Annotated in this window: 203 protein-coding genes, 1 other RNA gene and 1 pseudogene (1 of these 205 running past the window's edge); 102 read left to right on the top strand and 103 right to left on the bottom strand. The window is 50.5% G+C overall.

The annotated features are described in order from the left end of the window. Positions 1-762: 762 nt before the first annotated feature. Together msrA and GY634_RS03180 are read right to left on the bottom strand one after the other, a co-directional pair. Complete coding sequence (gene msrA, locus GY634_RS03185) at positions 763-1320, bottom strand: peptide-methionine (S)-S-oxide reductase MsrA (RefSeq protein WP_166407104.1); 558 nt, start codon at positions 1318-1320, stop codon at positions 763-765. A gap of 282 nt (positions 1321-1602) precedes the next feature. Then, on the bottom strand, positions 1603-2421 hold the full coding sequence (locus tag GY634_RS03180) for an IclR family transcriptional regulator (RefSeq protein ID WP_166407103.1): 819 nt from the start codon (positions 2419-2421) through the stop codon (positions 1603-1605). A gap of 487 nt (positions 2422-2908) precedes the next feature. Between GY634_RS03180 and lgt the strand changes: the two genes are divergently transcribed. Beyond that, a complete protein-coding gene (gene lgt / locus GY634_RS03175) occupies positions 2909-3703 on the top strand; it encodes a prolipoprotein diacylglyceryl transferase (RefSeq protein WP_166407102.1) in 795 nt (264 codons plus the stop codon). Here the strand turns inward: lgt and GY634_RS03170 are convergent. The 4 genes from GY634_RS03170 to GY634_RS03155 form a co-directional block, all read right to left on the bottom strand. Continuing rightward, complete coding sequence (locus tag GY634_RS03170) at positions 3657-4415, bottom strand: SIMPL domain-containing protein (protein WP_242683586.1); 759 nt, start codon at positions 4413-4415, stop codon at positions 3657-3659. The genes lgt and GY634_RS03170 overlap by 47 nt on opposite strands. 51 nt (positions 4416-4466) lie before the next feature. Continuing rightward, a non-coding RNA gene (gene ssrS / locus GY634_RS03165) (6S RNA) lies at positions 4467-4653 on the bottom strand. A gap of 40 nt (positions 4654-4693) precedes the next feature. Continuing rightward, positions 4694-5005 (bottom strand): cell division protein ZapA, encoded by a 312-nt coding sequence (locus tag GY634_RS03160; protein ID WP_166407101.1) that lies wholly within the window; start codon positions 5003-5005, stop codon positions 4694-4696. A 2-nt stretch (positions 5006-5007) separates the two neighbouring features. Continuing rightward, complete coding sequence (locus GY634_RS03155; protein WP_166407100.1) at positions 5008-5328, bottom strand: hypothetical protein; 321 nt, start codon at positions 5326-5328, stop codon at positions 5008-5010. Positions 5329-5641: 313 nt separating this feature from the next. Between GY634_RS03155 and GY634_RS03150 the strand changes: the two genes are divergently transcribed. Continuing rightward, complete coding sequence (locus GY634_RS03150; RefSeq protein WP_166407099.1) at positions 5642-6565, top strand: NAD(P)-dependent oxidoreductase; 924 nt, start codon at positions 5642-5644, stop codon at positions 6563-6565. Between the two features lie 44 nt (positions 6566-6609). Here the strand turns inward: GY634_RS03150 and GY634_RS03145 are convergent, their stop codons facing one another. Further along, the gene (locus GY634_RS03145) at positions 6610-7173 is read right to left on the bottom strand and encodes an RNA pyrophosphohydrolase (RefSeq protein WP_166407098.1); all 564 of its coding nucleotides are present in this window, start codon (positions 7171-7173) and stop codon (positions 6610-6612) included. 65 nt (positions 7174-7238) lie between these two features. On the opposite strand from GY634_RS03145, the gene GY634_RS03140 reads away from it, so the two are divergent. The 9 genes from GY634_RS03140 to GY634_RS03100 all read left to right on the top strand — a co-directional run bounded on the left by GY634_RS03140 (position 7239) and on the right by GY634_RS03100 (position 15079). Then, the gene (locus GY634_RS03140) at positions 7239-8981 is read left to right on the top strand and encodes a proline--tRNA ligase (RefSeq protein WP_166407097.1); all 1743 of its coding nucleotides are present in this window, start codon (positions 7239-7241) and stop codon (positions 8979-8981) included. Then, positions 8978-9373, top strand: a complete 396-nt coding sequence (ybgC, locus tag GY634_RS03135; protein WP_166407096.1) for a tol-pal system-associated acyl-CoA thioesterase — start codon at positions 8978-8980, stop codon at positions 9371-9373. Before GY634_RS03140 ends, ybgC begins: the two co-directional genes overlap by 4 nt. Positions 9374-9375: 2 nt before the next feature. Continuing rightward, a complete protein-coding gene (tolQ, locus tag GY634_RS03130) occupies positions 9376-10050 on the top strand; it encodes a protein TolQ (RefSeq protein WP_166407095.1) in 675 nt (224 codons plus the stop codon). A 2-nt stretch (positions 10051-10052) separates the two neighbouring features. Then, entirely contained in the window at positions 10053-10481 is a 429-nt protein-coding gene (gene tolR, locus GY634_RS03125) for a protein TolR (protein WP_166407094.1), read from the top strand. Between the two features lie 2 nt (positions 10482-10483). Continuing rightward, complete coding sequence (gene tolA / locus GY634_RS03120; RefSeq protein WP_166407093.1) at positions 10484-11581, top strand: cell envelope integrity protein TolA; 1098 nt, start codon at positions 10484-10486, stop codon at positions 11579-11581. Positions 11582-11598: 17 nt separating this feature from the next. Next, the gene (gene tolB, locus GY634_RS03115) at positions 11599-12909 is read left to right on the top strand and encodes a Tol-Pal system beta propeller repeat protein TolB (RefSeq protein ID WP_166407092.1); all 1311 of its coding nucleotides are present in this window, start codon (positions 11599-11601) and stop codon (positions 12907-12909) included. Between the two features lie 37 nt (positions 12910-12946). Beyond that, positions 12947-13444 (top strand): peptidoglycan-associated lipoprotein Pal, encoded by a 498-nt coding sequence (gene pal, locus GY634_RS03110; RefSeq protein ID WP_166407091.1) that lies wholly within the window; start codon positions 12947-12949, stop codon positions 13442-13444. A gap of 80 nt (positions 13445-13524) precedes the next feature. Next, a complete protein-coding gene (ybgF, locus tag GY634_RS03105) occupies positions 13525-14193 on the top strand; it encodes a tol-pal system protein YbgF (RefSeq protein WP_166407090.1) in 669 nt (222 codons plus the stop codon). A 67-nt stretch (positions 14194-14260) separates the two neighbouring features. Then, the gene (locus GY634_RS03100; RefSeq protein WP_166407089.1) at positions 14261-15079 is read left to right on the top strand and encodes an alpha/beta fold hydrolase; all 819 of its coding nucleotides are present in this window, start codon (positions 14261-14263) and stop codon (positions 15077-15079) included. Between the two features lie 48 nt (positions 15080-15127). Here GY634_RS03100 and GY634_RS03095 read toward each other — a convergent pair whose 3' ends face one another. Together GY634_RS03095 and GY634_RS03090 are read right to left on the bottom strand one after the other, a co-directional pair. Next, positions 15128-15640 carry a copper chaperone PCu(A)C gene (locus tag GY634_RS03095; RefSeq protein ID WP_166407088.1) on the bottom strand — a complete coding sequence of 171 codons (513 nt, stop codon included), beginning with the start codon at positions 15638-15640 and terminating at the stop codon, positions 15128-15130. Between the two features lie 84 nt (positions 15641-15724). Further along, the gene (locus GY634_RS03090) at positions 15725-16132 is read right to left on the bottom strand and encodes a hypothetical protein (protein ID WP_166407087.1); all 408 of its coding nucleotides are present in this window, start codon (positions 16130-16132) and stop codon (positions 15725-15727) included. Positions 16133-16206: 74 nt separating this feature from the next. On the opposite strand from GY634_RS03090, the gene GY634_RS03085 reads away from it, so the two are divergent. Continuing rightward, positions 16207-17595 carry an MATE family efflux transporter gene (locus GY634_RS03085; protein WP_166407086.1) on the top strand — a complete coding sequence of 463 codons (1389 nt, stop codon included), beginning with the start codon at positions 16207-16209 and terminating at the stop codon, positions 17593-17595. Positions 17596-17678: 83 nt separating this feature from the next. On the opposite strand, the gene GY634_RS03080 is transcribed toward GY634_RS03085, so the two are convergent. The 3 genes from GY634_RS03080 to GY634_RS03070 all read right to left on the bottom strand — a co-directional run bounded on the left by GY634_RS03080 (position 17679) and on the right by GY634_RS03070 (position 20974). Next, positions 17679-18665: a diaminopimelate dehydrogenase gene (locus GY634_RS03080; protein ID WP_166407085.1), complete on the bottom strand. Its 987-nt coding sequence runs from the start codon at positions 18663-18665 to the stop codon at positions 17679-17681. Between the two features lie 25 nt (positions 18666-18690). Beyond that, entirely contained in the window at positions 18691-19338 is a 648-nt protein-coding gene (leuE, locus tag GY634_RS03075) for a leucine efflux protein LeuE (RefSeq protein WP_207625473.1), read from the bottom strand. A gap of 127 nt (positions 19339-19465) precedes the next feature. Continuing rightward, positions 19466-20974, bottom strand: a complete 1509-nt coding sequence (locus tag GY634_RS03070) for an acetyl-CoA hydrolase/transferase family protein (protein WP_166407084.1) — start codon at positions 20972-20974, stop codon at positions 19466-19468. 62 nt (positions 20975-21036) lie between these two features. Here GY634_RS03070 and GY634_RS03065 point away from each other — a divergent pair, with 62 nt between their 5' ends. Further along, a complete protein-coding gene (locus tag GY634_RS03065; RefSeq protein WP_242683585.1) occupies positions 21037-21984 on the top strand; it encodes a LysR family transcriptional regulator in 948 nt (315 codons plus the stop codon). A 58-nt stretch (positions 21985-22042) separates the two neighbouring features. On the opposite strand, the gene ahpF is transcribed toward GY634_RS03065, so the two are convergent. Further along, positions 22043-23596: an alkyl hydroperoxide reductase subunit F gene (gene ahpF, locus GY634_RS03060; RefSeq protein ID WP_166407083.1), complete on the bottom strand. Its 1554-nt coding sequence runs from the start codon at positions 23594-23596 to the stop codon at positions 22043-22045. A gap of 125 nt (positions 23597-23721) precedes the next feature. Continuing rightward, positions 23722-24285 (bottom strand): alkyl hydroperoxide reductase subunit C, encoded by a 564-nt coding sequence (gene ahpC / locus GY634_RS03055; RefSeq protein ID WP_166407082.1) that lies wholly within the window; start codon positions 24283-24285, stop codon positions 23722-23724. A 343-nt stretch (positions 24286-24628) separates the two neighbouring features. On the opposite strand from ahpC, the gene GY634_RS03050 reads away from it, so the two are divergent. Genes GY634_RS03050 through GY634_RS03040 form a run of 3 tightly spaced genes read left to right on the top strand, consistent with a single transcriptional unit; the run spans position 24629 to position 27575 of the window. Next, complete coding sequence (locus GY634_RS03050; protein WP_166407081.1) at positions 24629-25372, top strand: phosphoadenylyl-sulfate reductase; 744 nt, start codon at positions 24629-24631, stop codon at positions 25370-25372. Then, entirely contained in the window at positions 25369-26280 is a 912-nt protein-coding gene (gene cysD, locus GY634_RS03045) for a sulfate adenylyltransferase subunit CysD (protein WP_166407080.1), read from the top strand. The genes GY634_RS03050 and cysD overlap by 4 nt, the downstream gene beginning before the upstream one ends. After that, positions 26280-27575, top strand: a complete 1296-nt coding sequence (locus tag GY634_RS03040; RefSeq protein WP_166407079.1) for a sulfate adenylyltransferase subunit 1 — start codon at positions 26280-26282, stop codon at positions 27573-27575. Before cysD ends, GY634_RS03040 begins: the two co-directional genes overlap by 1 nt. Here GY634_RS03040 and GY634_RS03035 read toward each other — a convergent pair. Continuing rightward, the gene (locus tag GY634_RS03035) at positions 27572-28774 is read right to left on the bottom strand and encodes an acetate/propionate family kinase (RefSeq protein WP_166407078.1); all 1203 of its coding nucleotides are present in this window, start codon (positions 28772-28774) and stop codon (positions 27572-27574) included. The two genes, GY634_RS03040 and GY634_RS03035, sit on opposite strands and share 4 nt — an antisense overlap. A 1-nt stretch (position 28775) precedes the next feature. Beyond that, positions 28776-29732, bottom strand: a complete 957-nt coding sequence (locus GY634_RS03030) for a phosphate acetyltransferase (RefSeq protein ID WP_166407077.1) — start codon at positions 29730-29732, stop codon at positions 28776-28778. Positions 29733-30136: 404 nt separating this feature from the next. Between GY634_RS03030 and GY634_RS03025 the strand changes: the two genes are divergently transcribed. The 4 genes from GY634_RS03025 to map all read left to right on the top strand — a co-directional run bounded on the left by GY634_RS03025 (position 30137) and on the right by map (position 33239). Beyond that, positions 30137-30424, top strand: a complete 288-nt coding sequence (locus tag GY634_RS03025; RefSeq protein ID WP_166407076.1) for a co-chaperone GroES — start codon at positions 30137-30139, stop codon at positions 30422-30424. Between the two features lie 39 nt (positions 30425-30463). Further along, positions 30464-32119, top strand: a complete 1656-nt coding sequence (groL, locus tag GY634_RS03020; protein WP_166407075.1) for a chaperonin GroEL — start codon at positions 30464-30466, stop codon at positions 32117-32119. Positions 32120-32271: 152 nt separating this feature from the next. After that, positions 32272-32484, top strand: a complete 213-nt coding sequence (locus GY634_RS03015; RefSeq protein WP_166407074.1) for a ParD-like family protein — start codon at positions 32272-32274, stop codon at positions 32482-32484. Next, the gene (map, locus tag GY634_RS03010; RefSeq protein WP_166407073.1) at positions 32481-33239 is read left to right on the top strand and encodes a type I methionyl aminopeptidase; all 759 of its coding nucleotides are present in this window, start codon (positions 32481-32483) and stop codon (positions 33237-33239) included. The genes GY634_RS03015 and map overlap by 4 nt, the downstream gene beginning before the upstream one ends. Before the next feature lie 15 nt (positions 33240-33254). Here map and GY634_RS03005 read toward each other — a convergent pair whose 3' ends face one another. After that, positions 33255-34031, bottom strand: a complete 777-nt coding sequence (locus GY634_RS03005; protein ID WP_166407072.1) for an AraC family transcriptional regulator — start codon at positions 34029-34031, stop codon at positions 33255-33257. Positions 34032-34133: 102 nt separating this feature from the next. On the opposite strand from GY634_RS03005, the gene GY634_RS03000 reads away from it, so the two are divergent. Both GY634_RS03000 and pyrF read left to right on the top strand, forming a co-directional pair. Beyond that, complete coding sequence (locus GY634_RS03000; protein ID WP_166407071.1) at positions 34134-34943, top strand: sulfite exporter TauE/SafE family protein; 810 nt, start codon at positions 34134-34136, stop codon at positions 34941-34943. A 144-nt stretch (positions 34944-35087) separates the two neighbouring features. Beyond that, positions 35088-35912, top strand: a complete 825-nt coding sequence (pyrF, locus tag GY634_RS02995) for an orotidine-5'-phosphate decarboxylase (RefSeq protein WP_166407070.1) — start codon at positions 35088-35090, stop codon at positions 35910-35912. 3 nt (positions 35913-35915) lie between these two features. On the opposite strand, the gene GY634_RS02990 is transcribed toward pyrF, so the two are convergent. Genes GY634_RS02990 through ribBA form a run of 6 tightly spaced genes read right to left on the bottom strand, consistent with a single transcriptional unit; the run spans position 35916 to position 40094 of the window. Further along, positions 35916-36413 (bottom strand): CinA family protein, encoded by a 498-nt coding sequence (locus GY634_RS02990; RefSeq protein ID WP_166407069.1) that lies wholly within the window; start codon positions 36411-36413, stop codon positions 35916-35918. Next, positions 36414-36920: a phosphatidylglycerophosphatase A family protein gene (locus GY634_RS02985; RefSeq protein WP_242683584.1), complete on the bottom strand. Its 507-nt coding sequence runs from the start codon at positions 36918-36920 to the stop codon at positions 36414-36416. It abuts the gene before it with no gap. A gap of 26 nt (positions 36921-36946) precedes the next feature. After that, positions 36947-37906: a thiamine-phosphate kinase gene (thiL, locus tag GY634_RS02980; protein WP_166407067.1), complete on the bottom strand. Its 960-nt coding sequence runs from the start codon at positions 37904-37906 to the stop codon at positions 36947-36949. 1 nt (position 37907) lies between these two features. Continuing rightward, entirely contained in the window at positions 37908-38441 is a 534-nt protein-coding gene (gene nusB, locus GY634_RS02975) for a transcription antitermination factor NusB (protein ID WP_166407066.1), read from the bottom strand. Then, the gene (gene ribH, locus GY634_RS02970) at positions 38389-38907 is read right to left on the bottom strand and encodes a 6,7-dimethyl-8-ribityllumazine synthase (RefSeq protein WP_166407065.1); all 519 of its coding nucleotides are present in this window, start codon (positions 38905-38907) and stop codon (positions 38389-38391) included. Before ribH ends, nusB begins: the two co-directional genes overlap by 53 nt. A 14-nt stretch (positions 38908-38921) precedes the next feature. Further along, the gene (gene ribBA / locus GY634_RS02965; RefSeq protein ID WP_166407064.1) at positions 38922-40094 is read right to left on the bottom strand and encodes a bifunctional 3,4-dihydroxy-2-butanone-4-phosphate synthase/GTP cyclohydrolase II; all 1173 of its coding nucleotides are present in this window, start codon (positions 40092-40094) and stop codon (positions 38922-38924) included. Between the two features lie 67 nt (positions 40095-40161). On the opposite strand from ribBA, the gene GY634_RS02960 reads away from it, so the two are divergent. Next, positions 40162-41712 (top strand): CYTH and CHAD domain-containing protein, encoded by a 1551-nt coding sequence (locus tag GY634_RS02960; RefSeq protein ID WP_166407063.1) that lies wholly within the window; start codon positions 40162-40164, stop codon positions 41710-41712. A 50-nt stretch (positions 41713-41762) separates the two neighbouring features. Here the strand turns inward: GY634_RS02960 and ftsY are convergent, their stop codons facing one another. After that, on the bottom strand, positions 41763-43109 hold the full coding sequence (gene ftsY / locus GY634_RS02955; protein ID WP_166407062.1) for a signal recognition particle-docking protein FtsY: 1347 nt from the start codon (positions 43107-43109) through the stop codon (positions 41763-41765). 55 nt (positions 43110-43164) lie between these two features. Here ftsY and rsmD point away from each other — a divergent pair, with 55 nt between their 5' ends. The 3 genes from rsmD to GY634_RS02940 all read left to right on the top strand — a co-directional run bounded on the left by rsmD (position 43165) and on the right by GY634_RS02940 (position 44660). Further along, positions 43165-43743: a 16S rRNA (guanine(966)-N(2))-methyltransferase RsmD gene (gene rsmD / locus GY634_RS02950; RefSeq protein ID WP_166407061.1), complete on the top strand. Its 579-nt coding sequence runs from the start codon at positions 43165-43167 to the stop codon at positions 43741-43743. Between the two features lie 77 nt (positions 43744-43820). After that, positions 43821-44336, top strand: a complete 516-nt coding sequence (gene coaD / locus GY634_RS02945) for a pantetheine-phosphate adenylyltransferase (RefSeq protein ID WP_135861852.1) — start codon at positions 43821-43823, stop codon at positions 44334-44336. Between the two features lie 66 nt (positions 44337-44402). After that, entirely contained in the window at positions 44403-44660 is a 258-nt protein-coding gene (locus tag GY634_RS02940; RefSeq protein WP_166407060.1) for a YfhL family 4Fe-4S dicluster ferredoxin, read from the top strand. A 40-nt stretch (positions 44661-44700) separates the two neighbouring features. Here GY634_RS02940 and GY634_RS02935 read toward each other — a convergent pair whose 3' ends face one another. Next, positions 44701-47385, bottom strand: a complete 2685-nt coding sequence (locus GY634_RS02935) for an AsmA family protein (RefSeq protein ID WP_166407059.1) — start codon at positions 47383-47385, stop codon at positions 44701-44703. 266 nt (positions 47386-47651) lie between these two features. Here GY634_RS02935 and GY634_RS02930 point away from each other — a divergent pair, with 266 nt between their 5' ends. Then, positions 47652-48926: a bifunctional O-acetylhomoserine aminocarboxypropyltransferase/cysteine synthase gene (locus tag GY634_RS02930; RefSeq protein WP_166407058.1), complete on the top strand. Its 1275-nt coding sequence runs from the start codon at positions 47652-47654 to the stop codon at positions 48924-48926. 21 nt (positions 48927-48947) lie between these two features. Here GY634_RS02930 and yddG read toward each other — a convergent pair whose 3' ends face one another. The 4 genes from yddG to GY634_RS02910 are packed head-to-tail and all read right to left on the bottom strand — an operon-like array spanning position 48948 to position 51797. After that, entirely contained in the window at positions 48948-49832 is an 885-nt protein-coding gene (gene yddG, locus GY634_RS02925) for an aromatic amino acid DMT transporter YddG (RefSeq protein WP_166407057.1), read from the bottom strand. Positions 49833-49849: 17 nt separating this feature from the next. After that, entirely contained in the window at positions 49850-50692 is an 843-nt protein-coding gene (panC, locus tag GY634_RS02920) for a pantoate--beta-alanine ligase (RefSeq protein ID WP_166407056.1), read from the bottom strand. Positions 50693-50717: 25 nt separating this feature from the next. Next, a complete protein-coding gene (locus tag GY634_RS02915; protein WP_166407055.1) occupies positions 50718-51596 on the bottom strand; it encodes a segregation and condensation protein A in 879 nt (292 codons plus the stop codon). 9 nt (positions 51597-51605) lie between these two features. Further along, positions 51606-51797, bottom strand: a complete 192-nt coding sequence (locus GY634_RS02910; protein WP_166407151.1) for a DUF3460 family protein — start codon at positions 51795-51797, stop codon at positions 51606-51608. A gap of 210 nt (positions 51798-52007) precedes the next feature. Here GY634_RS02910 and GY634_RS02905 point away from each other — a divergent pair, with 210 nt between their 5' ends. Further along, complete coding sequence (locus GY634_RS02905) at positions 52008-52349, top strand: zinc ribbon domain-containing protein YjdM (RefSeq protein WP_166407054.1); 342 nt, start codon at positions 52008-52010, stop codon at positions 52347-52349. Here the strand turns inward: GY634_RS02905 and GY634_RS02900 are convergent, their stop codons facing one another. Next, positions 52350-53168 carry a helix-turn-helix transcriptional regulator gene (locus GY634_RS02900; RefSeq protein ID WP_166407053.1) on the bottom strand — a complete coding sequence of 273 codons (819 nt, stop codon included), beginning with the start codon at positions 53166-53168 and terminating at the stop codon, positions 52350-52352. A 5-nt stretch (positions 53169-53173) separates the two neighbouring features. Beyond that, the gene (gene metH / locus GY634_RS02895) at positions 53174-56950 is read right to left on the bottom strand and encodes a methionine synthase (protein WP_166407150.1); all 3777 of its coding nucleotides are present in this window, start codon (positions 56948-56950) and stop codon (positions 53174-53176) included. A 368-nt stretch (positions 56951-57318) separates the two neighbouring features. On the opposite strand from metH, the gene GY634_RS02890 reads away from it, so the two are divergent. From GY634_RS02890 to GY634_RS02860, 7 genes are all read left to right on the top strand, one after another. Further along, entirely contained in the window at positions 57319-59166 is a 1848-nt protein-coding gene (locus tag GY634_RS02890) for a TonB-dependent receptor domain-containing protein (protein WP_166407052.1), read from the top strand. Positions 59167-59222: 56 nt separating this feature from the next. Further along, positions 59223-60176: an ABC transporter substrate-binding protein gene (locus GY634_RS02885; RefSeq protein ID WP_166407051.1), complete on the top strand. Its 954-nt coding sequence runs from the start codon at positions 59223-59225 to the stop codon at positions 60174-60176. Positions 60177-60250: 74 nt separating this feature from the next. Then, complete coding sequence (locus GY634_RS02880; protein ID WP_166407050.1) at positions 60251-61060, top strand: thiazole synthase; 810 nt, start codon at positions 60251-60253, stop codon at positions 61058-61060. 5 nt (positions 61061-61065) lie between these two features. Continuing rightward, the gene (thiD, locus tag GY634_RS02875) at positions 61066-61890 is read left to right on the top strand and encodes a bifunctional hydroxymethylpyrimidine kinase/phosphomethylpyrimidine kinase (protein ID WP_166407049.1); all 825 of its coding nucleotides are present in this window, start codon (positions 61066-61068) and stop codon (positions 61888-61890) included. A gap of 26 nt (positions 61891-61916) precedes the next feature. Then, positions 61917-62618: a 5'-methylthioadenosine/adenosylhomocysteine nucleosidase gene (locus tag GY634_RS02870; RefSeq protein ID WP_166407048.1), complete on the top strand. Its 702-nt coding sequence runs from the start codon at positions 61917-61919 to the stop codon at positions 62616-62618. Positions 62619-62722: 104 nt separating this feature from the next. Continuing rightward, complete coding sequence (locus GY634_RS02865; protein ID WP_166407047.1) at positions 62723-63403, top strand: protein-L-isoaspartate O-methyltransferase family protein; 681 nt, start codon at positions 62723-62725, stop codon at positions 63401-63403. A 43-nt stretch (positions 63404-63446) separates the two neighbouring features. Next, a complete protein-coding gene (locus GY634_RS02860; protein WP_166407046.1) occupies positions 63447-64751 on the top strand; it encodes a TolC family outer membrane protein in 1305 nt (434 codons plus the stop codon). A gap of 183 nt (positions 64752-64934) precedes the next feature. Here GY634_RS02860 and GY634_RS02855 read toward each other — a convergent pair whose 3' ends face one another. The 6 genes from GY634_RS02855 to GY634_RS02830 form a co-directional block, all read right to left on the bottom strand. Continuing rightward, entirely contained in the window at positions 64935-65558 is a 624-nt protein-coding gene (locus tag GY634_RS02855; RefSeq protein WP_166407045.1) for a LysE/ArgO family amino acid transporter, read from the bottom strand. A 4-nt stretch (positions 65559-65562) separates the two neighbouring features. Then, entirely contained in the window at positions 65563-66045 is a 483-nt protein-coding gene (locus GY634_RS02850) for an adenylyltransferase/cytidyltransferase family protein (RefSeq protein ID WP_166407044.1), read from the bottom strand. A 5-nt stretch (positions 66046-66050) separates the two neighbouring features. Further along, positions 66051-66911, bottom strand: coding sequence for a ferritin family protein (locus GY634_RS02845; protein ID WP_166407043.1), 861 nt, complete (start codon positions 66909-66911; stop codon positions 66051-66053). Between the two features lie 88 nt (positions 66912-66999). Next, on the bottom strand, positions 67000-68559 hold the full coding sequence (gene ubiB, locus GY634_RS02840; protein ID WP_207625471.1) for a ubiquinone biosynthesis regulatory protein kinase UbiB: 1560 nt from the start codon (positions 68557-68559) through the stop codon (positions 67000-67002). Next, positions 68553-69179, bottom strand: coding sequence for a ubiquinone biosynthesis accessory factor UbiJ (locus GY634_RS02835; RefSeq protein WP_166407042.1), 627 nt, complete (start codon positions 69177-69179; stop codon positions 68553-68555). The genes ubiB and GY634_RS02835 overlap by 7 nt, the downstream gene beginning before the upstream one ends. A 156-nt stretch (positions 69180-69335) precedes the next feature. Further along, positions 69336-70313, bottom strand: a complete 978-nt coding sequence (locus GY634_RS02830; RefSeq protein ID WP_166407041.1) for a Tim44 domain-containing protein — start codon at positions 70311-70313, stop codon at positions 69336-69338. A gap of 370 nt (positions 70314-70683) precedes the next feature. Here GY634_RS02830 and GY634_RS02825 point away from each other — a divergent pair, with 370 nt between their 5' ends. The 6 genes from GY634_RS02825 to GY634_RS02800 all read left to right on the top strand — a co-directional run bounded on the left by GY634_RS02825 (position 70684) and on the right by GY634_RS02800 (position 78805). Further along, positions 70684-71337, top strand: coding sequence for a DUF4286 family protein (locus GY634_RS02825; RefSeq protein ID WP_166407040.1), 654 nt, complete (start codon positions 70684-70686; stop codon positions 71335-71337). A gap of 57 nt (positions 71338-71394) precedes the next feature. Beyond that, positions 71395-72363 carry a TRAP transporter substrate-binding protein gene (locus tag GY634_RS02820; RefSeq protein ID WP_166407039.1) on the top strand — a complete coding sequence of 323 codons (969 nt, stop codon included), beginning with the start codon at positions 71395-71397 and terminating at the stop codon, positions 72361-72363. A 15-nt stretch (positions 72364-72378) separates the two neighbouring features. Further along, positions 72379-72861 (top strand): TRAP transporter small permease, encoded by a 483-nt coding sequence (locus tag GY634_RS02815; RefSeq protein ID WP_166407038.1) that lies wholly within the window; start codon positions 72379-72381, stop codon positions 72859-72861. Positions 72862-72863: 2 nt separating this feature from the next. Further along, positions 72864-74159, top strand: coding sequence for a TRAP transporter large permease (locus GY634_RS02810; RefSeq protein ID WP_166407037.1), 1296 nt, complete (start codon positions 72864-72866; stop codon positions 74157-74159). A 130-nt stretch (positions 74160-74289) separates the two neighbouring features. Beyond that, a complete protein-coding gene (locus tag GY634_RS02805; protein ID WP_166407036.1) occupies positions 74290-77940 on the top strand; it encodes a hydantoinase B/oxoprolinase family protein in 3651 nt (1216 codons plus the stop codon). Between the two features lie 523 nt (positions 77941-78463). Beyond that, the gene (locus GY634_RS02800; protein WP_166407035.1) at positions 78464-78805 is read left to right on the top strand and encodes a DUF6616 family protein; all 342 of its coding nucleotides are present in this window, start codon (positions 78464-78466) and stop codon (positions 78803-78805) included. A 61-nt stretch (positions 78806-78866) separates the two neighbouring features. Here GY634_RS02800 and GY634_RS02795 read toward each other — a convergent pair whose 3' ends face one another. The 5 genes from GY634_RS02795 to GY634_RS02775 form a co-directional block, all read right to left on the bottom strand. Then, positions 78867-79526, bottom strand: a complete 660-nt coding sequence (locus GY634_RS02795) for a YiaD family glycine zipper/OmpA-like lipoprotein (protein WP_166407034.1) — start codon at positions 79524-79526, stop codon at positions 78867-78869. A 147-nt stretch (positions 79527-79673) separates the two neighbouring features. Continuing rightward, entirely contained in the window at positions 79674-80414 is a 741-nt protein-coding gene (locus tag GY634_RS02790; RefSeq protein WP_166407033.1) for an amino acid ABC transporter ATP-binding protein, read from the bottom strand. Between the two features lie 49 nt (positions 80415-80463). Further along, a complete protein-coding gene (locus GY634_RS02785; RefSeq protein WP_166407032.1) occupies positions 80464-81558 on the bottom strand; it encodes an amino acid ABC transporter permease in 1095 nt (364 codons plus the stop codon). A gap of 2 nt (positions 81559-81560) precedes the next feature. Next, complete coding sequence (locus tag GY634_RS02780) at positions 81561-82745, bottom strand: amino acid ABC transporter permease (RefSeq protein ID WP_166407031.1); 1185 nt, start codon at positions 82743-82745, stop codon at positions 81561-81563. An 87-nt stretch (positions 82746-82832) separates the two neighbouring features. Further along, complete coding sequence (locus tag GY634_RS02775) at positions 82833-83807, bottom strand: amino acid ABC transporter substrate-binding protein (protein WP_423227283.1); 975 nt, start codon at positions 83805-83807, stop codon at positions 82833-82835. Between the two features lie 233 nt (positions 83808-84040). On the opposite strand from GY634_RS02775, the gene GY634_RS02770 reads away from it, so the two are divergent. Genes GY634_RS02770 through mutY form a run of 3 tightly spaced genes read left to right on the top strand, consistent with a single transcriptional unit; the run spans position 84041 to position 86700 of the window. Further along, on the top strand, positions 84041-84712 hold the full coding sequence (locus tag GY634_RS02770; protein WP_166407029.1) for a cell division ATP-binding protein FtsE: 672 nt from the start codon (positions 84041-84043) through the stop codon (positions 84710-84712). After that, positions 84709-85617 carry a cell division protein FtsX gene (locus tag GY634_RS02765; protein ID WP_166407028.1) on the top strand — a complete coding sequence of 303 codons (909 nt, stop codon included), beginning with the start codon at positions 84709-84711 and terminating at the stop codon, positions 85615-85617. The genes GY634_RS02770 and GY634_RS02765 overlap by 4 nt, the downstream gene beginning before the upstream one ends. A gap of 3 nt (positions 85618-85620) precedes the next feature. Further along, entirely contained in the window at positions 85621-86700 is a 1080-nt protein-coding gene (gene mutY / locus GY634_RS02760) for an A/G-specific adenine glycosylase (protein ID WP_166407027.1), read from the top strand. A gap of 3 nt (positions 86701-86703) precedes the next feature. Here mutY and rodA read toward each other — a convergent pair whose 3' ends face one another. Genes rodA through GY634_RS02735 form a run of 5 tightly spaced genes read right to left on the bottom strand, consistent with a single transcriptional unit; the run spans position 86704 to position 92252 of the window. Continuing rightward, entirely contained in the window at positions 86704-87849 is a 1146-nt protein-coding gene (rodA, locus tag GY634_RS02755; protein WP_166407026.1) for a rod shape-determining protein RodA, read from the bottom strand. After that, a complete protein-coding gene (gene mrdA, locus GY634_RS02750; RefSeq protein WP_166407025.1) occupies positions 87846-89702 on the bottom strand; it encodes a penicillin-binding protein 2 in 1857 nt (618 codons plus the stop codon). Before mrdA ends, rodA begins: the two co-directional genes overlap by 4 nt. A gap of 14 nt (positions 89703-89716) precedes the next feature. Next, positions 89717-90286, bottom strand: a complete 570-nt coding sequence (gene mreD / locus GY634_RS02745) for a rod shape-determining protein MreD (protein ID WP_166407024.1) — start codon at positions 90284-90286, stop codon at positions 89717-89719. Beyond that, positions 90279-91154 carry a rod shape-determining protein MreC gene (gene mreC / locus GY634_RS02740; RefSeq protein ID WP_166407023.1) on the bottom strand — a complete coding sequence of 292 codons (876 nt, stop codon included), beginning with the start codon at positions 91152-91154 and terminating at the stop codon, positions 90279-90281. The genes mreD and mreC overlap by 8 nt, the downstream gene beginning before the upstream one ends. A 54-nt stretch (positions 91155-91208) precedes the next feature. Continuing rightward, on the bottom strand, positions 91209-92252 hold the full coding sequence (locus tag GY634_RS02735) for a rod shape-determining protein (RefSeq protein ID WP_135863817.1): 1044 nt from the start codon (positions 92250-92252) through the stop codon (positions 91209-91211). Between the two features lie 284 nt (positions 92253-92536). Between GY634_RS02735 and GY634_RS02730 the strand changes: the two genes are divergently transcribed. The 9 genes from GY634_RS02730 to gatB all read left to right on the top strand — a co-directional run bounded on the left by GY634_RS02730 (position 92537) and on the right by gatB (position 101269). Further along, positions 92537-93418 carry a MurR/RpiR family transcriptional regulator gene (locus GY634_RS02730; RefSeq protein WP_166407022.1) on the top strand — a complete coding sequence of 294 codons (882 nt, stop codon included), beginning with the start codon at positions 92537-92539 and terminating at the stop codon, positions 93416-93418. Between the two features lie 63 nt (positions 93419-93481). Then, positions 93482-94246, top strand: a complete 765-nt coding sequence (locus GY634_RS02725) for an ABC transporter substrate-binding protein (protein ID WP_166407021.1) — start codon at positions 93482-93484, stop codon at positions 94244-94246. An 18-nt stretch (positions 94247-94264) separates the two neighbouring features. Next, positions 94265-94984 (top strand): ABC transporter permease, encoded by a 720-nt coding sequence (locus GY634_RS02720; protein ID WP_166407020.1) that lies wholly within the window; start codon positions 94265-94267, stop codon positions 94982-94984. After that, positions 94981-95706: an ABC transporter permease gene (locus tag GY634_RS02715; protein ID WP_166407019.1), complete on the top strand. Its 726-nt coding sequence runs from the start codon at positions 94981-94983 to the stop codon at positions 95704-95706. Before GY634_RS02720 ends, GY634_RS02715 begins: the two co-directional genes overlap by 4 nt. Beyond that, positions 95703-96989: an FAD-dependent oxidoreductase gene (locus tag GY634_RS02710; RefSeq protein WP_166407018.1), complete on the top strand. Its 1287-nt coding sequence runs from the start codon at positions 95703-95705 to the stop codon at positions 96987-96989. The genes GY634_RS02715 and GY634_RS02710 overlap by 4 nt, the downstream gene beginning before the upstream one ends. Before the next feature lie 5 nt (positions 96990-96994). Then, the gene (locus GY634_RS02705) at positions 96995-97783 is read left to right on the top strand and encodes an amino acid ABC transporter ATP-binding protein (RefSeq protein WP_278249000.1); all 789 of its coding nucleotides are present in this window, start codon (positions 96995-96997) and stop codon (positions 97781-97783) included. A gap of 195 nt (positions 97784-97978) precedes the next feature. Continuing rightward, on the top strand, positions 97979-98287 hold the full coding sequence (gene gatC, locus GY634_RS02700; protein ID WP_166407017.1) for an Asp-tRNA(Asn)/Glu-tRNA(Gln) amidotransferase subunit GatC: 309 nt from the start codon (positions 97979-97981) through the stop codon (positions 98285-98287). A 7-nt stretch (positions 98288-98294) separates the two neighbouring features. Further along, positions 98295-99815, top strand: coding sequence for an Asp-tRNA(Asn)/Glu-tRNA(Gln) amidotransferase subunit GatA (gatA, locus tag GY634_RS02695; protein WP_166407016.1), 1521 nt, complete (start codon positions 98295-98297; stop codon positions 99813-99815). Further along, positions 99815-101269, top strand: coding sequence for an Asp-tRNA(Asn)/Glu-tRNA(Gln) amidotransferase subunit GatB (gatB, locus tag GY634_RS02690; RefSeq protein ID WP_166407015.1), 1455 nt, complete (start codon positions 99815-99817; stop codon positions 101267-101269). Before gatA ends, gatB begins: the two co-directional genes overlap by 1 nt. 717 nt (positions 101270-101986) lie before the next feature. Here the strand turns inward: gatB and pyrE are convergent. After that, the gene (gene pyrE / locus GY634_RS02685; protein WP_166407014.1) at positions 101987-102667 is read right to left on the bottom strand and encodes an orotate phosphoribosyltransferase; all 681 of its coding nucleotides are present in this window, start codon (positions 102665-102667) and stop codon (positions 101987-101989) included. Positions 102668-102790: 123 nt separating this feature from the next. Here pyrE and GY634_RS02680 point away from each other — a divergent pair, with 123 nt between their 5' ends. Then, positions 102791-103600, top strand: a complete 810-nt coding sequence (locus tag GY634_RS02680) for a DODA-type extradiol aromatic ring-opening family dioxygenase (RefSeq protein WP_166407013.1) — start codon at positions 102791-102793, stop codon at positions 103598-103600. Positions 103601-103696: 96 nt separating this feature from the next. Continuing rightward, positions 103697-104491, top strand: a complete 795-nt coding sequence (locus GY634_RS02675) for an exodeoxyribonuclease III (RefSeq protein ID WP_166407012.1) — start codon at positions 103697-103699, stop codon at positions 104489-104491. A gap of 373 nt (positions 104492-104864) precedes the next feature. On the opposite strand, the gene GY634_RS02670 is transcribed toward GY634_RS02675, so the two are convergent. The 4 genes from GY634_RS02670 to ispB form a co-directional block, all read right to left on the bottom strand. After that, positions 104865-105455 (bottom strand): DNA-3-methyladenine glycosylase I, encoded by a 591-nt coding sequence (locus GY634_RS02670; protein WP_166407011.1) that lies wholly within the window; start codon positions 105453-105455, stop codon positions 104865-104867. A 10-nt stretch (positions 105456-105465) separates the two neighbouring features. Further along, entirely contained in the window at positions 105466-106692 is a 1227-nt protein-coding gene (gltS, locus tag GY634_RS02665) for a sodium/glutamate symporter (protein WP_166407010.1), read from the bottom strand. A 71-nt stretch (positions 106693-106763) separates the two neighbouring features. Continuing rightward, positions 106764-107276 (bottom strand): molybdopterin-guanine dinucleotide biosynthesis protein B, encoded by a 513-nt coding sequence (gene mobB / locus GY634_RS02660; RefSeq protein WP_341352806.1) that lies wholly within the window; start codon positions 107274-107276, stop codon positions 106764-106766. Between the two features lie 3 nt (positions 107277-107279). Next, the gene (gene ispB, locus GY634_RS02655) at positions 107280-108245 is read right to left on the bottom strand and encodes an octaprenyl diphosphate synthase (protein ID WP_166407009.1); all 966 of its coding nucleotides are present in this window, start codon (positions 108243-108245) and stop codon (positions 107280-107282) included. 264 nt (positions 108246-108509) lie between these two features. On the opposite strand from ispB, the gene GY634_RS02650 reads away from it, so the two are divergent. Genes GY634_RS02650 through GY634_RS02640 form a run of 3 tightly spaced genes read left to right on the top strand, consistent with a single transcriptional unit; the run spans position 108510 to position 111122 of the window. Then, the gene (locus tag GY634_RS02650; protein WP_166407008.1) at positions 108510-109376 is read left to right on the top strand and encodes an ATP-binding protein; all 867 of its coding nucleotides are present in this window, start codon (positions 108510-108512) and stop codon (positions 109374-109376) included. Then, entirely contained in the window at positions 109369-110400 is a 1032-nt protein-coding gene (locus tag GY634_RS02645; RefSeq protein ID WP_166407007.1) for a Nudix family hydrolase, read from the top strand. The genes GY634_RS02650 and GY634_RS02645 overlap by 8 nt, the downstream gene beginning before the upstream one ends. Continuing rightward, a complete protein-coding gene (locus GY634_RS02640) occupies positions 110397-111122 on the top strand; it encodes a spermine/spermidine synthase domain-containing protein (protein WP_166407006.1) in 726 nt (241 codons plus the stop codon). The genes GY634_RS02645 and GY634_RS02640 overlap by 4 nt, the downstream gene beginning before the upstream one ends. On the opposite strand, the gene GY634_RS02635 is transcribed toward GY634_RS02640, so the two are convergent. From GY634_RS02635 to GY634_RS02605, 7 genes are all read right to left on the bottom strand, one after another. Then, entirely contained in the window at positions 111119-112585 is a 1467-nt protein-coding gene (locus GY634_RS02635; RefSeq protein WP_242683582.1) for an efflux transporter outer membrane subunit, read from the bottom strand. The genes GY634_RS02640 and GY634_RS02635 overlap by 4 nt on opposite strands. Positions 112586-112619: 34 nt before the next feature. After that, positions 112620-115721 carry an efflux RND transporter permease subunit gene (locus GY634_RS02630; RefSeq protein WP_166407005.1) on the bottom strand — a complete coding sequence of 1034 codons (3102 nt, stop codon included), beginning with the start codon at positions 115719-115721 and terminating at the stop codon, positions 112620-112622. Beyond that, positions 115718-118852: a multidrug efflux RND transporter permease subunit gene (locus GY634_RS02625; protein ID WP_166407004.1), complete on the bottom strand. Its 3135-nt coding sequence runs from the start codon at positions 118850-118852 to the stop codon at positions 115718-115720. Before GY634_RS02625 ends, GY634_RS02630 begins: the two co-directional genes overlap by 4 nt. Then, positions 118849-120042: an MdtA/MuxA family multidrug efflux RND transporter periplasmic adaptor subunit gene (locus tag GY634_RS02620; protein ID WP_166407003.1), complete on the bottom strand. Its 1194-nt coding sequence runs from the start codon at positions 120040-120042 to the stop codon at positions 118849-118851. The genes GY634_RS02625 and GY634_RS02620 overlap by 4 nt, the downstream gene beginning before the upstream one ends. A gap of 172 nt (positions 120043-120214) precedes the next feature. Continuing rightward, a complete protein-coding gene (gene zapD / locus GY634_RS02615) occupies positions 120215-120970 on the bottom strand; it encodes a cell division protein ZapD (protein ID WP_166407002.1) in 756 nt (251 codons plus the stop codon). Between the two features lie 44 nt (positions 120971-121014). Continuing rightward, positions 121015-121614 carry a dephospho-CoA kinase gene (gene coaE / locus GY634_RS02610; protein WP_166407001.1) on the bottom strand — a complete coding sequence of 200 codons (600 nt, stop codon included), beginning with the start codon at positions 121612-121614 and terminating at the stop codon, positions 121015-121017. Between the two features lie 13 nt (positions 121615-121627). Further along, the gene (locus tag GY634_RS02605) at positions 121628-122353 is read right to left on the bottom strand and encodes a prepilin peptidase (RefSeq protein WP_166407000.1); all 726 of its coding nucleotides are present in this window, start codon (positions 122351-122353) and stop codon (positions 121628-121630) included. Between the two features lie 70 nt (positions 122354-122423). Here GY634_RS02605 and GY634_RS02600 point away from each other — a divergent pair, with 70 nt between their 5' ends. Next, the gene (locus GY634_RS02600; RefSeq protein WP_166406999.1) at positions 122424-123116 is read left to right on the top strand and encodes a hypothetical protein; all 693 of its coding nucleotides are present in this window, start codon (positions 122424-122426) and stop codon (positions 123114-123116) included. Here the strand turns inward: GY634_RS02600 and GY634_RS02595 are convergent. The 3 genes from GY634_RS02595 to amaB all read right to left on the bottom strand — a co-directional run bounded on the left by GY634_RS02595 (position 123067) and on the right by amaB (position 125752). Then, a complete protein-coding gene (locus GY634_RS02595) occupies positions 123067-123414 on the bottom strand; it encodes a response regulator transcription factor (protein ID WP_166406998.1) in 348 nt (115 codons plus the stop codon). The two genes, GY634_RS02600 and GY634_RS02595, sit on opposite strands and share 50 nt — an antisense overlap. A 184-nt stretch (positions 123415-123598) precedes the next feature. After that, positions 123599-124012 carry a YidB family protein gene (locus GY634_RS02590; protein ID WP_166406997.1) on the bottom strand — a complete coding sequence of 138 codons (414 nt, stop codon included), beginning with the start codon at positions 124010-124012 and terminating at the stop codon, positions 123599-123601. Positions 124013-124252: 240 nt separating this feature from the next. Next, complete coding sequence (gene amaB, locus GY634_RS02585) at positions 124253-125752, bottom strand: L-piperidine-6-carboxylate dehydrogenase (RefSeq protein WP_166406996.1); 1500 nt, start codon at positions 125750-125752, stop codon at positions 124253-124255. Between the two features lie 196 nt (positions 125753-125948). Here amaB and GY634_RS02580 point away from each other — a divergent pair, with 196 nt between their 5' ends. The 10 genes and pseudogenes from GY634_RS02580 to GY634_RS02540 all read left to right on the top strand — a co-directional run bounded on the left by GY634_RS02580 (position 125949) and on the right by GY634_RS02540 (position 134759). Continuing rightward, entirely contained in the window at positions 125949-127130 is a 1182-nt protein-coding gene (locus GY634_RS02580) for an NAD(P)/FAD-dependent oxidoreductase (protein ID WP_166406995.1), read from the top strand. Positions 127131-127193: 63 nt separating this feature from the next. Beyond that, on the top strand, positions 127194-127613 hold the full coding sequence (locus GY634_RS17310; protein WP_207625469.1) for an ABC transporter substrate-binding protein: 420 nt from the start codon (positions 127194-127196) through the stop codon (positions 127611-127613). Continuing rightward, entirely contained in the window at positions 127559-128314 is a 756-nt protein-coding gene (locus GY634_RS02575) for a branched-chain amino acid ABC transporter substrate-binding protein (RefSeq protein ID WP_278249002.1), read from the top strand. The genes GY634_RS17310 and GY634_RS02575 overlap by 55 nt, the downstream gene beginning before the upstream one ends. 60 nt (positions 128315-128374) lie before the next feature. Continuing rightward, entirely contained in the window at positions 128375-129292 is a 918-nt protein-coding gene (locus GY634_RS02570) for an ABC transporter permease subunit (protein ID WP_166406994.1), read from the top strand. Between the two features lie 315 nt (positions 129293-129607). Further along, positions 129608-130788: pseudogene (gene livM / locus GY634_RS17135) on the top strand (high-affinity branched-chain amino acid ABC transporter permease LivM). Beyond that, positions 130781-131608: an ABC transporter ATP-binding protein gene (locus GY634_RS02560; protein ID WP_166406993.1), complete on the top strand. Its 828-nt coding sequence runs from the start codon at positions 130781-130783 to the stop codon at positions 131606-131608. Before livM ends, GY634_RS02560 begins: the two are co-directional and overlap by 8 nt. Beyond that, the gene (locus GY634_RS02555) at positions 131605-132330 is read left to right on the top strand and encodes an ABC transporter ATP-binding protein (protein WP_166406992.1); all 726 of its coding nucleotides are present in this window, start codon (positions 131605-131607) and stop codon (positions 132328-132330) included. Before GY634_RS02560 ends, GY634_RS02555 begins: the two co-directional genes overlap by 4 nt. A gap of 39 nt (positions 132331-132369) precedes the next feature. Next, on the top strand, positions 132370-132960 hold the full coding sequence (locus GY634_RS02550) for a helix-turn-helix domain-containing protein (RefSeq protein WP_242683581.1): 591 nt from the start codon (positions 132370-132372) through the stop codon (positions 132958-132960). A 41-nt stretch (positions 132961-133001) separates the two neighbouring features. Next, on the top strand, positions 133002-133910 hold the full coding sequence (locus GY634_RS02545) for a delta(1)-pyrroline-2-carboxylate reductase family protein (RefSeq protein ID WP_166406991.1): 909 nt from the start codon (positions 133002-133004) through the stop codon (positions 133908-133910). A gap of 111 nt (positions 133911-134021) precedes the next feature. Beyond that, the gene (locus GY634_RS02540; RefSeq protein WP_166406990.1) at positions 134022-134759 is read left to right on the top strand and encodes a flagellar brake protein; all 738 of its coding nucleotides are present in this window, start codon (positions 134022-134024) and stop codon (positions 134757-134759) included. On the opposite strand, the gene GY634_RS02535 is transcribed toward GY634_RS02540, so the two are convergent. From GY634_RS02535 to GY634_RS02520, 4 genes are all read right to left on the bottom strand, one after another. After that, complete coding sequence (locus tag GY634_RS02535; RefSeq protein WP_166406989.1) at positions 134731-135180, bottom strand: DUF1850 domain-containing protein; 450 nt, start codon at positions 135178-135180, stop codon at positions 134731-134733. The two genes, GY634_RS02540 and GY634_RS02535, sit on opposite strands and share 29 nt — an antisense overlap. Further along, complete coding sequence (locus tag GY634_RS02530) at positions 135180-137192, bottom strand: TRAP transporter permease (protein ID WP_242683580.1); 2013 nt, start codon at positions 137190-137192, stop codon at positions 135180-135182. The genes GY634_RS02535 and GY634_RS02530 overlap by 1 nt, the downstream gene beginning before the upstream one ends. 102 nt (positions 137193-137294) lie before the next feature. Continuing rightward, entirely contained in the window at positions 137295-138254 is a 960-nt protein-coding gene (locus GY634_RS02525; RefSeq protein WP_166406987.1) for a TAXI family TRAP transporter solute-binding subunit, read from the bottom strand. 209 nt (positions 138255-138463) lie between these two features. Then, positions 138464-138982 (bottom strand): hypothetical protein, encoded by a 519-nt coding sequence (locus tag GY634_RS02520; RefSeq protein ID WP_166406986.1) that lies wholly within the window; start codon positions 138980-138982, stop codon positions 138464-138466. A gap of 427 nt (positions 138983-139409) precedes the next feature. Between GY634_RS02520 and GY634_RS02515 the strand changes: the two genes are divergently transcribed. Continuing rightward, positions 139410-139856 (top strand): GNAT family N-acetyltransferase, encoded by a 447-nt coding sequence (locus tag GY634_RS02515; RefSeq protein ID WP_166406985.1) that lies wholly within the window; start codon positions 139410-139412, stop codon positions 139854-139856. A gap of 1 nt (position 139857) precedes the next feature. On the opposite strand, the gene GY634_RS02510 is transcribed toward GY634_RS02515, so the two are convergent. The 6 genes from GY634_RS02510 to GY634_RS02485 all read right to left on the bottom strand — a co-directional run bounded on the left by GY634_RS02510 (position 139858) and on the right by GY634_RS02485 (position 148262). Then, positions 139858-141981 (bottom strand): PAS domain-containing protein, encoded by a 2124-nt coding sequence (locus tag GY634_RS02510; protein ID WP_166406984.1) that lies wholly within the window; start codon positions 141979-141981, stop codon positions 139858-139860. A gap of 147 nt (positions 141982-142128) precedes the next feature. Then, on the bottom strand, positions 142129-142851 hold the full coding sequence (dnaQ, locus tag GY634_RS02505) for a DNA polymerase III subunit epsilon (protein ID WP_278249001.1): 723 nt from the start codon (positions 142849-142851) through the stop codon (positions 142129-142131). A gap of 40 nt (positions 142852-142891) precedes the next feature. Next, on the bottom strand, positions 142892-145927 hold the full coding sequence (locus tag GY634_RS02500; RefSeq protein WP_166406982.1) for an efflux RND transporter permease subunit: 3036 nt from the start codon (positions 145925-145927) through the stop codon (positions 142892-142894). Positions 145928-145953: 26 nt separating this feature from the next. Then, positions 145954-147045, bottom strand: a complete 1092-nt coding sequence (locus GY634_RS02495) for an efflux RND transporter periplasmic adaptor subunit (RefSeq protein WP_166406981.1) — start codon at positions 147043-147045, stop codon at positions 145954-145956. Then, positions 147046-147501, bottom strand: a complete 456-nt coding sequence (gene rnhA, locus GY634_RS02490) for a ribonuclease HI (RefSeq protein ID WP_166406980.1) — start codon at positions 147499-147501, stop codon at positions 147046-147048. 11 nt (positions 147502-147512) lie between these two features. Continuing rightward, the gene (locus GY634_RS02485) at positions 147513-148262 is read right to left on the bottom strand and encodes a class I SAM-dependent methyltransferase (RefSeq protein WP_166406979.1); all 750 of its coding nucleotides are present in this window, start codon (positions 148260-148262) and stop codon (positions 147513-147515) included. Between the two features lie 20 nt (positions 148263-148282). Between GY634_RS02485 and gloB the strand changes: the two genes are divergently transcribed. Genes gloB through fabI form a run of 3 tightly spaced genes read left to right on the top strand, consistent with a single transcriptional unit; the run spans position 148283 to position 151296 of the window. After that, positions 148283-149098 carry a hydroxyacylglutathione hydrolase gene (gene gloB, locus GY634_RS02480; RefSeq protein ID WP_166406978.1) on the top strand — a complete coding sequence of 272 codons (816 nt, stop codon included), beginning with the start codon at positions 148283-148285 and terminating at the stop codon, positions 149096-149098. A 7-nt stretch (positions 149099-149105) separates the two neighbouring features. Continuing rightward, positions 149106-150455, top strand: coding sequence for a transglycosylase SLT domain-containing protein (locus GY634_RS02475; protein ID WP_166406977.1), 1350 nt, complete (start codon positions 149106-149108; stop codon positions 150453-150455). Between the two features lie 55 nt (positions 150456-150510). Then, complete coding sequence (gene fabI / locus GY634_RS02470) at positions 150511-151296, top strand: enoyl-ACP reductase FabI (protein ID WP_166406976.1); 786 nt, start codon at positions 150511-150513, stop codon at positions 151294-151296. A 577-nt stretch (positions 151297-151873) separates the two neighbouring features. Here fabI and GY634_RS02465 read toward each other — a convergent pair. Next, positions 151874-152542: a glutathione S-transferase gene (locus tag GY634_RS02465; RefSeq protein WP_341352805.1), complete on the bottom strand. Its 669-nt coding sequence runs from the start codon at positions 152540-152542 to the stop codon at positions 151874-151876. A 162-nt stretch (positions 152543-152704) separates the two neighbouring features. Beyond that, positions 152705-153724, bottom strand: a complete 1020-nt coding sequence (gene trhO, locus GY634_RS02460; protein WP_166406974.1) for an oxygen-dependent tRNA uridine(34) hydroxylase TrhO — start codon at positions 153722-153724, stop codon at positions 152705-152707. Between the two features lie 156 nt (positions 153725-153880). On the opposite strand from trhO, the gene GY634_RS02455 reads away from it, so the two are divergent. Further along, positions 153881-154969 carry a metal-dependent hydrolase gene (locus tag GY634_RS02455; protein WP_166406973.1) on the top strand — a complete coding sequence of 363 codons (1089 nt, stop codon included), beginning with the start codon at positions 153881-153883 and terminating at the stop codon, positions 154967-154969. A gap of 83 nt (positions 154970-155052) precedes the next feature. Here the strand turns inward: GY634_RS02455 and GY634_RS02450 are convergent, their stop codons facing one another. After that, on the bottom strand, positions 155053-155889 hold the full coding sequence (locus GY634_RS02450) for a bifunctional allantoicase/(S)-ureidoglycine aminohydrolase (protein ID WP_166406972.1): 837 nt from the start codon (positions 155887-155889) through the stop codon (positions 155053-155055). Positions 155890-156243: 354 nt separating this feature from the next. Here GY634_RS02450 and GY634_RS02445 point away from each other — a divergent pair, with 354 nt between their 5' ends. After that, positions 156244-157182: a LysR family transcriptional regulator gene (locus GY634_RS02445; protein ID WP_166407144.1), complete on the top strand. Its 939-nt coding sequence runs from the start codon at positions 156244-156246 to the stop codon at positions 157180-157182. A gap of 95 nt (positions 157183-157277) precedes the next feature. Here GY634_RS02445 and GY634_RS02440 read toward each other — a convergent pair whose 3' ends face one another. From GY634_RS02440 to gltX, 3 genes are all read right to left on the bottom strand, one after another. Beyond that, positions 157278-159545: a FepA family TonB-dependent siderophore receptor gene (locus tag GY634_RS02440; protein WP_207625467.1), complete on the bottom strand. Its 2268-nt coding sequence runs from the start codon at positions 159543-159545 to the stop codon at positions 157278-157280. A gap of 134 nt (positions 159546-159679) precedes the next feature. Next, positions 159680-160894, bottom strand: coding sequence for a sodium/glutamate symporter (gltS, locus tag GY634_RS02435; RefSeq protein WP_166406971.1), 1215 nt, complete (start codon positions 160892-160894; stop codon positions 159680-159682). A 187-nt stretch (positions 160895-161081) separates the two neighbouring features. Continuing rightward, positions 161082-162485: a glutamate--tRNA ligase gene (gltX, locus tag GY634_RS02430; protein WP_166406970.1), complete on the bottom strand. Its 1404-nt coding sequence runs from the start codon at positions 162483-162485 to the stop codon at positions 161082-161084. 453 nt (positions 162486-162938) lie between these two features. Between gltX and GY634_RS02425 the strand changes: the two genes are divergently transcribed. From GY634_RS02425 to GY634_RS02400, 6 genes are read left to right on the top strand one after another with little or no spacing between them, the layout of a single operon-like run. After that, positions 162939-164753, top strand: coding sequence for an LTA synthase family protein (locus tag GY634_RS02425; RefSeq protein ID WP_341352804.1), 1815 nt, complete (start codon positions 162939-162941; stop codon positions 164751-164753). Continuing rightward, on the top strand, positions 164647-165099 hold the full coding sequence (locus GY634_RS17420) for a GtrA family protein (protein WP_423227281.1): 453 nt from the start codon (positions 164647-164649) through the stop codon (positions 165097-165099). The genes GY634_RS02425 and GY634_RS17420 overlap by 107 nt, the downstream gene beginning before the upstream one ends. Continuing rightward, positions 165083-166108 (top strand): glycosyltransferase family 2 protein, encoded by a 1026-nt coding sequence (locus GY634_RS02415; RefSeq protein WP_166406967.1) that lies wholly within the window; start codon positions 165083-165085, stop codon positions 166106-166108. Before GY634_RS17420 ends, GY634_RS02415 begins: the two co-directional genes overlap by 17 nt. Beyond that, a complete protein-coding gene (locus GY634_RS02410; protein ID WP_166406966.1) occupies positions 166092-167555 on the top strand; it encodes an ArnT family glycosyltransferase in 1464 nt (487 codons plus the stop codon). Before GY634_RS02415 ends, GY634_RS02410 begins: the two co-directional genes overlap by 17 nt. A 2-nt stretch (positions 167556-167557) precedes the next feature. Then, a complete protein-coding gene (locus GY634_RS02405; protein WP_166406965.1) occupies positions 167558-168256 on the top strand; it encodes a response regulator transcription factor in 699 nt (232 codons plus the stop codon). A 6-nt stretch (positions 168257-168262) separates the two neighbouring features. Further along, complete coding sequence (locus GY634_RS02400) at positions 168263-169528, top strand: HAMP domain-containing sensor histidine kinase (protein WP_166406964.1); 1266 nt, start codon at positions 168263-168265, stop codon at positions 169526-169528. A gap of 558 nt (positions 169529-170086) precedes the next feature. Here the strand turns inward: GY634_RS02400 and pntB are convergent. The 3 genes from pntB to GY634_RS02385 form a co-directional block, all read right to left on the bottom strand. Beyond that, positions 170087-171463, bottom strand: a complete 1377-nt coding sequence (gene pntB, locus GY634_RS02395; protein WP_166406963.1) for a Re/Si-specific NAD(P)(+) transhydrogenase subunit beta — start codon at positions 171461-171463, stop codon at positions 170087-170089. A gap of 14 nt (positions 171464-171477) precedes the next feature. Further along, positions 171478-173016 carry a Re/Si-specific NAD(P)(+) transhydrogenase subunit alpha gene (locus GY634_RS02390; RefSeq protein WP_166406962.1) on the bottom strand — a complete coding sequence of 513 codons (1539 nt, stop codon included), beginning with the start codon at positions 173014-173016 and terminating at the stop codon, positions 171478-171480. A gap of 212 nt (positions 173017-173228) precedes the next feature. Beyond that, a complete protein-coding gene (locus GY634_RS02385) occupies positions 173229-173732 on the bottom strand; it encodes a hypothetical protein (protein ID WP_166406961.1) in 504 nt (167 codons plus the stop codon). A 341-nt stretch (positions 173733-174073) separates the two neighbouring features. On the opposite strand from GY634_RS02385, the gene GY634_RS02380 reads away from it, so the two are divergent. Both GY634_RS02380 and GY634_RS02375 read left to right on the top strand, forming a co-directional pair. After that, entirely contained in the window at positions 174074-174223 is a 150-nt protein-coding gene (locus GY634_RS02380) for a hypothetical protein (protein WP_166406960.1), read from the top strand. A 5-nt stretch (positions 174224-174228) separates the two neighbouring features. Continuing rightward, a complete protein-coding gene (locus GY634_RS02375) occupies positions 174229-174804 on the top strand; it encodes a YggT family protein (RefSeq protein WP_166406959.1) in 576 nt (191 codons plus the stop codon). 57 nt (positions 174805-174861) lie between these two features. On the opposite strand, the gene GY634_RS02370 is transcribed toward GY634_RS02375, so the two are convergent. The 5 genes from GY634_RS02370 to GY634_RS02350 all read right to left on the bottom strand — a co-directional run bounded on the left by GY634_RS02370 (position 174862) and on the right by GY634_RS02350 (position 181149). After that, positions 174862-176400 carry an AMP-binding protein gene (locus GY634_RS02370; protein WP_166406958.1) on the bottom strand — a complete coding sequence of 513 codons (1539 nt, stop codon included), beginning with the start codon at positions 176398-176400 and terminating at the stop codon, positions 174862-174864. Further along, positions 176397-178166 carry an ABC transporter permease subunit gene (locus tag GY634_RS02365; RefSeq protein ID WP_166406957.1) on the bottom strand — a complete coding sequence of 590 codons (1770 nt, stop codon included), beginning with the start codon at positions 178164-178166 and terminating at the stop codon, positions 176397-176399. Before GY634_RS02365 ends, GY634_RS02370 begins: the two co-directional genes overlap by 4 nt. Positions 178167-178175: 9 nt before the next feature. Then, a complete protein-coding gene (locus tag GY634_RS02360; protein WP_166406956.1) occupies positions 178176-179234 on the bottom strand; it encodes an ABC transporter ATP-binding protein in 1059 nt (352 codons plus the stop codon). Positions 179235-179245: 11 nt separating this feature from the next. Then, positions 179246-180304, bottom strand: a complete 1059-nt coding sequence (locus GY634_RS02355) for an ABC transporter substrate-binding protein (protein ID WP_166406955.1) — start codon at positions 180302-180304, stop codon at positions 179246-179248. A 65-nt stretch (positions 180305-180369) separates the two neighbouring features. Then, on the bottom strand, positions 180370-181149 hold the full coding sequence (locus GY634_RS02350) for an enoyl-CoA hydratase/isomerase family protein (RefSeq protein ID WP_166406954.1): 780 nt from the start codon (positions 181147-181149) through the stop codon (positions 180370-180372). 249 nt (positions 181150-181398) lie between these two features. Between GY634_RS02350 and GY634_RS02345 the strand changes: the two genes are divergently transcribed. Beyond that, positions 181399-182226, top strand: coding sequence for an IclR family transcriptional regulator (locus GY634_RS02345; protein WP_166406953.1), 828 nt, complete (start codon positions 181399-181401; stop codon positions 182224-182226). A 48-nt stretch (positions 182227-182274) separates the two neighbouring features. On the opposite strand, the gene GY634_RS02340 is transcribed toward GY634_RS02345, so the two are convergent. The 8 genes from GY634_RS02340 to GY634_RS02305 all read right to left on the bottom strand — a co-directional run bounded on the left by GY634_RS02340 (position 182275) and on the right by GY634_RS02305 (position 188872). Next, on the bottom strand, positions 182275-182781 hold the full coding sequence (locus GY634_RS02340; RefSeq protein ID WP_166406952.1) for an outer membrane lipoprotein: 507 nt from the start codon (positions 182779-182781) through the stop codon (positions 182275-182277). A 47-nt stretch (positions 182782-182828) separates the two neighbouring features. After that, complete coding sequence (locus GY634_RS02335; protein ID WP_166406951.1) at positions 182829-183770, bottom strand: carbohydrate kinase family protein; 942 nt, start codon at positions 183768-183770, stop codon at positions 182829-182831. Positions 183771-183774: 4 nt separating this feature from the next. After that, entirely contained in the window at positions 183775-184947 is a 1173-nt protein-coding gene (locus GY634_RS02330) for a zinc-ribbon and DUF3426 domain-containing protein (RefSeq protein ID WP_166406950.1), read from the bottom strand. A 10-nt stretch (positions 184948-184957) separates the two neighbouring features. Then, entirely contained in the window at positions 184958-185878 is a 921-nt protein-coding gene (prmA, locus tag GY634_RS02325) for a 50S ribosomal protein L11 methyltransferase (RefSeq protein ID WP_166406949.1), read from the bottom strand. A 63-nt stretch (positions 185879-185941) separates the two neighbouring features. After that, on the bottom strand, positions 185942-187288 hold the full coding sequence (gene accC, locus GY634_RS02320) for an acetyl-CoA carboxylase biotin carboxylase subunit (RefSeq protein ID WP_166406948.1): 1347 nt from the start codon (positions 187286-187288) through the stop codon (positions 185942-185944). A 4-nt stretch (positions 187289-187292) separates the two neighbouring features. Beyond that, positions 187293-187757, bottom strand: a complete 465-nt coding sequence (gene accB, locus GY634_RS02315; protein WP_166406947.1) for an acetyl-CoA carboxylase biotin carboxyl carrier protein — start codon at positions 187755-187757, stop codon at positions 187293-187295. An 85-nt stretch (positions 187758-187842) separates the two neighbouring features. Further along, entirely contained in the window at positions 187843-188277 is a 435-nt protein-coding gene (gene aroQ / locus GY634_RS02310) for a type II 3-dehydroquinate dehydratase (RefSeq protein WP_166406946.1), read from the bottom strand. 94 nt (positions 188278-188371) lie between these two features. Further along, positions 188372-188872 carry a TlpA family protein disulfide reductase gene (locus GY634_RS02305; RefSeq protein WP_166406945.1) on the bottom strand — a complete coding sequence of 167 codons (501 nt, stop codon included), beginning with the start codon at positions 188870-188872 and terminating at the stop codon, positions 188372-188374. Between the two features lie 92 nt (positions 188873-188964). Here GY634_RS02305 and mpl point away from each other — a divergent pair, with 92 nt between their 5' ends. The 8 genes from mpl to GY634_RS02265 all read left to right on the top strand — a co-directional run bounded on the left by mpl (position 188965) and on the right by GY634_RS02265 (position 197412). Then, positions 188965-190329, top strand: a complete 1365-nt coding sequence (gene mpl / locus GY634_RS02300) for a UDP-N-acetylmuramate:L-alanyl-gamma-D-glutamyl-meso-diaminopimelate ligase (protein ID WP_166406944.1) — start codon at positions 188965-188967, stop codon at positions 190327-190329. Positions 190330-190339: 10 nt separating this feature from the next. Further along, a complete protein-coding gene (locus tag GY634_RS02295) occupies positions 190340-190942 on the top strand; it encodes a YqiA/YcfP family alpha/beta fold hydrolase (protein ID WP_166406943.1) in 603 nt (200 codons plus the stop codon). A 21-nt stretch (positions 190943-190963) separates the two neighbouring features. Further along, positions 190964-192862, top strand: a complete 1899-nt coding sequence (locus GY634_RS02290) for a ribonuclease catalytic domain-containing protein (protein WP_166406942.1) — start codon at positions 190964-190966, stop codon at positions 192860-192862. 5 nt (positions 192863-192867) lie between these two features. After that, entirely contained in the window at positions 192868-193743 is an 876-nt protein-coding gene (locus GY634_RS02285; RefSeq protein WP_166406941.1) for a TonB family protein, read from the top strand. Continuing rightward, positions 193740-194576 carry a shikimate dehydrogenase gene (gene aroE, locus GY634_RS02280; RefSeq protein WP_166406940.1) on the top strand — a complete coding sequence of 279 codons (837 nt, stop codon included), beginning with the start codon at positions 193740-193742 and terminating at the stop codon, positions 194574-194576. Before GY634_RS02285 ends, aroE begins: the two co-directional genes overlap by 4 nt. A gap of 13 nt (positions 194577-194589) precedes the next feature. Next, positions 194590-195333 (top strand): monofunctional biosynthetic peptidoglycan transglycosylase, encoded by a 744-nt coding sequence (gene mtgA / locus GY634_RS02275; protein ID WP_166406939.1) that lies wholly within the window; start codon positions 194590-194592, stop codon positions 195331-195333. 65 nt (positions 195334-195398) lie between these two features. Further along, positions 195399-196565 (top strand): LPS export ABC transporter permease LptG, encoded by a 1167-nt coding sequence (lptG, locus tag GY634_RS02270; RefSeq protein ID WP_166406938.1) that lies wholly within the window; start codon positions 195399-195401, stop codon positions 196563-196565. Position 196566: 1 nt separating this feature from the next. Beyond that, positions 196567-197412 carry a symmetrical bis(5'-nucleosyl)-tetraphosphatase gene (locus tag GY634_RS02265; RefSeq protein WP_166406937.1) on the top strand — a complete coding sequence of 282 codons (846 nt, stop codon included), beginning with the start codon at positions 196567-196569 and terminating at the stop codon, positions 197410-197412. A 1-nt stretch (position 197413) separates the two neighbouring features. Here the strand turns inward: GY634_RS02265 and GY634_RS02260 are convergent, their stop codons facing one another. The 4 genes from GY634_RS02260 to GY634_RS02245 are packed head-to-tail and all read right to left on the bottom strand — an operon-like array spanning position 197414 to position 199382. Beyond that, positions 197414-198160 carry a lysophospholipid acyltransferase family protein gene (locus tag GY634_RS02260; protein WP_242683579.1) on the bottom strand — a complete coding sequence of 249 codons (747 nt, stop codon included), beginning with the start codon at positions 198158-198160 and terminating at the stop codon, positions 197414-197416. After that, the gene (gene ruvX / locus GY634_RS02255; RefSeq protein ID WP_166406936.1) at positions 198157-198591 is read right to left on the bottom strand and encodes a Holliday junction resolvase RuvX; all 435 of its coding nucleotides are present in this window, start codon (positions 198589-198591) and stop codon (positions 198157-198159) included. Before ruvX ends, GY634_RS02260 begins: the two co-directional genes overlap by 4 nt. Then, positions 198584-199174 (bottom strand): YqgE/AlgH family protein, encoded by a 591-nt coding sequence (locus GY634_RS02250; protein WP_166406935.1) that lies wholly within the window; start codon positions 199172-199174, stop codon positions 198584-198586. The genes ruvX and GY634_RS02250 overlap by 8 nt, the downstream gene beginning before the upstream one ends. Positions 199175-199217: 43 nt before the next feature. Further along, positions 199218-199382 carry a rubredoxin gene (locus GY634_RS02245; protein WP_073102607.1) on the bottom strand — a complete coding sequence of 55 codons (165 nt, stop codon included), beginning with the start codon at positions 199380-199382 and terminating at the stop codon, positions 199218-199220. 128 nt (positions 199383-199510) lie between these two features. Here GY634_RS02245 and thiD (GY634_RS02240) point away from each other — a divergent pair, with 128 nt between their 5' ends. From thiD (GY634_RS02240) to proB, 9 genes are all read left to right on the top strand, one after another. Next, a complete protein-coding gene (gene thiD / locus GY634_RS02240) occupies positions 199511-200317 on the top strand; it encodes a bifunctional hydroxymethylpyrimidine kinase/phosphomethylpyrimidine kinase (protein WP_166406934.1) in 807 nt (268 codons plus the stop codon). Then, positions 200314-200976 carry a thiamine phosphate synthase gene (gene thiE, locus GY634_RS02235; protein WP_166406933.1) on the top strand — a complete coding sequence of 221 codons (663 nt, stop codon included), beginning with the start codon at positions 200314-200316 and terminating at the stop codon, positions 200974-200976. The genes thiD (GY634_RS02240) and thiE overlap by 4 nt, the downstream gene beginning before the upstream one ends. A 27-nt stretch (positions 200977-201003) precedes the next feature. Then, positions 201004-202281 carry a glutamate-1-semialdehyde 2,1-aminomutase gene (gene hemL, locus GY634_RS02230; protein ID WP_166406932.1) on the top strand — a complete coding sequence of 426 codons (1278 nt, stop codon included), beginning with the start codon at positions 201004-201006 and terminating at the stop codon, positions 202279-202281. Positions 202282-202489: 208 nt separating this feature from the next. Continuing rightward, complete coding sequence (locus GY634_RS02225) at positions 202490-203020, top strand: MarR family winged helix-turn-helix transcriptional regulator (RefSeq protein WP_166406931.1); 531 nt, start codon at positions 202490-202492, stop codon at positions 203018-203020. A gap of 126 nt (positions 203021-203146) precedes the next feature. Next, positions 203147-204373: a bifunctional glutamate N-acetyltransferase/amino-acid acetyltransferase ArgJ gene (gene argJ, locus GY634_RS02220; RefSeq protein WP_166406930.1), complete on the top strand. Its 1227-nt coding sequence runs from the start codon at positions 203147-203149 to the stop codon at positions 204371-204373. 151 nt (positions 204374-204524) lie between these two features. Further along, positions 204525-204836 carry a 50S ribosomal protein L21 gene (rplU, locus tag GY634_RS02215; RefSeq protein ID WP_166406929.1) on the top strand — a complete coding sequence of 104 codons (312 nt, stop codon included), beginning with the start codon at positions 204525-204527 and terminating at the stop codon, positions 204834-204836. A 45-nt stretch (positions 204837-204881) separates the two neighbouring features. Then, positions 204882-205142, top strand: coding sequence for a 50S ribosomal protein L27 (gene rpmA / locus GY634_RS02210; protein ID WP_135866024.1), 261 nt, complete (start codon positions 204882-204884; stop codon positions 205140-205142). A 106-nt stretch (positions 205143-205248) separates the two neighbouring features. Beyond that, positions 205249-206382 carry a GTPase ObgE gene (obgE, locus tag GY634_RS02205; RefSeq protein ID WP_166406928.1) on the top strand — a complete coding sequence of 378 codons (1134 nt, stop codon included), beginning with the start codon at positions 205249-205251 and terminating at the stop codon, positions 206380-206382. 105 nt (positions 206383-206487) lie between these two features. Then, positions 206488-207639: a glutamate 5-kinase gene (gene proB / locus GY634_RS02200; protein WP_166406927.1), complete on the top strand. Its 1152-nt coding sequence runs from the start codon at positions 206488-206490 to the stop codon at positions 207637-207639. Positions 207640-207665: 26 nt separating this feature from the next. Here proB and GY634_RS02195 read toward each other — a convergent pair whose 3' ends face one another. Beyond that, positions 207666-209312: an EAL domain-containing protein gene (locus GY634_RS02195; RefSeq protein WP_166406926.1), complete on the bottom strand. Its 1647-nt coding sequence runs from the start codon at positions 209310-209312 to the stop codon at positions 207666-207668. A gap of 254 nt (positions 209313-209566) precedes the next feature. On the opposite strand from GY634_RS02195, the gene GY634_RS02190 reads away from it, so the two are divergent. Further along, complete coding sequence (locus tag GY634_RS02190; RefSeq protein ID WP_166406925.1) at positions 209567-211183, top strand: Na/Pi cotransporter family protein; 1617 nt, start codon at positions 209567-209569, stop codon at positions 211181-211183. Positions 211184-211191: 8 nt separating this feature from the next. Here the strand turns inward: GY634_RS02190 and GY634_RS02185 are convergent, their stop codons facing one another. The 4 genes in view from GY634_RS02185 to GY634_RS02170 are tightly spaced (at most 53 nt apart) and all read right to left on the bottom strand, a layout consistent with a single transcriptional unit that may run on beyond the window. Next, a complete protein-coding gene (locus GY634_RS02185; RefSeq protein WP_166406924.1) occupies positions 211192-211647 on the bottom strand; it encodes an Lrp/AsnC family transcriptional regulator in 456 nt (151 codons plus the stop codon). Between the two features lie 53 nt (positions 211648-211700). After that, positions 211701-212456 (bottom strand): SDR family NAD(P)-dependent oxidoreductase, encoded by a 756-nt coding sequence (locus GY634_RS02180; protein WP_166406923.1) that lies wholly within the window; start codon positions 212454-212456, stop codon positions 211701-211703. An 18-nt stretch (positions 212457-212474) separates the two neighbouring features. Beyond that, entirely contained in the window at positions 212475-213494 is a 1020-nt protein-coding gene (locus tag GY634_RS02175; protein WP_166406922.1) for a zinc-binding dehydrogenase, read from the bottom strand. Between the two features lie 24 nt (positions 213495-213518). Next, positions 213519-213661 carry the end of a class I adenylate-forming enzyme family protein gene (locus tag GY634_RS02170; protein WP_166406921.1) on the bottom strand. 1372 nt of this gene lie beyond the right edge of the window, so only the last 143 of its 1515 coding nucleotides appear in the window; its start codon lies off the right edge, out of view; it ends in the stop codon at positions 213519-213521.

Raw genomic sequence — 213661 nt, 5'->3', positions numbered from 1 at the left:
CCTGTCAAACATTTGTTTTGCTTGGCTTTGCTGCTTCGTTTTGAGATCCCTTAGGGAAAACCCGTATGCGTTGCTGCAAAGAGAAAGAACTATAGCACCGTTAATGAACAACCCACAAGCTATTTATGACAAACAAATGAAGAATTTATGAAGATTTTTATAATACCCAATTAATTCAATTGGTTAGGATTTTGATGATTCTGACGGTACCCGCCTTTCAACGCCGCTAACGTAGCCAAGGAACACTCCGCACGCCTCAAAACACACCGAAAACCAGCTACGACCACATAAAACTCCTTATCTACGCCTCCCCTACTCTAGCGATACGCCTTGATATCGCACTGCCTAGGTAAAGCAGCTATCAAACACACCACCTCTAGTCATGGACCATCACTGCGCAAACAGTCTTCACTATATAGAGATGCTATATATATAGAGTACGGCACATAGGTCATGCCGAAGGGGAACGACGCTTCGACGAGTCGCCTGTCTATATAGTGAAACTAGAAAAGATAGGACTATCTTATATATATAGAGAGAGAGGCATCCAATCCAACCCACCTAGAACGCATACAAGCCAGAACCATTAGCTACTTATATGGAGCCCATCTCCAACCCGCCTCCGCTAGCCTTTTGCTTAGCCGGCAGCAACAAGGAACACCGCTCCCTCTACACCGCTTCTAAGCAAAAAAAGAGGCTCTATATATAGAGCCTCTTTATCTATCTAAGTCCATGTGCACCAAGCAGACTGACTACACGTACTTATGAACCCGCTTTTTTTAGCCGCCCACGGAATTGCTCTCTGAACTTACGTAACTTAGGCTCAATCACCACACGGCAATACCCTTGCTGCGGATTACGCTCGTAATACTCATGGTGCACCATCTCAGCCGGCCAAAATCGGCTTGCCGCTCGCAATTGGGTGACTACAGGCATCGCCACTAGCTGAGCCACCTTCTGAATCATAGCCTCTGCTTGTGTGCGTTGCTGTTGCGACTGGTAAAAGATAACCGACGCATACTGTGTTCCTACATCATTACCCTGCCTATCTAGTGTGGTGGGATCATGAATAGCAAAAAACACAGCCAGTAACTCTTCAAAATCTATACGCTGAGGGTCGAAACGAATTTGAACCACCTCGATGTGGCCGGTATGTCCAGCGCAAACCTCTTCGTAACTAGGACTCTCTAACTTTCCTCCAGCATAACCAGGCAAAACTTGCTCTACTCCATCTAGCTGGCTAAACGCTGGCTCCAAACACCAAAAACAGCCTCCACCTAAGAGGGCGATCTCTAGCTGTCTATCTTCATGCTTGTCCATAATTATTCTCCTGTACCAACCTTCTACTCTATACACGAACCAGCATAAGTCATAGAGTTTACTCACATGGATTAGTGGCCTCTTCTTATGATACCTAAACTGCAGATTCATTAAAGCTCACTTTTTGTACAGTACGTTGTGCTTTCATTCAGCCATGAAGACTCACCTGCCGTCGAGCGCTATGCACACGGTCTATTTTATTTCCTATAAAACCAAAAAAATAAATTAACAAACAACACTACTATCATAAATAAAGAAATTTTACTTCCATACTTATAAAAACTAATATCTATAGAATTTATTATATTTATTCACATAAAGCCCTTTTACTATATTTGTTATGCGCGGCCCTATATCATTATCAATTCTGTCTTTAGTTAAGATGAACTCCGTAGCGCTGCAATTGATAACCATATAGTTACCATCTACATCCGTAAACGGTACAGCAACACTGTTTACTCCCTTCCTCCACTCCCCCAGCGATACACAAAACCCTTGCAGCTTGTAATCATGCAATGCCTGCCTTACCCCTGCGTCAACGCCAGGCCAAGCGGGAACCTCTACCTGCAACTTTTCTATAAGCGCATTACGTTTAGCCTCTGTTAACCCAGACAAATACGCTCTACCCATCGCTGTTGCTGCCATAGGAAAACGCGCCCCTATCTCGTTGCGCATATCCGTTGCTAGATCTCCGCGCATGGTATCTATGCAGACCATACTCAATCTATCACCCATATTGATTGAGACCGTTGCCTGCGCATACTCAGCTAACCGCACCAATGACGGCCTTAACTTCTCTAGCACATGCAAACTAGATAAAAACACATGACTAAATGACATCACCCCCACACCTAAGGAGTACTTGGACAGCACAGGCGAAAAATCCAAATAGCCTAGTTTCACCAGCGTTCCTGCCAACCTCGCCACAGACGGTTTTGGAATACCCGAACGCCTAGACAGCTCCGCAACCCCCACAAAGCGCTCATCTGTGCCGAAACATCGCAAAAGCTCGAACCCTCTGCCCAGCGCATATACAAAACTTCGCTCTTTGGGAGTGTCAGTCAGCCCAATGAAATCATTTCTCTTATAACTTCTCTTCATATGGATGACCCCTTAATTATTATCAACTTATTCTTTCATCCAAATAAATTTGAGGTCAATTAAAATAGACTTTTGTTCCGCAGAACAAAACAATTTCCCATAAAGTTCTGTCAGGCGAAATCAATAGATAAATCACAGCAACAACCAATCAAATTCACAAACAGATTAATTCTTAGCAAACTGCTTTAAACATTGGCTAATAGTTCCGCCTAGCAAAACGATTCATAAAAAATGCAGATAGAACACACGACAAACACATCATTACCACCCGACATAGTGTCTCAGCTAAAGAGTCCTATTGCAGCGCAATGCATGCCTACGAACCATCGCCAAAATCACGTATAGCCTATTCATTCCCCACCCTGCTGCTCTTTTAGTCCCACACAGCGGGAACGAAGTACTACCAACATCTGTCATAATGGTTATTGCACTTTGAACTGCCATCGCATGCATGGCCCCTCCCGCCTACTCCACCTCTAGACTACCTATGCTTGTACATCCCCAGTTTGATCCCATTGCTCTACAACTAGGCCCTATCGCCATTCATTGGTATGGCTTGATGTACCTCACTGGCTTCGCACTAGTATGGTTGTTAGGCACAGCACGCATACGCAAGGGCCTCGCCCCCGTAAACCGCCAGGGCTTGGAAGACTTAATCTTTTATTGTGTAGCCGGCGTAATACTAGGCGGGCGCTTGGGTTATGTGCTGTTTTACAAGCCTGCGTATTACTTACAGCACCCCATAGAAATTTTTTATGTCTGGCAAGGCGGCATGGCCTTCCATGGAGGCTTGTTGGGGGTATTAGCAGCCATGGCGCTTTTTGCGTACAAACGCAAAATCGGCTTTTTCACACTGAGCGATTTTCTTGCCCCCTTGGTGCCACTAGGCTTAGCTGCAGGCCGATTAGGTAATTTCATTAACGGCGAGCTATGGGGTAGAGCCAGTTCTATGCCATGGGCAATGGTATTCCCTCAAGCACAAGATGGTATAGCCAGACACCCTTCACAGCTTTATCAAATGAGCTTAGAAGGCATTTTGCTGTTTATTATTCTTTGGCTATACAGCAGCAAACCTCGCGCCACCGGTAAAGTCAGCGGCTTATTTTTAATAGGCTACGGTTTTTTCCGCTTCATTGTGGAATTCACCCGCGAACCTGATAGTTTTTTAGGCTTGTTAACAGCTGGCCTATCCATGGGCCAGCTGTTGTCACTACCCATGATTCTCGTCGGGCTGTTTATTTTCCTCCGAGCAGGTAAACAGAACCATTCACCGACACACTAACTTGTTCTGTACCGCTTTCTAGCGGCATACTTTCTGTGCTCACTGCTTTAAATGAGCCTGCGTCTGCCGCCATTGCACGCATCACAGGTGGACGGTAATAACCACCCGAGCCACCTACATTCACTTCGTTCAAGCGGTAGTCTGCATAGCCCATTGTGGTTGCGATTTGCTTTGCACGGCTTTGAAAACGCTTGATCGCATCTTCAGTCAGAGTTTCTTCGTGCTTAGCACGCGCCTCTGGAGACACTGAGAAACTTAAGCCTGAAATAGGCATATCCTTGGACATCTTAGCGGCTAACTCACCTGCGGCTGCCACATTAGTGGACTCCAACTGCACTTCTGCCCTGCCACGCCAGCCCGTAATCGCACCTTTTCTATCGCTATTTGGGTAGATACGGTAATTGCCACTACTCACTTTCACCAGCTCTTGCTTGCGCCCTTCCGCCAACACAGCGTCTAAGGCTTCACGCAGTTTTTTATCTACGTTAGCTTGCTGAGCATCATCAAACTCAGCAGCAAGATAAATAGTCACTGTATCTTGCTCTACCTCAGCGTAAGCTTCTGACTGCAAACTGATGACTGGCGGGCGCTGTAAAGCCTTAGACGCATCATCCTCGTTAGCCATCGCGCTCAACGGCAATGCCAGCATTCCATACGCAGCCAAAACTGCTGCCACTGCTTTTTTGGAAGAAAAGGTTCGTTTAGTCCGCATAGAAGCTCCTTAACAAAAAAAGCCCGTTGCAAAATGCAACGAGCTTCAAAAAATTGCCCCACCTGTGCCGTCAAGGCTGGCATCCTGGGAACCGAGGGTCCAAAGATTGGCCGCCATCATATAAGTTTCGGGTTCGCTATCTTGTAGCGATCGCTCCTGCTTATAAATCCAGCGACCTGAATGCCATAAGCATTGGTTCAAGGAATATATAGCCACGTCACGAACACGGCAGGGACTTACTGGGTAATCCATCGCTTTTACAGCATGGATCAAAATTTTTAACGTGCAGCGGTTTCAGGACCAACAACTTGATCGATCAACTGGTGCATGTCCTCTATTCTACGCTGGAAATCGCCCAATGCAATATTACTTAGTGGACCATCCGGTGCGCGCAATGTCAGGAATTCTAAAGCCAACTGTATAGCGACCATAGAAGCGATGCGTTCGTTGCCCACGACCTTCCCGCTATCTTGCACACGCTTCATACGTTTTTCCACATGCGCAACCGCTGCCAACAAGTCGGCTTTTTCAGAAGGAGCACATGCCAAGGTGTACTCACGCCCTAACAAGGTAATATTAATACGTTCCATGTTTATTCCTGCGGGATATGGCCTGGCAAACGCTGCAACACAGCCGTGACTTGGTCACGCGCTTGTTCTGCAACCTGACGCAACTCTTCATTATGCCCCAGACTAAGCTCCAGTTGATCTCTGAGCTTTTGAGCTTCGTCTTGGTGCTGTACCAGCTCAACAAAAAGAGCTTCCTGCACTTGCTCTGCCTGTTTGCGAGCAGCATCCACATCGGCTTGATGTCGCACCGAAATTTCTGCCATCGAGGCATATTCGGTTTGCTGCTTATCGAGCTGGTCTCGTAATGACGCGCACTCTCCTTCTAAGGTTTTAATGCGTGACAAAAGAACAGCCCTTTCGGACTTGAGCTGATTAGCATACGCGGCCAACGCGCTAAGTCTGTCGGCTAGATGGTTAAGATCCTGGAGCATAGTTATGTAGTAGACGAGTAGTCAGAACCATTCAAAACATGTGCACATCATAACCCTGAACAGCGCTGCTCATGCTAAAAAAGTCTGCTCTTAGCAAAAATCGCCCTGATGCCACACTGGAATTTTAGTCTAAACTGGACAGGAATGCCCTCACACAGGCATGATCGTAACCCTTAACCTTTTCACTCGTAAATCCCTAGCACAGCGGCTTCACTAGGAGTACTCCATGCCCTCTATACAGAAAAAAATGTATGCCCCTTTGTCCTCAGCAAAAGTAGCCTTTATAGGTTTGGGGGTAATGGGCTTTCCAATGGCTGGTCACCTTGCTCAAGCTGGCCACCATGTCACCGTTTACAACCGCACGCACAGCAAAGCACTGGCTTGGCAGAAAGAGTTTGGTAACCACGTGTCGACCACACCAGCCGAAGCTGCTAAAGATGCCGATTTCGTGATGTTCTGTGTAGGCAATGACGATGACCTACGTGAAGTGATTCAAGGTGAAAATGGTGCCCTGCGCCATGCTAAAGCAGGCAGCCTATTTATTGATCACACCACCGCCTCGGCCAATGTCGCTCGTGAAATGGCTATTGTGTGCGGTGAAAAATCCGTAGGTTTCATGGATGCCCCCATTTCAGGTGGGCAAAGTGGTGCGGAAGCCGGAAAACTCAGCATTATGTGCGGCGGCTCTGACGAACACTTCAAGAAAGCACTGCCTTACTTGGAACACTACGGCACCATCATTGAACTCTTGGGCGACACAGGCTCTGGCCAACTGTGCAAAATGGTCAACCAGATTTGTGTGGTCAGCGTTATTCAAGGCTTGGCCGAAGCATTGGCCTTTGGTGAGAACGCAGGCTTAGACATGCAGCGCGTCGTTAAAGTGATTGGTGGTGGCGCAGCATCGAGCTGGCAAATGCATAATCGCAGCCAAACCATGCTGGATCGCGAGTTTGACTTTGGTTTCGCCGTTGACTGGGTACGCAAAGACTTAGGCTTGGTACTAAACGAAGCCCGCAACAATGGTGCTCGCTTGCCCATTACTGCATTGATTGATCAGTTATACGCACAAGTTCAAGAACAAGGCGGCGGCCGACTGGATAGCTCTAGCCTGATCACTCTGCTAGGTAAATCTCAAGCCCCACAATCATAAATAAAAAAAAGCGACACACCGTGCTGGTGTGTCGCCATGCTTTGTCATTCAGACGGTAAAATTAGACTTTTAGTTGCTGTCTTTACCTTACCGCCGGGATGTAAGCGTTGTCTCAGATATCGGGACTCTTGCCTGTGTTTGAACAATAAGCCTGATAGCTCATTCAGTGCCTGCAAATACACCTCGCGTTTGAAGTCGATGACGGCATCCATAGGAACCCAGTATTGGCTCCAACGCCATGCATCGAATTCAGGTGTAGAGGAGGTACGCAAGCTAACATCGCTGTCACGTCCCACCATACGCAGCAAAAACCAAATTTGTTTTTGCCCTTTATAGTGGCCTCGTGACTCACGACGTATATAGTGATTGGGAACGTTATACCGTAACCAATCGCGGGTCCGCCCCAAAATACGCACGTGTTCGGGAAGCAAACCAACTTCCTCGTAAAGCTCCCGGTACATAGCTTGCACCGGACTTTCACCGTAGTTGATGCCCCCTTGAGGAAACTGCCAGGCATGTTCCCGGATACGTTTCCCCCAGAACACTTCATTCTTGCGATTTGCCAGAATGATGCCAACATTGGGACGGTAGCCTTCACGGTCTAACATGGGCCACCTCTATGCAAAATTCAATACAATTACCTTAATTATACGTATCACTTGAGTTCACTACCATGCATGCAAGCCAGTATCACATTAATACCTTAAAAGAAGCCCCTACAGAAGCCGAAGTTACCAGCCATCAATTGATGACCCGAGCCGGTATGATTCGCCGCGCCGCCGGTGGTATCTACTCCTACATGCCCTTGGGTTTGAAAGTATTGCGCAAGATTGAAAACATTGTGCGCGAAGAGATGGACCGCGCTGGCGCACTGGAATTGTTGATGCCTGTAGTACAGCCTGCCGAACTATGGCAAGAGTCCGGTCGTTGGGATAAATACGGCGCTGAACTGCTGCGCATCAAAGACCGACACAACCGTGACTTTATTTTGCAACCTACCTCGGAAGAGCTGGTTACTGATATCGCACGCAACGAAGTACACAGCTGGCGCCAACTGCCCGTGAACTTCTACCATATCCAAACCAAATTCCGTGATGAGCGACGCCCTCGCTTTGGCTTGATGCGTGGTCGCGAGTTCACCATGAAAGACGCCTACTCTTTCGACCGTGACGTAGAATCTGCACAAGCCAGCTACGACAACATGTTTAATGCCTACATGCGCATTTTCTCGCGCCTAGGCTTAGAGTTCCGTGCGGTTGCTGCGGATACTGGCTCTATTGGTGGTTCTCGCAGCCACGAGTTCCAAGTGATTGCCGATACCGGTGAAGACGCCCTGGTTTACAACCCAGAAACCGATTACGCCGCCAACATGGAACTGGCCGAAGCCGCATGTTTGATCGCAGAACGTGCCGCACCTACCCGTGAACTGACTAAAGTTGCTACCCCAGCCGCCTCCAAGTGCGAAGCCGTTGCTGAACTGTTAGGCCGTCCATTAACCGACACAGTGAAATCCGTCGTTCTGGCTACTGACATTACCGACGAAAAAACCAAAGCTATTACGACAAAAATCTGGTTGTTGCTGATTCGTGGTGATCACGAGCTCAACGAAGTAAAAGTATCCAAGCTGGCTGGTTTCGAACAAGGCCATCGCTTGGCAACTGAAGCCGAAATCGTAGAAACCTTTGGCTGCAAACCTGGCTTCCTAGGCCCTATCAACACCAAGCAACCTGTTGCCATGGTGGTAGATAGCACCGTCGCCAACATGCATGACTTCATTTGCGGCGCTAACGAAGAAGAGTTCCACTATGACGGCGTGAACTGGGACCGTGATTTGCCAGAACCTACCGTGGCTGACCTGCGTAACGTAGTACATGGCGACCCAGACCCTCGTGGTGGCACACTGGCTATTCAGCGCGGTATTGAAGTGGGTCACGTGTTTTTCTTGGGTGATACCTACTCCAAAAAACTGAATGCTACGTTCCTAGACAAAGATGGCAAACCTAGCATCATGCAAATGGGCTGCTACGGTATTGGCGTAAGCCGTATTGCCGCTGCTGCCATTGAGCAAAACCACGATGAAAAAGGTATGATCTGGCCACGCGCTATTGCACCTTTTGAAGTAGTGGTCTGCGGGCTAGGCCTAAACAAAAGTGAAGTCGCTCGCGCTGAAGCCGAGAAAATCTACACAGCGCTGAAAGCTAAAGGCGTTGATGTGATTTTCGATGATAGAGACATTCGCCCCGGCGTGATGTTTGCTGATTGGGAGCTCATTGGCGTGCCTGTACGCATCACCGTAGGCGAGCGTGGTCTGCAAGAAAACATTGTAGAACTGCAAGCAAGACGTGACGGCATAGTACAAAAAGTAGCACCCGACACCGTGGTAGAAGAGGCTCTGCGCCTACTGGAAACACTATGATACAGATTCGCGTATATTACGAAGACACAGATGCAGGAGGCATTGTATTCTATGCCAACTATTTGAAGTTCTTTGAACGTGCGCGTACTGAATGGTTACGAGGACTGGGCATTAACCAGTCCTCTATGGCAGCAACTACTGGGCAAATATTTGTTGTCAAGAATGTTGAAATACAATATCGAAAACCGGCTGGTTTAGACGATCTGCTAACCATTCAAAGCACCATCCAACACCTTGGCTCTGCCTCTATCACTTTTCAGCAAAGCGCATGGCGTGATACTGAACTGTTATGCGAAAGTAGCGTCCAAGTAGTTTGTGTGGGCGCCGAAAATCTGCGACCAGCCAAGTTCAACCCCGAATTACGTTCTACTCTGGAAAAGGCATTAGACTAACCATGCAACCCACAGGCGATCTGTCGCTACTGACCCTACTACTTGATGCCAGCATCCCAGTACAGCTGGTAATGCTAATTTTGCTCGGTATCTCTGTTCTTTCTTGGGCGTATATATTCAGTAAGCGTGCCACGCTGAAACGCGCAACAGAACAAACCCGAGATTTCGAAGACGATTTTTGGGCAGGTGGTGATCTAAGTGCCCTGCAGCAATCTATTGGTTCCCGCCGCGATGAACACGGTGCTTTAGCCCGTATTTTCGAAGCAGGTATGGCAGAGTTCTTAAAAGCCCGTCGCACATCGCAACGTGGTGAAGCATTGCTGGACGGCCCTCGTCGTGCCATGCGCGCCGCCTACCAACGTGAACTGGATAACTTAGAAACCAACCTAAGCTTCTTAGCTTCTGCTGGTTCGGTTAGCCCTTACATTGGTTTGCTGGGGACTGTCTGGGGGATTATGCACGCGTTTATCGGTTTGTCTGGTGCGCAATCCGCTACGCTGGCATCCGTTGCCCCCGGTATTGCAGAAGCATTGATTGCAACAGCCATTGGTCTGTTTGCTGCGATTCCTGCTGTGGTAGCGTACAACCGCTACACCACAGAGATCGATAGACTATCTATTCGTTTTGATGGCTTTATCGATGAGTTCCTGAACATTCTGCAACGCCAGGTGCAATAAGTATGCCATCCATACGTAACAGTACAGGACGCGGTCGCCGCCGGCTGAAAAATGACATCAATGTGGTGCCTTACATTGATGTCATGTTAGTACTGCTGGTGATTTTCATGGTGACAGCCCCCATGATCACGCCCGGAATTATCGATTTACCTACCGTAGGGCAGGCTTCTGAAGTGCGTGCCGTGCCTATTGAGGTTCAAGTAGATAAAGAAGGAAAAGTCGCGTTGCGCTTGCGTGAAGGTGGCTCTGAATTCAAAGATATAGATAAAGCCAACCTAATCGCTGAAATCCAAACACTGATGCAAAATGACAATCCCATCGTCATTGCAGCCGATGGCAAAGTTCCTTACGAAACCATTATGGAACTCATGGATCAACTGCGCAGTCAAGGCTTTACCCGCTTGGGTCTGCTAGTCAATAAAGACGAGTAGGTATGAAAGTATTCAAGCACGCATTACGTCAATACCGGTCGCTTACACCCGAAGCCCAAGACCAGCGTCGCGGGCTTACGTACGCCCTGGTTTTGCACGGCCTACTGTTGCTTGCTTTGGTACTCAGCCTTTTTGCCACTCCCCGCTCTCCTAATCCCGTACAGATAGAACTATGGGCTGAAGGCGATGTGGCTATTGCAGAAAACCAAGACGAGCCCATCACAGCCCCCGATGAACCAGAACCCGAGCCCGATCCTACTCCTGTAGCACCTAAGGAGCCTGAGGTCGCGCCCGAGCCTACTCCCGTTCAAAGTACACCTCCTGAGGTTGACCCTGATATTGCGTTGTCTGAAGCCAAACGCAAGAAAGAAGAGGAAGATCGCCTGAAAGCTGAAGCCGCTCGCAAAGCACGCGAAGAGGCTGAACGTAAAGCCAAAGAGGAAGCAGATCGCAAGGCTCGCGCCGAAGCTGATCAACGCGCCAGAACCGAAGCTGAACGTAAAGCACGCGAAGAAGCTGAACGCAAGGCACGTGAAGAAGCAGATCAACGTGCACGCGCTGAAGCTGAGCGTAAGGCCCGCGAAGAAGCTGAGCAACGAGCACGTGCTGAAACTGAACGTAAAGCACGTGAAGAGACAGAGCGCAAAGCGCGTGAAGCAGCCGAACAACGCGCACGAGCCGAAGCACAGCGTAAAGCACGTGAAGAAGCCGAGCGCAAAGCCCGCGAAGATGCCTTCCGTGCCGCCATGTTGGGCGACGGACAGCAAATTGCTGGCGCTGCAGGTGGTACAGCTAACCGCAACCAAGTCGGTGGCGGTGGTGGTAATGACGGCTACGGCGCACAGGTTCGTGCCTGCGTACGCCCTAATGTCATTTACAATACTCCTGCACGCAATGGACGTAACAATCCAACACTAAGTTACCGCGCTGATCTAAATAGTGATGGTACGGTACGTAGTGTACGAATACTGAGATCATCGGGTATTGCCCTGTTCGATGATGCAGTACAAAAAGGGATAGCTAAATGCTCGCCCTTCCCCAAACCGCCTAATGGCCGCTATCCTTCGTATATTGATGGCGAATATCGTATGTACGAGTAATCAGGAGAATACCGAACATGACCGCAGCATACTCCGCTAACATCCAGGGCCGCCGTCGTTGGCGCTCCATGTTCGCCGGGCTTGTCGCTCTGGCGGCAGGACTGTTGAGCACCAGCCCAGCCCAAGCACAACTTCGGGTGGATATTTCCGGTGTAGGGGCCACCCAGTACCCCATCGCCGTGGCTGACTTTGCCAACAACCAGGCAGCCCAGTCCGTGGCCGAAATCATCCGCGCCGACCTTAGTCGTTCTGGTCAATTCCAACTGATCAACACTAACGGTAGCTCGCTGGATGTGAACAGCACTGTTGAGCCTAATGATTGGCGTAACCGTGGCGCAGACTACCTGGCCTATGGTTCCGTAACCCAAGACGGTGGCCAATACACCGTTCAATACCGCCTGATCGATACGGTTAATAAAAATGAAATGGATGCCATCGCGTTTGCGGGCTCAGAGAAAGAGCTACGCCGCGTTTCGCACCAAATTGCTGACCGTATTTACGAGAAAATCACGGGTGTTCGTGGCGTATTTTCCACACGAATTGCCTATGTGTTACAAAATGGCGACAACTACGAACTGCAGATTGCAGACGCTGATGGGCAGAACCCACAGGTCATGCTGCGTTCTAAACAGCCCATCATTTCTCCGGCTTGGTCGCCAGATGGTAGCAAAATTGCCTACGTTAGCTTTGAAACCGAAAAGCCTGTAGTCTATGTACAGACCCTAGCTACGGGTAAACGCGAACCAGTTGCTAACTTCAAAGGCAATAACAGCGCCCCTGCTTGGGCTCCGGATGGCCAACAATTGGCGGTAGTTCTGTCTCGTGATGGTATTTCACAAATCTATACCATTAACGCAGATGGTTCCGGATTGCGCCGCATCATGCGCTCGCCATTGATTGATACAGAACCTACTTTTTCACCTGATGGCAGCTCGTTGGTGTTCACCAGTGACCGCGGCGGAAACCCACAAATTTATGAAGTCCCTGTAAATGGTGGTGAAGCACGTCGCATTACCTATAATGGGAGCTACAATATATCGCCTGAGGTTTCTCCCGACGGCAATAACCTTGTTTATATTACACGCAGGAATGGTGCATACCGCGTTGCTATTCAAGACATGGCAACAGGCTCTGAACAACTACTGACAAATGGTTCTGACGACCAGTCTCCAAGTTTTGCGCCTAATGGCATGCAAGTGCTTTACAGCTCGAATCAAGGCGGACGTAGCGTACTGGCTGTAACATCTGTTGACGGACGCGTGCGGCAAACCCTGTCATCATTGAACGGAAGAGTACGTGAACCAACCTGGGGTCCATTTACTAATTAACTCGTTTTCTGTGTGACTCTTTTTAAAAGGAACTCGAATGAGCTCGCGCATTTTTAAAGGTTTTTTATTAGCTTCCATGTCCATGGTATTGGCAGCATGTAGTTCTGTTGCCTTGGACGAGAATGGCAGTGGCACTGGTGGCGGTTCTACCGGTACAACCTCTGGCCAAATTATGGATCCGTTCAACCCACAAAGCCCTCTGGCACAACAACGCTCTGTCTACTTCGAGTTTGACAGCTACGTTGTTCCTGAGCAGTACCGTGGCTTGGTAGAGATGCACTCTACCTACCTGAGCAGTCACCCACAACAGCACATCCGTATCGAAGGTAACGCGGATGAGCGCGGTGGTTCCGAGTACAACTTGGCTCTGGGTCAGCGCCGTTCCGACGCAGTTGCTCGCATGATGAGCCTGCTGGGTGTAAACGCGAACCAAATCGAAGCTATCAGCTTCGGTAAAGAGCGTCCTCGTGCTCACGGTAACACCGAAGCCGACTACGCTGAAAACCGTCGTGCAGACATCGTTTACCAGCGTTAATTTTTAAAAGCTGGTTTACACTAAACGCCGTGGTGGCAAGTTTGCCCATCACGGCGTTTTTATTGACTCGAGACACTGACATGAAGAACTTGCCTTTACGCCGACTGTTATTGCCCTCCTTTGCTTCGCTGTTTCTCTTTACAGCGATGCCTGCCGAAGCTTTTGCTGATGATGAAGCCAGACGCGCGATTCTGGAACTACGCCAGCAAGTACGCCAAATGAATGAGCAAAACCAGCAAGCCCGCCTGCGCTTAGCAGACGAGGTAGAAATGCTGCGCCAAGAGGTTGCCACACTACGCGGTAAAGTAGAGCAGCTCAGCTGGCAGAACTCCCAAGGTCAAGAAGGCGATACAAACCAGACCTTGTTTGACGACCCTCAAGAGCAAGCCGCTTACGAAGGCGCCATGGACCTCTACCGTAGTGGTCAATATCCGCAAGCAGCCAGTGGCTTCTCTGCCTTTATTGATGCCTACCCAAACAGCCCACAACTAGACGAAGTTCGTTTTTACGAAGGCAGTGCGCTGTACGCCTCACGTAACTTCCGTGGTGCTATTCAGAAGCTACAAGCGCTGGTTAAGGATCGCCCAGGCAGTCCACGCGCCGCTGATGCTTTGATGGTTATTGCCTCTAGTGAAGTAGAGCAAAACGATCTAGCGGGTGCACAAAAAACGCTGCAACGCATCGTTAAAGACTACCCCGGTACAGCTGCAGCAGACACGGCAAAAAATCGCCTAGAACTACTGCGTTAATATCGTTACGTCTCAAAAACGCTCCACCTACTTGTGGGGCGTTTTTTCTCTTCTATAGCTTTTTATCATGCTGGAACCCACCGCCTCTTCCCCTCTTTACCTAGATCAGGGCTCAGGCTCACCAGTTGTGCTCGTACATGGTTCCTTGTGCGACTACCGATACTGGCGCTGGCAACTTAGCGACCTGTCGCACACGCATCGTGTCATCGCCCCTAGCTTGGCTGGCTATTGGCCCAGCTTAGATCTACCGAATTTTGACGCCCGCACACAAGCCCACACACTGCTGCAGCAGCTAGACGCTTTATTAGGCCCTGACAGCCGCTTTCACATTGTTGGCCACTCACGTGGTGCTGTCGTGACTTTGCTGCTCGCAGAGCTCGCCCCCACACGCTTGAAGTCGCTCACGCTGGCGGATCCAGGGTTGGTGCAATCCACTCAAGCTCCAGCAGCCCCATACTTGCAAGACGCCTGTACCTTAATAGACCAAGGCGATGTGGATGCAGGTCTTGCCTTATTCGTGGATGCGGTAAATGGCGAAGGTACGTGGCGTCAGATGGTGCGTTGGTTTAGGGAAATGGTGCACGATAATGCCGCTACCTTAGGACCACAATCACACGAACAACGCTACCTTGTAGATTTACCTGCTTTATCTACACAACTGCACTGCCCTGTACTTTTTATGGGTGGACAGCATAGTCCGACGCGCTATGCGGAATGCATACAACAGCTACTACAATTTTTCCCTCATGCCTATGAGGTGACTATTGCTCACGCTGCGCACGGCATGAATCTAGCCAACCCCAAAGCCTTTAATCAAAGCTTATTGCGCTTTTTGGCCGCAACAGATAACCAACAAGCCAGAACTGGCTCGGCGCTAGAACCATAAAAAAACAGGGCTATAAGCCCTGTTTTTTTATGCTGTGTATAACTTTTCTTAATGCGAATGCTCGTTACGTGCACCCGCTGCACGCACTTCGCACTGTGCCGTTGCCACTTGCTGATTGCTAAACAAGAAACGCATCGTCACATGCTCACCCACATCCACAGGACTAGATGGTTTTTCTAGCATGGCGTGGTAACCACCCGGCACGAAATCCAACTGGCTGCCGGCGGCGATATCAATTTTATCGGCCATACGCATTTTCGCCAGACCATCTTCGGTTACGGTTTGGTGCAGCATGATATCGCCATAACGATCGGATTCCGCTGCCAACAACTGTACCGTTTCGCTGCCGTTATTAAGCACCTCAAAATAGCCGGCGGATGGTGCTGGCGTAGGAATGTTTCGGATCCAACAATGCTGCACTGAGACAGTAGTCGCTGTGCTGGCGTGCTGCCACATAGCACTGTGATCCATCATGGCATGACCACCATGCCCCTGCGCTTGTACACTCATTGCCACACCCAATGCACCCAGCACGCCCAAAATAGTTACTGTTTTTTTCATGAGATTTCCTGTTTGTTTTCTATAGATATAGGTATTACGTATGGGCCTATAGCCCTGGCCACACTAGCGTGGCTGTGCCATACATCAACAAACAGGCGGAGCTCTTGCACCTAAAGGCAGAACAGACTGACGCAACCCTAGCAAACCGTACTTTCTTGGGCGTAGTAATGCTATGCCAAGTAGCCACACTCCTACAATGGTCGATATGCCATCGCTAGAAATATATTCTTTGCTGTGCCCTGCACCAAAAGCACACTCGTGCACAGGATGACTCTCACCCTCTATGGGTGACGATTGCGCCAAGTGTAAGAAAGCGATATTCTGACTTGATAGCCCGTTGACACAGAATGTCAGGGCAGACATGGCCTCTGCGCCCAAAGGCGCCGGCATAAACCCCACTGGAATCACACCACGCACCAACACCGCTATCAGCAAACATGCTGTTAGCGAGAGTGACATTAAACGCGAGTAAGCTCTGTTCCAGTAGCGCATAACGCAAGTGTACTATGGCAGCCCCCTGCCAACTGTAATTCTAGGGGGTGGTTTTATTTTCTCTTGTAACGGGTATGACAACGAATGCAACGCAAGTAGGCTGGCTACAAGAAATTAAAGCCTCTATCAGCCTAGGCTCCCCCCTTATTCTGACCAATCTGGCACAAATCGCATTGCTAACCACCAATGTGATCTATATAGGCCATCTGGGTAAAGAACAATTGGCCTCAGCTACCTTAGCGGGTGGTATGTACCAAGCGTGCATGATTTTCAGCCTAGGGTTGCTGTCTGCCATTATCCCTATGCTCGCCACCACGCTAGGGAAAGATCGCAATAACAAGCAGGCTATACGTACGATTATTCACCACGGTTTCTATACCGCTCTATTAGTGTGCCTGCCCTTTTGGCTTTTACTCTGGAACAGCGAAAGCATACTGTTAATGCTAGGACAAACGCCCGAGGCCGCGGCAATGGCTGGGCACTACATGCATAACCTGCAATGGGCGTTGCTACCCTATTTATTCTATTTAGTCCTACGCTCGCTACTCGCGGCCTATGAACGCCCACTGTGGACACTACTCATCGCTACCTTAGCGATCTTGCTCAATGCATTGCTAGGGTGGTTACTGATATTTGGTCACTTAGGTCTACCAGCCTTAGGTATCGCTGGCGCAGGGATATCCAGCGTGCTGTCCAGTTTGTTTATGTTCATTGGCATGCTGGTGGTCGCCCATAAACACCCCGAGTTTTCGTTTTTGCAATTGCGTGCTCACCGCTGGACTTTCCAGCCTGCATTGCAATGGGAAATATTAAAACTAGGGTTTCCTATCGCTATCACTTTCACACTAGAAACGATGGTGTTCTACGCTGCCATCATCATGATGGGACTGATTGGTTCCACCTCGTTAGCAGCACATGCCATCACCATGCAAATCTGCACCATCACCTATATGTTCCCGTTAGGATTTGGTCAGGTAGCCACCATACGGGTGGGCTTAGCCAACGGTAGGGCCGACCCACGTGCTGCCGTACGTGCTGGCTGGGCATCGTACCTACTAGGGGTCAGCTGTATGGGAGTCACCGCTATGTTGATGTGGGGCATGCCTGAACAGCTTATTCGCTTCTTCATTAACATTAACGCCCCCGAAAACCGTGCCGTCATTATCACGGCCACGCATTTTATTTTCTTTGCTGCCCTCTTCCAGCTAACCGATGGCGCTCAAGCCGTTGCCGCTGGTATGTTACGAGGCTTATACGATACCCGCACCCCCATGCTGTTGGCCTTGATTGGTTATTGGCTAATAGGCGTTCCTATTGGCGCATGGCTGGCCTTCGGCTTAGATATGGAAGGCGTGGGGATATGGATTGGTTTGGTATGCGGCTTAACTGTTGTAGCCATTCTTATGACGCTACGCTGGTACCGGTATAGCCGACGCCTGCTGGAACGTGAATACGTACGCTAAGCCCTAAAAGAAAACCTGGCAGAAAATCTGCCAGGTTCGGGTGCTGCCTAATACAAGCCCGTTTCCGAGCGAGGCGGCAGGTATCATAGAAGTTCCTTACGCAACTGCGCAGCAGATTTGGGTGACAACAAGCCTGGAGCCACATCAAATACTGTTTTCGCACCTGCATCACCAGCTTGGGCCAAACGGTGTGCTGCACGGGCATAGGCAACCAATACACTAGAGGTGAATTCTGGATTGCTACCCAAGGTCAAGGAGTACTCTACAATTTGCGATGTACCAGCACCGGACACACCACTACGAATCACAAAACCACCATGCGGCATAGCTGAGTGATTGGCTTTCAACTCTGCTTCACTGATGAAATTAACGGTAGTGTCGTAATCAGCAAAGTAATCAGGCATAGTCACGATTTCGTCACGCACGCGTGCTTCGTCTGCTGCATTTTCCAATACCACAAAACATTCACGGCGATGTTTTTCGCGTGTGCTCAGCTCTGGGTTTTCGCCACTACGTACACGGTTCACAGCATCTTCGATTGGCAATGTGTACTGCACGCCAGCTTTAACGCCATCCACACGACGGATTGCATCAGAGTGACCTTGGCTTAAGCCTTTACCCCAGAAAGTGTACGTATTGCCTTCTGGAAGCACTACTTCACCAGCCAAACGGTTCAGCGAGAACAGACCTGGATCCCAACCCACCGAAATAATAGCTACGTTTTTAGTACGGCTAGCTACTGCATCCACGGCAGCAAAGTACTCAGGGATCTTAGCGTGGGTATCAAAACTGTCTATAGTGTTGAACCATTGCGCCAAGTGAGGGCCTTGCTCTGGCAGGTCATTTTTAGAACCACCGCACAGGATCATCACATCCACGCTATCTTTATGCTGTTCAGCATCGTCCAAGCTGTATACCGGCACACCAGCAGTTAACGGTTTCACATCCGCAGGATTACGACGGGTAAAGACCGCAACCAGTTGCATGTCAGGATTCTGTCGCAGGGCTAGCTCTACACCACGCCCCAGATTGCCATAACCAGCAATCGCTACTCGAACAGGAGAACTCATCATTTTTCCTTTATCAATTAACTCATTAACGGGCAAATGCCATACGCACAGCAAAACCAATAAATAACAGCCCTACCGCGGCACTTGCTCCGCTAGCCAAACGACGGCGACGCCTGAACGCGCTGGCCAGACGCGATCCACCAAAAATCAGCGCTGACAAATATGCCATGCTGAAAACTTGCAAGAATACCCCTAACACCAAGAAAGCCAACCAAGGATGGCCTTTGCTGGGGTCTACAAATTGCACAAAAAAGGAAACCAGAAACAAGATGGCTTTAGGATTTAGCAAACTCAGAGTAAGCGCTTTAAACAGGCGACTTTCGCCATGCGCTTTCTCGGTGCTAATGGTGCGTACCTCAACGGCTGGTTGCGGGTGCAACAACGACCATAAAATACGAACGCCTAAATAGGCTAGATACACCGCCCCTACCATTCTGATGGTGTAGAACAAGGCAGGTAAAGTTTGAAGTAACGATGCCGCGCCTGCTGCGGTCAAAAACAGCAAAATACTGTCACCGATAAAAATACCAAGCGCCGCTTTATAACCGTCACGCACACCGTGTGTAGCAGCGGTGGCCAGCACATACAGTGAGTTTGGCCCAGGCAAAAGAATAATCAGGAGCGCACCTGCTAGATAGGTTCCTAAATTGATTACCCCTATACTCTCGAACACCTGCTTCACCTAACTGTAGTGTTAAAAAAACATATTACTCCAACCTACAGCAAGTCTTAACGCACGGCAAAAAAAAACCGGCTCTACGCCGGTAAAAACCCACAAGATATGGTTTTTTCAAAACACGTTACACAGCAGCATCTGCTGTTTCACGCATAGACCCGGTTTGCTCATAGCGCAAGTGCCAGGACAATGCCTCTTCTAAGAGGTGGGGTGTGTGGCCGCCACGCTGACAGGCGCGCTCAAAGTAAGAAGCCATTGTTTCGCGAAAATCGGGGTGTACACAATTTTCAATAATCTTGACAGCACGTTCACGCGGAGCCAACCCTCGCAGGTCAGCCAAACCGCATTCTGTAACCAGAACGTCTACGTCGTGCTCGCAATGATCCACGTGTGACACCATAGGCACCACACGACTAATGTCACCACCTTTGGCCAAAGACTTGGTCACAAAAATAGACAAGTGCGCATTACGGGCAAAATCGCCTGAACCACCAATACCGTTCATCATATGAGTGCCGCTGACATGAGTGGAGTTTACGTTGCCGTAAATATCAAACTCCAATGCCGCATTAATCGCAATAATGCCTAAGCGACGTACCAGTTCAGGGTGGTTACTAATTTCTTGTGGACGCAGCACTACCTGATGACGGTAACGCTCTAGGTTGTCCATAAACTTGTTCATCACAGGCGCTGTCAACGTAACCGATGACGCCGATGCAAAACGCAAATGCCCCGAATCCAGCAACGCTACCGCGCTGTCTTGCAGCACCTCGGAGTACATGCTGAGATTTTTAAATGAGGACTCTGCCAAACCGTACGTGACAGCATTAGCAATAGACCCAATACCTACCTGCAATGGCAGCAGCTCTTCAGTCAATCGACCGGCCTCTACCTCGCCTTGCAAGAAACTCACCACGTGCGCTGCGATTGCATCAGTTTCAGCATCTGGCGGTGTCGCTGTAGAAGGACTGTCTGGTGCATCGGTAATCACGATAGCCGCAATACGCTCTGGATACACCTTAATCGTAGTGTGGCCAATGCGTTCCGAAATTTCAGTAATAGGGATAGGCTGACGGTTAGGTCTATCTTCAGGAATATAGATATCGTGCAGGCCTTCCAACGCCACAGGCATGCTCAGGTTGATTTCCACAATCACTTGCTTAGCTTGAGCCACGAAGTTGGCAGAGTTACCTACTGAGGTAGTGGGCACAATGCCACCATCTTCAGTAATGGCCACAGCTTCAATGACCGCAATATCCACAGGACGCCCACCTTGAGCGCGCAATTGCTCAGCAGGCTGTGAGAGGTGGTAGTCGCAAAACAGCACCTCACCTGCATTAATTTTCTTGCGTAGCGTGGAATCCACTTGGAAAGGCGAGCGTTTGGCCAATAGCCCTGCTTCAGCCATCAAACCATCGCTGCCATTACCCAGTGAAGCACCAGTCAGCAGATTAATACGCAAAGTTTCCTGTTTGGCACGTTCAGCCAGTGCTACTGGCATCGCCTTACAGTCACCCGCACGGGTAAAACCACTCATACCCACGGTCATACCATCACTAAATAAGCGCGCCGCCTGCCCAGCAGTCATAACTTTTTGCTCTAGCGATGCTAATCGTATGCGGTCCTTGAACATTCTAATCTCCTGATTCTAGTGATTGTGGAGGCAGAATATCATTGATAATATGAATAAAATGATTGAATAGCATTCCTTTTATCCATGCCAAAATTATGAACGTAAAAGCCCTGCAATATTTCATTGAAACCGTGCGCCAGCGCAGCTTTACTGTTGCGGCGCAGCATATGGGAGTCACTCAATCCACGGTCAGCAAGATGGTGCGGCAGCTAGAGGATGACTTTGGCGACACCCTCATCATCCGAGAAGCCAAGCAGTTCTTACTGAGCGATAGTGGGCAGGTGGTATGGGAGCGTGGACTAGAGGTGTTGGCCGCTATTCAACGACTAGAAACCGATGTGCGACAAACGCAGGCACTACAGCAAGGCAGGCTAGCGCTGGGCATTCCTCCCATGATTAATCTGCTGTTTACCGACGTGCTAACAACCTTTGCCAAGCGCTATCCCGATATTCAACTGCATATTAAAGAGCTACCCGGTCCTGCCATCGAGCAGCAGGTAGCGCTTCAAGAGTTAGAGTTGGGCTTTAGTATTTTGCCAGTGGCTTCTGACTTAGCCTTGCAAAGCCAAGCCGTGGTATCGCATCAAGTATGGGCCTTAGGTAATGCCTCATTTTTTTCGTCTAAAAGCAAAACCCTGCACATAAAAGACTTAGAGAATATTCCTCAAATATGGATGGGTAACGAGTTTGGTCTGACACGCTTATTGCGACAAGCCTTTGCTAAGGAAGGACTAAGCCCCTATATTGTGGCGCAAAGTAGTCAATGGGACTGGGTAGCATCGCTGGCTAACTCTGGTTTAGGCGTTGCCATACTGCCAGAGCCCTTTTTAGCGCGCTTCCCGCACACACACCTTAAAGCCCTACCCTTAGCCCCTGAACAACTGCGCTGGGAAGTAGCATCGGTATGGAACGGACACTATTTATCGCTGGCAGCACGCGCTTGGCTACAGTGCTGCGAAGAAATACTAGGCGGTCAGTGGCTGCCCGACAACTTACTGGAAAGCGAATAAAAAATGCCCGTCTGGCTTTACACCAGACGGGCATATACTACGTAGATAGTCGCTGAGATTACTCTACCGATGTACGGATCAAGTGATCAAAGGCAGACAATGCAGCCGTTGCACCTTGGCCAGCAGCAATAATGATCTGTTTGTATGGCACGGTCGTTGCATCACCAGCGGCAAACACACCAGGTACCGAGGTTTGACCACGGCTATCCACTTCGATCTCGCCATGTTTGGACAAATCTACCGCGCCTTTCAGCCACTCGGTGTTTGGCACCAAGCCAATTTGAACAAACACACCATCCAACGTTACGTTGTGGCTTTCGCCTGTTGCACGGTTGGTGTACTGCAAGCCTGTTACTTTGGCACCATCACCATGCACTTCTGTAGTTTGTGCTTGGGTCAAGATAGTGACGTTAGGCAAGCTACGCAATTTACGTTGCAGTACCTCATCAGCACGCAGACTTTCGCCGAACTCTAGCAAGGTGACGTGTTTTACCAAGCCTGCCAAGTCAATAGCCGCTTCAACACCCGAGTTACCGCCACCCACTACGGCTACATCTTTGCCTTTAAACAATGGGCCATCGCAGTGCGGGCAGTACGCCACGCCTTTGTTACGGTACTCTTCTTCACCTGGCACACCCAGTTGACGCCACCTAGCGCCTGTGGACAAGATCACAGTCTTGGCTTTAAGCACGCCACCGTTTTCCAGTTTTACCTGAATCTCTTTGCCAGGAATCAGTTGTTCAGCACGTTGCATGTTCATAATGTCTACACCGTAGACCTTCACATGCTCTTCCATTGCTGAGGCCAGTTTAGGCCCTTCTGTTTCCAATACAGAGATGTAGTTCTCAATGGACATGGTATCCATCACCTGACCACCAAAGCGCTCAGCCACTACACCAGTACGAATACCTTTACGTGCAGCGTATACCGCAGCGGCTGCACCAGCAGGGCCACCACCTACCACCAACACATCGAAGGTTTCACGTTTATTAATAGCCTCTGCTTGCGCTTCGCTATCGTTACCACCCATTTTGGCCAACAACTCTTCAGCATTAGCACGACCGTGGTGGAATACCTCACCGTTCAAGAACACGGTAGGTACGGACATAATCTGACGTTTTTCAACTTCAGCTTGGTTAATCGCGCCATCAATAGCAACAGGGCGGATGCGGGGGTTGATAACCGCCATAGCATTCAACGCTTGCACTACATCAGGACAGTTCTGGCAGCTAAGTGAGTAATACACCTCGAACTTGAAGTCGCCATCTAGGTTACGGATGCGTTCCGCAACATCATCGTCTAAACGTACCGCATGCCCACCCACTTGCAAGAGCGCCAATACTAACGAGGCAAACTCGTGACCCAGAGGGATACCAGCAAAGGCGACACTAATGTCAGAGCCTACGCGGTTGATCTTAAACGATGGTTTACGCTCAGCGCTGTCGGCATCTTCACGGTAGGTGATTTTGTCGGACAGACCAGCAATTTGTTCCAGCAACTGACGCAGTTCCAGAGATTTGGCCCCGTCGTCCAGCGACGCAACCAGCTCAATTGGCTGCGTGATTTTTTCTAAGTACGCGTTAAGTTGAGTGACTAAGTTAGCATCCAGCATGAAGGGCTCCTCTGAAATATTTTGTTACATACGTGATCGGACTTGTGTCCGAATATCCGGCCCACCAGGGCCGGATAATGGGTTTACTGCGTAGTAATCTACCCAGTAAACCTAGGCATTAATCCTTAGATTTTGCCAACCAGATCCAGGGAAGGAGTCAGTGTTTTAGCACCTTCTTCCCATTTAGCTGGACATACTTCGCCTGGGTTTTTGGCGATGTACTGAGCTGCTTTAACTTTACGCAGCAACTCTTTAGCATCACGGCCGATACCGTTGTCGTGTACTTCCATGGCTTTGATCACGCCATCTGGGTTCACAACGAATGTACCGCGCAGTGCCATGCCTTCTTCTTCGATCAGCACTTGGAAGTTGCGAGACAACTGCTGTGTTGGGTCTGCCAGCATTGGGTACTGAACTTTACCGATAGCTTCGGAAGTGTCGTGCCATGCTTTGTGAGTGAAATGAGTGTCTGTGGAAACGGAGAACACTTCCACGCCCATTTTTTTGAACTCGTCGTAGTGGTTAGCCAGATCTTCCAACTCTGTTGGGCACACGAAAGTGAAGTCAGCTGGGTAGAAAACGAATACAGCCCATTTACCGGCGATGCTTTCGTTTGTGTACTCTTTGAACTCACCGTTCACATAAGCCTGAGACTTGAAAGGAAGAATCTGTGTGTTGATTAAAGACATGCTAGGTATCTCCATTCAGTGATTAGCAATTAGATAGTGATTTCATTATAGAAAACACATATTGATTTGTGAAATTGATTAATACAATGTTGTTGATTGATTTTTACTATCACCATACCGAAGTAATAATAATCTCACTACCTCCATGGTAACAGGCCTAAGAAGGTAACGCAAAGCCCACTAGGCACGCACTCGTTCTGCTCCATATAGACAACCGCCATAAGAAACCTACTTTTAGTTCGTTCCTTTCATTGCCTCGCACACTGACAATGGTCTGTAGACATACCCTTGCCAGGCTCACAAAACCTGACGCCATCTTCTGTTCAAAACTGACTATAGCGCCATGACCTCTTCTGCCACACAACAAATATCAACAGTTACCCAGACACTCTGGACACAACTACTGGATCAACTACACCTGATTTCCCAGCAGCATCCAGATGCCGTCTTCGCCAACTCCTTGGCAGCTGAAGATATGGTGATAGAACACGCCATACGCCAACAGCAATTACCTATTACCAGCTTCATGCTCGACACGGGCAGGTTGCCTACGCAAACACTTGAGTTAGCCAAGCGGGTACAAACACATTATCAAAGCGCTATTACAGTTTTGCATCCCGATGCCGACGCTGTTGCCGCTCACGTCTCTGAACACGGTGCCTACGCTTTTTACGAAAGCCTAGCCTTGCGACAAGCCTGTTGCCAGTTACGCAAAGTGCAGCCCTTGCAGCGTTACCTGAAAGGCAAGTCAGCATGGATTACCGGCCAGCGTCGCGAACAATCGCAAACGCGTACAGAGCTACAAGCGCAAGAGTATGACGCGCAATTTGGTCTACAAAAATTTAATCCTTTGCGTGACTGGAACACCGATCAGGTGTGGGAAGTTGTTCGCGCTTTTGCGATTCCCTACAACCCCATGCACGACCAAGGTTATCCCTCTATAGGCTGTGACCCATGCACCCGCGCCATTCGCCCCGGTGAAGACCTGCGTGCAGGTCGCTGGTGGTGGGAACAACGCCATAGCGTGGAATGCGGCTTACACGCATCCCCCTTGTCTCAATCGTCTACTACACAGGAGCTGTCATGAGTGCCCTTCCCTCGTCTCGTACCCATCTGGACTGGCTAGAAGCCGAAGCCATTTACGTGTTGCGGGAGATCGCTGCCGAATGTGAACGCCCTGCACTGCTGTTTTCTGGCGGTAAAGATTCTGCCGTCTTGCTCAAGCTAGCCGAAAAAGCCTTTAGGCCCGGCAAATTACCCTTTCCCTTGCTGCATATAGATACAGGGCACAACTACCCAGAAGTCATCACCTTTAGGGATCAACGTGCCGCAGAGCTTGGCGAAACCTTAATTGTGCGTTCCGTTGAAGACTCTATTGCGCGCGGCACCGTGGTGTTGCGTCACGCAAACTCGTCTCGCAATGGCGCACAAGCCGTCACATTGCTAGAAGCTATTGCTGAGTTCGGCTTTGACGCCTGCATAGGCGGCGCGAGACGCGATGAGGAAAAAGCCCGTGCCAAAGAACGGTTTGTCTCGTTCAGGGACGAATTCGGCCAATGGGACCCCAAGAACCAACGCCCCGAACTTTGGCATCTGTTCAACACGCATATACACCCCGGCGAAAACCTACGCGCTTTTCCTATTTCTAACTGGACGGAACTAGACGTATGGCAATACATCTTGCGTGAAGACATTGACCTGCCGCCCATTTATTACGCCCATGAACGTGAAGTAGTGCGTCGTAATGGGCTGTTGATTCCCAATACCGAACTTACTCCCCCGCAAGAGGGTGAAACCATAGAGCGCGTACAAGTACGTTTTCGCACCGTAGGGGACATTTCTTGCACCTGCCCAGTGGAGTCCAGCGCCGCCTCGCCCGAAGACATTATCCGTGAGACAGCACTTGCCACACTCACAGAGCGCGGTGCCACCCGCATGGATGACCAAAGCTCTGAAGCCTCTATGGAACATCGCAAACGACAAGGATACTTCTAATGAATACCGTTAATGAATCTTGGGTGAACGCTAACACCACCGACGTACTACGTTTCATCACTGCCGGTTCGGTAGACGATGGAAAATCCACGTTAATTGGTCGTCTACTTTTAGACACCCGAGGCGTATTTGCGGATCAACTTACCGCCATCAACAAATCCAAATATCGCCGCACCACCGCTAGCGAACCTGATTTGGCCTTGTTGACGGATGGTTTAGAAGCTGAGCGCGAACAAGGCATCACCATAGATATTGCCTATAGGTACTTCGCCACACCAAAACGCAAATTTATTGTGGCCGATGCACCTGGGCATGAGCAGTACACCCGCAACATGATTACCGGTGCCTCTACCGCACAAGCGGCCATCATTTTGATTGATGCCAGCAAAGCGCGTGATGGCCAATTACTCACGCAGACTCGCCGTCACTCTACTATTGCCCATCTGTTGACTATTCCGCACATTATCGTGGCGATCAACAAAATGGATTTAGTGGATTGGGATGAAGACGTCTTCAACACCATCAAAACCTCCTACGCCAAACTGGCTGCTCAGGTTGGCATCAAGAGCTTCCATGCTATTCCCGTATCGGCATTGCAAGGCGACAACATCAGTCAACGCTCTGAGCACACGCCGTGGTTTACGGACCTGCCACTCTTGCAACGCTTAGAACAGTTGCCCACCGAGACTCCTGCCCCACAACCCGAAGCTCGCCTATTCGTACAATGGGTAATACGCCATGACGGACATAGCGCACAGGCTTTTCGTGGTTATGCTGGGCAACTGCAACGCGGCACACTACGCATAGGTGACAGTATACGTGTATGGCCCAGCCAAACTACGGCGCGCATCAGTTCGCTACTGCGCTCAGGCCAACCCGTCAACAGCGTGCAAGCGGGTGATGCCGTGACGCTTACGCTAGATAAAGAGTTGGATATTTCTCGTGGCGATTTACTCAGCCTTGCCACTGAAGAGCTGCCACTGTCGCGCAGCTTGGACGCCGACCTCTGCTGGCTGGACACCACCGCGCTTAACCCTGCTCGGCACTACTTGCTTAAACAAGGTACACGGCTGACACAAGCCAAACTAACGGCCATTCATCATGTGCGTGATATTGAGACCTTGGAGCCTATTTCTGGCTCGCAAAGTCTGCAAATGAATGATCTGGCATCTGTTAGTCTGACTGTGCGTGACCCCTTAGTAAACGAGGCCTATCAAACCCAACCTGCCACGGGCGCGTTTATCTTGATTGATCCGGCCACGCACCAAACGGCAGCAGCCGGTATGTTGCGCTAAGCCTCCTGCGATCTATAGTGGCGCAGGGTTTCCCTAGCGATGACCAGCTCTTCGTTAGTAGGAATCACACGGATTTCCACCTTGCTATGCGGGGTGGAAATTAACGGTTGATTAGCATCGTTTGCTTCAGCATCCAACTCTAGCCCCAACCATCCTAAGTGGGCCACGATCCTGGCACGTATTTCTGGGCTGTGTTCTCCCACACCCGCCGTAAACACCAACGCATCCACCCCTTGGGCTGATACGCACAGACCTGCCAAACTTTCGGCAACTCTATAAGCATAGTAATCCACCGCTAACTTGGCAGAGGGCGCATCGCTAGCCAGCAATTCGCGCATGTCTCCGCTGATGCCCGAAATACCTTTAAGGCCAGACTCGTTATACAGCAGGTTTTGAATTTGCGCCGCGGTCATGTCTTGCTGCTGCATCCACCACAAGACCACACCTGCATCTAGACGCCCTGGACGAGTAGCCATAGGTAGACCATCTAAGGCCGTAAAACCCATCGTACTTTCACGACTTAAGCCATTTACCACCATCGTGGCAGAAGCCCCTGAACCCAAGTGAGCGACCAAGACGCGTCCTTGATGCAACCTAGGCATATTTTCAGCTAGGTACTCACTAATATACTGGTACGACAACCCGTGAAAGCCGTAGCGACGCACCCCTTGCTCATAGTACTTCTCGGGCAACGCGTAATGGTTCACCATGGTGCTTTGGCAGCAATGAAAAGCCGTATCTACGCAAGCCACTTGCAACATTTCTGGCCAGCGCTCGTTAATCACCGACACGGGCGCTAAGTTATTGTGCTGATGCAAAGGCGCTAAAGGTGCCAGACTATCTAAATACCACAGCACGTCTTCATCAATCACACGACTACCGGTTAGTTTGACACCACCGTGCACAATGCGGTGCCCCACTGCCACCGGCGCTTTATCTAGCTGTGTCGCCAACCATGTCGCCAATAAGTCTTGGGCTTGGCGTAAGTTACCAGCCTCGTCTTCGCTAAGCTTCTGGTTAATGAGCTCTTTGCCGTCCGAGTCTTTTACTTTCAACACGGCGCGTGACGTGCCTATACCCGACACCTGACCACCAAACCAAAAGCGCAATCCTTCCACTTGCTCTTGATCCAGTGCGTAAACGTGAAACTTTAAACTAGAGCTACCCGCGTTCACCACCAATAAGGTATCAATGCTCATGCTAAGCCCCCTGCTGTGCCAAGAGTGCAGCAGCACGTTGTGCGCTTTGGTAGGCGGCATACACCGACGCTACGGCACACGACGCTAATCGCGTTTCCGCACTGTCTGCACGGCTGGTCAAAATAATGGGTACACGACCACCCAGCACAATACCTGCTGCCTTAGCACCAGACATAAAGCTCAGGTTTTTAGCGAGCATATTGCCAGCCTCTAGATCGGGGACTACTAGGATTTGCGCTTTGCCCGCAACCGGCGAGTGAATGCCTTTGATCTTGGCGGCCTCTTCACTAATGGCATTATCTAGCGCTAAGGGGCCATCTACACACCCACCTGTAATTTGCCCACGATCCGCCATTTTGCATAAGGCCGCCGCTTCCAGTGTGCTAGGTATTTTGGCTGTAACCTGTTCTACAGCAGACAATAAGGCGACACGAGGCTCACCCAATCCCAGCCCATGGTGCAGATCAATAGCATTTTGCACAATGTCAGCTTTGGTTGTGAGGTCTGGATGAATATTGATGGCCGCATCCGTAATAAATAGCAAATCGGAATAATTAGGCACATCCATCAAAAACACATGGCTTAATCGACGCTCGGTACGCAACCCTTTACCATCAGTCGCTACCACGGCATGCATAAGCTCGTCAGTATGCAAGCTACCTTTCATGAGCAACTCGGCACGCCCTGCCATAACTTCACGTACTGCTACTTCTGCCGAATCATGACTGTGTGCGGCATTCACAATACGCACACCTGTTATATCTATCTGATGCTCAGCGGCCACCGCTTTAATACGCGACTCTGGCCCTACTAACACCACATCAAAAAAACCTTGTTCACGTGCTTCTAATGCAGCAGAAAGCGATACCTCGTCGCAAGGATGCGCTACAGCGCACACGCGCTTTGCCTGATTTTTTGCCAACGTTATAAATTGGTCATAAAGACTGGACCCGGACATGCTTCACACACTCCCAAAATCAGAACAGTAATCAATAAAAATCAAACTCGTAGTACATCATACTTGGGCTTTACCTGCCTTGTGGCAACGCAAGTGCTACGAGGTATTCCTCACAGCTAAAGTGTAACGGTAGCCTTGAAACCGCTTGCTCCATCCCCATATACAAATAGTAGGTGCTTTAAGAAGGGTGAGAATGCCTAGTTCGCATGATTGGTGCGGCTTAGGTGAAATTTCCAAGCCAGCTAAATCCCTAGGAGAAACACTTACACACCCTAGGTATATAAGCTCTTGAAATACACATTTTCGCCCTTATAATTATTAGCACTCACTCGGGTAGAGTGCTAACACACCACCCGAACCATTTTTATCAAATTCATTTGGTTTTTTTGAACAGGAGTTCAATCATGGCATTACGTCCTCTGAACGATCGCGTGATCGTAAAGCGTCTGGACAACGAGCGCACCACTGCCTCCGGTATTGTTATCCCTGAGAGCGCTGCTGAGAAGCCTGATCAAGGCGAAGTGCTGGCAGTAGGTCCCGGCAAACGCACAGATGACGGTAAGGTTCAACCCCTGGACCTGAAAGTCGGCGATAAAATTTTGTTCGGCAAATACGCTGGTCAGGCTGTCAAAGTAGACGGCGAAGAGCTGCTCGTTATCCGCGAAGAAGAAGTTCTCGCGATCATCGAGTAATCCTACGTCTCACGTACTAAATTCTAGGAAGAACTAACAATGGCTGCTAAACAAGTATTTTTTGGTGATGACGCCCGCTCCCGTATCGTTCGCGGCGTAAACACATTGGCTAACGCTGTAAAAACAACCATGGGCCCTAAAGGCCGTAACGTGGTTCTGGATCGCTCTTTCGGCGCTCCTACCGTGACTAAAGACGGTGTTTCCGTTGCTAAAGAAATCGAACTGAAAGACAAATTCGAAAACATCGGCGCTCAGCTGGTAAAAGAAGTTGCTTCCAAAACTTCCGACAACGCTGGTGACGGTACTACTACCGCTACTGTATTGGCTCAAGCCATCGTTGAAGAAGGTCTGAAATACGTTGCCGCTGGCATCAACCCAATGGACCTGAAACGCGGTATCGACAAAGCGGTTGCTGTAACCGTTGAAGAACTGCGCAAATTGTCCCGTCCTTGCGCCACCAGCAAAGAAATCGCTCAAGTAGGTTCTATCTCTGCTAACAGCGATTCCTCCATCGGCGAAATCATTGCTAACGCCATGGACAAAGTGGGTAAAGAAGGTGTGATTACTGTTGAAGACGGTAAGTCCTTGGAAAACGAACTGGACGTAGTAGAAGGTATGCAGTTCGACCGTGGCTACCTGTCTCCTTACTTCATCACCAACCCAGACAAACAAGTTGCTGCAATGGATGAGCCTTTCATCCTGATCTTCGACAAGAAAATCAGCAACATCCGTGACCTGCTGCCAGTTCTGGAGCAAGTTGCTAAATCCAGCCGTCCTCTGCTGATCATCGCTGAAGACGTAGAAGGCGAAGCACTGGCTACTCTGGTTGTGAACAACATCCGCGGTATCCTGAAAACTGTTGCTGTTAAAGCCCCAGGCTTCGGCGATCGTCGCAAAGCCATGTTGGAAGACATCGCTATCCTGACAGGCGGTACCGTAATCTCCGAAGAAACCGGTATGTCTCTGGAAACAACTACTCTTGAGCACTTGGGTCAAGCCAAACGCATCGAAGTAGCTAAAGAAAACACAACGATCATTGATGGCGCAGGCGACAGCCCATCCATCGAAGCACGCGTAAAACAAATCCGCGTTCAGATCGAAGAAGCAACTTCCGATTACGATCGTGAAAAACTGCAAGAGCGCGTAGCCAAATTGGCTGGCGGTGTTGCTGTGATCCGCGTTGGTGCTGCTACTGAAGTAGAAATGAAAGAGAAAAAAGCTCGCGTGGAAGATGCTCTGCACGCCACTCGCGCTGCGGTAGAAGAAGGTATTGTTCCTGGCGGTGGTGTTGCTCTGATTCGTGCACGTGCTGCTGTTGCTGCACTGACAGGCGACAACCTGGACCAAGACGCTGGTATCAAACTGGTACTGCGCGCTATCGAAGCTCCTCTGCGCACTATCGTTGCTAACGCTGGCGACGAGCCAAGCGTAGTCGTGAACGCTGTTGCTGCTGGCGAAGGTAACTACGGTTACAACGCTTCCACAGGCGAGTACACAGACTTGGTAGCTGCTGGTGTTCTGGATCCAACTAAAGTAACACGTACAGCCCTGCAAAACGCTGCATCCGTTGCTAGCTTGTTGCTGACAACTGAAGTTGCCGTTGCTGAAATCGCTGACGACAAAGCAGACGGTGGCATGCCTGATATGGGTGGCATGGGCGGTATGGGTGGTATGGGCGGCATGGGCGGCTTCTAAGCACCCATCCTCCTTCACGCCTTGTATAGCAAGGCGTGAAACCCCACTAAAAACCCTGCAGCGTGCTGCAGGGTTTTTTCTTTTCTCCTGTACCTATCTACACGAATTACGATCATGATATGATCTATATACGTTTCATATATAGGTAAGGTATGGGTATAGTAAATATTGACGATGAACTGCACGATCAACTGCGTAAAGCCAGCGCTGTCGCCTGCAGGTCTATCAACGCTCAAGCTGCTTTCTGGATCAAAATGGGCATGCTCTGTGAAATGAACCCCACGGTGCCATTTAATGATCTAGTCGCCCGCGAACTTCAGGCCGCCGGCGTAGACCCACATGCAGTAAGTGGAACTGGCTTATGATTAAAAGCCCAGAAGAAATCGCACTCATGGCCGAATCAGGCAGGTTGCTTGCTTCGGTGTTTGCTCACCTAGATACCTACAATCTGCTAGGCATGTCTACCATGCAGGTAAATGACCTTGTAGATCACTTCATCATCCACACTCTGCAAGCGCGCCCTGCTAGCAAAGGCCAATATGGCTTTGCGTACTCGCTAAACTCGTCCCCCAACCATGTGGTGTGCCATGGCGTGCCATCATCCTCGGTAATACTTAAAGACGGTGACATCGTTAATTTTGATATCACCCTAGAGAAAAATGGCTATATCGCCGACTCTAGCAAAACCTACCTAGTGGGTAACGTATCACCCGCTGCTAAAAAGTTAGTGCAAATCACCTACGAAGCCATGTGGAAAGGCATTCATGCTGTACGCCCTGGCGCCAGACTAGGAGATATAGGCTACGCCATCGAACGTCATGCTCGCCTGCATGGCTACTCTATAGTCCGAGAGTATTGTGGCCATGGTATTGGCAAAGAAATGCACGAACAACCAGACGTATTGCATTGGGGTAAGCCCAAAACGGGGCAAACCTTAAAAGAAGGTATGGTCTTTACGATTGAGCCTATGGTGAATCAAGGCCGACGTGACGTGTACACCGAACACGATGGTTGGACAGTCGTGACCGATGACGGAAAGCTTTCTGCGCAGTTTGAACATACCGTTGCCGTCACACGCACTGGCGTCAAAGTACTCACCTTGCGCGACGAAGAAAAATAGTCCGTCTGCAACCTTCTACACAGGGCTGTCTGACTGCATAAACGTAGAGGGCGCACGCCCCAACTGTTTTTTAAACATAGCAGAAAAGGCCGCAGGGCTTTCATAGCCTAAATCCAATGCGATTTGCGTCACCGTTTGCCCTGTGGATAAGTGTGCTAACGCCGCCATCAAACACGCCTGTTTTCGCCACTCACCAAAGGACATACCTGTTTGCTGTCTGAAAAAACGGGTGAAAGTACGCAAACTTTGATGCAATGCGTCAGCCCAATCTTGGGGTGTAGATTGAATACTGGGCTGGTGTAAAAACCGCCTGCAATGCTGTGCCAGCATCGTGTCATAGGGTAATGGCGCAAAAACGGGGATAGCTGGCGCACGACCCACTTCGTACAACAACAACTGCATCAACGCACCATCACGCCCGTTAAGTTCGTACAACGCGGGCACCTCTACCGAGGCCAATAATAAATGGTGCAGTAACGGCGAAATTATTAGGGCTTCACATTGCAAGGTTCCCCTAGGCACGGCATCTGGCTCTATGTACAAACTACGTGTACTTACACCTTGCATGCGTACACGATGCGGTTGCCCCGCTGGAATCCACACACCACTGTACGGCGGTATCACCCATGCCCCCACCTCGGTTTCCACCTCCATCAAGCCGCTCATGCCATACAGCATCTGTGCTCTACGGTGACTATGCGTATCCAGCAACGTGCCTGGCAGATAGTCCGTACCTATAGCCAGTACAGGGCGATCTACTGCATCTACCTCACTTAATCGTACGTTGTGCATCACTTTCTCTATTTGGCCGAAATTCAATCATTATTGACCAATAAGCGAAAGCAAGCCAGATAGTAGTTGCCTATAGTACAGTTTTGATTCTTGAGGTTTCCCATGTATTGGCTGCTTTTAGGCTTTGGTTTGCTGACTGGTGTCACGACGGTGCTATTTGGTTTTGGTGGTGGCTTTATCGTCGTACCACTACTCTATACCCTACTGATTGCCCTGCACGGTACCCAAAGCGAAATAGGTCAGGCGGCCATGCATATTGCTGTTGCCACCTCTACCTGCGTCATGATCTTTGGTACCGGCTTGGCAACACGCCGCCACTTTATCGCTGGCACACTCCGCTGGGACCTTATACGTCCTTTTATGCTGTACATCGCAATAGGAGCGGTACTGGGAGCAACCGCAGCACTGAATCTGAACGCGTCGTGGCTACGATGGGCATTTATTATTTACTTGCTACTCACCATCCTAGATAGCGTGTTTAGGCCCGGCTTTATGCACGAAAGCCAAAATAACATACGTCCTATGTCTACCGCCCAAACAGCCTCATTAGGAATCATTATTGGTGGCTTTGCCGCATTACTAGGCGTAGGAGGTAGTGTCATGACGGTACCCCTCATGCGTAGACGCGGTGCCAGCATGACTAGCGCCACAGCGATGGCAAACCCCTTATCACTGCCCATGGCGATATCCGGCACCTTAACCTACATGATTTTGGCATCCAGAGAGCACGTCTCACTAGGCTCTTGGCATATAGGTTATGTAGACGTGGCGGCTTGCATAATCTTGGTAGCAGGCTCATGGATAGGCATTCGTGTCGCTGCCCGGTGGATAGGCCGCATCCCCGATCGTATTCACGCCAAAATTTATATCTTGCTGCTGTGCATGGTTTTAGGCGTCATGATTGCGGTGTGACCCTACACACCACAAAAAGGGCAGATCCGCCTAGCTCCTATCGTACCGCCATGCCAGGCGCAAGGCTTTGTCTTATAATGGATGCTCATGCAACAGGCACCAACCTTAGTTGGTGCCTTTCTTTAGACTACGCCACGCCTACACATGAACACCTTCAACGCCAAACTAGAACACGCCTGGAATCAGACCAATTCACTGTTGATGGTGGGCTTAGACCCTGACCCCAACCGCTTTCCTGCTGAACTGCGTGAGCGTCCTAATGCCATTTTTGAGTTTTGTCGCCAAATCGTCGATGCGACAGCTGAATATGCGTGCGGTATCAAACCACAAATTGCGTACTTTGCTTCCGATGCGGCCGAAGCGCAGTTAGAAGAGCTGTGCCAATACGTGCGCGAGCATTACCCTTGGTTGCCTATAGTGCTGGATGCCAAACGTGGCGACATAGGCTCCACTGCCAACCACTACGCACTAGAAGCCTTTGGCCGTTACCAAGCGGATGCGGTGACCGTAAACCCATACATGGGTTTTGACTCCGTAGAGCCCTACCTAGAATGGGAAGAAAAAGGTGTGATCGTGCTGTGTCGCACCTCAAATGCTGGTGGTTCTGATCTGCAATTTTTAAAACTGGAAAACGGCCAACCGTTGTACCTGCATGTCGCAGAACTGGTCGCTAACAAGTGGAACAAAAATGGGCAGTGTGGTTTGGTCGTTGGGGCGACTTTCCCCGAAGAAATTGCTGCGGTACGACAACACGTAGGGGATATGCCTTTGCTGATTCCTGGCATTGGCGCTCAAGGTGGCGATATTCCTGCTACGGTTGTAGCGGGTGCTAGCAGCACAGGCAATGGCATGATGATTAACTCATCACGCGCCATTTTGTACGCTAGCCAAGGCGAAGACTGGCGCGAAGCCGCTGCACAGGCGGCTCGCCAAACCCGCGACGCTATCAATCAAGCACGCGGCCGTTAACACTTAAAGTGACGTGAAAGCGCTGTGCAAAATAAATTGCACAGCCTGTTCACGTACTTGTGTTCTATCGCCATCAAAAGTCTGGGTATAAGCGCGAGCCGACACGCCTTCATCCGTGCGTCTGGCTACCGCAAAACACACCATACCCACAGGCTTACCCGCCGTTGCCCCTCCCGGTCCTGCTATACCCGTCGTAGAGATAGCAAGATCGGCCTTAGGCACAACAGCCAGCACACCTGCTGCCATTTCCATGGCGGTTTCTTCACTGACAGCACCAAAGCGCTCTAAGGTATCTGTGCTGACACCTAGATCTTCCTGCTTGGCTTCGTTGCTGTAAGTCACATAACCACGCTCAAACCAATTGCTAGAACCGGCAATAGCAGTACACGCGCCCGCCACTAAACCACCAGTGCAGGACTCAGCCGTCGCCAAGAACATTTTTTCGCGCATGAGCTTGTCGCCCAACGCTGTAGCTAGATCATGAAGGGATGTATTCAGCATTTAGAACACCTCGAAACGTACCAATAGCGCCATGATGATCACTACATATAGCGCAGCAAGTAAATCGTCCAACATCACCCCGAAACCACCTTTAAAACGGCGATCCAAGAAGCGAATAGGCTCTGGCTTAACAATATCAAAAAAGCGGAACAGAATAAATGCGCACAACTGCGCCCAGAAGCCCGCTGGCGTAAAACACAACACCAACCAAATAGCGACCGCCTCATCCCAATTCATCCCGCTGTGGTCGGGCTCACCCAATTCATCGCCAACTTTCTGACTTACCCAGCAGCCCACGATAAACGCGACCACACCCACAATCAGCGCCACCGACAACGGCAGAAACTGGCCCAATACTGCCCAAAGCCCCCAGCCCAATACGGTGCCCCAGGTGCCTGGTCCGGGATAAATCACACCACTACCAAAACCAAAAGCGATAATGCGTTCGGGACGCTCAAACACCCAACGTAGTGAGGGACGGGATTGTTGAGAGTAATCTTTAACCATGCTTATTTCCTGTAGCACAGGCGTCATCAGGCAAAATGATCAAACCCCTGATGAGCTAATAGAATAGGTTGGCCTGCTTGGTCTAGCACACGTAGACCAGCGCCACTGATAATACGCCCTATGCGGTGCAATGCAATCTGGTGCTCGGCAGCTAAGGCCTGCAACTTTTCTCGCTGTGCCGGTGCCGCTGTAAAGCACAACTGAAACACATCGCCCCCTGCTAATACCGCTTCCTGCTGCAAAGGCAATGGCAACCCGTGTAGCGCAGCATGCACAGGAAGCATGGGCCAGTGCACCTCTGCACCGCATTGGCTAGCTTTTAAAATATGGCCTAAATCTTGTGCAAGACCATCTGATATATCAATAGCAGCATGTGCCACACCGGGTAGGTGCTGGGCAAATGCCACGGGAGGGGCCGGGTTTTCCAACGCCGCTCTGGAATCGTGTAATCGCTGTGCATCCATTGGCAAACTACCGCTTAAATAGCGTAGCGCCAAATCGGCCGCACCTAAGTAATCACTGACCCAAATATCATCATCAATGTGGGCATGACTACGGAGCAAAGCCTTGCCTGACGGGACTTCACCCATCACTGTCACACCTATGGTGATGTGATCTAACGATCGCGTGGTATCGCCACCAATTAAAGGACAGCAATACGCATCGGCCATTTCTAAGAAGCCACGGCTAAATGCTGCCAGCCACGCTTCGTCTACTGAAGGCAATGCCAAACTCAACAAGCACGCACGTGCTGATGCACCAGCTGCTGCCAAATCTGACAGGTTGACCGCTAACGCTTTGCGCCCCAATAAATAGGGATCCACATCCGAGAAAAAGTGCCGCCCTTCCAGCAACAAGTCGGTACTGGTGGCCATATCGTAGCCAGCGCGCAATGAAAAAATCGCACAGTCGTCACCCACACCTACCATTTTTTCAGGGGCAGGACGGGTGAAATACTGTGCGATTAGATCAAATTCTTTGGGCAACTCAGCTGCGATTCTGGTATTTCTTCACTTCAGCAGGACGTACTGCCGCTGCTACACGGTCTAGAACACCATTCACGAACTTAAAGCCATCGGTGCCACCAAACTCTTTTGCCAACTCAACAGCTTCGTTGATAGCAACACGATAAGGCACTTCTACATGATGGGCTAACTCGTAGCTACCCAACAGTAAAATTCCGTGCTCAATAGGAGACAGCTCTTCTAAAGGACGATCCACATGCGGCATAAACTGCTCGCGCAGTTCAGGTGCTTCTTGGATTACCCCGTAAAACAGCGTGTGATACCACTGCGCATCGGCGTCGTTAAAGTATTCTTCACCACGTATGTGGGCATCGATGGCACCCGCTTCGCGCGTGCCATCTACACCACGGATCAACCACGCATAGATCCCCTGCAACGCAAACTCGCGCGACCGTCTACGGGCGCTGCGAGTAGGGTTTTGGCGACCGTTACTGCCCGGTGCTTTATTCGTCGTCGTTGTCAAAATCTTCTTCCTCTTCGAACTCGTCTTCTTCATCGAAGTCGGGTTCCAGCAATGCCATTAAATTGGCCATTTCTACTGCTGTACGGGCACAATCACGGCCTTTTTCAGCAGCGCGCACCTGCGCTTGTTCATCATTTTCGGTAGTCAGAATACCGTTGGCAATAGGCATGCCCATTTCCAACGACACACGGCTAATTGCCGCAGCGCTTTCATTACTGACAATCTCGAAGTGGTAGGTTTCACCACGGATTACAGCACCCAATGCCACTAAGGCATCGAATTCACCCGTTTCAGCCATTTGGGCCAAAATCAAACCTGCTTCCAGAGCACCTGGGATAGACAGTACGGTGATATCACGCGCATCTACACCCAAGGCCACCAGTTCAGCCACACACGCTTCCAGCTGTGCTGTACCGATTTCTTCGTTGAAACGAGCACGCACAATACCAATGTGCAGGCCTTCGCCATTAAAGTCAGGATTTACGATATAAGGATTCATAGTGGCGGCTCCGATCAAGCAGAATGAGTTGGTTCGCTATAGTAACCCGTAATGGTCAGGGCAAAGCCTGCCATGCTTGGCATTTTACGTGGTCGGGCTAACAATTTTGCCTTACCCACGTTCAAATCACGCAAAATTTGGGCCCCAATGCCATAGGTACGCAAATCATAACGGTGCTGACGCTGTTCGCCAGACTCGGTAGACGAGGCTGCCGCTTGGCGTGCTGCAAACTGCTCGAACAACGCTTCTGTTTCACCTTGGCAGTTCATCAGTACCACTACCCCTGCCTCGGATTGTTTAATCACATCCAATGCAGCAGCAACCGTCCAGCTGTGCTCTTTACCTTCTGAGCACAACAAATCTAATACAGTTGTTGGTTCGTGTACACGCACCAACGTTTCCGTTTCGGGTGTAATCGTGCCGTGCTGCAACGCTAAATGCAGTGCACCCGACGCCAAATCACGGTAACCAACCGCTTGGAATTTCCCCCATGGTGTGGTCAGTTCGTTATCAAACAAACGCTCAACCATGGACTCATGCTCGCTACGGTATTGAATCAGGTCGGCAATAGTACCAATCTTCAAACCATGCTCGCGTGCAAACACAACGAGGTCTGGCAAACGTGCCATGCTGCCGTCGGGTTTCAGGATTTCACAGATAGCCGCGGCAGGGGTCAAACCAGCCATGCGAGTTAAGTCGCAACCAGCCTCAGTATGACCAGCTCGTACCAACACACCGCCATTGACGGCTTTCACTGGGAAAATATGCCCAGGCTGTACTAAATCAGCAGGTTTAGCATCATGTGCCACTGCTGCTTTGATCGTGCGCGCACGATCTGCTGCCGAAATACCGGTAGCAACACCTTCGGCAGCCTCGATGGAAACTGTGAAGTTAGTACCGAAACGCGTTCCATTACGCGAAGCCATCAAGGGCAGATCCAGTTGTTGGCAACGCTCTTCGGTTAGGGTCAAACACACCAAGCCGCGTGCATGGGTAACCATGAAGTTAATGGCCTCTGGCGTGATGAACTCAGCTGCCATCACTAGGTCGCCTTCGTTCTCTCGATCTTCTTCGTCGACCAGAATCACCATCCGACCAGCCCGTAGCTCAGCCACGATCTCGGTCACGGATGAAATTGCTTGTTGCATATCCGCTTCGGAAAGCTCTGTCTGTAATGTATGACTCATGACATTCCTGCTTTATAGTAGATAGCTCCATTTTAGCGCTTGCACGGCCAATTCGTACAATACGCTGATGGCGTGTGCCAATATCACTCATCAACCCAACACTTTTGTTATCCCTGTGCTAGAACGCGAGCTGAAACTGTATGTGCCTGAGCAGAGCCGGAAGGGGCTACTGGAACAGGTTGCAGCATTAAACCCTTCCCTCCAACCCCTACATGCTATTTACTTTGACACGCCAACTCGGGCGCTGGCCAAAGCACGCACGGCACTGCGATTGCGCCTAGAGGGCGACCAGTGGGTTCAGACCTTAAAGACTGCCGGCCCCGATGAATTATCGAAGCTGGAATACAACCACGTACGCCCTACGCCTACGCTGGATTTAACCCTGTATGACAACATAGAGGCAGCATCAGCCGTGCTACAGCACGCCCCTGCCTTAGCGCCGCGCTATGAAACGCGTATTGAACGCCATCATGTACGCCTTGACTGCAACGGCTCTACTGTAGAAATCGCGCTAGACAACGGCTTTATTCAAGCCGGTCACTATCAACTCCCAGTCCATGAAATTGAGTTTGAACTCATTGAAGGTGAGGTTTCCAGCATTTTTCAGCTTAGTTCTGAATGGCTAGAGCGCTTTGGACTGGTGATAGACTTGCGCAGTAAATCTGAACGCGGCGATATCTTGGCGCAAGTCGTAGACAGTGGCGCAACCAGCGACGACGCTCTGCATACTGCGCTATACCCCGCTTACCGACTACACTCACACGCCTTTCCGGCTATTCACGACCTGCAGCAAGGTTATGTGGACAGCGCCTTACTGTATTTGGGTCAAATCATTCGTAATGCCTCGCTATTGGCTGGCATTGACGGACATGAAGCCGATGAAGAGCAACAAGCCACTAATTTGGCGTTAATGCGAGTAGGCATGCGTAGATTACGTTCCTGCCGCCGATTGTTCAGCCCATGGATGAGCACCGCCGAACAAGCTGCTACACGCGAAATGCGCCCCTTCTTTGCCTTATTTGGCGCAGCGAGGGACTCTGACCTACTTAGTCTTGAAACACTGCCCAGACTGATGCTTGCAGGCTTACCCGGCCCGGCACTGATTTTGCCCACTACCGCCAGCACGAATGCTGAAATACAGCAGTTAGCCGCTAGCCCCGAGTTCCAGCGCTGTTTACTCAACAATCTGGCTCAACTGCTCAGCGGTCAAAGCCTACTTCCCGAAGAAACCGATGCGGTACAGGCTAAGCCTTATTTAGCTCTGCACGCTGTATTGCGAGCTCAACTGCAATCTATTCAGTTACGCAGCCAAAATTTTGCTGAACTAAGCCAACGCCAACAGCACCGACTACGTAATCGCATTAAAACCTTGCGCTACTGCTTAGAGTTTTTAGGTACCTCATCACACCGGCCCTTATATGATGCCCTACGCAACACCCAGCATTTTTTAGGCAAAATTACCGACTGTGATGTGACCCACGAATGGTGCCAACAAAACCTAGAAGATACTGAGCAACGTAACTGGGCACTGGGCTGGTTAACCGCCACCCGCCAACATTATGTGAAACAAGCCAAAAAAGTCTTAAAGCAGCTAGTACACACCGCGTACCCAGAATAAAAAATGCCACCTGTAGCCATACAGGTGGCATTTTTCTTGGCTAGGCCTACTTAGGCTTTATCACCTAACAGCGCTGAGGCAAACTCACTGGCCACAAAAGGCTGCAAGTCATGTATGCCTTCACCTACACCAATCCAGTACACCGGCACAGGACGCACACCTTGACCACCAGCCGCTACCGCCGCCAAAATACCGCCCTTCGCTGTACCGTCCAGCTTAGTGACCACCAAACCTGTCAGGTTAATAGCGGCATCAAAGGCTTTGATCTGCGACAGTGCGTTTTGCCCTGTATTGCCATCAACCACTAACAATACCTCATGTGGAGCATTGCCATCGGCTTTGGCGACTACGCGGCGAATTTTTTTCAGTTCTTCCATTAGGTGCAACTGCGTAGGCAAGCGACCCGCAGTATCCACCATCACCACACCGGTTTCACGCGCTTTACCCGCATTGACCGCATCAAATGCGACTGCCGCAGGGTCACCACCGTCTTGGGCAATCACGGCCACATTATTGCGTTTACCCCATTCGATCAGCTGTTCACGTGCGGCCGCACGGAAGGTATCCCCCGCTGCCAGCAATACCGATGCACCTTGTGCTTGGAAGGCATTAGCCAACTTACCTATAGAGGTGGTTTTACCGGCACCGTTCACACCAGCGATCATAACCACTAGCGGTTTGGCCGCATTGGTATCAAACTGCTTCTCCAACACTTTCAAGTGATTGGTCAGAATTTCGCGCAACGCGACTTTGACCTCTTCGCCTTGGGTAATGCGGTCTTTCTTCACTTTGGCGCGCAGCTCGGTCAGCAACTTCTCGGTTGCCTCTAAACCAGCATCCGCCATGATGAGCGCTGTTTCTAGCTCTTCAAATAGGTCTTCATCTACCTTAACCCCAACGAAGATACCGCCAATAGCCTGCCCTGTGCGCGATAAACCCTGACGCAAGCGCGACAACCATGAACCTTTGGCGGGTTCTGCTGGCTGCGCAGGCGCAGCAACAGGTTCGGGTTCGGGTTCGGGTTCGGGTTCGGGTTCGGGTTCGGCAACAATAGTATCGCTAACCACTACCGCCTCAACCACAGGCTCTACAACTGGCTCTGGCTCTGGCTCTGGCTCTGGCTCTGGCTCTGGCTCTGCAATAGTTTGCGCTTCAGGCTGTGCATTTACGACTGGCGTATCAACCATTGACACTGCCGGCACTTCCCGCGCATGCTCTGTAAAAACGCCATCGTCGGGTGCCAACACTTCCACCTGTGCGGGTGCGCGCACAACGGCCTCAGCCTTGGACACCTCTGGCACAGGTTCTTCTACCGCTGTGGGCTGAAGTGGCTCATGCGTCGTGTTGACAACAGCCTCTTCTTTTGCGGCTTTCTTTCTTTTAAAAAAACTGAACATACAATCTACACTTAAGCAAAATTCTGGATCACGCCACTGGCGATACTACGCGCCCATGAAAAAACACACAATCCGTATTGTAGGCGGCGAATACCGTCGCACACCTATCACTGTACCGGAAGCTGCAGGGCTACGCCCTACTCCCGATCGCGTACGCGAAACTCTCTTTAACTGGTTACGCCATTTTTGGGCAGATGATTTCCAACAAAAACGTGTACTAGACTTGTTTGCAGGCTCGGGTGCATTAGGTTTTGAAGCCGCCTCGCACGGCGTCGCACACGTACAAATGGTGGAAAACAACCCAGAAACCATTTCCTCGCTGAGGGCAATACGCAACAAGCTAGACGCCCTGTCTGTACGCATCCATGCGGGCGATGCTTTGCATGTATTGAAACGCACTGAAATGCCTTATGATCTGGTTTTTCTAGACCCTCCCTTTAACCAGCAATGGCTGGACAAGGTTTGGCCCTTACTGCCCCGTATTTTAGCCCCGGATGCCTTAGTGTATGTAGAATCTGAAAGTGCCATCACCGCACCCGATTTTCTTACACCATTACGGGAGCAACGAGCAGGAAATGTGCATTATTCGCTGTTCATGTTTGCTGCGGCGCAAAAAACAGATAATAATGCCTAACGCCATAACTAAATATTCATCGTGACAGTATTGTTCTGCGCAACATCTGCTATCACTTTCATCGATAATAATATCTCATGATTACAGCTGTTTACCCAGGTACCTTTGACCCTTTTACCCGTGGCCACGAAGACCTAGTACGCCGTGCGGCGAACTTGTTTGATCACGTGGTGGTGGGTATTGCTCATAGCCAAGCCAAACGGCCATTCTTCAGCGTGGAGGAGCGCGTGGAGATTGCCCGTGAAGTACTAGGCCATTACCCCAACGTAGAAGTTAAAAGCTTTGCCGGTTTGCTTAAAGACTTTGTACGTGAACAGGATGGCCGAGTCATCGTTCGCGGTTTGCGTGCCGTGTCCGACTTCGAATACGAGTTCCAGATGGCTGGTATGAACCGCCACCTGCTGCCAGAAGTTGAAACCCTGTTCATGACTCCATCTGATCAATACCAATTCATCTCAGGCACTATCGTGCGTGAAATTGCGATTTTGGGTGGTGACGTCAGCAAGTTCGTATTCCCTTCAGTAGAACGTTGGTTGGTCAGCAAAGCACGTATCGCTCGCGAACAACAAGAACTACTCGCTAAAAAGGGTTAAAGCGGCAAAGAAGGGCTAGACGGTATACACTGAACTCATTGTTTTGCTTTAGTTTTTGCAATAGCCATGGCCCTTACCATTACCGAAGAATGCATTAACTGCGACGTCTGTGAGCCGCAGTGTCCCAACACCGCTATTTACATGGGTGAAGAGATCTACGAGATCAATCCTTCACTCTGTACAGAATGCGTGGGGCACTTTGACGAGCCTCAGTGCATTGTGTTCTGCCCTGTAGAATGCATTGAAGTACACCCTGAACACCAAGAAAGCCAAGAGACATTACTGAAAAAATTTCAGAAACTCGCTGGGCTGACTGAAGCCTAATCAGGCCATAAAAAACGGGGCTACTAGCCCCGTTTTTTTATTACGGTTTTGCCACCCCTAATAAATCTCTGAACAACACTCCCAAACTACGGTTAGGCGCCGCTTGCTCTACCCGCTTAGTGAGTGCCGCCCCGGTTTCCCGAGTATCCATTAAAGTATCTAGCAAGGGCTGGCTCACCAGCTTTTCCACCAGACCACTTTCCAGAGCTTGTTGCACCAGTTTGCTGCTGATTTCGCTCCATAAGATGCGGTGATCAGGATGAGACAGCGAACCCGTTAACTGTACTGGCACATTGACCTTAAACAGCTCTTTTAACAAACCAGCATTCGCACTGCCACGCATCTGGCTTTGCAAACGAAACTCCAGCGTTAAATCTAGGGTTTGATCTACCAAATTAATAGACGATGGTTTACGCATACTAATACGTAAATCAGGTGAGTTCGCCAGCATAGAGTTAAAGCTCAGCACGCCATCACGCAACGTTGATTGCAAACTTAACGCTGAAAAACTGGTGCTACGCGCTAGGTCGAAATCCAAGGCCAAGGCCGGCAACTGCGGACTAAACGCGTTTTTGGCTACATCCACCACACTAGCCAGTGTTTCAAACGCATCCAACCCATACACACGACCATCCACGGTATCCATATTAAAAGTACCGCTCAGACTGCGTAACCATGCTGCTGGCGTGTGCCCTGCTGCTGTTACCCGTGCGCTCACATCACTTTTACCGCTCATGCGGGTTTGACCAAAAGCATCTTCGAGAATGGCACCTGACTCAATACCATACGCATCCACAGAAGCACGTAAGCTACTGTCAGACTTCAAACGTAATTCGCTTAACAAACTACCTTGATAGAACTCGGCGCTGTTTAACTTCAGCAGCAACTCACCTTGCGCCACGCCCAAATCGGCTTTGAGTTGATTAAGGGTGAACTTTCCTACCTTCACATTTTGCAGCTGCGCTTTACCTTGTACGGTGTACTTTTCCAAGAAGCTTAGATCCATCACTGTGCCCGCCACAGGGCCCACAAACTTCTCGGTAGCGTCCTGCTGCTCCCCAGACACCACACGACCTCGCTGCTTGCGTACTTCAGCAGAAGGAATCCAATTGGCAAAATCGGTATCTTGTACCTGAGCGTTGAAATCCAGATTCGGGGTAGCGTTAGGCTGGTAACGCGCATCTAGCGCAATATGCCCCGCACTTTCACCTATTTCCAGTCTGGTGTCCCACTGGTTATTCGGCATAGCCCACACCAATGAACCAGCTATATCTGCTTGTACACGTTGATTAGGCAAACCCTCGTCTTCTAGGCTAAACACCCCGGTCAACGCTTCCCATGTCAGTGTTTTTTGCTCTCGCTGCCATACCAACGGGCTGGCTACTTTCAGCACCCATGCCTGTAATGGCTGTTTCAGTACGGTATCTACACTAAAGCGCTCGGCACGCAGCGCATGGCCCGTACCGCTAAGCTCGTCTATACGCAGTTTAATGCCGGTAGAATCTACTCCCGAACGTATAAAGCTACCAACGATGGGTGACTTCATTTCGGCTGAGTTGCTGTCGGTATATACATCAGGAATATCCAAGGCCAACTCTACGGAGTCGTGCTCGTAATTCCCTTTAGTACGTAGCGCCAAACGCTGGATACGCAGCAAAGAATGTTGCCCTGCGTAGATCAAGTCAGGCACATTCAGGCTTGCCTGTACGTTAGACAAGGGCATAGTTCTGCTGGCTAGCTCACCTTGGGTAGTCAACTCCATACCTTGTACACGCACCACACCCACGAGGGATTGGTATTCTACGCCCCCCTTGAGCTGCAATTGTTCGGTTTTGTAGCTACCTACATCACCCTGCACCTGTACATTAATGCGTTGGGCGGCATAGATATGGCTATAGGGATCTAAACGCAGCAAGGCCTGCCCATCTAACGCTGCCTCCATATGCGGCTTGGTGCCTTGCAGACGGCCTTTAAACTTCAAGTCAAAGGGCTGACCAAAGGTCATACGCCCCGTATTCATATCCAAGCCTACAATTTGCCCACCGCCGCCTAAAATTTGGTCGTAGTAGTGCACCTCGCCTTCACGAAAGTCTAGGCCTGCAATATCAATTTGGAATTTCGTTTTGCCGGTATCCGGGCTGACAGCCTCTTTTAAGCTGGCCAATACTTTGCTCAGTTCAGACCCCGGTTCGTCTTCTTTGGCTACCGGTTCGGGCTCAGTAGACACAGTACCTTCTGCGGGGTTTTCCACCTCTGCCGCTTGAGCGGCTCCCATGATCCAGCCACCAGAATTAGCGGTAGTGGGCGCCGTAGTATCCAGCGCGGTATCGTCTAGTAAGTCAGAGAAATTAAAGCTGCCGTCTTTTTCGCGTTCTAGCCAAACCTTAAAACCGTTTAACGAAACGTGATCCACCACAAATTGGTTGGACATCAAAGGCCAGATCGCCACAGCAAAGCGTGCGCTGTCTACAGACATAAAGGTTTGGTCGCTATTGCGTTCGGACAGCGACACGCCATTTACCGACAAACCTATACGGGGAAATAAAGACAGTTCAATTTCACCCTCGATGGCAAGGGTACGCTGGTAGCGCTCGTAGACGATTTCCTCTAGCTTACGTTTGTAGGCATTGGGGTCAAAAGTCAGCAAGAAAATAGCGGCACCCACTAATGCCACGATGAAAATCACTACCAAGCCTAAGAGGCTACGCTTGAACCACACTTTCATTTAGTCCTCAAACCACCATTCCATCTATTTTCGCTGAGCATCACGCTTCCAGCCTGCATCCTACCGCAACCCTTGGTACAGCGCATCACACGGTAAAAAAGTGTGTTTTTCCAGCAATAAGCCTACAATTCTAGTATCCGCTGGTTGCACATTACCAAAAGAAATATAGAAATCGGCTTTCTGTCTAACTATCGCCAGTCAGCCACCGGTACGATGCACATATTACCTGCGATTATTTCACTTACCTTCTTTTGCTCGCTCCCATTATGAAACTGGAAACACTTGCCGTTCATGCTGGTTACAGCCCTGATCCAACCACTAAAGCTGTTGCCGTACCTATTTACCAAACCACCTCTTACGCCTTTGATAATACACAACATGGCGCCGATCTATTCGATCTAAAGGTACCTGGTAATATCTATACCCGCATTATGAACCCTACTAATGCGGTGTTGGAAGAGCGCGTTGCGGCACTGGAAGGTGGTGTAGCAGCTTTGGCCGTCGCATCAGGCATGGCCGCCATTAGTTATGCTATACAAACCATCGCCGAGGCGGGTGACAATATTGTTTCGGTGAGTAAGCTTTATGGCGGCACCTACAACCTGTTCGCCCACACGTTTCCACGTCAAGGCATTGAAGTACGTTTTGCTGCGCATAACGAATTAGCTAAGCTGGAAGCCCTGATTGATGCTCGTACCAAAGCCGTGTTCTGCGAAACCATCGGCAACCCCGGTGCAAACATCGTCGATATTCAAGCGTTGGCTGACTTGGCTCACCGCCACGGCGTACCACTGATTGTGGATAACACCGTTGCCTCCCCTGCTCTGTGCCGCCCGTTTGAACACGGTGCTGATATTGTGGTGCACTCCCTGACTAAATACATGGGTGGCCACGGTACTACCATTGCCGGTGCCGTTGTGGATTCCGGTAAATTCCCATGGGCTGAACACAAAGAACGTTTTGCTATTCTGAATACACCTGACCCGTCCTACCATGGCGTGGTATACACCGAAGCCTTTGGCGCGGCGGCGTTTATCGGTCGTTGCCGTGTAGTGCCTTTGCGTAACACAGGCGCAGCACTGTCACCTTTTAATGCATTCCAGATTCTGCAAGGCATTGAGACACTGCCACTGCGTATGGAGCGTCACACTGAAAACGCACTAAAAGCAGCGCAGTTCTTGCAAAAACATCCACAAGTGAAATGGGTAAACTACGCCGGCCTGCCCGAGCACTCAGAGCACGATTTGGCTGTACGCTACATGGGCGGCAAACCTGCAGCCATTCTAAGTTTTGGTATTGAAGGTGGCCGCGAAGCAGGCGCACGCTTTATTGATGCACTGCAACTGATCACTCGCTTGGTGAACATTGGTGACACCAAATCACTGGCTTGCCACCCTGCTACCACTACGCACCGTCAGTTAAACGAGCAAGAGTTGGAAACGGCTGGTGTAAGTTTAGATATGGTGCGCTTGTCCATCGGGATCGAGCACATTGATGACATCTTGGCTGATCTAAGCCAAGCATTGGACGCGGCTAAGTAAGCGAGCGTTTGTTGGCGAAGGCTACCTCTGACGGGTAGCCTGCCAACACAATACCGACCCCACACATACCATTGCAGCACCTTGCCAAAACGACCATGACAACGGTGTACGCAACAGCAATGCAGCAAACGCTGCCGAAAACACCGGAATAAAGTACGACGCACCAGCAAGCAGTGTCACATTTCCGTACAAAATCCCCACATTCCACGCTGCATAACCAAAGCCCATCGCTATGGCGGCCAGTAGTAAATACACCAATGAGCCTACGCTAAACTGCATGGCTGGCTGTTCGCCAGAAAAATACATGCCCCATAGTGCCACTGCCACCAACATGAAAAACAGCGTAATCCCATTTTTACCTTGGGCAATACGTGTAGTGACCGTGCAATAGGCAGCCCAGATCAATGCGCCTAGCAACGCTAACCCATAGCTAAGCGGGTTATCTTGGATATTGCGCACCATACCGGGTAGGTCTATACCTTGATCAGAGCCCAGCACCCACACCACGCCTAGCATAGACAACACAAAACCTGGCGCAATCCACCATGAGGTTTTTTGTTTATTGAAAACAATAGCGAAAACAATAGTCAGCGTAGGCCATAGGTAGTTCACCATCCCTACTTCTATAGCCTGCCTAGAATGACTGGCATAACCAATGGATAAGGCCAAGCACAGCTCGTACAGCACAAACAGCAGGCTGCCCCATACCAAATAGCGGCGCGGGAATTCGCGTACCTTAGGAAAGCCTACCGTTGCCCACAAAATCAACGACGCCACGCTGTAAATCAATGCAGCGCCGCCTACTGCACCAAAGCTTTCGCTTACCCCGCGTATTAAGCCCACAATCAGGCTCCATAACACGACGGCAAGCAAACCTATAAGCGTAGCGTTCTTGGCTGAGGGCATACCTAAGGCCTGCCCTGTTAGATTTCCAAGTTATCGATCAGTCGTGTGCTACCCAGTTTGGCGGCGCCTAACGCTACCAATGCTTCACCTGCTTTAATCTCGTCGGATTCAGGCGTGAGCAAATCACGTTGACGGCGCAACGTAAGGTAATCCACATCCCAGCCTTCCAACGCCAAACGCTGTGCGGCATCGTGCTCAATTTGGGCCACATCGGTACAACCCGCTTGGATTTGTGCACGCACAGCTTGTAAACAGGCATACAGCTGAGGGGCTTTCGCTTTTTCTTGTTCGCTTAAGTAACGGTTACGCGACGACAACGCCAAACCGCTTTCTTCACGTACTGTTTCATGCGCCATCACTTCAACGGGCAATTGGAATTGGCGGCACATGCTGCGCACTACCATCAACTGCTGATAATCTTTTTTCCCGAACACCGCTACGCGTGGCTGTACGCAGGAGAACAACTTCATCACCACGGTACTAACGCCCTCAAAGAAACCTGGGCGGCACTCACCTTCCAAGATATCGCCCAACCCTTTAGGCGTATCAATACGGAAGCTTTGCGGCTCTGGATACATTTCTTTTTCCGACGGTGCAAACAGCACGTACACATCCCGCGCCGCTTCAAGTTTGTCTATATCTTGCTGCAACGTACGTGGGTACTGATTGAAATCTTCGTTAGGACCAAACTGCAACGGGTTAACAAAAATACTGGCCACCACAGGATCACCGTGCTGACGCGCCAACCGCATCAACGCCAAATGCCCCTCATGCAGGTTGCCCATAGTCGGCACAAATGCAACCCGAGTCTGCCCCTGCAGATGGTCGCGTAGCTCCTGAATGGTGTGTACAACTTTCACTGAAAACTCCAATACCAGAACGGCATTATTGAATAGAAGAGCCCTCGGTACGCACAAAGGCTAGGCGCACATAAATGGGGGCATAAGGTTCGGTTTGAGTTACTTCCACCAGCGACTCGCGCACCAGCTCTAACATCGCTAGAAAATGCACGACAAGAACAGGCACAGCATCGCCGTCCTCGATACGCTCTATGAATAGGGCCGTAAACTCTAAAAACTGCGCATCATTTAAGCGGCGCAATATTTGACTCATGTGATCGCGTACAGAAAGCTGCTCACGAGTAATGGTATGGCTGCGGTTTAATTGCGCCCTACGCATAATGTCACGCCAAGCATCTTTAAGATCCTCGGGACTAATGTCCGGCAGCACCTGCTCTACATGCAGATCCAAGTGTGCGTGGGCCTGCTCAAAGTCGCGGCCCAACTGTGGCAACGCATCAAGTTTCTGCGCTGCCATTTTCATGCGTTCGTATTCCAGTAGACGCCGTACGAGCTCCGCCCGTGGATCTTCTACTTCTTCGTCAGAGTCGGCTTTTTTCACCGGCAGCAACATACGAGACTTAATCTCTATCAGCAAGGCTGCCATCAGCAGATATTCGCCCGCTAGTTCTAAGTTACTGCGGCGAATTTCCTCTACATAGGCAAGGTACTGATTGGTCACCTGCGCCATGGGGATATCTAGCACGTTGAAGTTCTGTTTGCGAATCAGGTACAGCAACAGATCCAGCGGCCCCTCGAAGGCCTCTAGAAACACTTTTAACGCATCGGGCGGGATATAAAGATCCTGGGGAACCTTAAATAACGGTTCCCCATACAAACGCGCAAAAATCTCCGCATCAAGTAACGAAGGGGCAACCGCCCCCCCATCGTTTGATGTGACTTGTGAAGTGGCTTGCTCAGCCATTACACGATATTAGTCGTTGGAGTAGTACACATAGGCTGGCTGCGCCACACGACCGGCACGGTAGCCTTCTTGCAGCTCGGCATCCAGTTGTTTATCCCACAATCTACCGCGGCCTTCGCGTTGACGGTTGTCGGTTTCTGGATTTTCCTGTTTGAAGCCTTTCAGGAACTGTGTAATTTCAGATTCGTAATTCTTGGCCATATTCACCGCACACTTAACAAATTGCATTCACCAAAACTCGAGTTTACTGCAAACCCGCCCATAAACAGAGCACGCCGTGTAAACCCGGCTACAGTTACGTGTTTCTACGCACTGCCTTTTTTGGCACAAATCAGTCAAAAACCGCTTTATGCTAACATCTGCTGTCAAAATTATAGAACTAATGCTTAATTCTCGTAGACTGGAGTTTTCATGACACAACCCTCTTCTTGCCCATCTTGCTCTGGCGAACACACCTATCAGGATGGTGAGTTCTACGTTTGCCCTGAGTGCGCGCATGAGTGGTCCATTCATGCTGAAGAGAACGCCGCCGAATCCGACGAGCGCCAAATCAAAGATGCGCACGGCACGCCACTGCAAGACGGTGACGATGTACACCTGATTAAAGACCTTAAAGTAAAAGGTTCTTCTACCACATTGAAAAAAGGCGCTAAAGCGCGCGGTATACGTATCGTGCCTGGTGATCACGAGGTCAGCTGTAAGATCGATGGCGTCAGCTACGAACTTAAAGCGGAATTCTTGAAAAAAGCGTAATTACTCGTCTTTTTGAGGGATCAGCATCACCAACTTACAGTCTGGCCGTATGGCCAGCCTGAAGGTGTATTGCCTGAAATGCAGGATGCCATCTTCTGGATGGGAGAAACTGCGCAAACCGCCCTCGCGCTCTACTACGGTCTGCCTGCCCCACCATTGCGCAAAAACGGGGCTGGTAGACAATAGCGATTGCAGTAGCGCATGTAACTCTGGTTCGTCCACATGCGCCCCCACATCCCCCCTAAATTCACTGACCACACGCGTGGCACGCTGTTCCCAGTCCACTACCAAGCTGCGGGCAGCTGGGTCTAGGAAAATATAGTGCAATAAATTAGGAACAGGGTTTCGATCGGGCCACCCATCAAACAAACGCAATAACGCCTCGTTACGCGCCAGCACGTTCCAACATCTATCCAAAATATACGCCGGTGCGGCAATACTGCGTACGCAATCCTCTAAGCCATCAGGCAACTGCGACAGTAGTTCACCATGCTCAGGATCGGCACACTCAGCTAGCTCAAACAAATACTGGCGCTCGGCACGTCCCAACCTCAGTTCACCGGCTAAACGGGCACACACAGTAGGAGAAATGGCGATTTCTCGCCCCTGCTCCATCCAGGTGTACCACGTCACGCTGATATCACACAGTTGTGCAACCTCTTCGCGGCGTAAGCCTGGAGTACGTCGCCTACTGCCTGCGGGTAGCCCTAAGGCTTCAGGCCGCGTGCGCTCGCGCACACTACGTAAGAACTCACCCAACGCCTTACGTCGAGTGGATGCCGCATGATCAGAGGACACTACGATTTCAGTGCGTCCCATAGTGCTTACCCACGCAATACCGAGGCCAACGACCGGCGTACATCGTCCTCGTCTCTGCCTGAACGATCTATATAGTCTTGCAACTGGTCTTCGCCGATGTTACCTACGTTGAAATACTGGGAATCTGGATGGCTAAAGTAGAAGCCCGACACGCTAGAAGCCGGGTACATCGCCAAGCTTTCTGTGAGTTGCATGTTGATGTCTTCCCACTGCATCACCCTATTCATATCCGCTTTCACCACATGTTCTGGGCAAGATGGGTAACCCGGCGCGGGTCTAATGCCTTGGTAACGTTCGTCAATTAAGGCTTCGTTATCCAAATCTTCTTCAGACACATAGCCCCATAGATCCGTACGTATTCGCGCATGTAAACACTCGGCAAAACCTTCAGCAAAACGGTCAGCCAAGGCTTTAAGCATGATGTCGGAGTAATCGTCACCTTCGGCTTGGAAGCGCTCTGAATGTTTTTCTATGCCCAAGCCACCCGTCACCGCAAACAGCCCTATATAGTCCATTACCCCACTTTCTTTAGGCGCAATGTAATCGGCCAAACACTTACTGTGCACACCAGCACGTTTCACTGTTTGCTGACGCAAGTTACGCCATGTGAACAGCACTTCGGAACGCGTTTCGTCGCTATACACCTCGATGTCATCACCGTTCACACTATTTGCTGGGTAGAAAGCCACTACACCATTGGCTTGCAACCAACGGCCATCAATGATTTTTTTCAACATGGCCTGACCTTCGGCGTACAACTGTTTAGCTTGCTCACCCACCACATCGTCTTCCAAAATACGGGGGAAACGCCCGAATAAGCTCCATGTCTGGAAGAAAGGCGTCCAGTCTATAAAGCGAGCGATTTCAGCCAAGTCGTAATTAATAAAGGTACGACGGCCAATGAACTTAGGACGCGGCGGGGTGTAGTTGGCCCAATCTATAGGTGGCGCATCAGCACGCGCTTCCGCCAAGCTAATTAACGGTGTCTCTTTGCGATTGGCATGGCGTGTACGCACTAACTCGTACTCATCCGCAACTTCCTGTAAATACGCATCACGGCTATCAGACATTAAGTTAGTCGCCACACCCACAGAACGACTGGCATCTGGCACATAAATGACCGGGCCATCGTAGTACGGCGCAATTTTGACTGCTGTGTGCACACGGCTAGTGGTCGCACCACCAATTAACAGAGGGATTTTTCTATCGCGGAAGTACGGGTCGCGTTGCATCTCGGACGCCACATAGGCCATTTCTTCCAGGCTGGGGGTAATCAGCCCAGACAAGCCCACCATATCGGCGTTCACTTCTTTGGCTTTAGCGAGTATCTGGGCACACGGCACCATCACACCCATGTTTTCCACTTCGAAGTTATTACATTGCAGCACCACAGTCACAATGTTTTTACCAATATCGTGCACATCGCCTTTCACGGTAGCCATCACGATCTTGCCTTTAGAGCGTACATCGCCACCCGCCAACGCAATCTGACGTTTTTCTTCTTCGATAAACGGCACCAAATGCGAGACGGCCTGCTTCATCACGCGGGCCGATTTCACCACCTGCGGCAAGAACATTTTGCCTTCACCAAACAGGTCACCCACTACGTTCATGCCGTCCATGAGTGGGCCTTCAATCACCTCAATCGGTCGGCCACCCGCGCTGGCAATTTCTTGGCGTACTTCTTCTGTATCTTCAACGATAAAGCTCGTAATGCCGTTGACCAGCGCATGTACCAAACGCGCACGTACCGGCTGCTCGCGCCATGTCAGGTCTTCTTCACGCTTAGCGCCAGAGCCTTTAATATTTTCGGCGAGTTCTACCAACCGCTCCGTAGAACTACGCTCATCGTTAGGACCTTCTTTTGCTACGGGATCAGCACGGTTCAATATGACGTCTTCCACCATATTGCGTACTTTTTCATCCAAATCGGCATACACGCCTAACTGGCCTGCATTCACAATCCCCATGGTCAGCCCCTCGCGGATGCTGTAGTACAGGAATACGGTGTGAATGGCCTCACGCATGGCTTCGTTGCCACGGAACGAAAAGCTCACGTTAGAAATACCGCCAGACATGCGAGCATGAGGCAGATTCTGACGAATCCACTTCACGCCTTCAATAAAGTCTCGCGCGTAGTTATTGTGCTCATCAATACCGGTAGCAACGGCAAAAACGTTGGGGTCAAAAATAATGTCTTCAGGTGGGAAGCCTACTTCCTTCACCAGCAGCCAATAGGCACGTGCGCAGATCTCTTTGCGTCGCTCTAAGCTGTCGGCCTGCCCTTGCTCGTCAAAAGCCATCACCACGGCAGCCGCACCGTATTTACGGCACAAACGGGCATGGGCCAAGAAGGACTCCTCCCCTTCTTTTAGCGAAATGGAGTTCACCACCGCTTTACCCTGAATGCAACGTAACCCCGTTTCTATCACTTCCCACTTGGAACTATCCACCATGATGGGAACACGAGAAATATCGGGTTCAGAAGCAATCAAATTCAAGAATTTACGCATGTTGGCAACGGAGTCCAACATCGCTTCATCCATATTGATATCGATGATCTGCGCGCCATTTTCTACCTGCTGACGTGCTACCGATAAAGCCTCTTCAAAACGCTCTTCACGAATAAGGCGCAAGAAGGCCTTACTACCTGTGACGTTAGTACGTTCACCCACGTTGATAAACAAGCTTTGCTCATCAAAGTTCAGTGCTTCCAAACCTGACAAACGCGTACGTACAGGGATTTCAGGCACATGGCGGCGTGGCAAGTTTTGTACTTGCTGCACAATGGCACGAATATGGTCTGGCGTGGTACCACAGCAGCCGCCCACCATATTGACCAAGCCTGCTTCAGCAAACTCATGCAATAAGCCAGACGTGTCTTTAGGGGTTTCATCAAAGCCAGTTTCTGCCATGGGGTTTGGCAAACCAGCGTTGGGGTACACACAGATGTAGGTATCGCAAATTTTGGACAGCTCAGCGATATAGGGGCGCATCAATGCCGCACCCAGCGCACAGTTCAACCCAATGGTAACGGGCTTAGCATGGCGCACCGAGTTCCAGAAAGCTTCTACCGTTTGACCCGACAAAATACGGCCAGATGCATCGGTAACCGTGCCGGACACCATGACTGGCAAACGAATATTTCGCGCATCAAACACCGACTCCACCGCAAAAATAGCGGCTTTAGCATTTAAGGTATCGAAGATGGTTTCAATCAGCAGGATATCTGCGCCGCCATCAATCAAACCGTTTAACTGCTCGGTGTAAGCATCGCGCAGCTCTTCAAAGGTAATGTTACGCACAGACGGATCGTTCACATCTGGCGAAATAGAGGCCGTTTTAGGTTGTGGCCCCAGCACCCCAGCCACATAGCGACGCTGGCCGTTGGCAATGAACTCATCACAGACTTTGCGCGCGATTTTGGCCGATGCCAGGTTTAGCTCGTAGGAAATACCGTGCAGTTCGTAGTCGCCCTGCGCTACTTCTGTCGCCCCAAAGGTATTGGTACAGATTACATCGGCACCCGCATCCAGATACTGCCTGTGTATAGCTTCGATAATGTCAGGGCGTACCAACGACAGCAGTTCGTTGTCACCACGCACGTCCTTGCGATGGTCTTTAAAACGCTCGCCACGAAAATCGGCTTCGCTGAGCTTATATTGCTGGATCATGGTGCCCATGGCACCGTCCAAAATTACAATGCGCTCAGCCAAAAGCTGCACAAATTCCCCACCACGGGTGTAGGAAGACAAGGGATAAGGAATAGTGGGATATGACACGGTCACGAGCAAAATCCTGAAAATCGTCAAGCACTGCGTCGTGGAGCAAAAACGACTCGCTTACACCACAACCAAAGAGATGTATTGTACCCCCCCATGGCTGCTATGCTAAATTCCCTTTGCATATCAAGGTACATACTAAGACTCCCTTTTCTTATGTAGCTGAGCAGAAAACCACACTGCTCATCGGGAAGCCTGACCCTACGCTTTAGGTCAAACAGCGCTGCCCCCGCAACGGTACTCATGCCCCGCATGCCAGCCCGATACCGAGCCCTGATATACCTGACCGTATATAGCTAGCCTTTTCCTCTAAGATCTAGCCCATTTTTATTGTGGTGTGCGGGGTCGCGCACCAAACAGGATTCGTCATGAAAACAACTCACTTGGCTGCGTTGCTGGCCTGTATTTTTCCGTTAAGTGCTGCCGCACAATCCCCCCAACCCGTATCTGAACTAGACAACATTGTCGTCACAGCTAGCCGTGTAGCGCAGCTGGAAAGCGAGGTAGTGGGTGACGTCAGCGTGATTGACCGCGCAACCTTGGAAAAAGCAGGTCAAAGCAGTGTGGCCGAACTGCTGTCCCGCGAACACGGTATTCAAATTAGCACTAACGGTGGCCCTCAGACCCCTACGTCGATTTTTATGCGTGGCACAGAAAGCCGCCACGTATTGGTATTAATTGATGGCGTGCGCATCAACAGCAGTATTTCTAATAGCGTTAACTTCAGCGCACTGAACACCGCCCAAATTGAGCGCATCGAAATCTTGCGCGGGGCAGGTAGCAGCCTGTATGGCTCAGAAGCCATTGGTGGGGTGATCAACATCATCACCAAAACAGGGCAAACCGATACGCCCATGGCGTTCTGGGGTGAAATGGGTGTGGGCACACACAGCCTTTTCAAAAGCAGCGTAGGTGTGTCAGGCCAAACAAATGGCTTCTCGTACAACCTGATTGGCTCCTTAGCCAACAGCGATGGCTTTAGATCGACCAACGCACATTCTGACGTAGGTGCTTCGCAACGTGCCGATGGCTATGAAAGCAATAGCGTGAAAGCCAATGTGGGTTACGCATTTTCTGACCAGCACCGTGTAGATGCCCACCTATTCTCGTCGTACATCAACGGCGAATTCACGGGGTACACCGGCCAAGAAAGCAGCGCCACACGCCAACAAGCCTACGGTATTAGCTCTACCAATAAATTCTTCAGTAACTGGACCAGCAAGCTAAGCGTGAATGAAACACGCGAAACTCGCCAAGGCTACAACAGCTTTAATGTAGAAAGTTCGTCTTACCAAACCACGCTGCGTAACTACGCTTGGCAAAACGATGTCACCCTAGGCCAATACCAAACGGTGACAGCCTTGTTGGAACATAATGACGAACGCGGCAAACAAGCTGGTTTTAGCAACTTAAGCGCTAAACGCCATAGCAATGCAGGCGCTCTTATTTACAGCCTGAACTATGGCCGCCACCACGCACAAGCTAGCCTACGTCATGACCGTATTGCGGGACACACTAGCCGCACCACAGGTGCCGTTGCTTATGACTTCGACATCACTAACCGCTGGACGGTGGGTGCTTCCTACAACACAGGCTTCAAAATGCCTACCTTGTACGAAGATTACGTCAACCAAAACGCCAACATTGCAACCGTATCGCCAGAAACGTCCAAGAACGTAGAAGCACGCATTGCCTACACCCACGATACCGGTTCGGTAAAGTTAGTGGCCTATCAAAACCGCATCAAAAACCTGATTAATTGGCGCGCTAATAGCAGCCAGAATGGTGAGTACTACAACACCAACCGCGCCAAAATCAAAGGTTACTCGTTGATGTTTGATCAACAAGTACTGGATGATCTGAGCATTTGGGGTAGTGCGGATTTAACCAACCCTCGCAACCAAGAAACCGGTCAACGCCTGACACGTCGCGCAGCGCAAGTCTACAGATTGGGTGCCCAGTACAACTACAACGCCATGCAAGTTGGCGCTGAATACATGTGGACAGCCAAGCGCCAAGACACTAATTTCAATACAAACGAAAACGTTACATTAGGTGGTTTCAGCTTGGTGAACCTAACGGCACACTATGCATTCAACAAGACAGTAACAGCTTCAGTACGATGGGATAACGTATTCAATAAACGCTATGAATACGTATACGGCTATAACACCCCAGGCTCTAACGTCTTTGTAAACCTAACCTGGCGCATGTAAGCCTATTTCCTCTGCCTGCCTAGGGCAGGCAGAGGCTCTTCTAGGGAGCAGTGCTTATGGGCAACCTGCACAACATAGTAGTAGGTCTACTTACGGCCTTACTACCCGTTGCCGTACTGGCGCACCCAGCGCCTGCACAGGAAGCATTTAGCATTCCTAGCAATCCCTGCACAAGCACTCTGCCCTCACCTTCCTTTCAGCGCGCAATAAGCCTAGCTCCCCACCTAACCGAATTGTTGTATGCGGCAGGAGCTGGAGACGCAATTATTGCTACGGTCAGTAGCAGTGATTACCCCAAAGCAGCCACTGAACTTCCCCGCATTGGTGATGGCATCACCCTGCATCCCGAACGCCTGCTAGAACTACACCCTGACGCCATTTTTGCATGGTTGCCGGGTAGCACCCTGGTTTCTATGCAGCCTACGCTAGAACGCTTGGGAATTCCTTTACTGTATTCACGCCCTAACAGTCTGCGCGACATTCCCCAAGAAATACGCCGATTGGGGTGGTTATTTAATACTCGTGATGTAGCTTGCCCCGTTGCACAACAACTGGACGACCGCTTAGATGCCCTTGCCAGCGCCGCATTGCATGACGGCCCGGCTGTATCCGTGTATTTAGAGCTGGGACACGACCCCATCTACACCATTGGCAACGACCCATTAATTGCTGATGTACTGACCACCTGCAATGCCCAAAACAGCTACGCACACAGCACTGTCGCGGCTCCACAAGTGTTGCCCGAGGAATTACTACGACGTAATCCACATGTGGTGATTGTGTCCCAGCCCTCTGTATTGACGCAGCAAGAACGGCTACGCTATTGGCAACAACACCAACTTCCTGCCGCGGTAGAGGGACGGTTTTTTGGCATTTCACCCGATCTGCTTTATAGACCGGGGCCACGCTTAATTGATGCCACCGAGCAACTGTGCTCGTATGTGGATCAAGCACGTGCCGCCCAACATGCTGCGACGCAGCATGGTAAAAGCCCTGCCAAACCCCGCTAAATGCATTATCCTTTAAGGTTTTGACGCTACGGTTAACCCTAGCATTTCTGTCATACCACTAGAGCATCACCACCATGAGCATTACTACTCCTGCCGACCCCTTTGTTATTGCTGGTAAATCCTATCAGTCCCGCCTGCTAGTAGGCACAGGGAAATACAAGGATTTCGAAGAGACCAAGTTAGCGATTGAGGCTAGTGGTACAGAAATTGTGACCGTCGCCATCCGCCGTACCAATATTGGTCAAGATGCTAGCACCCCTAGCTTATTAGACTACGTCCCCCCTTCACGCTACACCATTTTGCCTAACACCGCCGGCTGCTTTACTGCTGACGATGCCGTGCGTACATTGCGCTTGGCTCGCGAACTGCTGGATGGCCACTCACTGGTCAAACTGGAAGTATTGGGCAGCGCGCAGAACCTGTTCCCCAACATGCCTGAAACCCTGATCGCTGCCAAAACACTGGTAAGCGAAGGTTTTGATGTGATGGTGTACTGCTCTGACGACCCTATACAGTGCAAAATGCTGGAAGACATTGGTTGTGTAGCCATCATGCCATTGGCCTCACTGATTGGCTCCGGCATGGGCATTATTAACCCATGGAACTTGCGACTGATTATTGACCAATCGTCAGTGCCCGTATTGGTAGATGCTGGCGTTGGTACAGCATCTGATGCGGCAATTGGTATGGAATTGGGCTGCGATGGCGTGTTGATGAATACTGCTATTGCTGGTGCTCGTGACCCTATTCGCATGGCCGTCGCCATGAAAGAGGCCGTACAAGCTGGCCGTAATGCCTACCTTGCTGGCCGTGTGCCCCGCAAATATTACGATGCGGATCCTAGTTCGCCTGTTGAAGGCATGATTCATTCTCGTTCTAAGTAAAGTCTATGATTCCCAGTACTCTGACCATCGCCGGCGTTGACCCCTCTGGGGGAGCTGGCGTATTGGCCGACGTCAAGGCCATGAGCGCACTTGGTGCTTATGCGAATGGTGTCATTGCCGCGCTAACTGCTCAAAACACCAAAGGTGTCACAGGCATCTTGCCCGTTGACCCTGCGTTTGTAGCCCTGCAAATTGATACGTTGTTTGACGATGTACGTATTGATGCGGTGAAACTGGGTATGTTGGGTCAACAAAAAGTCACCGAGGTAGTGGCTGAGCGTTTGGCACACTGGAAGCCTAAATATTTAGTGCTAGACCCTGTAATGGTGGCTAAAAGCGGTAATTTATTGCTGGAAAAACCCGCTGTTAACGCACTGCGCGAACAGCTATTGCCACAATCCACCATGATTACACCCAACCTACCCGAGGCCGGAGTACTGCTGGAAGCTCGTCCTGCTGAAACCCTGAAAGAAATGTATGGGGTAGCGGAGAAGCTGCACCGAATGATTGATGACGGCAAAGAACGCTGGGTATTTCTAAAAGGCGGTCATCTTCCCGGTGACGACTGCCCTGATCTGCTGTTTAACGGTGATCAAATGGTAGAAATGCCAGCGTTGCGTATCCAGACCAAAAACACGCATGGCACAGGCTGCACCTTGTCTGCCGCATTGGCTGCTTTGTTGCCGCAAACGCCTAATGCCGTCGAGGCGGCCAAACTGGCTAAACAGTACTTGTTTAAAGCCATTGCTCGCTCCCATGAAATGCAAATTGGTTCGGGCCATGGCCCTGTGCATCACTTCCACCACTGGTGGCCACCTGTTAATTCTTGATTTTGGTCTGAGTCACCACTGTAGTTATGACGCATAGCACTGCCATTATTGTGGCCATGCAGGAAGAGTTAGAAATTATCCTGCAACATTTGGAACACGCCAGCACGCATGAACGTGCTGGCATGCAATTTCATCAAGGTACCTTTGCCGGTAAGCCTGTGGTCGCGGTGATTTGTGGTGTGGGCAAAGTCAATGCGGCTACCTGCACACAAATTCTGATTTCAGAGTTTGCGGTAAGCCGCGTCATCAACATCGGTATTGCCGGCGGCATAGGTCCCGGCATTTCACCCGGTGACGTGGTCATCGCCGATTGCTTGGTACAACACGATATGGATATTGCTGCGTTAGGTCTGCCCCCTGGGCAAATCTTCCGTATGGATACCTTGTACTTCCCTACCGACCCTACCCTGCGTCGTTTGGCACAAGAAGCGGCTAGTCACATCACCGCGCACAACGTCAGTACTGGGTGCATTGCCAGTGGCGACCAATTTATTGCCAGCCCTGAAAAAAGTCGGTGGATACATCAGCAATTCAATGCACTAGCCTGCGAGATGGAAAGTGCTAGTATTGCGCAAGCGTGTTACCTGAATAACGTCCCTGTTATTTGCATACGCTCTATTTCAGACAATGCGAATGACGGGGCAAACATGGATTTTGAGCAATTTATGAGCATCGCCGTGCAGAATGCGAGTATTCTTCTGCAACAGATGCTTCCTGCTTGCCCATGAATTAAACAACTGGACAGAAATGCCTGTTTTTGAACAAAGCAGTATCTGGCATCCTGTCCTATAATCAGATTTCTGTACGACTAACCAAACGCTTATTGGACGTTATGAACATTCACGCGCTGTCTGAGCTCGAACGTGCACGCTATTACATGATCGAGCAACAAATCCGCCCTTGGCATCTGTCTGATGATAACGTGCTTGCTGCCCTACTTAAGGTCAAGCGCGAGCGCTTTGTACCTCCAGCAATGGAAGGTGCGGCCTTTTCTGATACCGAACTGCCACTGATTGTTGACGGTATAGACACAGGTGAAACCATGCTGTTCCCCAGCTTGGAAGCCCGTCTAACCCAAGAACTACAGCTCAAACCGTCTGATGGTGTACTTGAAATTGGTACTGGCTCGGGTTTCCAAGCCGCTTTGTTGGCCTGTTTGTGCCAGCAAGTGACCTCTATTGAAATCAACAGTACGCTTGCTGGCTTTGCAAAAAACAATCTGCAACGTAACAAAATCACGAATGTTACCGTTGAAACTGGCGATGCCCACGCAGGCTGGGGTACCACAGAATACGATGCAATTTTGCTGACTGGCTCTGTACCTACTATTCCTGATGCTCTGAAATACCAGCTAGCCATTGGTGGCCGTCTGGTGGCAGTCGTTGGCCAACAACCTGTAATGACCGTGACTCGTATCACGCGCACCAGTGCGGCAAGTTTTGACGTGGAACTTCTTTTTGATACCAACATCAAAGCTTTGCATGGTACGGCTATTTCGCATTTCAAATTCTAATCGCTCCCGTCGTCGCCCTTTAGGGCGCACGCTGAGCATCTTATTGTTCAGCTCCCTCTATACAGCGCTACCAGCCTCTGCGGCTGGGTTGCTGGATATTTGGGAGCTGGCTTTAGCGCGTGACCCAGCCTACGCTGCCACACGTTATGCCAGCACAGCAGATCAAGAACAAATACATCAGGCCAGAGCGCAGTTATTGCCGCATTTGGAAGGTAATGCCCAAGCTGGCACTACCGACCGACGCCGAGCCAGCTCGCTGAAACAATACGGCCACAGCAACGTCAATCAATGGAACCTAACGCTCAGTCAGGTAATTATTGATCTGCAAGCCTACAGCCTGTACGAACGCTCCAAACACTTGGCAGCCGTTGCCGTACTCAATGAAGAACAAGCCCGTCAGCAATTAATCGTACGAGTGGCACAAGCCTACTTCAACGTACTAACGGCACAAGACACCCTACGATCACTGTACGCCCAGCGCCAAGCGGTAACACACCAGCTAAACGCAGCCGAAGCGTCATTTGATTTAGGTGGCACATCCATTACCGACGCCTATGAGGCCAAAGCAAGGTTAGACCTTGTGAACAGTTCTATAGTCGGTGCAGAAAGTCAGCTACAAGTACAGCAGCAAGCACTAGAGGCATTGATTGCCGAACCTGCTCCTGTGCTAAATGGCTTATCTACGAATGATCTGCCTACACCTGAACCTGCACAGCCCGAAACCTGGGCATCACAAGCCGCACAACGCAATCTAAGCGTACTGAAAGCTGAGCTTACCTGGCTAAGCACACAATCAGCCTTAGAGGCCGCCAAACGCGAGCACGCCCCTACCTTGTCGTTAGAAGCCCGTACGGGCAGTAATAACCAACAAGGTGTGTACCAAGATAGCCGCTCGCCGCGTGCGCTAGATAGCAGCATAGGGTTAGAGCTTAAGATTCCACTGTATTCCGGTGGGGCTATTTCATCTCGAGTACGTGAGCAAACCGCTAGGTTACAGCAACAGAATTTCGAGAAAGAAGACGCTAAACGCAATGCCATTACTGCCGCCCGCCAGTATTTCACTGACGTGAATATGGGGCTATTACAGGTGCGCGCATTACAGGCTGCTGAGCGTTCTAGCCAAGCGTCGCTAGATGCCAATGAGCTAGCGTATGAAGTCGGCGTGCGTATCAATATTGACGTGTTGAATGCGCAGCAACAGTTGTATGAGACTCAACGTGCATTATCTAAAGCACGGTACGACACGCTGTTAAATAGCTTACGGTTGAAAGAGGCGGCTGGTACGCTGAGTGATGCGGATCTTAAAGCGCTAGATGCGCTGCTGGATCAACCGCAACCTGCAGCCTAATTCTGATGCCCCATCGTGTTCATCGCACATGCATGTAGGGCTGCTAGTCCAGCCAGTTGCTTGATATGAATACTGTGTTCATCGCACACGCTTGGGGACTGCGGAACAACTTTTTGTGATTTGAGGCTAGCTAATGCAGTCCAGTCGTGAGTAAGCAGGCCAAAACGGCCTCAAGCAGCAACACTATACGCTAGTAATGCCATACTGAAACAAATACCAGCCAATCCACATCATAAACACACCAATCAGCGTGTCTATCACTCGCCATACACCACGGCTACGCAGCCAAGGCGATAGCAATACGGCGCCGTAAGCAAGCGAGAAGAACCACACGATGGATGCCACACTGGTACCTAGCCAAAAGCCCAGCTTATGCTGCTCTTCATAGGTTGCTGCAATGCCACCTACCAATAGCAAGGTATCCACATACACATGAGGGTTCAGCAAGGTGATGGCTAAGGTAATAAGCACCACACGCTTGAGGCTGACCGCCGCCGCAGAGCCATCTAGGTGCATGCCACTGCTACCCACCCATGCACTGCGCCATGCCCTAAGGCCGTAATACACTACAAAGGCCGCCCCTAAAAAGGCCAGCACTCGTGTCAGCGTTGCGTTTTGGCTAAGCAAGGTACCTACGCCAAACACGCCAGCCCCCATCAAAACAATGTCACACACCGTGCAAATCAGTGCTACCCAAAATACATGCTGACGCAATAACCCCTGCTTCAATACAAAGATATTTTGGGCACCAATAGCCACAATCAAACCTAGGCCTAATAATGCGCCCTGTAAGAATGCGTGTTCCATGTTTTTACTTGCGAATTTTACGTACTAGCGCTGTAGTCGATCTATCGAACTCAAAATCGATGGCAACGGCATCACCACCCCAACTACGCACTAAGGCAGTTTCAGGCAGTTTTTCCATATCGTAATCGCCACCTTTGACGATGAGATCGGGCTTTAAGGCCGCGATAATGGCCTCTGGCGTGTCTTCTGCAAAGAAGGTCACCGCCGTGGTAGACGACAGCGCTGCTAATAACGCAGCGCGATCATCTTCACCGTTTAACGGTCTATCATCTCCTTTACCTAAGCGACGTACCGATGCATCTGTATTAATGGCAACGACTAGGCTTGCACCTAACTGTGCCGCTGCATCCAGGTAGCTTACGTGCCCACGGTGCAAAATATCAAATACGCCATTGGTAAACACCAACGGACGCGGTAGATCACCACGCTCTACTGCTGCAGCAAGAGCGTCTGGCGTATAGATTTTTTGCTCAAAGGTGATTGCCATAATAATTAGGCCGTTACGATAGTTTGCTGCATTTTGCTTAGATCTTTACGGTAACGATTTAACTCTTGTACCGATTTAAAATCTTCGCCCATCAACAACGACATGTTGTGCAGAATACGGGTAGAAACTTTACCTTCCCACTCTTTATCAAAGCGGATTTGGTCATCCAACCAATGCTCTAACCAGCCAGGTGAAGGCAGTTTGGATTGCACGGTGTCATCGGGGTACATCTCTTTGTTCACGTGCAAGTTAGTGGGGTGCAACGCCTGAGCTGTACGGTGGGCAGAGGCCATCAACACACCAATCTTAGAAAACGCCAAGCGGGTTTCCAGTTTGGTCGCGTCGTTAGGCGTAGCCAATGCACGGCGCATGTAACGCAAGTAAGCACCCGCGTGACGGGCTTCGTCTTGGGCCACAATTTTGTAAATAGCTTGGATAACCGGCTCGGTATGCCAGTCAGCAGCGCGTCTATACCAGTGATTCAACCGCACCTCGCCGCAGAAGTGCAGCATCATGGTTTCCATCGCAGGAGCGGGATCAAACTCAAAACGTACGTTATGCAGCTCTTCTTCTGTAGGCACCAACTCAGGGCGGAATCTACGCAGATACTCCATCAACACCAGTGAGTGTTTCTGCTCTTCAAAGAACCAAATCGACATGAAGGACGAAAAGTCACTGTCATTGCGAAAATCACGTAAGAACATCTCCGTAGCAGGCAATGCAGCCCACTCGGTAATGGCATTCATCTTGATGGTATAAGCCTGTTCATCTGTCAGCTTGGACGCATCATAGTCATCCCAGGGAATGTCATGCGACAGGTTCCAACGTACAGCTTCCATGGATTTGAACAACTCGGGATATAACATCTCTCATCCTCGGGGGTAAATCGACACACCATAATAAGGTGTGCAGTTCTCAGAATTATGTCAGTACCAAAACGTCGTTAACGCGGTACTACAATACTTTTACAGCCCACAGCACCAAACCCACGATCACGGCCAACAACGCACACAATACGGTCATTAGCCTATTGTTCTGTTCTTGGGCCACTCGTAGTTGGCGTAATTCCTGCAGGACCACCGGCGTCGTATCTGGCCGGCTCAGATTATCGAAAACCAAACGTGGCAACTGTGGCATGATCTGTGCCCACTGACCGGCTTCTTTTTTTAGCTGCTGCTTTAAGCCCTGAGGCCCAATTCGCTGATACATCCACTTTTCTAGGTAAGGCTTAGCGGTATCCCACAGATCTAACTCGGGATCCAAATCACGCCCCATACCTTCGACGTTTAGCAAGGTTTTTTGCAGCAAGACCAACTGCGGCTGGATCTCCACATTAAAGCGCCGCGATGTTTGGAACAGACGTAATAACACCTGCCCTAACGATATTTGTGACAAGGGACGGTCAAAGTGCGGCTCGCATACGGCACGCACAGCCCCCTCCAATTCTTCTTCTCGTGTATCGGCCGGTACCCAGCCCGACTCAATGTGTAGCTGTGCTACGCGGCGATAATCACGACGGAAAAAAGCCAAGAAATTCTGTGCCAAATAGTTCTTATCAAATTCAGACAACGACCCCACAATACCGAAATCCAGTGCTATGTAGCGCCCGAAAGTATCGGGATCATCAGAGATACGAATATTGCCTGGGTGCATGTCAGCATGGAAAAAACCATCGGCAAACACTTGGGTAAAGAAAATCTCTACCCCTTTACGTGCCACCTGTTTGAGATCTACCCCTGCATCACGCAGACGCTGAATCTGATTCACAGGAATGCCACGCATTCTGTCCATGGTAAACACATTGTGCGCGCAGTAGTCCCAGTGCACTTCAGGCACCATCAGCAACTCTACACGCTCGGGAGTTTCCACAAAGTTGCGGCGCAACTGACTGCAGTTAGAGGCCTCACGAATTAGGTCTAGCTCATCGTGCAAGTACTTCTCGAACTCGGCCACTACTTCACGAGGGCGCAAACGACGGCCATCAGGCCCCGTTTTTTCTACCAATCGTGCCATGGTGCGCATCAACGCCAAATCTTTGTCGATGACCTCGCGCATACCCGGACGCAGTACCTTTACCGCAACTTCACGGCCATTATGCAGTACAGCGAAGTGCACTTGCGCAATAGACGCAGAAGCTACAGGGTCTACCTCGAAATGCTTAAAGAGTTCGCTGGTAGGAGCTCCTAATGCCTGCTCTACAATTTTGGCGGATACTTTAGAGTCAAACGGTGGCACGCGATCTTGCAGCAGGGCAAGCTCCTCAGCCACGTCTAAAGGGATCAGATCGCGACGTGTGGACAATACCTGTCCAAACTTCACGAGCACTGGGCCCAAGGATTCTAATGCCAAGCGCAAACGCTCACCGCGTGGCAGCTTAGGGGCACGCCCAAAACGTACGATACGCAGCAAACGCACCGCCCAAGGATGCCTAATACTGGACAGTACTAGTTCATCCAAACGGTATTTAAATGCAATATAAAGAATGTAGAAAAACCGGCAAAAACTCATCAGCATGACAACCTCTTTTTCTGCTCAAGACGTTGTACAGCTTGCTCGGTACGCTCTATGGCTTGTTCTAATTGCTGAAAGCGCGCTTTCCACATCTGATAACGACTGTGTGACACCAATAGGTCACTTTCTTCACCCAGATATTCACCTAGGTTTTCTGCAGCACTACGGGCTGAACGACGGCTACCTGCCAACAGGTTTTTAGCCCCCGATACCAATCGTACGGCTGGTATATCACCCACTACAGCGGCAAGCTCACCCTCTACATCGGGACGTAATGACTGAGCTAAATCAGCCACCACATTAGCCAAAGCGGCTTCGCCTTCTATACGCATTAATTGTGTTAATGCAGTAGGGTCCCCCCCCTGTAATACAGAAGGGATTTGCGAGATTCGCTCTGCGGGTAAGGTTAAGGTCACGTCAGGCAAGACTGAGGTATCGCAATGCTGTAGCTGACCACCAGCAGTAATACTGCATTGAAATTGCAGCCACCCCGCCTCTACACGCACGCTATGTCCGGAAAACGCCGCCAACTTAGCCTGTGCCCATTGGTCACGTACTAATAATCGGTTGACTAGGCGCACCCCTATACGAGCAGGATGCAAGAAATCCGGAACTACTGACATGAAATTTGCCTCTGACACGATCACCCTGCAGGGAACATAGGAAATAGCCTAGTGTAACCTGTTGCCTTGTTTATCACGCATTCTACAAGGATAAAAACAAACGCTACACCACGATAGGTATAGCGTTTGTCGCTAGGATGACCCAACAATCTTCTATCAGTCGTTGGCAGTCAACTGCTGAATACCGGCTACTAGCCAGCCAGCGTTGTCTTCTTTGTACAGGTTCCACACTTCTTCAAAGCGGAATGCTTCTGTACCTTGGCCTTCACGCAGCATACCGGAGTAACGGATGCTAGCTAAGTGGCCGCCTGCAACTTTCTCGATGCCTAGCAATTCAGCATTCAGCAATACCACTTCGGTAGAGCTGTCATCGTTTTCACGCTGTTGAATTTGTGGCGTGGCTTCGATCAGCAAATCGTCAGTCAGGTACTCACGCAATGCGTTCACATCGCCTTTGTCCCACAGCGCTTGGATTTCCACAAAACGCTGTTTGGAGTTTGCCAAGAAAGAAGTGACGTCGAAATCAGCTGGAATAAACCAGCTAGGATCCACTTCGGTTTGCTCTGGTGCGGCATACGCTGCAGCAGCGGCAGGCGCTACGGAAGCTGGCGCGGCAGGTGCAGGTTGTGCTGCACGTGGGTACTGAGGCTGCATGCCTGGGTCGTTAGACTGACGGTACTGATTATTCGAATTACCAGCACCTTGTGTCGCTGTGCGAGAACCCGCACCACGCAGACGACGAACCAAGAACATCACAGCAAATACCGCAATACCAATCAGAATCGCGCTAGACAAGAATTCCAACATTGCACCGCCTAAGCCCATGCTAGACAGCAAGGCAGCGATACCCAAACCCGCAGCAATACCTGCCAGAGGGCCTAAGAAACGGGACATGCCAGACTTAGCAGCTGTGCCTGCAGCGGCTGCACCCGCAGCACTACGCTGAGCCGTGTTAGCGGCGGCTGGAGGTGTTACAGCTTGACGTTGTTGCGTCACGTTGGATGACTGACGTCCAAAACTTTTGCCACCGCCCATACGGCGAGCTTCTGCATCAAAAGAAACGGCTAGCATACCAGCAGCGGATACAGCGATCAGCATAGTTGCCAGTACACGGGAAAATCGTTGAGAAATCATCTATGACTCCTTGCTCACGACTGCTACAGGCGTCGTGATGTCTTATGGGGCGTTGCCAGACACAGTCTGACAACTAGCTTACTAGAAGCTGAACATTAGCATAAAGCAACCCTTTTACACCACCATTAATTTCAAAAAAATTCTGTCGCTCACCCCATACCCTAGTAAGCCCTATTTTCGAGTATCGGGTTTTCCCCCTATTTAGCCCCCATCGGGTTGCCATAAAACCCTCACAAGCGCCTATAAACACAGGCGTTGCGCACCCTATAAATATTTCTTATCACTCAACACCAAAATAAACTGATTGAGCGTGACGCCAAGTCTGCACACAATACCCTGAACCTATACCTACTATATTGGGGACTTTTGTATGACTTCTGCCCAGCGCACACCAGGTGAACTGTTTATCTGGACGAACGTTGATCCTACGTACGAGGACGACTTCAACCAATGGTATGACCGCGAACATATGGAAGAACGCGCTGCCATTCCAGGTTTTTGCTGGGCCCGACGCTACAAAAACCCGCAAAACGAACGCCGTTATCTGGCGCTATACCGCACAGAAGACATTTCTGTGTTCCACAGCCCCACCTACCAACAAGCGTTCCAGCACCAAACCGCTTGGTCGCTCAGCAATTTTAGCCGCATGCAAAACAGCCAGCGCCGCGTGATGCGTGTGCAACCCTTGGCAGGTTTTGGCACGGGTGCGGCCATTGCTCTGATCACATTGGGTAATCAAGCTACAGCAGAGCAAGTTAGCCGCATTGCAGAGCAAATCCAGAAACAAATGGATGGCGTGCTTGCCCTGCGACTGTTAACCCCTGATACAGAGCTATCTACCCCTTTACCTTCGGAAGACACTACAAACCGTATACTGGAGCCGGTGTTGATTATCGACACCACAACAGAACCGGTAGCTGCTGCCGTTTCCCGTTGGATTATTGAGGAGTTCAAGTTGGATGGCACCTGTGCCACCACCTTCTCCTTGCTGTGGGACCTACGTTCTAGCGATATTTCGCGTTAATGTCCGTATACCCCTATCCCGTAGCACTTTTTTTTACTCGTTGGAGGAGTTACTAGAATGATAAAAAAACTGTTAACCGTGTCTTGCATGTTGGCCTTGGCTGGTACAGCCCAAGCGGCCACCACCTGGACAATGAGCGCCGAACAGCCTGATAACAACTACCTAACCATTAACGTACGAGAGTTTGCTAAAGACGTTGAAGAAGCCACCAACGGCTCCTTGAAAATCAACGTACAGTCCAACAGCATTCTGCTAAAACGCCCCGAAGTAAAACGCGGCGTGCAGCAAGGCGTGATCCAAATTGGTGAAGCGCTGATGTCCATCAACGGTAACGAAGATGCCATCTACGAAGTAGATAGCGTGCCTTTTTTGGCTACCTCCTTTGATGAATCCCAAAAACTGTGGAACTTGGCCCGCCCTGCTATTGCCGAGCGCTTGGATAAACAAGGCTTGATGCTGCTGTACGCCGCACCATGGCCATCACAAGGCTTCTACACCAAAAAAGAAATCAGCTCATTGGATGATTTAAACGGTTCCCGCTTCCGCTCTTACAGCGCAGCAACCAGCCGCTTAGCCACCTTGATGGGTGCCACCCCCACAACCGTGAATTCACAAGAAGTGCCTCAAGCCTTCTCTACTGGTGTGATTGATTCCATGATCACCTCCCCTTCTACAGGTGTGGATACACAGGCATGGGATTACGTGTCGCACTACTACGATGTGCAGGCCTTTATTCCTCTGAACTTCGTGATCGTGAACAAACGCGCGTTCTCTCGTTTGAGCGAAGCCGAACAAACCGCGTTGTTGGCTGCTTCCGAGCGCGCAGAAACTCGTGGCTGGCAAATGGGCCGTGAGCGCACTGAGGCGTTGACTAAAACGCTGAGCGACCACGGTATGACCGTATTGCCACCACCAGACGCTGTACGTGCTGATATGCAAAAAATCGGCGCAACCATGGCTGAAGAATGGCTGAGCAAAGCCGGTGCTGATGGTCAGAAAATCCTTGATGCCTACCGTGGTAACTAAACAGGCTGATTGTTTATGAAATGGCTAGAACACTTGGCCAAAGCATGCGGCGCGGTCGCCGCGTGCTTTCTCTGCCTCATTGCTGTCTTGGTTACAGCCCAAATCGTCGCTCGTATGATGGGAGAAATGATTCCCAGCTCAGATGAATTCGCGGCATGGGCTATGGCTTCCTCTATCTTTTTAGCATTGCCCTACACCATGCTACGCGGCGAACACATTCGCGTATCACTGATTCTGCAGTTTTTACCTAAACGCCTGCACAAGCCCTATGAACTGGTAGCGACATTGATTGCATTGGTTATTAGCGTGTGGATGTCGTATTACGTGGTGGAATTCGTGTACGAATCCTACCAGTTCAATGATGTCTCCCAAGGTATTGTGACGGTGCCGATGTGGATTCCACAATTCGGTATGCCTATAGGTTTATGTATTTTCACACTCATGCTGCTCCGCCGGCTTGTCTGCTGTGTGCGCAACCAGCCACTGGAGGATAACTAATCATGGGTGATTTAACTCAAGCCATAATTCTGATGGTCTCCTTGCTGCTCTTGTTGAGCATGGGGGTCTGGGTTGCCTTAGTACTGGTAGCATGTGGCGTCATCAGCCTAATGCTGTTTGCCGATAACCCTGCGGGCATTATTTTTGCCACCAAAGCATGGGATTCTGCCGCCAGTTGGTCATTAACCGCCTTACCGCTGTTTATCTGGATGGGTGAGATTCTTTACCGTACTCGCCTAGCAGAAGACATGTTCAAAGGCCTAGGCCCGCTTTTACAACGCTTGCCTGGCAGGTTGGTACACGTCAACACCGTAGGTTGCGGTATTTTTGCTGCCGTGAGTGGTTCCTCTGCAGCTACCGCTGCCACCATTGGTCGTATCTCCCTGCCCGAGCTGAAGTCTCGTGGTTACGACGAAGGCATTAGTATTGGTTCATTGGCTGGCGCAGGTACGCTGGGGCTGTTGATTCCACCATCCATTGTGATGATTGTGTACGCCGTTGCGGCACAGGTTTCTATCATCAAACTATTTATTGCTGGTATTTTGCCCGGCATTATGATGATTTTCCTGTTCTCGGGCTATATCGCACTGTGGTCACTGCGCCATCCAGATCGTGTACCCAAAGAGATAGAAGAAATCTCCCTGCGTGAAAAACTGTACCGTTTACGCTTGCTACTGCCCGTAGTACTGCTTATCGCTGGTGTGATTGGTTCTATCTATGCCGGTATTGCGACTGCGACAGAAGCGGCTGTGATTGGTGTGATTGGATCATTGCTCATTGCGGCAGTGGGTCGTTCTCTGAACTGGAAGTCCTTTTCGGCCAGTTTGATGGGTGCAGTGCGTACATCGTGCATGATCTCGTTCATTCTGATTGGTGCCAGCTTCCTGACTAGCGCCATGAGCTTTACTGGCATGCCTAGCAACTTGGCTTCCTGGATCGCCTCACTGAACCTGAGCCCCTATGCCTTAATTGCAGCACTAACAGTGTTCTTTATCTTGCTGGGTGCGTTCTTGGATGGCATTTCACTCATCGTATTGACCACTTCTGTGTTGATGCCAACGGTGATTGCGGCAGGCATAGACCCAATCTGGTTTGGTATTTACTTGATTCTAACGGTGGAAATGGCACAGATTACGCCCCCCATTGGTTTCAACCTGTTTGTGATCCAAAACATTACCGGCAAAAACTTGTTTGAATTGGTGAAGATGGCACTGCCTTTCTTCTGGATACTGGTATTAGCCACCGTGCTAGTCACCGTATTCCCAGAGATTGTCATGTGGTTGCCTAACGCCATGTAACGCTCTGCTTCCCGCTGGCTGCCACAGCAGCCAGCATTAACGAACTCACTACGCTTAGGCCCCTGTTTGCAGGGGTCTGGGACCCCTTACGCTAAATTATTCCGACGACGCTACAAACGAAGGACTTGGTATGACACACGACACATCTCTTCCATCCTCTAAATGGCAATTCTGGGTAGACCGAGGAGGCACCTTTACCGATATCGTGGCACGCCACCCAGACGGTCATTTGCTTACCCACAAACTGCTTTCTGACAATCCAGCACAATACCCAGACGCCGCACTGGCCGGTATTCGTCATTTGCTAGGCTTGGCAGTCGATGCACCCATTCCTAGCGAGCTAATCGAAGCCGTAAAAATGGGTACTACGGTGGCTACCAATGCGTTGTTGGAACGTAAAGGCGAACCCACTGCACTGGTCACTACACGCGGTTTTAAAGATGCTCTGCGTATTGGTTACCAAGCACGTCCTCGTATTTTTGACCGTCAAATTCACCTGCCAGAACTTCTGTACCAACGCGTAGTCGAAGTGGACGAGCGTATTCGTGCTGATGGTACGGTGGAACAAGCCTTAGACAAAGCCGCTGTACGCGCACAACTGCAAGAGGTTTACGACGCCGGCTACCGCGCGTTGGCGATTGTGTTGATGCATGGCTACCGCTACACCCAGCACGAGCAAATCATTGCCGAGATGGCCCGCGAAATGGGCTTTGGTCAGGTATCGGTTTCCCACGAAGTTAGCCCACTGATGAAACTGGTAGGTCGTGGCGACACTACCGTGGTGGATGCCTACTTGTCCCCAATCTTGCGCCGCTACGTTAACCGCGTTGCCAGTGAGCTGGATGGCGTACGCCTGATGTTCATGCAGTCTAACGGTGGTTTGACCTCTGCTCACTCTTTCCAAGGTAAAGACTCTGTATTGTCCGGCCCAGCTGGCGGTATTGTGGGTATGGCACGCACTGCTGCTGCTACTGGCGCATCGCAGCTGATCGGCTTTGACATGGGTGGTACCTCTACGGACGTCTCTCACTATGACGGCGAGTTTGAGCGCACCTTTGAAACCATTGTGGCAGGCGTACGTTTGCGCGCTCCCATGATGAACATTCACACCGTAGCGGCAGGTGGTGGTTCTATTGTGCACTTTGACGGTGCACGTATGCGTGTAGGTCCTGATTCTGCGGGTGCCTTCCCTGGCCCAGCGGCTTACCGTAATGGTGGCCCACTGACGGTCACCGACTGCAACGTTATGCTGGGCAAAATTCAGCCCGAGTTCTTCCCAAGCATCTTCGGCCCTAAAGCCGATCAGCCGCTGGATCGCGATATCGTGCGCCAGAAGTTCACTGAACTTGCTGCACAAATTAAAGAGAGCACAGGTCGCGACCATACGCCAGAACAAGTGGCTGAAGGCTTCTTGAACATTGCTGTGGCCAACATGGCCAACGCCGTGAAGAAGATCTCTATTGAACGTGGTTACGATGTCAGCCGCTACACCTTGGTTTCCTTCGGTGGTGCAGGTGGTCAGCATGCGTGCTTGGTCGCCGACTCATTGGGCATTAGCCGCGTACTGATTCACCCCTTTGCTGGTGTATTGTCTGCCTACGGTATGGGCTTGGCTGACATTACGGCTATGCGCGAAATCAGCGTAGAAGCCGAACTGAACAAACAGAACATCCCACTGTACGAAGAACAGTTGGCCCTATTGGCCGAACAAGCCAGCGCTGAAGTCTTGGCCCAAGGTGTGCCCGCACAACGCATCAACATTCTGCAACGTGCCCACCTGCGCTACGAAGGCACAGACTCCGCCTTGCTGGTGAACTACGGCGATTTAGCCGCTATGCAGGCTGAGTTTGAAGCCAGCTACCTGCAACGCTACAGCTTCTTGATGCCAGACAAAAAACTCATCGTAGAAGCCGTATCGGTAGAAGCGATTGGTGCCAGCTCTGAACAAAGCCCTGTGGTTGCCGCAGCCGCTGCCAGCGCACAAACGGCAAACGCTGCCAGCACAGCAGCCCTGTTCTCGCATGACCAGCAACACCAGTGCCCAATTTACCAACGCGCCGACTTACAACCCGGTTCACACCTGCTAGGCCCAGCGATCATTTGTGATGCCAGCGGCACCACAATCGTAGAGCCTGATTGGCAGTTGGAAATCTTGGGTGGCGGTGAAATTCTGATGACGCGTGCTGTGGCACAACGTCGTGAGAACGCCATTGGTACAGATGTTGATCCAGTGATGCTGGAGATCTTCAACAACCTGTTTATGTCCATCGCCGAGCAGATGGGTGCAACCCTTGCGAACACAGCGTTTTCGGTCAACATTAAAGAGCGTTTGGACTTCTCATGCGCCCTGTTCGATGCTGACGGCAATTTGATTGCTAACGCACCTCACATGCCTGTGCACTTGGGTTCCATGGGCGAAAGTATCAAAACGGTTATTCGTCGTAACAGCGGCAAAATGCGTCCTGGCGACAGCTACGTGCTGAACGACCCCTACAACGGCGGTACACACCTACCCGACATTACCGTGGTAACACCTGTGTTCGACACCGAGGGCAAAGACATTCTGTTCTTCGTCGCCTCACGTGGTCACCATGCTGACGTGGGCGGTATCACTCCCGGCTCCATGCCTCCAAACAGCCGTACGGTGATTGATGAAGGCGTGCTGATCGACAACTTCAAGCTGGTAGAAAACGGCTTGATGCGTGAAGCAGCTTTGCGTGAACTGTTGGGCAGCGGTCCACACCCAGCACGTAACGTAGAACAGAACATTGCCGACCTGCGCGCACAAATCGCCGCCAACGAAAAAGGCGTGCAAGAGTTGCGCCGCATGGTAGCCACCTTTGGTCTGGATGTGGTGCAAGCCTATATGCAACACGTGCAGGACAACGCCGAAGAAGCGGTACGCCGTGTGATTGGTGTACTGCAAAACGGTCAGTTCCGTTACGAAATGGACAGTGGTGCCGTGATTAACGTCAACGTGGAAGTAGATGCGGCTACCCGTAGTGCGGTGATTGATTTCACGGGCACATCGGAACAGCTAGAAAACAACTTCAACGCGCCGTCGGCTGTGTGTATGGCTGCCGTGCTGTACGTATTCCGTACCTTGGTTGACGATGACATCCCCATGAACGCAGGCTGCTTGAAACCTATTACGGTGAAAATTCCACAAGGTTGCATGCTGAATCCTAACCCACCTGCCGCAACCGTGGCCGGTAACGTGGAAACCTCGCAGGTGATTACCGACGCGCTGTACGGTGCGTTGGGTGTGATGTCGGGTGCTCAAGGCACTATGAACAACTTCACCTTTGGTAACGACACTCACCAGTACTACGAGACTATTTCTGGTGGTTCAGGTGCAGGCTTCCGTTACCACCCAGAAACCGGCGAGCGCCAGTTCTTTGATGGTACAGACGTGGTGCAAACCCACATGACTAACTCCCGTCTGACTGACCCTGAGGTTCTGGAGTGGCGCTTCCCCGTACTGCTAGAAAGCTTCACCATTCGTCCAAACAGTGGCGGTAAAGGTGCAGCATCTGGCGGTAACGGTGGTACTCGTCGCGTACGCTTCTTGGAAAACATGACAGCGTCTATTTTGTCTAACCGTCGTCGTGTAGCGCCATTTGGTCTGGAAGGCGGTGAGTCTGGCGAAGTGGGTCGCAGCTATGTGATTCGTACTGATGGCAGCCAAGAGGAAATTGGCGCTACCGGTTCAGCAGAAATGCAGCCCGGTGATGTGTTTGTGATTCAAACCCCAGGTGGTGGTGGGTTTGGGAAGGCATAACACTAGGGTGTAAAAAGTTGGTGCTAGGGGGTGAACAAGTAGTTTTGTTCACCCCTTTTTTTTCTAGGGTGCTTGTTTGAGTAACACCCCAAACGTGAGCCACAACGGCGACCTATGCTGTGAATTTCGCTGCAGAGCATATGAACAGTTTCTGCCTGCGCCAGGGGACTGCGGAAACACTTTTTGTGATTTGAGACACCAAATCACAAAAAGTTTTCACTCCGCCCCCTGAGTATTTCAGCTTTTGATAGGTTTACTACCCTTTCTTCTGTCACTATGGACTTTTATTTGTAAGGTTCTCAATGGTCTGGCTCTAACGTACCCCCACTGGCGGGCTAGCTGCTTAAGCCCCACACAGCTATGCGTTTTTAATGTAGTGAATCCTTGCGCATTATCACGCTCTTTATTTATAATTAGCCACCATACTATATGGTGACGTAATACATAGCGTTCTGCATTAGCTATCTAGCGATTAGCCTCTTTCAACTACGCACCGCACTACATTTCATCTAAAGGGACTCCGATGTCACACCACTATCTTGTAGAGCTCTTTACACCTAATGCAAACTGGAAAGCATTGTCAGTAGAGCAACGTCAAAATTTCTTGGGTGCTATAGCTTCAGCGATGCAAGGACTATCTAGTATGGGCGTAGAAGTGCTGACACTGGCTGAAGTTGAACACGGCATAGACCATACTAGTCAGCACCATTTTCTGGGAATTTGGCGATTTCCTGAGCCGCAGGTACGTGATGTGTTGTTAGCGGGTATTAAAGCCAGTGGATGGTATGAGTATTTTGACCACGTAAATGTGGCAGGCAAAGAAGGTGGCTTTCCTGAGCATCTTAAGGCCTTGATTACGATGTGATGTCACAAACAACAAGGCCCCAGTTTCCTGGGGCCTTATTGCTGCTCGCTGTACTCAAAAATCAGGGCTGTTTTACGGCGTATAGGAATAGCTCTACACGGCGGTTTAGTGAACGACCTTCTTGCGTATCGTTGCTGGCAATTGGGTTGTTAGGGCCACGGCCTTCGTCCGTCATGTGTGAAGCCGGTACGCCTTGGTTAGCCATATACCCTGTCACTGCCTGAGCGCGCTCTAAGGACAATGTTTGGTTTAACTGCAAAGAACCTGTGTTGTCGGTGTAACCAATCGCTTTGGCGCGTAATTCCGGATGCTGAATCAGGGCACGAGCCACGCTGTCCAATACGGGCAGCAGTGCTGGTTTTAGCTGATACTGACCAGAATCAAACGACACATTGCTAGGAATGTGTACGCGCAGTGTGCCATCTGGCATTTCTGTCACGGCTACGCCTAAATCACTGGCACCGGATTTTTCCACGTCGTTTTTAATCGCCGACCAGTTGTAGCCAACAATACCACCGGCTACTGCACCAATACCAGCACCAATCAACGCACCTTCAGTGCTATCACCAATCAGTACGCCCAACCCGGCCCCAATGGCGGCACCAATACCTGAACCCATCGCGGTATCGCCGCCTTTACCTTCCATCGAAGCACAACCAGCCAATACGGCGGCAACACCAATGCAGGCTGCCAGTTTATGTAGTCTCAACGAATTTTTCATTTTTTATTCCTAGAAAACCACCGAACTATCGGTATAGAGTTTGGACATGCCGTAACGGTATCTAACAGTTTTGTATTATCTGGTAAGTTACACACCACAAGCCAGTTGATTCACCAATTTTGACAAATCTATAGCTGCTGCCCAGCATTAATGCAAAATTTGGCTTAAAAACTCTTTGGTTCTAGGGTTGTCTGGGTGGTCAAAGAAACGGTCTGGTGTGTTGACCTCGATAATCTCGCCTTGATCCATAAAGATCACACGGTCAGCCACTTTGCGCGCAAAGCCCATTTCGTGTGTCACACACAGCATGGTCATACCGGACTCGGCCAAACCCGTCATCACGTCTAGCACTTCTTTCACCATTTCAGGGTCCAACGCCGATGTAGGCTCGTCAAAAAGCATAATCTTAGGATTCATGCATAACGACCGCGCAATCGCCACACGCTGCTGCTGCCCACCAGACAACTGGCCGGGATATTTATTGGCTTGTTCCAAGATGCGCACACGCTCTAAGTATTCCAGCGCTTTGGCTTCAGCTTTGGCTTTAGGCTGTTTTAGCACCCATACAGGGCCTAAGGTCAGGTTCTCTAATACGGTTAAGTGCGGAAACAGGTTGAAATGCTGAAACACCATACCCACTTCACGCCGTACTGCATCAATTTGCTTCAGATTATTCGTCAGCTCAATGTTATCCACAAAAATGTGGCCGCGTTGATGTTCTTCTAAGCGGTTAATACAGCGAATAAGGGTAGATTTACCCGAACCTGATGGGCCACAAATCACAATACGCTCGCCTTTGGCGACGTGCAGATTAATGTCCCGCAACACATGAAAATCACCGTACCACTTGTGTACGTTTTCTAAACGAATAATGGCTTGTTCTGCCATATAGAACTCCTTCTCAACCCAAGATCAACGTGGGGACTGGACGTTTTGCTTAGGAGCGCTGTCCATGGTTCAGACTTTTTTCTAATGACTGACTATAGCGGGAAATGCTGTAGCAGAACACGAAATAAATCGCGGCAATAAATAGGTAAGCTTCAGTGCTGTAACCTCGCCAAGCAGCATCTGCCAACGCAGCTTTCGCAGCCTGAGTTAAGTCGAAAATACCAATAATCACTACCAGCGAGGTGTCTTTAAACAAAGAGATAAAGATGCTCACCAGCGGAGGAATAACGATTTTTAATGCCTGTGGCAGCACGATTTTGTGCATGGTTTGCCAGTAGTTCAACCCAATGGACTCCGCACCTTCGTATTGCCCTTTAGGTACGGCCTGTAAACCACCTCTGACCGTTTCCGCAATATACGCAGCCGCAAATAAGATGATGGCGATCTGTGCTCGCAACAACTTATCAATGCTGAAGCCTTCGGGTAAGAACAGTGGCAACATCACCGATGACATAAATAACAGGCTGATCAGAGGCACGCCTCGTATCAACTCAATGTAAATCACCGATACCGCTTTCACCGCAGGCAAGTGTGAACGTCGGCCTAATGCCAGTAGCACGCCTAAGGGAAACGCAAATGCCAAACCGAATGTGGATAACATCAGTGTTAAGGGCAAGCCACCCCATCTACTGTTATCCACATAGCTTAAGCCCAAAATACCGCCCCACATGAGCACACCAAAGCCGGTGAGCCCTATAGTCCAGATCACGGCTAGCCACGCGTTCCAAAAGCGCCTAAAGCAGCTCAGCACCAGCATCAAGATCAGCACTAACGATGCTAACAACGGGCGCCACTGCTCATCAAACGGGTAGACACCGAATAGAATTAACCGGTGTTTTTCTACAATAAAAGCCCAACAGGCGCCTGTGACTTCCCTACATTCTTGGGCGGATGTGGCCGTGAAGTCAGCATTCAGTAGCCCCCACTCTACCAAAGCAGGAATGGCCATTAATAACAACCATGCCACCAAAACGGTGAGCAAAGTATTTAATGGAGTAGAAAATAGGTTCTGACGCAGCCAACCCAATACACCCACTTGTTGGCGTGGCGGAACAAGCACAGAAGAAGCAGATTTAGTTTGCATAATTAGCGCTCCACCAAAGCTAGACGTCGGTTGTACCAGTTCATAAACACCGAAATGGACAAACTGACGGTAAGGTAGGCCGCCATAATAATCAAAATACCTTCAATGGCTTGGCCCGTTTGGTTCAAGGTGGTGTTTACCACTGACACAATATCGGGGTAGCCAATTGCTACGGCTAACGAACTGTTTTTGGTGAGGTTCAAATACTGGCTAGTCATAGGGGGAATAATCACCCGCAACGACTGCGGCAAAATCACTAACCGTAGTGTTAAGCTGCGAGCCAACCCTATGGACTCGGCGGCCTCCCACTGACCTTTGCTGACGGCTTGTATACCAGAGCGCACTACTTCAGCAATAAAGGCTGAGGTATACACCACTAAGCCCAACAATAATGCAGCAAACTCTGGCGTTAAGGTGGTGCCACCTTGAAAGTTAAAACCGCGTAGCTCGGGGTAGTTGAGGTGCAAGCCCTCACCACTTATCCACAGCAGCAATGCAGGCAAAGCGATCAACAACAATACGCTAATGCGCAATACGGGTGGCATACGCCCAGTTTGAGCTTGCCGCTTTCTCGCCCAATGTGCAAACAACACACTGATGATAATAGCGATGGCTAAACCACCTAAGATCCAGCCCCAGGCATCACCTTCTAACGTAGGCAACTTCAGCCCACGGTTAGACATAAACACACCGGGCAACGGCGCGTAAGCATCTTTAGGACGCGGTAGGGTCTCGGTAATTAAGGCATACCAGAAAAACAGTTGCAGCAGCAGTGGTACGTTACGCATCACCTCCACATACACCGAAGCTACTTTCTTCACTAACCAGTTACTAGAAAGTCGCGCTATGCCCAAGATAGTACCTAGCACGGTCGCTAAGATAATACCGATGACAGAGACTTTTAACGTATTGATTAAGCCCACCACGATGGCACGGCCATAGGTGTCAGAAGGCTTGTAATCAATGCTCATCTCGCCAATGGCAAAACCCGCTTCACGATGCATGAAATCGAAACCGGTAGAGATGTTGCGTACAGCAAGGTTATGCAAGGTATTGCTAACCAAGTACCACACGCCAAAGGCCAATAAGCCAATAATCACGACCTGATAAATAATCCCCCTTGTGAAAGGATCATTCCAGGAAAAACGAATTTTTGTAGAGTTATGGTTGTTCTTATGCTTTGCCATATTCCGTCTGTCTCTTCAAACAGCCATGTAGTGGCAGACCGGAAGAACCCCTTCCGGTCTGATCTGGCAACAGAGTTCAGCTGTTACTTAACGCACTGGCCAGCCATACATTAAACCACCATTTTTCCATGTAGCGTTCAAACCGCGCTCCAATTTCAGAGGGGTTGGTGCTCCCAAGTTACGGTCAAATACCTCTCCGTAATTACCAACTTGCTGAATGATATTAAACGCCCATTTGTCATCCAGCTTCAGGCCTTTACCCATTTCGCCCGACACACCCAGTATACGTTGTACGTTGGGATTATCACTTTTGAGCTGTTCTTCTACGTTTTTAGAGGTAATGCCATATTCTTCCGCTTCGTTCATGGCATTCAGCACCCAACGCACTAACAAGAACCACTCTTCATCACCTTGGCGCACCATAGGGCCCAACGGTTCTTTAGAAAAATCCTCCGGCAAGATAACGAAATCGTCTGGGCTAGCTTGCGCGGCACGCATCGCTGCCAAACCTGATTTATCGGTGGTGAAACCGTCGCAGCGATCAGCCAAGAAAGAGCGCATGGCTTCATCTGGGTTATTAATCACTACAGGATTGAAATCCAAATTATTGGATCTGAACCAGTCAGCCAAGTTAAGTTCGGTTGTAGTGCCTGGCTGCACGCAAATAGCGGCTCCATTCAACTCGGTAGCGCTGTTGATGCCTAAGCTTTTTTTCACCATTACGCCCTGACTATCGTAATAGTTCACACCTGCACTAATTAACCCCAAGGTAGTATCGCGCGCCATCGTGGCCGTGCTATTACGGGTTAAGACATCGATCTCACCCGACTGCAAGGCGGTAAAACGCTGCTGTGTCGTTAGTGGCGTCACCTTAAACTTGGTGGCATCACCAAAAATGGCTGCGGCTATGCCTTTACATAAATCCACATCAATGCCGCCCCACTGCCCTTTACTGTCTGCAATGGAAAACCCCGGTAAGCCTACGTGTACCCCACACTGCACAAAGCCTTTTTGCTTCACTTTGTCTAGGGTTTCGGCGGCGTACGTCACACCAGAACTCATCAATACTGCCACAGAACTCAACAAAATCGTTTTAACGATCTTCATGGATGTCTCCTATAGAGATTTACTTGTGGTAAATACAGCTGATCCTACTGCTAACTTTGGTCAAGTTTTATCCATCCTACCTATTACACACAGATTAAAACATCCGCACTTTCCCTTTAGCGATAAAATAGACAAGCGCTCGGATGTAACGTCCGATTCCCTTCATCGTTTCCTGCCAATCTCATGCCATGATCCGGTTTCAACACGTTTTCAAATCTTACGGTCGCGGAAAAAACATTCTCGCGGACATCAATTTTGAAATTGCAGGTGGTGACTTTATTTTTGTCTCCGGTCCATCTGGGGCAGGTAAATCCACATTACTGAAGCTGATTGGCGGCTTAGAAGCCCCCAGTCGTGGCAGCATTTACCTAAAGGAACAGCGCGTAGACCAGTTGGCCGCTCGTGCGCGCCCTTACCTACGCCGCGCGGTAGGCGTCATTTTGCAAGATACACACTTGCTGTATGACCGCAGCGCCATTAACAACGTGTTGCTGCCCTTAGAAGTACAAGGTGTGGAACGATCTGTGGCCCTCAAGCGTGCGCGCGCTGCCATGGAAAAAGTAGGGCTTGCAGGAAAAGAAGGCTTCACTCCTATTGAGATGTCTGGTGGTGAACAACAGCGCTTGGCCATCGCCAGAGCCATTGTGAACCGCCCTGCTATTGTGATTGCCGACGAACCCACCGCCAACCTAGACGCCGCTAGCGCAAAACGCATTATGGATGTGTTTCTAGACTTTAATCGCGTCGGCGTGACTACCTTAATCGCCTCGCACGACCGCGCTTTAATGGCCCAATATGCACGCCGCACCCTACTTATTGAAGAGGGTAGGTTTTCTGATTTTGCAGGTGTAGCACTATGAACCGTTGGTTACGTCAACACCGCTATGCGGCAAGCACAGCCTTTGGCCGCCTGATTCATCAACCTTTTTCATCGCTCGCCAATATTCTGGTGATTGCCTTAACCTTGGCCGCCCCCTTAATTGGTTGGGCGTTGCTGGTTTCGGCACAACCACTGGTGAAAGACCTACCGGTCAATCCTGAGATTACCTTGTATTTGAAGCTGGATACCTCGGCTGAACAAGCGCAAAAGCTCTCTAGCGAATTGCGCCAGCAGTATGCTGATGAGGTGTTGTCGGTGTCCTTTATTGATCGCGACAAAGCCTATAAAGACCTACAAAAAAACCCACTGTGGGCTGACGCATTAAGCACCTTGGGCGAGAACCCCTTGCCCCATAGCTTGGTACTTAGCCTAAACGACTCACCAAACCAAGCCGGTGTAGCCGAGCAACTAGCAGCCGAGTTAGCCAACACACCAGCGATAGAGCGTATTCAACTGGATAGCGACTGGTTAAAACGCTTGGACTCCCTGCTGCATTTTGTACGTGTGGCACTGAGCTTACTGAGCTTGTGCGTAGCGGTCATCATGATTGCCACCGTATTTAATACGGTGCGCTTACAAGCACTGAACCAACGCGAAGAAATTGCCGTAGCCCGTTTAGTGGGCGCTACAGAAAGCTTTGTGCGTAGACCCTTTTTGTACCAAGGTGCTATCACAGGGGTGGCCGCTAGCCTAGTGGCTATACTACTGGCATGGCTAGCACTACCGTTGCTCAGCGAAGCATTGAATCGCCTAGCAGCCAGTTACCAGCAACATGTGCAATTGCACTTGCCTGATAGCCTAAACCTTCTTAGCGCAACAGTGGTTATCGCCCTGATCGCAGCCTTGGCTGCCCGATGGTCCGTTACCCGCAGTACCCGGTTTTAAGTAATGAGTAGTACACAGAATTTAGCCGCGCGAGTTGTCGCGTGGCAGGCTAAACATGGCCGTCACCATCTGCCTTGGCAACAAGAGCGCACCCCCTACCGAGTGTGGCTATCTGAGATCATGCTGCAGCAAACGCAAGTCACTACAGTGATTGATTACTATCAGCGTTTCCTAGAGCGTTTTCCTACTGTTGCAGACCTTGCCAGCGCCACCCAAGATGACGTCATGCCCTACTGGGCAGGCTTAGGTTACTACGCTCGCGCCCGCAACTTACACCGGTGCGCACAACAAGTCATGAACGAACATGGTGGTAGCTTCCCACCCTGTAGTGAGCAGCTTGCGACCTTACCCGGCATAGGCCGCTCTACCGCCGCCGCTATTGCTTCTTTCTGTTTTGGGGAACGTAGCCCCATCATGGATGGTAACGTGAAGCGTGTTTTCACACGTTACTTTGGTATTCACGGCCATCCTCAACAACGCCAAATCGAACTCAAGCTATGGGGCCTCGCCGAAGAGGCGGTGGCCTGTAGCCCTGCTGATCTAGACATGGCTGTCTACACACAGGGCTTAATGGATTTAGGCTCTATGCTCTGTACGCGTAGCAAACCTAACTGTGCACAATGCCCTTTAGTGGCAGATTGCTATGCTCACGCCCATCAACAAACAGCGGAGCTACCCACACGTAAACCTCGAGCTGTACAGCCCGAGCGTGAATGCCATGTGTTGATTCTGGAGGCAGACGGTCACGTACTGCTAGAGCAACGTCCTGATAGTGGTATTTGGGGCGGCTTATGGACCTTGCCGCAGTTTGAGCATTTGGAAGGCCTGCAAGACTTTAGCCAAAGCTTAGCCATTACGTTGCCAGCGCAATCCAGAATGGCTGCAATGCTGCATGTGTTTAGCCACTTCAAGCTGCATATCACCCCCTGGTTTGTGCAACGTGCTGAGTTACCTACCCAGCACGACAACCAACATTGGGTAGCGATAGAAGACTTGCCCGATACGGCGTTACCCGCCCCCATACGCAAGCTTTTAGATGGGCTATACCCTAGCCCTGAAACGGAACTGGCAACCTTGTTCTAACCCTTAGGGGTTCAGTGAGGGTGGCTTATAACGATGAATGTTCATCAATAAGCCACATGCCACGCCTAACGTAAGCAGTGCCGTACCGCCATAGCTCATAAAGGGCAGTGGCACACCTACCACCGGTAAAATACCCGTCACCATACCGATGTTCACAAACACATAAACAAACATCATCATCGCCAGCGCACCTGCCACCAAACGGCCAAAGGTGTTATTAGCATGAGCGGCAATACTTAGACCACGAATAATGACCAAGGCATACAGCACCAGCAACATAATGCCGCCGTACAAGCCAAATTCTTCAGCAAACACGGCAAACACAAAGTCGGTCGTACGCTCAGGGATAAAATCCAAATGGGTTTGGGTACCCATCATATACCCCTTACCGTACACCCCACCTGAGCCTACCGCGATCATAGACTGAATGGTGTGAAAGCCTTTCCCTAAGGGATCCATGCCCGGATTCAGTAACGTGCACACCCGCCCTTTCTGGTATTCGTGCAAGACAATCCAGTCAAAACCCGGCGCACATAGCGTATCTTCGTAATACAGTACTAGCCCTAAACCTACGGTAATCGCTATCGCAACAGGCACCAGTAACCAGAACGACAATCCAGCGAAGTAGATCACGCTAAAGCCCACGGCAAACACGAGCAATGCTGTGCCCAAATCGGGTTGTCGCACAATAAGTAAGAAGGGAATAGCGAGCAAAACACCAGCGATGAGCAGATCCATCAGCTTCATCTTGGCACCTTGGTAATGATGGAAATACCAGGCCAACATCAATGGCACCGTGATTTTCAACATTTCAGAAGGCTGAATACGCGCCACGCCCAAATCTAACCAACGTTTGGCACCTTTACTGGTTTCGCCATGAAACTCCACGCCCAGCAACAAAATAATGGAGAAGGCGTACACATAAGGCGTCAGACGCATAATCCACGGCAATGGGATTACCGCCACTATCCACATCACAAAAAATGCCACGACAAAATAGCGTGACTGGTCGGCAAAGCGCCAATCGGTACTGCCCACCGCTGAATGCATCACCACCAAACCTAAGGTGGCTAACAACAGCAGCAAACACAGCAGTGGCCAATCAAAAATAGTGATGGCGCGTAAACCCCATTGCATTAAACGCTTCATGGCTTCTTGCGCTCCTCTAGCCAGTAGTCATAAAGACGTCGTGCAATAGGTGCTGCTTGAGTCGCACCCCAACCTGCATTTTCTACAATTAACGCAATGGCAATTTCGGGATCATTAGCTGGCGCATAGCTCATAAATAAAGCATGGTCACGCAAGCGCTCATCAATGGCTGAGGCCCTATATTTGCTACCACGCAAACTAAACACCTGTGCCGTACCGGTTTTACCCGCCGCGTTGTACTTCGTACCCGCGAAGGCTCGTCGCGCTGTGCCTGACTTAATCACATCTGCCAAGGCATCTTTCACCACCTTGATGTGGGCAGGATCTATAGGCAGTTGATACGGCGCCTCTGTGACTGCCATGCTACTTTCGCCTGTTTCAGTATTGATGGTCTGACGTACTAAATGCGGCTTAATGTAGAGCCCATCATTTGCCAAAGTAGAAGTAGCCTGCGCCAGTTGCAACAGAGTAAAGGAGTTATAGCCTTGCCCAACCGCCACAGAGATGGTTTCACCCGCATACCAACGCTGATCGGCGGGTTTTTTATAGGCTTGGCGTTTCCACTCGCGCGACGGCAAAATCCCACGTCGCTCACCATCTAGATCAATACCGGTAAGCTGTCCAAAACTAAACTGCTTACTGAAGTCATGCAGTGCATCTACGCCAATCTCAGGGCCTAGTGAATAGAAGTACGTGTCAGACGACACCACTAACGCCCTGTGCATGTTGGTTGGCCCATAGGCCGCGTTACCCGCGTTACGGAAACGTTGCCCACCGAACTCGTAATAGCCCGGATCCGAAATTCTATCGTTAGGGCCACGTTTATTGAGTGCCAAGGCGGCCAAGGCCACAAAAGGCTTATAGGTAGACCCAATAGGGTAGGTACCAAATAAAGGACGATTAATAAGCGGATGATCTGGCGACTCATTGAGTTTGCGCCAGTTTTCCACATCAATCCCGTCTACAAACAAATTAGGGTCAAAAGAGGGAGCCGACACAAACGCCAAAACCTCGCCGGTTTTGGGCTCAATAGCCACCAACGCACCACGTCGACCCTCGAAAAGTTTCTCGGCCTCACGCTGCAAGCCTATATCAATAGACAACTGCAGGTTTTGGCCTGGCACGGGGTCTACCCTATTTAGCACGCGCACAGGGCGACCCGAAGCAGTGACTTCCACCTCTTCTACACCCGTTTGCCCATGCAAGGCTTTTTCCCACGACTTCTCGATGCCTTTTTTACCGATGTTCAGTGTGCCACGATAATTCCCTAATTCACCGGCTTCGTCTAAACGCTGTTCATCGGCTTCAGAAATACGTCCTACATACCCAATCACGTGGGCCGCTGACTCGCCTTGTGGGTATTCGCGTACCCACCGTGCTTGTAGGCTTACGCCCGGAAAACGAAAAGCATGTGATGCAAACCACGAGGCTTCTACCTCGTTAATGCTATTACGTAGCAGCACGTCGCTGTAGCGGTTGTTCTGCCCTAAGGCCAACTTAAAGCGCCGTCTATCGCGTTCGCTTAAGTACACAATCTCGCCCAGATTATCCAGCAGATCATCAATGCTACCTTCTACCTGAGCAGGTACGACGCTTAAGGTGTAGTCGCGATAATTGCGCGCTAATACCACACCATTTCTATCGGTAATCTCACCACGTCTTGGAGCAATAGGTACCACAGCAATACGATTACGGTCTGCTCTGGCCGCTAAGCCTTCGTACCTATCTACTTGCAAATACCACAAACGCGCACCCAACAACGCCAACAACCCTACCCCTATTACACCGGCCACCCAGGCACGTAATAAGGTACGCTGTTTATGTAGTCTGGAGGTTTTCTTGAACTCGAACATGGTGCGCGCTAGGGTTAAGCCGAGCCGTCATCGGCCTCATCCAACCTGCGATGTGGCAATAACAATAGAAAATCAGCCAATGGCCAGAGCACACCAGTCAAAAGTGCAGCAGCCCCCCACGACCACCCCGCCCATTCGCCTGCAAACCAAGCATGTAGAAGCTGCGGTATGGCACTCGCCACGAAGAACACCGGCAGTAAATACACCATCTGTGCAAACGCACCAAATAGCAGCAAGCGCCTAGACAACACGATCACGCCATAGCACGCTAACACGTATGCCATGCCATGCTCGCCTAGGAAACTGGAATCATGAGCATCCATGAACAGCCCCAGCACAAAGGCCATCAGCATGTTGACTTTGCGCGGCTCGTGCAAGGTCCAGAACGCTAACACAAGCATCAGGAAATCAGGTGCGTACTCCCAATGTCGCCATGGCAACATAGACAATACCCACACCAAAAATACCGAACCCCACACCACCAAGCCACTGGACTCATTTTTAAAGGGCGAGGCATCAATGGGCTGCAGTGAACTTAGCGAAGAGCCGCCTTTACGGGGCTCGCGCCCTACATGCTTATTCATCGGCGTCCTCCTGCTCCAACGATTTACGTGCAGACTCTTCAACCAGCAACACAAGGAAGTGTCGATAACGTTCGGGGTAAGACAGCGGCGTACCTACCGCCACACCAAAACCAGTCGCCACATCGCGATCCACACTATCCACACGCGCTACCGGCAAACCAGCTGGGAATAACCCACCAATACCGCTGGTGACTAAGACATCACCCACTTCAATATCCACGTCCGAGCTTAAGTACCGCACTTCTATGCGCGAACCTACGCCACCGCCAAACGCGATCAGACGTAAACCACTGCGCAAAATTTGTACGGGTATAGACAGCTTATCGTCGGTAATGAGTGCAGCTTCGGCCGTATAGGGTGTGACACGAACAATCTGCCCTACCACGCCACCATCATCAATGACGGGCATGCCTGCTTGGATACCGTGCGAAGAGCCTTTGTTAAATACCAGACGTCGGTTAAACGCATTAGGCGGCTCATATAACACTTCCACCGCGACAGAGGGCTGCGTTACTGCATTAGCCACTTGCAACAAGCGACGTAGCTGCTCATTTTCTACCGAGAGCTGCGCGGCATGCGTGGACAACTGTGCGAGCTCTACACGTTGACGTTGTAGAGCTTCTTTTTCGGTGCGCACCAACGCGGCTGAGTCTCGCCAACTACTCAGATAGGAAGCTAAGTCACCGGGCGCCATGGCGGCTCGCTGGAAGGGGTACACAATTACGGATAACGCCCGCCTAGCAGGCTCCAGCAATGTACTGCGCGCATCAACAATCATCAGCGCCAAAGCCAGAATCACAAAAATTGCTACTCGTACCTCTGCAGAGGGCCCACGCCTAAAAAGCCGAATAGAGCTTTGTTCTTGCATGCATGAACCGAACAGAAACCCGGCAAACAGGTTGCTTGCCGGGTGAGACGATTATTAATCGTAAATAAACACCGCACCCAGTTTTTCTAGGTGTTCCAGTGCTTCCCCACACCCACGTACTACGCAGGTAAGCGGGTCGTCTGCTACCACTACAGGCAAGCCTGTTTCTTCTTGCAGCAGGCGATCCAGATCATGTACCAATGCACCACCACCGGTCAGCGCAATGCCTTTTTCGGTAATGTCAGCACCCAATTCTGGAGGGGTTTGTTCCAAGCCGATTTTTACAGCCGAAACAATCTGATTCAAAGGATCTGTTAGTGCTTCCAGAATTTCGTTGGAAGACACTGTGAAACTGCGTGGCACGCCTTCAGACAGATTGCGGCCTTTTACTTCAATTTCGCGAACCTCAGTACCGGGGAAAGCAGAACCGATTTCTTTCTTGATGCGCTCGGCAGTAGGCTCACCAATCAGCATGCCGTAGTTGCGACGAATGTAATTGATGATAGCCTCATCAAACTTATCGCCACCAACGCGTACAGAACCCTTGTACACCATGCCGCCCAAGGAAATTACGGCAACTTCAGTAGTACCACCACCGATGTCTACTACCATGGAACCACTGGCATCTGACACAGCCAAACCCGCCCCAATTGCGGCAGCCATTGGCTCTTCAATCAAATACACTTGGCTAGCACCAGCACCTAATGCTGATTCGCGAATTGCACGACGTTCAACTTGTGTAGAGCCGCAAGGCACACACACGATGATTCGCGGGCTAGGTGCAAACATACTGCGTGGATGCACCATACGAATGAACTGCTTAAGCATTTGTTCAGTAACCGTGAAATCGGCAATCACGCCGTCTTTCATGGGACGTATAGCTTCAATGTTGCCAGGTACACGACCCAGCATCTGTTTAGCCTCGTGACCAACAGCTTGAATAATTTTTTTACCGTTAGGTCCGCCGTCATGGCGAATTGCGACGACGGAAGGCTCGTCCAGCACGATCCCTTTGCCCCTTACATAAATAAGGGTGTTGGCCGTACCGAGATCGATTGCCATATCGCTTGAAAAGTAACTGCGTAGGAATCCGAACATGGGCGCGCTATAAGTTGAGAGTGGGAAACTAGTAGGTATTTCCCGCGCCATTCGTCGCAGCATGCCAGCGCTATCAGCCCAAGGCACCGTGACGAACACACAAAATACCCTAAAAGATTAATGATAACGTATTATCGCCCGCCCATTTGACAGAATTAGAGGCGGATACGGCTATATTCATTACTAAATGTTTTTTTTCGTATTCAGATTAGGGATTCCCCCAAATCCTCCACGATAGAATCCTGTCATAATACGAAAAATGTTAGAAAACTATCAAATCGTCCATGAATCCAGCGCGTCCTCGCTCCTATTTATTGCAACGCTTAGAACACTCCCACACTGAAGGGACGGCATCTGAGCGACGCATCGCGGGCCACATGTTGAATAACTTGGGCACCCTACCTTTTGAAACATCTGCCAGCCTTGCTAAAAAACTCGGCATAAGCGAAATCACTGTAGGGCGTTTCTGTAGACAGCTAGGGTTTAAACACCTTAAAGATCTTAAACAGAATTTGCGTGACGATTTAGGCAATAGCCCGTGGCTAGAAGGCGAGCGCATGCAAGACTTTCTTGCCAGACGTTCTACCACGACGCCGCACGACTACGCACGTAGCCTTGAACTCAGTATTGCTGCTCAAGTTCGTGTGTACGAGCTAACTCGCTCCCCTTCTTGGGGGGCTATTACACAGCGCTTAGCCCACGCCCCCGAAGTACTGATTGCTGGTTTCCAAACCGAGCGTGGTGTAGCGGCTAGCATGGCCCATTTGTTGCAATATATACGCCCAGGCGTACAAATCGTGGATAATGCAGCGGGTCACTTCAGTGAAGCCTTGCTCACTAAACCAGACAATGCAACACTTATTGTTTTTGACGCACGTCGTTACTCTTCTCATGCGTTACTGCTTTGTAAAAAGGCACGAGAACGAGGACTTCCTGTCACGCTGGTCACCGACCCTTTTTGCGACTGGGCTGACGCTAATGCTGACGAAGTGCTACGTGTTCCTACCGAGATAGACCTATTTTGGGAGTGCACAGCACCCATGCTGGTGCTGGCCCATCTATTGGTCAATGAGGTTTTTGTACTGCTGGAGAGCCAGGCGGAGCAACGTCTGAATCAGATTGCCAGCCTGAATCATGAGTTCGTCGGCTATACCTCTTTCGACTGAACTTGCCGCCTAATTAACTCCCGTGCGCTAGACGCACCCACTTACACACTGGAGTCCTTCATCATGAAACTCTCGCTAAAAGCTCTTTGCCTTGCTGGCGCCTTAACCGCGTTTTCAGCTCAAGCCCAAGAAACCATTCGTATCGGTATTGAAGGTGCATACCCTCCGTTTAACGCGGTAGACGCGTCTGGCAAACTCTACGGTTTTGACGTAGATATCGCCAACGCCATGTGCGACAAGATGCAAGTGAAGTGTGAGCTGGTTGCTCAAGATTGGGATGGCATTATTCCTGCTCTACTTGCCAAAAAATTTGATGCAGTCGTGTCTTCCATGGTGGAAACCGAAGAGCGTTTGCAACACGTTGCGTTCAGTGAGCCCTACTACTACACCGTACTGTCCGTTGCTGTTCCTGTAGACTCTGACATCACCAGCACTTCTGCCGAGGCCATGAAAGACAGCGTTGTGGGTGCACAATCCGCGTCTACTCAAGGCATGTACGCTGAAGACGTATACGGTAAGGCTGGTTCAGACGTGCGTTTGTACCCTACACCGGACGAAGCGGGCGCAGACCTGATCAATGGCCGCCTAGACGCTATGGTTCACGACAAATTCCCACTGTTGGAATGGTTGGAAAAAAATAGCGAAGGCTGCTGCAAACTGTTGGGTGACTTGCCCGGCACAGAAGGCAAAACCAGCGTGGCCCTGCGCAAAGGGGACGATGAGTTGCGTGAGCGCTTTAATAAGGCAATCGACGATATTCGTGCTGACGGTACCTACCAAGAAATTTCCCAACGCTACTTCGGCATGGACATTTTCCGCGTTCAATAAGCTAGACGGACTTTTTACATGCTTGATCTGCTAAGCCTGCTTTCCTTTGGGCAGGGGGGCTGGGGCGGTGCACTCTTAATGGGTGCACTGGTTACCATTTCCCTGACTCTGTGCTGTATTCCTTTTGGCCTGCCCTTAGGCCTGCTGGTTGCGGTTGGCACCCGCTCTCGTCGACGCTTACCGCGTGCGGCGGCAACGGTTTTCTCTACGGTATTTCGTGGTCTACCCGAGTTATTGACGCTGCTGCTGGTGTACTACGGCGCACAAATGGGTATACAAAACATCTTGCAACGGCTGGGATACGAAACGGAATTCCACATTAACGCCTTTGCTGCTGCCGTATTTGCATTTAGCTTAGTGTTAGCAGCCTTTTCCAGTGAAGTCTGGCGCGGTGCGTTTAAAACCATCCCCAAAGGCCAACTGGAAGCTGCGCGTGCCTTGGGCTTATCTAAACGCACAACCTTTTTGCGCATCACACTGCCACAGTTAATGCGTGTAGCCCTGCCCGGTTTATCCAACAACTGGCTGACCTTACTAAAAGACTCTTCTTTAGTTTCCAGCATTGCGTTGGTAGACCTGATGCGACAAACCAACTTGGCTGTCACAGCCACTAAAGAACCCATTTTGTTCTACAGTGCCGCCTGCGTACTCTATTTGATACTGTCCGCATTATCTGGCGTCGTATTTAACCGTGCCGAGCGCTATTTCGGCCGCCACCATCAAGAGGCACGGTCATGAACGAAACTGTCTTCAACATACTGTCTACCTTTTTAGACGCAAGCCTATTAGAACGATACGGCATGCGTATGCTAGATGGCCTATGGGTCACCATCAAACTCGTCGCGTTCTCGTATACGCTGGGTATGGTGTTGGGCTTGTTACTGGCACTAGGCCGTTTAAACAAGAACCCACTGCTGCAGTACAGCTGCCGCGCCTATATTTACTTCTTCCGAGGCTCTCCCCTGCTAGCACAGCTATTTTTGCTGTACTACGGTTTAGGCTCATTGACAGCCTTCTGGAAAGACATGGGTTTGTGGTGGTTCTTCCGCGATGCGTGGTATTGCGCACTGTTAGCCTTCACGCTAAATACAGCAGCCTACCAAGCCGAGATTTTCCGTGGCAGCTTGCAAGCTATCCCTAAAGGCCAATTCGAGGCCTGCCGCGCACTAGGTCTGAAGCGCTGGACAGCCATGCGCAAAGTGATCTTGCCACAATCTACGTTAGTGGCCATAGGGCCGTTGGGCAACGAGCTTATCCTCATGATTAAAGCCAGTGCGATTGCGTCATTGGTGACTGTTTATGATGTGATGGGTGTAGCCAAACTCGCCTTCTCTCGAAGCTTTAACTTCGAGGTTTACCTGTGGGCAGCGGTACTGTACCTAATCATTGTGGAAATTATCCGCAGGCTATTGCGCCGTATTGAGTCCCGCTTGTCACGTCACATTCTGCACGAATCATGAGTCAAAACCTTTCCCCCTCCACACTGGATGTGCTGGTGCTGGGCGCCGGTATTCTGGGTGTCAGCACAGCGCTACACCTGCAACAACGTGGCTTACGCGTAGGCTTAATTGACAAGCAAACACCTGGCCAAGGCACAAGTTTTGGTAATGCTGGCCTAATAGAACGCGCCAGTGTCATTCCTTATGCCTTTCCACACAGCCCTACTGCACTGCTACGTTATGCGGGCAACCGTCAGCCTGATGTACGCTTTCAATGGAAAGCTCTGCCAGCATTAGCCCCCTGGTTGTACCGTTACTGGAAAGAGTCATCACCCCAGCGCCTTGCTGCTGCAGCCGACGACATGCTGCCATTAATTGAGCGCTGCATTACAGAGCATGCGCCGTTTATCCGCGACTCTAATCAGCAGCATCGTATTCGTGAAAATGGCTGGATTGATATTTACCGTGATCAGCAAGCCTTTGCGAGTGCGGCAGTGCAAGCTAAACGGTTAAGCCAGCAATACGGTTTAGAAGTACAAATATTGAATGCCACTGCAATGCGCAGTACCGAACCTGCTTTGGCCACCACGCACAATTTGGTAGGCGGTATTCATTGGCTAGACCCTTGGACAGCTTCTGCACCCGGTGCTTTAGTGCAAGGCTATGCCGAGCTATTCACCCAACGTGGCGGCAGTTTTATTCGTGCTGAAGTCAGCGCGCTTACTCCACAAGAAGCTAACTGGATTGCGGCGACTACCTGCGGCCCCATTCATGCCAAACAAGTGGTTATTGCGCTGGGCCCAGATGCCACGCCATTATGCCAATCATTGGGCTACGACATTCCGTTAGTGCAAAAACGTGGCTACCACCTGCACTTCCAACCCAGCGACCAGACCCCTGCCCCCGAGCATTCGTTATGTGACTCGCAGGCTGGTTTTGTGCTGGCGCCTATGGAACAAGGGGTGCGCTTAACAACGGGTGTAGAACTGGCTAGCCCTGACGCTGCCCCCAACCCTGCCCAATTGCACGAGGCCGAGCGTATTGCGCGCCAATACTGGCCATTGGGCAAAGCGGTAGAAGCTGAACCTTGGATGGGCCGACGCCCTTGCACTCCCGATATGCGCCCCATTATTGGCGCAGCGCCCAAACATGAGGGTTTGTGGTTTAACTTTGGTCATGCCCATCATGGCCTGACACTGGGCCCTGCCTCAGGCCGATTGCTGGCCGAGATGATGACGGGCGAAATCCCCTTCACAGACCCCACCCCGTATTCCGCACAACGTTTTATCTCTCCCCGGAACTGATACTCATGTCGCAACTTCTTGACGCCCAGCCTACGGACCGCGCTCCTGCTTTCTCAGAAAACAGTCCTACGGTGATACAGATTCAAGGGCTGAACAAATGGTATGGCGAATACCATGCTTTACGGGATATCAATCTGGAAGTACGCCAAGGCGAACGTATTGTGCTGTGTGGCCCATCCGGTTCGGGGAAGTCCACGCTCATACGCTGTATTAACCAATTAGAAGCCGCCGAAAAAGGCAGCATTGTGATTGATGGCGTAAACGTCATGCAGCAAAATGCACAAAGCGTACAAACCTTGCGTAATGTGGGCATGGTGTTTCAGCACTTTAATCTGTTCCCACACATGTCGGTTCTCGATAACTGCACACTGGCGCCCATGAGCGTGAAAGGCCTAAGCCGCGCTCAAGCCGAGGCAGAAGCCCGCAAGCTGCTGGAAAAAGTGGGTATGTCCGGCCATGCCGAAAAATACCCCACGCAACTATCTGGTGGCCAGCAACAACGTGTAGCCATTGCTCGCACCTTGTGCATGGACCCAAAAATCATTCTGTTTGATGAGCCCACTGCTGCGCTTGACCCCGAAATGGTTAAAGAAGTCTTGGACGTCATGGTGAAATTGGCGAGCAGTGGCATCACCATGCTGTGCGTGACCCACGAAATGGGCTTTGCCAAACAAATGGCTGAACGCGTGCTATTTATGGACCAAGGCAGTATTTTGGAAAACTGCAGCCCAGCAGAATTCTTTGCTGCCCCCAAGACAGACCGCGCACGCAACTTCCTGCAGCAAATACTGTAAAACGTTATTTTCATACCTGCGGTCCACTGTCGCTGGCTCGCAAAAAACCTGCCCCGTATAATGGGGTCATCAGCGTGGCCGTGCGAATTGGCACCAGCCGCGCTAAAATACGAAATTCCCGTCATTTGCCTGCTTAGCTAGCTGCATAGACTTTGTAGCTAGCCAAGCAGATACCATCCATACTCCGGAATCACTATGGCAATCTCTCAGCAGGATGTCGCTCGCATCGCACAATTGGCGCACATTGAACTTTCGCCGGAGCAGACTACTCAGGCTACTCAAGACTTCGAGCAGATTATTGGTCTTATCGGCAGCTTAAAAGCTGTAGATACCACTGGTGTAGAGCCCATGGCCCACCCGCTTGAAGCCATTCAGGAAATTGCCCTGCGTCTGCGTCCAGATCAGGCTGCACCTACTGCCACAGAAACAGAACGCGCAAACCTAATGGTTAATGCGCCCGCGCAAGACCACGGTCTGTTCCTTGTGCCTACTGTCATCGAGTAATCCAAACATGTCCCTACTCAACCAATACAACTCCCTACAAAGTCTGGGTATGGCGTTGCGTGACAAAACATTCAGCGCACGCGAACTGGCCCAAGACACCTTGCAACGTATTGCACAACAACCCGAGCTGAATGCGTTTCTGCACGTTGATGCAGACCTGACATTGCAGCAGGCAGATGCCGCTGACGTCTTGTTGACTCGTGGCAATGCAACGGCGTTGACCGGTATTCCTATTGCACACAAAGACGTCTTTGTGACACGCCACTGGCGCACAACGGCCGGTAGCAAAATGCTGGCGAATTACGTCAGCCCCTTTGATGCAACCATCGTAGAAAAAATCCAAGCAGCAGGTGCTGTACATTTGGGTAAATTGAACTGCGACGAGTTTGCCATGGGCTCCGATAGTCGCAACTCGGCCTTCGGTGCTATACAAAACCCTTGGAATAAACTGCACTCCCCAGGCGGTTCGTCTGGTGCTTCTGCCGCCGTTGTCGCAGCAGGTTTGGCCTTGGCTGCAACCGGTTCCGACACAGGTGGTTCTATTCGCCAGCCTTCAGCATGGTGCGGTGTAAGCGGTATTAAACCTACCTACGGTACCGTGTCCCGCTTCGGTATGATTGCTTACGGTTCCAGCTTGGATCAAGCAGGCCCTATCGCCCGTCATGCTAGCGACTTGGTAGAACTGCTGTGCACCATGAGCGGTTTCGACGAGCGCGACCCTACAAGTTTGCAAGACTGCCACGGTAAAGCCAATACTGGCGAACGTGTGCGCGACGACTACCAACAATGGAATGCTCGTTTTGCTGAACAAGGTAGCAAACCGTTGGCTGGCCTGCGTATTGGTCTGCCACGTGAATACTTCACTAGCGACCTGAACCCTGAGATTGCTCGCCATATTGATGCTGCCATCCAGCACTTTGAAAGCTTGGGCGCTACCCGTGTAGATATTTCGTTGCCCCTGACTCGCGAAGCTATTCCTGCCTACTACATCATTAGTCCAGCAGAAGCCTCTAGCAACCTGTCACGCTTTGATGGCGTACGTTTCGGCCACCGCAGCGCGTCGTACAACAATCTAGAAGAAATGATCAGCCGTTCACGTGCTGAAGCCTTCGGTGGTGAAGTGATCCGTCGTATTTTGGTAGGTACTTACGTACTTTCTGAAGGCTACTACGATGCGTACTACCTGCAAGCACAGCGTGTACGTCGCATGATTGCCGATGACCTGCAAAAAGCCTTCAGCAGTTGCGATGTGATCATGGGCCCCGTTTCCCCTACCCTGGCGACTGCACTAGACAGCAACAGCGCAGACCCTACCGCAAGCTGGTTGGCCGATATTTACACGCTAGGTATCAGCTTGGCCGGTTTGCCAGCCATGTCTATTCCTTGCGGCTTCAGCAACGATGCCCGCCCACTGCCAGTAGGCCTGCAAATTGTAGGTAACTACTTCAACGAAGGCCAAATTCTGGCTCTCGCTTCGCTGTATCAGCAAGATACTGACTGGCATCAACGACAACCGGAAGCAGAATAATGGAATGGGAAATTGTTATAGGGCTGGAAATCCATACCCAGCTTTCGACTGAGTCAAAAATCTTTTCGTCCAGCAGCACACGCTTTGGTGCCGCCCCTAACACGCACGCCAGTGCTGTGGACATGGCGCTGCCTGGTACCTTGCCTGTGTTTAACGCTGCCGCTGCCGACAAAGCCATTTGCTTTGGCTTGGCGGTAGGCGCGCACATTGCACCTAAGTCTGTTTTTGACCGTAAAAACTACTTCTACCCTGACTTGCCTAAAAACTACCAGATCAGCCAGTTTGGTCTGCCCGTAGTACAAGGCGGTACGCTAAGCTTTTTCGTAGGCGAAAAAGAGCACACGATCAACCTGACCCGTGCGCACTTGGAAGAAGACGCTGGTAAATCCTTGCACGAGAACTTCACCGGCCCTTACGGTGAATCCTCCACAGGTATTGACCTGAACCGTGCTGGCACGCCGCTGCTAGAAATCGTGTCCGAGCCAGAAATGCGCTCGGCAGCAGAAGCCGTAGCCTACGCCCGCGCGATGCACAACCTAGTCGTTTGGCTTGGTATTTGTGATGGCAACATGCAAGAAGGTTCTTTCCGTGTGGACGTGAACGTTTCAGTACGTCCTAAAGGCCAAGAAGAATTCGGCACACGTTGCGAGTTGAAGAACATCAACTCCTTCCGCTTTATGGAGCGTGCGATTCACTACGAAGTACGACGTCAAATCGAACTGATCGAAGACGGCGGCACCGTGATCCAAGAAACACGCCTGTACGATGCAGACCGTGATGAAACACGTAGCATGCGTACTAAAGAGAACGCTAACGACTACCGTTACTTCCCTGACCCAGACCTGCCACCACTGTTTATCTCGGCTGAAAAAATTGAAGCCGTGCGTCAACAGATGCCAGAACTACCAGCAACCAAACGTGCTCGCTACGAAGCTGAACTGCAACTAAGCGCCTACGATGCTGCTCAGTTAACCGCTAGCCGTGCTACAGCCGACTACTTTGAAGCTGTAGCTGCACTAGTTGGTGCGGCGAATGCGAAGTTGGCAGCAAACTGGATCAGTGGTGAATTAGCGGCCGCGCTGAATCGTGAAGAGCTGGATATCAGTAACGCCAAAGTGAGTCCTGAACAGTTATCTAAACTGTTGCTGCGCATTGCTGACAGCACCATTTCTAACAAAATTGCGCGCGATGTATTCCAAGCCATGTGGGAAGGTGATCACAATGGCGATGCTGATGCCATCATTGATGCCAAAGGTCTGAAACAGATCAATGACTCTGGCGCGATTGAAGCCATGATTGATGAGGTCATTGCCGCTAACCCCGACATCGTGGAGCAATTCCGTGCTGGTAAAGACAAAGCCTTCAACTCGTTGATTGGCCAAGTCATGAAAGTAGCTAAAGGCAAAGCCAACCCAGGTCAGGTGTCCAGCATCCTTAAAGCCAAATTAGGCTAAGCGCTGCGCTATCTGAACGCAAAAATGGCCGGAAATTCCGGCCATTTTTTATTGGAGCCTGAGGATCGTATTCATCGTACATTCAGGGTCGACTGCCCTTTCTGTAACGGCAGTAAGCTTCTTACTCTCACTACCGATTCTGGATAACGACTGTATTCATCGCACACGCTGGGGGAGTGCGGAACAACTTTTTGTGATTTGAGACACCAAATCAAAAAAGTTTTCCTCCGCCTCCCCGAACTTTTTGCGATTGGTAGGTTTACTACCCTTTCTTAAGCCGCGGTATTGTTCACTTCTGATGTGGATTAACGAGTAGTGGGTTTCTGCGCTCGGCTCTGGTTCAGGATGACGGTTGTATCCATCGCTCATGATGGGGAGCTGCAGAAGAATTTTTTGTGATTTGAGACACCAAATCACAAAAATTTTCTCTCCGCCCCCCCCTGGGGGTTTGGATATTAATAGGTTTACAGCCTTTTCTGTAGTAGCTGTGTCTCTTGCTACAGAAACACACACACCGTGAACAGCGACCTACCTAAAAACCTCTGCAAGCTACGAGCAAAAGGCGGAGGGAAGTATTTTTCAATTTGGTTTACAAATTTAAAAATACTTTCGCAGCCTTAGGCTCATGCAGTCCCATCATGAGTACGTGGGCTGTAAAACTCACTGCACTCAGAGAGAAACTGTCCTTAGGCCACGGCAGACAGTCAGTCGTAGAACTTACGCACTCACACCATAACGTTGACGGTATGCTTCCACTGACTCACGGTGTGCGGCCAATTCGGCATTACCATCCAAGAACGACATTATGTCGCTTAGCGATGCAATGCTAACCACAGGAATACCGTAGCGCTGCTCTACTTCCTGCACAGCAGAATGAGCCGACAACGCATCATCGGCACCTGCACGCTCCATACGATCCAAAGCAATCAACACTGCCGCAGGCTCTGCACCCGCAGCACGGATAATGTCTACAGATTCACGTACTGATGTACCAGCGGTAATCACGTCGTCGATAATCACTACTTTGCCTTGCAACGGAGCACCAACCAAGGTACCGCCTTCGCCGTGGTCTTTTGCTTCTTTGCGGTTAAACGCAAAGGGAATGTCACGACCATTTAAGCCGGGGTGAGCTGCTAATGCGCAGGTGGTGGCGGTTGCCAAAGGAATGCCTTTGTAGGCTGGCCCAAATAGCATGTCAAAGGACACACCGGAATTTACTAAAGCTTGTGCATAGAACTGCGCTAATTTCGCTACAGAAGCACCGGTATTGAATAACCCAGCGTTAAAAAAGTAAGGACTCAAACGGCCTGACTTCACTTTGAATTCGCCAAAGCGCAATACGCCCTGTTCCAGAGCAAACTGAACAAACTCTAGCCGTTGTGACACTGCGTCAACCATAAAACGAACCTTTTAGCGCGTAAAAAGTCCTATTATTTCATACTATGTGTTGAACTTGCTGTATCTCGTTGTCCAAGCAGCTTGAATCCTACATATTGTTGTTCTGTTTTTGGTGAGTATTTCATGCGTCTGCCCGTTTACTACATTTCTCATGGTGGTGGCCCTTGGCCCTGGATACCAGAGGTCGAAGCCTCTTACGCCCCCCTGCGTACCGCCTTAGCAGATATACCCCGCCAGCTAGGCAATCAAAAGCCCAGTGCCATTTTGATGGTGTCAGCACATTGGGAAAGTACCCACGGCTTTAACGTGCAAGGGCACTCCAACCCCAGCATGCTGTACGACTACTACGGCTTTCCGGCTCACACCTATGATGTGCGCTACGCAGCCCCTGGTAACCCAGCCTTAGCTGAACGCGTCAAAGCCTTGCTTGCTGAGCATCAGCTAGATGCACATATTGATGCAGAACGTGGCTTTGATCACGGTGCTTTCGTACCCGCCTACTGTATTTATCCCGACGCCTCGGTACCCATGGTGCAGTTGTCCATACACCAACACTATGACCCCGCCTTACACATACAGTTAGGCAAAGCCATAGAACGCCTACGCGATGAAAACGTATTGATTATCTGTAGCGGCTTGAGCTACCACAACCTGCGTCACTTGGGCCCTAGTGGTCGTGAGCCTTCGGCACAGTTTGATGCGTGGTTAGAAAAAACACTACTGCATGACACACCTGAACAACGCATTCCAGCTATGTTGAACTGGGAGCAAGCGCCCTCGGCGCGTATCGCCCATGCTCGTGAAGATCACTTGGTACCGTTATTTGTGGCCGTTGGCGCTGCTGAACACGATAGCGTGCATAGATTTCACTACCAGCAAGATGCTTTTGGTGGCATTACGGTATCCAGCTACCGCTTTGATGCGGCTCAATAACGAGCCTAGCCCCCACCCTCTTAGGGCTTTCTGGTCAGTACAGAGTGTGGGGGATAAAATAGCGGCTATATGCAGATCGCAAGGGAGAATTAAGCGTTGTTAAAAGTTACGAGTTTGAATCTGAACGGCATTCGTGCTGCCTTTAGGAAAGAGCTACCCATTTGGTTAAAGAGCTATGCTCCCGACATGGTAGCGATGCAAGAAGTACGCATCCAAGATCAAGACCTGACTGAAGCCATGCGTCACCCCGAGGGCTATACCGGTCACTTCAACTTAGCTGAGCGCAAAGGCTATAGCGGCGTAGGTTTTTACTTAAACACGCCTGCCGATAAGGTATGCGAAGGCATGGGTTGCGACGAGTTCGACTCTGAGGGCCGTGTGATTCGCGCTGATTTCAGCAATTTCAGTCTCATTAGCGCTTACCTACCCTCAGGTACTAGCGGAGACATCCGTCAAGACGCCAAATACCGCTTCCTAGCGACGTTTGAGGCATGGATGAATGCCTTGATGCAGGAACGCGTAGAAACCGGCCGTGAGTTCATTATTTGCGGCGACTGGAACATTGCGCACCAAGAGATAGATTTGAAGAACTGGAAGGGCAATCAGAAGAACTCTGGTTTCTTGCCGGAAGAGCGTGCGTGGATGACCAAGGTACTGACCGAGATGGGTTGGGTAGATGTGTACCGCAGTCTGCACCCTGACACCACGGCTGAGTGCTACACCTGGTGGAGCAACCGTGGCCAAGCGTGGGCCAATAACGTAGGGTGGAGGATTGATTACCAAATCGCCACGCCCGGTATTGCCGCTACAGCGCGTCATGCTGAGGTGTATAAAGAAGAGCGTTTTAGTGACCATGCGCCGCTGACGATTCAGTACGAGTGGACGCTATAACAAGTTGCTATGCGGTCATTCTTGATTAACTGACGACCGTATTCATCGCACATGCTAGGGGGACTGCGGAACAACTTTTTGTGATTTGAGACACCAAATCAAAAAAGTTTTCCTCCGCCTCCCCTGGGCCATCTCAACTGATAGGCTTACTGCCCTTTCTTTAGTCGCAGATTGCTTCGCCACAGAAGTACACACAGCTAACAGCTACCTCTACATAAAAACCGTGACATGCAACGAAGGAAAGGCGGATGGAAGTATTTTTTTATTTGGTGTCTCAAATAAAAAATACTTTCGCAGCCTTAGGCTACGGCAGACAGTCGTGAGTAAATGGGCTTTAAAACTAGTTAGAAAGGCTAGCCTTAAGCTACGGCAGTCAGTGGTTGATCAGCCGACTGTTACGCCTAAAGCAGTGAATGTCATGATCATTCACCATACCTATGGCCTGCATCCACGCATAGGTAATAGTAGGGCCTACGAATTTAAAGCCCTTGGCCTTTAAGGCTTTGGATATGTGTTCCGACAAGGGGCTACTGGCTATGCGCGTATGGCCATCATTCACGATGGTTTTGCCATCGGTAAACGACCAACAAAAATCACTAAAACTTTCGCCTTTGCTGGCCATGTCTTCGTAAATTTTTGCACCGTTAATGGTGGCGATGATTTTGGCTCTGGCGCGAATAATACCGGGGTTAGCCATAAGGCGTTCTATGTCCGCCTCGGTATAAGCTGCCACTTTGGCGGGATCAAAATTGTCGAAGGCCAGCCTAAAGGCTTCGCGTTTACGCAGTACGGTAATCCACGCTAAGCCTGCCTGAAAGCCTTCCAACATTAAGCACTCCCACAACAGACGAGAATCGTGAATGGGTACACCCCATTCCTCGTCGTGGTACTGCGCCATCAGGGTGTCACCTTCGGCCCAGCCACAGCGCGTTTGTACGGTTGTTGTTGGTGTGGGAGTTTTCATGTGCTGATGCTTAGGAAAACAACTTAATAAAACCTGTGATCACCAACGCGTTCACGAAGTCCACAAACAACGAGCCCACTAAAGGAATCACGAAAAACGCTTTAGGGGATGGCCCATTTTTGCTGGTAAAGGCTTGCATGTTTGCCACAGCGTTAGGGGTTGCGCCCATACCAAAACCACAATGCCCTACCGAAATCGTAACAGCATCATAGTCTCGTCCCATCACACGGAAGGTCACGTAATACGCAAACACCGCCATCAAAATGGTTTGTGCCACCAAGATCACCAACAATGGCCCCGCAACGTCTACCAACTCCCACAGCTTCATGTCCATCAATGCCATGGTTAAGAAGAAGGCCAACGACACTTCACCAATAACGCCTACTTCATGCTCGGGGCAACGTAATTTGCGCAGGTCGATGATATTACGCATGACCGCAGCAACCAACATCCCACCCAAGTAACCTGGCAAGACTATTTCTTTGGTGGCTAAGTAATCGGTAATCGTGACCCCAATACCCATCGCAATCGCAATCAATACCACGGTGTACATGATGGTGCCCATCAAGTATTGTTTGCCGCCTTTTTTCTTTTTTGTGGGCGCATTGTCTTCGCTTTCATCCGTCTCAAATTCAGACACTTCAGTGTGCGCACGGCCTTTAACCTTGTAGCGCTGCATTAAGCGACGGCCCAATGGTCCACCAATTAAACAGCCAAACACCAAGCCCCATGTGGATGCTGCCATCGCAGCAGGCAACGCACCGGTTACCCCTAGGTTTTCTAAGATAGGGCCAAACGCACCCGACGTACCGTGCCCACCAGTCATGGAGATAGAGCCCGCCGCCAAGCCCAGCAAGGGGTTAGCGCCCATAGCGCCCGCCAAACCTACGCCTACGATATTTTGCAATACCACCAGCACAACGACGACGGCCAAGAATATCAATACCGCCAAACCACCTTTTTTCAGTAGTTCCAAGCTTGCCGAGAACCCAATAGTGGTAAAGAACACCACCATAAAGAACTCGCGAATGCTTTTCGATAAGGTGATTTCAAAGGCGCCAGTCTGATGCCCAATCAAAATCAAGATAGAAAATAGCAAACCGCCAATAATGGGGCTGGGGATAAAGTATTTACCCAACACAGCCACACGGCTTTTAATAAGTTCACCCACCACCAAGAACACAGCGGCCAAGCCTACTGTTTGGGGGATATTCAACTGAATAGCGGTTAAATCCATAGGTATTCCCTACTCGTAAAATCGTGCTTGTTTTGTATGTATAGATAGGCTGTAGCGCTACACAATTGGCGTTACAGCAAGCCTACTGAACGGGCAATAAAGGCAGCAATATGTTCGGGCTGATTTAAGTCTAACAAGGGTAGCGGACACGACGTCAACTCTGTTACATCGGTTGCCACAGCAACCACGCCTTGGTTTTCTGCATAGACAGGGGCAATTCCCCTAGACGGACGATGCACTTCTAAACGGGGGATATCGGCTTGCCTGTAGCCCTCTACCAACACCAGATTTACTGGTCCCAAACGGTCTACCAACTGCTGTAACGATGGCTCGTCTTGCCCATGTAACGAGTGAAACAGCGCGTACTGATACGGTGATGCTACGATCACCTCGCGAGCGCCAGCCGTACGAAATCTGGCGCTATCTTTATGAGGGGGTTCAAAACTTAATTGATGATGACTGTGTTTGATCACAGCCACCTCAATGTTTCGTTCCACGAACCAAGGTAGCATGGCTTCGACCAAGGTAGTTTTACCGCTACCTGACCTACCGATAATGCCAAAGACCCGGTTCAAGTCTGTCATAGTTTAGCGATCGCGCTTAACTGCAAACGCACAAAAAGTGATTAAGGTTTGCTTGAAGTCTGACTCTGGGAAGGCCGCAATAGCATCCAAAGCCAATTGAACTTCAGCATCGGCGGCACCACGCGTGTATGCCAACGCATCCGTATTATGGATAGCACGTGCCACGGCTTCAAAGTCGCCATCGCCTTTTTCAATCGCTTGTTTAATCAGTTGCTGCTCGTCTGGCGTGCCGACTTCCATGACACGGATCAACGGTAATGTAGGTTTACCTTCGCGCAAATCGTCGCCCACGTTTTTGCCTAGGGCTTCTACATCGCCACTGTAATCCAGCACATCATCAATTAACTGGAAGGCTGTACCAATATGACGACCGTAAGCCGCTGCCGCTTGCTCTAGTTCGTCGCTAGCACCCGCCAAAATCGCACCTACTTGTGCCGCCGCCTCAAACAGCTTGGCTGTTTTATAGCGCACCACTTGCAGGTAACGCTCGCGCGATACATCGGGATCATGCACGTTTAGCAATTGCAGCACTTCGCCTTCAGCAATGATGGTTGTGGCACCAGACAGCACTGACATGGCGCGCATAGAACCGCATTCCACCATCATTTCAAACGAACGTGAGTACAAGTAGTCGCCTACCAGCACACTTGCCGCATTACCGAATACGGCATTCGCAGTACTACGACCGCGACGCATATCGGATTCATCGACTACGTCATCGTGCAGCAACGTTGCCGTGTGAATAAACTCGACCACTGCTGCCAACAAGTGGTGAAACTTGCCTTCATAGCCCAGCGCCTTAGCCACCAGCAAAACCATTGCCGGGCGCATACGCTTGCCACCAGCACTGACGATGTATTCCCCTATAGTACGAATAAGGACAACTTCCGAATTAAGACGCCCGCGAATGACTGCGTCCAGTTCGCGCATATCATCGGCTATAGGGCTCATCAGATCTGGGAGACTCAAGACAAATTTCCGAATGGTAAAAAGTTGATACACATCGCGCAACAGCTTGCGCAAAACACCTAATTATACGGGTTTGTCCATATTTCGCAGCGTCTAGTTGCTATCTTTCTGACTTATCACTGTTTTTCCCCAAGGCAGATGTCTCGTTACCGCACGCTATCACTACCTCTGCACAGGGTGTGTAGGGAAAGAACAGCACCTTTTAGTCATTGTCATTTTTTTAGCGATAATAGATCTTTTACTACGCACTTTTGGAGATCTCTGTTGAGTACGCCCGACTTGAGCAACCTGATCCAACGTGCCGAACGTGTCCTGGCCCAACTTGAAGCCTGGCTACCTCCGGCTCCCCCTGAAACAGACTGGAATGCCTATGCATTTCGCTGGCGCAAACAAGGCTCTAGAGGGTGGTTAGATTCTGTACATAATATTGCGGCAATCCAACCCGATAACCTGCACCACATCGAACGTCAAAAAGAAGCGCTTGAGCGCAACACCCTGCACTTTCTGGCTGGAAAACCTGCCAACAACGTGCTGATGACTGGTGCGCGTGGCACTGGTAAAAGCTCGCTAGTGAAAGCCATGCTCTGCAGCTTGGCCGATCAAGGTCTGCGCCTGATCGAAGTAGACCGCGACGACATGGCAGATTTAGGCGATATCATCGACCTGATCAGCAACCGTCCTGAACGCTTTATTATTTTCTGCGATGACCTATCGTTTGAAGATGGCGAACCTGGCTACAAAGTACTGAAGTCTGTGCTGGATGGTTCAGTGGCTTCGCCTGGTGACAACGTATTGATTTACGCCACCTCAAACCGTCGCCACCTCATTCCTGAATACCACAGCGAAAACTTACAAGCCAAACCGCACTCTGACGGTGAGATTCACCCCGGCGAAGCCGTAGAAGAAAAAATCTCGCTATCCGAGCGGTTTGGCCTGTGGTTATCGTTCTACCCATTTAGCCAAGATAAATACCTAGACATAGTAAACCACTGGTTGCAACAAGCTGGCTGCACACCTGAGCAAATCGCTGAGGCACGTACCGAAGCCTTGCAATGGGCCTTACACCGTGGTTCTCGTTCTGGCCGTGTTGCACGTCAATTTGCACGTGATTGGGCAGCGCGTTATGTCTAAGCCTCGTATTCACGCAGCAGTAGGCATCATCCTGCGTGAGGACGGTAAAGTACTGTTTGGTCAACGTCCCGCCGATAAACCCTGGCCTGGTTACTGGGAACTGCCCGGTGGCAAAGTCGAAGCAGGCGAGACCGTGCAACAAGCACTGAGTCGTGAGCTAAAAGAAGAGCTGGATATTGATGTCACGCACTCCACACCGTGGATTGAGTACGTACACGAATACCCAAAAAACATCGTGCGTCTTTCTTTTTATAAAGTAGATGCATGGAATGGCGTGGAAACTGGTGTGGAAGGCCAAGAGCTAACCTGGTTAACACCTGCCTGGCCACTATCCGTTGAGCCAGTATTACCCGCAGCCGAACCACCTATGCGTTGGCTAAGTCTGCCTAATCGTTACCTGCTTAGCCACATAGGTGCTGAGTCCAACACTGACAACTGGTTGGAACAACTAGAGCGTGCGCTAGAAAATGGTGTGCAATTGGTGCAATTCCGTGAACCGGAATGGGAACAACAAGCAGAAAACGACACAGAACAACGTACCTCCCTACACCAAGCATGGCTTGCTACCCGCGAACTGTGCTGGAAATATGGCGCACGCTGCCTGATCAATAGCGTGCACCCAAAAGCGTGGTGGTCAGAAGGCGACGGCATACAGTTACGAGCCAAGGATGCGCACCACTGGGCTACGGATGCCAACGCCGGTTTAAAAGCCGATACCGCCCATGCTGACCCTGTTTTAGGTCTGCCCGAAAAAGCGTTAGTGGGTGTATCTGTGCATAACCAAGACGACCTAGCTGCGGCGATCAAACTCAACGCCAGCTTCGTCGTTGTGGGCCATGTGCTGCCTACGCCGTCTCACCCAGGCGAAGAAGGCCTAGGTTGGGCGGCGTTCCAAGAATTAGCGTGGCAAGCAGGACGCCCGGTATACGCTATTGGCGGCCAGTCAGAAAAAAACTTGGCTGAAGCGTCTGAACATGGCGCTCACGGTATTGCTGGTATTCGCCAGATTGGGCAACAGGCATGACGGATCAAGTCAGTATTTCTGAACGCGATGGTATTCGTTACCTGCACCTAGGCAGCCCCTGGGTGCAGGGTGCTATGCGCTTAGAAAAACCCGATCAGCTAGAGCTGACTTACATTCAGCAAATGATGATCTGGTCGCTGTTTTTGCCTACGCCCAAGCACATTGTGCAACTGGGCTTAGGGGCCGCCAGCCTTACCCGCTTTTGCCACCAACATTACCCTGAGGCCACCGTCAGTGCGGTGGAATTAAACCCGCACGTTATCGCTACCTGCCGATTGCTGTTCGACTTACCCGAGAACAGCGCTGCGTTAAACGTGATAGAAGCGGATGCTGCACAGTACGTACAACAGGCTGCAGATCACAGCATTGACGTGCTGCAAATAGACTTATACAGCGCTGACGCACAAGAGCCTGCCTGCGAAGGCGAGGAGTTCTATGCGAACTGCGCCCGCAGCCTCACGAATGACGGTATTGTCACTGTGAATATTCTGGGAAACTCATCGGTACATGCCCGCCATATACAACAACTGCAAAATACCTTTGCAGCCGTTGCATGGCTACCTGAATCACACGACGGCAACCTCATTGCCATTGCTTTCAAGAATCCACCCCAAATAGAGTTTGAAAAACTCTATCAAGATGCCAGCGTGCTAGAAGCCCAACTGGGGCTACCTGCTCGCGACTGGGTGGATGATTTGCTGGAATGGATGCAAGCAGACTAATGCTGCGTAGGTGATTGCTGCAGTACCGGGGGTTGGTTCAAGCTGGTCGCTTCCCAGCCCCCACCTAAGGCCGCAATTAACTGTACCGCAGCAATGTAATGGTCGGCTTGTAAGGCAATGGTGCTGCGTTCTGTACCTAAGGTGCTGGTTTCTACCTGCGCCAAGCTTAAGAAATCCACCATGCCTGCGGCATACTGGTTACGCATCAAGCTAAGTGATTCACGTGCGGCTTCTAGCGCGCGCTGCTGCGTTTGCATCTCTAGCGATAAACCTTGCCACTCTACCAGCGCATCTTCTACTTCCTTGATAGCATCCAACAGTTTTTGTCGGTACGCCGCCGCTTGTACATCGTAGGCAGCACGTGCATCGTCTACGCGAGCCGAGCGAGCACCGCCATCAAATATCTGTAAGGCTAAAGCAGGACCTAAGCTCCAGAACCTGGCCGGTGCTGTAAACCAGTCCGACCACTCACTGGCTCTATAACCACCTTGTGCACTTAAGGTTAAATCAGGCAACCATGCGGCTTGTGCCACCCCAATTTTGGCGTTGGCAGCCATCATCTGCCGCTCCGCCGAGGCCACGTCTGGTCGACGTTCTAACAACTGCACCGGCACAGCGGCTGGCATCGTAGGCAATACTGGCCAACCCTCTAAGGTCAGCGTTTGCATTGCAGCAGGCGTGACGCCTACCAGTACAGCCATGGCGTTATGCAGTTGCCCTTGCTGTCTATTCAAGGCCAAGCGCTGTGTACGCGCATTTTCTAACTGAGCCTGCGCTGATGCCACATCGCTGCGCGATGACATACCAGCGTCATAGCGATTCTGTGTGATCTGTAAAACACGCTCGTACGCCGTAATAGTTTGGTCCATCAATTGCTGCGACACCCACACATTTTTAGCCTGAAAATAGCTTTGCGCTAAGGTAGAGGCCAAGCTTAATTGGGTGGCGGCAATATCGGCCTGACTGGCTTGCAGCGAAGCTTCAGCCGCTTCGTTAGAACGGCGCACCTTGCCCCAAACATCAGGCTCCCAACCTGCCGTCAGGCTCATAGAGTAGCTATCACTGGCACTGGGCGAGGCGGAGCCTGAACCACTGCGTGTATAACTACCCGAACTGTTTAAGGTAGGGTAAAACTCAGCGCGTGCGCTACCCAATGCGGCCAGTGCTTGCCTATAACGTGCCTCAGACTGCTCTAAGTTGGCGTTATGTGCCAACATTTTTTCCATCAGTTCGGACAGCACCGGGTCGTTAAACGCCACCCACCATTTCACTACCCCAATCTGTGCGTCAGCCGGTTGCGCCATCAGCCAACCCGGATTATCGCTCGCGTGGGCAACAGGCGCCGCTTCGTTTTTAAACCTAGTACCTACATCAATCTCGGGGCGTTGGTAATCAGGCCCAATGGCGCACCCTGCAATCAACGCACTACACGCCACCCCCAACGCACGCTGGCCCCATCGCATGGAGCCTACGGAACACATCAAAAAACGAGAAATATTAGGCAGCATGGTTAGACAAGCGCGCACGACGCTTAGCAAGATAACGTTGACGGAAACGGTCCAAATACAAATACACCACCGGCGTAGTATAAAGGGTCAAAACTTGGCTTAATAACAAACCACCCACAATGGTTAGCCCTAAAGGCTGGCGCATTTCCACCCCAGCGCCGGTTGCCACGATCAGCGGCACGGCACCCAGAATAGCGGAAATAGTGGTCATCATAATGGGTCTAAAACGCACTAAGCAGGCCTGATAAATGGCCTCTTCTGGGGGCAAACCATCACGGCGCTCGGCGATTAACGCGTAGTCCACCATCATGATGGCGTTTTTCTTCACAATACCAATCAATAAGAACACCCCGATCAGCGCAATCACCGAGAAGTCCTCGTTCATCACCATCAACGCCAACAAAGCACCAATACCGGCTGACGGCAGCGTAGAGAGAATGGTGATGGGATGTATATAACTTTCGTACAGCATGCCCAACACAATGTACATGGTGGCAAGCGCCGCCAGAATTAACCACGGTTGCTGTGCCAGCGAGTCTTGCATGAGCTTCGCTGTACCCCCAAAACCCGTTTGTATTTGATTGGTAGGTAAGCTGATTTCTGCCAATGACCGTTCGATGGCATTTACCCCCTGCTCTAGCGACACGCCCTCGGCCAACGCAAACGAAATGCTCTCGGATACAAATAACCCTTCGTGATTCACACTCAACGGTGCAGAACCCGGTACAAAATCGGTAAAGGTAGACAACGGAATACGATTTCCATCTTTGCTGATTACCTCTACTTGCTTAAGCGCTTCTACATCCTGAGCAAAGCGTTCTTCTACCCCCAACACAATGTTGTACTGATTCAAGCGCCCATACACCACCGACACTTGTCGTTGGCTAAACGAGTTATTCAGCGTAGAGGCAATCAAGGCCATATCTACCCCTAAGCTGGTCGCTTTTTCGCGGTCTATACGCATTTCTACGCGCCAACCGGGTTCCTCTGAGTCAGCTTCCACATCGGTAAGCTCTGGCAACGCGGCCATCGCACGCCTGACTTTTGGCATCCACTCTTTAAGCAATACCAAATCGCTGCCTAACAAACTGTACTGATACGCCCCTGCACGCCCTGCTCCGCCCACAAAAATATCCTGCTGTGGGGTCAGGAACATGCGTGCTCCCGGTTCAGACTGCAACTGTTCTCGCAACCGTGCAACGACTGTATTGGCGTTGGCATCACGTTCGTCTAAAGGCTTTAACTCAATCAGAATCGTAGAACTGGTGCTGGCTCCCTGACCACCCGCAAACACCGCCACACTTTGCACGGCGGGGTCATTCATCAACACTGTTCTAAACTTATCCAGCTTAGGCAGCATGCCTTGAAACGAGGTACCTTTATCTACCCTAAAAAAGCCCATTAGCTGCCCCGTATCCTGCTGGGGAAATAAGCCCTTAGGGATTACGGCGAACAAATAGCCATTCAGCACAATAGCCAAAAATAGCGATAGCAACGTTAAGCGCTTATGTCGCAATGCCCACGACAAACTGCGTTGATAGGCCACCGCAAACACATGGCCTACATAGCCTAAGACGCGGCTCACGCCTTGAAACATAGGTTTTGCTTTAGGCGTATCAGGCAATAATCTGGCCGCCATCATGGGCGTTAGCATGAGCGAAATCAGCAGCGAGAAAAAGATGGCCACAGATAAGGTCACGGCAAACTCTTTAAAGAGCTGCCCCACTAAGCCCCCCACTAGCCACAAGGGGATAAATACCGCCACCAGCGAAATACTCATCGCCAGCACCGTAAAGCCTACCTCGCGCACCCCTCGTATGGCCGCTCTAAATGGTTTGACCCCACGCTCTACATGGCGCATGACACTTTCCAACACCACAATGGCATCGTCCACCACAAAACCAGTGGAAATAATTAAGGCCATCAACGAAATGGTGTTTAAGGAAAAGCCAAAAAAATACACCAGCGAAAACGCACTTAATAACGATGCCGGTACGGCAATGGCCGGAATCAGCGCTGCCCGCCAATCACGCAAAAACGCCAATACCACGAGCACTACCAGCACCATGGCAATGATCAGTGTTTTGCGTGCTTCTTCTAATGAGGCCCGAATACTAGGTGTACGATCTTGCGCTACCGACAAATGCACATCCGCCGGCATCATGGCTTCGAAGTCCGGCAGTTTGTCGCGAATCGCGTCTACCGTTTCAATAATATTGGCATCGGCTTGTCGCCGCACTATCAACAGCACTGCTGGTTTTTCGTTAGAAAATCCCGCGTTATATAAGGTTTCGGTGCTGTCTTCTACTAACGCCACATCGCTTAAGCGTATAGGGTTACCGTTTCGCCATGCCACGATCAAGGGCCTAAACTGCTGGGCACGACTCATCTGCGCCCCCGAGTTCACATACCACTGGTGATCGCTATTTTCTAAGTAGCCGTTAGGGCCTATGGCATTTTCCCGTGCTAAGGCACTGCGTACTTCATCCAGCGACACGCCCATGCTGCTCAGCAAACGCGGGTTCAAACTAATGCGCACAGCCGGCAATGACGAACCGCCCACCGACACCTCGCCCACGCCTTTAACCTGCGCTAATTTTTGCGCAACGATGGTGGTCGCCAAGTCATATAGCTCGGCAGGTGTAGCAATGGGTGAGGTCATGGCCAACACCATCACCGGCATGGAGGATGGGTTCACCTTGAAATAGGAGGGTGGGTCACGCATACCCGACGGCAACATAGGGCGTGCCTGATTAATAGCCGCCTGCACTTCACGTGCTGCATTGTTGATGTCCTGATCAAGGTCAAACATCAATGTAATGCGTGTAGAGCCCTCGGAGCTGCGTGATGTCATTTCCATCACCCCCGAAATCGAGCCTAAGGACTGTTCTAACGGCATGGCCACACTGGACGACATGGTTTCAGGGCTAGCACCAGACAGCCGTGCCTCTACCATGATCATGGGAAAATCCATCTCGGGCAGCGGCGCAACAGGCAGCATAAATAGCGACAGCACCCCCGCTCCCACCATCGCCAAACACACTAAGGTGGTGGCAACAGGACGCACAATAAAGAGGGTTAGCCACCTCATGCGCTAACCTCTCTCCCTGTAGCTCGTGAGGCTTTCCAACGCGTGGCGAGTCTATCAAAGAACAAATAGATAACCGGCGTTGTAAATAACGTCAGCACCTGGCTGCAAAGCAAGCCACCCACCATGACTAAACCTAGCGGTTGGCGCAACTCAGCCCCTGACCCCGACGCAAACATCAGTGGCAACGCACCAAATAGCGCCGCCAATGTTGTCATTAAGATGGGCCTAAACCGCAGCAATGCCGCTTGATGTATAGCCTCTTGCGCCGACAAACCTTGTTCGCGCTGCGCAACCAAGGCAAAGTCGATCATCATGATGGCGTTTTTCTTCACAATACCGATAAGCAAGATAATGCCTATCACCCCTATCATGTCTAAATCTCGTCCCGCCAACAGCAACGCCGCTAGCGCGCCAATGGTGGCCGAGGGTAAGGTAGACAAAATCGTGATGGGGTGTATATAGCTTTCGTACAAAATTCCCAGCACGATATACATAGTCACCACTGCCGCCAACATCAGCCACAAGGTGCTGGATAACGAGGCTTCAAACGCGCGTGCAGCGCCCAAGAACCGTAGCTCTACGGAATCAGGTAACCCTATATCGGATCGCGTCGCTTGGATCTCGGCCACCGCCTCAGACAACGAGGCTCCGGATGCCAAACTAAAGGACACGTTCGCGGACGGGAATTGATCTAGCCTTTCTATGCTCAGCATCATGGGCGCAATACGCCAACTGGCGACTGTACTGAGCGGTACCGTCGTGCCACTACTAGTAGGAATATGCAGGTTAGCGACGTTTTCAGGGTATTCGCGGAACTCATCTGCCACTTCCAGCACTACCCTGTACTGTGCCGACTGCGTATAGATGGTAGAAATTTGTCGCTGGCCAAACGCGTCGTACAACACATCATCCAAGGTGGCCTTCGTCACCCCCAGTCGGGCAGCCGTATCCCTGTCTACATCCAGCATTAACTGCTGACCACCCGGTTGCTGATCGGTTGCCACCGATGCTATAGATGGCAAAGCACGCAAGGCATCTTCCCACACGGGTAACCAGTTTTCTAACACCCGTTTGTCGGGGTCAGACAAGGCCATTTGGTAAGGGTTACGTGCGACTTGATCATCTACCGTCAGCTCTTGCACGGTTTGTATATACACCTTCAAGCCAGGCACCGTAGCCACTGCTTGCTCTAATTCTTTACCGATGGTGATCGCATCCAGACTGCGTTCTGATTGCGGTAACAAGCTAATCTGCATGCGCCCTGTATTTAAGGTGGCATTATTGCCATCTACCCCAATAAAGGTGGTCACGCTTTCCACATCGGGATGACGCAAGATTTCTTCTGCTGCCTGTGTTTGCAAACCGGACATAGCTTGAAAAGACGCGCGTTGCGGCCCTTCTGTAATGGCCTGCAACATACCGGTATCTTGCGCGGGGAAGAAGCCTTTAGGCACTACCATATACAGCAATGCAGTGAAGACCAGCGTACCCACAGCCACCCATAGCGTGAGCACTTGATGGCGCAACACCCATTTCAAACCATCGTCATAGCGCTGAATCATCACATCGGTTTTATGCGCTAACCACGACACACTACGCTGATAAAAACGCTGCGGTTTGTCAGTATCTTCTGGTTTAGCAGGCTCATCACTGTGCGCACGCAGCAAGCGAGCACACATCATGGGGGTCAGGGTGAGCGATATCACCAACGACAACAAAATAGCGACCGCTAACGTGAGTGCAAACTCTCGGAACAAGCGGCCAATGACATCACTCATAAACAGCAATGGAATCAGCACAGCAATCAGAGAGAAAGTCAGCGATAGCAAGGTAAAGCCAATTTGCTTTGCCCCTTTTAACGAGGCCGCTAATGGTTTTTCACCCTGCTCTATGTAACGGGCGATGTTCTCTATCATGACGATGGCATCGTCCACCACAAAACCGGTAGCAATGGTCAGCGCCATCAAGGTCAGGTTATTCACACTGAAACCCATCAAGAACATAATGCCAAAGGTACCCGCTAACGACAGCGGCACTACTACACCGGGAATGAAGGTTGCTGTCCACGTGCGCAAGAACACAAAAGTCACCAACACCACCAGCACAATAGCCAATAGCATTTCTTGCTGCACATGCGCTACCGAGTCGCGAATAGTACGGGTGCGGTCAGCCGCCACCACTACATCCACCCCGGCAGGCATGGCCTGCTGCAAGCTGGGCAGTAACTCGGTGATTTTATCCACAACCTCGATCACGTTCGCGCCGGGCTGGCGCTGCACATTCAGCAAAATAGCAGGTGTACTGCCAAACCATGCCGACTGTCGGGCATCTTCCGCCGCATGCACGACGGTTGCCACATCGCCCAAACGCAATGCTGAACCATTTTCGTAGCGCAGAATCAGGTTTTCGTAGTCCTCTACCGACTGTAATTGTTCATTGGCACTAATAGAGGTAGAACGTACCGGACCATTTAAGGTCCCTTTAGGCTGGTTAACGTTAGCCGCCACCACCGTTTGACGCACATTACTTAAGGTTAGCTGATGCGCGGCTAAGGCTTCCGGGTTCACCTGTATGCGCACTGCTGGACGTTGCCCGCCGGCAATGCTCACCAAGCCCACACCTGTAACCTGCGAGAGTTTTTGTGCCACCCGCAGATCAATTAAATCCCGTACCTCGGTCAACGGCAGCGTAGGCGACATAATCGCTAAACTCAACACTGGCGTATCCGCGGGGTTCACCTTGTTATAAATAGGAGGGGATGGCAAATCAGAGGGCAGCGTGTTGGCTGCTGCGTTAATCGCCGCTTGCACCTCTTGCTCGGCCACATCCAGCGATAAGCCTAAGTCAAACTGCAAGGTAATGCGCGACGCCCCACCCGAACTGGATGAGGTCATCTGAGATAAGCCCGACATCTGCCCGAACTGTCGCTCTAATGGCGACGTGACTAAGGCCGTCATCACATCAGGACTTGCCCCGGGATACAAGGTCACCACCTGAATAGTGGGATAATCCACTTGCGGCAACGCTGCTACCGGCAACCACCGGTAGCCCAACAAGCCTGCCCCTAACAAGGCCAACATAGCCAAAGTGGTGGCGACTGGCCTTAGGATAAACAGACGTGAGAAGTTCACTGTTTACTGGCCTCTGGTGCGATCACATCCACTTCCGCCCCTTCGCGCAAGCGATCCATACCTTCGGTCACGATTTGCTCACCCGCTTCCAAACCGTTCAACACCACGGTATCCACATCGTTGGTGACGCCTGTTTGTATGGCACGCACTGACACTTTGCTTTGCTCGTTGATTACATACACATAATCACCAATAGAGCCGCTTTGTATCGCACGGGCGGGCACAATTACCCCATCTTGCTGCCCCAACAACACTTTCACATTCACAAATTGATTGGGAAATAGCTTGTGGTCTTCATTCGCAAATTTCGCCTTGATGCGTACCGTACCGGTATTCACATCAATTTGGTTATCAATGGCCATCAACTCACCCGTGGCGAGTAATTCACCATTACGATTGCTCACGGTTACCGTCACCATGCTAGCCAGCATTTCATGTTCATGCACGGCCTCTAACACACGTTGCAAATCTTGCTGAGGCAATGAAAAGTGCGTAGCAATAGGTTGAGTTTGCGTAATCACCACCAGCCCTTCGGTACTACCCGCCGAGATCAAATTACCTTTATCAACCGTACGCAACCCCAACCTACCACTCAATGGTGCCGTAATACGGGTGTAATCCAACTGCAATTGCGCTTCATCTACGCCAGCCTTGGCTGCCTGTACAGCACCTTGCAGTTGCTGAGTGGTGGCCTCTTGGTTTTGCAGTTGTTGCAACGAAATGGAGTCTTGCTTGGATAAGCGTTTGTAGCGATCTAGATCCAGACGCGCTAACCGCAACTGTGCTTCACTTTGCACCAGTTGTGCCTTGGCCTGATCTAGGCGTATTTGATATGAGCGTGGATCAATTTTTGCGAGCAATGCCCCTTCTTCAATCCATTGCCCATCTTCAAAGGCAATATCTACCAGCTCGCCCTCTACGCGACTACGCACGGTTACGACATTAAAGGCTTGTACAGTGCCAATGGCGGGAAGCTGCACCGGAAGCTGACCAAACCGCGCTTGCGCTGCTCGTACAGGCACTTTAGCCCCCATCATCCCCATCATGCCGGGGCGTCCTTTTGGAGCACTTGCCCCCCCTGCTGTTCGACTGGACTGCCACCAATATACGGCTACGATCACCATCACGATTAGCAAGCACCACCAGAACACCCGCGCACGGGGTCTTGAACGGGATGCAGAATTCGTCATTCACTGCTCTCCAACAAGCAAAGCTATTTTTTTTAGATAGGGCTATGTGCCCCGTGCCATGTGTAGCGTGAGTAGCTACGCTGACCCAGCTACTCTAGCGACTCACTCAACCACGTTGGGACTCTTCGCAAAGGAATAAGTTCCATTCTCAATAACAAAAAGTGTCTGCACGTTACCCAATATTGCAGCGTGCCAGTTTGAAATGTATATCTCGTGTCAATGGCACGGGTTTGTTGGTGGTGTCTTGCAATGCAAAACGTACCCACAACACATATTTGTTCGCGCTCATCTCAGGAAACACACCGGCCGCTTCATTTACCCATACTCGCAGTAACTGAAAGGACTTACCGCCTAGCATTTCTTGGTAATTACCTTCATGGGCTGTGTGCTCTAACACATCACCGGCATCACGCAATAAGCGCAACACCAGCAACAGTGCCGTATGCAAAGGCTTGAAAGCGTCCGACCACTCTTTAAGATTGGCATGACGCTGTGCCGCAGGCCTAGATTGCCATGCAAAATAAGAAGGAATATCGACTTGTGAACAGCCACCTGGCACCGTTAACCGACCACGCAGACTGCCTAGCCATTCGTTTTCTTTAAGGTTTTGCCCCAAGCGGCCTTGCGCCGCTAATGGACTGCTCACTTCATGCAGTTCATTTAGCATGTGATCCAACAACTGAGCGGACACGCCAGGATGTTCACGTAATGCCGATAAGGCCGCACGCTGGCGCTCTATATCCTGCAGAATCATTCCACGTAGGTCTGAACGTTCACAAACATCCAGTATTTCGAACAATGTAGTGACGGCTATCTGGTGCAAATGGGGGTCATCGCCCGCCATGAAATAACACAGACGGTCAAATAAATATTCGACCCGCAGAAAGGCACGTACACGTTCGTTACAGGGATACTCGTAAAGAATCACGTGAAAAAAACCCTTAAATAGCTAAAAAAATGCACTGATGTAGATTAACGCTGTTGCAACCACTGCTGATGTAGCTGTTCCGCTTGACGGCTTAACTCATGCAATGAGGTGGTGCCATCATTGACGATAACATCGTCTGCAACCGCCAAACGTTGTTCTCTGGTTGCTTGCGCCCCCATGATACGCTCAATGACCTCATCCGTCAGCCCACTACGCTCACGTACCCGCTGTTTCTGGGTAGCCTCATCGCAGTCCACTACACAAATGCGATCTACACGATTACGCCAACTGCCGCGCTCAATAAGCAGTGGAACAACCACTACCACATACAAGCCGCTAGCCGCCATAACCTGCCTACGAGCCTCTTCCCCAATTAAGGGGTGTAATAACGCCTCTAGGCGTTGGCGTTCGGCGGGATTCGCAAACACATGCTCACGCATACGCTGTCTATCCATACCGTGCTCTGCCGTAATAAATTCTGGGCCAAACTGCTCAGCAATAGCGGCAATCGCCAATCCTTCAGTCTGACACAGTTGGTGGGCGACTAGATCCGTATCTACCACCGTGGCACCCCACTCTTCCAGCAGTGTGGCCACTTGGCTTTTACCTGACCCTATTCCACCTGTTAACCCAATTTTTAGCATAGGCTTTGCATCCTTAAAACCCGTATGGTGAAAAGCCCATACTCAGGCTGGATTCCCATACATTTATTACACTATACGCTAGGCATAAGTATGGCCCAAAAGCACACGCTCCGCGAGGTAAACAGCGACGCTGCCACCCTGCTTGTACCACCCAACAGGCACAGGTAGAAACTAACACCAAACCTATGCCCGCATCGGGTTGCGGACTAACCGCCCACAGCCCTAAAAACAATTTTAGGTCTCCGGCTCCCATCCACTGCTGATACACGGCAGCGACACCATAGCGATACCCTATATACAAGGCCACACTCCACCACCATGCCACGTCAGGTGTACTCAAGGCCACACCATCAACAGCTACACACCACCACGGCAAAATCATCAGCGGAATCGTTAAGGCATCGGGCAACAACCGCGTATACAGATCACACCACGCTAAAAACAATAGAACCACAGTTAGTGCCACATACCACAGGCCCACTGCTATAGAAACGTGTCCATGCGTAACTAAGTACCACCCCTTATATAAGAGCGCTGCCGCTAAAGACACACCAACGCCTATCCCTAGCACGGCGTAACAGCGCCGCCATGCCGAGTGCGGCCAGAAGCCAAAGCGAGCCCAATAACGTGGCTGCTTTAGTGTTTGCCATGCCGCGTGCCATAAACGGCTGCTGTTAGGTGTAGCACCCTGTTGCAAGATAAAGGCATAGCACGCAGCCCAACTTTGGGCAAAGCTCATTAAAAGTGCTGCCTGCAGTGCGCACAGTAAATACAGCATTGTTGGAATCCTTATTCGCGAACAGCTTATAATGATTACTTCATTTGCCCACTTACCTGCACAGGATGGCATCATGCGTGCTCTTACTACCTCTGCTTTCCCAAGCCGTTCCCTGCTCACAGGCCTAGCACTTTGTGCATTACTTGCCGGTTGCGCTAGCCAATCAACGCCACCGTCGTATCAAAGCAGCCGTTCTGATACCGAAAATGATGCGCAAAACTCTGCCCGAGCCCAGCATACGCATGCGGCATCGCAGTTGCAGTTTGGTTTTGGTAAAGATGCGGTTGCCGAGCAACCTCGTACAGCTGACCAACAGTTGATTGAAAGCCGTCAGGTACGTGAACTTGTTGAGCCTCGTACATTCCTGGGTACGATTTCTTGCTCGCCCACGGATACTCTGTGTGTGCCACTACGCACTACGTTAACCACCGCCCCATCGGGTATTTGGCGTATGCGTATTGAAGCGGCTGACCGTTCCGCCCCTACCCACACCACCAGCGGTTGTTGGTATCAGGTTGGTAGTCAGCCTAATCGCATTATTTTGCAGTTAAGCAATGATGCCACCTTGGCTGAACTCAGCTTCGTGAACAATAACCAGATGAAAGTGCAGGCGTTTAATCAACAACGTCCTACGCTGGAAACCCTGCTGAGCCGCCAAGCAGATATAGACCCCATCAACGAGTTGGATGGTCGTCCGGCCCCTCAGTGTAATCGTCCGCAGTAATAGGCCCTTTCACGTCTTGGCTTGAACCGCTACACCCCTTAGTGTCCGGTTCAGCCAGACTATAGCGATTGCGCATGCCTCGCGTGAACACCAAATGCGAGAGCTCCATGGCACCACGCACATTTAATTTGCTGTACATGCTTCCTCGATGCGCATCTACCGTGCGCTGTGAAATACCCAGTTTTGCTGCAATGGACTTGCTCGGCAACCCCTGTATGACCAATTTCATGACTTGTAGCTCACGCGCGGTTAAACGTTGATTTAGCCATGTCGCGGTTTCTTGTTGTGGTGTCTGCATTACAAAGCCTCCAATAAGTGGGAGCAATAAAAATTGCCACCTGAAAACGCTACCCTACTGCCCTAGTTATGGCAAATAATAGCGACACTTATGCTTTGTTACAATATGATCAAATGATCCACCTAGCAAACCTCTTCGCTCCAATCCTGCTGTTACACAGGATTGAAGGCCACCGCTTATCGCATTAACGATCTTTCAACAGCATACCCAGTACAGACTGCACGTCTAGAGCACCTTCTGAGTTCTCGCCATTACCTGAACTGGATACAGCGCCAATCAATGCTGGCAGTAACTCGGTCAAGTGAGACAACACTTTGTTCTCGCTTAAGCCGCTGTCGTCCGCCATGGTGGCGACCGCTTTATTACCCAAGACCTGCTCAAGCTGCCCCATACTCACGGGCAATTTTTCGCCGCTGCTCATCCACGAGGTCACTACCTTCGCTAAGCCACCCTGCTTAAATGCCTGTATCAAGCCATTCAGGCCCCCGGGAAACTTATTCACCAACGACACCAAGGCCGGAATCAGACTGGCACGTTCTTGTTGTGCTGGGTTCAATGCTGCAGATGCAACGGACATCAAAGAGTTCAGGAAGCTCACGGTAAATACCTCGTTATTTACTTGTTTTAAGTCTAAGGACGATACATTGTGCCGTGCTTTCGCACACCGTAGAAAAAACAAATGCAAACAAAAATCTCTTCTTAAACGATGCCTCTATCTAAGGGACTGCCACACAAGGAACTTTAGTTTTTACTCCTGCGTAATGACGTGGTGATAAAGACAAAAATGCGCTGCCTAAGCAGCGCATTTTTAGCTCTTCATCCTACTTATAAGCTCAGTTTAATCACCAAACTGAATGCCCTGCGCCAACGGCAGCTCACGCGAGTAATTGATGGTGTTGGTCGCACGTCGCATATACACTTTCCATGCATCAGACCCCGATTCACGGCCACCACCGGTTTCTTTCTCGCCACCAAATGCACCACCAATCTCTGCACCGGAGGTACCGATATTCACGTTAGCGATACCGCAATCTGAGCCGTTAGCTGATAAGAAAAACTCGGCTTCACGCAGGTCGTTACTGAAAATCGCGGACGACAAACCTTGTGGCACATCGTTTTGCATATCTACCGCTGTTTGGAAATCGGTATAGCGCATGACATACAAAATCGGTGCGAAGGTTTCGTGTTTCACCACACTACTTTGTTCGGGCATTTCCACAATGGCAGGTTTCACATAGTAGCCATTGGGATATTTGTCTTGCAGCACACGTTCACCACCGTGAACCGTACCACCTTGCTCACGCGCATTTTTCAATGCTGTTTGCATGGCATCAAAAGAGTCTTTGTCTATCAGCGGGCCTACCAAGGTGCCTGTTTCCAATGGGCTACCAATCACCGCACTGTCGTAGGCTTTACGCAGACGTTTCAACAACTCATCTGCCACGCTTTCGTGCACAATCACACGACGAGTCGTAGTGCAACGCTGGCCTGCTGTGCCTATAGCCCCAAACAAAATACCGCGCATCGCCAAATTCAAATCGGCAGATTCGCTGACGATAATGGCGTTATTACCACCCAGCTCTAGCAATGAACGGCCAAAACGTGCCGCCACACGTGGGCCTACTTCTTTACCCATACGAGTAGAACCTGTTGCCGACACCAGTGCTACATCGTGGTTATCTACCAGCGCTTCCCCTACATCGCGCTCACCAATCAGCACTTGGCTCAAATCTGCTGGTGCGTCACCAAAACGTTTCAATGCACGTTCAAACAACGCTTGGCATGCCAGAGCTGTCAACGGTGTTTTTTCCGAGGGTTTCCAAATCACAGCGTTACCGCATACCAGCGCCAATGCGGTATTCCATGACCACACCGCAACCGGGAAGTTAAACGCAGAAATCACCCCTATCACCCCTAGTGGGTGCCATGTTTCCATCATACGGTGACCAGGACGCTCAGATGCAATGGTTAAACCGTACAACTGGCGCGATAACCCCACTGCGAAATCGCAGATATCAATCATTTCCTGAACTTCGCCTGCCCCTTCAGCCAGAATTTTCCCAGCCTCGATGGACACCAGCTTGCCCAAGTTTTCTTTTTCTTCGCGCAGCACTTCACCAAACAGACGTACTAGTTCACCTCGGCGTGGTGCGGGTACCGAGCGCCATGCGGTGTAAGCCTGCTTAGCACGGCTGACTGCCGTCGCTACGTCGGCCACGCTGTGCTGCGCGACGCGAGCAATTTCTTGTCCATCCACAGGCGAAGCAACCGACAGCGATCCACCACGGATACTCGCTGCGTCCACACCCAGCTTTTCTAATAATTCTGCAGTTTGCATAGCAATTTCCATCCAATGAACAGGGGACAAAGTTCCGGCAACTAGCAGGTCACCGTATTTCTAATCAGAATATCATTTTTCGTATAGGAAAATTTATACTCAAAGGGAAAACACTAATAAAATATTTTCACAATTATGAAAATAATAGCATCACAACGTACAACCACTCGTATCCGATACCGGAGAATTGTTAATCATGGAAACCCAGCTGTTTGATGTCGTGATCGTAGGGGGTGCTGCTACAGGTAGCTCTGCCGCCTATTTCCTACTGTCCAACCCCGATTTCAAAGGCAAGGTGCTGGTGCTGGAACAAGACCCCAGTTACCAACATTGCGCTACCACCCTGTCTGCTGCATCAATACGCCATCAGTTCTCCACGCCTGAAAATATCCGTATGTCCATGTTTGGCACGGAGTTTTTGCGCCAGTTCAAACACAACATGGATGTAAACGGTGATTCCTCTGACCCCGCCTTTGTGGAAGGGGGTTACCTGTTTTTAGCAACCGCTGAAGGCGAAGAGGTCTTGCGCTCTAACCTGCAAACACAACAAGCGGAAGGCGCTGACATACAAATGTTTGCCGCCGCTGAGCTGGCTGCCAAATACCCATGGATGAACACCAGCGACCTTGCTGCGGGTTCGTTGGGTTTAAGCGGTGAAGGTTGGTTAGATGCATACGGCATGATGCAAGGCATGCGCCGCAAAGCCATCTCGCTGGGTGCCACCTACCGAGCTGCTCGCGTGCAAAAACTCTTGCACCAGAACGGCAGCATTAACGGAGTAGAGCTAGAAAATGGCGAAAAGATTCATGCCAAATTCGTGATTAATGCCGCCGGAACCGACGCTACCCGTTTGGCACAAACAGCGGGCATTGAGCTACCTGTGCAATCGCATAAACGCAGCGTTTTCTACTTTACCTCTCCCGCACACGTGCCCGGCTGCCCCATGGTCATTGACCCTACTGGTGCGTACTTCCGTCCTGAAGGCGAAGGCTTTATTGCCGGTATAGCCCCCTCTGCCGACCAAGACCCTCCGTGCACTGATTTTGATGTGCAACACGAACTATTCGATGACTTGCTGTGGCCTCTCTTAGCGGAACGTGTGCCGGGCTTTGAAGCCCTACGCCTAGTGCGCAGTTGGGCGGGTCACTACGACATGAATTTATTGGATCAGAACCTGATTCTGGGAGCTCACCCCCAGATGCAAAACCTGCTCTTTGCTAACGGCTTGAGCGGGCATGGTATGCAGCAGGCCCCTGCTGTAGGTAGAGCGCTAAGTGAGCTAGTGGTATATGGCCACTTCCGCTCGTTGGATCTCACTCGCCTAGGCTGGCAACGTGTTTTGGAAAATCAGCCCTTGATTGAGAAAAACGTCGTGTAACAACTCCTTTTGCCCACCGGCACAACGCAGCACCAACTATTCCAATAATCAGGAGACAATGAAATGAAAAGGAAGTTTGCTTTTTCCGTGATGGCCGCCACACTTTGCTTGGCGCTTCCCTTCGCAGCATCTGCCGCCGAAACCGTCAAAATTGCTATTGCTGGTCCCTTTACCGGCGCGAATGCAGCCTTTGGCGACCAGTTGTGGATTGGTGCTGTCGCAGCCGCTGAACAGATCAACGCCAATGGCGGTGTGAACGGTAAACAGATTGAACTGATCAAAGGTGATGATGCTTGCGAACCCAAGCAAGCTGTAGCCGTTGCCAACCGATTGGCTGACCAAGAAAAAGTGGCAGGTGTAGTAGGCCACTTCTGCTCTTCTAGTCATACCCCGCCACAGAAATTTACGATGAGGCCGATGTGCTGTCGATGGCCTGCGGTGCTACCAACCCTGTCATTACCGAGCGTGATATGCCTACAGTGACACGTATTGTGGGTAGGGATGACCAGCAAGCCTTAGTGATTGGCGACTTCATCGCGAATGACCTCAAAGCCAAACGTATTGCCGTCATCCACGACAAAGATACCTATGGCCGTGGATTGGCCGATGCCACACGCAAAGCCGTTGAAGGTGCTGGCGTAGAAGTCGTCGTGTTTGACGGTGTGAACCGTGGCGAGCGTGACTACAACGCGTTGGTAACTCGCATGCGTAGTGCCGATGTGGATGCTGTTTTCTTTGGTGGCTTGCACGGTGAAGCCGGTACGCTGGTACGCCAGATGCGCGAACAAGGCATGAAACAACCTTTTGTGTCTGATGATGGCATTGTTGACCCTGCCTTCGTCACCGCTGCGGGTGGCCCACAGTACTCCAGCGGCGTGTACATGACCTTCCCTCAAGACCCTCGCAACATGGAAAGCAGTAAAGACGTGGTCGCCAAACTGACCGCCGAGGGGAAGAAATCTGACGGCTTCACGCTATATGCCTACGCCGGTGTACAAGCCTTGGCCGCCGCGCTAGAAGGCACTAACTCCACCAGCGGTGTAGAACTGGCTGACTGGATGAAGGCCAATCAGGTGCAAACCGTACTGGGCCCTAAAGAGTGGGATAGCAAAGGCGACTTAAAAGTAGCCAACTATGTCATGTACCAGTGGGATGACAACGGTGGATATGCCGAACTGAAGTAAACCGTTTTCGCTTATCCCGGCGGGTAGCGATCGCTGCCCGCCAACCTGGAGTGTGTGTCCATGGACTTCTATATCTTTGGTCAACAGATCATCAACGGCCTAACCTTAGGCTCGGTGTATGGTCTTATCGCAGTCGGCTACACCATGGTGTACGGCATCATCGGCATGATTAACTTTGCCCATGGTGACATCTATATGGTGAGTGCTTATATTTCCGCCATTACCCTTGCTGTTATTTCTTTCTTTGGCATTCAATCTGTACCTTTCGCGTTACTCACCACGCTGATTGTGACCATGGCCATTACTGGTCTATATGGATGGTCCATTGAGCGCACGGTCTATAAACCGCTCACCGGCACTACCCGTTTGGCTCCATTAATTACTGCTATTGGGGTGTCGTTGGTACTGCAAAACTACGTGCAACTTGCGCAAGGCCCCAACGTACAAGGGGTACCTATTCTGGTTTCGGGCAGTTTCCGTATTGGCGATGATGAAAACTTCATCCAAATACGCCTAATGAACTTGATCATTATTGGCGTAAGCGTGGCCGCCATGGCAATACTGACCTGGTTAATTCATGGCACTAGCCTAGGCCGTCAATGTAGGGCTGTACAGCAAGACCGCAAAATGGCCACCATTTTGGGTATTAATAGTGCCCGTATTGTGTCCATGGTGTTTGTGATTGGTTCCGTCATGGCCGCGATTGCGGGTGTGCTGGTGACGTTGAGCTACGGTTCTTTTGATTTTTATGTGGGTTTCATTATTGGCTTGAAAGCCTTTAGTGCAGCAGTACTGGGTGGGATTGGTTCCTTACCGGGTGCCATGCTAGGCGGGCTGTTGCTAGGTGTATTGGAATCTATTTTCGCTGGCTTCGTGAACAGCGATTACAAAGATGTGTTTGCATTCAGCGTATTGGTGCTGGTGTTGATATTCAAACCCAGCGGCCTACTCGGACGCCCAGCAGTGGAAAAGGTGTAATCCATGCATACCACTACCCCTACTCCCATTTCGTGGGGACATTCTATTAAGGATGCCTTGATTGCTGGCGTGGTCACCTTGATCTTGCTGGGCCCCATTACCAACTTGGTATTGAACCAATACGATTTTAAATTCCTGCCAGAGCGCACTCCCATACTGCTAAACGGTATCAGTCTGGCTATTTTGGTCGCCGTTGTACGCTTTGGTGTGTCTATCTTGGCGCAACTGCCGGCTGGCAACCGGTTACTGCAACGTTTGCAGCAAAAAAACGCTTCGGATGACATCACCGTAGAGTCCACCTCTGCCCCCTCTACGATCAAAAACCTGCGGGTGTTTGGCAGTTGTGTGCTGTTTGCCCTGTTTGCCTGCTTTTTGGGCTGGCAAGGGGTAATTGCGGTAGGCGCCAGTTCGGCGCTGGTCTTAATTAGCTTGTTTATTCTGTTTGTATTTGGAGTAAGCCTACCTAAACCTCGCGGCCAGAAAAATGCCTGGAAAATCTACGTACCGCTGTTGTTCTTAGCCGGTGTGTCATTACCTATTTTGCTAAACCTCACCGGCTTACTGCCCAAAGTATGGATCAGTAACCTCACGTTAGCGCTGATTTATGTGCTGCTAGGCTTAGGGCTAAACATCGTCGTGGGTATGGCGGGCCTGCTGGTTTGGGCTTTGTGGGGTTTTATGCCGTAGGGGCGTACTTACTGGCACTAGGCGCGCAATACTTTGATTTTGGTTTCTGGACAGCACTGCTGCTAGTACCTATTGTGGCTGGCACTTGCGGTGCATTGCTGGGCTTTCCCGTGCTGCGTATGCACGGCGATTACTTGGCTATTGTGACCTTGGGATTCGGGGAAATTATCCGCTTGGTCTTAACCAACTGGGCTGATGTAACCGGTGGGCCTAACGGTGCTGCCGCCCCCTCTCCTACGTTTTTTGGTATGGAGTTTGCACGCCGCAGTAGCAATGGCAACCCGCCTTTTCATGAGTTCTTTGGTTTGTCGTACCACGGTGATTACAAGTTTCTATTCATTTACTTGGTGCTGTTTACCGTAGTCGCCATCACATTGCGTTTTTTCAACCGCTTGCGCTACATGCCGCTTGGCAGATCGTGGGAAGCCTTACGCGAAGACGAGATCGCCTGCCGTTCACTGGGTATTAATCACGTCACCATTAAATTATCGGCCTTTACCATTGGGGCAATTGCCGGCGGTATTGCGGGCGTGTTCTTCGCCACCTACCAAGGTTTCATTAACCCCACCTCGTTTAACTTCTTCGAGTCGGTGCTGATCTTGTCCATTGTGGTGCTAGGAGGCATGGGGTCTATGCTGGGTGTGGTGATTGCTGCCTTGGCGCTTACCTTATTACCCGAGCTATTACGTGATTTAGCCGACTACCGTATTTTGATGTTTGGTGTACTGATGATTTTGATGATGATCTGGCGTCCACATGGGCTAATACGTGCTAAACGCCCTGCTTTTGCCGGAGGCAAACATGACTAATACGCATGATCCCATCCTAACCGTACGCCAACTTACCCAGCGTTTTGGCGGCATTATTGCCAACAACAACGTTAACTTCGACGTACAGCGCCATTCTATTACGGCCTTAATTGGCCCCAATGGTGCAGGTAAAACCACAGTTTTTAACTGCGTCACCGGCTTCTACCGCGCCAGCGAAGGCGTCATTAGTTTGCATCGGGAAGACGGTCGTATTTCTCAGGTGGCCAAACTACTCACCCGCCCGTTAGTAGGTGGGTCGCACCAAGTTACTAGGGCAGGCATTGCGCGTACTTTTCAGAACATCCGTCTTTTCCAAGACATGACCGTGCTGGAAAACCTGCTGGTTGCCCAACACCGACATTTGGATGGCAACTTGTGGCGCGGCATGTGGGCATCAGCCCGTTTTGAAGACCGCGAACGCCAAGGTGTAGAAACCGCCATGCAATGGCTAGAACGCTTGGGCATGGCTCACCAAGCTAACCGCTTGGCTGGCGAGCTGCCCTACGGTTCACAACGTATTCTGGAAATTGCCAGGGCCATGTGTACTGAGCCCTTGCTGATTTGTTTGGATGAGCCTGCTGCGGGCTTAAACCCCTCTGAAACCGATCACTTGGCCTCACTGATTCACCTGCTGCGCGATGAGTTTGGCGTCACCGTGCTGTTAATTGAACACGACATGGGTTTGGTCATGGATATTTCCAATCACATTGTGGTGTTAGACCACGGTGAAGTCATCGCTCAAGGCTGCCCCGACGACATACGCAACAACCCGAAAGTCATTGCCGCTTACCTAGGTACAGCAACAGAGGAACAGGTATGAGCTCAGCCTTATTGGATATTAAAAACGTCTGTAATGGCTACGGTGCCATTCAAGTACTGCACGACGTATCCCTACATGTAAACCGTGGCGAGATCGTGTGCTTAATTGGCGCAAACGGCGCGGGTAAAAGCACCTTACTGATGAGTATTTTTGGACTACCGAAAATACGCAAAGGTGAGATTATTTTTAATGGCACGAACTTGGCTAACTTGCCCCCTCATCACATCGCCCGGCAAGGCTTGTCGCAAGTACCCGAAGGACGACGAATTTTCCCTGCCATGACCGTAGAGGAAAACCTACTTATCGGCACCCTACCTATAGGTATGGAACATGCAGACGCCGATAAAACAGAGATGTTTGCCTTGTTTCCTAGACTAAAAGAACGTAGAAACCAACGAGCAGGCACCTTATCGGGTGGTGAACAGCAAATGTTGGCGATGGCACGCTCATTAATGGGCAGGCCTGACATGATTCTGCTAGACGAACCCAGCTTAGGTTTAGCCCCACTGATTGTGGCGCAGATTTTCGATATCCTTAAAGACATCACCTCGTTGGGGAAAACTATTTTCCTGGTAGAGCAAAACGCTTACCACGCCCTAAAGCTTTCTAGCCGTGGCTATGTCATGACCAATGGCCAGATTACGCTCACAGGCTCTGGTACCGAGCTTCTTGCCAATCCACAAGTGCGTGACGCGTACTTGGGAGGCGGTAAAAAACACTGATGTTTTCTGCCTGGTTGGCACCCTATAAGGAATCCTATCGTGACGTATCCAGATGTGCAGTCTTCGGTATCGGCCTTAGCTGAACGCATACGCTCCTTGCGCCAACAGCACGGTTGGACGCTAGAGCAAGCGAGCCGAGCTACCGGCGTGGCTTCATCCAGTTTGTCGAAGATAGAAAATGGCTTAAGTTCGCCTACCTATGATGTGTTGCTACGGTTGGCACGCGGCTTTCAGGTTGATATAGCCGAGTTATTTGCACCGCCCCAAGAACACATGGGTGCTGGGCGACGCACCATAGAACGTGCCGGAAACGGCGAAAGGCATGATACGCCTATGTATGAGCACCGTGTGCTGTGTTCGCAATTGGCCAATAAGCACATCATGCCCTTTATTTCGCGTATCAAAGCACACGATATAGACCCACAAGAAGGTTGGAGCCGTCACGAAGGCGAAGAGTTCGTCTACGTACTGAGTGGCAGCATCGAACTACACACCGAGTTTTACCAACCCGTAATACTGCATCAGGGCGACTGTTTTTACATAGACAGCCGCATGCTACACCGCGTGATTAATCACGGCGGAGCAGACGATGCTGAAGTTATGTGGATTAGCACCAAAGCAGAACTATAAGGTTTGCCATGAGGCAACCACCCCCAACTCTGGAGGAGACTATGCATCACCCTATTGCAGTCTTGGATGCTCATGCAACCGCTGCCGCGTTACCATACCCCGCCCTGACGGACGCACTGGCACAAGCCGCATTGGATTATCACCATGGCCACATTCACGCCCCTACACGCCAAAGTGTAGACTACCCTACTGGGGCAACACTGCTATCCATGCCCTCTACGGCTAACGACATAGGTATACATAAGTTAGTAAACATCATGCCGCAAAACCCACAGGCTGGTTTAGCCACCATTCAAGGTTTGGTCTGCGCTTACGATGGCGAAAACGGTTTACCCCTGTTTGTGCTAGACGGCCCCACCGTCACCGAGAGGCGTACCGCTGCCGTGTCTATGTTGGGTATACGACTGCTGTGGCAAAACAGTTGCCAGCATGCCGCGATTTTAGGGGCAGGTGTACAAGCGCAAGGTCATGCTCAAGCGTTGCATGCCCTGTATCCACAATGCCGTATCAGTATTGTGGCTCGCAACCCTGCCAAAGCACGTGTACTGCAAGAAGCCTTACCGCACATCACCCTCACCATCGTCACCGAGGTGCCAGAGGATGCCGATGTAGTCATTGGCACCACCAGCAGCGAAACCCCTATTTATCACCACCCTGCTCGCGCCGACCGGCTGCTCATAGGGATGGGCGCTTACCGACACGATATGGCTGAGTTTTCTGCTGATACCGTGCAAGCCAGTCTGCACTACATTGACGATAAAACCTCAGGCCCACATGAGGCGGGAGACTTACTGCAAGCGCATGTTAACTGGGACCTCGTGCAGCCTATTGCGCTAGCTCAGCACCAGCCCCCTAACCGCTCCCGCCCCTTGTTTTATAAAAGCATAGGTTGTGCTGCATGGGATCTTGCTGCGGCTCGTTGCGCGCGCCTGCATCTGAAGAGTGCATAAGCAGTATAAGTAGAGGCTTATTCAAGCCTTAACCCCTACTGGTTAGTGTTAAGCTGCTGCTATCTTCACCGGTAGCTTTCTTCTTTACTCTCTGCTGAACACTAACCAGGTATGTCCACTTCCACTGTTACTGAGCACGATCCGCACCGAATTTCTTCCCGCTATGAGATGTTGCGTCTGCTACGACGTATGTTGGATGATGGTTTGCTCATTCAAATGCAAGGGCCACACCCCCACATTTCAGTGGTCACTACCTTAATGGATATTGATCTGGATGCAGAACACCTGATCATCGACTGCGCCTCGCACGACGCTATCAATCAGCAGTTTTTAGAAGCCGGCACCGCTGACTTTGAAACCAGCATTGATCAGGTCAAAGTACAGTTTTCTACGGATCACATCACGGCCACATATTTTGAAGGTAAGCCCGCACTTAGCATTGATTTGCCCGAGTTTATTCGCCGCATTCAACGACGTGAGTTTTTCCGTGTGCCTGTGCCCGTGTCCAACCCTGCCACCTGTGCATTGATGTTGAGTCAGCCCCCTATAGTGTTTGACCTGTATGACATCAGTGTAGGTGGCGTGGCGTTGCTGGATAAAAATAGGCAAGTGAACTTTAGGCTGGGCATGCTGCTGCACGACTGCACGTTGCATTTACCCGATGTAGGCACCATTACCGTTACGCTACAAATCACCCGTGAACGCGAATTGCTGCTGCCTAGCGGCACTCCTATACGCCATATAGGGGCGGCATTTGTAGGGTTACAAGGGGTGGCAGAAAACCAGGTGCAAACCTACACCAATAGATTAGAACGCCAACTTATTGCGAAAGAGCGCGGTCTACACTAACCGTCTCTGTGCACGCACGTACGGTGGTGATGCCACCATCGGTTTGTACATACTGCTGTACACTGCTACAGCGTTGGTCTATACACAATTCGTAGTCGGGGGTATAACCCGAACGCATTAAGCGTAGCTCTTGAACAGGAGTTCTAGGTGGCTGGTAGTGATACCAGCCATTTTTTAAATACGCGTCTTCTGGTGGTTCCATACCCGCTGCCGAGCCTTTTACTCGCGCTTCTACCAACACAATATCAGCGACGTTAGCGTCAGAGGCGGCAGGCACCAGTTGGTAGTCTTCTTCCCAACGCACTTTCTCAATAGAGTGTTGCCACGCCAAGGTAAAACGTTGGGTAGGCACATAGCGGGGCACCGCATCGGGTGCCCCAGCTAATTGCAAACAAATACCAATGACCGCACTGATGGGCATTAGGCTGCCTTGTGCTCTACGCCACGGCTACGCAGGTAATGCCACACCAAGAACAAAGCTGTCATGGCCCACCCAATTTGATCCGAAATAGGATCGGCCCACACCAACATCGCGGCGGCCACAAACACATACACACGTTCCCAAACCTGTACTTTGGTACGCATGAAACCTGTAGTCGCTACCCCCCACAACACAATGGCAAATACCGCTTTCACCACTACGTAAATGACCTCGATGGGGCTGGTGTAATCTTGCAGCATCAACGCGGGGCTATACACAGCCATGTACGGCACAATGAATCCGGCAATGGCCACCCGCAAGGCTTGAATACTGATTTTCAACCCGGTGGTTTTTGCAATAGGAGCGGCGGCAAACGCAGCCAATGCCACTGGCGGTGTCAAATCGGCCATGATCCCGAAGTAAAACACGAACATGTGCGACACAATCAGCGGTACACCCAGTTGCAGCAAAATAGGGGCTGCCAAAGAGCTGGTGATAATGTAGTTAGGAATAGTAGGAATACCCATCCCCAGCACCAAGCACGTAATCATGGTTAAGAACAACGCCAACAGCAAGTTGTCTTTACCAATGGCAATCACTTGGCCACCAAACTCTGCCGCCACACCGGTTAAGTTAATAATCCCGATGATGACCCCTACCAGCGCGCAAGCAATCGCAACCGGTAACGCATGACGCGCACCATCTGCCAGTGACTGTATAGAGTCGCGCAATACATCTTTGCTATGACGTTGAATGAGCAAAAAGGCCGCTAACAACGCAATAATGACAAAAAAGGTAATGACCCCAAACTTCACAAAACCAGTACACGCCAAACCTAGTAATAGCCAGAACAAATACCGTAAGGTATTACGGCTACAACCGCTAATAGCTGCTGCACCAAAGATCAGAATAACGGTTAGCCCCAAGCCTACGGTTCCCGAGAATAGGGGCGTATAGCCTGAAAATAGTAGCGACACCAAACCAATCAATGGAATGAGCAAATACCAATGGGTGCGTATGGCTGCCCACGGGTTAGGACACTCCTCTTTAGGCAGGCCAAATAGCCCTTCGCGCCCAGCAACTAGGTGTACTGTCCAAAAAGCCGTAAAGAAATATAGAATGGCCGGAATAATGGCGGCTTTCACGATTTCCACATAGGGCACGTTGATGGTCTCGGCCATAATAAAGGCCACGGCTCCCATCACTGGCGGCATAATCTGCCCACCCATGCTAGATGTGGCCTCTACCCCACCGGCAAAGGCCGAGGAATAACCAAAGCGCTTCATCAAAGGAATCGTGAACTGCCCGGTAGTCACCACGTTTGCCACACCTGAGCCGTTAATGGTCCCCATCAAACCTGAACTGACCACTGACACTTTAGCTGGGCCACCGCGAGTGTGCCCTACTGTACCCATCGCCAAGTCGCTAAACAGCGTGATCATGCCAGCACGCTCTAAGAACGAACCGAACAAGATAAACAAGAAGATATAGGTAGACGACACATAGGTAGGCGTACCGTAAATCCCTTCCGTACCAAAACTTAAGGTACTGATGATTTGGTCAAAGCCGTAGCCTCGGTGTGCAAAGCTGCCCGGTAAGAACTCGCCGTATAAGCCATACAGCAAGAACAAGCCGCAAATAATGGGCAACGCAATCCCCATCATGCGACGAGTGGCTTCAAACACCAACGCGATAATAACAATACCCACCACCATGTCTTCAGTCGTCATCTCGCCTGCCCTAGCGGTGAGATCGGACTCAAACACCCAGTGGTAAAAACTAAAAACAAAACCTATTAGCCCCAAAATCCAGCCCAATGCCGGTATTTTTCTGCCAAAAAAAGTGGGCATTAGGGTGAAGATCATCAACAGCACAAAGCCTACGTGTATGGCACGTACCACTTGGCTGGAGATAGGACTAAATGCAGCGGTGTAAATCTGAAAAACAGAAAACAGTACCGCTACCCAAAAAATAGACCGTGGAAGCGCTGCCACGGATTGATCGTGATCCATGCTCATAATTGCCCAGTATTTACATCAAAAAAAAGCAGTGATTCCTGAGGTTGGTCAGAATCACTGCCTACGTACCAATAAGCCTATTGGGCTTATTGGCAGTTACTGAATCACACCTTGTTCACGGTAGTAGCGCTCAGCGCCTGGGTGTATAGGCACAGGCATGCCTTTCACCGCATTTTCCAGCTTCATGTTTTTCACCGCATTGTGTGCGGCATAAAGGGAGTCTATGTTTTCGTACAGTTGCTTGGTCATTTCATAGGCGAGCTCATCCGACACGCCTGAATGCGTCACCAAGAAGTTAGGAATAGCTGCCGTCGCTACATCGGCCTCTTGGCCTGCATAGGTACCCGCAGGAATCACTGCTGGTTGGTACGCTTCACTACCCACGGCCTCTACGACTTCAACCGGCACAGGCACCACCACGATATCTACCGAGGTAGCCAAGTCACGAATAGACGACACGCCCAAGCCTGCTGACTGCAGTGTGGCATCTAACTGGCGGTTTTTCATCAGCTCTACAGACTCGCCAAACGGCAGGTATTCCACTTTGCTGAAATCGTCATAGCTCATGCCCGCCGCTTTGAAAATAGCGCGTGCGTTTAGCTCGGTACCCGAGCGTGCTGCCCCTACTGAAATACGTTTGCCGCGCAGATCTTCTAGGCTGTTAATGCCCGAACCGGCATTTGCCACTATCTGGATGTAATTATTGTAGGTACCGGAAAGCCCACGCAGTTTGTCCAGTTTGCGTGTAAAGCCTGCCTCTTCGTTACCTTCCCATGCGTCAGACACGGAATCCGCCAGTGCCATGGCCAACTCACCACGACCAGCTTGCAAGAGGTTCATGTTTTCTGCCGAGGCTTTGGTGACCTGAGCCGTTGCTTTTACATTGGGAATGCTTTGCGCATAAATTTGCGACAGTGCCACACCAATAGGGTAATACACCCCACTTTGACCACCCGTCAAAATATTAATGAACTGGGCTTTTTGTGCCGTTGCTGCGCCGCCTACTAGTGCTGTTGCCACCAAGGCTGTACCCATCAGCGTTTTGATAAAACGCATACGCCTACCTCCTGAATATATTGTTGATATGACGCGGTTAGGTGTTATACACCTAAAACCAAACCGTATAACAATGCCTATTTCAAGTTAGCAGGACAAGGGGGATTTCCCGATACTGACATGCTTTTTTTGTGAGCATTTGATGCATATCAGTAGCAGGCATGGCAGCCATCACAGCAAGGCCATGCCTGTCTTTCCAACTCGTAACGTTAGAAGTGTTCGTCTACGATTTGGTTAAATGCATCTTCTGCACTCATCCCGGTACGCATCAAGCGAGTAATATCTGCAGAGTATTGTTGTATGCCGTCAGGTAAGAACTCACGGTGTACGCGGAAATAGTTGTATTTTTCCACTTCAACAGGATCCGGCTCAGCACGTGATGCTACACGGGCACGCGTTGTGCCGCTGCTGCGTGGGCTGCTCGCACGACGCACAGGTGCGGCAGGAGCCACTAATGCTTGTTTAACCTGTTCTAGGCTGAATACATCGGATAGGTTGTCACTGACATCGCCATTTTCATTCAATTGCATCAACAGGTTTTTGCTGTCGAATGCCATTTTGAAGCCGCGGCTGTTAATAACTTGGTAGTTAGGGCGCTTTGCATGCCCGGGAAATTCAATCTGTACGCGATCGCCGTAAGAATTCATACGCTCAATCACGTCTTTCAAAAACTCTGGGGAAAGCGATTCCAGCTCGCCGTTCCAACGCGCTGTCCGTCGAGTAGCCAAAATAATTCTTCCTAATAAAACCTGCCTGAAACAGGTAATGGTGCACAAAAATACGGAAGAGTATTTTACGCCGTCAGCTTTGTCAGGTCATGGCGCGCAGGCAAAAAAACCACGCGCAGATACATTTCATATGTTCTGTGCATAGTTTTACATCCATATACCAACAGGAAAAGAGAAAAAAATGCCGCACTCTGCATACACAGACTGCGGCAAATACTCCGTCAGATGTTTTGCACAGGGACAGCTGAGCATGACTGGAGTACAGCAAAAAAAATTGCTACAAGCACCGCTATATTACCATGTATATAGCGATATTCAAGATCGCAACCCAAAATTTCTCTGCAAGCTGATATATACTTGATTAGAACCTTCCGCTACAGGCTTGTATGCCTTCAGCTTTCTCGTCAACTTTGCCTGATTCCTAACCTTGCTGGCCAATCCTGAACATCTGAAGTTTGTAGACCGCGATCTCCAGTTGCGACTTGATATCATCTGCCACCATAACCCTGTTAAAGGTTGGGCACCGTTTTATCAATTCAGCATGCAAACGGGGCAAGAAATCGCCGGCGTCATTCATCTACGCATCGGTACCCACGCTGATCTACTGCATCACTTGGGTCACATAGGCTATGAAGTGTTTCCGCGTTACCGCGGCCGCGCCTACGCGCGTCGTGCCTGCCAATTGCTGTTGCCTCTGGCAAAACTAAACGGCTTGGAAGAAATTTGGATCACGTGCAACCCTGACAACACGCCGTCTCGTCGCACCTGTGAAAACCTAGGCGCAACCTACGTGGACACGGTGGACGTGCCCCCTAACAGCCCCATGTATGCCATGGGAGAGCGCCACAAACGCCGCTACCACTTACCGCTGTAACTTAAATCGTTATTACTTTCAGCGTTTTATCCAGGGTAACGCGACAAAGCGAGCCTTCCTCGTCGTGCCCCCAATACACATCTCCACCATGCAAGCGGGCCACCTGTCTTGCCAAGTAAATACCCATACCCATAGCATCAGGGCTGCTTTCTTGTAGTCTGCCCATGCCCAAGTCCAGCAAGGCATCACGCTGCTCATTGGTGACTAGTGGGCGCAGCACTATACCTATCTGGAAGGCGTGCTCTTCCACCTGCAGTGATATTGCATGCTGCCTGCCTAAGCTATCTGCATATTGCAGCAATAACCCCAGTAATGCCTTTTGCATCAAACGCTCATCGCCTTCGATCATCAGACCACTATACACATCACCGCCATCTAAATTGATCCATAAGTCTGGAGCCAACTTTTTAGACTGAGACAACACGTTTTCTAACATACCGAACAAGGCATACGGCGCTGGAATAACGCGTACTTCATCACTCATAAAACGCAGTGCTTCCTGCGCGCTGTCTACCTGATAGTTCACCCACTGCACATTGTGCTGCATGTCCATTACGCTTTGACGTTGTGCCTGCAAAATAGCATTCGTTTTATCGTCACCGCGTATAGACTCACTACCTGTAAGCAGACTGCCCAACTGTTCCGAGAGCTTGGCACTTAAAGTGCTGAGATGCTGAGTATGTAGACCCAACTGCTGTTGTAGCCACAGTGTCTGCTTATAGGCACTGATATCGGTCTGACAGAACAGGTGCACACCGCCTTCTAAAATGTCGTAGCTCACGCGTTGCCACGTACCATCTGGCATATGCACATCCGCATCAGCACGTTTCCCTTCCTCGAACCACGACCCTTGCTCTGGCCTCTGTTGGCCTTGCTGTTGCAACAAGTAATTCAAACGCTGCAAAGCGCCTTCTAACCCTACTGCAACATGCTGCCCGCCCTGCTCTTCAATTAAGCGTTTTTGGCTGGTTAGGTTGGAATACAAGCACTCGCCTGTGGATGCAAACACGCATAACCCTACCGGAGCCGCATCAAACACACGCACCAATTGTCGTTGTACGGTTTCTAATTCTTGGCTACGTCGCCATGCGCGCGTGGCCTTCTCGTCCCATTGACGTTCCATCGCCAACGTAGAGGAATAACGTTCGGTGTTATCACGCACAAACACCACCACACCGTCCGGCCCATTTTTCAAATGCAGCGGAAAAATGGCAAAATCCATATAGCGAATTTCACCCGAGGCGTCGATAAGCTCTACATTGTTTAATTCTGCTTTGTGGCCATTTAAGGCTTCTATCACCGCAGGCTCCAACTGGGGGAACAAGCGTATAGACAACACGCTCTTGCCCACTACCCGCTCGGGGTTCAGGTTCAGCATGGTTTGCGCCGCACGGTTACACGACAAACAGACAAAGCGCTCGTCCAGCACGAGTACACCCTCATCTGAAGCCCCCAATAGCAACTCAGAAAACTCTTTGGCGCGTACTGTCATGCGTTCGGCATTTTGGGCACGCTGCACTTCCATCATCTGGCAAAACAGCAAATACCCACCACTAATTAACAGTCCCAGTACCCCTACCACCAACTGCCAAATCGCTTTAATTTGTACTTCACGTGAACGGCTTGTGTTCTCTCGTTCGTAGAGCAACACTCTGTTGCTGGCTACTTGCAGTTGCGACAACAACGGCTTCAAGCTACTTTCTAACGCCAATAATTCTTCTGTACTTAACTTTCGGCCATCGCTCCACGCCACACTACTTTCAAATGCCCCCACCACACTTAACAGCGAATTCAGTTCGCCAGAGTGCGTTAAATTGCGTTTTTGTGGCCCTGTCAGCAACAGCGTCAGACGGCTAAGAAAAATTTCGTACTGGTTAAATAAGCTGTTATAGGTAATGTCATCGCCCGATCGCACCAACGCAATCTGCGTCATTAAACGCAAACCTTCTTGCTGTGCTTGGGTACTGGCCCACAGCATATGCCCAGCCATATCGGTACGCATTTCTTTTTGCTGATTGACCAGTTGCACCACGGCATAGGACAACAACGCCAAAAATACCACTATCACCAACAATGTATACCCATACACTGTTTTCTTTGGGCTTAGAGCTTGACGACTAAACATTAAAGCGTGCTTCTCCACGATGTCTCAGTGTGTATAAACGCATGTACCGCTACAGGGTATAGCTTATGAGGCCAATGCCCCGTATTTAAACAGCCTGTTACCCAATAGCAGCAAAACCACCATCACTGCAAACACATGAAACTATTATTAATTGGCGAGCTTATTCCATAAAGCAGGCTCGCCATTTGCCTTTGCCAACGCATCCAGGTACTGCTGATGTTCTTGCAGCTCCTGTTCCGTGGCCCGCACTATAGGCAATACTGAAAAGTCCACTGAACTAAAACGTACAGTGCTATTGCTATCACCCGCCCCATCCTCATAACTTGCCATCATGAGGCTTTCTTGGCCTCGGGTCATGGCTAGCCATACATCAGCCAACAACTCCGAGTCCAGTAACGCGCCGTGCAAGGTGCGATGCGCATTAGAAATGCCGTAACGCTCACACAAAGCATCAAGGTTATTACGCTTACCGGGGTGTAACTCACGGGCAAACACCAACGAGTCGGTTACTTTTTCACAGTAACTTGTGAAAGGCTGCAACCCACAGCGGGCAAATTCCGCATCCATGAATTTCAAGTCAAAGGGAGCATTATGAATAATGACTTCTGCCCCTTCAATGAACTCCACTACCTGCGATGCCACGTTTTTGAAGTCTGGATAATCAGACAGGAATTCAGTGGTCAGTCCGTGTACTGCCAAGGCCTCCGGGTCGCTGTCCCGACCTGGGTTCACATACAGATGCAAATGACGACCAGTTAACGTACGGTTAATGACCTCTACACCAGCCAGCTCCACCAGCCTATGCCCATCAGAGGGGTCCAAACCTGTGGTTTCCGTATCAAAAACTATCTGTCGCATTATCCTGATGATCCTTTGTTTCGCCCTGTCTACCTAGTATTCGATCTAGGCCTTAATTCTTCAACACTTTTTTTGCTACAAACGTATACGCCACCGGCACCACAAAGAGTGTCAGTAAGGTACCGAATGTTAACCCGCCTACCAGCACCCAACCAATCTGGTGCCTACTTTCTGCCCCGGCCCCAGTCGCAAATGCCAGCGGGAGCACCCCTAGCACCATCGCGCCAGTGGTCATCAAAATGGGGCGCAAGCGTAGCTCTGAGGCTTTTACTACCGCAGAATATAAACCCACACCTTGCAGCCGTAACTGGGTAGCAAACTCTACTATCAAAATACCATGTTTGGTAATCAATCCCACCAAGGTAATCAGGCCAATTTGACTATAAATAGACAAGGTTCCGCCACTGAGCCACAGCGCCAATAACGCCCCTGTCATCGATAGCGGCACCGACAGCATAATCACAAACGGATTACGCCAGCTTTCAAACTGGGCGGCCATCACCAAATAAATAAACACCAACGCCATGGCAAAAATGAAATACATGCTGCCAGACGAATCCCTGAATTCGCGTGATTGTCCGTCTAAATCAGTTTGTACCGTGTCTGGTAAGACATCTGCCGCCACCTTGTGCATGTGATCCAGCACCTCACCTAGTGCGTACCCAGGGGCCACGCCCGCTTCGATAATCACTGCACGCAAACGGTTAAAGTGGTTCAGCGACTGCGGCGACACACTTTCACGTATGCTTAAGAAGCTATCCAATGGCGCCATGCTGCCATCTTCTGCGCGCACATAGATGTCCAAAATGTCGTTAGGCCGTGTGCGGTCTGGTTTATCCACCTGCACAATCACGTCGTACTGTTCGCCATCGGTTTCATAACGCGTCACTTGGCGACCACCAATCAAGCTTTCTAAGGTACGACCTACTACATCTACCTTCACACCACTATCCGACAACTTATCGCGATCCAGCTCTACCCGCAGCTCTGGCGTGTTCAAACGCAAATCCAAATCCAAGTTCTGCAAGCCTGGATAGTCTTCTAGTGCCTTCATAAAGTCTTTAGCGATCGCATCTAACTCTACATAGGGAGCTTGACCCATGATCACAAACTGCACGGGCTTGGATGTTGCACGCTGCCCTAATGAAGCCGGGTTGCTGGGGAACGCACGTGCGCCGCTCAGCGCTCTGAACTTAGGCTGCAACTGATTGGCAATTTGCTGCTGGCTACGCTCACGTTCTTCCCACGGCGCCAAACGCAAAATAGCAAAGGAATCCGTGACAGTGGGGAAACCAATAATGGTTTGTATACCCTGCATTTCTGGCAGTTCGCGGTACATGCCCTCCACTTCCAGCACGTTACGCAGGGTGTAATCCAGCGTCGCGCCATCTGGCGAAGTGACCATACCAAAAATTACGCCTCGGTCTTCAATAGGGGCCAACTCGCTTTTAATAATGGTAAACAACCAGCCGCTGGCCAACGCCACCACCAAGCCCATCACAATCACACCCACGCGATAGCGCAATGCTTTCAACAGCAACTTACGATAACGGCGTGTTAAGCCATTTAAGCCATCTTCAATAAGTTGGTATAAACGACCCGGATTGCCCGTAGGTGCTTTAAGCAATCGCGAGCACATCATGGGCGTTAAGGTTAGTGCCACAAAACCCGACACCCCCACCGCGCCCGCCAGCGTTAAGGCGAACTCAATAAACAACCGGCCGGTACGCCCCGTTGCAAACGCCAACGGCGCAAACACCGCTACCAAGGTTAAGGTCATGGCGATCACAGCACCGCCAATCTCTTTAATCCCAATAAACGACGCCTCAATGCTGGATTTACCCTCTTCTATGTGCCTATACACGTTTTCCAGCACCACAATGGCATCATCCACCACCAAACCAATAGCCAGCACCATCGCCAGCAACGTTAGGGTGTTAATAGAGAAACCAAAGGCGTACATCAGACCCAGCGCGCCGATCAAGGACACCGGAATGGTCACAATAGGAATTAAGCTGGCGCGTACGTTACGTAGGAAGAAGAAAATCACCAGCACCACGAGCGCAATAGCTTCCAGAATGGTGCTGTACACCGAGGCAATAGAACGCTCGATAAAAATAGAACTGTCGTACGACACCAGCAATTGCATGTTGCCCGGCAAGTTGGCATTAATAATTTCCAACTCAGACTGTACGGCACGCGATAAATCCAAGGGGTTCGCTGTAGATTGCTTTGTTACCCCAATGGTCAAACTATTTTGCCCATTAAAACGCGCTAAAACACGTTCTTCCGCTGGGGCAATACGTACATCGGCCATATCACCTAGGCGTATAGGAAACCCCTGCGCGCGCGACACAATAATCTGCTTAAACTCGTCTACAGTCTGCAAATCGGTAGACGACACCACGGTAAACTCGCGATCGTTAGACTCAATACGACCTGCAGGAATCAACACGTTCTGGCTGCGTAACGCGTCTTCCACATCTTGTACGGTTAAGCCATAGCCCGCCAATCGCGCTCGGTCTACAAAAATGCGCATAGAAGGTAGGCGCTCACCAAACACGCGTACTTCAGCCGCCCCCGGCAACACAGACAATCGCGTTTTAATATAGCGGTTAATGTAGTCAGACGCTTCAATGGGCGATAAAGTCCCCATATCCACCCCCACATACACAATAGGCGTGGAATCAGCTTCTACCTTATTGATGATGGGTTCGTCGGCTTCATCGGGCAAGAATCGGCGTGCGCGTGACACCTTATCGCGCACATCAGCTGCAGCCGCATCAGGATCGCGATTCAAATCAAATTTGATATTGATGTGGCTACGCTCGGAGCGACTGCGCGATGTCATCACATCCACACCCTCAATACCAGACAATTGGTCTTCAAGGGGTTTAGTGATTTGTGATTCTATAACTTCGGGCGATGCCCCTTTATAGGTGGTGGACACCGACACCACTGGCTCATCAATAGCGGGGTACTCGCGTACAGTTAGGCGATCATAGGAAATCAGCCCTATCAGCACAATCAGCAGCGATAAAACCGTAGCAAATACAGGTCTGCGTATACAAACGTCAGAAAGCAGCATGGTAGAGGGTTCCTGAAAGTGTCACATTAAGGCTTCTGAATCAGCACAGATGTGCCGTTGGCAATCTTCTGTACACCAGACACCACCACAACCTCACCAGGTGCTACACCTTGCACCTCTACCCAGCCCGCCTCACGCTCCCCGACTTTGACTTCGGTACGCTGCGCGATGCCATCCACCACTAAAAACACATATTGCGCCTCGCCTGCTGGCTGAATAGCGCTTTCCGGCACCATCACAACCGAGTCTGTACCCAGTTGCAAACTAACCCGCGCAAACAAACCTGGACGCAGCTCTAACGTTTCGTTAGGTAAGCGGGCACGTAACCATAACGATCTCCCCGCCGCATCTACCACGGGATTAATTGCCGTTACTTGGCCGTCGTACTCGGCTTTGGGGAAGGCATCCACACGTGCCGTTACCAATGTGCCAGGAGACACGCGTGATAAATACTGTTCCGGAATACGGAAATCCACTTCCAGCATATCTACGGCTTCCAGCAAGAGCAACTCACTACCCGGACTCACGTAATCGCCCACGGAAATGTTTTTCAAACCAGCCAAGCCTGAAAACGGCGCCAAAATCACCGTTTTATCTAGCTGCGCCTGTGCTAAAGCTACCGCTGCTTGAGCCACTTGCAGCTGGCTTGCCGACTCGTCGCGTGCTTGAGAGCTAATAAAGCCCTGCTCACTCAAGCGTCTAGAGCGCTGGTATTGGCTACTGGCCAAACTTAACTTGGCTTTGGCTTCTAATAATTGGGCCTGCGCAATGCTGTCATCTAAGCGCACCAACACTTGATTGCGCTCTATAGGTTGCCCTTCAGCAAAAGCGATTTCTTTGATAGTACCCGTAATTTCTGAACGTAACGCAACAGAATCACGTGCTTTTAATGAACCCACAGCACTGAGTGAGCGCTGCAATTCGTGGAATTGGGCATCGGCCACTTGCACTCCTACCCGCTCTGTCGCCACCATTTCGGTCGCCTCGGTCAGTTTTGCAGCAGTAGGCTGTTTAGTGCCTGTGTTCTCTTTTACTAAGAGTTTGGCACCGCCATATACCAATGCAACCCCTACGATCAGAATGGCAAGAATTGCCCAAATTACCCACTTTTTTTTCATTTACGCCTCATTATGCTGTCGCACGCTGTCTACCCCCTTGTTTGCCAACACGTCTGCTCGCTCGTTACCCGCGTCACCGGCGTGCCCACGCACCCACTGCCACTGCAAGGTATGCTGCTGCGACAAGCTATCTAATTGCTGCCACAAGTCTGCATTTTTAACAGGTTTCTTGTCGGCTGTACGCCACCCACGAGCTTTCCATCCTGACATCCATTCCAGCATGCCTTTTTGTACATACTGCGAATCAGTATGTACGGTCACATTACAGGGGCGTTTCAACAGTTCTAAGGCCCGAATCACGGCCAGAAGTTCCATACGGTTGTTTGTGGTGTCTTCCTCGCCACCGAAAATTTCTTTACGGTGTTGACCATAACGCAGCAACGCGCCCCAGCCACCTAGCCCGGGGTTGCCCTTACATGCGCCATCTGTCCAGATATTGACCACTTTTTGTTCCATGACTTACTACTTCACATATTGGCATCCCGGCGGGCTGCTGCCACCGCACGGGACTTAAATTTAGGGGGCACGCGTTTCCACTCTAACCCCACCATTTTGGCCGCATTCACTCGCTTAATGGCTTCCACCACATACACCGCTCCCTGTAATGGCCACCCTCGCAGTGCCAAGGTATCCATAAAGGCCCAGCGATGTAACCACCGTCTGCTTTGGCAATACGGCATATACACCCCTTGGTTAGCTTGCGTCACATCAAACGACAACAATTCTAACCAATCCTCTAATCGAGCCTGAGACACATACTGCGCCGGCGCAACCGGCAAATGTGACTCTAAACCGGGGATACGATCACGTAAGCCCCATAAGCTATATGGGTTTAGCCCTGCAAAAATCGCTTTTCCCTCGGGACGTAAGACGCGCTCTACTTCTCGCAATATTTGGTGTGGTTGTGCCGAGCACTCCAGCGCATGAGGCAAAACCATGAGATCCACGCTTTCTGACTCAAACGGTAACTGTTCAGGTACACAGATCACCAAACCTTTGCGTACAATGTCCACACTTTCAGTATCCACCGTACAAAATTTATTAGCGATACGATTCGCGCGCAATAAGTCCCAGTGAGGCAAACCAATTTGTATGGCATGATACCCGAATGTATTGCCCACCAGTGCATTGACTTGCCTATGCATCCAGGCGCGAGCATGACGTCCTGGTACCGTATGCTGCCACTGCATCAATTGTGCGGTTCGGGCCTGTTCCATTGTTTTGATCGTCCTAGACTATGATGAATGTGCTAGCTTCGTTTGCTACTACCGGCTATTCGCTCACGCCACTTCCTGCCTTCAATGATAACTATATATGGTTACTTGAATATGCCGGACATGCTCTAGTTGTAGATCCTGGTGAAGCAGAGCCTGTCATACACGCCCTACAACAACGTAATCTGGTACTTAGCGCCATCTTAATTACCCACCATCATGGCGACCACACCGGGGGCATTAACAAATTATTACTTCATGCACCCGATGCGGTGGTTTACGGCCCAGCCAGTGAAAATATCCCGTCTCGCAATGTAGCGGTAAAACAAGATGAAACCCTGCGCATAGCCGCATTAAACCTCACTTGTAAGGTATTAGACATACCCGGACATACGGCTGGCCATGTAGGTTATTACAGCATACCCGACGGCTGTCCCCCCTTACTTTTTTGTGGCGATACACTTTTTTCTATGGGTTGTGGACGATTGTTTGAGGGAACCCCTGCCCAAATGGTGTCATCTCTGGGTAAACTTACGTCTTTACCGCCCGCCACGTTGATTTGCTGTGCCCATGAGTACACCTTATCTAACGCCCGCTGGGCCTTAACTGTTGAACCTGAAAACCCAGCTTTATTGGCTCGGTATGATCAAGCTCTGCAGCAGCGCGCAGACCACTTGCCTACCGTCCCCACTTCGTTGCAAACCGAACTGGCCACCAATCCGTTTCTGCGCACTCGCGAACCAGACGTTGTACATGCTGCCACCGCTTACGCAAAAACCCCATTGGCTACTCCTGTAGACGTTTTCGCCTGTTTACGCGAATGGAAAAATCAAGCCTGACTCCGCCATGAGAATTATTCGTTTATTTACTTTATGCATGCTGATGGTACTTGCCGGTTGCGCAACCCAACAACAGCAGCATACGCAAAAAAGTGACGGCCCGCTGATTGCTGCCGACACCTCCCGTACCATCGATTTGACCCACCCGCCACGCGACATGTGGGATCGTATACGTAGAGGCTACTCCATTCCCAACCTCGACACCGAGCTCGTGGACTACTGGACGGACTACTACGCGTCACGCCCTCAGTCCCTACTAGTAATGAGCCAACGTGCGAGCAAATACTTGTTCCATATCGTTGATGAAATTGAAGCGCGAGGCCTTCCTACCGAACTCGCACTACTGCCCTTTGTAGAAAGCGCCTACAACCCCGACGCCTACTCACGCGCGCATGCTTCCGGGCTGTGGCAGTTCATTCCAAGCACTGGCAAATACTACAACTTGGAACAAAACTGGTGGCTTGATGAGCGCCGCGATCCTATTGCCTCAACTGATGCAGCACTCAATTACCTAAGTTATTTATATGATTTCCAAGGCGACTGGTATTTAGCGCTGGCCTCATATAACTGGGGTGAAGGCTCGGTAAAACGTGCAATTGCACGCAATGAAAGCCAAAACCTGCCGGGCGATTATCTATCGCTCACCATGCCAGAAGAAACTCGCAATTACCTGCCTAAGTTGCAAGCACTAAAAAACATCATTACTGACCCAAAACGTTACGGCATCACCTTGCCAGACATCAGTAATGAGCCCTACTTCACTTCCGTGCCGCGTACTAGCGACATAGACATGACCGTAGTCGCACAATTGGCCGAAATGAGCATAGATGATCTGCGTATGCTTAACCCATCGCATAACCGTCCTGTCATTCCCGCCAACAACACCACCTTATTGCTGCCTACAAATAAAGTAGAAACCTTCAAACGCAATCTCGCCTCGTTCACGGGCAAACTCAGCAACTGGAAGGTATATCAGCCCCAACGTGGTGAGTCGTTTGCTTCTATCGCCAAAGATCACGGCATTTCGGTAGCAGAGTTGCGATCCTTAAATGGCTTGAACGCCAAACAAACCGTTGCCAGCACACAGTTATTGCTGCCTATTGATGCGGCAGATGCTCGCATCACTATGACAGCGCAAGGTACGCCCGTAACAGCTCAAGCCACCTTGGCCGCGCAGGCGCAACAACCACGCGCTACTGCCCGTCGTGCTGTCGCGCGTAACTACCGCGTACGAAAAGGCGATACACTCTTCGCCATTGCTCGTAAATACAACACTTCTGTTTCAGAGCTGAAAAAACTGAATAAACTACGCAACAACAATATACAGCCAGGTAGTCAGCTACGCGTACCGTCTTGAGTCGCGTCCTGGTAAATTGGCACGTTATTTTTTAGAGAAGAAAGGACTATTCAGCATGGGTTTCCTCACCGGCAAACGCATTCTTATCACCGGCGTAATTTCCAATCGCTCCATTGCTTATGGCATCGCCCAAGCCTGTCATCAGCAAGGTGCAGAAATTGCTCTTACTTATGTGGGCGAGCGTTTTAAAGAGCGTGTGGAAGAATTCGCCAGCGAATTAGGCAGCAACATCGTTATCCCTCTGGATGTAGCTGAAGATCAGCAAATTGACGATGCAATGGCCACTCTGCGTACCCACTGGGACAGTTTGGATGGTCTGGTGCACTCTATCGGCTTTGCGCCACGCGAAGCGATTGCGGGTGACTTCTTGGAAGGTTTGTCTCGTGAAGCCTTCAAAATTGCACACGACATTTCTTCCTACAGTTTCCCTGCATTGGCTAAAGCGGCATTGCCATTGATGGAAGGTCGTCAAGCCTCGGTGCTGACACTGACCTACTTGGGTGCTGAACGTGCTGTACCTAACTACAACACCATGGGCTTGGCTAAAGCATCCTTGGAAGCTAGCGTGCGTTACTTGGCTGCGGCATTGGGCCCACGTGGTATTCGCGCTAACGGTATTTCTGCTGGTCCTATCAAAACGCTGGCGGCCAGTGGTATTAAAGACTTCTCCATGCTGCTGAAGTATGTGGAAAGCGTAACGCCTATTCGCCGTAACGTGACTATCGAAGACGTTGGTAACGTGGCTGCGTTTATGTTGTCCGACTTAGCTGCGGGTATCACTGGCGAGATCACTCACGTTGATGGTGGTTTCTCGTGTGTTGCTGCAGGTATGGTTGAGTAAGCTTCTTAGCGTTAGGTAAGAATGCTAGCAAACCCCTGGTTTTTACTGGGGGTTTGTTGTTTTTGGCGGGTGTATCCATCGCACACGCTGGGGGACTGCGGAACAACTTTTTGTGATTTGAGACACCAAATCAAAAAAGTTTTCCTCCGCCTCCCCTGAGGTATCGCAATTGATAGGTTTACCGCCCTTTCTTATGTGGCAACGAGTCAAAATCAGAGCATATTGTCCATACCTTGTTATTACGCTGCAGGAGGTTGACTCAAGCACAACCAGCTAGAGGATCTCTGTTCAGGAGAACTTGCGTTGCATCACGTGCTGTTTTGCTCAAAAGTATGCACAACTAACAGCAATCACCGACGCAAAGACCGTGGCATGCGATGAAGGAAAGGCGGATGGAAGTGTTTTTTTATTTGGTTTACAAATTAAAAAATACTTTCGCAGCCTTAGGCTAATGCAGTCCAGTCGTAAGTACGCAGGCTGTAAAGCTCACTACACCCAGTGAGAAACTGTCCTTAGGCTACGGCAAACAGTCGTGAGTAAATGGGCGGTTTCTAAGCCCCGCAATTACCCACACGCATTAAACTGGCGGAAAAATCACTGGCTCTTGCCCTTCCTGCCACTGCTCATACTTACTCATCACTCGCTCTAACCTAGGCGACGCCACAAACGCTGCTAACCAGCGCTGCACAGCGGGTATATGCTGGGCCGCAAACCACTCGTCGTTAGTATGCGCAAACTGGCGCACAAAGGGCGCTAAGGCCAAATCTGCTAGGCTGATACGCTCGCCCAACAAATAGGTATGCGATTGCAAGCGTGCCTCTAAATCGGCAATGTGTTGCATCGCCAGTTCACGTTGTGCTTGTGCATAACTTTCCGCACTGCGCTCACCGAATTCGGCTTCATGACGCTGTGGATATTTATACCTATCTAGCGCTTTTTTAAAGGGGCCGTCATTCGCACGCACTAAATCACGTATCGTTGCTTCATGCTCTGGCTGCAGCAGACCTTCTGGATCGCTTTGGCCTAAGGCCCAATACATCACATCTATACTTTCATCGATGATTTGCCCTGTGGGTAATACAAGCACAGGCACTGTCGCTTTGGGAGACGCATCACGTAGTGCCTGCGGTTTGTCGCGTAATACTACTTCTCGCAGCTCACACTGCAACCCACTGGCAGCCCACGCCAAACGTGCTCGCATGGCATATGGACAACGTCTGAAAGAATACAAAATCGGCAAACTCACAATTACTCCAAAAACAACTAGTGCGGCATATAGCGTGGCCACCAAAGACCTACATTGCCTTGCTAACCTACCCGCAAAAGAAAACCGGATGGCATACAAGATGCTCATCCGGTTTTACCATAGCGCTTAAAAAGCGCCTATAGCTGTAGGCGTATACGCGGTTTACTGATTACGCTCGGCCTCAGCTTTTTCTTGTGCCAAACGTGAACGTTCGGCCTGCTCTTGTCTCCACGCATGCTTTCTCTCGCGCAGCTCACTTAACGGAGCACCAATGTGACGCGAGCGGCGTTCTTGTGCCAATTGCGCTTGCTTCTGACGCTCGCGCAGACGTTCTACTTTGTCTGCATCCAGCTTGTCATGGCAATGACGGCAGCTAACGCCTTCTTCATAATGTTCGTGATGGCGATCAGCTTCGTTGAGTGGCATACGGCATGCACGACAGAAAGTGTAATCGCCTTGACGTAAACCGTGGCCTACTGACACACGCTCATCAAATACGAAACATTCACCGTCCCACAAGCTTTTGTCTTCGGTGATGTCTTCTAGATATTTCAAAATACCACCTTGCAAGTGGTATACATCCTCAAACCCTTGAGAGCGCATAAAGGCCGTGGATTTCTCGCAGCGAATACCACCTGTGCAGAACATCGCCACACGAGGGTTGCCTGCCAATACACCGCCTTCTTTACGTTGCTCGGCTACCCATTCCGGGAACTCCGAGAAACTATCGGTTTTGGGGTTGATCGCGTGTTTAAAGGTACCAATGCCCACTTCGTAGTCGTTACGGGTATCAATCAACACCACGTCGGGGGATTCGATCAGCGCATTCCAGTCTTCAGGTGCCACATACTGACCTACCATTTCGGCCGTTTTCAGGTCAGGCACACCTAAGGTCACAATTTCTTTTTTCAGTTTTACCTTTAAGCGGTAAAACGGCATGCTGTCTGCCCACGACTCTTTATGCACCAATTTAGCTAAGCGAGGATCAGAGCGCAGATACGCTAAGACTTCTTTAATGCCTTGCTCGGTGCCAGCAATCGTGCCGTTGATGCCTTCACGTGCAAGCAGCAACGTACCGATAATCTGACGCTCAGCGCAGAAATCGTAAAGCGGCTGACGCAAACTGACGTAATCGTCGAGTTCAGCAAAGTGGTAAAGGGCGGCGACAAGGTATTTGGCCATGGTGCTAGTCAGGAAGGAAAAAGTAGAATCATAACGTTATCCACCCCGCCAATGTCAGTAAAACTGCAGGCTCTTTGCGTTAACGCAAGAAAAGGTCCGTACAATAGACCAAGGTGGATACTCACTCATTGTCGTTTATTATACCCCGCGTTGTTTATGGATTCTCTTACCCAAGCCGTTCTGGGTGCCAGCATTTGTGGCAGCTTGATTGGTCGTTACCATGGCCGTAAGGCCGCCGTTGTCGGCGCTGTTCTGGCTACGCTGCCCGATCTGGATGTAGTGATGCGCTATCAGGACCCCATTCTGGCCATGACCAGTCATCGTGGGTTCTCTCATTCTCTGTTTGTACTGACTGGGCTGTCGCTGCTGCTGACCTTCTTATGGCGATTATGGCGACCCGACCCACGTTATGGTGCTAGCCGGTTATTTCTGGCTGTGTGGCTAACCTTAATTACCCATCCATTACTGGATGCCTTTACTAGCTACGGTACGCAGTTAATGTGGCCGCTAGAGCCTATACCGCAGGCGTGGGCCAGTATTTTTATTATTGATCCAATTTATACCCTGCCTTTACTGATAGCGACCATTTTGTTGCTAGGCTGGGGCGGGCGCAATGGGGTAATTAAAACCTGCCACTGGGCCTTGGGGTTAAGTACCGCCTATTTAGCGCTTACCGTCGGCATACAGCAGTATGTAGATACCCAAGCACGGACACAGGTGCAACAACTGGGTTATACGCCCACGACTAGCTTCACTACGCCTGAACTCTTTACCACGCTGCTGTGGCGCTCAATTGTGCGCACAAACTCTGGTGTAGATTGCGAGGTCATTACCGGTTTGTTAGATACGACAGAGTCCGAGTATCTTTGTGCTGCCAACAACCATCACCTTGCCGATAACCTGCCCGACGCCACCTCTCTGCAGCGCTTGCGCTGGTTTAGTAACGACTGGGTACGCTTTGATGTGCAGGACGACTTGTTGATCGTAAGCGACTTACGTATGGGTGCAGGTGCGGGGATCTATTCGTTCCGCTTCGTCGTTGGCGAACAAGATGCCCAGCAAAACTGGCGCGAAGTCACCCCGTACAAATATGGTGGTTGGCATAATTTCGCACTCATTAAGGCCGGTATGAATAGGGTGCTACGCTCAACTCCACCCCTGCCTTTAGCAGAATGGGCAAAAACCATAGGCATGCAGGCTGAGCCCTACCACGCTCAACTTTCTGAGAACTCACCGCCTAATTAAAGGGTGAGTGCCAGCAAAAAAGCCTGAGTCTGCTTACACAGAGCCCAGGCTTTTTTGACACGGCGAATCAGTACTGCAGCGTCTTAGCGCGTGCCACCAATCGTCAGGTTGGCATGACGGTTTACATCTTTGTACAGCAAGTAGCGGAAACGACTAGGACCACCGGCATAACATGCTTGTGGGCAGAATGCGCGTAGCCACATAAAGTCACCCGCTTCTACTTCAACCCAGTCTTGGTTCAAGCGGTATACCGCTTTACCTTCCAACACGTACAAACCGTGTTCCATCACGTGAGTTTCCGCAAAAGGAATTACGCCACCGGGTTCAAAGTTTACGATGTTCACGTGCATGTCGTGACTCATGTCAGACATATCAGCAAAACGTGTGGTGCTCCAACGGCCTTCCGTGTCGGGCATCACAATAGGTTCTACGTCTTTTTCGTTGGTCACAAACGCTTTAGGATGCGGCACGCCTTCTACTTCTTGGTAGCGCTTACGGATCCAGTGGAAGCTAGCCAACGCATTGGTGCGGTTGTGCAGTTTCCATTTGCTTGCTGGAGGAATAAAGGCATAACCACCTTCTTCCATGGTGTGTTTCTCGCCGTTCAGTTCCAGTTCCAACTGACCCGCCACCACAAACACCACGGCTTCTGCCTCGGGGTTGGACTCGGGATCGTTACTGCCGCCACCGGGGCTCACTTCCACAATGTATTGCGAGAAAGTTTCCGCAAAACCGGACAACGGACGTGCCAGTACCCACAAACGGGTTTTTTCCCATGAAGGCAAGTAGCTGGTCACGATGTCTTGCAACACACCTTTAGGCAAGATCGCGTAGGCTTCCGTGAACATGGCACGGTCAGTCAACAGCTGTGTCTGAGGTGGATGACCACCAGCTGGAGCATAGTAATTAACTTTGGACATAACGATTCCGATAGAAATTCAATAGAAACGCCTGTCGCGTTGTGTAGGACGAGTAAAGCTTGCCGTAGTGGCATTTTTCACGCCGTCGCTTCAATGCGCGGGGACTACTACACCTTAACGGCAGACCAATTCATTAGCAAATTAAATGTTTTAATTTAGTACATTCATTTTATGAATGAATGATAGTGGGATATTATTTGCATTCAGACAAGCGTGAATCTTAGCCAATTATCCCTACATCATATTGTTATTTAACTACTTTTTATAACTTTAACCGTGACTGGAGTTTAGCGGTTTTCGTTCTTGACGCATCGCCAGGCCGTACCTTTATCAATTCAGAATCCCTATACCACAATGATCAGCAGTGATAAAACAAATAGACTGTTATATGACCTAGACTTGTTGCGCGCACTGCTCGCGGTGGTAGAATGCGGTAGCTTCACCAGTGCCGCTACACGCCTGCATTCCACGCAATCTACCATCAGCCAAAAAATACGCCGCTTAGAAGAACAAGCTGGGCATCGACTGCTAGAACGCAATAACCAAGGCATTGCTACCACCGAGATGGGGCAAACGCTGCTGGGTTATGCCCGCCAGATGCTGATGCTAAACGACCAAATGTCGGAAGCCTTATCGGGAGCCCCCATTACCATCACCGTGCGGTTAGGTGTGCCGGAAGACTTTGCTAGTGGTCGTACCATGCAAGCCTTGGCATCGTTTAATCGTCGTTACCCACAGGTACGTTTGGAGGTCACCAGCGGGCTAAGTCGCGACCTTTTGCTGGACTACGACCAAGGTGAGTTAGACCTCATCCTAATTAAGCAACGTCATCACAATAGGCCCGCTGTAGCCATACTGCCTGAACACACCGCGTGGGTAGATAGCGCCAGCCATCCGGTATTTCACCTAGACCCTATTCCACTCGTCACTTTTCCCCATCGCGGTGTATACCGTGAGGAAATTATCAGTGCGGTTGAATCCCTAGGTCGCCGTTGGCGTATTAGCTTTACCAGCTCAAGTTTAAGCGGCATACAAGGTGCCGTGGCGCATGGCATGGGCATTAGCTTGTTACCCCGTCGTGCCGTGACGGATCAGCATATAGAACTAGGAATAGCGCAGGGGCTACCGAGTATTGATGCATTTGAATTAGCAATTTTGCATCGCCCCAATACCGACCCTATGATTAAAACCCTAGCCCGTGTGCTGATTGCGGTACTAAGCCCCAATGAACCTATAGCGTCTGACGAGGGTTTATCCACGCAGGCTGTGCATAAGTTTGAGGACAACGCGTGAATGCTTAGCGCTACGCCTTTACCCCATTGCTTCACGCTATGGGTGAGCAAAAAATGCCCAGAAAGCAGAACTACGCTTTCTGGGCTGGCGTTTAGTTAGAACGACGCACGTACATCCACAAACAAAGAGCGCCCATGCTCGTTATACGTACGCGCACCCGCACTGTTTGTCACCGAGGCTTGGTTACCGTTACTTAAGCCATAACGGTACAGCTTCTTATCAAAGAAATTATTCACACCAGCTTTGATGTACACATTTTTGCTAATCTCGTAACCCGCACTAAAACCTACCAATGCGTAAGGATTCAGTGATGGGCCCGACACATCAGTGCCTTTACGAATATCAAAGTCCGCCGCTTCTTGTTTGCCGTACCACGTGACGTTAGCTTGCAAAGTCAGTTTTTCGGTAGGCATCCAACGTACATAGCTGTTCACGGTGTACTTAGGAATAATGCTTAGCGGTTGGTTATAGGTTTTATCCTTAGATTCCAACATATAAGTAAAGTTGGTGTTCCAGTCTACCGTGTCGCTTAAAGGCATAAACAGATTGCCCTCTAAGCCCGACACCACCGCTTTAGGGGTGTTTTCCCATTTCAAGATATCGGCAGGGCCACGGCCATTAGTCACCGTGCCATAGGAATCTACCCCTGCCATGATTTTGTTTTTGTAATCATTGCGAAAATAGGTCAGGCTGGTACTAAGCTCGCCATCGTCGTAGGCAATACCAATTTCTTTGTTGATGCTGGTTTCGCTTTTTAGATCGTCGTTACCCTGTAAGTAACACCCGCCAGCAGGGTAACCTGGGCGACAACCTATACCTTGGCTATACAACAAATAGTTAGGGTTAGATTGATACATGCTAGGTGTTTTGTACGCACGGGCGATCCCCCCTTTTACCGACCAGAAATCACCCAACGCATACGAAGCAGTTAAGCCGGGGCTGACATTAAAGCCAAACTCCTCGTGCTGATTAAACCGTATAGTAGGCGTCAGCGTGAAGTCAGGGCTGATGCGCATATTATTTTCTACGTACAGCGCACCACTGGTATACGAGGTTTTGGTTTTGCCATTGCGTCCAGCCAGACCTGGCGGCTCCCAGCTATTGCCACCCACCATCAGCGTACGCAGACTACCAGGGTCATTCAGCGACTCATGCAGCAACTCGCCACCCACTGTTAGCATTTGGTCCATGCCACCCGCCATGAATGGAATATTGACCTCACCATCTAACCGCGATTCTTTGAGCACACTGTTGTAACGCAAGTCTTGGCCTGACGTACCTTGGCCCGACAAGAATGCCCCCTCTGGGCCGCCAAATAGCCCTTCTGTACCCCGGTTATTACGCGTCTGGCTATAGCTGGCTTCTAGTCGTGATGTCCCCCATGACCAGTCGCCGTGGTGGCTTAGACCTATGGTATTACGGTAGACAATGGTGGTTTCAGAGTTGTATAGCTCAGAAACAGGGATAAAGTTGCCACCATTTTCGGTGCTGCTACCAATGGTGTTTTGGGTATCACCCGAGTACAGATCGCTTTTTCTGCTGCTGCCAAAACTCAGCTCTACACGCTGCTCTGGTGTAAGGTCTAACGCCAATAAACCATTAATGTATTTATCACGTACACCCGTTTTACCGGAAGCATCCACGAAACCGTTTTTCTCGGGTGCACGTCCTTTATTAATGTCTATGGCGTCAGGTTGTGTCTTGCTATAGCCCCCATATACCCTAAACCCTAGGCGATCGCTAATGGGGCCTGACAAGTTAAAGTTGGTACGCCAGTTGTCACCCTCTTTACCGTCTTCTTGTATTTGCCTAAACGCTGTCACCGAGCCATGGAACGCATCGGTTGGGCGTTTAGTAATGATATTAACCACACCACCCATCGCGCCCGAGCCATAGCGAGCCGCTGCTGGCCCACGTAATACCTCTACCCGCTCAATGGCTTCAGGGGGAACCCAGCCAGTATCCCCATCCGTATCACGCTCACCAGTCCAACCTTGGCGTGACGCATTACGCGAGGTAGCCGGTTTACCATCAATCAACACCATGGTGTTGTCTGGACCCATGCCTCGAATATCAATTTGTCTGCGGTTACCACGCATACCCGAATTCGCGCTGCCAGTAAGATTTACCCCCGGCTCTTTACGCAAGATATCGGTAAGATCTGTAACGGATGGATTTTTCTCTATATCGTCAGAAGTGATGATAGATACGCCTAAAGATTCTTTTAATTCTTCTTCGGCAGTACTAATCACCTTAATGCTTTCTAGCTGCTGCACTGGCTGCGCCCATACTGGGGCAGCCAGTGTCAAGCACGATAACGCTGCTGCTACGGCGCTTAAGGGGTAAGTTGGTTTGAACGTCACGATAATCCCTAGGTAAAAATCACTGTACATCAACATAATTGTTAATGATAGTAATTCTTATTACGGATTCTGTGAGCGTATTAGCTACTTAACCCCCACATTTGGCGGGTAAACGCAACAGTTCTCATTATCAACTATGGCGTGAAGTTCACCATTACCCCAATCACCAAGGCATTCGCCAAGTCAATAAAGAAACCACACACTAAAGGCACAACAATAAATGCCCTGTGGGCGGCGCCGTATTGTTGTGTTACGGCTGTCATGTTGGCAATGGCCGTCGCGGTAGAACCTAGTGTGATCCCCCCAAAGCCTGCACACATCACCGCAGACTCGTAGTCTTTACCCATTACTCTAAAGACCACCACAAAAATATACAGCACCACCAAGGCGACCTGTATCAACATACATACCAGCATAAAACCCAGCACTGGCTGCAATGTCCACAACTGTAAGCCCATCAATGCCATGGTGATAAAGCCTCCCAGACAAATGTCTGAAATCAACGCTAAACCAGGTTGCATAATGGGCCACCGCCACATCCTACCCTGACGTTGCAATGTGCTTAGTGTGCCTAGGGCTCGGATCACAATACCCGCAACCAAACAGCCTACAAACTCAGGCAGCACTACGGGGCTTTTCGCTAACCCTTCGTTAATAAAACTGCCGAGAATCAAAGCCATATTCAACCAAAATAGCGCCATCAAAACACCGTAGTAATCAATACGCGCTACTTTTTCTTCCTTATGCATACTCCCTACTTCCAGCTCGACGTTGTCGGAAGGAGTAAGTTTGTATTTACCTATCAATGCCGCCGCAATGGGACCGCCAATCACACAAGCTGAAATTAAACCTATGGTATTGGCCGCCAAACCCAGCTCTTTAGCATTCGCAATACCCAAGGTGTCGGTGAAGAACTCCGTCCACGATAAGGTCGTGCCTACACCACCCGTTAGCGAAATAGAGCCCAACATTAGCCCGGCGCGTGGGTCCAGGCCAAACACTTGTGCCAACCCCATACCGGTCATGTTTTGCAGCACCATAAAACATACTGATAACGCGGTTAGCACCACCAATGGACGCCCCCCACTGGCCAACGAACGAATATCGGTATTAAGGCCTATACCCGCAAAGAAATACAGCAACAACACATCACGCAGCTGCAAATCAAAATTAATGGTGAGCCCCATGCCGTAAAAAATAATGCACGTCGCTACCGCACACAACAATCCACCCACTAAGGATTCGGGAATGCTGTAAGCACGTAAAAAATTGATGCGGGCTACCAGTCCCTTACCAATAAACAGCAACAAAATAGTCAGCGTAAAGCTATGGAAAGAATCAACCTGCATTGCACAATGCTCCTAGGTGATAACAGGTACGTAATTGGGGTCGCGCTATGCTACCACCAAGTCACGCATTGCAATTGGTGGTTTATTCCCTTATTTCCATCTAGTCTGAATCGCTAAACAAAAACCCCATCTTTATTCATAAAGATGGGGTTTTGCAGTTTGCCGGCTACAGCAAAAAGACAACGTGTTAGCCGACTTGAGCCAAACGTGCCAGCACTTGTTCGCGACCTAACAATGCCAAGACAGCATCAAGAGCCGGAGTTTGTTTGCGGCCTGTCACCGCTACACGCAACGGGATACCCAGTTTTGGCATTTTGATACCGCAGGCTTCCAAGGTGTCTTTAATCACTTGGGCCAAGGCTTCTGTATTCCACTCTGGCAATGCGGCAGCTTTTTCAGCGAAAGTCTTCAAAACGGCGCGGGATTCTTCCGTCAACACTTCTGCTTGAAGTTCAGCAGGGGCTGCTTCAAAAGCACTGCAAAACAGCAATGCGCCTTCTGCCAAATCATTCAAGGTTTCAGCGCGGTCTTTAATCAGCGCTAAGACGTCCGCTAATTGACTGACGTTCGCAGCGGGGTCTAACTTCAACACGCGTGGTGCCACAACGGCGGCCAAGGCCTCGTTATCCATTTGCTTGATGTAATGCGCATTCACCCAGTTCAGTTTTTTAGGGTCCCACTGAGAGGCAGAACGACTCAAGCTACGGGTATCAAACCACTCAATCAACTGCTCACGGGAGAACAGTTCGTTATCGCCGTGGCTCCAACCCAAACGTGCCAAGTAGTTCACCATGGCATCAGGCAAGTAACCTTGAGTGTCATAATCCATGATATTGACCGCACCATGGCGTTTAGACAGTTTTTCACCGTCTGGACCCAGGATCATAGGCACATGGCCGTACTCAGGCACTGTAGCGCCCAACGCTTGCAAAATAGTGATCTGGCGTGGCGTGTTATTCACGTGATCATCACCACGGATAACGTGGGTGATGTTCATGTCCCAATCATCTACCACTACGCAGAAGTTGTAGGTAGGTGTGCCGTCTGGACGCGCAATAATCAGGTCATCTAGCTCAGAATTGCTGAAGCTGATACGGCCTTTCACCATATCGTCCCACGATGTTGCGCCCTCTTGTGGGCATTTGAAACGCACCACAGGTTTACGGTCAGCAGGAATGGCTGGCAGAGTTTTACCTGCTTCGGGACGCCATGTACCGTCGTAACGGGGTTTCATACCCAGCGCCCGTGCTTTTTCACGCATGACTTCTACTTCTTCTGGCGTGCTGTAGCAATGGTAAGCCGTGCCGTTTTCCAGCATCTGCGCAATGATTTCTTGGTAACGCGCTATGCGTTGCATTTGGTAGAACGGGCCTTCATCGGCATGCATGCCCAACCAGCTCATACCATCAATAATGGCTTGCACTGCCTCGGGTGTAGAACGCTCTAAGTCCGTATCTTCAATACGCAGCACAAAAGTACCTTTGTGGTGGCGTGCGAATGCCCAAGAAAACAAGGCTGTTCTAGCCCCGCCCAAGTGCAAGAAGCCAGTAGGAGAAGGAGCAAAACGTGTTCTAACAGTAGAGGTGGTCATAGCGATTTCAACGTAATTACCAAATAAAAGCAGACGTTCTACCGCCTGCTGAAACGTTATTTTAAGCCACTATTCACATTCTGGTTGGGCGCTGTGTTTTTTTGTTGTGGTATGCCACACCGCCCTCTATTTTCATGCCGCACAGAACCACTGCAAAGCACCATGCTTTCGCTATTTGAAACATCTACTAACCAGACCAGCCCTATAAACCCACCAGTTTGATGAAATCTTGATGTTTGCTTGATAAATCCTGATCAAGCTGCTTTCTACAATTTGCCTACTTTCTCCTGATCACGCTGCTTACTCAGCCTACAAGACGAGACATCACACACTATGTATTGGCAAATTCTACTTTTCAGCATTAGCACTTATGTCTGCCTAAGCCTTTCTAGACTGATGCTCAGTGCTTGGCAATACAAGCGCGTTCACAAAGCGGGGGGGGTGTTTCCCATCATGCTAGGCGGTCTGCGCGTGGATACCACCACCGTGGGTTTTGCGGTTGCAATACCTTTGCTGCTGGCGCCATGGTTTAACGACGTGCTGTTCGCCCAGCAAGTGAATGCTGTGTACTTAAGTGCCATGTGGTTGCTTATACTCTTGCCCGAGCTGTCCAGCGTGCAATTTATTATGGAATACGATGTGCGCCGCCCTAACCGGCTGTACACCGATTACCTCAAACACCCCAAAGAAGTTGCTGGCATGTTGTGGCAGGGCTATAAACTGCCCGTGATTGCCGCCTTAGTACTGCTCGCTGTGCTGTGCTATGTGGGGGTTTCAATTTTTGGTCGCACCGTTGCAGGCGCCCAGTCTTTTGGGTGGTTGGCTGCCATAGGTTTAAGCCTAGTCGGTGCTGCCCTCACCTTTCTGGCAATTCGCGGCACACTACGTCATCGCCCCCTCAACCCCTCTACCGTTGCCTATTGTGGTGATTGCCTGCTGAACAGTTTGGCACTGAACTCTATTTATAATGTCGCCTACGCCTTATACAGCCTGAAAAACGAACGTTCTGCGGCTGAACTGTTTGGCGACATGCCCGAAGCCGATATGCAACGCTTGGTGTTAGAGCAAGCCGGTATTCCGGTGCATAGCCCCGAGCTCCCTAGCCTGCACCAGCAAATCGCCAACCATTCCCACACTAGACCGCTGAATATCGTCATCATTGTGGAAGAAAGTTTGGGTGCACAGTTTGTGGGTAATTTAGGTGGTCAGGACCTTACCCCCAACTTAGACAAATTGTCCCAAGAAGGCTGGAACTTCCGCCGTGCCTATGCCACAGGCACTCGTTCGGTACGTGGTTTAGAGGCTTTGGTATGCGGCTTCCCCCCTTCTGCCTCGGATGCCGTATTGCGCCTATCTGGTGCGCAACAAAACTTCTTTACGCTGGCGCAAGGGCTGAAATCCTTAAACTACCGTTCGCATTTTATTTACGGTGGTGAAGCGCACTTCGACAACATGAAAGGCTTTTTCATGGGCAATGGCTTTGATGAGCTACACGAACGTGCGCAGTTCAAAGACCCTGCCTTTGTAGGCACATGGGGTGCGAGCGACGAAGACATGTTCAGCAAAGTACATGAAGTACTAAGCCAAGCTAACGATACGCCCACACTATGCTTAGCCTTTTCGGTCAGCAACCACTCGCCGTGGGAGTACCCCACAGGACGTATCACCCCTGAAGGTGAGCCCGCTAGCGTGCAAAATACCGTACGTTATGCCGATTGGGCCATTGGGCAGTTTTTTGAACGCGCTAAGCAACAGGACTACTGGGAGAACACCGTGTTTCTCGTTGCCGCTGACCACGACGCCCGTGTAGGGGGGGCTGATGCCATCCCACTGCGTCACTTCCATATTCCTGCACTGATTTTGGGTGGCTCTATTGCTGCACGCCAAGATGACCGCATTATTAGCCAGATTGATTTACCGGTCACCCTGCTGTCATTGGCGGATGCCTCTATTGTGCACCCCATGATTGGTCAAGATTTAACCAAACGCCAGACGGTATCGCGCGCCATTATGCAATATGGCGAGAACTTTGGTTATCTGCATAACGATTTACTCACGGTATTGGAACCCGGCAAAAAACATCGCCAGTTCACCTATGCCGCACCTGCCGACTATCAAACTGTAGACACGCGCCAACAAGCATTGGATATCGCCAAGGCTTATGCATTATGGCCCACCTACATGTATGACACACGCAGCTACACCATACCTCACACCCACGATGTTCAGAACTCTTATTCCCACTCTTTCAGCGTCGCTGCTGAGTAGTGCGACGGCGACGCTGCTGCATATATGCGTGTTTTATGGCTTATTGCAGCATGCTGTCCCCGCCCAAACCGCCACATTTATAGGAGCGTTAAGTGGTGCCGTACTGAACTATATGTGCCAATACCATTTGGTCTACCGCAGCACCCGCACACACCGCTCAGCCGTAGTGCGATACCTGCTGCTGGTTAGCACCAACATTGCATTGAACTCACTTATTTTTCAGTGGCTATCGGTACTGCTACCCACGCTCCAACCGTTATTACTACAAGCGTTAACAAGCGCCAGCCTTGCCACTCTTAATTTATTTGCTTATCAGAGGATCATCTTTCATGAACGCTCCTGCTGAACCGTGGAGAACACTACACACCTCATCAGCAAAATTGCTGAGTGTAGTGATCCCACTTTATAACGAAGCTGCTGTATTGCCTTTACTGATTCCTCGCTTGCTTGCCATTTTGCAAACTACGGGCTTACGCCACGAAATCGTCTTTGTGGACGATGGCAGTCAAGACAACAGCCTTACCCTACTGCGACAAGCTGTAGCCCAAGGACAACCATTGCGCATCGTGGTCCTGAGCCGCAACTTTGGTAAAGAAGCCGCCGTAAGCGCTGGTTTAGAACACTGTCGTGGTGATGCCGTGATCGTCATGGACGCCGACCTACAAGACCCACCAGAGCTGATTCCAGAAATGGTCTTAGCCTGGGCCGCTGGCGCCGATGTGGTCACCATGAAACGTCGTACCCGCCAAGGGGACTCATGGCTAAAACGCAGCACAGCACACCTGTATTACCGCCTGCTAAACCGTGTGAGCAGTATTAGCATTCCTGCGGACACGGGCGACTTCCGATTAATGTCCAGACAAGTGATCGATGCCATTTTGCAATTACCTGAGCGCAACCGCTATAACAAAGGGTTATTTGCTTGGGTGGGCTTCACGACTCATGTGATTGAGTACGACCGCGCCCCACGTCCTGCAGGTCAAAGCAAATGGAATTACCTGCATCTGTGCAACCTAGCACTAGATGGTATTACCTCGTTTTCATCGGCTCCGCTGCGCATGATCTTGCTCTGCGGCCTACTGATTTGTTTGGGCAGTTTACTCACCGGCGTCTGGTTGCTGGTAGAGCATCTGTATATGGGCACTCCCGTGTCTACCCTCACACTGGGCATCTTGTTGTTGGGGTTGTTTAGTGGGTTGCAATTAAGCGCCTTGGGCTTAGTGGGCGACTATGTAGGTAAAGCGTATTTAGAGACCAAACAGCGTCCCGTGTTTCTGATTAAAAGTGTCATTGGTGCCGACACACCCTTGTTGCCTGCTTACCAACACGATTACAAACATGCCTCACACATCTAACAGCACATCGCGACTCTTATGGGTGCTACTGCTGTTCACACTAGGCACCCAATTGCTCGTGATGTGGGCACTGCCTTATGCGGACAGCTCTGAACCCCGTTATGCGGCTATTGCCCAAATCATGGCACAAAGTAACGATTGGATTACGCCATGGTTTTCACCCGGCGTGCCTTTCTGGGGCAAACCACCGCTATCCTTTTGGGCACAAGCGCTTTCATTCAAGCTATTTGGCATTAACGAGTTCACCGGCAGGCTACCGTCGTGGCTAGTAAACCTTGTCATCACCGCATTGATTATGCACGGCACCCGATGCCTGATGCTGCTGCAGCCGCGCCCTAATCACGAAGAATCACTCACACCGTTACTGGCAGCATTGCTCTATAACACCATGTGTTTAAGCTTTAGCAACGCCGGTGCCGTGCTGACTGATCCCTATTTAAACCTAGGCCTAACCCTAAGCTTGGTGTCCTTACTACATCTGGCCTACCAGCCTTCTAGACAATGGGGCTGGGCATTTTTTGTGGGGCTGAGTCTAGGCATGCTCGCCAAGGGGCCATTGGCACTAGTGTTCTGCTTCGCCCCATTAGTTATTCTTGCTTTTTTCAGACGTGCTTTTGTGGCCCAACTACTGAAACGCCTACCGTGGTTCAGCGGTATTGTGCTGTTTTGCCTGTTATCACTACCGTGGTACATACTGGCAGAACTAAAAACACCCGGATTCTTGGATTACTTCATCATAGGTGAACACTTCAGCCGCTTTTTGGTACCCGGTTGGCAAGGTGACTTGTATGGCACTGCACACAAAGCGGCCCCCGCTAGTATTTGGCTGTCGCTATTACCTGCCACGTTTCCGTGGGGTTTGCTGAGCGCCTTCTTACTCGTGAAGGCATGGCGACAACACGGACTACGTGCTTTCCTACAGCTACCTAGCAGCAGTATTTATTTGTTCATCACCGCGTTGTTTCCTGCCTTATTTTTCACCGCAGCAGGCAACATACTCTGGACTTACTTACTGCCAGGTCTAGCACCTCTGGCGATGCTCACGGCGTATTACTGCCCACCCTTTAGCCGTGGACTACAACGCACGGTAGCCTTAGGTGCAGCGATCCTACCTGTAGCTGGGTTAGTATTCATGGGCTTGAGCTTACACGATGTCACCATTACCAAGACTGATAAGCCATTAGTAGAAGCATTTTTAGCACGTGCCACCCCTAGTGATACCTTATACTTCATCGATAAACCTACGTTTTCCGCACGGTTTTATAGTCAGGAGCGTACTGCCCCGTTTGATGCGGCAACGTTTAATGCCGACAACGAGTCTACCGCCCCTCGGTTTATCGCTATTGCAAACTACGATACACAAACAGTAAAAACCATCACGGATGCGCATTACACTGCAATTGCCCATTCGAAGCGTTATCAACTGTTTATGCGTTCGCCACACTGAATATGACTCAAAATTTTGGCAAAATTCGTTTGTTAATTGTTGAAGACAATGTTTCCTTGGCCGAGAACCTGTATGAGTTCTTCAATGAAGCGCAATACTTACCTGATTTTGCCTCGGACGGCTTAACAGCATTGCACCTGCTGGCCACGAATCATTACGATGTCATTGTGCTGGATGTGATGTTGCCTGGCATTAATGGTTTTGAGATTAGCCAACGGGTGCGTCGCGACCTGCGCTGTAACACCCCCATTATTTTGATTACCGCCAAAGATCATATAGACGATAAAACCCAAGGCTTTAATGCGGGCGTAGACGACTATCTGGTAAAGCCTTTTGATCTTAAAGAGCTGAGTTTACGCGTACAGGCCTTAGCCCGCCGCAGTGCGGTGTCCACCGACCCCTTGCTGCATTTCAAAGAAATTAGCTTCGACCCAGACACCTACACAGTGTTTGTGCAGCAGAAAGCCGTGGGTACCTTAACCGGTTATAGTGCCAAGATTTTTGACATTTTACTGCGCGCCTACCCCCGCCCCGTTAGTCATGAGCAATTGGTAGAACAAGTCTGGGATGGGCGAGCAACCGAGCATCACACCGTGCGTACTCATGTCTATGCGCTACGTAAGCAATTGACCGAATATACGCAACAACCACTGGTGAAGACCTTGCATGGACGCGGTTACATCCTGCACATGGCCGAGTAGCGCATCATGAAAAGCATAACCTCTAGAATTTACAAAGCGCTGTTTGCCCTATCGGTGGTCAGTATGCTGGTCACCATCACCACCGTACTGCTTACCAACGAGAACCTAGAAGATGTGCTGTTGGGTTCACAGGCGGACCACATTCCGCCCGAACTGCTCAATTCCCAGCATCAGAAAGAACTCTTTATCTGGGATGGGCAACTCAACAAACTTGCCTTCGTCCCTACCGGTACCCCTATTCCTGACGAGCTCCCAGCCCCCTTTTCACCGTCTAGCACACATGCCAAATCTGAAATAGTGCTGGGTGACCAAACTTACTTGGTCAACATTGAACAAACACCGCAAGGAACCTTGTATTGGGCGCGTAACATCACGGCCTTTGAGGAGCGTGAGACCACTTTACTGATCTCGGTAGCCTTAATCATGGTGGGTATGGTGCTATTAAGCCTGCTTTTGGCCTACTACAGCAGCCGCAAACTTGTCGCGCCACTGACATCATTAAGCGAACAAGTTGCCGCCTTAGCACCAGGGAAAAAAATCCAACCCCTAGAGCTGCAGTACCACGACCGTGAGCTACACCACATTGCTGTCACCATGAACCTGTTCTTGGCTGAAATGGAAGCCTTCATTGAGCGTGAACAGCAACTACTAAGCTTGGCTAGCCATGAGCTACGCACCCCTATTGCCGTGATTTCAGGCGCATTGGATGTAATTGAGCAGCGTAATCAACAACAAGCCAATGACTGCCAAACCCTATTACGCATTCGGCGTGCTTCGGTAGAAATGGCCGATAACGTAGATGCCTTGTTAAAGCTGTCACGGCAAGACACCCAAGACCTGCCCATTGAGCCCATCAATCTACCGGAGACGGTGCAGACTATCATTCAAGATACCGCACACTTCTATGACACCACCCAGCGTGTCACCGTGAAACAACCGGACTCTGATGTGTATTTGGTCAGCAACCCTGTACTTGTGCGCATTTTGCTGCGCAATGTCATACACAACGCGCTACAGCATACCAGTGGCCCCATTACGGTTAGCTTAGAACACACCCACATTGCTATCTGCGATCAGGGTTCTGGACTACCCGTCAACAAACTCACTACTGCACCACCACAAAAAGGCAGTAGCGGTTTGGGTCTGTATATTGTGACTCTGCTGTGCGAGAAGTTGGGTTGGACCCTACATATACAGCACGATGCCAACGGCCATTGTGTGTACATCCATTACGCCGATGCGAGTCCACAAGGTACAAAGGCCTGTTGCTGACCAGCCCACTGCTCCGCTACCGGCAGTCGTAGCCTAAGGCGGTAAAACTATCAATAGCGATAGCTTCAGGGAGGCGTTGAGTTTACAGCCCACTTACTCACGACTGTCTGCCGTAGCCTAAGGCTGCGAAAGTATTTTTTTATTTGAGACACCAAATAAAAAAACACTTCCATCCGCCTTTCCTTCATCGCTTGCAACGGTTTTTAGATGGGTGATTTCTGTGAGTTGTGCATACTTCAGTAAAAAGCAGTGTGCTGCACTGTGCCACTTAGACAATGCTGTCGTTAGTTTCCTAACGTGCTCCAGAAGTACCTTAAGAAAGGGCTATAAACCTAGCAGTAGCAGCATGTTCAGGGGAGCGGAGAGAAAATTTTTTTGATTTGGTTTCTCAAATCACAAAAAATTCTTCTGCAGCTCCCCAGCATGTGCGATGAATACAGCCACTAGATTTCAACCGCCCACACAATCCTCGTAAGCGCCCCCTAAAACAACAACGCTCTGGCTACACACCAGAGCGTTGTCAGACCCTAAAGCCTGCAGTTAAAAACTTTGATACTGCTACAAGGCTTTCAAAATCTGCTCCACTGTCGCTTTGGCATCACCAAAACACATATACGAGTTCTCGTTATAGAACAGCGGATTAGGCACCCCAGCGTAGCCTGAGTTCATGGATCGTTTAAACACGATCACATTTTGCGCTTCCCACACATGCAGCACAGGCATTCCAGCAATAGGACTATGCGGATCGGTGGCAGCGGCAGGATTCACGGTGTCATTCGCCCCAATTACCAACACCACATCTGTGCTTGAGAAGTCATCGTTGATTTCATCCATTTCCAGCACGATGTCATAGGGCACACGCGCTTCGGCTAACAGCACGTTCATGTGCCCGGGTAAGCGCCCCGCTACTGGGTGTATACCAAAGCGCACCGCTATCCCTTTGTTTCGCAAAAACTCGGTAATTTCAGACACCGCATTTTGCGCATGTGCTACGGCCATACCGTAGCCGGGAGTAATAATCACCGAACTGGCATTTTTCAGCATGTCAGCGACGTCAGCTGGCTGGATTTCACGGTGCTCACCCGTTTCTTCTGCGCTGTCAGACACACCACCTTCCGTACCAAAACCACCTGCAATCACCGATAAGAATGAACGGTTCATGGCGGTACACATGATGTACGACAAAATGGCCCCTGACGACCCCACCAGTGCACCAGTCACAATCAGCAAATCGTTACCCAACATAAAGCCTGCTGCCGCTGCGGCCCAGCCCGAGTAGGAGTTCAACATAGACACCACTACCGGCATATCGGCACCGCCAATAGAGGCTACTAAGTGCCAGCCAAACGCCAATGCAATCAGTGTCATCAACAGCAAGGCAATGGTAGAGCCATCGGCCTTAACGAAAATGATCAGCAACAAGAAGGCAACGACCAATGCCGCCAGATTCAGCTTATGTTTATTAGGTAGCACCAACGGTTTGCTAGAAATACGGCCATTTAACTTCCCAAACGCCACTAGCGACCCCGTAAACGTGACCGCCCCAATAAACACACCAATAAACACTTCAACCAAGTGAATGGTATGCATATCTAATGCAACGCTGTCTGCATTCGCGTAGCTGTTATACCCCACCAATACAGCCGCTAAGCCCACAAAACTGTGCAGCAACGCAATCAGCTCGGGCATCTGTGTCATTTCTACGCGCTGCGCTCTATACAGACCAATTCCCGCACCAATTAACATGGCAAGAATGACCCAGCCAAAGCCTGAGGCCTGATCGCTAAAAATGGTGGCAATCAGGGCCAGTGCCATCCCCGCTATGCCAAAGTAGTTACCGCTGCGTGCCGTTTCTTGCTTAGATAAACGTGCCAAACTAAGGATAAAAAACACGGCGGCAATAATATAAGCTGCCGTTACAAGACCTTGAGACATTATTTGTTTTCCTTTTATTTGTCTTTACGGAACATCTTCAACATGCGGTGCGTCACAAAGAACCCACCGAATATATTGATGCTGGCAATCAAGATCGCGATGAATGCTAGAAACGATACCCAGCCATTACCCTGACCTATTTGCAATAGCGCCCCCACCACAATAATGCCGGAGATCGCATTGGTTACCGACATCAGTGGCGTATGCAAGGAGTGCGTGACGTTCCAGACCACGTAATAGCCCACCACACACGACAAGACAAACACAATAAGGTGGTTCAAAAATGCCGCTGGTGCATTGGCCCCCAGCCACAAGAAACACAAGCCCCCTACACCCAGCGCAAGCAACTTTTTCCACAATGCCATTGGTGCAGCAGGTGCTACTTCAATAGGTTTGGCCGCACTGGCCTTAGCTGGTGCTGCGGACACTTGTATAGGTGGCGGCGGATACAGCAGTTCACCCTGATGGCAAACCAGCATATTACGCAGCACCACGTCTTCTTGGTTCAATACCGCCACGCCATCTTTGGCTGGTGCCAACAGTTTGGCTAAGTTCACAAGGTTAGTGGAGTAAAGCTGCGACGCTTGGCCTGCCAAACGGTTTGCCAAGTCGGTGTAACCAATCACTGTAACGCCATTTTCTGTCCTGATAGCCTCACCAGGCACGGTGTACTCACAGTTACCGCCGGTGAGCGCCGCCAAATCCACAATCACGGAGCCTGCTTTCATGCTGTCTACCATCTCGCGCGTAATCAGCTTAGGTGCTGGCTTGCCGGGGATAGCGGCAGTAGTAATGATGATATCTACCTGCTTAGCCTGTTCAGCAAATAGCTTCATCTCGGCCGCGATAAATTCATCGCTCATGGTTTTGGCATAGCCATCACCACTGCCGGTGTTTTCTACGGGTATATCCAGTTTTAGAAACTGACCGCCCATGGACGTAATTTGCTCTGCCACTTCTAGGCGTGTATCAAAGGCTTTAACAATCGCCCCTAACTGGCGTGCGGCGCCAATGGCAGCCAAACCTGCTACCCCAGCACCAATTACCAACACCTCTGCTGGCGGCATCTTCCCGGCAGCCGTAATTTGTCCGGTAAAGAAACGCCCAAAGGCACTGGCCGCTTCTACGACAGCGCGGTAACCGCTGATATTGGCCATAGATGACAAGGCATCCATCGCTTGCGCGCGAGAAATACGTGGCACCATATCCATCGCTAATACAGTGACTTGCTTCTCTGTTAAGCGCTGTAGTAGCTCGGGGTGCTGCGCTGGCCAAATAAAGCACACCAACATGGTGCCGGGCTGCAGTAGCTCTACTTCGTGGGGGGTAGGTGCGTTCACCTTATAAATGACGTCACAGCTCCATACGCTGCTTGCATCACTTACCGTGGCGCCGATGGCGCTGTACAGCGCATCGTCAAAACTGGAGGCTTTTCCTGCGCCTGCCTCTATCACCACGTCAAAACCCAACTTCTGTAGTTGCTCTACGCTTTTAGGTGTAGCCGCTACACGCGTTTCACCGGGTATTGTCTCTCTGGGTATCCCTATTCTCATCGTTATCCGTCCTTATGCGGTGAGCTCTGCCTATATTGATTAGGCTATTAAAATAATTAACGATTTTTTCTACCTGATAAAGTCTTTTACGTCGCGATAAGACCATCCTCCCCATAACTGCGCATATCTACAACTAAAGTGTTGTGTAATGACCAAGAAAAACCCCTGTTAACTCACGCTAACAGGGGTTTAGTCATATAGGACTCGCCAGATTAGAACGGCAAGCGATATCCGGGCGAGACTTGTTCCAGTGTGTAGCGTGCACCAGTTTCCGCACGTACTACTAATCGTTTACCTTGCTGACGCTCGATAGCAAAACGATTGGTAAATAATGGATCATCGGCCTCTACCGGCAAACCATTAGACTCCAGCGTTTGCAAAACAATGGTTTGGCCATCGCGAGTCCAGCAACCGGCTTCAGATAACCCTTGTGATGGTTGGCGCGGACGTTTCACCTGCTCGGTATACAGCATTTGCCCATTGGCCTGCAGGGTTACCAACGTACGTAACTCGCCTTGAATACCTTTTTCATTGCGCTTACTTAACCAGTTCCCAATCACGGGGTCTTCAGCATTGGCTGGCGTACACGCCACAGGGCGCGTATCCACCGCCACGCTGGGCTGGTTAGTAGTTTGTGGTTCAGTAGGCATAGTCACGCAACCGGCTAAAGCCAATACGGCCATGCCTGCTAGGTAATTCATCCCTTTTCGCTTCATCTGTGCGCCCGCACGCATAAGTCACCTTTGCGAATAGCTGTGTAAAACAGAGCACCCGCTCTGCATCCTAGAAAAATATTCTACCTCAGCTGCTACGCTTTGCCTGCCTTCTATAGGAATTTCTCTACACACTGTAGGCACCTACATTTTGTTACCCTAAGTAGACCTCTGGTAATTCTCTGTAGTCGCCCCCAACATAAGATTCAGAGAGGGCTAAAATAGCCCAATATAAAGCCACCACATGCCTGTAAAATAGGCGTGATTGAATACTACACAGGCAGTGCGGTAGACGCTTACGTCACACAGCGATTGCCCAGATCTTATACGCAAGGAGTCTCACGATGGCCACAGCAAAAAAAGCCAGCAGCACCACGGCAAGCAAAACTGCAGCGACCAAAAAACCTGCTAAATCTGCCGAGAAAGCACCCGCCGCAAAACGCGATGTAAATCCTGCAGGTTCTTGGCCGTTCCCTACTGGTAACCGTCCTTAAGCGCCATGTTCACTGATATTTTGTACTTTATTGCAAATATTGCCCTAAGCCTGCTGGGCATAGCATTTGTGTTACGTGCATGGCTATATGCCATTCGCCTGCACCCCTTTAACCCCTATTCTCAGGCTATTTTTAAAGTCACCGACTGGGCGGTACAACCTCTGCATCGCTTGTTGCCTAATCAACAGCACGTAGATTGGCCTAGCATTGCCGCGGCCTATATTGTGGCCTATGTGCATGTGGCACTAACGTTGTTACTGCTCACCGATGCAGGCCTGTTCGTGCCGGGCGACTTCTGGCTGCGTGCACTGCTGTCTGCCGTCTTTACGGTTGCAGGCTGGGCTGCCAACATGGTGTTGTGGGTAACGCTGATTCAGGCAATCTTGTCATGGGTGAACCCTATGGCGCCTGTAATGCCTATTCTGAACACCCTAACCACCCCTTTGCTCAACCCCATACGTCGTCTGCTGCCACGTACAGGTGCCTTTGATTTCTCACCACTGGCGTTGTTGGTACTAGCCCAGATTGCCATTTTTATTCTGGGACGTTTGAAGCTAGGCGTCTTTGCAGGTGCTTTCTAACGTAGCGTCTGCTATAAAAAAGCCCGCTTAGGCGGGCTTTTTTTGTTTTGGACTCCGTTAGGCTACGACAGCCAGACGGTCCCACGCCAAGGCACTATTTTTATCTAAACAATGCTTTTTAATACGCTCACTAGGCGTTAACTCAAAACGCTCTACTGCACGATAAAAACGCGGCACTTGGTAGGAGGCTAACTTTTTTGATGCCCACTGAATGAGCTCTGACCACTCTAGTTCGCTGTCAGGTCGGAACTTCACAAACAACATAATTTCTTGCTCGCCGATGTCGCTGGCAACCCCAACCGCAGCAGAAGCCTCTACCGCATCATGCTCGGCAAAAATACGCTCTATTTCCCACGCCGAAACGTTCTCACCGCGAACGCGCATGCTATCTGTTTTTCTACCCACAAAAAACAGATCACCATCACTGTCTTGCCATGCCGCATCACCGGTATAGAGCTTGCCCTGCTGCACGGTTTTCTGTGTAGCATCAGCATTGTGCAAATATTCGGGTAAAAATACCCCATCTAGCGGACTAGATAACACCATTTGCCCTATTTCACCCGTGGCAACAGCGTGTCCCTCCTCATCTAACAGCTCCACCTGAATCCACGGTAAGGCTTTACCTATGGAGCCCGGTTTTCCTGATGCGTTAAACGTGGCGAAACTAGAGCACTCTGTCATGCCATAGCACTCGCGCAGCTCGCAGCCTAGCTGTTCTTGGGTAGCAACCCACGCATTTTTCGAGACTCCAGCCCCCCACGCCGTTTGGATGCTGGCACCTTCGGGAACTTCATCTTGCGGCAAGCGCACCAAAATATCTAAGATCCCTCCTAAATAGTGCAGATGCGTAGCTCTAGCTGCTTGCCACTGCGACCAAAACCGGCTGGCGGAAAAACGCTTCACAATCAGCAAACATACGTTTTCCAAGAAGGGCACCAACAGCATTTGTGCCCCTCCTATATGACATAAAGGCTCCCACAAAAACAGTCTTGACCCTGCCTTAACGCCCGCCACCTGAATCGCCGCCTCACTTGCTACACGCATCATGCGGTGCGTGAACACCACGCCTTTAGGAGCCCCCGTCGTCCCCGAGGTATAGATAATGCATAAGGTGTCTGATGGCGTAATCGTGGGATGGCGTAACACCGCATCGTGCGCTAACACCATACTCTGCAGTTCTACCCACTGCCCTGCCAGAACACCAGCATCCGCTAATACGTCAGCAAACTCTGGCTCGGCAATCACCAATGACGGTGTGGCATGCTCGACGATATAACGCACACCCGGCCCCTTTACCTTGGTGTTCACTGGAATCCACACCACACCAGACAGCATCAATGCATAGAGCAATGCTATATGCTCTGCCGTGTTGCTCAGCATGACGGCAACGCTATCGCCCTTAGTAATGCCGCGCTCAACCAACCACTGCTGAAACCCCGCTACCTGTTGCGCTAACACTTTTCTAGACAGTGGCACCGACTCAAACTCTATAACATCCTGCTCTGCGGTTTGGCTGAGCCCTCGGTACAAAAGCGGTGCTACATCCCACTGATCATTTTCTATGCGTTTTTCGAAATACTGCTCAAAGCCGTTCATAGTCCACTACGCCTGTTTTTGAAATAGGAAGAAATTGAAATCACTACGGTCACAACTATTAGTAATACCGTTGATACCGCTGCCAACGTAGGCGTTACGGCTAATTGAATGTCGTCCCACATTTGTTTAGGCAAGGTGGTGTTGATACCGCCACTCACGAAAATCGCGATAGTGAGATCGTCAAACGATACGATGAACGCAAACAGGAACGCGGACGCTAAGCTACCTGCCAACAAAGGCAAAATGACGGTGCGTAAACGTGCAGTAATAGACGCCCCTAAAATGCGTGCGGCATCATCCAGTCGCCAGTCAAACAAGCGTAAACCGGCAGATAGCGTCACCACGGCATACGGTAAAGCCAAGACGGTATGACCAATCACCATGCCTAAGTCCGTGCCTACCAAACCTGTACTCGCAAACAAATACAACAGCCCAATGGCGATGACGATACGTGGCACGATTAACGGTGCAACAAAAATCCCGAATAGCAGCTTGGTCCATCTAGAGGGTAGTTTGGTCAATGCGAACGTCGCCCCAAAACCCAGCACAACGGCTAAGAATGCGGTGGTTAAGCCAATACCAAAAGATCGGATTACGGCCGCCTGCCACACAGACGAGTTAAAGAACTCTTTAAACCAGCGCAGACTAAACAGCTCGGGGGGGAACGCTACTACTGCATTCTTCGTAAAGGCGATGGGCACCACAATAATGACGGGCAGCACCAAAAACAGCAGTACCAACCAGGTATAACCATTCAACACCTTATGCGACGACGCAGCAGCAGATGTTTGCAGAGGTAAGAATCTGTCTAAACGCTGACCTATATACAGCAAAATTTTCAGTGTGATGCCAGAGCCTTTAGCACGTCGCTTCGCTTCGGCACCCGCTAACGACGTTAACCCCACCATGCGGTCATACACATAAAAAACCACGATGGAACACAGCAGCAGTACTGTGGACAACGCCCCCGCAAACTTCAGATCAAACAGCTCTAGCACAGATGAAATCACCAACTGTGCAATCATGGTTTCGCGCGGCGTGCCCAACAAAGCAGGCACAATAAAGAAACCCAAGCTGGTAATGAACACCAATAGGCCTGCCGCTGCTACACCGGGCATGGACAATGGCAAAAAGACAGTCAGAAAGCCTGTGGCTCTACCCGCACCCAGCGTTTCCGCTGCTTGGCCTAACTGCCGACTAATGCCTTGCATAATAGGCAGCATAGTCAACACCGCTAATGGCAGCATGGCATGCACCATACCTACCAGCACCCCAGACAACGAAGGCATTAACGAGGCATTACCATCAATTAACCCTAAGCCTTCTGCCACACTGGTCAACACACCACTGCGCGATAGCAATAGCATCCACGCATAGGTTTTCACTAAATAACTGGTCCAAAACGGCAGCATGATCCACAGCAACCAGCGGTTGCGACGGCGCTCGTTAAAACTGCTGAGCAATAACGCGATGGGGTAACCAAACACCACGGAAAACACAGCCGTTAACACGGAAATGCCAAAGGTGGTCCACAGCACTTTGACGTACACCGGTGTCTCGAACAATCGCGCGAACTGCTTCACGCTAAATTCGTCATCGGCCGACATAAAGCCGCCCTGCAAAATTTGCAGTACCGGCAAAAGAAAAAACACACCCAAAAATACGATAGCTGGCAAAGCGGGTAACCATGCCCGTAACCACTTCCACTGCTTAGTGGTGTTGCTAGCCTGCAAAGAGGGTTGCAACACTGCTGCCCTATTCGTCATGACTTACTCCTACTGCATCAGCACACTGGTAGAGGCCACATCCCAGCGAATACCTACTTTGTCACCCAAACCCGCCATATGGCGTCTAGGGCAGCGCACGCTAAAGAGGTTGCTAGACTCTGCCACACCATCTAGCTTCACCTGTACGCGTATCTCTGAACCCAAAAACACCATTTCAGCCACCGTGCCCTGCACAAAACCATCTGTAGGTGACACCAGCTCAGCCATCTCTGGACGTATGAGTAAGGTAGATGCATCACTATGCTGATTAGGCGGGACATAAGCAGTCTCTACCGGTAAGGTGTATGAGCCGGCCTCGAACGCCTGCGTGGCAGTCATACGCCCATCCAGCAAATTGGATTGCCCAATAAAGTCGGCTGCAAAACGCGAGCAAGGTCGGTCGTACAGTTCTTGCGGTGTACCCAGTTGCTCTATACGCGCTTGGTTCATCAAGCACACACGATCACTCATGGTTAAGGCTTCGTCTTGATCGTGGGTCACATAAATAAACGTTGCCCCCAAATCATCGTGTAGACGACGGATTTCCAACTGCATGTGTTCGCGCAGCTTTTTATCCAATGCCCCTAAGGGTTCATCCAACAGCACCACCGATGGCCTATACGCAAAACACCTTGCTAATGCCACGCGTTGCTGCTGCCCACCCGATAACTCTTTGGGTAAGCGCTTAGCGTAATCTGTCATTTTGACCATCGCCAACGCATCTTCCACTGCCGAGTTCAACGCGGCTCCCTTCACTTGCCGCATACGCAAACCATAAGCCACGTTATCCCACACATTCATGTGTGGAAATAAAGCGTAGCTTTGGAAGACCATACCTATGCCACGCTGCCCGGCGGCAGCGTGTGTGGCATCTTTTCCATCAATCAGCAACTGACCACCGCTGGGATCCACCAAACCCGCGATCATCATCAGCAATGTGGTCTTGCCTGAGCCTGATGGCCCAAGCAAGGTTAAGAACTCACCTGCTTTCACTTGCAAATCAGTAGGCAACAGAGCGTCCGTCTCGCCATATCGTTTGGCAAGACCTTTAGTTTCCAACTTGTACATACCAATGACTCTTAAGAAATAATCCAGTTGTTAAAGCGCTCTGTCACTTCCTGACGATTCGCCGCCCACCACTCGGGGCTTGGAAGTGCCATGTTCTTAAAGTTCTGCGGTGCGCTAGGAAGAATTTCTGCCCGCTCTGGGGAAATAAACTCAAAAGCCTCTTGGTTGGTGGGGCCGTAGGCCAGTTCGTCGGTGAACAACGCTTGGCGCTGTTTGTCTGCACAAAAACGTACAAACTGCTTAGCCATTTCTGCACGGGGTGTACCGCGTGGAATCCCCCACCCTTCGATGGAATACAAACCTTCATCCCACACAATTTTCACAGGGGCGCCGTTATCAATAGCCGCCTGCGCTCTACCATTCCAGGTAGAGATCATGTCCACGTCACCGTTTTGTATGGCCTGCATGGCCTGAGCACCTGATGTCCACCAAATCGCGATATGAGGTTTAATTTTGTCTAGGCTACGAAAAGCCCTGTCCACATCTAAGGGGTACAACTGGTCCAACGGCACACCATCTGCCATCAATGCTTGTTCTAAAGTGTCCAGCGGGTTACGTCTCAACGAACGACGGCCTGGAAATTTCTCTACATTCCAGAAGTCTGCCCAGTTCTGAGGGCCTTCACTGTATTTGTCAGTACGGTAAGCCAACACCGTAGAGTAAATATCTACCCCTAACCACGTAGAAGTTAAGGCCTCGGGAATCAAACCGGGCACTTCAGCTAAGGTTATATCCAGAGGTTCCAGCAGGTTCTGAGATTCCAAATAGGGAATATCTGCTGACAACGTTAACGTAGTAACGTCCCAGATATAGTTCTTGGTCTGCACAATAGCGTTAATTTGCGCAACGGGCTGCGCCTCGCGGGCAACGTTGACGACACGTATACCCGTTTCTTTCTCAAACGGATCGTAAAACGCTTTACGGTACGCTGCAGAGTACGGACCACCTGGGTCAGCAACGATAATTTTTTTATCTTTATTCGCCCATGCTCCTAGGCTAGTTCCGGCCAATGCTAATCCGCCTGTGGCTTGTAATAATCGGCGGCGCATCATACTTTTAGGTGTACCCATGTCTCTCTCCAGTGCACTCGTTTAGTGTGTTCTACACATCTACAACAAACTGTGATGTCGCTTTCTTAGTGTGCGACTTTACGTTCTCTACGCACTTTGAAGAACTCTTCCATCATGCGTACAGGTTCGCCACTGGCATACGACTCAGCATGTAAACGAGTGGCTGCTTCTAAGGTGTCTGCAAAACTGGCTGCCGACATCTCTTTAAAACGTTGTTTGTTCAAACGCATGGCAACAGGTGGCTTCGCACCCAGCTCTTGTGCGATTTCTAAGGCTTTAGCAAAGACACGGTCTTCAGCTACCAGATGGTGGATCAAACCTATGCGATGACTTTCTTCGGCTTCCATCATGCGCCCCGTCAACGTGAGCTCAATGGTTCTGGACATGCCCAACATCAGGTTCATAATCCATGGCCCTGTCACGCTAGCAATACCCGAGTTAATTTCTGGCTGCCCCATCTTCACACCAGCGTGGGCGACGCGAATATCCCCCAACAATGTGACCTGAAACGCCGACCCTGCTGCCGTGCCATTCAACGCCATCACCAATGGTTTTTGAAGATTGCGCAGTACATCGTAAAAGCGCTCCCACGACTGTATCCACACAGCGGAATCGCTCACATCAAAATTCTGCGCTTCTTCTAAATCTTGCCCTGCACTAAAAGCACGATTACCGGCTCCGGTCATGATCAATGAACGCACGCTGTCATCACTATCAAAGTTTTTCAACGCCTGCATGATTTCCTCACGCATAGCACCGTGCCACGCGTTTAGCTTCTCGGGGCGATTCAACCTAATCACAGCGACGTTACCTAGTTTTTCTGTCTCGATAAACTTATTGCTCATAAAATAACCTTTTATTGCATAGCGATTAATTGTTAGTGAAAACAATGATATTTTCTTAGTAAAAGTAAAAAAACTAGGGATATCCATTAAGAACCCCTAGAGTTTTCTCTTTCACCACACACAAAAACCCTTATCCATTACTAAAATCACTTGCATAACAATAAGATAAGTACACGAACATCCATTTGCATTGAAAACCCAAAAAACGCGTGTTATTGTTATGCGATAAACTTTTACAAACCAACACTCATGACTGTGAACTCTTCCCAACCTGCTACTCAGTCCCCCAAAAAACGTCGTGCTGCCAAGAAGGCACCCACCGAATCCTCACTGTTTGTAAATTCAGTAGAGAAAGCCTTTCGCGTTCTTTCTGTCTTTAACCACAAGCACAGAAGACTGTCGTTGTCGCAAATCGCTCAGCTATCCACACTAGACATTAGTGCGACGCAGCGCTTTACCTTTACCTTGCAGCATTTGGGCTTTTTGATGAAAGACGAAGAGTCCAAGCTCTATGAGTTATCGCCGCGCATGCTAGACCTGTCGCATCAGTACATTTCAGCTAATGATTCAGTCAGTAGAGCCACACCGTTTTTGCAGCAGCTGGCCATAGAAACCGAAGAAACAGTCAACTTTTCTACGCTGGATCACACCGAGATTGTGTATTTGCAGCGCATTGTGAGCCGCCATGTACTGACACCAGAGGTCATCGTGGGCACACGCTTGCCCGCCTACTGCACGTCTTCTGGACTAGCAATGTTGGCAGCGCTTCCCTCGGCCGAAGCAGAGGCTATTTTGGATGCATCGGAATTGGTGCCCTATACCCAGCACACCATCTACGATAAAGCGGCGATTATGAAACGCTTGGAAGCAATACGCCTAAAGGGCTATGCTCACGCCGAAAACGAACTATATCTAGGGGATATTTCTACGGCTGTAGCGATTGTGAACTCTGACAACCGTCCAGTGGGGGCTATCAATATCGCCGTGTCGCTATCTCGCTGGAAAGGACCAGAGGAAGAGCTACGTATTGCAGCATTACTGATTGAGGCTGGACGCGCTATTTCCAGCAGAGAATAAAAAACGGGACACTTTATAGTGTCCCGTTTTTATGTAGCCTCTAGCCGTTTAGTACTGTGCAGGGGCTGGTACTACACGTGTTGGGCCTGTACCGCTTAACAACTGTACACGCTGACCAGGCACAAACTGTATGTCTGCTTCTTGAGCAATCACACGTGTTTCACCGTTATCCAAGCGCACGGTAATTTCCAAACCATCGGTTTTACCTACACGGTTTTCGATGGCATTACCCAATAGGCCGCCTAGCAATGCACCACCAATAGTCGCCAATGTCTGACCACGACCACCGCCAATAGTGCTGGCTGCAACGCCACCAATTGCTGCACCAGCACCCATACCTACGCCAGAGCTTTGATCGTCTTGAATCACGATTGGACGACTAGAAATTACAGTACCCATACGCACGATTTGTTCGCGTTGGGCTTGCCCATAGGTATACACGTTGCTGGACGCCGATTTATTGGCACAACCAGCGATGAACACCAAAGGAGATACGGCCAAGGCAACCGCAGCAAAACGTCGTGCTGCGCCTTGTTTTGTTGCTAGACTAATCATATGTACTCCATGTAAATACGGACAATATTCGCTCAAGGCACGATGCCTTAAAACTTCACATCCAAATCGTAATTCTGCTTCAGCAGTGCACTGATTTCCGCACTGGAAGGCTGATGGTTCTGAGGACCTTGGGAAGTGATTTTAATCCCGCCCATTACATTCCCCAAGCAACAAGAATCGTAAAGACTCCAACCCTTAGCCAATCCATACAACAGACCAGCACGGTGTGCATCACCACATCCGGTAGGATCTGCTACGTCTTTGATGACTATAGGGGCAATAGCGGTTTCCTGTCCGTCAGTATACAGGGTCGCGCCTTCGCTTCCACGCGTAATGATCACAGCTTGTAACTCGCCCGCAATTTCCTGGATAGAACGCTTAGTGCGCTGCTCTATCACTTCGGCCTCGTAATCATTCGCCGTCAAAATACTGGCCAGCGTAATCATGCGCTGCAAATCGTCGCCATCAAATAATGGCATGGCTTGGCCCAAATCGAAAATAAAAGGCGTGCCTTGTTTATGCAGGCGCTCAGCATTGGCAAACATGCCTTCTTTGGAGTCGGGGGCCACAATCGCCCACGCCGCCTCTTGGCCTGACAAATCATTTTCGCTGGAGTACTGCATCGCACCGGGATGAAATGCCGCAATTTGATTACCATCTAAATCGGTAGTGATATGACACTGTGCCGAGAAGGTATCGGGACGCATTTGAATCATGCTGGTATCTATACCCAGATTACGCATGTATTGCAGGTAATCCTGTGCATCCACACCAATAGTGCCTACCGGTACGGCTTGCGCACCTAGCAAATTCAGGTTGTAGGAAATATTTCCTGCACAACCGCCATACTCTTTGCGCATGTTAGGAACCAAGAACGACACACTTAGTGATTTCACACTATCAGGTAAGATGTGATCTTTAAAATGACCCTCAAACACCGTGATGGTATCAAAAGCCAACGACCCACATACCAGAATTCGCTCAGACATAAGCCTACCTAAAATATTTATCGATTTTATAACCATTGATACGTGTTGCTGACTGCACAGGCAACACAAACTCAATTTCTGACTGCGCCGCAAACGGTTGTGCCAGTTGTTGGGCACTTAAGTACTTCTTAGGCTGTACTTCTACACGAGATACTACCGCAGCAGCCACATCAGTAAACGTTACCACCAATGTGGGCCACTCTTGCGCCTGATCATCCGCGTTACGCAGTCGCACTCGTAACTGATACTGCTTCATGGTGCTTCCAGAGCCTGCTTGCTGAACCTGCAACGCAGAAGACACCACTTTAATGTCCGCTATATTGCGTACATAAGGGACTGTACACCCTACTTTCTCGCACAACGCTTCCAGCACAGGGCGTGTCATTGGCACCGCATTAGCGATCTGCAAACGAAACACATATAAGGCCTGTACAGCAAGCACTACCAGTAGAATTAAGGCCACTACCATCCAGAAAAAACGCACCAAGCGCAAACTGCGAGGCAAATCGTGTGGCTCATCATAACGATGGTACGATCTATCGTTGTCATGCCCTCTGCGACCGCTGGCAATAAAAACGGGCGACGTATCGTCTTCCTCTGCCGCACCTATGCGCCATGCGGGTTCACGCTCACGCGCCAATACCCCACTGCTGCGCGGGGGAACAAAGAATCTATCCTCGTGCTCCTCGCCATGTGGGTTGTGATCGTGCTCGTCGGGGTCTTCGTAAATAGGCTCATGAACTTCATCAACTGGCGGTTCATAGCGGGCCGATATCCACTGCACTGGGTCAGCCGTTGGCACCTCGTCTGGCATTGAGGTGTGGTCTTCTTCGTCTTCCGTTATATCGTCGTAGTCCGAATAATCATCGGCCTCTTCAGCCCGCTCTGGTACATACACGACAGCAGGCGCAACCGGAGGTTCGGGCGCGACTGGCTCAGGAGTGGGCGTTATTGGAACTGGCGCCGCCTCAGGCTGCCAACGCTGTAGACCGTCCGCTTGCGTCACCGAACGTGGCGTTTGTGGCTGAGGCCCTTCAGGAACCACCTGCTCAAAACCATCAAAAATAGCCGAGCATTGTGGACAGCGTATATAGCCTTTGCGGCGCTGCAACTGTTCAACGTTTATCGTAAAACGGGTCTGACAATGAGGACAAAGCGTTACCAGTTCCATAGCCATCACTACCTACTTAAGCGGGTCGGCGACCTGCCAAACATATCCAGCCTTCACGCTCTTGCCATACCTGCATAGGAATCCATGGCGCATAGGCTTCAATCAACTCTTCTGCCTGCCAATCCAAAATACCGGACAACGCCAAGTAGCCGCCCGGACGTACTCGCCCACATAACATAGAGGCCATCACTTTAAGTGGGCCAGATAAGATATTGGCAACCACTACATCGTAGTGCCCATCGCCCAGCGCATCCGGCAAGCTTGCGTTGATCGCTACCTGATTCACTTCGGCGTTATAGGTAGTGGAGCTGACGGCTTGCGCATCAATGTCCACGGCATCGACGTTGCTCGCACCCAGTTTTTTGGCTGCAATAGCCAAAATACCTGAGCCACAACCATAATCTAGCACGGTCTGATCGGTTAAGGCAGCCTCAGCCAACCAATGCAAACACAAGTGGGTAGTAGGATGACTACCTGTACCAAAGGCTAGGCCTGGATCTAATTCTATACGTATCCCACCTTCGTCGCCCTGCTCGGGTATGACAAGGTCAGGATCATCTCGGTGCCAACTCGGCACGATCAATACTTTGTCGCCCACACGTATGGGGCCAAATTGCGCTTGGGTAATACGCACCCAGTCGCTATCGGGTACGTCACGCACGGACCATGCTGTAGCCGGTATCGCCACATCAGACTGCTCGTTAAGCTGCGCAACTATGTCTTCAGGCTCTACGTCTTCAGGCAATAGAGCAACCACACGGTTACGTTGCCACGCCAAGACTTCTGGCTCCATACCTGGCTCGCCAAACAACGGTTTTTCTTGCTCGGTGTGTTCATCAGCATCTTCAACCGACACCGACAGCACGCCCAGTTCCAGCAAGGCATCGGACAAGCTTTCCGCTTGTTGCTCGCTGCAATGCAGTATCAGTTCTCGCATAATCAATTCCCACCAAAAAGAAAACAGGGGTACTAAACCCCTGTTCTTATTTTACCGTTTGCCTTATGGGCGTTGGGCAAGTTTTTGTTCTAAATAGTGGATGCTGGCACCGCCTTCGCGGAATGCCCCATCTTGCATCAGTTCACGATGCAGTGGAATGTTGGTTTTAATACCTTCCACCACCATTTCAGACAAGGCGATAGACATACGTGCAATCGCTTGTTCACGTGTAGCACCGTAGGTAATCAGCTTCGCAATCATGGAATCATAATTAGGCGGAACTGTGTAACCAGAGTACACATGCGAGTCCATACGTACGCCGGGGCCCCCTGGTGTGTGCCAGTTGGTGATTTTCCCTGGGCTAGGAATGAACTTGAATGCGTCTTCAGCGTTGATACGGCACTCTATAGAGTGGCCTTCAAACACGATGTCACGCTGACGCAATGTGAACTTCTCGCCTGCGGCAATTTTGATTTGCTCTTGAATCAAGTCTAAGCCTGTGATCATTTCAGTCACAGTGTGCTCAACCTGAATACGGGTGTTCATCTCGATAAAGTAGAACTCACCGTTTTCATACAAGAACTCAAACGTACCAGCACCGCGATAGCCCAGTTTTTTACATGCTTCTACACAGCGATCGCCAATACGTTCGATCAGCTTGCGAGGAATACCTGGTGCAGGTGCTTCTTCTATAACTTTTTGGTGTCTACGCTGCATGGAGCAATCACGCTCGCCCAGCCAGACCGCATTACGGCCACCGTCAGCCATCACTTGAATTTCGATGTGACGTGGGTTCTCGAGGTATTTTTCCATGTATACCTCGGGATTGTTAAAGGCTGCTGCAGCTTCAGTACGCGTTGTCGCGACGGCTGTCAGCAGTGAACCTTCGGTGAAGACCACGCGCATACCGCGGCCACCGCCACCACCAGAGGCTTTAACAATCACTGGATACCCGATATCACGAGCAATACGAATGATTTCTTGAGGGTCATCCGGCAAGGCACCAGCAGAGCCCGGTACTACCGGTACACCTGCTTCGATCATGGTTTTCTTGGCAGTCACCTTATCGCCCATCAGGCGAATGGTTTCAGGACGTGGACCAATGAAGACAAACCCGGATTTTTCCACACGCTCGGCAAAGTCGGCATTTTCAGCCAAGAAACCGTAGCCAGGGTGAATGGCTTCGGCATCGGTAACTTCGGCAGCAGAAATAATGGCGGGCATGCTCAAGTAGCTGTCGCGAGCCTGCGCTGGACCAATACACACGGACTCGTCAGCCAATCGTACATACTTGGCTTCACGGTCAACATCCGAGTGCACCACCACCGTTTTGATGCCCATTTCACGACATGCGCGCTGGATACGTAGGGCGATTTCGCCCCGGTTGGCAATGAGGATCTTGTCAAACATGGACTTAGCCGATCACGAACAGAGGTTGACCAAATTCAACGGGTTCACCGTTTTCAATCAGGATTTCTTTAATCACACCGCTCTTGTCTGCTTCAATTTCGTTCAGCAGTTTCATCGCTTCGATAATGCACAGAGCATCACCTTCTTTCACGGATTGACCTACTTCTACAAAGGGTGCTGCACCTGGGTTAGGAGCACGGTAGAAAGTACCAACCATTGGAGCAGGTACAACGTGACCAGCTGGAGCGGCAGGCGCTGCGTCAGCGGCGGGTGCTGCAGCAGGTGCAGCAGCGGCTGCAGGAGCAGCAACAGGCATAGCGGCTTGGGGAGCGGCATATACCACTTGCTGTGCAGCAGCGGCAGATGCTTTTACGATGCGGACTTTGCCATCACCTTCAGTTACTTCCAGTTCAGAAATATCAGATTCTGCTACTAGGTCAATCAGGGTTTTGAGTTTTCTAAGATCCATGCGTGCATCCTGCTGCACCGCCTCAGGCCAAAGCTGATACGGTGCGGAAAAAATTGGTCAAATCGGACATATCCATTAGCGAAATTTACTGTGCCAAGGCAAAGCGCAATGCTGCTTCGTAGCCATATGCACCCAGCCCCACAATAACACCTTTAGCCATCGCAGACAGATACGAATGATGGCGAAAAGCTTCCCGCTGATATACGTTTGAAAGATGAACCTCCACGAAAGGAATAGATACTGCAGCCAAAGCATCACGAATCGCCACACTGGTGTGTGTGTAGGCGCCAGCATTAATGATGATGTAATCAATATGTTCCCCAGCAGCCGCTTGAATGCGGTCTACCAGAACACCTTCGTGATTGCTTTGGAAAACATGACATTGAGCACCCATACCAGTGGCCACATCCGTCAGATGTGAGTTGATATCCGCTAGTGTTTGCCGCCCATAAATATCGGGCTCACGCATACCGAGCAGATTCAAATTGGGCCCATGCAGAACCAGAATGTTTTGCGCCATGCTTTATCTTTTCGTGGAGACAGTTCGACTTTTTACGCCAAAATGCGCTAAATGTCTATAAATACCGCATCATAGCATCCACACAATTCTACGCCTACCCAGCAAGGCTTGCCAATTCTATCGCTAACGAGGCCTTCGCAATTTGCCCCAACACACGATGTTGCTCCGTACCTTCGCTATCAAACAGCATTGTGTACGGTAAACCACCTTGTCGGTTACCTAAATCACGCATGATCTGTATGCCGCGATGACCAGCCACCAGAATGTCATAGCTCACTGGCGTTTTCAGCAAGAACTTGTTCACATTTCCCACGGTATCGACAGCAACGCCCAGAAAACGCACATCTGGGAATTCTTGGCTGAGCGCATCAAGGTCTGGCATTTCTTTTACGCAAGGCGGGCACCATGTCGCCCAGAAGTTCACCAGCAGCGGTTTACCCAAGTAGTCTGCCATGCTCCGGCTCTCACCCTCTAGGGTAGAGAAAGACTGTTGGTAGAAATCCCCAACTGTGGCATCAGCCGCCCAGACTGAGGGTATACCTGTCCCAAACAGTCCCGCTGCAGCGCAGCCTTTCATAAAATTGCGTCTATCCATATTTCTGCTCAATTTGAACTGCCTAAATACTACTGTACACACTCTACCCAAGCTAATACATAACTGACTACAATGAACGCCGGAGGTTTCCCATGCACGTACATATTTTAGGCATCTGCGGCACATTCATGGGCGGTTTGGCCCTAATCGCACGTTCTGCTGGCATGACCGTTACAGGTTGTGATGCAGGCGTTTACCCCCCCATGAGTACCCAGCTGGAAGAACAAGGCATCAACCTAATTGAAGGTTTTGATGCTAGCCAGACACAACTTAACCCTGATCTATATATAGTTGGTAACGTAGTGTCACGCGGCAACCCGCTGATGGAGGCCATCCTCAACCAAGGGCTGCCCTATATATCAGGCCCCCAATGGCTAGGCGAACATATACTACGCAACCAGCACGTGCTGGCTGTTGCAGGCACACATGGCAAAACCACAACCAGCTCTATGTTGGCGTGGATTCTTGAGCATGCCGGCCTGCAACCTAATTTTCTGATTGGCGGCGTAGCCCCTGATCTGGGCTTATCTGCACGCTATCAACCCGAACAACGTTATTTCGTCATCGAAGCCGATGAGTACGACACGGCGTTCTTTGATAAGCGCTCTAAGTTTGTACACTACCGACCACGCACCGCTATTTTGAATAACTTGGAATACGATCACGCCGATATATTCCCTGATCTGGCGGCGATAGAAACGCAATTCCACCACTTAGTACGCACCATCCCCGCAGAAGGGCTGATTATCGCCCCCGCACAAGACTCTAATATAGATCATGTGTTGCAACGTGGATGTTGGACTCCCGTGACCCGCTTTGGCGATGGCGGTGAATGGCATGCCGTACAAGAAGGTAACGAACTGCTGGTGTACCATCAACAAGAGCTATGTGGCCGCATTCAGTGGGAACTCACAGGCTCGTACAACATACAAAACGCCTTGGCTGCTATTGCCGCAGCACAAAGTGCTGGTGTGTCGGCTGCAGCAGCCTGCGACGCACTCTCTAACTTCAAAGGCGTAAAGCGCCGTATGGAACTGCGTGGCGAAGTAAACCGCATCAAGGTCTACGACGATTTCGCTCACCACCCTACAGCCATTGCTCTCACCTTAGAAGGCGTACGCGCCAAAGTAGGTAATGCCCGTATTCTGGCTGTATTAGAACCGCGCTCCAACACCATGAAACTGGGTGCTATGGCGGCTAGATTACCTACCGCCCTACAAGAAGCCGACCTTAGCTTCTGCTATGGTGAAGCCCAAGGCAAACACATGCTGGGTTGGGATGCTGCGTCCGTACTGTCCCCACTGGGTGAAAAAGCCTCGGTGTGGCATGATTTAACTAGCATGATCAGCGCCATCGCTGCTCAAGCACAACCTGGCGACCATATTGTGGTCATGAGTAACGGCGGCTTTGGTGGCATACACCAAAAATTGCTGGATGCTCTGTCCGCTACAGCCTAAAGTACACATCATGATTCTCTATCTGCACGGCTTTCGTTCTTCCCCTGCCTCGTTTAAAGCACAACGTTTGGCAGAACGACTACGGAACCTCGGGCTGGAACAATCGTGGGTATGCCCACAATTACCCGCCAGCCCCGCAGACACTATCGCCCTGTGTCACCAACTGGTTGAACAGCATCAGTCCACCCACCCCGAACAACCACTAGTCATAGTAGGTTCATCATTGGGCGGGTACTATGCTGCTCACCTGGCTGAACATTATCACGCACCGGCTGTGTTACTAAACCCAGTCGTGCATGCGGCACGCGACCTACGCAAACACGTGGGATCGCACACCCTATTTCATAGTGACGAGCCTTTCCATTTTTTAGAGCAATACGTTTCTGAGTTGGAAGCATTGGCCCAAACCCCTCCACATGATCCGCAACGCTATTACTTATTAGCGTGCACCGGTGATGAAGTGTTGAACTGGCAAGAAATGGCCGAACACTATGCGGGTAGCCAAGGCAAAATCATACAAGGTAGTGATCACGGAATTTCTGACTTCTCTGAATACGAAGACGATGTGCTCGCTTTTATTCTAGAAAATCTCCGCACTACTACCCATCCCTAGTTTCCAAGTTACACCCGATTTATGTACGTCCTTTTTGAAGACAGCGGTAAGTTCAAAGCTGAAAAAATCTTTTCCGACGCAGACAGTACCCTGCAAGTAGAGTCTGCCAGTGGGAAACGCAGCAAAATCAAGAAAAACACGGTGTTTTTCGAATTTGAACAACCCGACCCCACTACACTGCTTGAGCAGGCAGAAACGCTGTCTCAAACGTTGGATATTAAATTTTTGTGGGAATGCGCTCCCCAAGAAGAGTTTCAGGCCACTGAGTTTGCTGCTGACTACTTTGGCCACACCCCCAATGCCATTGAAAAAACCGCACTGATTTTCGCGTTACATAGTGCCCCTGCGTATTTTCACCGTAAAGGCCGAGGCTTATACCGCCCCGCTCCGCCTGAAATTCTAGAAGCAGCATTAGCCGCTATAGAACGCAAACGCCTACAAGAAATTCAGCAAAAAGCATGGACTGACGCCATGTTAAATGGCGAGCTACCCCCAGAGATTGCCGCCGTAGCCGGTTCGTTGCTGATCAGCCCAGATAAAAACACCCAAGAATGGAAAGCCTTTGATGCGGCCGTGACGCAATCGGGGTTAAGTGCTGAAAAACTCTTGCTGAAACTGGATGCGTGGCCCAGTGCCTTAGCGCTGCATCGCTACCGATTCTTCTCGCAGCACTTCCCGCGCGGTATTGAGCTCCCCCCCGTGGAACTGGGCGACTTCTTAGATGGCTTGCCTCTTACTGATGCAAAAGCCTACTCAGTAGACGATGCAGGCACTATAGAAATTGACGATGCTCTGTCTGTGACTAAGCTGGATGACGACCGTGTGCGTATCGGGGTGCACATTGCCACCCCAGGCTTGGCTATTTTGCGTGATAACGAGTTTGACCAAATTGCTCGCAAACGTATGTCTACGGTATACATGCCGGGGCAAAAAATCCCCATGTTGCCACATGAGTTTGTAGAGCACTTCTCGCTACAAGCGGGTGCAGAGCGCCCAACGCTCTCTCTCTATGTAGAGGGTAGCCTCAGCACAGGCGAAATTTTCAGCACAGAAACCAAACTGGAAAAAATCGTTGTACAAGAAAACCTAGTACAAAGTGATTTAGACCCACACGTCACACTGGAAGCGCTAGAAAACGACACCATAGACTTGCCTTATGCAGAGTGGCTACGCCCCCTGTGGCAGTTTTCGCGCCGTTTATCCGCCAAACGTGACGAAGTGCGCGGCAAACCCGAGAACAACAACCGTGTGGAATACACCTTTGATCTACAAGGCCCACCCGATGACCCCGATAGCACGATTAACCTGATCCCACGTGTGCGCAATGCGCCTTTGGGCTTGCTGACCGCCGAATACATGATTATGGCGAACAGCTTATGGGGTGGCTTGCTGGTGCAACTGGGCTTGCCTGGCATTTACCGCTCACAGCAGGCTATGCGCACCCGCATGTCTACCCATGCTGCACCACACGAGAGCATTGGTGTACCGCAATATATCTGGTCTACATCGCCACTGCGCCGTTATGTAGACTTGGTCAACCAATGGCAAATCCTGGCCGCCGCCCAGCACGGTGTATCGGCTCGCTTGGTCGCCCCTTTCAAACCCAAAGATGCCGACCTATACGCCATTATTGGGGCATTTGATTCGCAGTACACCACGTGGAGCGACTTCCAGTACACCATCGAACGCTACTGGGTATTGCGTTGGTTACAGCAACAAGACATTCATCAGGTAGAAGCCACCTTTATTAAAGAAGACTTGGTACGCTTCAACAATTGCCCGCTGACCACACGCGTAGGCGGCTTAGGCAGCCTAGAGCGTGGTCAACAACTGCGTCTAGAAATCTGCCAAATTGATGAGCTACAGCTAGAGGTATCCTGCCGCCTTCTGGAAGTGCTGGATCCCCCTGCTGCTGCCTAACAGCCATGAGCCGCCTGCCTCTCTCTACTGCGGCACAGCCCTACCGAGACTTTTTATGGTGGGCAGTTCTGGCTTCGGTGCTCTTACACCTAGGGCTCATTTGGTGGTGGCAACGCACCCCCGCCCCTACCCCTATACTACCTTCAGAGCTAGATGTAGCACTGGTGAACTTCAGCACTGAGTCTGCCCCCTTACACGCACAGTTGTTGGCGCAATGGCAAGCTGAAGGGGGTGGTCAAAGCGATAACCCTGTACACGCTTCGGCCCCCTCAGAATCTCACGCCATGCCCACTCCCAATGAGCTGGTGCTTCAGGCTTTTAAACGTCGCCAACAACAGCTAGAACAAGAACAGCACCAGTTGCTTAGTGCTCTAGAAGCTGAGTGGGAAGTCGCACAAGCAAGACAAGCACAAGACTTTACTGGTGAAGGTGCCCGTTCTGATAGCGCCGATCAAGACCAACAGTTACAAGCCCTCTCCGCTCAGTTGCAGGTATTACGTGCGGAAGTAGAACGCTACAACAGTAAGCCGCGTTATCAATACGACGCGCCTTCTGCGCGCCAATCGGCCCAAGCTGCCTACCTAGAGAACTGGCGTCAAACTATCGAAACCTTAGGGGCTGAACATTACCCCGATGAGGCGCGCGGACGTTTATCTGGTTCGGTACAACTTACCGTATTCGTGCGCAAAGATGGCAGCGTAGAGCGCATCACCATCAACCGCCCTGACCCTAATCCCTTGTTTACTCTGGCTGCTCAACGTATTGTGCGCTTAGCTGCTCCTTTCCCACCGTTTCCACCTGAACTCAGCGACGAAACCGATGGGCTAGCTATTACCCGTACGTGGCATTTTTCGCAGCATTTACTGACTACTCAACCATGACCATCACCACCCGCTATGCCGTGGTAGGCAACCCTATTGCCCACAGCCGCTCCCCTTTTATTCACCATGCCTTTGCCGAGCAATGTGGCATAGCACTGGTTTATGAGCGCCTGCTAGCGCCAAAAGATGGCTTTGCTGCGACGATTTCTGATTTTTTTGCGGCTGGCGGTAAAGGCTTGAACATCACCGTCCCCTTCAAAGAAGAAGCCTTTGCCCTGTGCGAGTCCAGATTATCGCTACGCGCACGCATCGCGGGTGCCGTCAATACCTTATGGATGGAAGAGGATGGCTTACACGGCTGCAATAGCGATGGCCTAGGACTGGTCAACGATATAATGCGCTTAGGTTTTGCACCAGAAGGTAAACGCATTTTGATGGTAGGCGCTGGCGGCGCGGCACGAGGCTGCTTACTACCGCTACTGCAGGCCGGCTGCCACAGTCTGCATGTAGTGAACCGTACTGCTAGCCGTGCCGAAGACTTGGTAACCGAGTTTCTTCAACACTGCCCAGAATACCGTACACAACTGAGCGCTGGTTCATTAGATAGCGCCACAGGCAACTGGGATATTGTGATCAACGCTACCTCCGCAAGCCTAGGCGCGGAACGCATTGCCCTACCCACCTTAGGCTTTACACCGCAATCTCTGGCCTACGACATGATGTATGGCAAACAACCTACTGCCTTTATGCTCGACGCCGCACAACAAGGCGCTTCGGTTCAAGCCGACGGCTTAGGTATGCTGGTAGGACAAGCGGCTGTTAGCTTTGAAATCTGGCATGGTATGCTACCGCGTACCGAAGACGTACTGGATCAACTACGCCACGCGCTATAAGCCCTCTTTTGTCATGCTAGACGACACCCTTCCTCTGCCCACCAAGCGCAGCATCAGCAAGCTTAAGGTCATCAGCCTTATCGTGTTGATACCTATTGCATTGCTGTTGCTCTATCAGGTGTACTTATTCCTGATGGTGTGCTGGTATAGCGTGCAAAACCCCACGGCTAGCGCCGTGATGCAGCAAACCATACAAGAATTACGCCGCGATGATCCAACCGCTAGCATCACGCACCAATGGGTAGCTTATGCGGACATCAGCAACAATCTAAAACGCGCGGTCATTGCTTCTGAAGACTCTAACTTCACCAATCACGAAGGCATAGAATGGGCAGCGATACGGCGTGCGCTGGAATACAACCGCGCCCAAGCAGAAAAAGGGTCTGGATTACGCCGAGGCGGCTCTACCATTACGCAGCAAGTGGCCAAAAACCTGTTTTTATCGAATTCGCGTAGTTATTGGCGTAAAGGCCAAGAATTGGTGTTGAGCTACATGATAGAAACCGTTATGAGCAAAGAGCGTATTCTAGAAATTTACCTGAATATCGCACAATGGGGCACGGCTACTTTTGGTGCTGAAGCGGCCTCTAGGCACTATTTCCGTGTAGGCGCTAACCAGCTTACCGCACGACAAGCGGCCAATTTAGCAGCCATGCTACCCAATCCCACGTATTACGACACCCATCGTAATACGCGCTATCTCAATAGCCGCACCAACACCATTCAGCAACGCATGCGTTTGGTGCAGATTCCTTAAGCAGCTCAGCAGCAATTTTGTTAAGCTTTATCCTTTAGCATTTTGACCTTTAGTAAGTCCCCGCAATGCGCACTGCCCGCCGCTATTTGGCCTCTGAAATCTACCGATCCTGTGCTGTAGTGCTTCTTGCCCTACTGGGACTCTTCACTTTTTTTGCCCTGATAGACGAACTAGACAAGGTCAACAAAAACTTCACCTTGCTGAACCTGTTTTATCTGGAAAGCTTGCAACTCCCCACCCGTTTATATGAACTGCTCCCCATCGGGCTGCTCATTGGTGCCGTGCTGGCACTGGCCAGTTTGGCGCAGCGTAACGAGCTGGTCATTTTGCGCGTATCCGGCGTCAGCGGTTTGGGTATGTTGGGTATGTTGTGGGTAGTCACCATACCGCTGATGGTGGGTGCTTTTCTACTGTCTGAATACATTACCCCTGCTGTGCAAATTAAAGCCAGCGAAGCCCAACTACAGTTATTGGGGAGATCCGGTGGTGGCCGTTTAAGTAGCGGTTATTGGTTTAAAGAAAACACCGCAGACGGCGGCTCGCGCATTATCAATATTCGCCAGATTCAAGCCAGCGGACAAGTCAGTGACATTACTGTTTTGGAAATGCTGCCCGAGCAAGCCTTGGACACCTTAACTCAGGCACCCTCCGGCCAATTCCATAGCAATGGTTTGCGCTTAGATAACGCGACCATTATTACTATAGACCCCACAGCATCCCAAGCCTTACACGCCGAAACAGCACCTGAAAAACCATTAAGCACCATGAGCACCGAGCCCACCTTAGAGGTGCGCACAGCTCTCACCGCCGATAGATTAATTGCCCGTATTCTGACACCAGAAATGATGTCAGCCAGTGACCTCATCGAATACATTGCGTATTTGAAGGCCAACGAGCTGCAAACCGATAGGCAAATGGTGGCCTTGTGGCGCAAAATTGCCTACCCCTTCACGTTACTGGTCATGATGACTATTGCTGCGCCCGTCAGTTTCATGCAAACCCGACGCGGTGGCGTAGGTACTAAAGTGTTTGCAGGCATCTTGATTGGTGTGGGCTTTTTCATGGCCAACCAAATGGCCTTAAATATCGGTACCCTGAGTAAATGGGCACCGTGGGTAACGGCTTTGGGGCCCAACATCATTGCACTGGCGATTGCGCTTATCGCTTTGCTGATCATGGAAAACCGCAACCGTTTCACACGTCGTCGTACCTTGCTGGCTACCGCTGACTGACATGATTATTGAAACGTCTAAACCTGTATGGGTAATTGGTGATGTGCAAGGCTGCTATCAAAGTCTTGAAGCTCTACTTGCCCACCCCACCATACAGGCTGACCACGATGCCCTATTCTGCTTTGCAGGCGATTTGATTAATCGTGGCCCGCAATCGGTAGAGTGCATACGGCTTGCCCAGTCCATGGGTGACAACGCCATCACGTTATTAGGCAATCACGATATACATTTGCTAGGGGTTGCAGCAGGTATACGCAAGGTAGGTAAATCAGACACCGCCCAAGAGATTCTGGATGCCCCTGATGCCGAGCAACTCGTAGACTGGTTACGTCATTGCCCCTTAGCTTTACAGGTGCATGACCACCTAATCGTGCATGCAGGTGTTGCCCCTAGCTGGACCTTGGCACAAACTTTGGCTCATGCTCATGAAGTAGAGCAATGTCTGCAAGCACCAAATTGGAAACACCTGCTAGATGGGCTATTTGGTAACCACCCCGATGTATGGAGTGATTCCCTGCAAGGACAAGACCGCCTACGGTTGATCATTAATATTTTGACCCGTATGCGCACCTGCTATCCAGACGGTAGATTAAACACCAAACACAAAGGCCCGCCTGATCTACAGGAAGGCCATACCGCGTGGTTTGATTTACCCAATAGAGCGCTGAAAGTACCCGTTATTTTTGGGCATTGGTCTACGCTGGGCTTAATGCAACGGCCTGATGCCGTGTGCTTAGATACGGGCTGCGTATGGGGTCAGTCGTTAACCGCCATACGCTTACCGGATAGAAAAGTAGTGCAGGTAGCGCACCAAGAAACTCAGGCGCTAAACCCACTGGCCTTTTAAGTTAGGCTTTTTCTACTACGGCTGCATGTACTTGCTGCCAAGTTTCTGTGGCTACTACTGCCCTACCTACTTCGGCGCAGTACGCTGCTGGTAGCACCGTCAAAAACTCGCACTCCACCATTGCGCCGCGTGACCCCAGTAAGATCCAGATATTGGCCATCAAGCTTTGGTCACCGGTAAAAGCAAAGCGAGCGCTACGTTCACCGTGTTGGTAATAACGTAAGGCAACGGGCTGTATGTCTACGTTGACGCGTATTGCTGCCTCAAACAAGCTGGCATGAAAAGGTTTAACTTCATCACCTGCGGATGTCGTGCCTTCTGGAAACAAACCCACGGCCTCAGAACGAACAAAGCGTTGATTCATTTGTTCGCTTACGCCTTTAATGGCGTGCCGATGAGTACGGTCTATATATACCGTGCCCGCCCCCGATACCAGCCAGCCTATGACAGGCCATTTACGAATTTCGCTTTTAGCGACGAAACACGTGGCGCGCACCTTATCCAACACGAAAATATCTAGCCAAGAACAGTGATTGGATACCCACAATACCGAACCATCCAGCACAGGCTTGCCCTGTACCACTACTTTAACCCCGCAGATAGCCAGCAGCCCTTTGGACCAGTTCTGGATCATCCACAAGCGGCGTGAAAAGCCAATAATGGGAAAAAGTAAGAGTGTGGACAAGAGCCCACCTAACAACCAAAACAGTAGCCCGACAGAGCGCCAAGCAAATCGCAATACACTCAAGATTCAATTCCTGCTTGTGTAGAAACAGACTGCCCCGCTTGGGCAGCATCCAACCAGCGCTGCAAAATCACAGCTGCGGCCACCGCATCATCATCGTCATGGTTGCCCAGTATTTGCTGAGCCTCCATGCTGGACCCTCGTTCGTCTACCAATACTACCGGTAGCCCGTATCGCCCTTGCAACTGGTTAGCAAAACGTCTACAACGCAACGAAGCGTATTGCTCTTCGCCCGTCATCGTAAGTGGCAGCCCCACCACCAACTGGTCTGGCTGCCATTCTTTAAGCAATGCCTCAATGGCAGCAAAACGTTGAATCTTCGTTACAGGCCGCAAAATCGTTAATGGGCGGGCATGCCAGGTCAACGTATTGCCCAGCGCCACGCCAATCTTTTTTAGGCCATAGTCAAAAGCCAGTACGGTTAACTCAGGCATGACCAGCAGCCATACTCAACATAGCTGGATCAATGCCCAACTGAGCCAGTGCCGCATGATAACGCTCGGTGGCTGGTAGCTCAAAGAGGATTTTGGCATCCGCCTCTACGTTCAGCCATGCATTTTGGGACATTTCGTCCTCAAGTTGCCCTGCACCCCATCCGGCATAGCCCAACGCAATCAACACTTGCTCTGGCCCTTTACCACCCGCTACGTCTTGCAATACATCACGTGACGTTGTCAACGCCATCTCGCCCAAAGCAATGCTAGAGCTATAACTACCTGCTGGTGCATGCAACACAAAACCACGGTCTGTTTGTACAGGACCACCAAAAAACACAGCACGTTGCTGTTCTTCGAGGTCTAACGTGAGTTCTAGCTCTATACGTTGCAGCAGATCGCCAATAGTCATATCAGTAGGCCTATTGATCACTACCCCTAGCGCACCGTTTTCATTATGCTCACAGACATAAATCACCGTCCCGGCTAAGCTTCCAGTGACCATTCCAGGCATCGCCACCAGCAATTGTTTGGAGAGATCAATACGCTCAGGCGTTTCCACCTGTTGCTCCACGGCACTCATGTTGAACCCCCCAATACTAAATGTCGTAGCGTCACGACTGAAATTAGACTTCAATCAGCTCAAAATCTTCTTTGCGTGCACCACACTCTGGACAAACCCAGTTTGGCGGCACATCCTCCCATAGAGTACCAGGCGCAATACCTTCTTCAGGCAAGCCTGCTTCTTCATCATAGATCCAGCCACAAATCAAACACATCCAGGTACGCATAACTCAAATTCTCTTATCAAAAACTCTGGACCCCCTGCAAGCAGGCAATCCATTAAAATGGGCTTCATAATACTAAACCCTGCGCCGATCTGGCGTACTTTGCTCAAGTTTCATTGATTTTTCACATCATGGCTACTGATTTACCGCCTTCCTCACCACCTTTGGTGTTGTTGTTTGGCCCTCTAGATCCTACTGGCGCTGCCCACCTTATGGCGGATAGCATCAGCTGTGCTCGACTGGGCTGTCACGCCGTAAGCGTAGTAACCAGCTTGCACGTACAAGACACCATATCCTGCGAACAACTGCAACTGGTGCCACCTGAACACCTGTACGATCAAATGCGCTGCTTGCTAGAGGACATGCCAATCAGCGCCATCAAAGCCGGTCCGCTTTATAGTGCTGAAGCCGCCAGCGTACTCGCCCAAGTGGCCGCAGACTACACCGCTATTCCGCTGGTGCTGCAACTGCAATCGCTGCAAGACCATATGCTGGCCGACCACGATATAGATACAGATGATGTCATGGATGCGATTTTTCAACTGGTACTGCCACAAACCGATTTGGTCGTGGCAGATAGTACCTTACTGGAACAATTGCAGAACTCAGGCCATCTGCCCGAGCAAGACAATGTGTATCAAGCCGTCTTAGACTTAGGCGCTAACCAGCTTTTAAGCGCAACACCGGCTCAAGGCTCCGACCCTGCGCGCTATCAACTGCTAGGCCAAGATGGCACACGCCAGCACTGGCCGCTAGAAGCCACCCCTCACCGTCTGCATGATACTGACTCTACTCTTAGCGTCGCCATTGCTGCTGGGCTGGCTCAAGGCAAGCCACTACAACGTGCTATTGCTGAAGCCATTCACTTTACAGAAAGCAGTGCAGCGCGACATTTCCAAGCCGGCATGGGCAAACTCATACTGAATCAAACACTATGACCCAGACATTACGTTTTCCGCGTGGCCTTTATGGCATCACACCCGAATGGGACGATACCAACAAGCTATTGGATGCCGTGTCAGATGCGCACCGTGGTGGCATGACCGTGCTGCAATGGCGACGCAAACTAGCCACCCCTGAATTGGCGACTACGCAGCTAGAGGCCTTACTAGAACGTTGTAAGCAGCTACAGTTACCATTACTCATTAACGACGATTGGGAGCTGGCCTGCCACTACCACGCTGATGGTGCCCATCTAGGAAAAGACGACGGTTCTTTGACCATGGCCAGAGCCGCTCTGCCTGCGCCTAAGTTCATTGGAGCCTCCTGCTACAATTCTCCCGACATCGCCTTGCAAGCGCTGCAAAAGGGCGTGGACTACATTGCTTTTGGTGCCATGTTTACGTCCACGGTTAAACCCAATGCACCGCGCGCATTGCCTGAACACATACAGCAAGGGCTTGCTCACTGTCAGGCTTATGCGACCGCCGCAGGCCGGCCCGCCGTCGTTGCGATTGGCGGCATTACCGTAGAAAACGCTGCCAGCGTAATTCAAGCTGGAGCCGATACAATAGCCGTTATTAGCAGCCTGTTTGAGGCGCCAAACGTTTACCAACGAGCACAAGCGTTTACGGATCTCTTTACCGAAAACGTTTAACTCGCCCTCTTTACCGGATACCTTCACATGACTAGCAATGCAGATTTGTTCGAACGTGCCTGCCGCCACATTCCTGGCGGTGTTAACTCCCCAGTACGAGCATTTGGCTCGGTAGGTGGTACACCACGCTTCATTCAGCGTGCAGAAGGCCCTTGGGTTTGGGATGCAGAAGGCACCCAGTACATTGACTACGTAGGCTCATGGGGCCCGGCCATTTTGGGTCACGCTCACCCTGACGTGATTAAAGCCGTACAAGAAAGCGCCACACACGGTTTGTCTTTTGGTGCGCCTACAGCAGGTGAAGTAGAGTTAGCCGAACTCATTTGCCAACTGCTGCCTTCCATTGAAAAAATACGTTTAGTTAGCTCTGGCACCGAAGCCACCATGAGCGCCATCCGTTTGGCTCGTGGCTACACCGGCCGCAACAAAATCATTAAATTTGAAGGCTGCTACCACGGCCACGCTGACAGCTTGCTGGTAAAAGCTGGTTCTGGCTTGTTGACCTTTGGTAACCCCACATCCGCTGGCGTGCCCGCCGAGTTCATTCAGCACACGCTGGTCTTGAACTTCAACGACATTGAAGGCGTAAAAGCCGCGTTTGCTCAGCACGCCGACGACATCGCTTGCGTCATCGTTGAGCCTGTGGCTGGCAACATGAACCTGATCAAACCTGTACCTGGCTTTTTGGAAACGCTGCGTGAGCAATGTACCGAACACGGCTCCGTGCTGATTTTCGACGAAGTAATGACCGGCTTCCGTGCTGGCGCTAAAGGTGTACAAGGCATCACCGGTATTCGCCCTGACATGACCACACTGGCAAAAGTGATTGGTGGTGGTATGCCCGTAGGTGCTTTTGGCGGTAAAGCTGAAATCATGGACTGCATCGCCCCCTTGGGCTCGGTGTACCAAGCCGGTACCTTGTCCGGTAACCCTGTAGCAGTCGCGGCTGGTTTGGTAACGCTGAAGCTGTTGCAAGAACCTGGCGTGTACGATCAGTTAGAAAAACAAACTCGCGTACTGGCAGAAGGTTTGGCAGAGCGCGCCCGTGCGGCTGGCCACGCGTTTTCTAGCGATTACGTGGGCGGTATGTTGGGTCTGTACTTTACCGACAGCGTACCTACCTCGTTTGCCGAAGTATCCAAAAGCGATACACAGAAATTCAACCGCTTCTTCCACGGTATGTTGGATGCAGGCGTGTACTTGGCACCGTCTGCGTACGAAGCTAGCTTTGTGTCATTGACTCACGATGACGCCATCGTTGCCCAAACCCTAAAAGCTGCTGAGCAGGTATTCAAACAGCTTTAATGCTCAAGTAAAAACGCTAGAAAAGGCGTATTTCTTGTGCTTACAGCCACTGTCGTGTGATGCGGCAGTGGCTTTTTCGTGGCCGGTGGAATGTTAAAAGCTTGATTATTCGCAAGGCAAAGATACCCCCCACCAATAGAATTGTAGGCATTGTCTGAGCCCTTAATTGGGTTTGAATTCATATAGCGCTTCTTTCTGGAATCCCGCCATGAATATGCATGATGTCCCCTTTACTGCGACCTTAGCTGATGCACCTGACCTAGAAAGCCGTGTGGTTTCTAGCGATCACCAGGACATACGTCTTTGGCTACGCCTGCTCAGCTGCACCACTTTTATCGAAAACGAAATCCGTAGCCGCCTGCGCAACGAGTTTCAGACCACACTGCCGCGCTTTGACTTGATGGCCCAGTTACAGCACGAAAGTGATGGCATGAAAATGAGCGATCTTTCCCGCCGCATGATGGTCACCAATGGCAACATCACCGGCATTGCTGATCAGCTTGAAAAAGACGGTTTGGTAGAACGCACCAAACTGGACACCGACCGCCGCAGCTCGTTAATTAAGCTCACCCCTAAAGGTCGTAAGCTGTACCAAAAAATATCCCAAGCACATGAGTCATGGGTGCGTACGCTATTCGCGTCGCTGTCTAAAAGCAGCCACCAAAAACTCTATGAGCAATTGGGTGAACTGAAAACTATGGCACGTCTTTTTAGCCATATTCCCGAGATGGCAAACTAAAGCTCTACCTTTGTTCGGACGACGTACTCGTAACTCGCACAAAGCCCTTATCAGTAGCTGCACCACCATAGCCAAAACGGGTATGATTAAAGCCTATTTTTGATCTCTCTCACCTACAGGTGTGTTATGGCTGTCAATCTGCAAATCCCTGCTGAATCCGATATCCACGCTGTTGCTGGCGTTGAAATCGGGATTACCGCTGCTGGTATTCATAAATCAGGTCGTCCGGACCTTACCGTGTTTCGTCTTGCTCCTAACAGTTCAGTAGCAGGTGTGTTCACGACCAACCGTTTTCGCGCGGCTCCCGTACAAGTTAGTGAAGCGCATTTGCACTCTGACGCCGACACCCGCGCCTTGGTAATTAACACCGGTAACGCCAACGCTGCCACAGGCGAAAGCGGCCTGCAAAATGCTCGCCGCTCGTGTGAAGAATTAGCGCAATTGCTAGACCTGCGTCCATCCCAAGTATTGCCTTTCTCTACTGGCGTGATTTTGGAGCCCCTGCCGGTTGAAAAGCTGGTAGCCGCATTGCCTGCTGCCGTAGACAGTTTTGGTGCAAACCGCTGGTTTGATGCTGCACACAGCATCATGACTACCGACACACAACCAAAAATTCATTCCAGCCAAATCACGCTGGGCGACACCCTGACTACCATTACAGGTATCAGCAAAGGTGCGGGCATGATCAAGCCAAACATGGCGACCATGCTGGGCTTCTTGGCTACGGACGCTGGTATTGCCCCTGAGTTGCTGAAAGAGATGACACGCTCTATTGCGAACCGCTCTTTCAACCGCATCACTATTGATGGCGATACCTCTACCAACGACTCCTTCATCATCATGGCCACAGGCCAAAACGGTGTGATGGTAGATTCGGTAGCTAGCCCACACTACGCGGTGCTGTACCAAGCCCTAACAGCCGCTGCGGCTGAACTGGCACAAAAAATTGTGCGTGATGCAGAAGGCGCTACTAAATTCATGACCATTCAGGTTGAAGGCGCCGCTAACGAAGCGGAAGCCCTGAAAGTGGCCTACGCTGTTGCACAGTCACCACTGGTTAAAACGGCGTTTTACGCTTCTGACCCTAACTTAGGCCGTATCTTGTGTGCCATTGGCTACGCCGGCATTAAAGACCTAGACGTTAGCAACTTGAACCTGTGGTTGGGTGATGTGTTGGTAGCCGAAAAAGGCGGTCGCGCTGCCAGCTACCAAGAGGAAGACGGTCAACGCGTCATGCAAGAAGCCGAAATTGTGATGCGTATCGCGCTAAACCGTGGCACGCACAACGAGACTGTTTACACCTGCGATTTCTCGCACGACTACGTCTCTATTAACGCTGATTACCGCTCTTAATCCCTAGGGCAGCCTACTTGGCTGCCCTACAGGTGCTTGTTTTATTGCGGATTTTAAGTTTTTCCCCTACAATAAAAGGCTTAGCTTAAAAGGCTAATAACTTTATTTTTATGATTTTGGCGATTTTCGCCAGATTTTTAGGATTTTCCCTATGTACGCGGTTATAAAAACCGGTGGTAAACAGTATCGTGTTACTACTGGCCAAAAATTGAAAATAGAACAGATACCGGCAGACATTGGGCAAGAAATCTCGCTAGACCAGGTTTTGTCCGTTGGTGAAGGTGAGTCCCTGAAAGTGGGTACTCCTTTTGTTGATGGTGCCGTGGTTAAAGCTACTGTTCTTGCACAAGGCCGTCACCCAAAAATCAAGATCTTCAAAATGCGCCGTCGCAAGGGCTATCGCAAAACACAAGGTCACCGTCAAAATTACACCGAAGTTCGTATCGAAGCTGTTAACGCTTAATTAGCGTACAGTTTTGGAACTTCCGGCTAAACTGGAGTTTAAAACATGGCACAGAAGAAAGGCGGCGGCTCTACGCGAAATGGACGCGACTCACAGTCGAAACGACTGGGCGTTAAAATCTACGGTGGCCAAGCCATCAATGCTGGTTCTATCATCGTTCGCCAGCGCGGTACAGAATTCCACCCCGGTGTGAACGTAGGTATGGGCAAAGACCACACTCTGTATTCCTTGGTGAATGGTCATGTCAAGTTCAGCATCTCTGGTGCTCTGAACAAACGTACTGTTTCCGTAATCGCTGCTGAATAAGCTGCATTACTGACAGTATCAAAGCCCTGCCCCTAACCGGCAGGGCTTTTTGCTTTACACTATCTCTTTTTGCATCACCACTTTACACATCAGGTCAAATCATTTTATGAAATTCGTAGACGAAGCAACCATTGAGGTTATAGGCGGTCGCGGCGGCAATGGCGTCGCAAGCTTTCGCCGCGAAAAGTTCATCCCTAAAGGTGGGCCTGATGGCGGTGATGGCGGACGCGGCGGTAATGTATACGCTATCGCAGACCGTAACGTAAACACACTGATCGACTACCGCTTTGCGCGCTTGCACCGTGCACGTAACGGCGAAAACGGTAGGGGTTCAGACCAGTACGGCGCCGCAGGTACAGACATCATCCTGCGTATGCCTGTAGGCACCACCATTATGGATGCCGAAACAGGCGAGTTGCTGTTCGATCTGGATCACCACGGTCAAGAAGTTATTTTGGCGGCTGGCGGCCAAGGCGGCTTGGGTAACCTGCACTTCAAAAGCAGTATTAACCGAGCACCACGCCAAGCGACTGCAGGGGAAATGGGCCACCAACGCAAACTGCGCTTAGAACTGAAAGTGCTGGCCGACGTAGGTCTGCTAGGCCTGCCTAACGCCGGTAAATCCACCTTCATCAGCAAAGTATCTAACGCACGCCCACGCATTGCAGACTACCCCTTTACTACGCTACACCCCAATCTGGGCGTGGTGCGTACATCGGCTGCACACAGTTTTGTGATTGCTGACCTTCCTGGTCTGATTGAAGGCGCATCCGAAGGTGCTGGTCTAGGCCACCTGTTCTTACGTCACCTGTCGCGTACACGCTTGTTGCTGCATATTGTGGACGTCAGCACCTTAGACCAAGACGTAGACCCCGTAGAGGCTGCGCTAGAGCAAATCCAAGTGATTACCGCTGAGCTGAACTTGTACAGTGAAGAACTGGGTGACAAACCACGCTGGTTGGCACTGAACAAGCTGGATATGGTAGATGACCCAGAAAGCCTGCGCCAAGAGCTCATCAAACGCTTAGACTGGAAAGCCCCTATCTACGGTATTTCGGCGCTAACAGGTCAGGGCACCGAAGATTTGGTGCGTGATATACAAAACTGGCTAGACGAGCAACGTCGCTTGCAGCAAGAGGCCGATGAAAAAGCTGCCGGTACCTTTGTGGAACCTGATCCTAGGTTTGACGAAAAACGACAAAACATCGATACACCGCCGCCTGCGGGTACTAACGACTAGTAAAGACGACGCTCTCGCGTCATTCAACGCTAAAATCCACAGGAATCCGCTAGGATTCCTGTTTAGTCCTGACTGTAGTATTTCTTCTTTATTTGCTGCGTCCCCATGTCTGTATCGTCTGATAACTCTTCCGTTATTGCCCAAGCCAAGCGCTTGGTTGTTAAAGTAGGCTCTTCGTTGGTGACCAACAATGGTCGCGGTATTGATAGCGATGCCGTTGCGCAATGGTCTGCCCAAATTGCCGAATTACACAACCAAGGCAAACAAGTGGTGTTGGTTTCCAGTGGTGCGATTGCCGAAGGCGTTGCCCGCCTTGGCTGGACTCGTCGACCTAGTGTCATGCACGAGCTACAAGCCGCTGCCGCTGTGGGCCAAATGGGTCTGATACAAGCCTATGAGGTTGCTTTTGCCAAGCATGGCATCCGTACTGCCCAGATTTTGCTGACGCACGAAGACTTGGCCGACCGCCACCGTTATTTAAATGCGCGCAGCACCCTCTACACCCTGTTGGCACTGGGTGTAGTGCCTATCGTGAACGAAAACGATACCGTGGTCACCGATGAAATCCGTCTGGGTGATAACGATACGCTAGGTGCCCTAGTCACCAACTTAATTGAAGCCGAATCACTGATCATTCTTACCGACCAGAAAGGCTTGTACAGCGCCGATCCACGCAGCAACCCCGACGCCGAGTTCATCTCTGTTGCCCAAGCGGGTGACCCTGCTTTGGAAAAAATGGCCGGTGGTGCGGGTAGTTCAGTAGGTACAGGCGGTATGCTCACCAAAATTCTGGCTGCTAAACGAGCAGCCAACAGTGGCGGGCATACAGTTATTGCCTCGGGCCGCGAAGAAAACGTCTTGAATAGACTGGCACAAGGCGAGCTAATAGGCACAGAACTACGTGCTACGCTGCCGGTAAAATCAGCACGCCAGCGCTGGCTAGCCAACCACCTACGAGTGCGTGGTCGCGTTACATTAGACGAAGGTGCGATTAAAGCCCTCACCAACGGCCACAAGAGCCTGCTGCCCATTGGTGTGATCCATGCCGAAGGCGACTTTGAACGTGGCGATGTAGTCGCTTGCGTAGACGAGCATGGCGTGGAATATGGTCGCGGCTTAATCAACTATTCCAGTTCAGACACACGACGCATCTTACGCACCCCCAGCCATAAAATCGCTGAAATTCTGGGTAGCATGTCGGCATCCGAGCTTATGCATCGCGACAACATGGTATTTAGCCAAAACGATAACGCATAACGTAACCAGGGCTTCATACGACCCTCTTACTCCCCCGTCACCTCAAGCAAATGCCCGCCCGACTTCTCGGGCTCAGGCTTAGGCGGATAGTAGTCATAGCCTTTAGTCCACGGCGTATCATTGCCCTTGGGTTGATGCTTTTTGTAAAACGCTAAGAAATCAGACCAACTTAAAGCCTTGGAGTACAACCACCCTTGTACGAAATCCACCCCGTTTTCACGTAAGTAATCCGCTTGCTCTTGAGTTTCTACGCCCTCGGCCACCATTACTAGCTTTAAACTCTTCGCCATCTTAATGATGTGCAAGACCACTGCGCTGGATACCGCACCTGTGCCTATAGAGCGAATAAATGCCTTATCGATTTTGAGCACATCCACCGGTAACGTCTGCAAGTACTGCAGGCTAGAATAGCCCGTACCAAAGTCATCAATGGCGACCACAAAACCATCATCGCGAGCCTTAGTGAGCGTATCTCGGGCTGCTTCTATATCCATGCTCACCCGCTCGGTAATCTCTAGCCACAACTGCTCGGCCTTCACGCCTTGCTCTAAAAAACTTTCGCGCATCACTGGCAAAATACGACCACTACGCACATCGTGTGAGCTTAAGTTCAAGCTAATGTGCAAGCGCCTATCGGCAATCAGAGCATCACCCACCTCGACGACGACGCGATCCACCAATAAGTTGGTCAACTCGATGATCTGGCCACTTTTTTCCGCCGCTGGCACAAACTCTTCAGGGCTAATCCACCCACCATCGTCACGTCTCCAGCGCATTAATGCCTCGGCTCCCACACAGGTGCCACTTTCTAGGTGCATGATAGGTTGGTAATGCACCTCTAACTCACGTCGACGCAACGCCAAACGTAAGGCTGCCGTCAACGAGCGCGGTTTTAACATCAGATACAACGTGAGCAACAAACTCAACATTGCTAACATCAGCATGGTGGGCATCATGCTGTCTTTGTGTTCTTGTAAATAGCTAATGAAACTCTGTCTGGGCACCAAGGCTAACGCCAACCAATTACCATGCTGCTCTAATGCTGAAATATACCGGCCATCCTGCCACGGGGGGCCTGGATTGAATGCATAAGCTAGTACATCCTGCGGGAACGATGGCGACGCCGCCACCAATGAGCCATTGAGTGTCGCTAGCGCAATAAAAGCGGGACGCTGTAAAAACATATCCATGAAGCGCCATTCACGCACCATGGCCTCGTATTGCCCATAACGCACCAACAATACTTTTTCACCGCCTTCTTCACTCAGCTCTATACCTGCTGTGACCTCCAGCCCGCCATCTGTACCAAAATTAACATCTTGTATCCCCATGAAAACATTATCTTGTCCCCATAAGACACACTTGCGGCCATCTGGCAACGTGTAAGCTACTTCTTGTATTGCTGAAGAATTAACGGCCACTTGACGCATACGCTCCATATGCGCCGGTGAACAGGGTTCTACCTGATAAGAAGCCAGCGCTTTTAGCGCATCCTCGGCGGCACGTAAGGTGTCATCAACGCGCATCACCACTAGATTATCTACGTTACGCAACCGCTGTTCTTCGTTGTATAGACTGAGTTGCCATGACAAAGTGGCAAAGAGCAAAGGAGGAACTATGGCGCCCAAGCCAAGCATGGTCATCCTGATCAGCGCCGCTTTATAACGATGCATATCGGAATCCCAAAAGTGAAAAAGAAAAAATGGAAAATATATCTGAGCAGAAACAAATACGCCTGTGCATTACTCAATAAACCACAATCTAGACTACCGTTTTTTTCTGTCTGTTGCTAAATTTAATCGCTACTATTTATATCAGCCGATAATGCTGCTACCTTGCCGCAACACGGCTTTCTTCGTACCATATTGCACATATTCGGTATAGTGATCACCACATACCGTTTCTTATTTTTGCCCTTCCCTTTTTCATGACTAGCACCCTTTTCCAGTTATTAGGCGGTATAGGTCTGTTCCTGATCGGTATGTCCATGCTTACTGACGGTCTGACGACATTTGCCGGGAATTCTTTACGCCAAGCCTTAGCTCGTTTTACTGGAACGCCCTTTCGCGCCTTTACATCCGGTGCGTTAATTACCATCCTGCTGCAATCCTCTACGGCTACAACGGTGACCTTAATCGGTTTTGTCAGTGCGGGGTTAATCAGCTTTACCCAGGCCATTGGCGTGGTGATGGGAGCCAGCTTGGGGACTACTGGTACGGGGTGGATCATTGCGACCCTTGGCCTAAAAGTCAGCCTAGGGCTGTATATGCTGCCATTAATTGGCATAGGTGCTTTTATCAAGCTACTGGGGCGAGGCCGCTGGCCCGCCTTGGGCATCGCTATGGCTGGCTTCGGTATGCTGTTTGTGGGGATTGATACCCTGCAATCCGGTATGACAGGCTTAAGCAGTATGCTGAATTTAGAATCACTGCAACCGGATAGCTGGTGGCACCGCATTCTGATTATGCTGATCGGTACCGTCATGACGGTAATTTTACAGTCGTCTGCGGCCATGGTAGCGGCCACCTTAACCGCATTAGATGTAGGTGCCATCAGCTTTGAACAAGCCGCTATTCTGGTAATTGGTGCTGCCATCGGTACCACCATGACTGGGGTGCTAGCGGCCATTGGTGGCTCTATTCTTGCCCGACGCACTGCGCTCACCCACGTATTGTTTAACCTGTCTAGCGGGTTAATTGCGTTGGTGATTCTACCCTTGCTGCTGTGGCTCATCGACGCTATGCAAACCTACATGCATCTGCAAGCGGGTGCCGTGGCGCTAGCAGCTTTCAACACCCTATTTATTGCCGTAGGCGTAGCTATCTTTTTACCCAATGCCGCACGCTTTGCGCGCTTAATGGAACGCCTGCTGCCTGAAAAAGAAAACACCCTAACTAGCCAGTTGGACGACTCACAACTTCAAGTACCCGAACTGGCCTTAGGCTCTATGCACAAAACCTTAGTGTTGCTGTCGAACGAGCTATTTGCTGTGGGCCGCCAATTGTGCACCATGCCCACCGAATCACCGTTAAGCCCTATAGAGCGCCAGCGCCTACACAAAGCGTTGGATGACTCCCAAGAGTTTTTTGCCAGCATACGCTTAACCGACGAACACGATGCCTTAGTACCTACGCATTTGGCTCAAATGCATGTGCTGGATCACTTATTGAGGCTCTATGGCCGTACCGTCAATGTACGTTTAACGCCTATAGAACACGTACCAGCTATCATGCAAGAAGCGTTAAATAGTACGGACCACCTGCTGCAACTCGCCATACGTGGCTTATCGGGGCAAGCCGAGCCTGGTTGGCTACAAGTACTCGCCCAACAAAATGAAGCGCTGGGCCAATTTCGCCAACAAGCTCGTACGCAGATCATGGCTGAAACCGCGAACGGCTATAGGGACTCCGCACAAGCGTTGCATATCTTGGATTCCATGCGTTGGTTAGAACGCATCGTGTACCATGTCTGGCGTATCTGCCACTACCTGTACACCGAAAACCCTGCCGTGGTAGAAAGCAGCACCGATATTGAGCCGGCTTAACCCTCTACTTACTCGTGTACTGGCAAGGCGGTGGAGTATTTGATGACTTCCATCGCAAAGCTAGAGCTGACATCGTGTAAATCACAAGCTTGGATCAGCTTTTTATAGACCGCGTCGTAGCCCTGTATATCGTCTACGATGACGCGCAATAGATAATCCACATCACCACTCATTCTATATGCCTCCACAATTTCAGGAATATCCTGAACCGATAAGGCAAATTTCTTGATCCACTCTTCATTATGGTGATTCGTGGAAACTTTGACAAAAACCGTAGTATTTAAGCCTAGTTTTTCAGGATCACACAGTACTACTCTTTTCTGAATAACCCCTTCTTCTTTTAGTTTTTGTATACGTTTCCAACAGGGGGTACTAGACAAACCCACACGCGCTGCAATTTCGCTAATCGCCACATCAGCGTCCTCTTGTAGTATTTGCAAAATTTGCCTATCAATAATATCCAATTTTCTATCCTTAAAATAATCAATATTAATGATTGGCAACGTTGCGTTTTAACTCAAATCTTTTGCCCACCACTTACTTCAATGCGCTGTGCGGTAATCCACTTAGCCTCATCGGTTGCCAAGAACGCGACCACATCGGCAATGTCACCGGGTGCACCTATGCGTCCTAACGCAATACTGCTGATAGCACGCGCAGCCGTTTGCGCATCAATGGGACTCATGGCTGTTTCGGTTAACCCAGGAGCCACCGTATTAACGGTAATGCCTCGCGGCCCTAGCTGAGCCGCCAATAAGCGCGTCAATGCTTCCAAACCTGCTTTTGCAGGTGCATACACAGCCATTTCTGGAAAGGCCATGCGTGTACCCATAGAAGAAATATTGATGATCCGCCCCTGATCGCGCAAACGGGGCAACATGCATTGTGTCAGAAAAAATGGGGCTTTTAAATTCACCATTAGTGTCAGATCAAACTGCGCTGACGTCACACTTTCAATTGGCTCTCGTTTCAATACACCCGCATTATTAACCAAGATATCCAATCTTGATTCGCCATACTCTTCGGTCACAATTTTATCAAATTGTTCTTGAATATCGTATGGTCCTTTTTCATGGGATAAATCGGCAAAAATAGGCGCAGCTTTTCCGCCTTCGGCTTCTATGCCCTCGACTAACTGCATCAGAGCCTCTTTTGAACGGTGCGCATGCACACATACAAAAGCCCCCAATTTTGCCAGTCGTAATGCAATTTGATAGCCAATGCCTTGGCTGGCTCCAGTAACCAGAGCCACTTTACCTTGTAGCTGCGCCATGAGCGTATTCCTTAGTCGTTAGGGTTGCACAATCACTTTGCCAAATGCCGAACGGTTTTCAAGTGCAGCAAATGCTTGGGCGGTATCTTCTAGGCGATATCGCATATCTACGGGTGGGTTTAAATCACCTTTTTCCACTAGTGCTAATAACGCATGCAAGTCTTCACGCATCCAACCGTTTGAACCCAATACAGTGAGTTCAAAGGTCCAGATGTAGCGCAAATCGGTTTTGGGATCGAAACCCGCCGTCGCACCACATGTTAAAAGCTTGCCGCCTTTTTTCAGCGATTTAATAGACGACACCCACGTATCACCACCCGTGAAGTTCACAATCATGTCCACGCCACCACTACCATTAATACGCGGCTTACCTACGTGTTCATGCAGACCTTTAAGAAAATCTTGCTCTTTATAATTAATGCCATGATCCGCACCCAACTCGCGCAGTTTTTCCAGTTTGTCGTCGCTAGACGCGGCCACAATGACTTCGGCACCACTCAGCTTGGCTAGCTGCACGCAGCACGTACCCACACCACCGGACGCACCCAGCACAAACACTTTTTTGCCTTTAGCACTGCCGTCTAGTGGCAAACCACCACGCGTCACCATCATGCGATAGGCCGTACCGTAAGCCACTGGCAACGCCGCAGCTTGTTCGTAGCTCACGCTATCAGGTAGTGCAATCAGTTGCGTGGCAGGCACTTTGCAGTACTCTGCCAACCCGCCGTCTACCGTTTCACCCAACAGTTGGTAAGGGTTTAACACCAAGGGGTCTACTAATACACGGTCGCCCACTTTCCAACCTTCTACACCAGCCCCCACCTCGGAAATGCTGCCAGCCATATCAATACCCATAATGATGGGCATAGGCACCGTAATACCTGGCATACCACGTAAGGTAAACAGGTCGTGATAGTTTAGTGAACACGCCCCCACTTTAATAATGACGTGCCCGGCTTCTACGGTAGGAGTAGGCCAGTTAGCTTCGAATGTAATTTGTTCAATGCCCCCGTGGGACTGTATAACTTGTGCTTTCATCGTTCCCTCACCACTAGAGAAATGTTATTTGGCATAGCCTACGGCCATTTTTTTAATGCTCAACTTGTCTAGCTTGTTATTCGCCAGTAAAGGCATGTCATCAATAAAGCGCACATGACGCGGGTATTGGTAAACAGGTCCATTGCTTAACGCAAATTGCTTGATGT

This window comes from Paenalcaligenes suwonensis (assembly GCF_011290505.1).
Taxonomy (GTDB): Bacteria; Pseudomonadota; Gammaproteobacteria; order Burkholderiales; family Burkholderiaceae_B; genus Paenalcaligenes; species Paenalcaligenes suwonensis.
Note: the sequence above shows the minus strand (reverse complement) of the source record. Positions and strands in the feature narration are given on the sequence as shown.

What these genes read in the sequence shown, in the direction of transcription:
- gatC (WP_166407017.1), top strand. Translation starts at nt 97,979, where the DNA reads ATGGCAATCTCTCAGCAGGATGTCGCTCGCATCGCACAATTGGCGCAC.
- GY634_RS02405 (WP_166406965.1), top strand. Translation starts at nt 167,558, where the DNA reads ATGACTCAAAATTTTGGCAAAATTCGTTTGTTAATTGTTGAAGACAAT.
- GY634_RS02305 (WP_166406945.1), bottom strand. Translation starts at nt 188,872, where the DNA reads ATGGATAGACGCAATTTTATGAAAGGCTGCGCTGCAGCGGGACTGTTT.
- rsmD (WP_166407061.1), top strand. Translation starts at nt 43,165, where the DNA reads ATGAAAAAACACACAATCCGTATTGTAGGCGGCGAATACCGTCGCACA.
- accC (WP_166406948.1), bottom strand. Translation starts at nt 187,288, where the DNA reads ATGTTTGACAAGATCCTCATTGCCAACCGGGGCGAAATCGCCCTACGT.
- GY634_RS02890 (WP_166407052.1), top strand. Translation starts at nt 57,319, where the DNA reads ATGAAAACAACTCACTTGGCTGCGTTGCTGGCCTGTATTTTTCCGTTA.
- nusB (WP_166407066.1), bottom strand. Translation starts at nt 38,441, where the DNA reads ATGAAGAAGACGAGTTCGAAGAGGAAGAAGATTTTGACAACGACGACG.
- fabI (WP_166406976.1), top strand. Translation starts at nt 150,511, where the DNA reads ATGGGTTTCCTCACCGGCAAACGCATTCTTATCACCGGCGTAATTTCC.
- GY634_RS02350 (WP_166406954.1), bottom strand. Translation starts at nt 181,149, where the DNA reads ATGAGCAATAAGTTTATCGAGACAGAAAAACTAGGTAACGTCGCTGTG.
- gatA (WP_166407016.1), top strand. Translation starts at nt 98,295, where the DNA reads ATGTCCCTACTCAACCAATACAACTCCCTACAAAGTCTGGGTATGGCG.
- GY634_RS02370 (WP_166406958.1), bottom strand. Translation starts at nt 176,400, where the DNA reads ATGAACGGCTTTGAGCAGTATTTCGAAAAACGCATAGAAAATGATCAG.
- GY634_RS03160 (WP_166407101.1), bottom strand. Translation starts at nt 5,005, where the DNA reads ATGGAACGTATTAATATTACCTTGTTAGGGCGTGAGTACACCTTGGCA.
- GY634_RS02175 (WP_166406922.1), bottom strand. Translation starts at nt 213,494, where the DNA reads ATGAAAGCACAAGTTATACAGTCCCACGGGGGCATTGAACAAATTACA.
- ftsY (WP_166407062.1), bottom strand. Translation starts at nt 43,109, where the DNA reads ATGTTCAGTTTTTTTAAAAGAAAGAAAGCCGCAAAAGAAGAGGCTGTT.
- GY634_RS02545 (WP_166406991.1), top strand. Translation starts at nt 133,002, where the DNA reads ATGCATCACCCTATTGCAGTCTTGGATGCTCATGCAACCGCTGCCGCG.
- GY634_RS02425 (WP_341352804.1), top strand. Translation starts at nt 162,939, where the DNA reads ATGCTAGGCGGTCTGCGCGTGGATACCACCACCGTGGGTTTTGCGGTT.
- GY634_RS02910 (WP_166407151.1), bottom strand. Translation starts at nt 51,797, where the DNA reads ATGGCCAAGAATTACGAATCTGAAATTACACAGTTCCTGAAAGGCTTC.
- GY634_RS03140 (WP_166407097.1), top strand. Translation starts at nt 7,239, where the DNA reads ATGCATGCAAGCCAGTATCACATTAATACCTTAAAAGAAGCCCCTACA.
- GY634_RS02570 (WP_166406994.1), top strand. Translation starts at nt 128,375, where the DNA reads ATGGACTTCTATATCTTTGGTCAACAGATCATCAACGGCCTAACCTTA.
- GY634_RS02880 (WP_166407050.1), top strand. Translation starts at nt 60,251, where the DNA reads ATGAGCATTACTACTCCTGCCGACCCCTTTGTTATTGCTGGTAAATCC.
- coaE (WP_166407001.1), bottom strand. Translation starts at nt 121,614, where the DNA reads ATGCTAAAAATTGGGTTAACAGGTGGAATAGGGTCAGGTAAAAGCCAA.
- GY634_RS02415 (WP_166406967.1), top strand. Translation starts at nt 165,083, where the DNA reads ATGAACGCTCCTGCTGAACCGTGGAGAACACTACACACCTCATCAGCA.
- GY634_RS03005 (WP_166407072.1), bottom strand. Translation starts at nt 34,031, where the DNA reads ATGCACAACGTACGATTAAGTGAGGTAGATGCAGTAGATCGCCCTGTA.
- GY634_RS02380 (WP_166406960.1), top strand. Translation starts at nt 174,074, where the DNA reads ATGGCCACAGCAAAAAAAGCCAGCAGCACCACGGCAAGCAAAACTGCA.
- aroE (WP_166406940.1), top strand. Translation starts at nt 193,740, where the DNA reads ATGACCATCACCACCCGCTATGCCGTGGTAGGCAACCCTATTGCCCAC.
- GY634_RS02390 (WP_166406962.1), bottom strand. Translation starts at nt 173,016, where the DNA reads ATGAGAATAGGGATACCCAGAGAGACAATACCCGGTGAAACGCGTGTA.
- pyrF (WP_166407070.1), top strand. Translation starts at nt 35,088, where the DNA reads ATGAACACCTTCAACGCCAAACTAGAACACGCCTGGAATCAGACCAAT.
- GY634_RS02720 (WP_166407020.1), top strand. Translation starts at nt 94,265, where the DNA reads ATGCTTGATCTGCTAAGCCTGCTTTCCTTTGGGCAGGGGGGCTGGGGC.
- GY634_RS02335 (WP_166406951.1), bottom strand. Translation starts at nt 183,770, where the DNA reads ATGTCTGAGCGAATTCTGGTATGTGGGTCGTTGGCTTTTGATACCATC.
- GY634_RS03030 (WP_166407077.1), bottom strand. Translation starts at nt 29,732, where the DNA reads ATGTCCGGGTCCAGTCTTTATGACCAATTTATAACGTTGGCAAAAAAT.
- ribBA (WP_166407064.1), bottom strand. Translation starts at nt 40,094, where the DNA reads ATGAGTCATACATTACAGACAGAGCTTTCCGAAGCGGATATGCAACAA.
- map (WP_166407073.1), top strand. Translation starts at nt 32,481, where the DNA reads ATGATTAAAAGCCCAGAAGAAATCGCACTCATGGCCGAATCAGGCAGG.
- ybgF (WP_166407090.1), top strand. Translation starts at nt 13,525, where the DNA reads ATGAAGAACTTGCCTTTACGCCGACTGTTATTGCCCTCCTTTGCTTCG.
- GY634_RS02670 (WP_166407011.1), bottom strand. Translation starts at nt 105,455, where the DNA reads ATGAAAACTCCCACACCAACAACAACCGTACAAACGCGCTGTGGCTGG.
- GY634_RS02940 (WP_166407060.1), top strand. Translation starts at nt 44,403, where the DNA reads ATGGCCCTTACCATTACCGAAGAATGCATTAACTGCGACGTCTGTGAG.
- ybgC (WP_166407096.1), top strand. Translation starts at nt 8,978, where the DNA reads ATGATACAGATTCGCGTATATTACGAAGACACAGATGCAGGAGGCATT.
- GY634_RS02540 (WP_166406990.1), top strand. Translation starts at nt 134,022, where the DNA reads ATGTCCACTTCCACTGTTACTGAGCACGATCCGCACCGAATTTCTTCC.
- GY634_RS02555 (WP_166406992.1), top strand. Translation starts at nt 131,605, where the DNA reads ATGAGCTCAGCCTTATTGGATATTAAAAACGTCTGTAATGGCTACGGT.
- GY634_RS03025 (WP_166407076.1), top strand. Translation starts at nt 30,137, where the DNA reads ATGGCATTACGTCCTCTGAACGATCGCGTGATCGTAAAGCGTCTGGAC.
- GY634_RS02710 (WP_166407018.1), top strand. Translation starts at nt 95,703, where the DNA reads ATGAGTCAAAACCTTTCCCCCTCCACACTGGATGTGCTGGTGCTGGGC.
- GY634_RS17420 (WP_423227281.1), top strand. Translation starts at nt 164,647, where the DNA reads ATGCATTATGGCCCACCTACATGTATGACACACGCAGCTACACCATAC.
- GY634_RS02195 (WP_166406926.1), bottom strand. Translation starts at nt 209,312, where the DNA reads ATGCATCGTTATAAAGCGGCGCTGATCAGGATGACCATGCTTGGCTTG.
- thiD (WP_166407049.1), top strand. Translation starts at nt 61,066, where the DNA reads ATGATTCCCAGTACTCTGACCATCGCCGGCGTTGACCCCTCTGGGGGA.
- gloB (WP_166406978.1), top strand. Translation starts at nt 148,283, where the DNA reads ATGATGAATGTGCTAGCTTCGTTTGCTACTACCGGCTATTCGCTCACG.
- GY634_RS03100 (WP_166407089.1), top strand. Translation starts at nt 14,261, where the DNA reads ATGCTGGAACCCACCGCCTCTTCCCCTCTTTACCTAGATCAGGGCTCA.
- GY634_RS03150 (WP_166407099.1), top strand. Translation starts at nt 5,642, where the DNA reads ATGCCCTCTATACAGAAAAAAATGTATGCCCCTTTGTCCTCAGCAAAA.
- GY634_RS03085 (WP_166407086.1), top strand. Translation starts at nt 16,207, where the DNA reads ATGACAACGAATGCAACGCAAGTAGGCTGGCTACAAGAAATTAAAGCC.
- yddG (WP_166407057.1), bottom strand. Translation starts at nt 49,832, where the DNA reads ATGCCCTCAGCCAAGAACGCTACGCTTATAGGTTTGCTTGCCGTCGTG.
- prmA (WP_166406949.1), bottom strand. Translation starts at nt 185,878, where the DNA reads ATGCGAGAACTGATACTGCATTGCAGCGAGCAACAAGCGGAAAGCTTG.
- GY634_RS02620 (WP_166407003.1), bottom strand. Translation starts at nt 120,042, where the DNA reads ATGACGAATTCTGCATCCCGTTCAAGACCCCGTGCGCGGGTGTTCTGG.
- aroQ (WP_166406946.1), bottom strand. Translation starts at nt 188,277, where the DNA reads ATGGCGCAAAACATTCTGGTTCTGCATGGGCCCAATTTGAATCTGCTC.
- groL (WP_166407075.1), top strand. Translation starts at nt 30,464, where the DNA reads ATGGCTGCTAAACAAGTATTTTTTGGTGATGACGCCCGCTCCCGTATC.
- rpmA (WP_135866024.1), top strand. Translation starts at nt 204,882, where the DNA reads ATGGCACAGAAGAAAGGCGGCGGCTCTACGCGAAATGGACGCGACTCA.
- GY634_RS02180 (WP_166406923.1), bottom strand. Translation starts at nt 212,456, where the DNA reads ATGGCGCAGCTACAAGGTAAAGTGGCTCTGGTTACTGGAGCCAGCCAA.
- GY634_RS02730 (WP_166407022.1), top strand. Translation starts at nt 92,537, where the DNA reads ATGAATCCAGCGCGTCCTCGCTCCTATTTATTGCAACGCTTAGAACAC.
- GY634_RS02810 (WP_166407037.1), top strand. Translation starts at nt 72,864, where the DNA reads ATGGGTGATTTAACTCAAGCCATAATTCTGATGGTCTCCTTGCTGCTC.
- gltS (WP_166407010.1), bottom strand. Translation starts at nt 106,692, where the DNA reads ATGGATTTAACCGCTATTCAGTTGAATATCCCCCAAACAGTAGGCTTG.
- GY634_RS02360 (WP_166406956.1), bottom strand. Translation starts at nt 179,234, where the DNA reads ATGTACAAGTTGGAAACTAAAGGTCTTGCCAAACGATATGGCGAGACG.
- GY634_RS17310 (WP_207625469.1), top strand. Translation starts at nt 127,194, where the DNA reads ATGAAAAGGAAGTTTGCTTTTTCCGTGATGGCCGCCACACTTTGCTTG.
- ruvX (WP_166406936.1), bottom strand. Translation starts at nt 198,591, where the DNA reads ATGCCTGAGTTAACCGTACTGGCTTTTGACTATGGCCTAAAAAAGATT.
- GY634_RS02475 (WP_166406977.1), top strand. Translation starts at nt 149,106, where the DNA reads ATGAGAATTATTCGTTTATTTACTTTATGCATGCTGATGGTACTTGCC.
- mreD (WP_166407024.1), bottom strand. Translation starts at nt 90,286, where the DNA reads ATGAATAAGCATGTAGGGCGCGAGCCCCGTAAAGGCGGCTCTTCGCTA.
- pntB (WP_166406963.1), bottom strand. Translation starts at nt 171,463, where the DNA reads ATGTCTCAAGGTCTTGTAACGGCAGCTTATATTATTGCCGCCGTGTTT.
- cysD (WP_166407080.1), top strand. Translation starts at nt 25,369, where the DNA reads ATGAGTGCCCTTCCCTCGTCTCGTACCCATCTGGACTGGCTAGAAGCC.
- GY634_RS02580 (WP_166406995.1), top strand. Translation starts at nt 125,949, where the DNA reads ATGGAAACCCAGCTGTTTGATGTCGTGATCGTAGGGGGTGCTGCTACA.
- GY634_RS02535 (WP_166406989.1), bottom strand. Translation starts at nt 135,180, where the DNA reads ATGCCCATCAGTGCGGTCATTGGTATTTGTTTGCAATTAGCTGGGGCA.
- GY634_RS02835 (WP_166407042.1), bottom strand. Translation starts at nt 69,179, where the DNA reads ATGTCAGTAGTTCCGGATTTCTTGCATCCTGCTCGTATAGGGGTGCGC.
- GY634_RS02410 (WP_166406966.1), top strand. Translation starts at nt 166,092, where the DNA reads ATGCCTCACACATCTAACAGCACATCGCGACTCTTATGGGTGCTACTG.
- GY634_RS03180 (WP_166407103.1), bottom strand. Translation starts at nt 2,421, where the DNA reads ATGAAGAGAAGTTATAAGAGAAATGATTTCATTGGGCTGACTGACACT.
- GY634_RS02455 (WP_166406973.1), top strand. Translation starts at nt 153,881, where the DNA reads ATGGATTCTCTTACCCAAGCCGTTCTGGGTGCCAGCATTTGTGGCAGC.
- GY634_RS02485 (WP_166406979.1), bottom strand. Translation starts at nt 148,262, where the DNA reads ATGGAACAGGCCCGAACCGCACAATTGATGCAGTGGCAGCATACGGTA.
- GY634_RS02265 (WP_166406937.1), top strand. Translation starts at nt 196,567, where the DNA reads ATGATTATTGAAACGTCTAAACCTGTATGGGTAATTGGTGATGTGCAA.
- GY634_RS03050 (WP_166407081.1), top strand. Translation starts at nt 24,629, where the DNA reads ATGACCTCTTCTGCCACACAACAAATATCAACAGTTACCCAGACACTC.
- GY634_RS02830 (WP_166407041.1), bottom strand. Translation starts at nt 70,313, where the DNA reads ATGATTTCTCAACGATTTTCCCGTGTACTGGCAACTATGCTGATCGCT.
- GY634_RS02290 (WP_166406942.1), top strand. Translation starts at nt 190,964, where the DNA reads ATGTACGTCCTTTTTGAAGACAGCGGTAAGTTCAAAGCTGAAAAAATC.
- ahpF (WP_166407083.1), bottom strand. Translation starts at nt 23,596, where the DNA reads ATGCTGGATGCTAACTTAGTCACTCAACTTAACGCGTACTTAGAAAAA.
- hemL (WP_166406932.1), top strand. Translation starts at nt 201,004, where the DNA reads ATGACTAGCAATGCAGATTTGTTCGAACGTGCCTGCCGCCACATTCCT.
- GY634_RS02775 (WP_423227283.1), bottom strand. Translation starts at nt 83,807, where the DNA reads ATGAGTTCTGGTGTGACGTACGCCGCCGAAACCCTAGACAAAGTGAAG.
- mutY (WP_166407027.1), top strand. Translation starts at nt 85,621, where the DNA reads ATGAGTAGTACACAGAATTTAGCCGCGCGAGTTGTCGCGTGGCAGGCT.
- GY634_RS02930 (WP_166407058.1), top strand. Translation starts at nt 47,652, where the DNA reads ATGAAACTGGAAACACTTGCCGTTCATGCTGGTTACAGCCCTGATCCA.
- GY634_RS03080 (WP_166407085.1), bottom strand. Translation starts at nt 18,665, where the DNA reads ATGAGTTCTCCTGTTCGAGTAGCGATTGCTGGTTATGGCAATCTGGGG.
- trhO (WP_166406974.1), bottom strand. Translation starts at nt 153,724, where the DNA reads ATGGCCAAATACCTTGTCGCCGCCCTTTACCACTTTGCTGAACTCGAC.
- GY634_RS02960 (WP_166407063.1), top strand. Translation starts at nt 40,162, where the DNA reads ATGGCGTGTGCCAATATCACTCATCAACCCAACACTTTTGTTATCCCT.
- GY634_RS02805 (WP_166407036.1), top strand. Translation starts at nt 74,290, where the DNA reads ATGACACACGACACATCTCTTCCATCCTCTAAATGGCAATTCTGGGTA.
- GY634_RS02365 (WP_166406957.1), bottom strand. Translation starts at nt 178,166, where the DNA reads ATGACGAATAGGGCAGCAGTGTTGCAACCCTCTTTGCAGGCTAGCAAC.
- GY634_RS02725 (WP_166407021.1), top strand. Translation starts at nt 93,482, where the DNA reads ATGAAACTCTCGCTAAAAGCTCTTTGCCTTGCTGGCGCCTTAACCGCG.
- GY634_RS02820 (WP_166407039.1), top strand. Translation starts at nt 71,395, where the DNA reads ATGATAAAAAAACTGTTAACCGTGTCTTGCATGTTGGCCTTGGCTGGT.
- GY634_RS02715 (WP_166407019.1), top strand. Translation starts at nt 94,981, where the DNA reads ATGAACGAAACTGTCTTCAACATACTGTCTACCTTTTTAGACGCAAGC.
- GY634_RS02705 (WP_278249000.1), top strand. Translation starts at nt 96,995, where the DNA reads ATGTCGCAACTTCTTGACGCCCAGCCTACGGACCGCGCTCCTGCTTTC.
- pal (WP_166407091.1), top strand. Translation starts at nt 12,947, where the DNA reads ATGAGCTCGCGCATTTTTAAAGGTTTTTTATTAGCTTCCATGTCCATG.
- obgE (WP_166406928.1), top strand. Translation starts at nt 205,249, where the DNA reads ATGAAATTCGTAGACGAAGCAACCATTGAGGTTATAGGCGGTCGCGGC.
- GY634_RS02825 (WP_166407040.1), top strand. Translation starts at nt 70,684, where the DNA reads ATGACTTCTGCCCAGCGCACACCAGGTGAACTGTTTATCTGGACGAAC.
- GY634_RS02765 (WP_166407028.1), top strand. Translation starts at nt 84,709, where the DNA reads ATGAACCGTTGGTTACGTCAACACCGCTATGCGGCAAGCACAGCCTTT.
- tolB (WP_166407092.1), top strand. Translation starts at nt 11,599, where the DNA reads ATGACCGCAGCATACTCCGCTAACATCCAGGGCCGCCGTCGTTGGCGC.
- GY634_RS02500 (WP_166406982.1), bottom strand. Translation starts at nt 145,927, where the DNA reads ATGCTGCTTTCTGACGTTTGTATACGCAGACCTGTATTTGCTACGGTT.
- GY634_RS02400 (WP_166406964.1), top strand. Translation starts at nt 168,263, where the DNA reads ATGAAAAGCATAACCTCTAGAATTTACAAAGCGCTGTTTGCCCTATCG.
- GY634_RS02250 (WP_166406935.1), bottom strand. Translation starts at nt 199,174, where the DNA reads ATGAGTGCCGTGGAGCAACAGGTGGAAACGCCTGAGCGTATTGATCTC.
- GY634_RS02605 (WP_166407000.1), bottom strand. Translation starts at nt 122,353, where the DNA reads ATGAGCTTTGCCCAAAGTTGGGCTGCGTGCTATGCCTTTATCTTGCAA.
- GY634_RS02340 (WP_166406952.1), bottom strand. Translation starts at nt 182,781, where the DNA reads ATGATTAGTCTAGCAACAAAACAAGGCGCAGCACGACGTTTTGCTGCG.
- GY634_RS02800 (WP_166407035.1), top strand. Translation starts at nt 78,464, where the DNA reads ATGTCACACCACTATCTTGTAGAGCTCTTTACACCTAATGCAAACTGG.
- GY634_RS02900 (WP_166407053.1), bottom strand. Translation starts at nt 53,168, where the DNA reads ATGGGACGCACTGAAATCGTAGTGTCCTCTGATCATGCGGCATCCACT.
- GY634_RS02560 (WP_166406993.1), top strand. Translation starts at nt 130,781, where the DNA reads ATGACTAATACGCATGATCCCATCCTAACCGTACGCCAACTTACCCAG.
- GY634_RS02445 (WP_166407144.1), top strand. Translation starts at nt 156,244, where the DNA reads ATGATCAGCAGTGATAAAACAAATAGACTGTTATATGACCTAGACTTG.
- GY634_RS02295 (WP_166406943.1), top strand. Translation starts at nt 190,340, where the DNA reads ATGATTCTCTATCTGCACGGCTTTCGTTCTTCCCCTGCCTCGTTTAAA.
- GY634_RS02905 (WP_166407054.1), top strand. Translation starts at nt 52,008, where the DNA reads ATGACACAACCCTCTTCTTGCCCATCTTGCTCTGGCGAACACACCTAT.
- GY634_RS03040 (WP_166407079.1), top strand. Translation starts at nt 26,280, where the DNA reads ATGAATACCGTTAATGAATCTTGGGTGAACGCTAACACCACCGACGTA.
- GY634_RS02355 (WP_166406955.1), bottom strand. Translation starts at nt 180,304, where the DNA reads ATGGGTACACCTAAAAGTATGATGCGCCGCCGATTATTACAAGCCACA.
- GY634_RS02795 (WP_166407034.1), bottom strand. Translation starts at nt 79,526, where the DNA reads ATGAAAAATTCGTTGAGACTACATAAACTGGCAGCCTGCATTGGTGTT.
- GY634_RS02190 (WP_166406925.1), top strand. Translation starts at nt 209,567, where the DNA reads ATGACTAGCACCCTTTTCCAGTTATTAGGCGGTATAGGTCTGTTCCTG.
- proB (WP_166406927.1), top strand. Translation starts at nt 206,488, where the DNA reads ATGTCTGTATCGTCTGATAACTCTTCCGTTATTGCCCAAGCCAAGCGC.
- rplU (WP_166406929.1), top strand. Translation starts at nt 204,525, where the DNA reads ATGTACGCGGTTATAAAAACCGGTGGTAAACAGTATCGTGTTACTACT.
- GY634_RS02375 (WP_166406959.1), top strand. Translation starts at nt 174,229, where the DNA reads ATGTTCACTGATATTTTGTACTTTATTGCAAATATTGCCCTAAGCCTG.
- GY634_RS02640 (WP_166407006.1), top strand. Translation starts at nt 110,397, where the DNA reads ATGACGGATCAAGTCAGTATTTCTGAACGCGATGGTATTCGTTACCTG.
- GY634_RS02770 (WP_166407029.1), top strand. Translation starts at nt 84,041, where the DNA reads ATGATCCGGTTTCAACACGTTTTCAAATCTTACGGTCGCGGAAAAAAC.
- ahpC (WP_166407082.1), bottom strand. Translation starts at nt 24,285, where the DNA reads ATGTCTTTAATCAACACACAGATTCTTCCTTTCAAGTCTCAGGCTTAT.
- GY634_RS02595 (WP_166406998.1), bottom strand. Translation starts at nt 123,414, where the DNA reads ATGCAGACACCACAACAAGAAACCGCGACATGGCTAAATCAACGTTTA.
- GY634_RS03015 (WP_166407074.1), top strand. Translation starts at nt 32,272, where the DNA reads ATGGGTATAGTAAATATTGACGATGAACTGCACGATCAACTGCGTAAA.
- amaB (WP_166406996.1), bottom strand. Translation starts at nt 125,752, where the DNA reads ATGCAAACTGCAGAATTATTAGAAAAGCTGGGTGTGGACGCAGCGAGT.
- GY634_RS02600 (WP_166406999.1), top strand. Translation starts at nt 122,424, where the DNA reads ATGATTACTTCATTTGCCCACTTACCTGCACAGGATGGCATCATGCGT.
- ribH (WP_166407065.1), bottom strand. Translation starts at nt 38,907, where the DNA reads ATGAATCCTTATATCGTAAATCCTGACTTTAATGGCGAAGGCCTGCAC.
- GY634_RS02645 (WP_166407007.1), top strand. Translation starts at nt 109,369, where the DNA reads ATGTCTAAGCCTCGTATTCACGCAGCAGTAGGCATCATCCTGCGTGAG.
- GY634_RS02935 (WP_166407059.1), bottom strand. Translation starts at nt 47,385, where the DNA reads ATGAAAGTGTGGTTCAAGCGTAGCCTCTTAGGCTTGGTAGTGATTTTC.
- GY634_RS03000 (WP_166407071.1), top strand. Translation starts at nt 34,134, where the DNA reads ATGTATTGGCTGCTTTTAGGCTTTGGTTTGCTGACTGGTGTCACGACG.
- coaD (WP_135861852.1), top strand. Translation starts at nt 43,821, where the DNA reads ATGATTACAGCTGTTTACCCAGGTACCTTTGACCCTTTTACCCGTGGC.
- GY634_RS03070 (WP_166407084.1), bottom strand. Translation starts at nt 20,974, where the DNA reads ATGTTCAAGGACCGCATACGATTAGCATCGCTAGAGCAAAAAGTTATG.
- GY634_RS02790 (WP_166407033.1), bottom strand. Translation starts at nt 80,414, where the DNA reads ATGGCAGAACAAGCCATTATTCGTTTAGAAAACGTACACAAGTGGTAC.
- tolA (WP_166407093.1), top strand. Translation starts at nt 10,484, where the DNA reads ATGAAAGTATTCAAGCACGCATTACGTCAATACCGGTCGCTTACACCC.
- GY634_RS03095 (WP_166407088.1), bottom strand. Translation starts at nt 15,640, where the DNA reads ATGAAAAAAACAGTAACTATTTTGGGCGTGCTGGGTGCATTGGGTGTG.
- GY634_RS02785 (WP_166407032.1), bottom strand. Translation starts at nt 81,558, where the DNA reads ATGCAAACTAAATCTGCTTCTTCTGTGCTTGTTCCGCCACGCCAACAA.
- GY634_RS02345 (WP_166406953.1), top strand. Translation starts at nt 181,399, where the DNA reads ATGACTGTGAACTCTTCCCAACCTGCTACTCAGTCCCCCAAAAAACGT.
- gltX (WP_166406970.1), bottom strand. Translation starts at nt 162,485, where the DNA reads ATGACCACCTCTACTGTTAGAACACGTTTTGCTCCTTCTCCTACTGGC.
- GY634_RS02990 (WP_166407069.1), bottom strand. Translation starts at nt 36,413, where the DNA reads ATGCTGAATACATCCCTTCATGATCTAGCTACAGCGTTGGGCGACAAG.
- GY634_RS03090 (WP_166407087.1), bottom strand. Translation starts at nt 16,132, where the DNA reads ATGCGCTACTGGAACAGAGCTTACTCGCGTTTAATGTCACTCTCGCTA.
- GY634_RS02450 (WP_166406972.1), bottom strand. Translation starts at nt 155,889, where the DNA reads ATGTCCAAAGTTAATTACTATGCTCCAGCTGGTGGTCATCCACCTCAG.
- ubiB (WP_207625471.1), bottom strand. Translation starts at nt 68,559, where the DNA reads ATGCTGATGAGTTTTTGCCGGTTTTTCTACATTCTTTATATTGCATTT.
- msrA (WP_166407104.1), bottom strand. Translation starts at nt 1,320, where the DNA reads ATGGACAAGCATGAAGATAGACAGCTAGAGATCGCCCTCTTAGGTGGA.
- GY634_RS02735 (WP_135863817.1), bottom strand. Translation starts at nt 92,252, where the DNA reads ATGTTCGGATTCCTACGCAGTTACTTTTCAAGCGATATGGCAATCGAT.
- GY634_RS03035 (WP_166407078.1), bottom strand. Translation starts at nt 28,774, where the DNA reads ATGAGCATTGATACCTTATTGGTGGTGAACGCGGGTAGCTCTAGTTTA.
- GY634_RS02915 (WP_166407055.1), bottom strand. Translation starts at nt 51,596, where the DNA reads ATGGCTGAGCAAGCCACTTCACAAGTCACATCAAACGATGGGGGGGCG.
- rodA (WP_166407026.1), bottom strand. Translation starts at nt 87,849, where the DNA reads ATGAAGCGTTTAATGCAATGGGGTTTACGCGCCATCACTATTTTTGAT.
- accB (WP_166406947.1), bottom strand. Translation starts at nt 187,757, where the DNA reads ATGGATCTTAGAAAACTCAAAACCCTGATTGACCTAGTAGCAGAATCT.
- GY634_RS02245 (WP_073102607.1), bottom strand. Translation starts at nt 199,382, where the DNA reads ATGCGTACCTGGATGTGTTTGATTTGTGGCTGGATCTATGATGAAGAA.
- GY634_RS02385 (WP_166406961.1), bottom strand. Translation starts at nt 173,732, where the DNA reads ATGAAGCGAAAAGGGATGAATTACCTAGCAGGCATGGCCGTATTGGCT.
- GY634_RS02495 (WP_166406981.1), bottom strand. Translation starts at nt 147,045, where the DNA reads ATGAAAAAAAAGTGGGTAATTTGGGCAATTCTTGCCATTCTGATCGTA.
- thiD (WP_166406934.1), top strand. Translation starts at nt 199,511, where the DNA reads ATGGCTACTGATTTACCGCCTTCCTCACCACCTTTGGTGTTGTTGTTT.
- tolQ (WP_166407095.1), top strand. Translation starts at nt 9,376, where the DNA reads ATGCAACCCACAGGCGATCTGTCGCTACTGACCCTACTACTTGATGCC.
- GY634_RS02285 (WP_166406941.1), top strand. Translation starts at nt 192,868, where the DNA reads ATGAGCCGCCTGCCTCTCTCTACTGCGGCACAGCCCTACCGAGACTTT.
- pyrE (WP_166407014.1), bottom strand. Translation starts at nt 102,667, where the DNA reads ATGGTTGACGCAGTGTCACAACGGCTAGAGTTTGTTCAGTTTGCTCTG.
- GY634_RS02575 (WP_278249002.1), top strand. Translation starts at nt 127,559, where the DNA reads ATGGCCTGCGGTGCTACCAACCCTGTCATTACCGAGCGTGATATGCCT.
- GY634_RS03170 (WP_242683586.1), bottom strand. Translation starts at nt 4,415, where the DNA reads ATGCGGACTAAACGAACCTTTTCTTCCAAAAAAGCAGTGGCAGCAGTT.
- GY634_RS02865 (WP_166407047.1), top strand. Translation starts at nt 62,723, where the DNA reads ATGAACATTCACGCGCTGTCTGAGCTCGAACGTGCACGCTATTACATG.
- GY634_RS02530 (WP_242683580.1), bottom strand. Translation starts at nt 137,192, where the DNA reads ATGGATCACGATCAATCCGTGGCAGCGCTTCCACGGTCTATTTTTTGG.
- mreC (WP_166407023.1), bottom strand. Translation starts at nt 91,154, where the DNA reads ATGCAAGAACAAAGCTCTATTCGGCTTTTTAGGCGTGGGCCCTCTGCA.
- GY634_RS02510 (WP_166406984.1), bottom strand. Translation starts at nt 141,981, where the DNA reads ATGTTTAGTCGTCAAGCTCTAAGCCCAAAGAAAACAGTGTATGGGTAT.
- GY634_RS02225 (WP_166406931.1), top strand. Translation starts at nt 202,490, where the DNA reads ATGAATATGCATGATGTCCCCTTTACTGCGACCTTAGCTGATGCACCT.
- mobB (WP_341352806.1), bottom strand. Translation starts at nt 107,276, where the DNA reads ATGACAGACTTGAACCGGGTCTTTGGCATTATCGGTAGGTCAGGTAGC.
- GY634_RS02870 (WP_166407048.1), top strand. Translation starts at nt 61,917, where the DNA reads ATGACGCATAGCACTGCCATTATTGTGGCCATGCAGGAAGAGTTAGAA.
- GY634_RS02680 (WP_166407013.1), top strand. Translation starts at nt 102,791, where the DNA reads ATGCGTCTGCCCGTTTACTACATTTCTCATGGTGGTGGCCCTTGGCCC.
- argJ (WP_166406930.1), top strand. Translation starts at nt 203,147, where the DNA reads ATGGCTGTCAATCTGCAAATCCCTGCTGAATCCGATATCCACGCTGTT.
- GY634_RS02985 (WP_242683584.1), bottom strand. Translation starts at nt 36,920, where the DNA reads ATGGTTAAAGATTACTCTCAACAATCCCGTCCCTCACTACGTTGGGTG.
- rnhA (WP_166406980.1), bottom strand. Translation starts at nt 147,501, where the DNA reads ATGGAACAAAAAGTGGTCAATATCTGGACAGATGGCGCATGTAAGGGC.
- lptG (WP_166406938.1), top strand. Translation starts at nt 195,399, where the DNA reads ATGCGCACTGCCCGCCGCTATTTGGCCTCTGAAATCTACCGATCCTGT.
- mrdA (WP_166407025.1), bottom strand. Translation starts at nt 89,702, where the DNA reads ATGTTCGAGTTCAAGAAAACCTCCAGACTACATAAACAGCGTACCTTA.
- GY634_RS02525 (WP_166406987.1), bottom strand. Translation starts at nt 138,254, where the DNA reads ATGCGTTTTATCAAAACGCTGATGGGTACAGCCTTGGTGGCAACAGCA.
- tolR (WP_166407094.1), top strand. Translation starts at nt 10,053, where the DNA reads ATGCCATCCATACGTAACAGTACAGGACGCGGTCGCCGCCGGCTGAAA.
- GY634_RS02850 (WP_166407044.1), bottom strand. Translation starts at nt 66,045, where the DNA reads ATGGCAATCACCTTTGAGCAAAAAATCTATACGCCAGACGCTCTTGCT.
- gatB (WP_166407015.1), top strand. Translation starts at nt 99,815, where the DNA reads ATGGAATGGGAAATTGTTATAGGGCTGGAAATCCATACCCAGCTTTCG.
- GY634_RS02885 (WP_166407051.1), top strand. Translation starts at nt 59,223, where the DNA reads ATGGGCAACCTGCACAACATAGTAGTAGGTCTACTTACGGCCTTACTA.
- thiE (WP_166406933.1), top strand. Translation starts at nt 200,314, where the DNA reads ATGACCCAGACATTACGTTTTCCGCGTGGCCTTTATGGCATCACACCC.
- GY634_RS02780 (WP_166407031.1), bottom strand. Translation starts at nt 82,745, where the DNA reads ATGGCAAAGCATAAGAACAACCATAACTCTACAAAAATTCGTTTTTCC.
- GY634_RS03145 (WP_166407098.1), bottom strand. Translation starts at nt 7,173, where the DNA reads ATGTTAGACCGTGAAGGCTACCGTCCCAATGTTGGCATCATTCTGGCA.
- mpl (WP_166406944.1), top strand. Translation starts at nt 188,965, where the DNA reads ATGCACGTACATATTTTAGGCATCTGCGGCACATTCATGGGCGGTTTG.
- mtgA (WP_166406939.1), top strand. Translation starts at nt 194,590, where the DNA reads ATGCTAGACGACACCCTTCCTCTGCCCACCAAGCGCAGCATCAGCAAG.
- GY634_RS02855 (WP_166407045.1), bottom strand. Translation starts at nt 65,558, where the DNA reads ATGGAACACGCATTCTTACAGGGCGCATTATTAGGCCTAGGTTTGATT.
- GY634_RS02845 (WP_166407043.1), bottom strand. Translation starts at nt 66,911, where the DNA reads ATGTTATATCCCGAGTTGTTCAAATCCATGGAAGCTGTACGTTGGAAC.
- gltS (WP_166406971.1), bottom strand. Translation starts at nt 160,894, where the DNA reads ATGCAGGTTGATTCTTTCCATAGCTTTACGCTGACTATTTTGTTGCTG.
- GY634_RS02635 (WP_242683582.1), bottom strand. Translation starts at nt 112,585, where the DNA reads ATGCGATGGGGCCAGCGTGCGTTGGGGGTGGCGTGTAGTGCGTTGATT.
- GY634_RS02630 (WP_166407005.1), bottom strand. Translation starts at nt 115,721, where the DNA reads ATGAGGTGGCTAACCCTCTTTATTGTGCGTCCTGTTGCCACCACCTTA.
- GY634_RS02815 (WP_166407038.1), top strand. Translation starts at nt 72,379, where the DNA reads ATGAAATGGCTAGAACACTTGGCCAAAGCATGCGGCGCGGTCGCCGCG.
- lgt (WP_166407102.1), top strand. Translation starts at nt 2,909, where the DNA reads ATGCTTGTACATCCCCAGTTTGATCCCATTGCTCTACAACTAGGCCCT.
- GY634_RS02330 (WP_166406950.1), bottom strand. Translation starts at nt 184,947, where the DNA reads ATGGCTATGGAACTGGTAACGCTTTGTCCTCATTGTCAGACCCGTTTT.